Origin of the sequence: Streptomyces sp. NPDC021020, from assembly GCF_044333285.1 — a bacterium.
Taxonomy (GTDB): domain Bacteria; phylum Actinomycetota; class Actinomycetes; order Streptomycetales; family Streptomycetaceae; genus Actinacidiphila.
The window spans coordinates 230,687-461,372 of the sequence record NZ_JBIRQQ010000003.1 but is presented as its reverse complement, the minus strand read 5'-3'; the positions used below and the strand labels follow the sequence as shown (position 1 = coordinate 461,372).

The 230,686-nt window shown below is 72.7% G+C and carries 199 protein-coding genes, 4 tRNA genes and 1 pseudogene (1 of these 204 only partly in view); 101 read left to right on the top strand and 103 right to left on the bottom strand.

Going from position 1 to position 230,686, the window contains the following annotated elements:
• Window positions 1–4,380: the 3' portion of an FG-GAP-like repeat-containing protein gene (locus tag ACH4SL_RS10475; RefSeq protein ID WP_398443421.1), read on the top strand. Its footprint begins 144 nt before the window's first position; 4,380 of the gene's 4,524 nt are visible here — the last part of the coding sequence; the start codon falls outside the window, past its left edge; it ends in the stop codon at window positions 4,378–4,380.
• 85 nt (window positions 4,381–4,465) lie between these two features.
• Complete coding sequence (locus ACH4SL_RS10470; RefSeq protein ID WP_398443419.1) at window positions 4,466–4,984, top strand: YcxB family protein; 519 nt, start codon at window positions 4,466–4,468, stop codon at window positions 4,982–4,984.
• A gap of 64 nt (window positions 4,985–5,048) precedes the next feature.
• Here ACH4SL_RS10470 and ACH4SL_RS10465 read toward each other — a convergent pair whose 3' ends face one another.
• The 3 genes from ACH4SL_RS10465 to ACH4SL_RS10455 form a co-directional block, all read right to left on the bottom strand.
• Window positions 5,049–7,445 carry an ATP-binding cassette domain-containing protein gene (locus tag ACH4SL_RS10465; RefSeq protein ID WP_398443417.1) on the bottom strand — a complete coding sequence of 799 codons (2,397 nt, stop codon included), beginning with the start codon at window positions 7,443–7,445 and terminating at the stop codon, window positions 5,049–5,051.
• 167 nt (window positions 7,446–7,612) lie between these two features.
• A complete protein-coding gene (locus tag ACH4SL_RS10460; RefSeq protein WP_398443414.1) occupies window positions 7,613–8,431 on the bottom strand; it encodes a transglycosylase SLT domain-containing protein in 819 nt (272 codons plus the stop codon).
• Between the two features lie 325 nt (window positions 8,432–8,756).
• Window positions 8,757–10,193 (bottom strand): MFS transporter, encoded by a 1,437-nt coding sequence (locus tag ACH4SL_RS10455; RefSeq protein WP_398443412.1) that lies wholly within the window; start codon window positions 10,191–10,193, stop codon window positions 8,757–8,759.
• A gap of 198 nt (window positions 10,194–10,391) precedes the next feature.
• On the opposite strand from ACH4SL_RS10455, the gene ACH4SL_RS10450 reads away from it, so the two are divergent.
• Window positions 10,392–11,396, top strand: coding sequence for an Lrp/AsnC family transcriptional regulator (locus tag ACH4SL_RS10450; protein ID WP_398443410.1), 1,005 nt, complete (start codon window positions 10,392–10,394; stop codon window positions 11,394–11,396).
• 6 nt (window positions 11,397–11,402) lie between these two features.
• Here ACH4SL_RS10450 and era read toward each other — a convergent pair whose 3' ends face one another.
• A complete protein-coding gene (gene era, locus ACH4SL_RS10445) occupies window positions 11,403–12,353 on the bottom strand; it encodes a GTPase Era (protein WP_398443408.1) in 951 nt (316 codons plus the stop codon).
• A 212-nt stretch (window positions 12,354–12,565) separates the two neighbouring features.
• Here era and ACH4SL_RS10440 point away from each other — a divergent pair, with 212 nt between their 5' ends.
• On the top strand, window positions 12,566–13,909 hold the full coding sequence (locus ACH4SL_RS10440) for an ammonium transporter (RefSeq protein WP_398444085.1): 1,344 nt from the start codon (window positions 12,566–12,568) through the stop codon (window positions 13,907–13,909).
• Window positions 13,906–14,244 carry a P-II family nitrogen regulator gene (locus ACH4SL_RS10435; protein ID WP_398443406.1) on the top strand — a complete coding sequence of 113 codons (339 nt, stop codon included), beginning with the start codon at window positions 13,906–13,908 and terminating at the stop codon, window positions 14,242–14,244. The genes ACH4SL_RS10440 and ACH4SL_RS10435 overlap by 4 nt, the downstream gene beginning before the upstream one ends.
• Before the next feature lie 25 nt (window positions 14,245–14,269).
• Here ACH4SL_RS10435 and ACH4SL_RS10430 read toward each other — a convergent pair whose 3' ends face one another.
• The 6 genes from ACH4SL_RS10430 to ACH4SL_RS10405 all read right to left on the bottom strand — a co-directional run bounded on the left by ACH4SL_RS10430 (window position 14,270) and on the right by ACH4SL_RS10405 (window position 21,242).
• Window positions 14,270–14,647 carry a cytidine deaminase gene (locus tag ACH4SL_RS10430; RefSeq protein ID WP_398443404.1) on the bottom strand — a complete coding sequence of 126 codons (378 nt, stop codon included), beginning with the start codon at window positions 14,645–14,647 and terminating at the stop codon, window positions 14,270–14,272.
• A 34-nt stretch (window positions 14,648–14,681) separates the two neighbouring features.
• Entirely contained in the window at window positions 14,682–15,995 is a 1,314-nt protein-coding gene (locus ACH4SL_RS10425) for a hemolysin family protein (protein WP_398443402.1), read from the bottom strand.
• A gap of 33 nt (window positions 15,996–16,028) precedes the next feature.
• A complete protein-coding gene (ybeY, locus tag ACH4SL_RS10420; protein ID WP_398443399.1) occupies window positions 16,029–16,523 on the bottom strand; it encodes an rRNA maturation RNase YbeY in 495 nt (164 codons plus the stop codon).
• 15 nt (window positions 16,524–16,538) lie between these two features.
• Complete coding sequence (locus ACH4SL_RS10415; RefSeq protein ID WP_398443397.1) at window positions 16,539–18,692, bottom strand: PhoH family protein; 2,154 nt, start codon at window positions 18,690–18,692, stop codon at window positions 16,539–16,541.
• 126 nt (window positions 18,693–18,818) lie between these two features.
• Window positions 18,819–19,940 (bottom strand): carbohydrate kinase family protein, encoded by a 1,122-nt coding sequence (locus ACH4SL_RS10410; RefSeq protein WP_398443395.1) that lies wholly within the window; start codon window positions 19,938–19,940, stop codon window positions 18,819–18,821.
• Window positions 19,941–20,018: 78 nt separating this feature from the next.
• Window positions 20,019–21,242 (bottom strand): RNA-guided endonuclease InsQ/TnpB family protein, encoded by a 1,224-nt coding sequence (locus ACH4SL_RS10405; protein ID WP_398443392.1) that lies wholly within the window; start codon window positions 21,240–21,242, stop codon window positions 20,019–20,021.
• A 50-nt stretch (window positions 21,243–21,292) separates the two neighbouring features.
• Between ACH4SL_RS10405 and ACH4SL_RS10400 the strand changes: the two genes are divergently transcribed.
• The 3 genes from ACH4SL_RS10400 (at window position 21,293) to ACH4SL_RS10390 (ending at window position 23,849) form a co-directional block, all read left to right on the top strand.
• Window positions 21,293–21,451, top strand: coding sequence for an Arc family DNA-binding protein (locus ACH4SL_RS10400; protein WP_398443389.1), 159 nt, complete (start codon window positions 21,293–21,295; stop codon window positions 21,449–21,451).
• Window positions 21,452–21,566: 115 nt separating this feature from the next.
• Window positions 21,567–22,868, top strand: coding sequence for a 6-phospho-beta-glucosidase (locus tag ACH4SL_RS10395; RefSeq protein WP_398443387.1), 1,302 nt, complete (start codon window positions 21,567–21,569; stop codon window positions 22,866–22,868).
• A 162-nt stretch (window positions 22,869–23,030) separates the two neighbouring features.
• Window positions 23,031–23,849, top strand: coding sequence for an HAD family acid phosphatase (locus tag ACH4SL_RS10390; RefSeq protein ID WP_398443385.1), 819 nt, complete (start codon window positions 23,031–23,033; stop codon window positions 23,847–23,849).
• A gap of 26 nt (window positions 23,850–23,875) precedes the next feature.
• On the opposite strand, the gene ACH4SL_RS10385 is transcribed toward ACH4SL_RS10390, so the two are convergent.
• From ACH4SL_RS10385 to hrcA, 8 genes are all read right to left on the bottom strand, one after another.
• Window positions 23,876–24,781: a ribonuclease Z gene (locus ACH4SL_RS10385; protein ID WP_398443383.1), complete on the bottom strand. Its 906-nt coding sequence runs from the start codon at window positions 24,779–24,781 to the stop codon at window positions 23,876–23,878.
• Window positions 24,782–24,791: 10 nt separating this feature from the next.
• Entirely contained in the window at window positions 24,792–25,148 is a 357-nt protein-coding gene (locus ACH4SL_RS10380; RefSeq protein WP_398443381.1) for a histidine triad nucleotide-binding protein, read from the bottom strand.
• A gap of 118 nt (window positions 25,149–25,266) precedes the next feature.
• Window positions 25,267–28,554, bottom strand: coding sequence for a S41 family peptidase (locus ACH4SL_RS10375; protein ID WP_398443379.1), 3,288 nt, complete (start codon window positions 28,552–28,554; stop codon window positions 25,267–25,269).
• 19 nt (window positions 28,555–28,573) lie between these two features.
• Window positions 28,574–28,957: a hypothetical protein gene (locus tag ACH4SL_RS10370; RefSeq protein WP_398443376.1), complete on the bottom strand. Its 384-nt coding sequence runs from the start codon at window positions 28,955–28,957 to the stop codon at window positions 28,574–28,576.
• 426 nt (window positions 28,958–29,383) lie between these two features.
• A complete protein-coding gene (locus ACH4SL_RS10365) occupies window positions 29,384–30,127 on the bottom strand; it encodes a 16S rRNA (uracil(1498)-N(3))-methyltransferase (RefSeq protein ID WP_398443374.1) in 744 nt (247 codons plus the stop codon).
• On the bottom strand, window positions 30,124–31,188 hold the full coding sequence (locus tag ACH4SL_RS10360; protein WP_398443371.1) for a nitronate monooxygenase: 1,065 nt from the start codon (window positions 31,186–31,188) through the stop codon (window positions 30,124–30,126). The genes ACH4SL_RS10365 and ACH4SL_RS10360 overlap by 4 nt, the downstream gene beginning before the upstream one ends.
• Window positions 31,189–31,644: 456 nt before the next feature.
• Window positions 31,645–32,778, bottom strand: coding sequence for a molecular chaperone DnaJ (dnaJ, locus tag ACH4SL_RS10355; RefSeq protein WP_398443369.1), 1,134 nt, complete (start codon window positions 32,776–32,778; stop codon window positions 31,645–31,647).
• Complete coding sequence (hrcA, locus tag ACH4SL_RS10350; protein WP_398443367.1) at window positions 32,779–33,795, bottom strand: heat-inducible transcriptional repressor HrcA; 1,017 nt, start codon at window positions 33,793–33,795, stop codon at window positions 32,779–32,781.
• Window positions 33,796–34,007: 212 nt separating this feature from the next.
• Here hrcA and ACH4SL_RS10345 point away from each other — a divergent pair, with 212 nt between their 5' ends.
• Together ACH4SL_RS10345 and ACH4SL_RS10340 are read left to right on the top strand one after the other, a co-directional pair.
• A complete protein-coding gene (locus ACH4SL_RS10345; protein WP_398444083.1) occupies window positions 34,008–34,781 on the top strand; it encodes an MBL fold metallo-hydrolase in 774 nt (257 codons plus the stop codon).
• A 24-nt stretch (window positions 34,782–34,805) separates the two neighbouring features.
• The gene (locus ACH4SL_RS10340; protein WP_398443365.1) at window positions 34,806–35,630 is read left to right on the top strand and encodes a DUF3097 domain-containing protein; all 825 of its coding nucleotides are present in this window, start codon (window positions 34,806–34,808) and stop codon (window positions 35,628–35,630) included.
• A 12-nt stretch (window positions 35,631–35,642) separates the two neighbouring features.
• Here the strand turns inward: ACH4SL_RS10340 and hemW are convergent, their stop codons facing one another.
• From hemW to lepA, 3 genes are all read right to left on the bottom strand, one after another.
• Complete coding sequence (gene hemW / locus ACH4SL_RS10335; protein WP_398443363.1) at window positions 35,643–36,875, bottom strand: radical SAM family heme chaperone HemW; 1,233 nt, start codon at window positions 36,873–36,875, stop codon at window positions 35,643–35,645.
• Window positions 36,876–37,181: 306 nt separating this feature from the next.
• Window positions 37,182–39,068: an AMP-dependent synthetase/ligase gene (locus ACH4SL_RS10330; RefSeq protein WP_398443361.1), complete on the bottom strand. Its 1,887-nt coding sequence runs from the start codon at window positions 39,066–39,068 to the stop codon at window positions 37,182–37,184.
• Window positions 39,069–39,212: 144 nt separating this feature from the next.
• Complete coding sequence (gene lepA, locus ACH4SL_RS10325) at window positions 39,213–41,093, bottom strand: translation elongation factor 4 (protein ID WP_398443359.1); 1,881 nt, start codon at window positions 41,091–41,093, stop codon at window positions 39,213–39,215.
• A gap of 251 nt (window positions 41,094–41,344) precedes the next feature.
• Here lepA and rpsT point away from each other — a divergent pair, with 251 nt between their 5' ends.
• Window positions 41,345–41,611 (top strand): 30S ribosomal protein S20, encoded by a 267-nt coding sequence (gene rpsT / locus ACH4SL_RS10320; RefSeq protein WP_398443357.1) that lies wholly within the window; start codon window positions 41,345–41,347, stop codon window positions 41,609–41,611.
• Window positions 41,612–41,821: 210 nt separating this feature from the next.
• Window positions 41,822–42,733 carry a hypothetical protein gene (locus ACH4SL_RS10315; RefSeq protein ID WP_398443355.1) on the top strand — a complete coding sequence of 304 codons (912 nt, stop codon included), beginning with the start codon at window positions 41,822–41,824 and terminating at the stop codon, window positions 42,731–42,733.
• A gap of 30 nt (window positions 42,734–42,763) precedes the next feature.
• Here the strand turns inward: ACH4SL_RS10315 and holA are convergent, their stop codons facing one another.
• The 7 genes from holA to ACH4SL_RS10280 form a co-directional block, all read right to left on the bottom strand.
• Window positions 42,764–43,750 carry a DNA polymerase III subunit delta gene (holA, locus tag ACH4SL_RS10310; protein ID WP_398443353.1) on the bottom strand — a complete coding sequence of 329 codons (987 nt, stop codon included), beginning with the start codon at window positions 43,748–43,750 and terminating at the stop codon, window positions 42,764–42,766.
• A gap of 181 nt (window positions 43,751–43,931) precedes the next feature.
• Window positions 43,932–44,984, bottom strand: a complete 1,053-nt coding sequence (locus ACH4SL_RS10305; RefSeq protein ID WP_398443350.1) for a polysaccharide deacetylase family protein — start codon at window positions 44,982–44,984, stop codon at window positions 43,932–43,934.
• A 74-nt stretch (window positions 44,985–45,058) separates the two neighbouring features.
• Window positions 45,059–46,108 (bottom strand): glycoside hydrolase family 11 protein, encoded by a 1,050-nt coding sequence (locus ACH4SL_RS10300; RefSeq protein WP_398443348.1) that lies wholly within the window; start codon window positions 46,106–46,108, stop codon window positions 45,059–45,061.
• Between the two features lie 401 nt (window positions 46,109–46,509).
• Complete coding sequence (locus ACH4SL_RS10295) at window positions 46,510–47,001, bottom strand: GNAT family N-acetyltransferase (RefSeq protein ID WP_398443346.1); 492 nt, start codon at window positions 46,999–47,001, stop codon at window positions 46,510–46,512.
• Window positions 47,002–47,050: 49 nt separating this feature from the next.
• The gene (locus tag ACH4SL_RS10290) at window positions 47,051–48,346 is read right to left on the bottom strand and encodes an MFS transporter (RefSeq protein ID WP_398443344.1); all 1,296 of its coding nucleotides are present in this window, start codon (window positions 48,344–48,346) and stop codon (window positions 47,051–47,053) included.
• The gene (locus tag ACH4SL_RS10285) at window positions 48,343–48,996 is read right to left on the bottom strand and encodes a winged helix-turn-helix domain-containing protein (protein WP_398443342.1); all 654 of its coding nucleotides are present in this window, start codon (window positions 48,994–48,996) and stop codon (window positions 48,343–48,345) included. The genes ACH4SL_RS10290 and ACH4SL_RS10285 overlap by 4 nt, the downstream gene beginning before the upstream one ends.
• Window positions 48,997–49,085: 89 nt before the next feature.
• Window positions 49,086–49,976 (bottom strand): LysR family transcriptional regulator, encoded by an 891-nt coding sequence (locus ACH4SL_RS10280; RefSeq protein WP_398443340.1) that lies wholly within the window; start codon window positions 49,974–49,976, stop codon window positions 49,086–49,088.
• 127 nt (window positions 49,977–50,103) lie between these two features.
• Here ACH4SL_RS10280 and ACH4SL_RS10275 point away from each other — a divergent pair, with 127 nt between their 5' ends.
• Together ACH4SL_RS10275 and ACH4SL_RS10270 are read left to right on the top strand one after the other, a co-directional pair.
• Window positions 50,104–50,613 carry a nuclear transport factor 2 family protein gene (locus ACH4SL_RS10275; RefSeq protein WP_398443338.1) on the top strand — a complete coding sequence of 170 codons (510 nt, stop codon included), beginning with the start codon at window positions 50,104–50,106 and terminating at the stop codon, window positions 50,611–50,613.
• Between the two features lie 305 nt (window positions 50,614–50,918).
• On the top strand, window positions 50,919–52,418 hold the full coding sequence (locus tag ACH4SL_RS10270; RefSeq protein WP_398443336.1) for a recombinase family protein: 1,500 nt from the start codon (window positions 50,919–50,921) through the stop codon (window positions 52,416–52,418).
• Between the two features lie 492 nt (window positions 52,419–52,910).
• On the opposite strand, the gene ACH4SL_RS10265 is transcribed toward ACH4SL_RS10270, so the two are convergent.
• The 5 genes from ACH4SL_RS10265 to ACH4SL_RS10245 all read right to left on the bottom strand — a co-directional run bounded on the left by ACH4SL_RS10265 (window position 52,911) and on the right by ACH4SL_RS10245 (window position 55,967).
• Window positions 52,911–53,213, bottom strand: coding sequence for a hypothetical protein (locus ACH4SL_RS10265; RefSeq protein ID WP_398443334.1), 303 nt, complete (start codon window positions 53,211–53,213; stop codon window positions 52,911–52,913).
• A gap of 163 nt (window positions 53,214–53,376) precedes the next feature.
• Entirely contained in the window at window positions 53,377–53,556 is a 180-nt protein-coding gene (locus ACH4SL_RS10260; protein WP_398443332.1) for a hypothetical protein, read from the bottom strand.
• A 1-nt stretch (window position 53,557) separates the two neighbouring features.
• Window positions 53,558–53,797 carry a hypothetical protein gene (locus ACH4SL_RS10255; RefSeq protein ID WP_398443330.1) on the bottom strand — a complete coding sequence of 80 codons (240 nt, stop codon included), beginning with the start codon at window positions 53,795–53,797 and terminating at the stop codon, window positions 53,558–53,560.
• Between the two features lie 153 nt (window positions 53,798–53,950).
• The gene (locus tag ACH4SL_RS10250; RefSeq protein WP_398443328.1) at window positions 53,951–54,622 is read right to left on the bottom strand and encodes a type II toxin-antitoxin system Phd/YefM family antitoxin; all 672 of its coding nucleotides are present in this window, start codon (window positions 54,620–54,622) and stop codon (window positions 53,951–53,953) included.
• 58 nt (window positions 54,623–54,680) lie between these two features.
• Complete coding sequence (locus tag ACH4SL_RS10245; protein ID WP_398443326.1) at window positions 54,681–55,967, bottom strand: hypothetical protein; 1,287 nt, start codon at window positions 55,965–55,967, stop codon at window positions 54,681–54,683.
• 417 nt (window positions 55,968–56,384) lie between these two features.
• Here ACH4SL_RS10245 and ACH4SL_RS10240 point away from each other — a divergent pair, with 417 nt between their 5' ends.
• The 41 genes from ACH4SL_RS10240 (at window position 56,385) to ACH4SL_RS10040 (ending at window position 86,404) form a co-directional block, all read left to right on the top strand.
• Window positions 56,385–57,035 (top strand): hypothetical protein, encoded by a 651-nt coding sequence (locus ACH4SL_RS10240; RefSeq protein WP_398443324.1) that lies wholly within the window; start codon window positions 56,385–56,387, stop codon window positions 57,033–57,035.
• Window positions 57,032–57,259 (top strand): winged helix-turn-helix transcriptional regulator, encoded by a 228-nt coding sequence (locus ACH4SL_RS10235; protein WP_398443322.1) that lies wholly within the window; start codon window positions 57,032–57,034, stop codon window positions 57,257–57,259. Before ACH4SL_RS10240 ends, ACH4SL_RS10235 begins: the two co-directional genes overlap by 4 nt.
• Window positions 57,256–57,456 (top strand): hypothetical protein, encoded by a 201-nt coding sequence (locus tag ACH4SL_RS10230; RefSeq protein ID WP_398443320.1) that lies wholly within the window; start codon window positions 57,256–57,258, stop codon window positions 57,454–57,456. Before ACH4SL_RS10235 ends, ACH4SL_RS10230 begins: the two co-directional genes overlap by 4 nt.
• Window positions 57,457–57,535: 79 nt before the next feature.
• Entirely contained in the window at window positions 57,536–59,029 is a 1,494-nt protein-coding gene (locus ACH4SL_RS10225) for a DNA cytosine methyltransferase (protein ID WP_398443318.1), read from the top strand.
• Window positions 59,026–59,700, top strand: a complete 675-nt coding sequence (locus tag ACH4SL_RS10220) for a hypothetical protein (protein ID WP_398443316.1) — start codon at window positions 59,026–59,028, stop codon at window positions 59,698–59,700. The genes ACH4SL_RS10225 and ACH4SL_RS10220 overlap by 4 nt, the downstream gene beginning before the upstream one ends.
• Window positions 59,701–59,791: 91 nt before the next feature.
• Window positions 59,792–60,622: a hypothetical protein gene (locus ACH4SL_RS10215; protein WP_398443315.1), complete on the top strand. Its 831-nt coding sequence runs from the start codon at window positions 59,792–59,794 to the stop codon at window positions 60,620–60,622.
• Between the two features lie 81 nt (window positions 60,623–60,703).
• Window positions 60,704–61,057: a hypothetical protein gene (locus tag ACH4SL_RS10210; protein WP_398443313.1), complete on the top strand. Its 354-nt coding sequence runs from the start codon at window positions 60,704–60,706 to the stop codon at window positions 61,055–61,057.
• 5 nt (window positions 61,058–61,062) lie between these two features.
• On the top strand, window positions 61,063–61,590 hold the full coding sequence (locus ACH4SL_RS10205) for a hypothetical protein (RefSeq protein ID WP_398443310.1): 528 nt from the start codon (window positions 61,063–61,065) through the stop codon (window positions 61,588–61,590).
• Window positions 61,587–62,009 (top strand): hypothetical protein, encoded by a 423-nt coding sequence (locus ACH4SL_RS10200; RefSeq protein WP_398443308.1) that lies wholly within the window; start codon window positions 61,587–61,589, stop codon window positions 62,007–62,009. The genes ACH4SL_RS10205 and ACH4SL_RS10200 overlap by 4 nt, the downstream gene beginning before the upstream one ends.
• Window positions 62,010–62,087: 78 nt before the next feature.
• Window positions 62,088–62,237, top strand: coding sequence for a hypothetical protein (locus tag ACH4SL_RS10195; protein WP_398443306.1), 150 nt, complete (start codon window positions 62,088–62,090; stop codon window positions 62,235–62,237).
• Complete coding sequence (locus tag ACH4SL_RS10190) at window positions 62,234–62,455, top strand: hypothetical protein (protein ID WP_398443304.1); 222 nt, start codon at window positions 62,234–62,236, stop codon at window positions 62,453–62,455. Before ACH4SL_RS10195 ends, ACH4SL_RS10190 begins: the two co-directional genes overlap by 4 nt.
• 130 nt (window positions 62,456–62,585) lie before the next feature.
• Window positions 62,586–63,077 carry a hypothetical protein gene (locus tag ACH4SL_RS10185; protein WP_398443302.1) on the top strand — a complete coding sequence of 164 codons (492 nt, stop codon included), beginning with the start codon at window positions 62,586–62,588 and terminating at the stop codon, window positions 63,075–63,077.
• 133 nt (window positions 63,078–63,210) lie between these two features.
• Window positions 63,211–63,420, top strand: a complete 210-nt coding sequence (locus ACH4SL_RS10180) for a helix-turn-helix domain-containing protein (RefSeq protein WP_398443300.1) — start codon at window positions 63,211–63,213, stop codon at window positions 63,418–63,420.
• A gap of 796 nt (window positions 63,421–64,216) precedes the next feature.
• The gene (locus ACH4SL_RS10175) at window positions 64,217–64,735 is read left to right on the top strand and encodes a hypothetical protein (protein WP_398443298.1); all 519 of its coding nucleotides are present in this window, start codon (window positions 64,217–64,219) and stop codon (window positions 64,733–64,735) included.
• Window positions 64,713–65,987 (top strand): PBSX family phage terminase large subunit, encoded by a 1,275-nt coding sequence (locus ACH4SL_RS10170; protein WP_398443296.1) that lies wholly within the window; start codon window positions 64,713–64,715, stop codon window positions 65,985–65,987. The genes ACH4SL_RS10175 and ACH4SL_RS10170 overlap by 23 nt, the downstream gene beginning before the upstream one ends.
• Before the next feature lie 26 nt (window positions 65,988–66,013).
• The gene (locus tag ACH4SL_RS10165) at window positions 66,014–67,558 is read left to right on the top strand and encodes a phage portal protein (RefSeq protein ID WP_398443294.1); all 1,545 of its coding nucleotides are present in this window, start codon (window positions 66,014–66,016) and stop codon (window positions 67,556–67,558) included.
• Between the two features lie 62 nt (window positions 67,559–67,620).
• Entirely contained in the window at window positions 67,621–68,334 is a 714-nt protein-coding gene (locus ACH4SL_RS10160; RefSeq protein WP_398443292.1) for a hypothetical protein, read from the top strand.
• A 104-nt stretch (window positions 68,335–68,438) separates the two neighbouring features.
• Window positions 68,439–69,266 carry a P22 phage major capsid protein family protein gene (locus tag ACH4SL_RS10155; protein WP_398443290.1) on the top strand — a complete coding sequence of 276 codons (828 nt, stop codon included), beginning with the start codon at window positions 68,439–68,441 and terminating at the stop codon, window positions 69,264–69,266.
• 36 nt (window positions 69,267–69,302) lie between these two features.
• The gene (locus ACH4SL_RS10150) at window positions 69,303–69,680 is read left to right on the top strand and encodes a hypothetical protein (protein ID WP_398443288.1); all 378 of its coding nucleotides are present in this window, start codon (window positions 69,303–69,305) and stop codon (window positions 69,678–69,680) included.
• Window positions 69,681–69,683: 3 nt separating this feature from the next.
• A complete protein-coding gene (locus tag ACH4SL_RS10145; protein ID WP_398443286.1) occupies window positions 69,684–70,016 on the top strand; it encodes a hypothetical protein in 333 nt (110 codons plus the stop codon).
• On the top strand, window positions 70,016–70,351 hold the full coding sequence (locus ACH4SL_RS10140) for a hypothetical protein (RefSeq protein WP_398443284.1): 336 nt from the start codon (window positions 70,016–70,018) through the stop codon (window positions 70,349–70,351). Before ACH4SL_RS10145 ends, ACH4SL_RS10140 begins: the two co-directional genes overlap by 1 nt.
• Before the next feature lie 11 nt (window positions 70,352–70,362).
• Entirely contained in the window at window positions 70,363–70,752 is a 390-nt protein-coding gene (locus ACH4SL_RS10135) for a hypothetical protein (RefSeq protein WP_398443282.1), read from the top strand.
• A gap of 4 nt (window positions 70,753–70,756) precedes the next feature.
• Window positions 70,757–71,098, top strand: a complete 342-nt coding sequence (locus ACH4SL_RS10130) for a hypothetical protein (protein WP_398443280.1) — start codon at window positions 70,757–70,759, stop codon at window positions 71,096–71,098.
• Complete coding sequence (locus ACH4SL_RS10125; RefSeq protein WP_398443278.1) at window positions 71,098–71,388, top strand: HK97 gp10 family phage protein; 291 nt, start codon at window positions 71,098–71,100, stop codon at window positions 71,386–71,388. Before ACH4SL_RS10130 ends, ACH4SL_RS10125 begins: the two co-directional genes overlap by 1 nt.
• Before the next feature lie 2 nt (window positions 71,389–71,390).
• The gene (locus tag ACH4SL_RS10120) at window positions 71,391–71,639 is read left to right on the top strand and encodes a hypothetical protein (protein ID WP_398443276.1); all 249 of its coding nucleotides are present in this window, start codon (window positions 71,391–71,393) and stop codon (window positions 71,637–71,639) included.
• 9 nt (window positions 71,640–71,648) lie between these two features.
• Complete coding sequence (locus ACH4SL_RS10115; protein ID WP_398443274.1) at window positions 71,649–72,074, top strand: hypothetical protein; 426 nt, start codon at window positions 71,649–71,651, stop codon at window positions 72,072–72,074.
• A gap of 75 nt (window positions 72,075–72,149) precedes the next feature.
• Window positions 72,150–72,725 carry a phage tail protein gene (locus tag ACH4SL_RS10110; protein ID WP_398443272.1) on the top strand — a complete coding sequence of 192 codons (576 nt, stop codon included), beginning with the start codon at window positions 72,150–72,152 and terminating at the stop codon, window positions 72,723–72,725.
• Between the two features lie 92 nt (window positions 72,726–72,817).
• Window positions 72,818–73,153 (top strand): hypothetical protein, encoded by a 336-nt coding sequence (locus ACH4SL_RS10105; RefSeq protein ID WP_398443270.1) that lies wholly within the window; start codon window positions 72,818–72,820, stop codon window positions 73,151–73,153.
• A complete protein-coding gene (locus tag ACH4SL_RS10100) occupies window positions 73,150–73,632 on the top strand; it encodes a hypothetical protein (protein WP_398443268.1) in 483 nt (160 codons plus the stop codon). Before ACH4SL_RS10105 ends, ACH4SL_RS10100 begins: the two co-directional genes overlap by 4 nt.
• A gap of 37 nt (window positions 73,633–73,669) precedes the next feature.
• The gene (locus ACH4SL_RS10095; RefSeq protein ID WP_398443266.1) at window positions 73,670–78,028 is read left to right on the top strand and encodes a transglycosylase SLT domain-containing protein; all 4,359 of its coding nucleotides are present in this window, start codon (window positions 73,670–73,672) and stop codon (window positions 78,026–78,028) included.
• A 21-nt stretch (window positions 78,029–78,049) separates the two neighbouring features.
• On the top strand, window positions 78,050–78,982 hold the full coding sequence (locus ACH4SL_RS10090) for a phage distal tail protein (RefSeq protein ID WP_398443264.1): 933 nt from the start codon (window positions 78,050–78,052) through the stop codon (window positions 78,980–78,982).
• 8 nt (window positions 78,983–78,990) lie between these two features.
• On the top strand, window positions 78,991–80,178 hold the full coding sequence (locus tag ACH4SL_RS10085) for a siphovirus ReqiPepy6 Gp37-like family protein (RefSeq protein WP_398443262.1): 1,188 nt from the start codon (window positions 78,991–78,993) through the stop codon (window positions 80,176–80,178).
• A gap of 12 nt (window positions 80,179–80,190) precedes the next feature.
• A complete protein-coding gene (locus tag ACH4SL_RS10080; protein ID WP_398443260.1) occupies window positions 80,191–81,126 on the top strand; it encodes a hypothetical protein in 936 nt (311 codons plus the stop codon).
• A 69-nt stretch (window positions 81,127–81,195) separates the two neighbouring features.
• Window positions 81,196–82,959, top strand: coding sequence for a polysaccharide deacetylase family protein (locus tag ACH4SL_RS10075; RefSeq protein ID WP_398443258.1), 1,764 nt, complete (start codon window positions 81,196–81,198; stop codon window positions 82,957–82,959).
• A gap of 67 nt (window positions 82,960–83,026) precedes the next feature.
• On the top strand, window positions 83,027–83,995 hold the full coding sequence (locus ACH4SL_RS10070; protein WP_398443255.1) for a hypothetical protein: 969 nt from the start codon (window positions 83,027–83,029) through the stop codon (window positions 83,993–83,995).
• Window positions 83,996–84,036: 41 nt separating this feature from the next.
• A complete protein-coding gene (locus tag ACH4SL_RS10065; protein ID WP_398443253.1) occupies window positions 84,037–84,405 on the top strand; it encodes a hypothetical protein in 369 nt (122 codons plus the stop codon).
• Window positions 84,347–84,562, top strand: coding sequence for a hypothetical protein (locus ACH4SL_RS10060; RefSeq protein WP_398443251.1), 216 nt, complete (start codon window positions 84,347–84,349; stop codon window positions 84,560–84,562). The genes ACH4SL_RS10065 and ACH4SL_RS10060 overlap by 59 nt, the downstream gene beginning before the upstream one ends.
• The gene (locus tag ACH4SL_RS10055; protein WP_398443249.1) at window positions 84,559–84,897 is read left to right on the top strand and encodes a hypothetical protein; all 339 of its coding nucleotides are present in this window, start codon (window positions 84,559–84,561) and stop codon (window positions 84,895–84,897) included. Before ACH4SL_RS10060 ends, ACH4SL_RS10055 begins: the two co-directional genes overlap by 4 nt.
• A 17-nt stretch (window positions 84,898–84,914) precedes the next feature.
• Window positions 84,915–85,130: a hypothetical protein gene (locus ACH4SL_RS10050; RefSeq protein WP_398443247.1), complete on the top strand. Its 216-nt coding sequence runs from the start codon at window positions 84,915–84,917 to the stop codon at window positions 85,128–85,130.
• Window positions 85,123–86,013, top strand: a complete 891-nt coding sequence (locus ACH4SL_RS10045) for a peptidoglycan-binding protein (RefSeq protein WP_398443245.1) — start codon at window positions 85,123–85,125, stop codon at window positions 86,011–86,013. The genes ACH4SL_RS10050 and ACH4SL_RS10045 overlap by 8 nt, the downstream gene beginning before the upstream one ends.
• Window positions 86,014–86,158: 145 nt before the next feature.
• Window positions 86,159–86,404: a holin gene (locus tag ACH4SL_RS10040; RefSeq protein WP_398443243.1), complete on the top strand. Its 246-nt coding sequence runs from the start codon at window positions 86,159–86,161 to the stop codon at window positions 86,402–86,404.
• A 67-nt stretch (window positions 86,405–86,471) separates the two neighbouring features.
• On the opposite strand, the gene ACH4SL_RS10035 is transcribed toward ACH4SL_RS10040, so the two are convergent.
• Both ACH4SL_RS10035 and ACH4SL_RS10030 read right to left on the bottom strand, forming a co-directional pair.
• On the bottom strand, window positions 86,472–86,957 hold the full coding sequence (locus ACH4SL_RS10035) for an SAM-dependent methyltransferase (RefSeq protein ID WP_398443241.1): 486 nt from the start codon (window positions 86,955–86,957) through the stop codon (window positions 86,472–86,474).
• Between the two features lie 29 nt (window positions 86,958–86,986).
• Window positions 86,987–88,381 carry a Tat pathway signal protein gene (locus ACH4SL_RS10030; protein ID WP_398443239.1) on the bottom strand — a complete coding sequence of 465 codons (1,395 nt, stop codon included), beginning with the start codon at window positions 88,379–88,381 and terminating at the stop codon, window positions 86,987–86,989.
• Between the two features lie 215 nt (window positions 88,382–88,596).
• Here ACH4SL_RS10030 and ACH4SL_RS10025 point away from each other — a divergent pair, with 215 nt between their 5' ends.
• Genes ACH4SL_RS10025 through hemC form a run of 4 tightly spaced genes read left to right on the top strand, consistent with a single transcriptional unit; the run spans window position 88,597 to window position 90,654 of the window.
• Complete coding sequence (locus tag ACH4SL_RS10025) at window positions 88,597–89,022, top strand: ATP-binding protein (RefSeq protein ID WP_398443237.1); 426 nt, start codon at window positions 88,597–88,599, stop codon at window positions 89,020–89,022.
• Window positions 89,019–89,213, top strand: coding sequence for a hypothetical protein (locus ACH4SL_RS10020; protein WP_398443235.1), 195 nt, complete (start codon window positions 89,019–89,021; stop codon window positions 89,211–89,213). Before ACH4SL_RS10025 ends, ACH4SL_RS10020 begins: the two co-directional genes overlap by 4 nt.
• 23 nt (window positions 89,214–89,236) lie before the next feature.
• Window positions 89,237–89,686: an NUDIX domain-containing protein gene (locus ACH4SL_RS10015; RefSeq protein WP_398443233.1), complete on the top strand. Its 450-nt coding sequence runs from the start codon at window positions 89,237–89,239 to the stop codon at window positions 89,684–89,686.
• Entirely contained in the window at window positions 89,683–90,654 is a 972-nt protein-coding gene (hemC, locus tag ACH4SL_RS10010; RefSeq protein WP_398443231.1) for a hydroxymethylbilane synthase, read from the top strand. The genes ACH4SL_RS10015 and hemC overlap by 4 nt, the downstream gene beginning before the upstream one ends.
• A 70-nt stretch (window positions 90,655–90,724) precedes the next feature.
• Here hemC and ACH4SL_RS10005 read toward each other — a convergent pair whose 3' ends face one another.
• The 8 genes and pseudogenes from ACH4SL_RS10005 to ACH4SL_RS09970 form a co-directional block, all read right to left on the bottom strand.
• On the bottom strand, window positions 90,725–91,138 hold the full coding sequence (locus ACH4SL_RS10005; protein ID WP_398443229.1) for a PIN domain-containing protein: 414 nt from the start codon (window positions 91,136–91,138) through the stop codon (window positions 90,725–90,727).
• An 836-nt stretch (window positions 91,139–91,974) separates the two neighbouring features.
• Window positions 91,975–94,248: pseudogene (locus tag ACH4SL_RS10000) on the bottom strand (ComEC/Rec2 family competence protein); the annotation flags it as partial.
• 671 nt (window positions 94,249–94,919) lie between these two features.
• Window positions 94,920–95,681, bottom strand: a complete 762-nt coding sequence (locus tag ACH4SL_RS09995) for a helix-hairpin-helix domain-containing protein (protein ID WP_398443226.1) — start codon at window positions 95,679–95,681, stop codon at window positions 94,920–94,922.
• Between the two features lie 67 nt (window positions 95,682–95,748).
• Entirely contained in the window at window positions 95,749–96,594 is an 846-nt protein-coding gene (locus tag ACH4SL_RS09990; RefSeq protein WP_398443224.1) for a DegV family protein, read from the bottom strand.
• 103 nt (window positions 96,595–96,697) lie between these two features.
• Window positions 96,698–97,276 (bottom strand): hypothetical protein, encoded by a 579-nt coding sequence (locus ACH4SL_RS09985; RefSeq protein ID WP_398443222.1) that lies wholly within the window; start codon window positions 97,274–97,276, stop codon window positions 96,698–96,700.
• Window positions 97,277–97,393: 117 nt separating this feature from the next.
• Complete coding sequence (gene leuS / locus ACH4SL_RS09980) at window positions 97,394–100,267, bottom strand: leucine--tRNA ligase (RefSeq protein ID WP_398443220.1); 2,874 nt, start codon at window positions 100,265–100,267, stop codon at window positions 97,394–97,396.
• Window positions 100,268–100,589: 322 nt separating this feature from the next.
• Window positions 100,590–102,524 (bottom strand): protease pro-enzyme activation domain-containing protein, encoded by a 1,935-nt coding sequence (locus ACH4SL_RS09975; protein WP_398443217.1) that lies wholly within the window; start codon window positions 102,522–102,524, stop codon window positions 100,590–100,592.
• 412 nt (window positions 102,525–102,936) lie between these two features.
• A tRNA-Ala gene (locus ACH4SL_RS09970) sits at window positions 102,937–103,009 on the bottom strand.
• A gap of 179 nt (window positions 103,010–103,188) precedes the next feature.
• On the opposite strand from ACH4SL_RS09970, the gene ACH4SL_RS09965 reads away from it, so the two are divergent.
• Window positions 103,189–104,259 carry an alkene reductase gene (locus tag ACH4SL_RS09965; protein ID WP_398443215.1) on the top strand — a complete coding sequence of 357 codons (1,071 nt, stop codon included), beginning with the start codon at window positions 103,189–103,191 and terminating at the stop codon, window positions 104,257–104,259.
• A 67-nt stretch (window positions 104,260–104,326) separates the two neighbouring features.
• On the opposite strand, the gene ACH4SL_RS09960 is transcribed toward ACH4SL_RS09965, so the two are convergent.
• A complete protein-coding gene (locus ACH4SL_RS09960) occupies window positions 104,327–105,838 on the bottom strand; it encodes an MFS transporter (RefSeq protein ID WP_398443213.1) in 1,512 nt (503 codons plus the stop codon).
• Window positions 105,839–105,939: 101 nt separating this feature from the next.
• Here ACH4SL_RS09960 and ACH4SL_RS09955 point away from each other — a divergent pair, with 101 nt between their 5' ends.
• Window positions 105,940–106,932, top strand: coding sequence for a helix-turn-helix transcriptional regulator (locus tag ACH4SL_RS09955; RefSeq protein WP_398443210.1), 993 nt, complete (start codon window positions 105,940–105,942; stop codon window positions 106,930–106,932).
• 70 nt (window positions 106,933–107,002) lie between these two features.
• Here the strand turns inward: ACH4SL_RS09955 and ACH4SL_RS09950 are convergent.
• The 6 genes from ACH4SL_RS09950 to ACH4SL_RS09925 all read right to left on the bottom strand — a co-directional run bounded on the left by ACH4SL_RS09950 (window position 107,003) and on the right by ACH4SL_RS09925 (window position 111,239).
• Window positions 107,003–107,075: transfer RNA gene (locus ACH4SL_RS09950), tRNA-Ala, on the bottom strand.
• Window positions 107,076–107,339: 264 nt separating this feature from the next.
• Window positions 107,340–107,993 carry a histidine phosphatase family protein gene (locus tag ACH4SL_RS09945; RefSeq protein ID WP_398444081.1) on the bottom strand — a complete coding sequence of 218 codons (654 nt, stop codon included), beginning with the start codon at window positions 107,991–107,993 and terminating at the stop codon, window positions 107,340–107,342.
• Window positions 107,990–108,415, bottom strand: coding sequence for a ribosome silencing factor (rsfS, locus tag ACH4SL_RS09940; protein ID WP_398443208.1), 426 nt, complete (start codon window positions 108,413–108,415; stop codon window positions 107,990–107,992). The genes ACH4SL_RS09945 and rsfS overlap by 4 nt, the downstream gene beginning before the upstream one ends.
• An 83-nt stretch (window positions 108,416–108,498) precedes the next feature.
• On the bottom strand, window positions 108,499–110,442 hold the full coding sequence (locus ACH4SL_RS09935) for a LytR C-terminal domain-containing protein (protein ID WP_398443205.1): 1,944 nt from the start codon (window positions 110,440–110,442) through the stop codon (window positions 108,499–108,501).
• Between the two features lie 37 nt (window positions 110,443–110,479).
• Entirely contained in the window at window positions 110,480–111,082 is a 603-nt protein-coding gene (gene nadD, locus ACH4SL_RS09930) for a nicotinate-nucleotide adenylyltransferase (protein WP_398443203.1), read from the bottom strand.
• Between the two features lie 7 nt (window positions 111,083–111,089).
• The gene (locus ACH4SL_RS09925; protein WP_031514480.1) at window positions 111,090–111,239 is read right to left on the bottom strand and encodes a hypothetical protein; all 150 of its coding nucleotides are present in this window, start codon (window positions 111,237–111,239) and stop codon (window positions 111,090–111,092) included.
• 171 nt (window positions 111,240–111,410) lie between these two features.
• Between ACH4SL_RS09925 and ACH4SL_RS09920 the strand changes: the two genes are divergently transcribed.
• Window positions 111,411–112,526 carry a M48 family metallopeptidase gene (locus tag ACH4SL_RS09920; RefSeq protein ID WP_398443200.1) on the top strand — a complete coding sequence of 372 codons (1,116 nt, stop codon included), beginning with the start codon at window positions 111,411–111,413 and terminating at the stop codon, window positions 112,524–112,526.
• On the opposite strand, the gene ACH4SL_RS09915 is transcribed toward ACH4SL_RS09920, so the two are convergent.
• From ACH4SL_RS09915 to proB, 5 genes are all read right to left on the bottom strand, one after another.
• The gene (locus ACH4SL_RS09915; protein WP_398443198.1) at window positions 112,411–113,709 is read right to left on the bottom strand and encodes a hypothetical protein; all 1,299 of its coding nucleotides are present in this window, start codon (window positions 113,707–113,709) and stop codon (window positions 112,411–112,413) included. The genes ACH4SL_RS09920 and ACH4SL_RS09915 overlap by 116 nt on opposite strands.
• Window positions 113,710–113,773: 64 nt before the next feature.
• A complete protein-coding gene (locus tag ACH4SL_RS09910; RefSeq protein ID WP_398443196.1) occupies window positions 113,774–114,205 on the bottom strand; it encodes a hypothetical protein in 432 nt (143 codons plus the stop codon).
• A 112-nt stretch (window positions 114,206–114,317) separates the two neighbouring features.
• Window positions 114,318–115,604 carry a glutamate-5-semialdehyde dehydrogenase gene (locus tag ACH4SL_RS09905; protein WP_398443194.1) on the bottom strand — a complete coding sequence of 429 codons (1,287 nt, stop codon included), beginning with the start codon at window positions 115,602–115,604 and terminating at the stop codon, window positions 114,318–114,320.
• Window positions 115,605–115,973: 369 nt separating this feature from the next.
• On the bottom strand, window positions 115,974–116,435 hold the full coding sequence (locus tag ACH4SL_RS09900; protein WP_398443192.1) for a hypothetical protein: 462 nt from the start codon (window positions 116,433–116,435) through the stop codon (window positions 115,974–115,976).
• A gap of 154 nt (window positions 116,436–116,589) precedes the next feature.
• On the bottom strand, window positions 116,590–117,705 hold the full coding sequence (gene proB, locus ACH4SL_RS09895; protein ID WP_398444079.1) for a glutamate 5-kinase: 1,116 nt from the start codon (window positions 117,703–117,705) through the stop codon (window positions 116,590–116,592).
• Window positions 117,706–118,036: 331 nt separating this feature from the next.
• On the opposite strand from proB, the gene ACH4SL_RS09890 reads away from it, so the two are divergent.
• Window positions 118,037–118,945, top strand: coding sequence for a UTP--glucose-1-phosphate uridylyltransferase (locus tag ACH4SL_RS09890; protein WP_398443190.1), 909 nt, complete (start codon window positions 118,037–118,039; stop codon window positions 118,943–118,945).
• 120 nt (window positions 118,946–119,065) lie between these two features.
• Window positions 119,066–119,671 (top strand): dTDP-4-dehydrorhamnose 3,5-epimerase, encoded by a 606-nt coding sequence (gene rfbC / locus ACH4SL_RS09885; protein WP_398443188.1) that lies wholly within the window; start codon window positions 119,066–119,068, stop codon window positions 119,669–119,671.
• A 28-nt stretch (window positions 119,672–119,699) separates the two neighbouring features.
• On the opposite strand, the gene rfbA is transcribed toward rfbC, so the two are convergent.
• Window positions 119,700–120,566 carry a glucose-1-phosphate thymidylyltransferase RfbA gene (gene rfbA / locus ACH4SL_RS09880; protein WP_398443186.1) on the bottom strand — a complete coding sequence of 289 codons (867 nt, stop codon included), beginning with the start codon at window positions 120,564–120,566 and terminating at the stop codon, window positions 119,700–119,702.
• A gap of 71 nt (window positions 120,567–120,637) precedes the next feature.
• On the opposite strand from rfbA, the gene rfbB reads away from it, so the two are divergent.
• From rfbB to ACH4SL_RS09865, 3 genes are read left to right on the top strand one after another with little or no spacing between them, the layout of a single operon-like run.
• Window positions 120,638–121,627 (top strand): dTDP-glucose 4,6-dehydratase, encoded by a 990-nt coding sequence (gene rfbB / locus ACH4SL_RS09875; RefSeq protein WP_398443184.1) that lies wholly within the window; start codon window positions 120,638–120,640, stop codon window positions 121,625–121,627.
• Window positions 121,624–122,517 (top strand): dTDP-4-dehydrorhamnose reductase, encoded by an 894-nt coding sequence (gene rfbD, locus ACH4SL_RS09870; RefSeq protein WP_398443182.1) that lies wholly within the window; start codon window positions 121,624–121,626, stop codon window positions 122,515–122,517. The genes rfbB and rfbD overlap by 4 nt, the downstream gene beginning before the upstream one ends.
• Entirely contained in the window at window positions 122,514–123,824 is a 1,311-nt protein-coding gene (locus ACH4SL_RS09865) for a hypothetical protein (RefSeq protein ID WP_398443180.1), read from the top strand. The genes rfbD and ACH4SL_RS09865 overlap by 4 nt, the downstream gene beginning before the upstream one ends.
• Window positions 123,825–123,831: 7 nt before the next feature.
• On the opposite strand, the gene ACH4SL_RS09860 is transcribed toward ACH4SL_RS09865, so the two are convergent.
• Complete coding sequence (locus ACH4SL_RS09860) at window positions 123,832–125,409, bottom strand: glycosyltransferase family 2 protein (RefSeq protein ID WP_398443178.1); 1,578 nt, start codon at window positions 125,407–125,409, stop codon at window positions 123,832–123,834.
• 216 nt (window positions 125,410–125,625) lie between these two features.
• On the opposite strand from ACH4SL_RS09860, the gene ACH4SL_RS09855 reads away from it, so the two are divergent.
• Entirely contained in the window at window positions 125,626–126,666 is a 1,041-nt protein-coding gene (locus tag ACH4SL_RS09855; protein WP_398443176.1) for a glycosyltransferase family 2 protein, read from the top strand.
• Between the two features lie 8 nt (window positions 126,667–126,674).
• Window positions 126,675–127,115, top strand: a complete 441-nt coding sequence (locus tag ACH4SL_RS09850) for a GtrA family protein (protein WP_398443174.1) — start codon at window positions 126,675–126,677, stop codon at window positions 127,113–127,115.
• A gap of 52 nt (window positions 127,116–127,167) precedes the next feature.
• On the opposite strand, the gene obgE is transcribed toward ACH4SL_RS09850, so the two are convergent.
• The 7 genes from obgE to ACH4SL_RS09815 form a co-directional block, all read right to left on the bottom strand.
• On the bottom strand, window positions 127,168–128,607 hold the full coding sequence (gene obgE / locus ACH4SL_RS09845) for a GTPase ObgE (RefSeq protein ID WP_398443172.1): 1,440 nt from the start codon (window positions 128,605–128,607) through the stop codon (window positions 127,168–127,170).
• Between the two features lie 124 nt (window positions 128,608–128,731).
• Entirely contained in the window at window positions 128,732–128,986 is a 255-nt protein-coding gene (rpmA, locus tag ACH4SL_RS09840; protein ID WP_031514533.1) for a 50S ribosomal protein L27, read from the bottom strand.
• 14 nt (window positions 128,987–129,000) lie between these two features.
• Entirely contained in the window at window positions 129,001–129,324 is a 324-nt protein-coding gene (rplU, locus tag ACH4SL_RS09835; RefSeq protein WP_398443169.1) for a 50S ribosomal protein L21, read from the bottom strand.
• A gap of 365 nt (window positions 129,325–129,689) precedes the next feature.
• The gene (locus tag ACH4SL_RS09830) at window positions 129,690–133,811 is read right to left on the bottom strand and encodes an Rne/Rng family ribonuclease (RefSeq protein WP_398443167.1); all 4,122 of its coding nucleotides are present in this window, start codon (window positions 133,809–133,811) and stop codon (window positions 129,690–129,692) included.
• 219 nt (window positions 133,812–134,030) lie between these two features.
• The gene (locus tag ACH4SL_RS09825; RefSeq protein ID WP_398443165.1) at window positions 134,031–134,804 is read right to left on the bottom strand and encodes a TIGR03936 family radical SAM-associated protein; all 774 of its coding nucleotides are present in this window, start codon (window positions 134,802–134,804) and stop codon (window positions 134,031–134,033) included.
• A 141-nt stretch (window positions 134,805–134,945) separates the two neighbouring features.
• Window positions 134,946–135,986: a hypothetical protein gene (locus tag ACH4SL_RS09820; RefSeq protein WP_398443163.1), complete on the bottom strand. Its 1,041-nt coding sequence runs from the start codon at window positions 135,984–135,986 to the stop codon at window positions 134,946–134,948.
• A gap of 314 nt (window positions 135,987–136,300) precedes the next feature.
• Window positions 136,301–137,908, bottom strand: a complete 1,608-nt coding sequence (locus tag ACH4SL_RS09815) for a PLP-dependent aminotransferase family protein (RefSeq protein WP_398444076.1) — start codon at window positions 137,906–137,908, stop codon at window positions 136,301–136,303.
• A gap of 213 nt (window positions 137,909–138,121) precedes the next feature.
• Here ACH4SL_RS09815 and ACH4SL_RS09810 point away from each other — a divergent pair, with 213 nt between their 5' ends.
• The 3 genes from ACH4SL_RS09810 (at window position 138,122) to ACH4SL_RS09800 (ending at window position 141,700) form a co-directional block, all read left to right on the top strand.
• Entirely contained in the window at window positions 138,122–138,742 is a 621-nt protein-coding gene (locus ACH4SL_RS09810; protein ID WP_398443161.1) for a LysE family translocator, read from the top strand.
• A gap of 72 nt (window positions 138,743–138,814) precedes the next feature.
• Window positions 138,815–139,633 (top strand): hypothetical protein, encoded by an 819-nt coding sequence (locus tag ACH4SL_RS09805; RefSeq protein WP_398443159.1) that lies wholly within the window; start codon window positions 138,815–138,817, stop codon window positions 139,631–139,633.
• Window positions 139,634–139,735: 102 nt separating this feature from the next.
• Complete coding sequence (locus tag ACH4SL_RS09800; protein ID WP_398443157.1) at window positions 139,736–141,700, top strand: hypothetical protein; 1,965 nt, start codon at window positions 139,736–139,738, stop codon at window positions 141,698–141,700.
• A 46-nt stretch (window positions 141,701–141,746) separates the two neighbouring features.
• Here ACH4SL_RS09800 and ACH4SL_RS09795 read toward each other — a convergent pair whose 3' ends face one another.
• From ACH4SL_RS09795 to ACH4SL_RS09735, 13 genes are all read right to left on the bottom strand, one after another.
• Complete coding sequence (locus ACH4SL_RS09795) at window positions 141,747–142,190, bottom strand: hypothetical protein (protein ID WP_398443155.1); 444 nt, start codon at window positions 142,188–142,190, stop codon at window positions 141,747–141,749.
• 97 nt (window positions 142,191–142,287) lie between these two features.
• On the bottom strand, window positions 142,288–143,088 hold the full coding sequence (locus ACH4SL_RS09790; protein ID WP_398443153.1) for a hypothetical protein: 801 nt from the start codon (window positions 143,086–143,088) through the stop codon (window positions 142,288–142,290).
• Window positions 143,089–143,112: 24 nt separating this feature from the next.
• Window positions 143,113–145,053, bottom strand: coding sequence for a TIGR03960 family B12-binding radical SAM protein (locus tag ACH4SL_RS09785; protein ID WP_398443151.1), 1,941 nt, complete (start codon window positions 145,051–145,053; stop codon window positions 143,113–143,115).
• Between the two features lie 75 nt (window positions 145,054–145,128).
• A complete protein-coding gene (locus ACH4SL_RS09780; RefSeq protein ID WP_398443149.1) occupies window positions 145,129–146,013 on the bottom strand; it encodes a CHAD domain-containing protein in 885 nt (294 codons plus the stop codon).
• A gap of 35 nt (window positions 146,014–146,048) precedes the next feature.
• Window positions 146,049–147,248: a rod shape-determining protein RodA gene (rodA, locus tag ACH4SL_RS09775; protein WP_398443148.1), complete on the bottom strand. Its 1,200-nt coding sequence runs from the start codon at window positions 147,246–147,248 to the stop codon at window positions 146,049–146,051.
• Window positions 147,245–149,485, bottom strand: coding sequence for a penicillin-binding protein 2 (mrdA, locus tag ACH4SL_RS09770; RefSeq protein ID WP_398443147.1), 2,241 nt, complete (start codon window positions 149,483–149,485; stop codon window positions 147,245–147,247). Before mrdA ends, rodA begins: the two co-directional genes overlap by 4 nt.
• Entirely contained in the window at window positions 149,482–150,114 is a 633-nt protein-coding gene (gene mreD, locus ACH4SL_RS09765; protein ID WP_398443145.1) for a rod shape-determining protein MreD, read from the bottom strand. The genes mrdA and mreD overlap by 4 nt, the downstream gene beginning before the upstream one ends.
• A 2-nt stretch (window positions 150,115–150,116) precedes the next feature.
• Window positions 150,117–151,133 carry a rod shape-determining protein MreC gene (mreC, locus tag ACH4SL_RS09760; RefSeq protein ID WP_398443143.1) on the bottom strand — a complete coding sequence of 339 codons (1,017 nt, stop codon included), beginning with the start codon at window positions 151,131–151,133 and terminating at the stop codon, window positions 150,117–150,119.
• Window positions 151,134–151,263: 130 nt separating this feature from the next.
• The gene (locus ACH4SL_RS09755) at window positions 151,264–152,286 is read right to left on the bottom strand and encodes a rod shape-determining protein (protein WP_398444074.1); all 1,023 of its coding nucleotides are present in this window, start codon (window positions 152,284–152,286) and stop codon (window positions 151,264–151,266) included.
• Window positions 152,287–152,483: 197 nt separating this feature from the next.
• Entirely contained in the window at window positions 152,484–152,897 is a 414-nt protein-coding gene (gene ndk / locus ACH4SL_RS09750) for a nucleoside-diphosphate kinase (protein ID WP_398443141.1), read from the bottom strand.
• Window positions 152,898–152,955: 58 nt separating this feature from the next.
• Complete coding sequence (locus ACH4SL_RS09745; RefSeq protein WP_398443139.1) at window positions 152,956–153,291, bottom strand: DUF4233 domain-containing protein; 336 nt, start codon at window positions 153,289–153,291, stop codon at window positions 152,956–152,958.
• 14 nt (window positions 153,292–153,305) lie between these two features.
• A complete protein-coding gene (locus ACH4SL_RS09740) occupies window positions 153,306–154,847 on the bottom strand; it encodes a bifunctional folylpolyglutamate synthase/dihydrofolate synthase (protein WP_398443137.1) in 1,542 nt (513 codons plus the stop codon).
• Between the two features lie 70 nt (window positions 154,848–154,917).
• Window positions 154,918–157,548, bottom strand: a complete 2,631-nt coding sequence (locus ACH4SL_RS09735) for a valine--tRNA ligase (protein WP_398443134.1) — start codon at window positions 157,546–157,548, stop codon at window positions 154,918–154,920.
• Between the two features lie 114 nt (window positions 157,549–157,662).
• On the opposite strand from ACH4SL_RS09735, the gene ACH4SL_RS09730 reads away from it, so the two are divergent.
• Window positions 157,663–158,670, top strand: coding sequence for a hypothetical protein (locus ACH4SL_RS09730; protein WP_398443132.1), 1,008 nt, complete (start codon window positions 157,663–157,665; stop codon window positions 158,668–158,670).
• Window positions 158,671–158,752: 82 nt separating this feature from the next.
• Here the strand turns inward: ACH4SL_RS09730 and clpX are convergent, their stop codons facing one another.
• The 5 genes from clpX to ACH4SL_RS09705 form a co-directional block, all read right to left on the bottom strand.
• Entirely contained in the window at window positions 158,753–160,036 is a 1,284-nt protein-coding gene (gene clpX / locus ACH4SL_RS09725; RefSeq protein ID WP_398443130.1) for an ATP-dependent Clp protease ATP-binding subunit ClpX, read from the bottom strand.
• Between the two features lie 152 nt (window positions 160,037–160,188).
• Window positions 160,189–160,872: an ATP-dependent Clp protease proteolytic subunit gene (locus ACH4SL_RS09720; RefSeq protein ID WP_398443128.1), complete on the bottom strand. Its 684-nt coding sequence runs from the start codon at window positions 160,870–160,872 to the stop codon at window positions 160,189–160,191.
• A 58-nt stretch (window positions 160,873–160,930) separates the two neighbouring features.
• Window positions 160,931–161,539, bottom strand: coding sequence for an ATP-dependent Clp protease proteolytic subunit (locus ACH4SL_RS09715; protein ID WP_398444072.1), 609 nt, complete (start codon window positions 161,537–161,539; stop codon window positions 160,931–160,933).
• A gap of 374 nt (window positions 161,540–161,913) precedes the next feature.
• Window positions 161,914–163,299, bottom strand: coding sequence for a trigger factor (gene tig, locus ACH4SL_RS09710; protein WP_398443126.1), 1,386 nt, complete (start codon window positions 163,297–163,299; stop codon window positions 161,914–161,916).
• Window positions 163,300–163,493: 194 nt separating this feature from the next.
• A tRNA-Pro gene (locus tag ACH4SL_RS09705) sits at window positions 163,494–163,570 on the bottom strand.
• A gap of 109 nt (window positions 163,571–163,679) precedes the next feature.
• Here ACH4SL_RS09705 and ACH4SL_RS09700 point away from each other — a divergent pair.
• Window positions 163,680–163,750 (top strand) — tRNA-Gly (locus ACH4SL_RS09700).
• 103 nt (window positions 163,751–163,853) lie between these two features.
• Here the strand turns inward: ACH4SL_RS09700 and ACH4SL_RS09695 are convergent.
• Window positions 163,854–164,135: a hypothetical protein gene (locus ACH4SL_RS09695; RefSeq protein ID WP_398443124.1), complete on the bottom strand. Its 282-nt coding sequence runs from the start codon at window positions 164,133–164,135 to the stop codon at window positions 163,854–163,856.
• A 47-nt stretch (window positions 164,136–164,182) separates the two neighbouring features.
• Window positions 164,183–164,635, bottom strand: coding sequence for an Lrp/AsnC family transcriptional regulator (locus tag ACH4SL_RS09690; RefSeq protein ID WP_398443122.1), 453 nt, complete (start codon window positions 164,633–164,635; stop codon window positions 164,183–164,185).
• Window positions 164,636–164,814: 179 nt separating this feature from the next.
• Here ACH4SL_RS09690 and ACH4SL_RS09685 point away from each other — a divergent pair, with 179 nt between their 5' ends.
• Complete coding sequence (locus tag ACH4SL_RS09685) at window positions 164,815–165,867, top strand: asparaginase (RefSeq protein ID WP_398443120.1); 1,053 nt, start codon at window positions 164,815–164,817, stop codon at window positions 165,865–165,867.
• Here ACH4SL_RS09685 and ACH4SL_RS09680 read toward each other — a convergent pair.
• Window positions 165,832–166,026 (bottom strand): hypothetical protein, encoded by a 195-nt coding sequence (locus tag ACH4SL_RS09680; RefSeq protein WP_398181549.1) that lies wholly within the window; start codon window positions 166,024–166,026, stop codon window positions 165,832–165,834. The two genes, ACH4SL_RS09685 and ACH4SL_RS09680, sit on opposite strands and share 36 nt — an antisense overlap.
• A gap of 186 nt (window positions 166,027–166,212) precedes the next feature.
• Complete coding sequence (locus ACH4SL_RS09675; RefSeq protein ID WP_398443118.1) at window positions 166,213–167,367, bottom strand: PP2C family protein-serine/threonine phosphatase; 1,155 nt, start codon at window positions 167,365–167,367, stop codon at window positions 166,213–166,215.
• A 139-nt stretch (window positions 167,368–167,506) separates the two neighbouring features.
• Here ACH4SL_RS09675 and ACH4SL_RS09670 point away from each other — a divergent pair, with 139 nt between their 5' ends.
• The gene (locus ACH4SL_RS09670) at window positions 167,507–168,742 is read left to right on the top strand and encodes a GNAT family N-acetyltransferase (protein WP_398443116.1); all 1,236 of its coding nucleotides are present in this window, start codon (window positions 167,507–167,509) and stop codon (window positions 168,740–168,742) included.
• A gap of 4 nt (window positions 168,743–168,746) precedes the next feature.
• Here the strand turns inward: ACH4SL_RS09670 and ACH4SL_RS09665 are convergent, their stop codons facing one another.
• The 5 genes from ACH4SL_RS09665 to ACH4SL_RS09645 form a co-directional block, all read right to left on the bottom strand.
• Entirely contained in the window at window positions 168,747–169,556 is an 810-nt protein-coding gene (locus tag ACH4SL_RS09665; RefSeq protein ID WP_398443114.1) for an Fpg/Nei family DNA glycosylase, read from the bottom strand.
• Between the two features lie 9 nt (window positions 169,557–169,565).
• The gene (locus tag ACH4SL_RS09660) at window positions 169,566–170,054 is read right to left on the bottom strand and encodes a ribose-5-phosphate isomerase (RefSeq protein ID WP_398443112.1); all 489 of its coding nucleotides are present in this window, start codon (window positions 170,052–170,054) and stop codon (window positions 169,566–169,568) included.
• 297 nt (window positions 170,055–170,351) lie between these two features.
• The gene (locus ACH4SL_RS09655) at window positions 170,352–170,948 is read right to left on the bottom strand and encodes a biotin transporter BioY (RefSeq protein WP_398443110.1); all 597 of its coding nucleotides are present in this window, start codon (window positions 170,946–170,948) and stop codon (window positions 170,352–170,354) included.
• Window positions 170,949–171,233: 285 nt separating this feature from the next.
• On the bottom strand, window positions 171,234–171,620 hold the full coding sequence (locus tag ACH4SL_RS09650) for a VOC family protein (protein WP_398443108.1): 387 nt from the start codon (window positions 171,618–171,620) through the stop codon (window positions 171,234–171,236).
• 15 nt (window positions 171,621–171,635) lie between these two features.
• Window positions 171,636–172,283, bottom strand: coding sequence for a DsbA family protein (locus tag ACH4SL_RS09645; RefSeq protein ID WP_398443106.1), 648 nt, complete (start codon window positions 172,281–172,283; stop codon window positions 171,636–171,638).
• Between the two features lie 296 nt (window positions 172,284–172,579).
• On the opposite strand from ACH4SL_RS09645, the gene pepN (ACH4SL_RS09640) reads away from it, so the two are divergent.
• From pepN (ACH4SL_RS09640) to ACH4SL_RS09630, 3 genes are all read left to right on the top strand, one after another.
• Window positions 172,580–175,207, top strand: a complete 2,628-nt coding sequence (gene pepN / locus ACH4SL_RS09640; protein WP_398443103.1) for an aminopeptidase N — start codon at window positions 172,580–172,582, stop codon at window positions 175,205–175,207.
• Window positions 175,208–175,468: 261 nt separating this feature from the next.
• Window positions 175,469–176,818 (top strand): hypothetical protein, encoded by a 1,350-nt coding sequence (locus ACH4SL_RS09635; protein ID WP_398443101.1) that lies wholly within the window; start codon window positions 175,469–175,471, stop codon window positions 176,816–176,818.
• Window positions 176,819–177,023: 205 nt separating this feature from the next.
• The gene (locus ACH4SL_RS09630) at window positions 177,024–180,368 is read left to right on the top strand and encodes a S8 family serine peptidase (protein ID WP_398443099.1); all 3,345 of its coding nucleotides are present in this window, start codon (window positions 177,024–177,026) and stop codon (window positions 180,366–180,368) included.
• Window positions 180,369–180,848: 480 nt separating this feature from the next.
• Here ACH4SL_RS09630 and ACH4SL_RS09625 read toward each other — a convergent pair whose 3' ends face one another.
• A complete protein-coding gene (locus tag ACH4SL_RS09625) occupies window positions 180,849–183,347 on the bottom strand; it encodes an ABC transporter permease (RefSeq protein ID WP_398443097.1) in 2,499 nt (832 codons plus the stop codon).
• Window positions 183,348–183,828: 481 nt separating this feature from the next.
• Window positions 183,829–184,647 (bottom strand): ABC transporter ATP-binding protein, encoded by an 819-nt coding sequence (locus ACH4SL_RS09620; RefSeq protein ID WP_398443095.1) that lies wholly within the window; start codon window positions 184,645–184,647, stop codon window positions 183,829–183,831.
• Window positions 184,648–184,814: 167 nt separating this feature from the next.
• Between ACH4SL_RS09620 and malQ the strand changes: the two genes are divergently transcribed.
• On the top strand, window positions 184,815–186,938 hold the full coding sequence (gene malQ / locus ACH4SL_RS09615) for a 4-alpha-glucanotransferase (protein WP_398444070.1): 2,124 nt from the start codon (window positions 184,815–184,817) through the stop codon (window positions 186,936–186,938).
• Between the two features lie 47 nt (window positions 186,939–186,985).
• On the top strand, window positions 186,986–187,216 hold the full coding sequence (locus tag ACH4SL_RS09610; RefSeq protein WP_398443093.1) for a hypothetical protein: 231 nt from the start codon (window positions 186,986–186,988) through the stop codon (window positions 187,214–187,216).
• Between the two features lie 323 nt (window positions 187,217–187,539).
• On the opposite strand, the gene ACH4SL_RS09605 is transcribed toward ACH4SL_RS09610, so the two are convergent.
• Window positions 187,540–188,079 (bottom strand): MarR family winged helix-turn-helix transcriptional regulator, encoded by a 540-nt coding sequence (locus ACH4SL_RS09605; protein ID WP_398443091.1) that lies wholly within the window; start codon window positions 188,077–188,079, stop codon window positions 187,540–187,542.
• Between the two features lie 176 nt (window positions 188,080–188,255).
• Here ACH4SL_RS09605 and ACH4SL_RS09600 point away from each other — a divergent pair, with 176 nt between their 5' ends.
• Window positions 188,256–189,542, top strand: a complete 1,287-nt coding sequence (locus tag ACH4SL_RS09600; RefSeq protein WP_398443089.1) for an MFS transporter — start codon at window positions 188,256–188,258, stop codon at window positions 189,540–189,542.
• A 168-nt stretch (window positions 189,543–189,710) separates the two neighbouring features.
• Here the strand turns inward: ACH4SL_RS09600 and pepN (ACH4SL_RS09595) are convergent, their stop codons facing one another.
• Together pepN (ACH4SL_RS09595) and ACH4SL_RS09590 are read right to left on the bottom strand one after the other, a co-directional pair.
• Entirely contained in the window at window positions 189,711–192,287 is a 2,577-nt protein-coding gene (gene pepN / locus ACH4SL_RS09595; protein WP_398443086.1) for an aminopeptidase N, read from the bottom strand.
• A 234-nt stretch (window positions 192,288–192,521) separates the two neighbouring features.
• Window positions 192,522–193,058, bottom strand: a complete 537-nt coding sequence (locus ACH4SL_RS09590; protein WP_398443084.1) for an HNH endonuclease — start codon at window positions 193,056–193,058, stop codon at window positions 192,522–192,524.
• Between the two features lie 250 nt (window positions 193,059–193,308).
• On the opposite strand from ACH4SL_RS09590, the gene ACH4SL_RS09585 reads away from it, so the two are divergent.
• The 15 genes from ACH4SL_RS09585 to ACH4SL_RS09515 all read left to right on the top strand — a co-directional run bounded on the left by ACH4SL_RS09585 (window position 193,309) and on the right by ACH4SL_RS09515 (window position 212,850).
• On the top strand, window positions 193,309–194,388 hold the full coding sequence (locus tag ACH4SL_RS09585) for a mechanosensitive ion channel family protein (RefSeq protein WP_398443082.1): 1,080 nt from the start codon (window positions 193,309–193,311) through the stop codon (window positions 194,386–194,388).
• A 134-nt stretch (window positions 194,389–194,522) separates the two neighbouring features.
• Window positions 194,523–195,041 (top strand): hypothetical protein, encoded by a 519-nt coding sequence (locus ACH4SL_RS09580; protein ID WP_398443080.1) that lies wholly within the window; start codon window positions 194,523–194,525, stop codon window positions 195,039–195,041.
• Between the two features lie 210 nt (window positions 195,042–195,251).
• Window positions 195,252–196,478, top strand: coding sequence for an ROK family protein (locus ACH4SL_RS09575; protein ID WP_398443077.1), 1,227 nt, complete (start codon window positions 195,252–195,254; stop codon window positions 196,476–196,478).
• Window positions 196,479–196,605: 127 nt separating this feature from the next.
• Complete coding sequence (locus ACH4SL_RS09570) at window positions 196,606–197,937, top strand: ABC transporter substrate-binding protein (protein ID WP_398443075.1); 1,332 nt, start codon at window positions 196,606–196,608, stop codon at window positions 197,935–197,937.
• Window positions 197,937–198,887, top strand: a complete 951-nt coding sequence (locus ACH4SL_RS09565) for a carbohydrate ABC transporter permease (RefSeq protein ID WP_398443073.1) — start codon at window positions 197,937–197,939, stop codon at window positions 198,885–198,887. Before ACH4SL_RS09570 ends, ACH4SL_RS09565 begins: the two co-directional genes overlap by 1 nt.
• Complete coding sequence (locus ACH4SL_RS09560) at window positions 198,887–199,792, top strand: carbohydrate ABC transporter permease (RefSeq protein WP_398443071.1); 906 nt, start codon at window positions 198,887–198,889, stop codon at window positions 199,790–199,792. Before ACH4SL_RS09565 ends, ACH4SL_RS09560 begins: the two co-directional genes overlap by 1 nt.
• Window positions 199,789–201,057, top strand: coding sequence for a 6-phospho-beta-glucosidase (locus tag ACH4SL_RS09555; RefSeq protein WP_398443068.1), 1,269 nt, complete (start codon window positions 199,789–199,791; stop codon window positions 201,055–201,057). Before ACH4SL_RS09560 ends, ACH4SL_RS09555 begins: the two co-directional genes overlap by 4 nt.
• 2 nt (window positions 201,058–201,059) lie before the next feature.
• Window positions 201,060–202,070 carry an N-acetylglucosamine kinase gene (locus ACH4SL_RS09550; RefSeq protein ID WP_398444068.1) on the top strand — a complete coding sequence of 337 codons (1,011 nt, stop codon included), beginning with the start codon at window positions 201,060–201,062 and terminating at the stop codon, window positions 202,068–202,070.
• A gap of 348 nt (window positions 202,071–202,418) precedes the next feature.
• A complete protein-coding gene (locus ACH4SL_RS09545) occupies window positions 202,419–203,813 on the top strand; it encodes a hypothetical protein (RefSeq protein ID WP_398443066.1) in 1,395 nt (464 codons plus the stop codon).
• Between the two features lie 67 nt (window positions 203,814–203,880).
• Window positions 203,881–204,873, top strand: a complete 993-nt coding sequence (locus ACH4SL_RS09540; protein WP_398443064.1) for a glutamate ABC transporter substrate-binding protein — start codon at window positions 203,881–203,883, stop codon at window positions 204,871–204,873.
• Window positions 204,874–204,901: 28 nt separating this feature from the next.
• Window positions 204,902–206,191 carry a hypothetical protein gene (locus ACH4SL_RS09535; RefSeq protein ID WP_398443062.1) on the top strand — a complete coding sequence of 430 codons (1,290 nt, stop codon included), beginning with the start codon at window positions 204,902–204,904 and terminating at the stop codon, window positions 206,189–206,191.
• 264 nt (window positions 206,192–206,455) lie between these two features.
• Window positions 206,456–209,002, top strand: coding sequence for a tetratricopeptide repeat protein (locus tag ACH4SL_RS09530; protein ID WP_398444066.1), 2,547 nt, complete (start codon window positions 206,456–206,458; stop codon window positions 209,000–209,002).
• A gap of 4 nt (window positions 209,003–209,006) precedes the next feature.
• A complete protein-coding gene (locus ACH4SL_RS09525; protein WP_398443060.1) occupies window positions 209,007–210,362 on the top strand; it encodes a PP2C family serine/threonine-protein phosphatase in 1,356 nt (451 codons plus the stop codon).
• A 57-nt stretch (window positions 210,363–210,419) separates the two neighbouring features.
• Complete coding sequence (locus tag ACH4SL_RS09520) at window positions 210,420–211,766, top strand: VWA domain-containing protein (RefSeq protein WP_398443057.1); 1,347 nt, start codon at window positions 210,420–210,422, stop codon at window positions 211,764–211,766.
• Between the two features lie 91 nt (window positions 211,767–211,857).
• Window positions 211,858–212,850 carry an FHA domain-containing protein gene (locus ACH4SL_RS09515; RefSeq protein WP_398443055.1) on the top strand — a complete coding sequence of 331 codons (993 nt, stop codon included), beginning with the start codon at window positions 211,858–211,860 and terminating at the stop codon, window positions 212,848–212,850.
• Window positions 212,851–212,907: 57 nt separating this feature from the next.
• On the opposite strand, the gene ACH4SL_RS09510 is transcribed toward ACH4SL_RS09515, so the two are convergent.
• Window positions 212,908–213,825 (bottom strand): methyltransferase domain-containing protein, encoded by a 918-nt coding sequence (locus tag ACH4SL_RS09510; protein ID WP_398443053.1) that lies wholly within the window; start codon window positions 213,823–213,825, stop codon window positions 212,908–212,910.
• A gap of 73 nt (window positions 213,826–213,898) precedes the next feature.
• On the opposite strand from ACH4SL_RS09510, the gene ACH4SL_RS09505 reads away from it, so the two are divergent.
• The 4 genes from ACH4SL_RS09505 (at window position 213,899) to ACH4SL_RS09490 (ending at window position 223,091) form a co-directional block, all read left to right on the top strand.
• Window positions 213,899–214,303 (top strand): globin, encoded by a 405-nt coding sequence (locus ACH4SL_RS09505; protein ID WP_398443051.1) that lies wholly within the window; start codon window positions 213,899–213,901, stop codon window positions 214,301–214,303.
• A 1,045-nt stretch (window positions 214,304–215,348) separates the two neighbouring features.
• Window positions 215,349–218,639, top strand: a complete 3,291-nt coding sequence (locus tag ACH4SL_RS09500) for an FtsX-like permease family protein (protein ID WP_398443048.1) — start codon at window positions 215,349–215,351, stop codon at window positions 218,637–218,639.
• A 502-nt stretch (window positions 218,640–219,141) separates the two neighbouring features.
• Window positions 219,142–222,003 (top strand): FtsX-like permease family protein, encoded by a 2,862-nt coding sequence (locus tag ACH4SL_RS09495; protein WP_398443047.1) that lies wholly within the window; start codon window positions 219,142–219,144, stop codon window positions 222,001–222,003.
• Window positions 222,000–223,091, top strand: coding sequence for an ABC transporter ATP-binding protein (locus ACH4SL_RS09490; RefSeq protein ID WP_398443044.1), 1,092 nt, complete (start codon window positions 222,000–222,002; stop codon window positions 223,089–223,091). The genes ACH4SL_RS09495 and ACH4SL_RS09490 overlap by 4 nt, the downstream gene beginning before the upstream one ends.
• 139 nt (window positions 223,092–223,230) lie before the next feature.
• Here ACH4SL_RS09490 and ACH4SL_RS09485 read toward each other — a convergent pair whose 3' ends face one another.
• From ACH4SL_RS09485 to ACH4SL_RS09460, 6 genes are all read right to left on the bottom strand, one after another.
• Window positions 223,231–223,977 carry a hypothetical protein gene (locus ACH4SL_RS09485; protein ID WP_398443041.1) on the bottom strand — a complete coding sequence of 249 codons (747 nt, stop codon included), beginning with the start codon at window positions 223,975–223,977 and terminating at the stop codon, window positions 223,231–223,233.
• Window positions 223,974–224,423 carry an acyl-CoA thioesterase gene (locus ACH4SL_RS09480; RefSeq protein ID WP_398443038.1) on the bottom strand — a complete coding sequence of 150 codons (450 nt, stop codon included), beginning with the start codon at window positions 224,421–224,423 and terminating at the stop codon, window positions 223,974–223,976. Before ACH4SL_RS09480 ends, ACH4SL_RS09485 begins: the two co-directional genes overlap by 4 nt.
• Window positions 224,423–226,087, bottom strand: coding sequence for an energy-dependent translational throttle protein EttA (ettA, locus tag ACH4SL_RS09475; protein WP_398443036.1), 1,665 nt, complete (start codon window positions 226,085–226,087; stop codon window positions 224,423–224,425). Before ettA ends, ACH4SL_RS09480 begins: the two co-directional genes overlap by 1 nt.
• A 192-nt stretch (window positions 226,088–226,279) precedes the next feature.
• A complete protein-coding gene (locus tag ACH4SL_RS09470) occupies window positions 226,280–226,705 on the bottom strand; it encodes a single-stranded DNA-binding protein (RefSeq protein ID WP_398443033.1) in 426 nt (141 codons plus the stop codon).
• A 139-nt stretch (window positions 226,706–226,844) separates the two neighbouring features.
• A complete protein-coding gene (locus ACH4SL_RS09465; protein ID WP_398443031.1) occupies window positions 226,845–228,923 on the bottom strand; it encodes an ATP-binding protein in 2,079 nt (692 codons plus the stop codon).
• Entirely contained in the window at window positions 228,920–230,545 is a 1,626-nt protein-coding gene (locus tag ACH4SL_RS09460) for a dynamin family protein (RefSeq protein ID WP_398443029.1), read from the bottom strand. Before ACH4SL_RS09460 ends, ACH4SL_RS09465 begins: the two co-directional genes overlap by 4 nt.
• Window positions 230,546–230,686: the final 141 nt, after the last annotated feature.

The window sequence follows — 230,686 nt, the reverse complement described above, 5'->3', positions numbered from 1 at the left end:
GCCGCGCACCACGCACTGTCCTCCGACGAGGCGGCCGCCCAGGCGCAGCAGACCGGCCGCCCGGTCGTAGCCTCGGCCCTGACCACCGCGGTCTCCCAGACGACGGCCAACCCCGACGGCACGCTCACGCTGGCCCAGACCGCCGCCCCCACCCGCGTCCTGAAGAACGGCACCTGGACCGCGATCGACCCGGCCCTGACCGCCAACCCGGACGGCACCCTCTCCCCGAAGGCCACCCCGTCCAGCGTGATCCTCTCCGGCGGCGGCACCGGCCCCCTGCTGTCCCTGCACACCGGCGGCCAGGGCTTCACCCTCACCCTGCCCACCGCACTCCCCGCACCCACCGTGTCCGGCCCGAGCGCCGAATACGCCGGCGTCCTGCCCGGCGTCGACCTCACCGTCACAGTCGACCCCAGCGGCGGCGTCAGCGACGTCTTCACCCTCCGCACCCCGGCGGCCGCGAAGAACCCGCAGCTCACCACGCTGCTGGGCGCCGACATCGCCACCACCCCCGGCCTCACCGTCGGCTCCGACACCAGCGGCGACGTCCAGATCAAGGACACCGCGGGACACGCCATCTACACCGCCCCGACTCCGCTGGCCTGGGACTCCTCCGACACCGCAACGGCCGGCACCGCCACCGCGAACGCACTACGGCGCGACGCGGCCGGCCCCCGCCCCTCCTCGGCCCGCGGCCGCGGCCCCGCCGCCCGCAGCCGGCAGGTGGGCGTCACCGCCGGGCACGCCAAGCTCGCCCTCACCCCGCCCGCCGACCTGCTCGACGCGAGCGACACCCGCTACCCCGTCTTCGTCGACCCCACCTTCTCCCCCGCCTACGGCGCCACCGGCTGGGCGAGCCCCGGATCCGGCGTGCCCACTCAGAACTTCTGGAAGAAGTCCGTCTCCTACACCGGTGACGCGGAAGTCGGCCCCAGCGGCGACGTCCAGGACGAGGCGATCAGCCTCTTCACCTTCCCCGTGACGACATCGCTGAAGACGGCGAAGATCTACAGCGCCTACTTCGACATCACCGAGACCTACTCCTGGGCCTGCCCCACCTCGGGCCACAACCAGAAGGTCGACCTCTACGCGCCCACCAAGGTCCTGTCGTCCTCCAACGCGACCTGGAACAACTGGTCGGGGGTCCTCGGCACGCGGGTCGACCAGAAGGACTTCGCCCTGGGGTACAACAGCGGCTGCCCCGCGGGCGGCGCACCGCCCTTCGACGTCACGAGCACCATCTCGAAGGACCTCACGGCCGATACCACCGCGCAGACCCTGGTGATGCGGGCGGACAGCCACACCGACAACTACGCCCTCAAGCGCTTCAAGGCCAGCTCGGCGCAGCTCGTCATCACGTACGACAAGTACCCGAACACCCCCAAGGGGCTGTTCACCTCACCGCAGACCAACTGCTCCAACACCGTCCTCGGCGACACCGCGGTCAGCCTCTACGCGCCCGTCTCCACGCCCACCGGCGCCGCGCTGACGACGACGTTCAGCCTGTACGTGAAGGGCAACACCGCGAAGACCAACCTGCTGACGGCTGCCAACGGGATCGCCGCCAACACCTATCACGGCGCCTCGGGCCAGAACGCCGTGCTGAAGGTCCCGGAGGCGTTCTTCAAGAAGGTGTCGCCGGGCGGCCTCGGCTCGTTCAGCTGGACGGTGACCACCTCCGACGGCACGCTCAGCTCCAAGGACTCGGCCACGCCGTGCTCCTTCAGCTGGGACGCCAGCAGGCCGGGCGACCCCGAGGTGCACCCGGACACGTCGCCGCCGGCCGACAGCAACACCTGCCCCACGCTCGACGAGTCCGGCCTCGGGTCGGTCCAGCCCATCGGCGCCCGCTGCTCCTTCACCGTCGCCCCGCCGACCGGCGAGAACGTCTCGGGCTTCGAGTACCAGCTCAACCAGTCCGCGCCGGTGACCGTCGACGTGACCGGCCCGACCACGATCACCGTGCCGGTCGGCCGGCTCGTCAACACCCTGACCGTCATAGCGTTCTCGCCGGGCGGCAACCTCGGCGAGCCGAAGTTCGTCGAGTTCCTCGGCACCGGGATCAGCCCGGCGGCCGGTGACGGCGACGTCACCATGGACGGCACGCCCGACCTCGTCACCGTGGGCGGCCCGGGGACGGCCCTGCCGTCCGGGGCGTGGCTGTCGACCGGCCGCCCGGGCGGCGCCGTCAACGAGGCCGCGACCGACATCGGCGTCAACGGCCTCCAGACCGACGACGAGGTCGGCACGCCGAAGCCGTCCGACTGGGACGGCGCCCAGGCCGTCACCGGCAACTTCTGCGGCAACGGCGCCCAGGACGTCCTCGCCTACTTCAGCGGCGACGGCAGCGGCTCCGTCGTCTGCAACGACGGCAGCGCCAGCAGCATCGCGCCCGGCAACCCGACCACGATCGGCGAGTCCACCGCGCCCTACGAGATCCCCGACGGCACCTTCGTGGACGCGGACGGCACCCCTGCCACGCAGGTCGTCACCGCGGGCGACACCAGCCACGCGGGCACCGGCCTCCCCGACCTGCTCGCCACCATGGGCGACACGCTCTACCTGACCTACAGCTTCACCGCCAACGGCTACAGCTTCCCGCTGGACGCCGACTGGGGCACCTGCGCGACCTGCTACGCCTTCACCTCGCTCAACACCCCGGACGGCACGCGGGACTGGGACAGCTGGACCCTCGCCACCGCCCAGCTGCCGACCGGCACGGCCCTCTACCTGTGGAATCCGTCCACCGGTGAACTGGACCTCTGGACCGGGCTCGGCATCAGCGGCGACGGCACCACCCTCACCACCACCGACCGGATCCAGCTCGCGGCCATTGGCTGGAACCAGAACCCGGACCACCCCCTCACGCTGCAGGCCGCCGACCTCGACGGGACGGGCCGGCCCTCGCTGCGGGCGGTCGACCGCACCACCGGGCAGGTCACCCCGTACCTCTTCGACGGCGCCGCGCTCACCGCGCAGACCGCGCAGACCGTCTCCAACCCCGACCACGTCTGGCCGCTGAAGGACGGCGTGGCGAACACCGCGGCCACCGGCGCCGCCGACGCGAGCGGGAGCCTGGCGCTCACCGGCTCCGCATCCGGCGCCGAGTGGAGCACCGACGAGGTGCGCGGCACCGTCCTCACCCTGGACGGCACCGGAACGATGACGTCCACGGCGGCGCTGTCGATGTCCGCCCCGTTCTCGCTGTCGCTGTGGGCCAAACCCGCCGCGTTCGGCGGCGTCATCGCCTCGCAGGACGGCGTCAAGGACTCCGGCTTCCTGCTCTACTCGCAGAGCGACCACACCTGGTCCTTCTGCATGGCCACGTCCGACACCACCCGCACCTACGACTGCGCCGCCGGCGGCACCGCCGTCATCGGCCAGTGGGCCCATCTGACCGCCACCTACGACCCGGCGACCAAGGTCATGGACCTGTTCGTGGACGGCCGGCTCGTGGCCCACGGCCGGCACACCGCCGTGTCCGGCTTCACCGGCGGCTTCACCCTCGGCAACGACATCAACAACGGCGTGCGCGCCTCCTACTACAGCGGCTCCGTCTCCGACGTCCAGACGTGGAACGGCACCGTGCTGACCATCGACCAGGTCACGGCGACGGCCAACCTCCGCTCCGCCGACCCGCCGTACACCTTCGCCGACCTCGCCGACTACGACGGGGACGGCAACGCCGACGTGGTGGCCGCCGACGCCTACGGCAACCTGTGGCTCTACCAGGGCAGCGGCACGGGGACGCTGGTGTCCGGCCCGCTCTACATCGGCACCGGCTTCACCGGCTACACCCTCGTCGGCGTCGCCGACTTCGACAAGGACGGCCACGCCGACGTCATCGCCCGTGCCCCCGACAACACGCTGCGCCTCTTCCCGGGCGACGCCGGCCACAACCTGCTCACGCCGACGGTCACGATCGGCACCGGCTGGGGCAACTACCGCTTCGCCGGCGTCCGCGACTTCACCAAGGACGGCAAGCCGGACGTCGTGGCCGCCGACCTCGCGGGCAACCTGTGGCTCTACCCCGGCACCGGCGCGGGGGCGAGCTTCGGCGCCCGCGTCCAGCTGGGCAGCGGGTGGACCAACTTCGCCCTCGCCGGGCTCGCCGACTTCGACAAGGACGGCAACCTCGACGTCATCGCCCGCGACTCCACCGGACTGCTGTGGAATTACCACGGCAACGGCAGCAACGACGTCAGCAACCCGACCCAGGTGGGCACCGGCTGGAACAACTACACCTTCGCCGGGCTCAACGACTTCAACGGCGACGGCTACCCCGACGCCGTCGCCCGCGACAGCGCCGGGATCCTGTGGTTCTATCCCCGCACCGCCACCTCGTGGAGCGCCCGCACCGAGATCGGCCACAGCTGGTGAGCGGCCCGCCCGGCCCGTTCGACACCCCGTTCCGACAACCCGTTCCGACACCCGTTCCGACAAGCCGAGGAAAAGAGCGACGCAGGTGGACATCCAGGTCGAGAGCCGTATGACGGTGGAGGACATCACCGCGGCGTCCTTCCACATCCAGCGCTGGGAGGTGATGCGGATCCTGCCGGGGGCCGTGGTCTTCGCGGTGGTCGCCGTGCTCACCGCCTTCACGGTGCCCGTGGTCGCGATCGTGTGCGGGCTGGGCCTCGCCGTGGTCCTGGGGCTGCACCTGAAGTGGCGGCGGGACGCCCGGCGGATAGCGGAGAACGCGGTGCGGCTCGCCGACCCGTACTCGGTGCGGTTCACGGACTCGAAGGCCACCTTCGCGCAGAACGGCACGGAGGCGGCGTACCCGTGGGACAAGATCGCGTACGTGACGCGGTCCGACGCGGCGTGGATCGTCGTGCCGGGCGACCCGCGGGAGGTGTTCATGCTGCCGCACCGGGCGCTGTCGCCGTCGCAGACGGGTGAGTTCACCCGCCTGCTGTCGAGCTGGCCGCAGCGCAAGTACCGCAAGGCCAGGCTGCCCGAGCCGCGGATGCCGCGGTTCTGACGCCCCCCGGTCAGGCACGCGGGGCCTCCGCCGGCGATCCGGCGGGGGCCCCGCGTTCTGCCGCTCAGGCGCCGACGTAGGTGGCGAGGTGCTCGCCGGTCAGGGTGGTGCGGGCGGCGACGAGGTCGGCGGGGGTGCCCTCGAAGACGATGCGGCCGCCGTCGTGGCCCGCGCCGGGGCCCAGGTCGACGATCCAGTCGGCGTGGGCCATCACGGCCTGGTGGTGCTCGACGACGATGACGGACTTTCCCGCGTCGACCAGCCGGTCCAGGAGGGCCAGGAGCTGGGCGACGTCGGCGAGGTGGAGGCCGGTCGTGGGCTCGTCGAGGACGTAGACGCCGCCCTTGTCGCCCATGTGGGTGGCGAGCTTCAGGCGCTGGCGCTCGCCGCCGGACAAGGTGGTGAGGGGCTGGCCGATGGTGAGGTAGCCGAGGCCGACGTCCACCAGGCGGCCGAGGACCGTGTGGGCGGCGGGGGTGCGGGCGTCGCCGTCCGCGAAGAACTCCGCGGCCTCGGCGACGGACATCGCCAGCACCTCGCTGATGTCGCGCCCGCCGAAGGTGTACTCCAGCACCTCGGCCGAGAAGCGCTTGCCCTCGCAGTCCTCGCAGGGGCTCGCGACGCCCGCCATCATCGCGAGGTCGGTGTAGACGACCCCGGCGCCGTTGCAGGTCGGGCAGGCACCCTCGGAATTGGCGCTGAAGAGCGCGGGCTTGACGCCGTTCGCCTTCGCGAAGGCCTTGCGGATCGGGTCGAGCAGCCCGGTGTACGTCGCCGGGTTGCTGCGCCGCGAGCCGCGGATCGGGCTCTGGTCGATCGACACGACGCCCGCCTCCGCCGCCTCGGCGGACTTCAGCAGCGAGCCGTGCACGAGCGAGCTCTTCCCGGAGCCCGCCACGCCCGTCACGACGCACAGCACGCCGAGCGGGATGTCGACGTCCACGTCCTTCAGGTTGTTGGCGTCGGCGCCGCGCACCGCGAGGGTCCCGGAGGGCTTGCGTACCTCGTCCTTGAGCTTCGCGCGGTCGTCGAGGTGGCGGCCGGTGGTCGTCCCGCTGGCGCGCAGGCCCGCGACCGTGCCCTCGTACGTGACCGTGCCGCCCGCGGAGCCCGCGCCGGGGCCGAGGTCCACGACATGGTCGGCGATCGCGATCGTCTCCGGCTTGTGCTCGACGACCAGCACCGTGTTGCCCTTGTCGCGCAGCCGCAGCAGCAGGTCGTTCATCCGCTGGATGTCGTGCGGGTGCAGGCCCACCGTGGGCTCGTCGAAGACGTACGTGACGTCGGTGAGCGACGAGCCGAGCTGCCGGATCATCTTCACGCGCTGCGACTCGCCGCCCGACAGCGATCCCGCGGGCCGGTCGAGCGCGAGGTAGCCGAGGCCGATCTCGGTGAAGGAGTCCAGCGTCACCGACAGCGCCGCCAGCAGCGGGGCGACGGACGGCTCGTCCAGGCCGCGCACCCACTCCGCGAGGTCGCTGATCTGCATCGCGCACGCGTCCGCGATGCTCACCCCGCCGATCTTCGACGACCGCGCGCCCTCCGCCAGCCGGGTGCCGTCGCACTCCGGGCAGGTGGTGAAGGTGACCGCGCGCTCCACGAAGGCCCGGACGTGCGGCTGGAGCGCATCCTTGTCCTTCGACAGCATCGACTTCTGAATCTTGGGGACGAGCCCCTCGTAGGTGAGGTTGACGCCCTCGACCTTGACCTTCGTCGGCTCCCGGTAGAGGAAGTCCTGCATCTCCTGCTCCGTGAACTGCGCGATCGGCTTGTGCGGGTCCAGCAGCCCGGACTCGGCGTAGACCCGCACCGTCCAGAAGCTGTCGGACTTCCAGCCGGGGATCGTGAAGGCGCCCTCCGCGAGCGACTTCGATTCGTCGTAGAGCTGGCTCAGGTCGATGTCGGAGACGGTGCCGCGGCCCTCGCAGCGGGTGCACATGCCGCCGGTGCGGTTGAAGGTGGCCTTCACGGCCTTCTTCGCGCCGCGCTCGACGGTGATCGCGCCGGCCGCGTGGACCGACGGCACGTTGAAGGCGTACGCGCTGGGCGGGCCGATGTGCGGGGTGCCGAGGCGGCTGAAGAGGATGCGCAGCATGGCGTTGGCGTCGGTGGCCGTGCCGACGGTGGAGCGCGGGTCGGCGCCCATCCGCTGCTGGTCGACGCTGATCACGGTGGTCAGGCCCGCCAGCACGTCCACGTCGGGGCGGGAGAGCGTCGGCATGAAGCCCTGGACGAAGGCGCTGTAGGTCTCGTTGATCAGCCGCTGCGACTCGGCGGCCACCGTGTCGAAGACCAGCGAGCTCTTGCCGGAGCCGGACACGCCGGTGAAGGCGGTCAGCCGCCGCTTCGGGATGTCGACGTGGACGTCCCTGAGGTTGTTCACGCGGGCGCCGTGCACCCGGATCACGTCGTGGCTGTCCGCCCCGCCCCCTGCGTCCGTCCCAGCGTGCGTCCCCGTCATCGCGCTCTCCCTCGTCGGTGCGGCTGTGCTGCCCGCCACCGTAACGGGGCCGGGCCGCGGCTCGCTTCTCCGTTCGTGACCCCCCGGCGGGAGCGTCCGGGTACGCCGGAGGGCGGCGGGGCCGATGTGGCCCCGCCGCCCTCCGTGTCACTTCTTCCGGCGACGGATCAGTACGCGGAATTCACGTTGTCCATCGTGCCGTAGCGGTCGGCCGCGTAATTGCAGGCGGCGGTGATGTTCGCGACCGGGTCGTAGATGTCGTGCGACGTGCCGGCCACGTGGTAGCGGTCGAACGTCGGGTTGATCACCTGGAGCAGACCCTTCGAGGGAATGCCGTTGCGGGCGTTGATGTCCCACAGGTTGATCGCCTTGGGGTTACCGCTGGACTCGCGGATGATGTTGCGGTGGATTCCCTCGTACGTGCCGGGGATCCCCTTCTTGTGCATGATGTCGAGCGACTCGCGGATCCAGCCGTCCAGGTTGTTCGCGTAATGCTTGGCGGCCGGCTTGGACGCGGTCGTGCTCTTGGTCGTGCTCTTGGTCGTGCTCTTCTTCGGCGCGGTCGTGGTGGTGCTCTTCTTCGCGGCGTCGGCACGCTCGTGCGAGCGGTTCGCGGCGGCCTTCGCCTTCGCGCGCTCGGTCGCCTCGGCGGCGGCCTTCTTCTTGGCGGCCGCGTCCGCGGCCTCCTTCTTCGCCTGCTCGGCCTTGGCCGACTTCTGCTGCGCGGAGTCGTCCATGGCCTTCTGCGACGCCATACCGGACTGCGCACCCAGTTCCTTGGTGGGCGTACCGGTGGAGACGGAGAACCCGGTCGGGTCGCCCGCCGCGGTCGCCGAACCGGCTCCGGCGGTCGCTTCCAGTCCGGTGACGGTCAGCACGACCGCCGCGGCGGCGACAGCGCCGGCTGCGGTGATCTTGTGCTTCTTCGGCAGCTGGCGGAACTTCGCGAACGTCGGGAGCTTCTTCGGGATCGTGGGGAGCTGCATGGAGAAATTACCTCTTCCGTAGCGGGACCCCTGAATTGTTAGGGGGCGGCGATCCGCCGGTCAATGACCCGCGCTACGGGGCGCATTCGTAAGGACGATTACCGGGCGCCGATATGCCGTGGGATACGGCGGCCGGAGTTCACTAAGCGGCTTAGTATGTGACCCACGCCCTGTCGAGGGCATCACAAAGGGGCGCCCCCGCTCTCACCGGGAGTGAGAACGGGGGCGCTGGACGTGAGCGAATGGAGGCCTTTTGTGTGACCGCGGTCACCCGGTAATCAAGGCAGGCCGCAAAAGCCGCCGGGATGTACGGGCGGGCCCTTTTCTACCGCCCCGCGGGCTCGGGAGCGGGGGCGCCGGAGGGCACCGCCGCCGCCTTGTCGCCGGAGCGCGACGGCCTGACCAGCGCCAGCACCAGCAGGCCGCCGAGCAGGCCCGCGACCGCCGCCCACACCGAGATACGGTCCAGGGCCGCGGCGTACGCCGCGTGCGTGGAGCCGCCGTGCGCGGAGACGTGGCGCAGCCGGGCGGTGAAGACCGCGCCGAAGACGGCGACACCCAGCGTCATCCCGAGCTGGCGCGCGGTGTTCAGCGCCCCGCCCGCCATGCCCGCGCGGTGCGGCGGTACCGCGTCCACCGCGGCCGCGGCCAGCACCGGCGTGGTCAGGCCGACCCCCACCCCGGTCACCGCGAACCCGGCGGCCAGCGAGGCCGCGCCCGACGAGGTGTGCACGGTCAGCGCCAGCAGGCCGCAGCCCGCGCCGATGATCACCAGGCCCAGCCCGATCGGCAGCCGCGCCGGGAAGCGGTGCATCACTCGCCCGGCGATCGCCGCGACCACGAAGGCGGTCGCCGCCATCGGCATCATGGCCAGGCCGCCGCGGATCGGGCTGAGCCCCAGCACGTTCTGCAGCCACAGGGAGAAGTAGACGAAGCCGCTGAAGGCCGCCGCCTGGTAGAGCAGGCCGCCCGCGAGCAGGCCACTGAAGCCGGGGTTGCGCAGCAGCGCCAGGTCGATCATCGGATGGGCCGAGCGCGCCTCGATCGCCACGAAGGCCACGCCGGCGGCCGCGGCCACCACGAAGGCGGCGAGCGTCAGCCCGTCGGTCCAGCCCGCGTCGCCGCCGCGGATCAGGGCGTACGTGACCGCGGCCACGGCCAGCGTGAAGGCCGCGGCTCCCGGCAGGTCCAGGCGGCCGGTGCCGCGCCCGCCGCGCTCCGGCAGGACCCGCAGGGTGAGCAGCACGGCGACCGCCGCGATGGGCAGGTTGACCAGGAAGATCGCCTGCCAGCCGAAGCCCTGGGTGAGCAGCCCGCCCAGGATCGGCCCGGCCGCGGCGGCGGCGCCGTTGACCGCGCCCCACACACCGAACGCGACTCCGCGGTCACGCCCCTGGTAGGTCGAGGCCACCAGGGCGGCCGAGGTCGCGAACATCGCCGCCCCGCCGATGCCCTGCACCCCGCGCGCGGTGATCAGCGCGGCGGCGTTCGGCGACAGGGCCGCGCCCAGCGAGGCCGCGGCGAAGAGGACGAGCCCGGCCGCGTACAGCCGCCGGTGCCCGAAGAGGTCGCCCAGCGAGCCGGCCACCAGCAGCAGCGCGGCCAGCGCGAGGGCGTACACGTCCACCACCCACTGCAGGGAGGAGAAGGGTGCGTCGAGGTCGGACGCCATCCGCGGCAGCGCGACGTTCACGATCGTGACGTCGACCAGCAGGATGAAGGCGCCCAGGCAGATCGCCGTGAGGGGCAGCCACTTGCGCATGGGACGGGACTCCGTTTTCGGCTCGGGTCGGGTGCGGATCCGGTGCCGGGTGCTCCGGCGCCTCGGTACTGACACCGCCGGACGGCTGTTCCGGGCGGTCGCCCGGCTGTCCGACCGTTCCATCGTGCGGTCCTGCTGCGGAAATCCTCGGCCGATCCGCCCCGCACGGCGGAATCCGACACGCAGTAGGCTCCCTGCGTGGAATCCGACACGGCATGGGCACCTCTGCGGGTGTTCGACCCGCTCGACCAGCAGATCGTGCAGGCCCTGCAGCTCGACGGCCGCGCGCCCTACCGGCGGCTCGGCGAGGTGCTCGGCGTCTCCGACCAGACCGTGGCCCGCCGCCACGCGCGGCTGCGGGAGACCGCGGGCCTGCGGGTGCTCGGGCTGACCGAACCGCTGCGGATGGGCCTCACGCCGTGGTTCGTGCGGGTGCGCTGCACGCCGGACGCGGCCCGGCAGATCGGCGACGCGCTGGCCCGGCGCACCGACACCCGCTGGGTCAGCCTGCTCTCCGGCGGCACCGAGATCGGCTGCATGACCCATGTCTCCGACCCCACGCAGGATCCGCACGCGCTGCTGCTCCACAAGCTGCCGCGCACCCCGCGGGTGGTCCAGGTCAGCGCGCACGCCCTGCTGCACGTCTTCTTCGGCGGCGACCTCAGCCCCTACAGCAGGCTCGGGCCGCTCGCCCCCGAGCAGGTCGCGGCCCTGCGCCCGCCGCCGCCCGAGGACACCGCGGAACCGCCCCACCTCGACGAGGGCGACCTGCGGCTGCTGGAACTCCTCGCGCGCGACGGCCGCACCCCCGCCGCCGAGCTGGCGGCCGCCACCGGCTGGTCGCCCACCACGGTCCGCCGCCGTATGGCCGAGCTGCGCGCGTCCGGCGTGCTCTACTTCGACCTCGACTTCGCCGCGGGCCTGCACCCGAGCGAGCTGCGGACCTCCCTGTGGCTGGAGGTCGAGCCCGCGCACCTCGCCGCGGTGGGCGCGGCGCTCGCCGAGCACACACAGGTCGCCTTCGCGGCGGCGACGACGGGGACGGCGAACGTGTACGCGTCGCTGCTGTGCCGGGACGCGCCCTCGCTCTACCGCTACCTCACCGGCCCGGTGGCCGCCCTCCCCGGCGTCCGCCGCACCGAGACGGCCCCCATCCACCGCACCCTCAAGGGCCCGGGCCCGTTCTTCCTGCCGAACCGCTGAGCCGCCTCAGAAGCCCAGGCGGCGCAGCTGCTTGGGGTCGCGCTGCCAGTCCTTCGCGACCTTGACGTGGAGGTCGAGGAAGACCGGCGTGCCGAGAAGCGCCTCGATCTGCTTGCGGGACTTCATGCCGACCTCCTTCAGGCGGGCGCCCTTGGGGCCGATGATGATGCCCTTCTGGGAGGGCCGCTCGATGTAGACGTTGGCGTGGATGTCCACCAGTGGGCGGTCGGCGGGCCGGTCCTCGCGCGGCGCCATCTCCTCCACCACGACGGCGATGGAGTGCGGCAGCTCGTCGCGTACGCCTTCGAGCGCGGCCTCGCGGATGAGCTCGGCGATCATGATCTGCTCGGGCTCGTCGGTGAGGTCGCCCTCGGGGTAGAGGGCGGGGCCCTCGGGGAGCAGCGGGATCAGCAGGTCCGCGAGCAGGCCGACCTGCTCGCCCGCGACCGCCGAGACGGGCACGATCTCCGCCCACTCGAACCCCAGGTCGCGGCCCAGCTTGTCGACGGCCAGCAGCTGCCCGGCGAGGGCCTTGGAGTCGACCAGGTCGGTCTTGGTGACCACCGCGACCTTGGGCGTCTTGCGGATCTCGGCCAGCTCGCGCGCGATGAACGTGTCGCCGGGCCCGAGCTTCTGGTCGGCGGGCAGGCAGAAGCCGATGACGTCCACCTCGGCCCAGGTGCTGCGGACCACGTCGTTCAGGCGCTCGCCGAGCAGTGTGCGGGGCTTGTGCAGGCCGGGGGTGTCGACCAGCACGAGCTGGGCCTCGGGCCGGTGGACGATGCCGCGCACGGTGTGCCGGGTGGTCTGCGGCCGGTTGGAGGTGATCGCCACCTTCTGGCCGACCAGAGCGTTCGTGAGGGTGGACTTTCCGGCGTTGGGGCGGCCCACGAAGCAGGCGAAGCCGGACCGGTGGGCGGGGCCGGTGGCAGGGGTGCGAGCGCTCATGGCCCCCATTCTCCCCGATGGCGCGGGTGCGCGCGGACGGGCGCCCGCGCCAGGTCGCAGGCCCGGGCGGCCGGGCGCCCGCAGCGGTGGCAGGCCCGGCTGTCGTGAGGATGGCGTAATGCCCACGCAACACGAAACACGGCGGAAACACCCACGCCCACATCCGGAAACGCGCGCCCGTGACGCTTCCGTATACCCGCCTGCGGAAGGACCCGACCGTGCTGCTGCTGTCCTCCGGCCCCTCCGGCCAGACGGCCGTGAACGCCGCCGACACCGCGTGGCTGCTGGCCGCCACCGCACTGGTGCTGCTCATGACGCCCGGCCTCGCGCTCTTCTACGGCGGCATGGTCCGCAGCAAGAGCGTCCTCAACATGCTGATGATGAGCTTCGTCTCGATCGCCCTGGTCACGATGGTGTGGCTGCTCGCCGGATACACGCTGGCCTTCGGGCACGACGCGGGCGGGCTCGGCCTCATCGGCGACCCGAAGAACCTGGGCATGCACGGCATCGGGCCGACCGCGATGCACGGGCACGTGCCGACGCTGCTCTTCGCGACCTTCCAGATGACCTTCGCGGTGATCACGGCCGCGCTGATCAGCGGGGCGGTCGCCGACCGGGCGCGGTTCGGGGCCTGGATGGTCTTCGTGCCGGTGTGGACACTGGCCGTATACGTCCCCGTGGCGCACTGGGTCTTCGCCGACGGGGGGTGGGTCGCCGCGAAGCTGCACGCCCTGGACTACGCGGGCGGCACGGTCGTGGAGGTGTGCTCGGGGGCCTCCGGGCTGGCGCTGGCGATCGTGCTGGGGCCGCGGCTGGGCTTCCGCAAGGAGGCGATGCGGCCGCACAACCTGCCGCTGGTGCTGCTGGGCGCCGGGCTGCTGTGGTTCGGCTGGTTCGGCTTCAACGCCGGATCCGCGCTGGGCGCCAACGGCATGGCGGGCGCGGCCTTCCTCAACACCCAGACCGCGGGCTGCGCGGGCCTGCTGGGCTGGCTCGCGGTCGAGAAGCGGCGCGACGGGCACGCCACGACGCTGGGCGCCGCCTCCGGGTCGATCGCGGGCCTGGTCGCGATCACCCCGTCCTGCGGCAGCGTGGACGTCCCCGGCGCCGCGGTCGTCGGTCTCGCGGCGGGTGTGCTGTGCTCGTACGCGGTGAGCTGGAAGTTCCGCTGGGGCGTGGACGACTCGCTGGACGTCGTGGGCGTCCACCTCATGGGCGGCATCGTCGGCACCGCGCTCATCGGCCTGCTGGCCACCGAGACCATGACCGGCGGCCCCGAGGGTCTCTTCTACGGCGGCGGCCTGGCGCAGCTGGGCCGCCAGCTCACGGCGATCGGGGCGGTCGGGGCGTACGCCTTCGCCGTCACGTACGCGATCGGCAAGGGCATCGACCGGCTGCTGGGCTTCCGGGCGAGCGAGGAGCACGAGAGAAGGGGCCTGGACCTCACCGTGCACGCCGAGACCGCCTACGATCACGGCGTACTCACGCACGGTACGTCGCACGGCGCCGCCGCCGGGCACGCCGCCGCCGCGCAGGCCGCGCACGACAGGAGCCCCTTGGGATGAAGCTGGTCACCGCCGTCATCAAGCCGTACAAGCTCGACGACGTGAAGACCGCCCTGCAGGAGATGGGCGTGCAGGGCATGACCGTGACCGAGGCGAGCGGCTACGGCAGGCAGCGCGGCCACACCGAGGTCTACCGGGGGGCCGAATACCGCGTGGACCTCGTGCCGAAGGCGCGGATCGAGGTGCTGGTCGAGGACGCGGACGCGGACGCCGTCGTCGCGGCGGTCGTCGCGGCCGCCCGCACCGGCAAGATCGGGGACGGCAAGGTGTGGTCGGTGCCCGTCGACACCGCCGTCCGCGTCAGGACCGGCGAATTCGGCCCCGACGCCCTCTGACGCCCTCTGACGCGCCCGCCGCGCCTCAGCCCGCGGTGACCTGCGCGCGTACCGAGCCGTCCGGCGCCGCCGTGATCACCGGCACCGCGGCGCCGCCCAGGTCGCGGACGGCGGCGCGGTCGGCGTCGGACGCCGCCTCCGCCTCCGTCACGACCGCGGCGGCCTCCAGCGACTTCGCGCCGCTCGCGACGGCCATCGCGACCGCCGTCTGCAGCGCGCTCAGCCGCAGCGACTCCAGCGCGACCGTGCCCGCCACGTACGTACGCCCCGTCTCGTCCCGCACCGCGGCACCCTCGGCCACCCCGTTGCGCGCCCGGGCCGAGCGGGCGAGGGTGACGAGCTTGCGGTCTTCCGGGTCCGACAGCCCGGCTGCCTGCTGCTGATCGCTCATACGCGCGATCATAGGGCGTCGCCGCACCCCGTACGCGGGCCCCCGCTCACTCCTGGGCCCCGCCCTCCGGCGCCTCGTGCTCCGCGGTCAACGGCTCCACCAGGACCGTGCCGATGCGGTTGCGGCGGCCCGCCTGGGTCTCCGCGGTCAGGCGGAGGGCGACCGTGGGGCGCTCGGCGGAGCCGTCCTCGGGGAGGGGGACGACCGCGGTGGCGCCGGGGATGGGGACGCGGCCGAGGGACTTGGCCAGCAGGCCGCCGACCGTCTCGACGTCGTCGTCGTCCAGCAGCACGCCGTAGAGCTCGCCCAGGTCGCCGATGTCGAGCCGCGCGGTGACCCGGTAGCGGCCCTCGCCCAGCTCGTCGACCGGCGGGGTCTCCTGGTCGTACTCGTCGGTGATCTCGCCGACGATCTCCTCCAGGATGTCCTCGATCGTGACGATGCCCGCGGTGCCGCCGTACTCGTCGACGACGACCGCGACGTGGTTGCGGTCGCGCTGCATCTCGCGCAGCAGATCACCGGCGTTCTTGGTGTCGGGCACGAAGGCCGCCGGGCGCAGCACGCTCGTGACCGGCTCGCTCTCGGCCTCGCGGTTGATGTGGGTGCGCCGGGCGAGGTCCTTGAGGTAGACGAAGCCGACGACGTCGTCCTCGCTCTCGCCGGTCACCGGGATGCGGGAGAAGCCGCTGCGCAGCGCCAGCGTGGTGGCCTGGCGGATGGTCTTGAAGCGCTCGATCATCACCAGCTCGGGGCGCGGCACCATCACCTCGCGCACGATGGTGTCGCCCAGCTCGAAGACGGAGTGCACCATACGGCGCTCGTCGTCCTCGATGAGCGACTCGGACTCCGCGAGGTCGACGAGCGCGCGCAGCTCCGCCTCGCTCGCGAACGGGCCGCGTTTGAAGCCCCTGCCGGGCGTCAGCGCGTTGCCGAGCAGGATCAGCAGCCCGGGGACGGGGCCCATGACGCGGGCCAGCGGCAGCAGCACGTACGAGGCGGCCGTCGCGGTGTTCATGGGGTGCTGGCGGCCGATGGTGCGCGGCGAGACCCCCACCGCGACGTACGACACCAGCACCATGACGCCGATCGCGACGACCAGCACCTCCCAGGTGCTGGTGAAGGCGCGGTAGCAGACGACCGTGATGAGCACGGCCGCCGCGGTCTCGCACCCGACCCGCACCAGCAGCGCGACGTTGAGGTAGCGGGTCGGGTCGGAGGCCACCGCGAGCAGGTTGGCGGCGCCCCGGCGGCCGGAGCGGACCGCGTCCTCGGCGCGGAAGCGGGAGATCCTGGCGAGCGCGGTCTCGGCGCAGGCCGCGAGCCAGGCGACGATGACGAGCAGGACAGCGGAGACGATCATGAGGCGTCCACGTGCGGTAGCCGTGCCCCCGCGTCAGTGGGTGGTGGGCGCGGGCGAGGGGCCCGTCATGCCGTGCTCGGCCCGCCAGCCGTCCAGGATCGCCTTCTGCAGGCCGAACATCTCGGCCTTGTCCTCGGGCTCCTCGTGGTCGTACCCGAGCAGGTGCAGCACCCCGTGCACGGTGAGCAGCTGAAGCTCCTCGTCCATGCTGTGCCCGGTCGGCGCCTCCTCGCCCTGCTTCTTCGCGACCTCCGGACACAGCACGATGTCGCCGAGCAGCCCCTGCGCGGGCTCCTCGTCCTCCTTGCCGGGCCGCAGCTCGTCCATCGGGAAGGACATGACATCGGTGGGGCCCGGCAGATCCATCCACTGGACGTGCAGCTGCTCCATCGCGTCGGCGTCCACCAGGATCACCGACAGCTCCGACAGCGGGTGGATGCGCATCCGGCCGAGCGCGTAGCGGGCGGTGTCCAGCACCGCCTGCTCGTCGATCTCCCAGCCGGACTCGTTGTTGACGTCGATCGCCATGATGGTGTGGTCCGGCTACTTTCTCTTGGGCCGTGCGGTGCGGCCGCCGTTCGCGGTATCCCCCGCGTCGGCCGCGGCGAGCGCGTTGTCGTACCGCTCGTACGCGTCCACGATCCGCCCGACCAGCTTGTGCCGCACCACGTCGGTGCTGGTGAGCCGCGCGAAATGGACGTCGTCGACGTCGGCGAGGATGTCCTGCACCTGCCGCAGGCCGCTCTTGGTGCCGCTCGGCAGGTCGACCTGGGTGACGTCACCGGTGATGACGATCTTGGAGTCGAAGCCGAGCCGGGTCAGGAACATCTTCATCTGCTCGGCGCTGGTGTTCTGCGCCTCGTCCAGGATGATGAAGGCGTCGTTGAGCGTGTTGTGCGTCAGCAGGTGGTCCTCGGTGACATACAGCGAATCCTCCGCGGCCACCTGGATGCACACCGCCTCCTCACGGCCCGCGGGCTCGATGCTGTCGATGAAGCGCATCGGACGACCCCCGCCACCAGCTGCGTGGTACGCGTCGCGCTTGCGGGCCAGGCGGAAGGGCTCGATTCCTTCGGGAAGCCGGATGTCGAGAATGTGCGTGTCGCGCCGGTGGTGCACGTCGCGTCCGTACACTCGGCCAGGTGTACGGCCTTCCACCGCCCTGCGCCGGGTGTAGGCGACACCGCCCAGGGATTGGACGAGCGCCACGACGTCGTCGCGCAGCAGGATCGACGTGGTCGTGTACTGCACGCGGCACGTGCGGCCGGTCTGCTTGACCGGTCCGCCGTCGGCGTCGAGCAGGCCTTGGAGAACGGCCAGCCGTACGTCCGCGGAGTTGCGCAGGTAGGCGTCGGGGACGAATTTCGCGTGCGACCTGTTGCCGAGAAGGTCCAGCGCCCGCAGGGCGGCCGTGACCGGATTCTCCAGCGTGACGACGTCACCTGCCGAGCGGACGCGGCTAAGGGTGTAGTCGACGCGGCCCTTGAACCTCGCCTTCACTCCTGGAAGGGCTGTCTCCAGCGCGGTGGCCAGTTCGGGGTCCGCGGTCGCGAAGGACGGCGTGGTTGAGCCGGTGAGGCACCCGTCACCGAGTAGGAGGCCGAGCGCGTACGGATCCATCGGGACGTCCTGCGCCGGGAAGCACACCGGGGCGGTCAGCATCGGCAGCTCGTAACGCCGTGCGTGGGCGGCGCGGAGCTTGCCGATCATCTCTCGGGTCTCAAGGACCCGCCACGGCTTGTTCCGGCGCCTGTCCGAGGCGGTCCTCACCGTCCACAGGTGATCCCCGCAGCACAGCGTGGACGAGCCGTCCTGCGCGGTGAGCCGGTAGATGTCCTTCTCGCCCTGCGGGTAGACGCCCAGCACCGGTGTCGGCTCGCCGTTCGAGCCGATGACCAGATCACCGACCTGGAGTTCGCCGATGGCGCGGAAGCCGGAAGGCGTCAGCACCTTGGTGAAGACCGGCTGCGCGCGGCCGCGCATGTACGCCAGCGGGGCGACCTCGATCGTGCCGGCCGCCATCAGGCGGGGGATCGAGTCGGGGTCCAGCATGTCGTGCAGGGCGTCGTAGAGCGGGCGCAGGTAGGGGTCGATCTTCTCGTAGAGGGTGCCGGGCAGGAAGCCCAGGCGCTCGCCGGCCTCGACCGCGGGGCGGGTCAGGATGATGCGGTTGACCTGCTTGGACTGGAGGGCCTGGACGGCCTTGGCCATCGCCAGGTAGGTCTTGCCGGTGCCCGCCGGGCCGATGCCGAAGACGACGGTGTGCTTGTCGATCGCGTCCACGTAGCGCTTCTGGTTGAGCGTCTTGGGGCGGATCGTGCGGCCGCGGCTGGACAGGATGTTCTGCGTGAGCACCTGGGCCGGGGTCTCGGCGTCCTCGTCGGCGGCGGTGCCGTTGGCGCGGAGCATCGCGATGGAGCGCTCCACCGCGTCCTCGGTCATCGGCTGGCCGGTGCGCAGGACGAGCATCATCTCGTCGAACAGCCGCTGCACGAGGGCCACCTCGGCGGGGTCGCCGACGGCGTTGATCTCGTTGCCCCGCACATGGATGTCGACGGCCGGGAAGGCCTGCTCGATCACGCGCAGGAGGGCGTCGCCGGATCCCAGAACGGTCACCATGGGGTGCTTGGCCGGTACGACGAAGTGGGCGCGGGCCGGCTGCGGCTGCGGCTGCTGCTTGGTCGGTGTCTGAGTCATGGGCCGGCGCTAGGGCCTGCTCATCCCTCTTTCTGCTGATCGAGGAGCCCGGTTAAGGCCTGGTGCTCCCAAGCCTACGACGTGGGGCGTCGGCCGCCGAGGGGATTTGCGCTTCCGCCGTGCGCCTCACGCCCGGCGGAAGCCGATCGTCGGCACCGCCCGGGGCAGCGGCCAGCGGCGCGGGGCGGGCGGGATCAGCGCGTCCAGGAAGGCGTAGCGGCGCAATGCCCCGTCCGGGGTGGCCGGGTCGGCCTTGGCGCGCGTCCACCACGCGGCGACCTCCGTCCAGCCCGGCGCGGACAGCGAGCCGCCGAACTCCTGGACGGACAGCGCGGCGCACAGCGAGCCGAAGGCCAGCCGGTCGGGCAGCGGCCAGCCCGCCAGGCTGCCGGTGACGAAGGCGGCCACGAAGACGTCCCCGGCGCCGGTCGGATCCAGCGCGTCCACGATCAGCGCGGGCACCTCCGCGGTCTCGCCGGTGCCCGCGTCCACCGCGACCGCGCCCTCGGCACCGAGCGTGACGACGGCCAGCGGCACCAGCTCCGCGAGCCGGTACGCGGCCGCGCGGGGGCTCGCGGTGCGGGTGTAGCGCATGGCCTCCTCGGCGTTCGGCAGGAAGGCCGCGCAATGCCGCAGCTCGGCCAGATCCGCCGGATCCCAGCGGCCGGTGTCGTCCCACCCGACGTCGGCGAAGACCTGCGTGCCGTGCGCGGCCGCCCGGGCGACCCACTCGCGGTCCGGGTCGGGCGCGGGCTCCTCGTCGGAGGCCCGCTCGCGCTGCCCCAGCGAGGCCACCGCGGCCCGCGCGGGCGGCGGGCACGCGGGCACCGGCTCGTGCTCGGGCGGTGGCGCCCGGTGCCCGTGGCTGACCATGGTGCGCTCGCCCTCGTACGCCATCGAGACCGTGACCGGGGAATGCCAGCCGGGGATGCGGCGGGAGGGCCCGAGGTCGATGCCCTCGCCCTGGGAGAGGCTCTCCCAGCAGTAGTCGCCGTACATGTCGTCGCCGAAGGCGGCGGCGAGCGTCGTGCGCAGGCCGAGCCGGGCCAGGGCCGTGGCCATGTTCGCCACGCCGCCGGGGCTGGAGCCCATGCCGCGGGCCCACGACTCCGTGCCCCGCACGGGGGCGCTGTCCAGGCCGGTGAAGATGATGTCGAGGAAGACGGTGCCGGTGAGGTAGACATCGGTCGCCGGGTCCCCCGCGGCGCGCACCGCGCCGAGCGGATCGAGAACGGGCTGGTCGTGCATGGAACACACTGTGCCCGACTGTGCCCGATACCACTGACATTGACATCCTCCCCCGGCTGGAGCAGGGGGATTCCTGGCTCAGGCTGCCTGCGGGAGCAGTGCTCCCAGAGGGCTTCCGCCGTCAGCGCCAGCCGGGTTGAGACCAGCCCGGACGAGCATCACGCGGGCAGAGTTCTTGTCCCGGGAGGACACGGCTCCGCACGCGGTGCACGCATACGTTCGTTCGGAGAGGGGAAGTGCGTGCTTGGTTCTCGCACCGCACTGTGCGCAGTCCATCGTGGTGTGGGCCGGGTGCACCAGGTGCACGGTGCGGCCGTGCTTGCGGGCCATTTGCACCAGTGCCGTCCTTGTCGCACCGATCGCCGCGTCAGCGGCCTTGCGCGCCATCGTGGACTTCGCGAGGAACGTGGGCCTGAAGTCCTCGACGGCGAGGTGGTCGAAGTCGCGTACAACGGTCTTGGCCCATTTGCGGCCGGTGTCCTGGCGCTGCCTGGCGACTTTCTTGTGGACCTTGGCCGCCGCGCGGGACGCAGTCCGGTAGCCCCTCGACGCGGCCTTGCCGGGTCCGGGTTTCCGCCTTGCCATCTGCTTCTGGTACCGGGCCAGCTTCGCGGCGGCACTCTTCCCGTGCTGCGGGTGGGGGAGGTCGTGGCTGTCGCTGGTAGTGGTGGCGGTCTCCTTGACACCCCAGTCGAGACCGATCACCCGGCCGGTCTCCGGCAGCGGTTCGACGGCCGTGGCGACGACGAACGAGGCGTACCAATGTCCGAGGCTGTCCCGGTACACCCGCACCGACGTGGGATCACCGGGCAGGCCGCGGGACCACACCACGGTCAGCGCGATGCCGCCCGCGAGGTGCAGGCGTCCGTCCTTGAGGCGGAAGCCGCGCCGGGTGTAGTTCATCGAGGGCAGCGCGTCGCGCTTGCGCTTGACGCGGGGCATCCCGGCGCGTCGGCACACCGGCAGCCCGGCCTTGATGTCCTTCAGGGCTCTGGCGCGGGACTTGCCGAAGTCGCGGATGGTCTGCTGCTGCGGCACCGAAGCACCATCGCGCAGCCATCCCATGGCGGTGCGGGCCCCGGTCAGCATCTTGTCGAGCTGCGCCGGACCGCACGTCACCTTGTCGACGGCGTCCGTGTTCAAGCCGTGGACCTTGCGGGACATGGCCACGCATTCGTTCCAGATCCACCGGCAGCGCGCCCACTCGGCGTTGAGCCCGGCGAGCGCGGTCGACGACAGGCGAAGCCGGTAGGTGTACCGGGCGCGCCCGGACTCCTCACCCGCTTCCCGTCGTGTCGTCATGGTGTCATTCTACCAGTTGGTGGGCATTGGGAAACCACTACTCTGGTGTCATGGATGAAGACAAGCGCATCACGCTCCGCCTGCCCGCAGACCTGCACGAATGGCTGACCGCTCAGGCCAGGTCCGCTCGCCGGTCCCTCAACTCCGAGATCGTCTACCGGCTGGAGGTCGAGCGCAACGCCGCCGCAGCGGGCGCCGAGTCGCCCTAACGGCGATTCGACTGTCCCTGACCTGCGCTCCGCAGGAGTCCGGCTCCTCCCCGACCCGGCGGTCAGGGCATCCTCGAAGGAATCAGGTGACGAGCATCGCGGGAACGGAGTACGGGTGAAGCTGACGATTCTGGGCGGCGGGGGCTTCCGGGTGCCGCTCGTGCACCGCGCGCTCGCGGGCGACGGGCTGATCGACGAGGTCGTGCTGTACGACGAGGACCCGCTGCGGCTGCGGGTCGTCGCCGCCGTGATCGCCGGGGCGGGGGCGGGCGGGCCCGCCGTACGCCTCGCGGACGGGCTGGACGACGCGGTGCGCGGCGCGGACTTCGTCTTCTCCGCGATCCGGGTGGGCGGCACCGCGGGCCGGGTGCGCGACGAGCGGCTGCCGCTCGCGCAGGGCGTGCTCGGCCAGGAGACGGTGGGCGCGGGCGGTGTCCTCTACGGGCTGCGCACGCTGCCGGTCGCGGTACGGATCGCCGAGCGCGTACGGGCGCTGGCGCCGGACGCCCTGGTGATCAACTTCACCAACCCCGCGGGCATGGTGACCGAGGCGATGGCGCGGGTGCTGGGCGACCGGGTCGTGGGCATCTGCGACTCGCCCGTGGGCCTGGTGCGGCGCGCGGCGCGCGCGGCGGGCGCCGACCCGGACGCGCCGGGCTTCGGCTACGACTACGTCGGCCTCAACCACCTGGGCTGGCTGCGCCGGCTGACCTCCGGCGGCCGCGACCTGCTGCCCGGCCTGCTCGCCGACACCGCCGCGCTCGGCGGCTTCGAGGAGGGGCGGCTCTTCGGCCCCGACCTCCTCGCCGCGCTGGGCGCGCTGCCCAACGAATACCTGCACTACTACTACTTCCGCCGCGAGACGCTCGCCGCGGTGCGCGCGGCGGACGAGACCCGCGGCGAATTCCTGGACCGCCAGCAGGGCGCGTTCTTCGCCGCCGCCGACCGCGAGCCGGGCCGCGCGCACGCGCTGTGGGAGGCGACCCGGCGCGAGCGCGAGGAGACCTACGGGGCCGACTCCCGGGCGGCGAGCGGCGGTTGGCAGCGCGACCCGCACGACCTGGACGGCGGGGGCTACGACCGGGTGGCGCTCGCGCTCATGCGGGCCGTCGCGCGGGACGAGCGGGCGGTGCTGATCCTCAACGTCCGCTCGGGCGGCGCGCTGCCCTTCCTGGACGCCGAGGCCGTCGTGGAGGTGCCGTGCGCGGTGGACGCCGCCGGGGTGCGGCCGCTGCCCGTCGCGCCGCCGGACGAGCACCAGGCGGGGCTGATGCTGGCCGTCAAGGCGGTGGAGCGGGCGGTGATCGAGGCGGCGCTCAGCGGCTCGCGTACGGCCGCGCTGCGCGCCCTCGCCCTGCACCCGCTGGTGGACTCCCCCGCGGCTGCCGCCCGCATCCTGGACGCGGCGGGCTACTGAGCCGCGGACCGGTCCCGTACCGGCACCGAAGACCTCTGGCGAAACATCGGGGAAACACCATCTGACCTGCGCTGTGACGATACGCGCGTAGACCGTCCTTGACCTGCCGGGAACGGGGGGTCTAACTTGCCGCGCAATAACCAGCGTTGAAGGAGCACCGCCATGCCCCTCGTCCGTCCGTCCCGCCGTTCGCTGGCGCTCGCCGCCGCCGCGGCCACCCTGGGCGCCGCTTTCTACGGTGTCGGAGCCGCCACCGCCGACCCCTCGGTGCCGCGCAGCGACAAGCAGATCCCCAACCTCACCAACGTCGTCAACGACATCAAGGCCTACTACGGCGACACCACCGTGGGCAGCGAGCACTACGCCTCCGCGGACAGCAACTACGCCCGCCAGCTCGCGGGCATCGAGGCCAAGGCGAAGTCGGACCTCGCGCACGCCCTGAAGCACGGCAAGGACGCGAAGGGCGCCAAGGGCGACAAGCACGGCGGCCACGGCAAGAAGCCCGCGATCGTGCTGGACGTCGACGACACCAGCGTGCTCACGTACAACTACGAGCTGGAGGTCGGCTTCAACTACACCCCGGCGAGCAACCAGGCCTACCTGGACAGCAAGGACATGCCGCCGGTCTTCGGCATGGACACCCTCACCAACTGGGCCGCCGACCAGGGCGTGGAGGTCTTCTGGATCACCGGCCGCCCGGAGGCGCAGCGCGCCGACACCGTACGGAACCTGACCGCGGTCGGCTACACCGCGGCCCCCGACACCGCGCACCTGTACCTGAAGAACACCGCGACCCCGCCCGCGTACCTGGCGTGCGGCGCGACCTGCACGACGATCGAGTACAAGTCCGGGACGCGCGCGCACATCGAGTCGCTGGGCTACGACATCATCGGCAACTTCGGCGACCAGTACAGCGACCTGTCCGGCGGCCACGCCGACAAGTCCTACAAGCTGCCCAACCCGATGTACTACCTGCCGTAGCGGATCCGCGGTGCCGTGCCGCGTCCTCACGCGCGGCGCGGCACCGGCACCCGCATCAGGTCGGCGGCCACCGTCAGTTCGCCTTCGAAACCGGCGGCGCGGGCCTCGGCGGCGAAGCCGTCCGGCTCGGGGTAGCGCTGCGAGAAGTGGGTGAGCACCAGATGGCGCACCCCCGCCTCCCGTGCGGCGGCCGCGGCCTGGCCCGCCGTCAGGTGGCCGTGCTCGGCGGCCAGCCCGGCGTCGGCCTCCTGGAAGGTCGACTCGATCACCAGCAGGTCGCAGCCCGCGGCGAGTTCGGGCACCGCCGGGCACATCCGGGTGTCCATGACGAAGGCGAAGCGCTGGCCGCGGCGCGGCTCGCTGACCTCCTCCAGGCGCACCCCGCGCAGCTCGCCGTCGCGCTGGAGGCGGCCGATGTCCGGCCCGGCGATGCCGTGTTCGGCAAGCCGCTCCGGCACCATCCGGCGGCCGTCCGGCTCGGTGAGCCGGTAGCCGTAGGACTCGACGGGGTGCGACAGGCGGCGCGCTTCGAGGGTGAAGGCGGGGGTGGCGGCGAGGAGGCCGCCCTCGCCGCTCACCGGCTCCTCGCGGATGTCCCCGGCCTCGCGGTAGGCGGTGGCGTGCCGCAGCCGGTCGAAGTAGGCCTGGCCGCTCGCCGGGTAGTGCGCCGTGATCGGGTGCGGGACGCGGTCCAGGCTGATGCGCTGGAAGACGCCCGCGAGGCCGAGCGAGTGGTCGCCGTGGAAGTGCGTGACGCAGATCCGCGTCAGGTCGTGCGCGGCGACCCCGGCGTGCAGCATCTGCCGCTGGCTGCCCTCGCCGGGGTCGAAGAGGATGCCCTCGCCGTCCCAGCGCAGCACGTAGCCGTTATGGGCGCGCTGCCGCGTCGGCACCTGGCTCGCGGTGCCGAGGACGACGAGTTCACGGGGCATCGGGCGCGGCTCAGACCAGCTGCTGGAGGTCGCGGCCGCCCAGCACGTGGGCGTGCGCGTGGAAGACCGTCTGGCCCGCGCCGGATCCGGTGTTGAAGATGATCCGGTAGCCGGTGCCGTCGACCTTCTCCTGCGCCGCGACCTCGCCCGCCTCACGCAGCACGTCCGCGGTCGCGCCCGGGTCGCCCGCGGCGAGCGAGGCGGCGTCCGGGTAGTGCACCCGCGGGATGACCAGGACGTGCGTGGGCGCCTGCGGGTTGATGTCCCGGAAGGCGAGCGTGGTGGGCGTCTCGCGGACGATCGTGGCCGGGATCTCACCGGCCACGATCTTGCAGAACAGGCAGTCGGCCTGGGGCTCTCCCGCCATGGTGCGGGGCTCCCTTCTCGCAGGGCTACAGGGGCTTCGCATCGTACCGGCCGTACGCGCACCACCGGCGCGCGTACGGCCCCCGTACGGCTCGCACGGCCCGCACGGCCCGCACCGCTTACAGCGGCGGAAGCTCCGGCGCGGTCTTCGCGGGGTTCTCGTCCAGCGCGCGCAGGGCCAGCTCCACCGCGGTGTCCAGCTGCGGATCCTCGCCCGCGGCCCACTGCTGCGGCGCGCACACCACCTCGACGTCCGGATCGACCCCGTGGTTCTCCACGTCCCAGCCGTAACCCTCCAGCCAGAAGGCGTACTTGGGCTGCGTCACACCCGTGCCGTCGACCAGCTGGTAGCGGTTGTCGATGCCGATGACGCCGCCCCAGGTGCGGGTGCCGACGACCGGGCCGATGTCCAGCGCGCGGATCGCCGCGTTGACCACGTCGCCGTCGGAGCCGGAGAACTCGTTGGCCACCGCCACGACCGGGCCGCGCGGCGCGTCCAGCGGGTAGCTCATCGGGCGGCTGCCGCGCGGCACGTCCCAGCCGATGATCCGGCGGGCCAGCTTCTCCACGACCAGCTGCGAGGTGTGCCCGCCGCGGTTCTCCCGCACGTCGACGACCAGGCCCTCGCGGGCGACCTCCACCCGCAGGTCGCGGTGCAGCTGCGCCCAGCCGTTGCCGACCATGTCCGGCACGTGCAGGTAGCCCAGCCGCCCGCCGGACGCCGCGTGGACGTGCGCGCGCCGCCCGGCGACCCAGTCGTGGTAGCGCAGCGGCTCCTCGTCGTCCAGCGGCACCGCCACCACATGGCGTACGGGGCCGCCCTGCGCGCCCTGCACGGTCAGCTCCACCGGCTTGCCCGCGGTGCCCACCAGAAGCGGCCCGGGCCCGGCGACCGGGTCCACCGGGACACCGTCCACCGCGAGCAGCGCGTCGCCCGCGCGCACCGCCACGGCCGGCGCGGACAGCGGCGAGCGGGCCAGCGGGTCGGAGGACTCGCCGGGCAGCACCCGCTCCACCCGCCACCGGCCCTCGGAATCCCGCGCCAGGTCCGCGCCCAGCAGGCCCTGGCGGTGCAGCGGGTCGCGGTAGCCGCCGGGCGGCGAGACGTACGCGTGCGAGGTGCCCAGCTCGCCGTGCAGCTCCCACAGCAGGTCGACCAGGTCGTCGTGGGTGGCGACGCGGTCCACCAGCGGCCGGTAGCGCTCGGCGACGCCGTCCCAGTCCAGGCCGCCCATGTCGGCGCGCCAGTAGTTGTCCCGGGCCAGCCGGTGGGTCTCGGCGAACATCTGCCGCCACTCGTCCTGCGGCCGCACGGTGACCCGGACCCGGGACAGGTCCACGGTGACCGCGCTGCCGGAGTCGTCGTCGGAGTCGGCCTTGCTGTCGGCGGGCACCACGCGCAGCCGCCCGCTCGTCCGCAGCAGCACCTTGGTGCCGTCGCCGGTGACCGCGAAGCCGTCGGCGTCGTCGGCGATCTCCTCCAGCCGCAGCTGCGCCAGGTCGTAGCGCTCCAGGGCGGTGCCCGGCGGCTGCGCCTCCGGGGTGGCCAGGCCCGAGCCGAGCACGCCGGTCAGCGGGTGGCGCAGCCACAGCACGCCGCCCTTGGCCGCGCGCAGGCCCGAGTAGCGGGCCGCCTCGACCGGGAAGGGCACGATGCGGTCGGCGAGCCCCACGGTGTCCACGGTGGTGGACGGGACGCGCGGCCCGTCGCCCTTGCCCTCGCCCTCGGCCTTGTCGCGGGGCTTGTCGTCCTCGCCCGCGCCGCCCGGGGCGTCGTCGTCGCCGTCGTAGGGGCGGCCCTGGCGCTGCGGGCCGAAGGGCGAGGGCGTGGTGGCCGCGAGCGTGATCAGGTACGGGCGGCAGGCGTTGGTGAAGGCCAGGTCGAAGACATGGGCGTCGTAGACCGGGTCGAAGGAGCGCTCCGACAGGAAGGCCAGGTGGCGGCCGTCAGCGGTGAAGGCGGGCGCGAAGTCGGCGAAGCGCAGCGGGGTCGCGTCGACCACCGTCAGATCCGCGGTGGACGCCAGCTTGAGCTGCCGCAGCTCGCCGGGGCCCGGCGCGGACCACGCCAGCCACGCCGAGTCGGGCGAGAAGGCCAGGCCCGTCGCGTCCCCGGCGTCGCTGGTCGCGACCTCGCGGATCTCGCCGGTCTGCGTCTCCACCAGCAGCACCCGGCCGTCGTGCGAGGCGACGGCGATGCGGTGCCCGTCCGGCGAGACCTCCATCGCCAGCACCCGGCCCAGCCGCCCCGCCGCGAGGCGCCGCGGCGCCGTGCCGGGCGCCAGGCCCAGCGCGGGCGCCAGCTCCAGGGCGTCCTCGCCCTCCGCGTCCGTCACCCACACCACGTGCTGCTCGCCGTCCGCGCCGCCGGGCGCGAAGACCCGCGGCAGCCGGGTGCGCACCCCGGGCTCGGCGGCCAGCACACGGGCCGGGCCGCCCCGGTGGGTGATCCAGTGCGTGGTGCCGCGCACCTCGACCGCGCTGCCCCGCCCGGTGTGGTCGGGCCGGGCGCCGCCCAGGTAGTGGGCCGCGCGCACCGGATGCGGCTGGAGGTCGGCGCGCTGGCCGCCGAGCGCGATGTCCAGGGGGCGGGGTGTCGCGTCCTCGTCGTCGAGGTCGTCCAGGACGTGCAGGACGCCGCCGCTGGTCCAGGCGACGCGGGTGCCGTCCGTACCGGCGTGGCGGGCGTAGAAGCCTTCCAGGCTGCTGTGGCGGCGCAGGTCCGTACCGTCCGGGAGGCTGGAGTAGACCGCTCCGACGCCCTCGTGGTCGGACAGGAAGGCGATCCGGCCGCCCACCCACATCGGGCACTCGATGTTGCCGTCCAGACCCGCGTGCACCCGAACGAAGCCGCCGTCGCCGCGCGCGTCCAGCCACAGCTTGCCCGCGGTGCCGCCCCGGTAGCGCTTCCAGTACGCCGCCTCCCGGCCCATCGGCACGGACAGCAGCAGCACCGCGCCGCCCGGCCCGTACGCCACGTCGCCGACCGGCCCGTACGGCAGCAGCTCGCCCGGCCCGCCGTCCAGCGGCACCGTCCGCGCCCAGGTGCGGCGGCCCGACGCCTGGCCGTGGCTCGACGTCACCACCAGCGCGCCGTCCGGCGTCCAGCCGCGCACCGCGGTGCGCGCGTCGCCCCAGTACGTCAGCCGCCGCGACGGGCCGCCGTCCAGCGGCGCCGTGTGCACCTCGGGCGCGCCGTCCCGCGTCGACGTCCACGCGAGGCTCGCGCCGTCCGGCGCGATACGGGGGCGGCCCACCGGCACGTTGTCCGCGCTGACCCGCCAGGCGCGGCCGCCGTCCAGCGGCGCGACCCACACGTCGTCCTCCGCCGTGAAGGCGATCAGGTCCCCGTGCGGGTGCGGGTGCCTCAGGTACGAGGGCTGGTGATTCGGTGTCGGGTGCGTCACCAGACCACCCTAACTTCGATCAACTCCCCGCAGTATGCCGTCGGTCGCAGTTCCCGAGCCCCTCGACGGAGAACACCCGCCGCGCGCCGACTGTCGCCGTCAGCCTGCCGCGCACGCACAGGTCGTCGAGCTGCTCGGTGACGTCGCCCGTCACGGAGATCTTGCGGTCGTCGTCGGTACGGCCCACGCAGTCGACGCTGGCGTGGTGCGTTTTCGACTGGGCGCTGCACGAGAGCCACTGGACGTCGACGCCCTTCTGCTGCAGGGCGTGCGTCGCCAACTGGTCCGTCGTCACGGAGACGGCGCTGGTGCCGAGGCCGTCGGCGGGCTCGCACCCGGTGGCGGCTGCCGCCGCCGCTGTCAGGAGGGCGGCAACCGCCCACTTTCGTCTGGCCTTTCCCATGGCCTTTACGGTCCTGCGGCCGTGCCCGCGGGTCCATCCCCCGCACGGTCGATTCACCCCTTACGGGACAAGGTCCCCCCTCTGGGGGTGAGTTGGCGCATCCGCGGGGGGGGTTGGTTGTCGTGCCGGGGTGCCCCTTGCGGTGGCGTTCGCGATCTTCCCCCGGTGGGGGCTTGTCGCGCAGTTCCCCGCGCCCCTGAGGGGTTGCCACTTGCGGCGGGCGGGCGGCTTTCCCCGGTCGTGGGTTACGCGCGCAGTTCCCCGCGCCCCAAAAACGCTCACCCTCGCTCGCCAGGCCAGCGCCCGCCAGGGGCTCGCGCATGCCGCGCAGGGCGGCAAACCAGGGGCGCGGGGAACTGCGCGACCAGCCCACCGCCGGTGGAAGATCGCGACACCCACCGCAAGGGGCATCCCGGGGCGTACGGGTCAGGACCAGCGTTGCGTGCAGGTTTGGAGGAGGGAGACCGCGGCGACGCCCGCCGTGGAGGTGCGCAGGACGGTGGGGCCCAGGCGGTACGGGGCGGCTCCGGCCTCCGCGAAGGCGGCCAGCTCCTCGGGGGCGACGCCGCCCTCGGGGCCGACGACGAGGACGAGGGACCCGGCGGCGGGGAGCGCCGCGGTGGCCAGCGGCAGGGAGCCCTCCTCGTGGAGGACCCCGGCGAAGTCCGCCGTGCGCAGCAGCTCGCAGAGCTGACGCGTGCTCACGAGGTCGCCGACCTCGGGAAACCTCAGCCGCCGGGACTGCTTCGCGGCCTCCCGCGCCGCGGAACGCCACTTCGCGAGCGACTTCGCGCCCCGCTCCCCCCGCCACTGCGTCACACAGCGGCCCGCCGCCCACGGCACGACCGCGTCGACCCCGGCCTCGGTCATCGTCTCGACGGCGAGTTCGCCGCGGTCGCCCTTCGGCAGGGCCTGGACGACGGTGATCCGCGGCGCGGGCTCCTCCTCGGCGCGGACCTCGCGCACCTCGACGTCCAGCTCGTCCTTGCCGCGGGCCGCCGCGACGACGCCGTACGCGCCGCGCCCGGCCCCGTCCGTCAGGACGACCTCCTCGCCCGGCTGGAGCCGCCGTACGGACACCGCGTGCCGCCCCTCGGGCCCGTCCAGGGTGACGAGGCCGGGGCCGCCGTCGAGCGCGGCGGGCCCGACCAGGAAGACCGGCGCGGTCATGCCGCCACCTCCCGCGCGGCCCGCATCTCCTCGACGAGCAGCTCCACGAGCCGCCCCGCGGACTCCTCGCGGGCCAGCCGGTGGCCCTGCCCGGCCCACAGCGCCATGCCCTGCGCGTCCCCGGCGGCCGCGGCCGCCTTGCGCAGCGGGGCGGTCAGATGGTGGATCTGCGGATAGCCGGGCGGCGCGTACGGCCCGTGCTCGCGCACGAAGCGGTTGACCAGGCCCCGGGCCGGGCGCCCGGAGAAGGCCCGGGTCATCTCGGTGCGGGTGAAGACCGGGTCGGTCAGCGCCTGCTTGTGCAGCGGGCTCGCCCCGGACTCCGGGCACACCAGGAACGCCGTGCCGAGCTGCGCCGCGTCCGCGCCCGCCGCGAGCACCGCGGCGACCTGGCCGCCGCGCATCAGCCCGCCCGCGGCGGTCAGCGGCAGCGCCACCGCCTCGCGTACCTGCGGCAGCAGCGCGAGCAGGCCGTCGCCGGTGCCGTCGAGCAGCGGCTCGTCGCGGTGCGTGCCGCGGTGGCCACCGGCCTCCATGCCCTGGACGCACACCGCGTCGGCGCCCGCGGCCTCCGCGGCCTGCGCCTCCGCCACGGTGGTGGCCGTCACGACGGTGTACGTGCCCGCCTTCCGGAAGGCGTCCAGCACCGCGCGGGCGGGGCAGCCGAAGGTGAAACTCACCAGCGGGACGGGGTCCTCCAGCAGGATCGCGACCTTGGCCTCGTACGCGTCGTCGAGACCTGCCTCCGGGTCGCCGAGCGGCACGCCGTACCAGGCCTCCTCACCGGCCAGCTGCTCGGCGTACACCGCCACCGCGGAGGGGTCCGTCGCCGCGGGCTGCGGCAGGAAGACGTTCACCCCGAAGGGCTGCGTGCTCTGGTCGCGGAGCTGGCGGATCTCCTCGTACATCGCCTCGGGCGTCTTGTAGCCCGCCGCCAGGAACCCGAACCCGCCGGACGCGGCCACCGCCGCGGCCAGACGCGGATTCGCCGCGCCGCCCGCCATCGGGGCCTGCACGATCGGATGCGCCGAGAATTTCGGCAGGTTTGCCGCAGCAGCCATGAGCTCACCCTATGTCCTCGCCGGACGCGCACATTCTGCTCCGCAGGGCGAGCTTTCGGGGGCGCGTGGAGGCCGCGCTTGCCGCGCCGGGCAACCACCAGGGGCGCGGGGAACTGCGCGCTCAGCCCTCCACCGGCCGGTGGTCCGGTACGAACCGAACTGCCCCTTCGGGCCGGTGACTACGCGCGCCACCGTCGTGGCTGGTCGCGCAGTTCCCCGCGCCCCTAAAAAACGCTCGCCCGGCGCCGTATGCGCACCCTCCCCGCGCCCAAAAAACGCTCGCCCCGCGCGGCACGCGCAACCTCCCCGCGCCCTGAAAACGCTCGCCCCGCGCGGGCAGGCACAGCGCCCCACCGCGCAAAGGCGACGCTCGCCCCGCGCGGCACGCGCAGCGCCCCGACGCGCCCGGCGGAAAGGCGCCGCCCGCGCCGGGGCGAAGGTCACAGCGGCACGCGCTCAGCGGCCGTTGAAGGCGTCCTTGAGGCGGGAGAAGAGCCCCTGCTGGCCGGGGGCGAACTGGCCGGTGGGGCGCTCCTCGCCGCGCGCCTTCGCCAGGCGGCGGATCAGCTCCTCCTGCTCGGCGTCGAGCTTGTTCGGGGTCACGACCTCGACGTGGACGACGAGGTCTCCGCGGCCCCCGCCGCGCAGGTGGGTGATGCCGCGCTGGTGGAGCGGGATCGACTGGCCGGACTGCGTGCCGGGCCGGATGTCGATCTCCTCCAGGCCGTCCAGCGTCTCCAGCGGGCACTTCGTGCCGAGCGCCGCCGCGGTCATCGGGATGGTGACCGTGCAGTGCAGGTCGTCGCCGCGGCGCTGGAAGACGGCGTGCGGGGTCTCGCGGATCTCGACGTAGAGGTCACCGGCGGGGCCGCCGCCGGGGCCGACCTCGCCCTCGCCCGCGAGCTGGATGCGGGTGCCGTTGTCGACACCCGCGGGGATCTTGACGGTGAGGGTGCGGCGCGAGCGGACCCGGCCGTCGCCCGCGCACTCGGGGCAGGGGGTGGGCACGACCGTGCCGAAGCCCTGGCACTGCGGGCAGGGCCGCGAGGTCATGACCTGGCCGAGGAAGGAGCGGGTGACCTGGGAGACCTCGCCGCGGCCGCGGCACATGTCGCAGGTCTGCGCGGCGGTGCCGGGCGCGGCGCCCTCGCCGTTGCAGGTGCCGCAGGTGACCGCGGTGTCGACCTGGATGTCCTTGGTCGTGCCGAAGGCGGCCTCTTCGAGGTCGATCTCCAGCCGGATCATGGCGTCCTGCCCGCGCCGGACGCGCGAGCGCGGACCGCGCTGCGACGACTGGCCGAAGAACGCGTCCATGATGTCGCTGAAGTTCCCGAAACCGCCGCCGAAGCCGCCGCCCGCCGCGCCGCCGGTGGCGGACAGCGGGTCGCCCCCGAGGTCGTAGACCTGCTTCTTCTGCGGGTCGGAGAGCACCTCGTAAGCGGCGTTGATCTCCTTGAACCGCTCCTGCGTCTTCGGGTCGGGGTTGACGTCAGGGTGCAATTCCCTCGCAAGACGGCGGAAGGCCTTCTTGATCTCATCGGGACCTGCGTCGCGGCGTACGCCCAGGACGGCGTAGTAGTCCGTGGCCACTTACGACTCCGCCAGGATCTGTCCGACGTAACGTGCCACTGCGCGTACCGCTCCCATCGTTCCGGGGTAGTCCATGCGGGTCGGTCCGACCACGCCGAGTTTGGCGACTGCCTCGTCGCCGGAACCGTAGCCGACGGCCACGACCGAGGTGGAGTTGAGGCCCTCGTGAAAATTCTCATGTCCGATCCGCACGGTCATCGCGGAGTCGGTGGCCTCGCCGAGCAGTTTCAGCAGCACCATCTGCTCTTCCAGTGCTTCGAGCACGGGTCTGATCGTGAGCGGGAAGTCGTGGTTGAACCGGGTGAGGTTCGCCGCGCCTCCCAGCATGATGCGCTCCTCGGGGCGCTCGACGAGTGTTTCCAGCAGGGTGGACAGGACACCGGCGACGGCGGGCCGGTCGTCGGCCTCGAAGCTCTCCGGCAGATCCGCCACCAGCGGGGGCACGTCGGCGAAACGGCGGCCGACGACCCGGCTGTTGAGCCGCGCCCGCAGGTCGGCGAGCACGATCTCGGTGACCGGGGCCGCGCAGTCGACGAGGCGCTGCTCGACCCGGCCGGTGTCGGTGATGAGCACCAGCATCAGCCGGGCGGGCGCGAGGGCGAGCAGTTCGACGTGCCGGACCGCGGAGCGGGTCAGCGACGGGTACTGCACGACGGCGACCTGCCGGGTGAGCTGCGCCAGCAGCCGTACGGTGCGGGCCACGACGTCGTCGAGGTCGACCGCGCCCTCCAGGAAGTTCTGGATCGCGCGGCGCTCGGCGGACGAGAGCGGCTTGACACCGGCCATCTTGTCGACGAAGAGCCGGTAGCCCTTGTCGGTGGGGATGCGTCCGGCGCTGGTGTGCGGCTGGGCGATGTAGCCCTCGTCCTCCAGCACCGCCATGTCGTTGCGCACGGTCGCGGGCGAGACGCCGAGGTTGTGGCGCTCCGTGAGCGCCTTGGAGCCGACCGGCTCCTCGGTGCCGACGTAGTCCTGAACGATGGCGCGCAGGACTTCGAGTCTGCGTTCGCTCAGCATCGCGCACCTCCAGCCGGTCGTTTTCGTGCCAGTCCGTACCCTGGCACTCCGCGGTTTCGAGTGCCAGCTTCCCCGGAGCCAGTGTACGGCGAGGCAGCAAGGGCTCGGCAAGGGTGCGGCGCACCGGGTCCGGTGCCGGGTCTGTCCGCCGGGTCCGGGGAGGCGGCGGCGGACGGCGCCGCGGCGGCGATACCGTCACCCCCGTGGAATCTGTGGACGGTACGGAGGATCCGGGTACGGGTGGTTCGGGCGGTACGGGTGGTACGTCGTGGGAGCAGCTCGCTCCCGGGGTGGCCCGGCGCCGGCTGCCGCATCTCGACGTGACGATCGGCCTGGTCGTCGGTGCCGACGCGGTGCTGCTGGTGGACACCGGCTCGACCCTGCGCGAGGGCGCCGAGCTGCGCGCGCAGGTCACCGCGCTCACCGGGCGTGACGTGACGCACATCGCCCTCACGCACGCCCACTTCGACCATGTCCTCGGCACCGCCGCCTTCCCCGGCGCCGAGATCTACGCGCACCGCGGCCTCGGCGGCCACCTGCGGACGGCGGGGGACGCGCTGCGCGCCGACGCCGTCGGGTACGGCACCGACCCGGAGGAGGCCGCCGAGGCGGCGGAGGCGCTGGCCGCCCTCACCCTGCCGACCCGGCCGGTCGCCGGGGAGACCGTCATCGACCTGGGCGAGCGCTTCGTGCGGCTGGTCCACCCCGGCGCCGGGCACACCGCCCACGACCTGGTCGTGGTGGTGCCCGGCGGCACCGCGAGCGACCCCACGGTGGTCTTCTGCGGCGACCTCGTCGAGGAGTCCGGCGAGCCCCAGGCGGGCGACGACGCCGTCCCCGACCGCTGGCCGGGCACCCTGGACGCCCTCCTCGCCCTCGGCGGCGAGACCGGCCGCTACGTGCCCGGCCACGGCGCGGTGGTCGACGCGCGCTTCGTCCGCGCCCAGCGGGACGCGCTGGCCCAGCGGTTCGCCGCCGGGAGCTGACCCGGGCTCGTTACGATCGCCCGCATGCGCAGCAGGACGTACGACGGCGATCTCACCCCACCGTGGAAGAAGTCGGCCCCCGCCCCCGAGGTCCCGGCCGACGCCGATCTCGTGGTCGAGGAGGCCGCGACCGGCTTCTGCGGGGCGGTGGTGCGCTGCGAGAAGACCGCGGAGGGGCTGACCGTCACGCTGGAGGACCGCTTCGGCAAGCACCGGGTCTTCCCGATGGTGCCGGGCGGCTTCCTCATCGACGGCCGCGCCGTCACGCTGGTACGCCCGCAGGGCGCGCCGAAGCCGCGCGGGCCGCTGCTGTCCGCGTCCGGCTCGATCGCCGTCCCGGACGCGAAGGCGCGCGTCGCGCGCGCCGGGCGCATCTACGTCGAGGGCAAGCACGACGCGGAGCTGGTGGAGCGGGTGTGGGGCCACGACCTGCGGGTCGAGGGCGTCGCGGTGGAGTTCCTGGAGGGCGTGGACGACCTCCCGGCGGTGGTCGCCGCCTTCGGCCCGGCGCCGGACGCGCGGCTCGGCGTCCTCGTCGACCACCTCGTGCCCGGCTCGAAGGAGTCCCGGATCGCCGCGCAGGTGTCCGGGGCGGACGTCCTCGTGGTGGGCCACCCCTTCGTCGACGTCTGGGAGGCCGTCAAGCCCGCGTCGGCCGGCATCCCCGAGTGGCCGCGCGTGCCGCGGGGCCAGGACTGGAAGACGGGTGTCTGCGACGCGCTCGGCTGGAACATGAGCACGGGCGAGGCGTGGGCCCGCATCCTGGCGGGCGTGCGGTCGTACAAGGACCTGCGGCCCGAGCTGCTGGGGGCGGTGGAGCGGCTGATCGACTTCGTGACCGTCCCCTGAGGCCCCTGGGGCTCAGTCCGTCAGGTCGCGGACCACCGCGTCGGCCAGGAGGCGGCCGCGGAGGGTGAGGGCGGCGCGTCCGGCGGCGTACGGCGCGGGGTCCAGCAGGCCGTCGTGGAGGGCGCGGGCGGCGGCCGCGCGGCCCGCGTCCGTGAGGATGTCCAGCGGGCAGCCCGCCGCGAGGCGCAGCTCCAGGAGGACGCGCTCGACGCGGCGGTCCTCGGCGCTCAGGATCTCCCGGCCCGCGCCGGGCGTGCGGGCTTCGGCGAGGGCCTGGGCGTACGCGCCGGGGTGCTTCACGTTCCACCAGCGCACGCCGCCGACGTGGCTGTGCGCGCCGGGGCCCGCGCCCCACCAGTCCGCGCCGGTCCAGTACAGCTCGTTGTGGCGGCACCGGGCGGCGTCGGTGGTCGCCCAGTTGGAGACCTCGTACCAGGAGTAGCCGGCCGCGGAGAGCCGCTCGTCGGCGATGAGGTAGCGGTCGGCGTGCTCGTCGTCGTCCGTCATCGGCACCTCGCCGCGGCGGATGCGCGAGGCCAGCCGCGTACCGTCCTCGACGATCAGGGCGTACGCCGAGACGTGGTCGGGGGCCGCGCCGACCGCCGCGTCCAGGGACGCGCGCCAGTCGTCGTCGGACTCGCCCGGCGTGCCGTAGATCAGGTCGAGGTTGACGTGGTCGAAGCCCGCCGCGCGCGCCTCGGCCACGCAGGCCTCCGGGCGGCCCGGCGTGTGGGTGCGGTCCAGCACCTTCAGCACGTGCGGGCGCGCGGACTGCATGCCGAAGGACATCCGGGTGAAGCCGCCCTCGCGCAGCTCCGCGAGATACGCCGGGTCGACGGACTCCGGATTCGCCTCCGTCGTGACCTCCGCGCCCGGCGCGAGCCCGAACTCCTCGCGGATCGCGCGCAGCATGCGGACGAGGTCCGCGGCGGGCAGCAGGGTGGGCGTGCCGCCGCCCACGAAGACGGTCTCGACCTCGCGGGGGTCGTCGCCCAGCACCTTGCGGGCGAGCCGGATCTCGTCGATCAGGACGTCGGCGTAGTTCTCCCGCGAGGCGAGCGCGCCGCCGGAGCCGCGCAGCTCGGTCGCGGTGTAGGTGTTGAAGTCGCAGTACCCGCAGCGGGTGGCGCAGTACGGGACGTGCAGGTAGAACCCGAGCGGACGCGCCGCCGCGCGGACCAGGGCCTGCGCGGGCAGGGCCCCGTCCCGGGGCACGGGTTCGCCGTCGGGCAGTACGGAGGGCATCCCCCCAGTATCCGCCACCCGGCGGGTGCCCCTCCCCGGGCGCCCCGGGGTGCCTCTTGCGGCAGTGCCGCGACCTTACTGTCCGTGGGTGGCCGGTCGCGCAGTTCTCCCCCAGGCTCCGCCTGGGAGGTGCCCCCACACGCCCCTCAAAACGCTCGCCCTGCGCAGTAAGAGGCTGCTCCTGCCGCGCAGGGCAACACACCAGGGGCGCGGGGAACTGCGCGCGCAACCACACACCGGCGGAAGATCGCGCAGCCACCGCAAGTGGCACCCCGGGGCGTACCCCCCTCCCGGGGCGGCGAGCCCCTACGCCTCGCGGGAGCCCGCGTACATCTCGTCGACCAGGGGGGCGAATTCCCGCTCCACGACGGGGCGCTTGAGCTTCAGGCTCGGGGTGAGGTCGCCGTGCTCGACGTCGAGGTCGCGGGGCAGGACGCGGAACTGCCGGATCTCCTCCCAGCGCTGGAGGCCGCTGTTGACCGCCTGGACGTAGCCGTCCATGAGAACGCGGACCTCGTCGCTGCGGACGAGGTCGGCGTACTCCCGGCCGCCGAGGCCGTTGTCCTCGGCCCAGCCGAGGAGGGCCGGCTCGTCGAGGGCGATGAGCGCGGTGCAGAAGCTGCGGCCGCCGCCGAGGACGAGGACGTTGCTGACGTACGGGCACTCCGCCTTGAAGCGGCCCTCGACCTCCGCGGGGGCGATGTACTTGCCGTTGGAGGACTTGATGAGGTCCTTCTTGCGGTCGGTGATCTTCAGGAAGCCGTCCGGGGACAGCTCGCCGATGTCGCCGGTGTGGAACCAGCCGTCCGCCTCCAGGACCTCCGCGGTCTTCTCGGGGAGGCCGTGGTAGCCCTGCATGATGCCGGGGCCGCGCAGCAGGACCTCGCCGTCCTCCTCGGCGATGCGGACCTCCAGGCCCGGGAGGGCCTTGCCGACCGTGCCGGTGCGGTAGTTCTCGCCGGGGTTGACGAAGCTCGCGGCGCTGGACTCGGTGAGGCCGTAGCCCTCCAGGATGTGGATGCCCGCGCCGGCGAAGAAGTAGCCGATCTCGGGGGCGAGCGCGGCGGAACCGGACACGCAGGCGCGCAGCCGGCCGCCGAAGGCCTCGCGGAGCTTGCCGTAGACGAGCTTGTCGGCGAGCGCGTGCTGCGCGCGCAGTGCGACGGGGGCGGTCGGGACGCCGGTGAGCCGCATGCTGTTCTGCGTGGCCTTGGCGTACTCGCGGGCGACACCCGCGGCCCACTGGAAGATCTTGTACTTGGCGGGGCCGCCCGCACGGGCCTTCGCGGCGACGCCGTTGTAGACCTTCTCGAAGATGCGCGGCACCGCGGCCATGTAGGTGGGCTGCACGACCGGCAGGTTCTCGATGATCTTGTCGACCCGGCCGTCGACCGCGGTGATGTGCCCGACGGCGATCTGCCCGGCGGTGAGCACCTTGCCGAAGACGTGCGCGAGCGGCAGCCACAGGTACTGCACGTCCTCGGGTTCGAGGAGGTCGATGGCCTGGATGGCGCGCGCCATGTAGGACCAGCAGTCGTGCGGCAGCCGTACGCCCTTGGGGCGGCCGGTGGTGCCGGAGGTGTAGATGAGGGTCGCGAGCTGGTCCTTGGTGAGGGCGGCGACCGCGTCGGTCACGGCCGCGGGGTGCTGCGCCAGGTACGCGTCGCCGCGCTTCTCCAGCTCGGCGAGCGAGAGGACCCAGCCGTCGCCGGACTCGTCGAGCGCGCCCTCCGGGTCGATCACCACGACGTGCGCCAGGTCGGGCAGCTCGGAGCGCCGCTCGCGCGCCTTGGCCAGCTGCGCGGCGTTCTCGGCGACCAGGACGCGGCTGCCGGAGTCGGCCAGGATGAACGCGGTCTCCTCGGCGTTGGTGCTGGGGTAGACCGTCGTGGTGGCCGCGCCCGCGCACAGCACGCCGAGGTCGGCGAAGATCCAGTCGACCGAGGTGTTGGCCGCGATCGCGACCCGCTCCTCGGGGCGCACCCCGAGGTCCATCAGCCCGGCCGCGATCGCGTGCACCCGCCGGGCGGCGTCCGCCCAGGTCAGCGACTCCCAGTCATCGGGCCCCTCGCCGCTCTCCGGCGGCACCGGGTAGCGGTACGCCTCGGCGTCCGGGGTGTCCGCGACCCGCTCCAGGAAGAGCGCCGCCACCGAGGGCGGCCGGTTCTCTAGCAACGTCTGTGTGTCGGTCACCGTCATCCTCCGGGCACGAGCGCGTTCTTCTTAACTCACCAGTAACCTATCCGTCGGATCAGAGTAGAGGCCCGGCGCCCGGTGCGTAAGAGGGAAACTCCAGCGCATCGGGGCCGGGCCTCGGGACGGGGCTACTTCCTCGGTCTACTTCTTGGACTTGGACTCGCCGCCGTCGGAGTCCGTGGAGAGCACCGCGATGAAGGCCTCCTGCGGCACCTCGACGCTGCCGACCATCTTCATCCGCTTCTTGCCCTCCTTCTGCTTCTCCAGCAGCTTGCGCTTGCGCGAGATGTCACCGCCGTAGCACTTGGCGAGCACGTCCTTGCGGATCGCGCGCACCGTCTCGCGGGCGATGACCCGGGCGCCGATCGCGGCCTGGATCGGCACCTCGAAGTTCTGCCGCGGGATCAGCTCGCGCAGCTTGGCGACCAGCCGCACACCGTACGCGTACGCCTTCTCCTTGTGGGTGATCGCCGAGAAGGCGTCCACCTTGTCGCCGTGCAGCAGGATGTCGACCTTGACCAGGTCGGCGCTCTGCTCGCCGGTGGGCTCGTAGTCCAGCGAGGCGTAGCCGCGGGTCTTGGACTTCAGGTTGTCGAAGAAGTCGAAGACGATCTCGGCGAGCGGCAGGGTGTAGCGGATCTCGACCCGGTCCTCGGAGAGGTAGTCCATGCCGAGCAGGCTGCCGCGCCGGTTCTGGCACAGCTCCATGATCGCGCCGATGAACTCGGTCGGGGCGAGGACCGTGGCCCGTACGACCGGCTCGAAGACCTCGTCGATCTTGCCCTCGGGGAATTCGCTCGGATTGGTGACGACGTGCTCCTGGCCGTCCTCCATCAGCACCCGGTAGACGACGTTCGGCGCGGTCGCGATCAGGTCGAGGCCGAACTCGCGCTCCAGCCGCTCGCGGACCACGTCCAGGTGCAGCAGGCCGAGGAAGCCGACGCGGAAGCCGAAGCCGAGGGCCGCGGACGTCTCCGGCTCGTAGACCAGGGCGGCGTCGTTGAGCTGCAGCTTGTCGAGGGCCTCGCGCAGCTCGGGGTAGTCCGAGCCGTCCAGCGGGTAGAGGCCGGAGAAGACCATCGGCTTGGGGTCCTTGTAGCCGCCGAGCGCCTCGGTGGCGCCGGCGCTCTGGGTGGTGATGGTGTCACCGACCTTGGACTGCCGGACGTCCTTCACCCCGGTGATGAGGTAGCCGACCTCGCCGACGCCGAGCCCGCCGGCGGGCAGCATCTCGGGCGAGTTGGTGCCGATCTCCAGCAGCTCGTGGGTCGCGCCGGTGGACATCATCCGGATCCGCTCGCGCTTGGTGAGCTGCCCGTCGATGACCCGGACGTAGGTGACCACGCCGCGGTAGGAGTCGTACACCGAGTCGAAGATCATCGCGCGGGCGGGCGCGTCGGCCACGCCGACCGGCGCGGGCACGTCCCGCACCACCCGGTCCAGCAGCGCGTCCACCCCGACGCCGGTCTTCGCCGAGACCCGCAGCACGTCGGCGGGGTCGCAGCCGACCAGGTTGGCCAGCTCCTCGGCGAACTTCTCCGGCTGCGCGGCGGGCAGGTCGATCTTGTTCAGCACCGGGATGATGGCCAGGTCGTTCTCCATCGCCAGGTACAGGTTCGCCAGCGTCTGCGCCTCGATGCCCTGGGCCGCGTCGACCAGCAGGATCGTGCCCTCGCACGCGGCCAGCGAGCGCGACACCTCGTAGGTGAAGTCGACGTGGCCGGGGGTGTCGATCATGTTCAGGATGTGGGTGCCCGGGGTGCCGTCGGTGGGCTGCCAGGGCAGCCGGACGGCCTGCGACTTGATCGTGATGCCGCGCTCGCGCTCGATGTCCATCCGGTCGAGGTACTGCGCGCGCATCTGCCGCGCGTCGACGACCCCGGTGAGCTGGAGCATACGGTCGGCGAGCGTCGACTTGCCGTGGTCGATGTGCGCGATGATGCAGAAGTTGCGGATCAGCGCCGGGTCGGTACGGCTCGGCTCCGGCACGTTCGCCGGCACGGATGAAGGGGTCGCGGGCACGCAGGGTCCATTTTCTCGCGAGGCGCGGCACCCGGCGTGGGTCGGGGCGGCCTGGCTGGCTGGTCGGATCGATACGCAGCCTCCATACTCCCACGGCTGGCGGCCCCCGGGCGGTTTGGGAGCCGCCAGGTGCTGCTGGTAATCTGGACCGCTGTGTCTCGTGCTCGCGTGCTGTCCGCGCGCGGACAGACGTTGAAGGACGTTGAAGGACGCAGCAGACCGAAGAATCCCGAACCTGAGAAGGCTCTTTCGTGGCGAACATCAAGTCCCAGATCAAGCGCAACAAGACCAACGAGAAGGCGCGCCAGCGCAACAAGGCGGTCAAGTCCGAGCTGAAGACGGCCATCCGCCGTACGCGTGAGGCCGTCGCCGCCGGTGACAGCGCGAAGGCCGAGGAGGCCGCGCGCGCCGCCGCCAAGAAGCTGGACAAGGCTGTCAGCAAGGGCGTCATCCACAAGAACCAGGCCGCCAACAAGAAGTCGGCCATCGCGCAGTCGGTCTCCGCGCTCCAGGGCTGATCACCCGCGGTCGACGGCACCGCGGGCAACCGGAAGAAGCGGCCCCTCTACCGCCCGGACCCGCAGCACCTCGACCCCGCGCCGCACGCGGACGTTCGCCACGTGCCCGCGGCGCACGCGCACACTGCTCTGCTTCTGCTGCCCGTCCGGGTCCTCCCGGGCGGGCAGCAGGCATGTACGGGCATCGGTGGGTGTCGATACCCTCACCGTATGTCGACGCCGCCGCAGCCTGGGCAGCCGGGCCCCCAGCCGTACCAGAACCCGCAGATACCGGGCCAGCCCCCGGCGCAGCCGCCGACCGGCGGCGGTTACGGCGCGCCCGTGCCCGCCCAGCACAACCCGTACGCCCAGACCTCCCCCGGCTTCGGCCCGCCGCAGCCCGGTCCCTACGGGGCGCCGCAGCAGCCGGGTGCCCCCGGGATGCCGCCGGTGCCGGGCGGCGGGCAGGGCGCCGGTCAGGGCAAGGCGGGCAAGGCCGTGCTGTGGGCGGTCGTCGGCGCGGCGGTGGCCTCCGCGCTGTGGGCCGGCGGGGTCTTCGTCCTCGGCAAGGACTCCTCGTCGGCGCCGAGCCTGCACGGCTACAAGTCGGTCAAGGACCTGTGCACCACCGCGGACCTGAGCGCCTTCAAGGAGAAATACCCGGAGGACGACGACAACCCGACGACGTACACCAGCGACCGGCCCGCCCTGGTGCAGATGTACTGCAGCAAGGGGCTGGACCAGGAGGACTCGTCGGCGTCCACCGGCTACGTGTCGGTCGAGGCGGACCTGCACCGCAAGGCCGACCCGGCTCCGGAGTTCGAGGACCACTGGCGGAGCTTCGGCGACCACGGGCCGGATCCGGACTCCAACTACAAGGTCACGTCGGTGGACGGCATCGGCGACGAGGCGTATCTCGTCACCCAGGACACCGTGCCGAAGAGCTCGGACTCCGACAGCTCCGACACCTCCGACACCGGTGACCGCACGGTGGTGCTCGCGGTGCGCGACGGCGGGCTCACCCTGACGCTGTCCTGGGACATCTACTCGGTGGAGGCGAGCGACGACGAGCCCTCGCTCGACCAGGGCACCGAGTGGGTCAAGGCCTCGGCGAAGGCGACGATGGCCAACCTCAAGAAGTGACCGCCCGCCCGGGTGCGGCAGCGCCCGCGGTCAGCCGCGGGCGCGGGCGGCGCGAGCGATCGTGACGACGGCCTTCTCCAGCGCGTACGCCGGGTCGGCGCCGCCGCCCTTGACCGCGGCGTCCGCCTCGGCGACCGCGCGCAGCGCCACCGAGACGGCGTCCGCGGTCCAGCCACGCATCTGCTGCCGGACCCGGTCGATCTTCCACGGCGGCATGCCCAGGTCGCGGGCGAGCTGCCCCGGATTCGCACCGCGCGGCGCGGAGGCGAGCTTGCCGATCGACCGCACCCCGGAGGCCAGCGCGAAGGTGATGCCAGGCGCGGGCTGCCCCACCGCGAGCGCCCAGCGCAGCCGCTCCAGCGCCTCGGCCGCCCGCCCGGTCACGGCGAGGTCGGCCACCTCGAAGCCGGTGGCCTCGGCGCGGCCGGTGTAGTAGCGGCGCACCACCGGCTCGTCGATCGTGCCGTCGGTGTCGGCGACGAGCTGGGCGCACGCGCTCGCCAGCTCCCGCAGGTCACTGCCCAGCGCGTCGACCAGCGCCTGCGTCGCCTCGGGCGTGGCCGACCGGCCCAGGGTGCGGAATTCGGTACGGACGAAGGCCAGCCGGTCGGCGGGCTTGGTCATCTTCGGGCACGCCACCTCGCGCGCGCCCGCCTTGCGTGCCGCGTCCAGCAGCGCCTTGCCCTTGGCGCCGCCGGCGTGCAGCAGCACCAGGGTGATCTCCTCGGCCGGCGCGGCCAGATACGCCTTGAGCTCCTTGACCGTGTCGGCGGACAGGTCCTGCGCGTTCCGGACCGCGATGACCTTGCGCTCGGCGAAGAGCGACGGGCTGGTCAGCTCCGCCAGGGTGCCGGGCTGCAGCGCCTCGGGCGCGAGATCCCGCACGTCGGTGTCGGAGTCGGCCTCGCGCGCCGCCGCCACGACCTCGCGCAGGGCGCGGTCGAGCAGCAGCTCCTCCTGGCCCACGGCGAGCGTGAGCGGGGCGAGCAGGTCGTCGGGAGCGGTCTTCTTGGCCATCGCGGACCAGCATCGCACGCCGCACCGACAGCCCGGTCCGCCGGAGGTACGTCCGCCGGCGGCCGCGCCCCGGCCGCCGGCATGGGGGTCCGGCGGCCGGGGCGGGCAGGTGCGGGACCCGGCGCCGCGTCCAGGCGCCGGGCCCCGCGGTCCGGGGTGGTACGGGGTGGTGCGGGGGGGGTCAGCTCGCGGAGCAGGAGACCGTGGGCCAGGTGGTGGAGCCGTTCTTCTGGACGGTCACGCCCCAGTTGTTGCCGCTGCCGTTGGGCTTGGCGACGAGCGTCTGGGCGTTGGGGTAGCTCGCGGTGATGTTCCAGGTCGACATGATCTTCTCGGGCGCCGGGACGTTCATCGTGACCGTCCAGTTGCTGGAGCCGGAGACCGCGACGTTGAGGTTGTAGCGGTCGCTCCACGAGGTGCCCGCGGAGAGCGTCGCGGTGCAGCCGCCGCCGCTGCCGCCGGTGCTGCCGCCGGTCGTGGTGCCGCCCGTCGTCGTCCCGCCCGTGGTGGTGCCGCCCGTGGTGGTGGAGCCGCCGCCGTCGGGGGCGACCGCGCGGCCGGTCTGCGGGGAGATCATGCCATAGCACAGGCCCCGGCTGGCCAGGCCCTGCGCGATGCGCGGGATCGCGGCCAGGGTGTTGGCGGGCCATTCGTGCATCAGGATGACCTGGCCGTTGGTGAGCCGGGCGTTGGCGGCCACGATGGCGTCGGTGCTGGCACCGTTCCAGTCCTGCGAGTCGACGTCCCAGATGACCTCGGTCAGGCCGTACTTGGCCTCGACCGACTTCAGGGTGGAGTTGGTCTCGCCGTACGGCGGCCGGAAGAGCTTCGGCGTACCGCCGCCCGCGGCCGCGATCTTCTGCTGGGTCTGGCCGACCTCGGAGTCGATCTGGGCCTGGCTCTCCTGGATCAGGTGCGGGTGGGTGTAGCTGTGGTTGCCGACCCACATGCCCGCCGCGACCTCGGCCGCGACCTGCGAGGGGTACGAGGCGGCGTACTGGCCCTCGTTGAACATCGTCGCGCGCAGGCCGTTCTGCTTGAGCGCGTTGAGGATCGCCGGGGTGTGGTCGTTGGAGGGGCCGTCGTCGAAGGTCAGGCCGACGTAGCCGTTGCAGGTGGCCGCCTGCGAGGGGGTGGAGTTGACGGTCGCGGCGACGACGCCGGTCGCGGCGAGCGCGGCCACCGCGAGGCCCGCGATCAGGGTGCGGGAGGTGGTGCGGGGCGTGTCAGTCATGGGGGGATCTCCGCTGCGGACGGGCGGGCGGCCCGTGTCGGGCCGCCCGCCGCCGGACGAGGGGTGGTGGAGCGTCAGCCGACCTTGCAGGAGAAGGTGGGCCAGGTGGTGGAGCCGTTCTTCTGCACCGTCAGGCCCCAGTTGTTGCCGCTGCCGTTGGGCTTGGCGGTCAGGGTCTGGGCGTTGGGGTAGCTGGCGGTGATGTTCCAGGTCGCCATGACCTTCTCGGGGCTCGGGACGTTCGCGGTGACGGTCCAGTTGCTGGAGCCGCTCACCGAGACGTTGAGGTTGTAGCGGTCCGACCAGGAGTCGCCGGCCGTGACGTTGGCGGTGCAGCTGCCGCCCGTGCCGCCGCTGCCGCCGCCGGTCGTGCCGCCCGTGGTCCCGCCGGTCGTGCCGCCGGTGGTGCCGCCCGTGCTGCCCCCGCCGCCGCTGGAGCCGACGGTGATGTTGGAGCTGCCGGAGGAGCCGTAGCCCTCGGTGGCCAGGATCTCGTAGTTCGGGGTGCCGAGGTTCAGGCCCGCCTGCGACCACGCGTTGAAGATGGTGGAGACGGTGATGGTGCCGCCGGTGCGCTTGGCCTGGCGGACGGCCCAGTACTGGTAGAACGTCGCGGTGCCCTGGATCGAGGGCTGGTTGACGCGCTGCGTGCGGTACAGGTCGTACGTGCTGCCGTCACTGCTGACCGAGCCCAGCCGGGTGGCGCCGCTGCTGGGGTTGTAGCTGCCGTAGTTCTCGACGATGTAGTACTCGATGAGCGGGTTCGTGGTCCAGCCGTACAGCGACAGGTAGCAGTTGCCGTTGCAGTTCCAGGAGCCGGAGTAGGTCACGGGCGAGGTGTTGCCCGGGTTCCAGCCCTTGCCGGCCACGAAGTTGGTGACGTTGTTCCACGTGGTGCTGTACTGGCCGCCGGAGCCCATCGTCATCGAGGCCTGGCCGCTGTTCTGGCTCCAGAACGAGTAGAAGTACCCGTTGTTGGTGCCGGTGCTGTTGGAGTTGACGGTCGTGTCGGCACTTGCGGTGCCCGGCATGACGAGGGCGGCGACGCCGACGAGCGCGGTCGTCAGGAACGCGCTGAGGAGCAGGCGTATCCGGCCCTTGGCAGCGGTGGGGGGACGGTTCACAGGTGTCCTCCTGGAGGGATGCCCGGTGGGTGCGGGCAGCGCGACATGGCCCCGTGGCAGGGGCGGTCACTTGTGGGGGATGGCTCGGACACCCCGCTCGGCGGCTCGTGCGGGAGGGCCCGGAAAGCCCGGGCCGCGGTGCGGTCCGGGTGACGGGTGGTGCGGTCTCAACGGCGAACAGTGTTGATCCGCCCCCGTCAACTGTCAACAGTTTCGGCGAAGTTAGCGAAACCTTCGGCTGGCGCGGGAGAGCGTGGCACAGTGTTGTGCCAGGCCACGGCACACCGGAAGGGGATGAGCGACGAGAGCGTCAACGGATAGCGGGGTTGTTGCCCCGAAGATCACGGGTGTCGGCTCCGAAATTTTCGTAAACATTCCGGATGTTTGCGCGGTGGAACGGGTCAGGCCGCCGGGGTCGTGGCCGGGGGGCGGGTCATGAAGACGTCCACCGGGTCCTCGGACTCGACGGTGAAGCCGTGCCGTGCGTAGAGCCGGCGGGCGGGGCTGCCCTGGAGCACGTTCAGGCGCACGGTCTGCCCGCGTGCGTCGGCCTGCGCCAGCACCGCCCGCAGCACGTCGGAGCCGAGGCCGCGGCCCTGGTGGCGCGGGGCGAGGTAGAAGTGCTCCAGCACCTGCCCTCCGCCCTCGGCGGGGCGCAGCGTGACGGAGCCCGCGACGTCGTCGCCGACGACGATGATCGCGGTGTGCGCGGTGGAGAAGGAGTCGCGCAGCCGCTGCCGTACCCGGTGCTCGTCGTAGCGGCCCAGGCGCTCCAGGTCCGGGCGCATGACCACCGCGCGCAGGTCCGCGAGCGGCTCCAGATCCGCGTCGGTGGACGGCCGCAGGTGCCAGGACGGCGGCTGCGCGGGGGCGGGGGGCGGGGCGGCGCTCATCCCGGAAGTATCCCATCGCACCCCCGCTGACCTGCGGCGGGGCCTGAGGTCAGGCAAGCTGTGCGGCTTCTTCGGGCTGCCCGGGTTTCGGGAGGTGGCGCAGCCGCGGTATCGGGGACGGGAGCAGCCACAGCGCGCCGAGCGTGGCCGCGACGGTCACGGCCCACAGCGCGGGGCGCAGCCCGATCGCGGAGCCGAGGAGGCCGCCGCCGAGCGCGCCGAGCGGGCGCACCCCGTAGTTGACCATGCGGAAGGCGCCGGACACGCGCGAGCGCAGGGCGTGCGGGATGACGGCGGCCTTGAGCGTGTCCGCGGCGATGTCGAGCAGCATGACACCGAGGCCGGCTGCGAACTCCGCGACGAAGAAGGCGGCGAGCACGAGCGGGGTGGGGCCGCCCGCCATGGGCACGAGCACCAGCGGGGCGGGGAAGGCGACCGCGCCCAGCGTGAGGGCCGGGCCGATGCCGATCGCCCGCACGATCCGCCCGCTGACCACCGAGCCGAGCAGGCTGCCGACCGCCCCGGCGCCGATGACCAGGCCCAGCGTCCCGGCGCCCAGGCCCAGGCCGTCGACCGCGTAGAGGACGACGAGGGTGCTGAAGGCGAAGTTGAAGAGGTTGATCGTGGCGACGCAGGAGAGCATCGGGCGCAGCAGCGCGGAGCGCCCGACGAAGCGCAGCCCCTCGGTGAGCTGGCCGCTGGCGCGCGGCACGGCAGGCGGCTCCGCGGGCGCTATCCGGGCGAGCTGCCAGGCCGAGACGACGTAGGAGGCCGCGTCCACGAGCAGCGCCAGCGGGGCGGCGAGCACTTGCACCAGCAGGCCGCCGGCGCTGGGCCCGGCCATGAAGGAGAAGGCCCGGCTGCCGCTGACCAGCGAGCTGCCGGTGACGTAGCTCCCCCGGTCGACGAGGGACACGAAGAGCGTGGCGTTGCAGACGTCGAAGGCGACCGCGAGGGTGCCGACGGCGAAGACGACGGCGCAGAGCTGGGCGAAGGTGAGCACGCCGAGGGCGTAGGCGAGCGGGACGGACGCCATGAGCGCGGCGCGGCCGAGGTCGGCGGCGATCATCGCCTGGCGGCGGCGCCCGCGGCGGTCCGCCCAGACCCCGCCGTGCAGCGAGAAGAGCAGGGCGGGCAGCAGCCCGGCGAAGCGCAGCCAGCCCATGCCGGTGGGCCCGGTGTGCAGCACCAGGACGGCGGCGAGCGGCACGGCGAGGTAGGTCACCTCGTCGCCGAAGAGGGAGACCGTCTGGCCGGTCCAGTAGCGCCGGAACTGCCGCTCCCGCAGCAGCGCGGGCGCCCGGGCCGCGAGCGCGCGGACGGCGGTGGCGGTGGCGGTGCTCACGGCTCTTCCCGGGGATCCGGGGCGGGGGCGGGGTCCGGGCCCGGGGCAGGGGCCTCGGGTGCTTTCGGCTGCTCGGGGGCGACGTAGCCGGTGTGCAGGTAGGCCACGCGGCGGGCGGCCGCGTTGCGGTGCGCCGGGTCCTGGCCGCGCTCCGCGTACTCCGCGATCACCGCGTTGATCCGCTCCCCCAGCGCGGACAGCTCCTCGGGGGTGAGGTAGAGGATCGCGTCGGAGTACGTCTCGGCCTGCTGCCATGCGGGGGGCAGCGTGTGCCGCAGCTCGCGGGCCCGCATCAGGCGGTGGAACTGCGACTCCGCCACGGCGACGCTCAGCGCCTCGGCGGCGTCGGCGACCGCCGGGTCCGTGGAGTAGGTCGGCCAGTCGGTGTACGACGCCGTGGCCCGCCACGGCTTCTCCCGCCCCGCCGCGCCCGGCTCCGCCTCCTCGACGAGGCCGTACTTCGCCAGTATCCGCAGGTGGTAGGAGCAGCTGGCGACGGACTCCCCCGTCAGCTCGGCCGCCCGCGTCGCCGTGAACGGCCCCTCCATGCGCAGCAGCCCGACCAGCGCCATCCGCGTCGGGTGGGCGTACGCGCGCAGGGCGCGGGGGTCGCTGAGGTGGATCTGGTGGTCGAGCGGCTTCTCGGGCATGTATCTCACGATAGCTTTCTAAAGATTCCTTTAGCAAGAGACCTTTAGCGTCAAGGCAAGGGGATACGTACGGGGGCGGCGGCCCCGGGTCAGCGGTCGAGCAGCGTGTGGACGGCGTCGGCGAAGGCCCGGACGCGGGCGGTGGCGGCGTCGGCGCGCCAGTGCAGGGCCCACTCCACGGGCGGGGCGTCCCGGAAGGGGACGTAGGCGACGTCGGGGCGCGCGTAGTAGCGGCGGGTCTGGGCGCCGACGACGAGGGCGCCCCGGCCCGCGCCGACGAGGGTGAGCAGCTCGTGGAAGGTCGCCGCCGCCGGGCCGTGCGCGACCGGCCGCCCGGCCGGGGTGGCGTGGGGCGCGCGGTCCTCCTGGAGGGAACGCGGCGCGTGGTCGGGCAGCCGCAGCAGCGTCACCCGCGCCAGATCCTCCAGGGACAGCGACGCACGGCGGGCGAAGGGGTGCCCCGCGGGCACGGCGAGCATGCGCGCCTCACCGATCAGCACCGGCCCGGAGGCGATGCCGGGCCCGTCCACCGGGAGGCTCGCCAGGACGAGGTCGGCCTCGCCGTCGCGCAGCCACGCCACGACGTCCGCGGGCAGCACCTCGCGGATCCGGACCTCGCAGCCGGGCGCCTGCTCCCGGAAGAGCTCGGCGGCCCCCGCCAGGAGCTGGCCGCCCGCGGCGCCCGCGAACGCGACGCCCAGCGTGCCCGTGAGCCCTCGGCCGGCCTCGACCGCGGCCCCGTACGCCGCCGCGATCCGCGCCCACGCCGGCCGCACCTCCTCCACGAGCCGCCGGCCGACCGGCGTCAGCTCCACCCGGCGGCTGGTGCGCGCGAACAGCGGGGCGCCGACCCGGCGTTCGAGCTTCGCGATCGTCTGGCTGACCCGGGCGGTGGTCAGGTGCAGCCGCTCCGCGGTCCGGCCGAAGTGCAGCTCCTCGGCCAGCGTGAGGAACGCCTCCAGCTCGTGCCGCTCCAGCATCGCGCCGCCCCCGCATCGTCAAGCCCGCCTTGACGATCGTTGCACAGCCCGGCGTTGATCCGGCCGCCGCGCCCGGCGAGGGTCGAACCAGCACCGCCCCCCGACCGACCCGCACCAGGAGCACGCGATGTACGTCACCGGACCCCACGCCCTCACCGCCCCCGCCGCCGACACCGCGGCGGCCCTGCGGGAGCTGCGCGACCGCACGGAGATCCTCGACGCGCTCCTGCGCTTCGGCCTGGGCCAGGACCTCCGGGACGCCGCACTCTTCGCCTCCGCCTTCGCGCCCGACGCCGAGGTGGACTTCGCCCCGGCCTCCGCGAAGTGGGGCGGCACGGCCCCGCTGCTGGCCGGGCGGGACACCATCGTCACCACGATCCTCGGCCTCTTCGCCGGGCGCGTGGACACCACCCACCAGGTCACCAACCCGCGCATCGCGATCGACGGCGACACCGCGCGGCTCACCGCCCTCGTCGAGGCCCAGCACCTGCTGACCGCCGACCACGGCACCTTCGCCCTGCTCAAGAACCCCTACGCGGTGGACCTGGTGCGCGACGGCGACCGCTGGGTGATCCGCCGCATGCGCATCGACAACACCTGGTACACCGGCGACCCCACCGCGATCTTCGGCGCCTGACCGCGCGCCGCCCCTCCCCCGCCGCGAGCAGCCCACCGCCCCCGCGGCGGGGCATCGCGGCACGCAGGCCGCCCGGGCCGGCGGTGACGGCGACGGGGCCGTCCCGGTCCGTGCGGAAGACGGTGGCGCCCAGCGCCCGCAGCGCGGCCACCGTCCCCGGCGCCGGGTGGTGGTACGTGTTGTGCGCCCCCACCGAGACGAGCGCCAGCCGCGGGTGCAGCCGGGCGAAGAACTCGTCGTCCCGGTACGCGCTGCCGTGGTGCCACAACTTCCTTAGAGACCATCTACTCGCCTAGCCTGACGCCATGAAGGCCTCAACCGCCAGGGTCCGCCGCGTCGGCATCTACGTCCGCATCTCCGATGACCGCGAGGGGGGCGGCCTGGGTGTGAAACGCCAGGAGGACGACTGCCGCCTCGCGGCTGCTGCGCTCGGCTGGAAGGTCGTGGAGGTGTACGTCGATAACGACGTCACCGCCGCTGACCGCCGGAAGAAGCGCAAGGACTACCTGCGGATGCTGGAGGACGTGAAGTCCGGCCACATCGACGCCGTCATCTCCTGGCACCCCGACCGCTTGTACCGCCAGCCCGCAGAGCTGGAAGACCTGATCATCATCGTGGAGGACCACAAGACCGAGATCGCCACCGTCAAGGCGGGCGACCTCGACCTGAGCACCCCCACCGGCCGGCTCGTGGCCCGCATGCTCGGCGCCATCGCCAAGTACGAGGTCGAGCACAAGCAGGAGCGCATCCTCCGCAAGGTCGAGGAGCTGGTGTCCGCAGGCGCGATCCACAACGGCGGCCACCGCCCGTTCGGGTACACGCGGCTGTACGACGGCGAGGGGCCGCGCCGGAAGGTGCTGGGAGAGGTCCTCAATGAAGAGGAGGTCCCCTACATCCGGGAGTGGGCTGCTCGCGCCCTGGGGGGCGAGAAGATGCACAGCCTGGTCATGGACGCCATCAGCAAGGGCGTGAAGACCACGACCGGGCGCGACTGGACCCACCAGGCGATGCGGTACATGCTCATGTCCGCCCGGATCTCCGGGCGCAAGGAGCACCGGGGCGTGATTAAGGGAAGGGCCGTCTGGCCCGCGATCATCTCGATCGAGGACAGCGACATGCTGCGAGCCCTTCTGTCCGAGCGGTCCGAGGAGTGGAGAGCCGAGCACGGCGACCGGGATTCGACTGCCCTCAAGTACCCGCTTTCGGGATTGGTTCGGTGCACTTGCCGGGTGCCCCATGTGGTCGGTGAACCGTGCGAGTGCACGGAGCGGGGCAGGCCGCACAAGAAGATGCGGACTGGTCAGCGCGGCGACAAGGACATGCCCATCTACACCTGCAAGCGCGACGGGGGCGGCTGCGGTGGCCGGACCATCCAGATCCCTGATCTGGAGCCGCTGATCGAGAAGCTCCTGTTCGCGCATATGGAGGAGATTGAGGTCGTGGCCGAGGAAGACCCGGACGACCCTCGCCCCAAACTGGAGGCCAAACTCGCCCGGTGGGAGAAGCGGAAGGGCGAGCTGGAGGATGAGCTGCTCGACGGAGACCGGCCCGCCCGGGAGATCCAGGACGCGATCGACAAGCTCAACGGACGGATGGCGGACGCCCGCAAGCAGGCCGCGGAGTACGGCGTCAAGGCCAACCTGCTGGACATCAGTGCCGCTGAGCTACAGAAGGCGTGGAAGGACTACTCCGTGCCCCGGAAGCAGAGCACCTACCGGGGCCTGATCCGGGAGATCCTCATCCACCCGGCGACCCGGCCCTTCAACGTGTGGAACCCGGACCGGATCGAGATCTTCTGGCGGTAGGTCCGCGAAGCGCCTGACATTTGGGTACAACGTCCCCAGGAAACCTTGGGGGTGGCGTGATGAGGCGCTCAATACCGCTCTGGAAGCTGACCACGGTTGCGTTGGTCCTGGCCTTCGCCTGGTCAGCCGTGGGGCTCGCAGTGTGGGGACTATGGGAGGCGCGCCACGACCGATGGTTCAACCTCACGCTGACCGGAGACTTCTACCTTCTGTTGCTTGCGGCCTCACTGATCTTCCTCGGCTTCCGAGGACGTGGTGATCGTCTGGTTGGGCCCCAGTCGGTCTCTCGTGCCTACACGAAACTGGGGCCCGCGCTCGTGGCAAGCGGAGCGGGCCTAGCCAGCGCCGCACTCGCCCTTCCGGCCCCCATCGCCTGGCTGCTTATGTCCTTGCTGTGCGTGATGGTTGGCGTATACGTCACAGCCGCGCTGTTCAGCTTTCTGGCCAGGGACTCTGAGCGGCGTGAAGCGGCCCTCAAGACTCTTCGCGTCCTCAGTGGTGCCGTGGAACCGGCTCAGGCCGATTCGTCAACGCAGACTTCGTCAGATCCCGCTTCAGACGGCGGAGCAACTGCATCTGAACCATCGTGAGGGCGGGGGCATTGGCCATCTGGCGCTCGACCCACGCCGCCTCCCTGCGCTCACGCTCGGCCCAGCGGATCTGTTCGCGGACCAGGTTGTCGATCAGCCGCTTCATGGCGACCGAGCGGAGAGTCTTGCCGTTGGCCACCACACCACCCGGGACTGGCCTACAGCCGCCGGGCGCCTCGGGGTCGAGGATGACGAGGCCCTTCATATGAACACCACCCCACAGGGCTCATAGCCGTTGTTGCCGACCACGGCGCACAGCGGCTCGCCGTCCTCGTGCGACCACTGGGGCTTCGGGCCCCAGCAGGGGTTCCACGTCGTGGGCTCGACCTCCACGGCCAGCTCACTGCATTCCTCGCAGCGCGCCTCCATCAGTCCTGCACGTCCGCTATCAACCAGCGGTCCGGGTGCTGTTCTTCCTCCCGGGCCACCAAGGCGTCCTTCTGGGCCTCGGTCAGGTCGGTGACGATGTACACGGCACCCCCTGTGGGCGCGTGCTCAGGTGCGTTCGAGAACGCCTTCACCGTGTAGAGCCGCTCGCCGTTCGCCACCTCACACGCTCCCGCTCTGCCAGGCCATGCGGGAGTCGTACATGAGCTGTTTGCCCTCGCGGGACGAGACGAACGCGTCGATCGCCGCGGGCATCGCCTCGCCGTAGGAGATGAGCCGGAGACTCTCGTGGGGATATCCGTACGCCCAGCAGACCGCCCATTCGCCGCCCAGCCGGAGCAGGCTGACCCGGTCGCCGTCGGCGGTCTGATAGTGCCCCGCCTGGTCCCATTCCACGGTCACGCGGCCTCCCCGGGATTTAAAATCCAGTCCCCATGAAAACGATCAAACCCCGCTCCCGTGGGGTTCGGAGCGGGGCTTGCAGGGGGCACCATAGCGGCTCCGGAGAGGCCGCACATAACTACCTATTAGACAGCACTGGAATCCTTGGAGTACCTACAGCGGGAGCCAGTTGGATTCGCCGGACTCGTATTTCCTCACAACCTCGGTGAATGCCTCGATCTGAACGTTGAGAACGTACTGCTGACGTCGGGCGTCGTTCGCGTCCAAGGCCACAACCTCAGCGGCCTCCGACCGCCCCTTCTTCGCCTGGGCGTGGAGCTTCGAGGTCCCCTTCTCCAGACCCCGGCCGTTGATCTCGAAGCCGCCACCCTCGATCGCGACCAATCCGTACCAGTCCAGGACTGTCGCCAGTTCCTTCGGCGTCAGCTTCCGGGGCTGCTGCTTCGCATCCTCCACGCGCTGCGGGACGACCACCCGGTGGGGCCCAGGGGCCCTCTCAGGTTCCGTCCGAACCTCCGGCCCCTCCGGAATGGGAACGGTCACCACGGGCGCCCTGGCGGCCTCCAGGGGCTGGACCTGCTTGCCCTGCTGGACCAGCTCCCGCAGGAGTGCGGTCTGCTCCCGAAGCAGGTCGACCACCTCGGATCCACCGGACGGCACCTCCTCGCGCGCCACCTGCGGCACACCCTGATGTGCTACCGGCACGATGTGCGCCAACACCGTGCCGTTGTGCGTGAGGGCGACCGTCTCGCCCGCCTTCAGGGCGTCGACCACCTCGGCGCTCTTACGCCGCAGGTCGGTGATGGAGTAGCGGTCCACATTCATGCGTGCCATATTAGCACGATGCACGTGCTAGGCACGTGCCAGGTGCGTGCTTCGTGCGTCAGCTCGTGCCCAGCACCCGCGCCCGCATGCAGGCGAACCTGTCCCGCCCCTCCGCGTGCAGCTCCGGAACCGCGCTCAACCCGATCCCCTCGGCCGGCTCGACCTCTACGGGGTCGCCCAGGGCCTCCGGGGTACTCGGCACGGACCCCGCGTCCTGCGCCTGCTCGACAAGGTAGGTGTGGCAGGCCCGCTCGTCCCCGGCCTCAACCAGCTCCCGCCACCTCGGGTCCGCATCCTGGGGCAGCTCGTCCAGGAACGCCTGGCGCGTACGGGGTCCGCACGCCTTCCAGGCGATGGCGCCCTCGGGAGTCCCCCGGCGGGCCGCCGTGGCCCGCTCCTTGGCGTCCCTGGCCTGCGCGGCGTACAGCTTGTCCTTGCGGGTCCAGTGACCGCAGTTGAGCATGCCACTGGGGTCGAGTAGCTGGAAGAACGCGAGCACGTAGACCTTCGCCCTGCCGACCTTCAGCTCGAAGATCCAGGACTGAGGGCTCGCCTTCCAGCGTTCCAAGAGGCGCCGGACCGGGCGCTCGGCCAAGCCCGTCAGGGCCATCAGATCCCTCTGGGTGATGATGATGTCCTGGACCCCGAACAGCACGGCCAGGCGCCAGGCGTGCTTGCCCAGCCCCTCCACGCTCGCGTCCTCAGCCCAGGTGTCGGCAGCGGGGTCGAGGGCGGTCATCAGGTTGCGCGACCACGATCCGCTGGTCCCCCACTCCTTCACCCTCTCGAACTCCTCCTCGGCCAGGATGAGGGCCTCCGCGAGGTCCTCCCCGACACCGGTCGTTTCCCGCCCATTACCTCTCTGAGCTTTACCTTCTTCCATGATCTTCCTGACCAGGGGAGAGGAGGGTATTGAGATTTTAGAGAGAGACTGGGCGGCAAACGACCGGTATCTGTCAGGCGACCAGGACCAGGACCTCCCGGCCAAGGAGTTGAAGCGGAGGTTCATGTCCTCGCGCTCCTCCTCGATCACGGAGGAGCGGCCCCTCGTGGCCGTGTAGAGGAACTTGTGCCGGGAGAGGCCGCCGTCCGGTCCGGCCAGCTCCTGGACCGTCTCCTTGTGCTGGTGCGTCCAGCGGGCGATGCCGCGCGCCCCGGTCAGGAACGGGTGGATCTCCGTGGCCCAGGCGACCCGGGCCTCATTGAGGGCCGCGGGCTCCAGGAGGAGGCGCTGGCGGATCTCGTTCAGGTGGGCGCCGTTGATCGCGTCCGCTGCGGGGCGCTCCGGCTTCCCCTGGAGATCGATGTGACCGGTGTCGGCACGGCCGGTATTGTGGAGGAACAACTTCGCTCCCTGGGTTCAAGGCGTACGGGGAGTACCGGTCCTCGGAGGTTGAAGCCCTCCTGGACCGCCGGGATTTTGAAATCCCTTCGACTGAGCCCCCGGTTCCCGCCGGGGGCTTCGTCATGTCTGGGCTCAACGATAGCCCCGCTCTGGCCCCCTCGGCGAGCGCCTCCATAGCCCTCCGGAACCGCCGCAGGCGTCGCGCAGGAATCCTGCTACAAGGATTCCTGGAGTACTCCACTACGGGTCTGGATTTTAAAATCGGAGAGCCGCCGTCAATGACGTCTGAATTTGTTTTCTGACGCCATCCACGGTAAATTGAATACGTCGCCACCAGTGCGGCATGACTCCTCTGGAGGGCCTAAGGCCAACGTCCAGGGGACGGACCTCTGGGCAGCACGACTCCCGGAGATTCCGATGAAGGTCCTCGACCTCACCCGATACACCCCCTCCCGCGCCCGCGTGGACGGCCAGCTCATGGACGTCCTGATCCCGCCGCGCCGCTGGTACGACGCGCTCCTGGCCTCTCAGGGCGACGAGTTGCTCGACCGCTGGAACCCGCGGGTGCACCAGGACTTGGGCTCCCCGACGGCCAGCCACGACTGCTGGGTATGGACCGGTGGCGTGTCGTCCGGCGGCTACGGCGTGTTTCGCCTCGGCGGCCAGCAGACATACGCCCACAAGATCGCGTGGGCGATTGAGCACGGCAGCCCTCCGGCCTTCGCCTTCGGCCCGCACGGCTGGGAGGGCGTGCATCTGGGTCACATGTGCCACGATGCCGACTCCTCGTGCCCCGGCGGGACGTCCGACCCGCATCGCCGCTGCTGCAACCCGGGCCACCTCGGGCTCCAGCTCCACTCGACGAACGTCCGCGCCGGACGCAGCGGTGAGCACCAGCGGCGCAAGATCACGTGCCCCTCCGGCCACGACTACGCGACCAACGGATACCTGTACACCGACCCGGCCAGGGTCACCCGCCGGTACTGCCGGGCCTGCAAGTCCGGTGGCCGCGCCGTGGAGTTCGTCGGCATCCGCAAGGCCACCCAGGAACTGGCGGTGGCCGCGTGAAGAGCATCGAGGATCTGATCATCTTCGACCAGGAGCTGAAAGTCGGAGCCCGACTCGTCGGCATGTTCCTGGAAGTGATGGACGACCCCCAGAGCACCCGGCAGGTCGCCGCCGACCTCGGCATCTCCGAGAGCAGCGCCCTGCGCTATCTGAAGGCGCTGGAGGAGAAGGGCCGGGCCCGGCGTGTCCACCCCCTGTGGACGAGCGTGGAGGACCCGGCGTGAGCACCGACAACACCCCGCTCGTCTTCACCGGCCCCGAGCAGATCGTCAGCATCGAGCTGCACGGCGAGGGCGTCATCGAGACCCTCGTCGTGCGCTCCGTCACCGTCTTCGACCGGCAGCCGGACGGCTCCTTGCTGGAGCTGCACGGCGAGGAGAAGCGCCAGGCCCTGATCGAGTTCTGGGAGGGGCCGTGCTGATCCTTCTCCTCCACGCCCTCGCCGCCCTGATCGTGCTCCTCCTGATGGCCATGGTCGTCAGGGACATGCGGAGGGCCCGTTGACCCTCACCGCTGCCGACTTCTTCGCGGGCGCGGGCGGCAGCTCCCAGGGCATCCACGCGGTGCCCGGGGTCCAGGTCGTCCTGGCCGCGAACCACTGGGCACTTGCCGTCCAGACCCACGCGCTCAACTTCCCGGGCGTCGAGCACGACTGTGCCGACATCGCCCAGGTGGACTTCCGCCGGTACCCCCGCGTGGACCTCCTCTGGGCGAGCCCGGAGTGCACCAGTCACAGCGTGGCGCAGGGGCGGAAGCGGACCCAGCACGACCAGGTGCCCGATGTCGAGGGCAACGTCCTGCCGCTCGACGCGGGAGAGCGCAGCCGGGCCACCGCCTGGGACATCCCCCGGTACCTGGAGCGGATGATCCTGCGGGGCCGTCCGGTCCTCGGCGGGGTCGTCGAGAACGTCGTGGACTTCCGGCGCTGGGTGCTCTTCGACGCCTGGTACAAGGCCATGGAGACGCTCGGCTACCGGCTCCAGATCGTGTACCTCAACAGCGCCCACGCACACTCCAGGACGTCCCTGTGGGCCCCGCAGAGCCGCGACCGGATGTACGTCACCTTCATCCACGCGAGCGTCCGCAGGACGCTGAATCTGGAGAAGTGGATCCGCCCGTTCGCCACCTGCCCCGAGCACGGCACCGTCCGGGCCCGGCAGCACTTCAAGAAGAAGGACGACCCCTGGGGTCGCTACCGGGCGCAGTACCGGTACCTCTGCCCGCAGGCCGGCTGCGCCGTCGTCGTCGAGCCCAAGGCCCTCCCGGCCTCCGTGGCCATCGACTGGTCGCTGAAGAGCCAGCGCATCGGAGACCGCGTCCGGCCGCTGGCCGCCAAGACCATGGCGCGGATCGAGGACGGCATCAAGCGCTTCGCCCGTCCCCTGCTGGTGCCCGTGGAAGGCCGGGACGGCAAGGAGGCCCGCCCGGTCGACGCGCCCGGCAGGACCCAGACCACCCGGCGTGAGACCGGGGTCCTGTTCACGCCGTTCGTTGCCGAGCTGCGTGGCGGGAACTCCAAGCACCGCTCCACCGAGCACCCGTTGGCGACCGTGACCGCCGGAGGGTTCCACCACGGCCTCGTGGCCCCGCCCATGCTCGTCCCCGCCGGAGGAACCTGGAACGACACCGCCAAGCTGCTGGACGAGCCCATGCGGGCCAGGACCACCCGGGAGAACGAAGGGCTGCTGGTGCCGTACTACGGCGCCTCCAAGGCCCACACGACCGCCGAGCCCATCGGCACCCTCACGACCGTCGACCGGTACGCCCTCGTGGAGTCCCAGATCGCCGTCGAGGACTGCCTGTTCAGGATGCTCCAGCCCGCCGAGATCGGCAGGGCCATGAGCTTCGGGGCCGACCACAAGGTCCTCGGCAACAAGCGCGAGCAGACCCGGCAGTACGGGAACGCGGTCACGCCCCCGGCGGCCGAGGTCCTCGTGAGCGCCCTGACCGAGGCCATCACGGGCGAGGACATCGAACTGGCGGTGGCGGCATGACCCAGACCTTCGAGTGCGCGGTCTGCGGTGAGCACAGCGGGCATCAGACGTGCGCCCGCTGCTTCAGCCGACTGAAGGGCATGCTCGAATCGCTCCCCGAGCAGTACGTCTTGCTCTGCATGAGTCACCAGCCGCTGAAGACCGGCAGCGACGGACGGAGCCCCAGGGCCCTGCACGCTCCGCTGCCGGGCCGTCTCGACGTCCTGAACCTCCTGGGCCCGGCTGCCCGTCAGGGCGTCATGAACGAGGACCAGAGTGGCCCCGTGCCGTTCCTGGAGGTTCTCGCGGGCTGGGCAGAGGCGGTGAGCGAGGAGCGCCGCCTGACGCCCGTCAGGAGGAACGTGACGGCCCTCGTCGACCGGCTGACGCGGCACCTCATCTGGATCACCGAGCAGACCTTCGCCGGGGACTTCTTCACCGAGATCGAGGAGCTGCTGAGGGTCACCCGTCGGATCACGCTGACGGAGCACCGGGTGGAGTTGCTGCGGGGCGTCGCCTGCCCGTCATGCGGGATGTTCGCCATGGTCCGGCACCTCCCCGGGGACTGGGCGGCCGAGTGCCGGTTCTGCCCGTCAGTGCGCCTCGATCAGCGGGACTATGCAGACCTCGTGCAGGTCCAGGCCCGTGACGCGGATGACACAGTCAAGGCCGGGCAGCCTGACGGCCGTTGACGGTATCGTCAGAACAACAACTGAGCGGAGGCCGGGCTAGCCGCCAAGCATGGGCCCGGCCTCCTAACCAACAGCGAGGGACTAGCTCGCCGTGGCTAACACGCATCGTATTGCCCTGCCGTCTGACGGGGGACAGCCCCCTCAGAGCCGACTCCCGTTACTCGTCCGCCTGGCCATCGCCGGTGGACGTCCCGCCGTCCTGGCCGCCGCCCTCGCGCTCTCCGCGCCGGGTGAGTACCGACTCGCCGTGCTGGCGGGCTGGGACTGGCGCTTCGCCCTGATCATGCCGGGCGTCCTCTCCCTGTACGCCGCCGTGGCCGCCGCCATCGCGGGCTCCCTGCCGAAGGGCAGTGCGGAGCGGAAGCAGGCGAACGCGGGCGCCCTGATCGCCCTGACGCTGGCCATGACGGCCCAGGTGTTCTCGCACCTGATCGAGGCCGGGTACGCCACCAAGTCGCCGGGCGTCGTCATCGCGGTCAGCGCCGTGCCCCCGATGGTCGCGGCCCACACGCTGCACCTGACGGCCGCCGCAACCCGGCTGACGCCCAAGGTCGCGCTGCCCCCGATGCCCGTCACGGCTCCGCAGCCGGCCACCCAGGAATCCTTGGAGTCGTCGCCCGTCGAGGAGCCCCAGGAGACCGTTCAGGCCCACGAGGTCGAGCCCGTCGTGACGCCCGTCAAGGAGCCCGTCACTGAGCCGGAGCAGCCCCAGGAACCGCCGACGCAGCGGGAGCTGATCGACGCGACCATCCGGGGCCTGTACGACTCGCTGGGCAACCGCCGTCCCGCGACCCGTCACATGGTGGCCGCTCTCCGTGACGCGGGCCTCCCCTGCTCTGACGGGACCGCCCGGGAGTCGCGGAAGCGCGTCGAGACCGCCGAACCCCGTCTCCGGGACCTCCCGGACGCCCTCGCCGCCTGACGGCGAGCACCCACCCTTTTTCGGTGCGCTGTGCTCGCCTGACGGCTGACGCACGCGCGCCTCCATGCCCTGGAGGGCGCCATGTCCGAGACCCCCGAACCCCCCGACATCCACGTCTACTTCATCACCGACAAGCCCGAGGAGCCCTCCTGGGACTTCTCCTGGATGCAGCTGAAAACCAACGCCTGGACGGCCGCGCTGGCCTTCATCCCGGCCAACATCTGGGCGAAGGTCCTGCACGACGTCCACGTCCAGCAGGACCTGTCCGGCGCCTTCTTCATGGCCGGAGCGGGCGTCGTCGTCACCGTCACCAGGTTCGTGCAGAAGCGGACCTGGACCCGGCGGACCCTGGTGTGGATCGCGGTCCTCGGTGCGGTCTTCGCGCTGCCCGTCTTCAACGCGATGGTCAACGTCCTGACGGGCGGTGGCCGGTGAACACCGTGACCACGACGACCGTCTCCCTCGGCTCCGTCGTCGTCGGCCTGAGCATTTGGGCCTGGCACCTGACGAAGTGGTGGAAGACCGGAGGCGGCAAGGGCGGACCCGGCCCCGGCGGAGGAGCCCGCGACCCGAAGGCGCTGCTGCCGCTCGTCACCAGCTCGGCGCTGGGGATGCTCGCCATCACCGCCGCCGGGGGCCTGATCGGCACGGCCGCCGTGATGCTGCTGCACACCACCAACGCCCTCGGCAACTGGTCGCTGACGGCCGTCACGGGCACCGCGACGCCCTCCGTCACCCGCTCCGGCCACAAGGCCCTGAGTCCCGGCGGGAGCGCCGCCCTGGTGGTGTACATCGTCGTCCTGGTCGCCCTGTGGAAGTCTGGCGCGAAGATCTACAAGAACAAGATCGCGTCGGGTGTCGTCAGCGGCGTCATGCTCGGCTTGAGCGCCGGGTTCTCCGGCATCGCCGCCGCCGGAGTCGTCTCGCTGTTCAACGCGGCGGGCGACCGTGTCGTGGGGTTGCTGTGAAGCGCCTCGGCACCTTCGCCGACCGGCTCGCGAAGGGCAGCTCGATCCTCTCCGTACGCCTCGCCCGCGGCACGGTGGCGTGGTTGAAGGCCGGGAAGAGCGTCGGCGACTTCCTGATCCGGCTCGGCTTCCTCGCGCTGCCCCTCTGGATCCTCTGGACCCTGGTCGCTGCCACCCGGGCCCTGCTGTGGATCCTGGCTGCCGTCTGGTGCATCGCGGCTTGGAGAGCTGCCCAGCCGGCCAAAGCCCGAACCCCTCCCCCACCGCGCCCCTTCACCTCTTCTGGGGGCGAAGAGGCTGGTCAGGAGACACACACCGAGATTGGGGGAGGGGTTCGCGTCGTCTCGACGCCCGACCCGGCCCACCCCACCCGGATCCACGTCCGCGTCGAGCAGGCCAACGCCGACGCGCCGCGGTAGACCCCGGGACGGCCGTCATCCCGCCAAGAAGTCCGGCCGTCCCGGTCCCCATCCCGATCACGAGACAGGAGCGCCAGGATGGCACTCAACGGCAACTTCCCCATAGCCCCCGGCACCCGGCCGGACCCCAGGTTCGAGACCGTCTACGACCCCGCCAGGGGCGGCCACTACCCCCCGCCGGAGAAGCCCGCCGAGGAGACCCCGGAGGACGGGGAGAAGGCGGCGTGAAGCGCGACGACGACCGGTACGGCGCCGACTACGCCGTGATCGAGGGGGAGCTGACCGGAGCCCAGTCGATGGAGTTCGCGGAGTATGCGGGCTTCCTGGCCAACTACGGCATCCGGCTCCGGGAGCTGGCCGCCAAGCACCCCTTCCCCGACGGTGCGTTCATCCACCTCCGCACGTACGCCGACGAGTTCCTGGAGGAGCTGCACCGGGACACGTAACGACTTGACCGCATCCACCCCGCTGCCCTGTCGCGTCCCCGAGGATCACCCCATGGACGCGGAAGTAGCAGCGGGGTGGATTGGCGCGGGGGCCGCAATCCTTGGTGCAGCAGCAGGAGCAGGGGCCTCAATGTGGGCCACGATCCGAACGCAGCGGTACGAGACGGCTAAGTTCATCGAGGCGAAACAGGAAGCTGCGGCGAAGCTGATCGACGAGCGCGGCCAGACCGCAGGACGCGAAGCCCTCGCCGAGCTTTACGTCTTGCGGCGGCACATCGTCCACTTTGAGTTCCCTCCCGATGTGGAGGCGCGTAGGGCCTGGTTCCATGCCGGTGAGGAGATGGCCGACAAGGCCGAGCTGACCGCCGGACTGATCCCGCAAGCCCCTGAGATCAGGCCCCGCCTTGAAGAGGCTCTGAATGCCACCCTGCGCTGCATGGCGGGCAACAGGAGAAGTTCGATCCGCTCAACCTTCCGCAGCACGAACGCCGTGGATCACGCTATCGAGATACTTCAGGCGTTCCTCCGTGGCGATCCTCTGCCCGAACCGTCAGCGGGCGTGGAGGACGTCCGGCAACACCGCGCCCGGTACGACATAGAGAACCCACCGGACCTCGACTGACACCCGCCAGAACTGGGACTAGCGCTCACCCGCTAGCGCATGCGAGAATCCGTGCCAGTACCACCCTTGTCTTCACGTACAGGCCCCGACTCCTCTGGAGATCCGGGGCCTTTCGTGCGTTCAGGAGGCCGTCATGGACGACGAGATCTGGATGACGGCCCCTGAGGCCGCCGACCACTTCGGCGTCAGCAACAAGACGATCTACCGCTGGACCGCCGAGGGGCGCCTCCAGGTCGGTGGGCTCGACGAGCGGGGCCAGAAGCTCTTCCGCTTCCTGGACGTCGCTCAGGTCGAGCTGGTCACCCGCGCCAGGGCGAAGCGCGTGCTGGGAATCGCCGCGTGACTGAAGTTGCCACCGAACTCTCAGTGAGCAACTTCAGTCAGCTATGCGACAGATCTGATCAACCACGCGCGGGTTGCAAAAAAGCCACCACGGCGCGACCACCCATGTGGTGCCATGTTGCCGCGCGCGATAATCAGACTGACACCCGGAAATTCACCCATGCAGGCGTAAGTCACGAAACTTGCGCGGACTAATGTCGTTGCCTTTGGTGACACGGCATTTGCGCCGGTAGTACAACTGGAGAGATCTAGCGAAAGATGGAGAGGATGAGGGAACGCATGAGCACCGTCCCCCAAGCCCTCGCCACCCTGACGATCAATCCCGGGTCCAGGGCCAGCCTCAGGGCCAACGCCACGCCCAGGGCATGGACTTCACTGACACCGTGGGCGAGGTCCAGCCCGAACGCCACCGCTCCGACGAGCACGAGGACAGTCTCCGTGACCGGATGCAGACGCCTTCCGGCCGGAAGAGGCTGTGACTGAGATTCCACAACTGGCGGCATGACGCCTCCTTGTCCGGGGCCCTCGCGACTTGATCGCCCTGAGAAGTTGATTTGAGTCGCGAGGGACCCCCCTTTTCGGTACTGCTGATGCAGTCCCAATGCGCACAACGGCGCACTTGGCGACGGGTTACGCGCCCCTGCGTCATATTCGTCCGTGCGAGTGAGTTTCGGCTCGCTTGTAATATGGACGACAGGCGCACGCGGGGGCGTCTTTCGCATGCACTCCCCCACTCATTGCGCTCGAACGCCTGACCGGTCACCGTCACCACGCACACGCGAGGGGGTGAGCCGGCCATGGCCCGCGCCTTCTCCCGCGAGGACGAGGAGCGGCTGCGTCAGCTTCATGCTGACGGCGTCAGCCGCAACGACATCGCCCGTCAGATGGAGTGGTCGGTCGGCACGATCACCAACCACGCCACGCGCCTCGGGCTGTCCTTCGACCGCTCGGCCACCAGGGCCGCCACTGACGCCCGTCAGGTGGACCTGCGTGACCGCCGTCAGCGGATCGAGATCCAGCTCTACGACCTCGCGGAGCGGAACATCCGCCGGGCGCAGGAGCGGTATCTGCTGACGGGCTTCGACCAGCTCGGCGCGCTGGTGGCCGAGACCATCCCTCAGCCCCCGGCGAGGGAGACCAAGGACTTCACGCTGGCCGCCTCCAGCGCTCTCACGACCGCTGTGAAGCTCGCGCAGGTCGACGGCGGGGATGCGGGCCGGGAGCAGGCCGCGGGCTTCCTCCAGGGCCTCAGCGACGCCATGGCGACCGCTGCCCGGGAGCTTGGGGGCGACGATGCCGACGAGTACGGCTCGTAGCACCCAGCTACTCCTGGAGCGCTTCACCCCGGTGCAGATCCGCAGCATCGCCGCGGCGAACCGGAGGATCAATCTCTGGGAGGGCGCGGTCTCCTCCGGTAAGACCATCGCTTCGGCGTGGGCCTGGATGATGTTCGTTCCGCAGGCGTCCACCACGGGCGAGCTGGTCATGATCGGCAAGACCCGGGACGCGCTGTACCGCAACGTCCTCCAGCCGATGATGAACCCGGAGATCTTCGGGGAACTGGCCGCCCAGGTCGAGTACACGCCGGGCGCGGTCACCTGCCGGATCTTCGGCCGCCTCGTCCACGTCATCGGCGCCAACGACATCAAGTCCGAGAACAAGATCCGCGGCATGACATGCGCCGGGGCGTACGTGGATGAGGCCACGCTGCTCCCGGAGCCGTTCTGGGACATGCTCCTGACCCGCATGCGCGCGGTCGGCGCCAGGATCTACGCCTCCACGAACCCCGATGCGCCCACGCACTGGCTGAAGGCCAAGTTCATCGACGACCCGCTCCAGCGGCAGACGATGAAGGTCTTCAGCTTCGAGCTGGACGACAACACGCACCTGGACGCGCCGTACGTCGCGCACATCAAGGCCAGCCACTCCGGCCTGTTCTACAAGCGCTTCGTGCTCGGCCAGTGGGTCGCCGCCCAGGGCGCGATCTACGACATGTTCGATCACGCCACGCAGGTCGTCGACATCCTGCCGCAGATGCACCGCTGGATATCGGTGGGCATCGACTACGGCGCGACGAACCCGACGCACGCGGTGCTCGTCGGGCTCGGCAACGACCGGCGCCTGTACGTCGTCTCGGAGTACCGGTACGCCAGGGGCACGAGCAACATCACGCTGACCCAGGCGGACACCTCCCGGCGCATCGTCCGGTGGTTGGACGACGTGCCCCATCACGGGCGCGTGCGACCTCCGTACGTCGTCGTCGACCCCAGCGCGGCAAGCTTCAAGACGCAGCTCCTCCAGGACGGGCTGAACCCCACCGCGGCCGACAACAGCGTCCTCGACGGCATCCGGCTGGTGTCCAACCTGCTGGCCAACCGCCAGCTCGTGATCCACAGCTCGTGCCGGGAGCTGCTCAAGGAGATCGCGTCCTACACGTGGGACCCCAAGGCCGCGCTCGACGGCCTGGACGCGCCGCTGAAGCTCAACGACCACGGCATGGACGCGCTCCGCTACGCCCTCTTCACCACCCGCCTGCTGTGGCAGCACCAGCTCCGGCTGGCCGCCTGACGACGACACCACAGCGGAGGTGAACGATGCCTCTGCCCGCTGGTGGAGAGATGCCGTGGCCGCCGCCCGAGCTGCACCCGGTGGCCAAAAAGCTCATGGAGTGGTCCGCCTGGTACAGCGGTGACACGGACGCGCTGACGTCCGTCTACTCCCTCGCCGGTACCGCGAACTCCCCCGCCGCGCAGCGGTTCTTCCAGAGCGACAAGCCGTACGGCGCGAGCGGGCCGACCACCGCGCCCAGGACGTTCTGGGGCGCTCCCCTGACGCCCGGCACCCAGCGCACCAAGCTCCATACCCCGGTGGCCTCCGATCTCGCCGAGCTGAGCGCGAACCTGCTCTTCGGGGAGCTGCCGAAGTTCACCAGCACCGACAGCCGCACCCAGAAGGAACTGGACGCCTTCCAGACCGACGGGATGCACGCGGCGCTCCGGGAGGCCGCCGAGACGTGCGCGGCCCTCGGAGGCGTGTACCTGAAGGTCGTATGGGACCAGACCCTCGTGGACCGCCCGTGGCTGTGCCCGGTGTCCCCGGAGATGGCGGTACCGACCTGGTCCTGGGACCGCCTGCTCGGTGTGACGTTCTGGACGGTGCTCGCCGAGGACGACGACCACACGTACCGGCTGCTGGAGCTGCACGAGATCGGCTCCATCTCCTACGGGCTCTACCGGGGCACGCCGACCGAACTCGGGGAGCGGCTCCCGCTGTCCGCGTACGAGGCGACCTCCGACCTGGCGGAGACGTACGGCGACGACGGCGTGATGCTGACGAATCTGCCGTGGCTGACCGCGGCCTACGTCCCCAACGTCCGGCCGAACCGGGTGTGGCCCGGTGTCCGGTGCGCCGCGAACCTCGGCCGTTCCGACTTCGCCGGTGTCGAGCTGTTCATGGACGCGCTCGACGAGGCGTGGACGAGCTGGATGCGGGACCTGCGCCTCGCCAAGAGCCGCATCATCGTGCCCGACGCGATGCTGGAGACCGAAGGACCTGGTCAGGGCGCACGCGTCAACCTGGACCGCGAGGTCTTCGTGGGCGTCCTCAGTCTCGACGGGGGCATCACGCTCAACCAGTTCGCCATCCGGGTCGCCGAGCACCAGGCGACCGTGGAGGCGCTCTTCCAGCAGGTGGTCTCCAGCGCCGGGTATTCCGTGCAGAGCTTCGGCGGCAAGGGCGACGTGGCGGCCGTGACGGCCACCGAGGTGGAAGCCCGCAAGGAGCAGTCGCTCGCCACCCGCGCGCAGAAGATCCTCTACTGGCGTCCGGCCCTCCAGCACCTGTTCCAGGCGCTCCTGGGCATCAGCCGCGAGGTGTTCGGCAACCGGTCCAGCCCGGAGGCCGGGATCGATGTGGCGTTCCCCGCAGCCGTGCAGCCGTCCATGCAGGACATGGCCGAGACGCTGTCGCTGCTCGCGGCTGGCGAGTCGATGTCCATCTACCTGCGGGTCCAGACCCTCCACCCGACGTGGACGAAGGCCCAGATCCAGCAGGAGACGGACCGCATCCTCGCCGAACGACCGGACAAGGCGCCGGTCGTGCCGAGGCCCGAGCCTCAGCCCGCTCCGCTCCCCCAGTAGTTCACCCCCGGACGCCAAGGCGCGGTCCGGCCTTCGACGAGCGTCACAAGGAGGACGACGTCATGAGCACTCCCACCGAACCGCAGAACCCGCAACAGGGCGCTGGAGACCCGGGCAAGGCCCCGGAGAGCCAGAACCCGCAGGCTCCCGCGAGCGGCCCCCAGGGCGGCACGCAGGGCCAGGGCGACGGCGGCAAGGCCCCGAAGTTCGAGGGCGAGTACGACCCCGCCAAGGCCGCGCGCCTGGTGGAGAACCTGCGTGCCGAGGTGGACGCGGAGAAGACCAAGCGGACCGAGATGGAGACCAAGTTCTCCGGGTTCATGGACAACTTCGCCAAGCTCTTCGGCGGTGGTGAGCAGAAGCAGCTCACTCCCGAGCAGATCGCGCAGAAGGCGCAGGAGTCCGACCAGAAGGCCCGCGAGGCCACCGTGAAGCTCGCGGTGTTCCAGACGGCGGGCAAGCACGGTGCGGACCCTGACGCGCTGCTCGACTCCGCATCGTTCGTGAGGGCCATCGGCAAGCTCGACCCGACGGCGGACACCTTCGCGGCCAACGTGGACAGCGCCATCAAGACCGCCGTGGACGGCAACGTCCGGCTCAAGGCGCAGCCCACCGCACCGCAGGTCCCCGCCAAGGGCGGAGTGGACATGGCGGGCAGCACGAGCGGCAAGCGCCAGCTCACCGCCGCCGAGGTCGAGCACCTGGCCAAGACCAACCCCGCCGGGCTGGTCAAGGCCCGCGAGGACGGCCTCCTGAAGGACTACCTCGCCTCCTGACGAGACGCGCACAGGGCCTCTGCGGGCCTGGCCTCGTCACCCCCGGCTGACGCACGAGGTGCACAGGCCACGTCCCATTCCCACTGAGACCACATGGAGAACTCATGGTCTTTAAGCCGGAAGTTTGGGCCGCCGAGGCCCTGACCGCGCTCCGCAAGAAGCTGGTGTACGCCAGCCCCCAGATCGTGAACCACGACTACGAGGGCGAGATCAAGAAGGTGGGCGACACCGTCCACATCAAGATGCTCGGCGACGTGACCGTGCGCACCTACAGCAGCGGCGACACGATCTCGTACGAGGACCTCGCCGACGCCGAGATGACCATCAAGGTCGATCAGTCGAAGATGTTCGCCTTCAAGGTGGACGACGTGGACAAGGCGCAGGCGGGCGACGAGATGCCCAAGCGCATGGCCAACGCCGGTTACAGCATGGCGCTCGACGCGGACAGCCACGTGGCGCAGCTCTACACCCAGGCGCAGGACGCCAACGTCATCGACACCACCGCGATCACCAGCGGCGACGCCGCGTACAACGCGCTGGTCGACCTCAAGGTCATCCTCGACGAGGCCAACGTGGAGGACAACGGCCGGTACGTCGTCGTGCCGAGCTGGTACCACGGCCTGCTGCTGAAGAACGCGAACTTCATCAACGCCGAGAAGTCCGGGTCCACCGCCCCCCTGCTCACCGGCCAGGTCGGCCAGGCCGCCGGATTCGCCGTGCTCCAGAGCAACGCGGTCCCGATCATCACCGGGGACGACTACGCGGTGACGGCTGGCGTCAACGGCGCCATCTCCTTCGTGGACCAGCTCGCCGAGGTCGAGTCCTTCCGCCTCCAGAGCACGTTCGCCAACGCCGTCCGTGGCCTGCACCTGTACGGCGCGAAGGTCATCCGGCCGGACGCCATGGCGGTCCTGACCGCGTCCCGGACCTGACGGTCGCCCGCTCCCCAACCCTGAGAGGTAACCACCATGGCCCGTACTGACGTGCCGCTTTCCGTCCTCGTGGGTAACGGCTCGCTGGCCGACCCCGCCGGGACCACGATCGACGCCACCAACGACCACTCCATCGGCGTGGCGGTGACCCACCCGGAAGAGCTGCTCATCCGTGTCACCAACACCGCCGGTTCCGACCACGTCGTTACCGTCAAGGCGGGCGGTCCGTACCCTCCGGCCTGGCGCGGCGGGCAGGGCGACCTGACCGTCACCGTCCCGGCCACCACCGGCGTGGCCTGGATCGGCCCCCTGTCCAGCTCGCGCTTCCTCCAGGCGGGCAACGTCCTGAACGTGGACATCGAGTCGGGTCACACCGGCAAGATCACCGCGTTCAAGGTGCCCCGGGGGACCTGACCGATGACCGAGACCGCGCACTTCAAGGGCGAGGGCGGCCACGTCTGGGAGATGGACCTGCCCCTCGGCGAGCACCACGCCCGCGAGGAGCGGGAGGGCCGTCTCGTCCGGGTCAACCCCGACGGGTCCGCGCTCGCTCAGCCGGCCACCGAGCCGGAGACCCCCGAGCCCGTCACCACGGAGCCGCCGAAGAAGCCGAACAAGGCGTCCTCGAAGGCCGACTGGGTGGCCTGGGCTGTCCACCAGGGCGCCACTCAGGAAGAGGCCGAGGGCCAGACCCTGGCCGCCCTCATCGAGCGCTATCACGGCGCTGAGAGCACCGAGGAGACCGCCTGATGGCCAGGACCGCACTCACTCCGCAGCGCTTCGCCACGCTGGGCCTCGCGCCCAGCTACGTGGCGCCGGACGCGGCGGGCGTCTCCTTCCGCTCCAGCGGCAAGCAGGTGCTCCACATCAAGAACGCCTCGGGCGCCTCGATCACCGTGACCCTGAAGATCGGCGTCACCGTCGAGGGCCAGGCCGTCACCAACCCCACCGCCACGGTGGGCGCGGGGGCGGACAAGTTCTTCGGCCCGTTCAACGACCACTACGACCAGCCCGACGGCACGGGCACCGTGTTCGTGGACCTGAGTTCCGTGTCGAGCGTGACGGTCGCCTGCCTGACTCTGTGACGGGAGGCGTCATGCCGTACGCCACTGTCGAGGACTTCACCGACTTCCTCGACCCCGACCCGGTCCCGCCCAACGCGGCCCGGCTGCTGGCCAACGCCTCCCGGAAGCTCGACCAGCTCCTGATCGGAGCGATCTACACCACCGATTCCGACGGTCTGCCGACCGATCCGGAGCTGGTGGAGGTCTTCCGGGAGGCGGTGTGCCTCCAGGCCCAGTACATCGCGGGCCTCGGCGACGAGACGGGGGCCAACGCCAACGTCTCCCAGCTCCAGGTCGGCAACCAGCGCATGATCCGCGCGCTGTCCCTGGTAGGCAGCGGAACGAGCCGGGTGTCCCCGGAGATGCTCACGCTGCTCCAGACCGAGGGCCTCGTCCCGGTCTACCCGCTCGTGTGGGGGTGAGCGCGTGCTCCTGATGAGCAACGTCACCGCCACGGTGGTCACGAGGCCCGCGGCTACCCGCGACCGGCAGAACAGCCTGGTGCGGGATTGGACGACCGCCACCCGGAAGCCGTACGCCGCCATGCTCCAGCCGCTCGGCTCCTCGGAGACCGTGCAGCAGAGCGACCAGGTCACCACCGACCGGATCTGCTTCCTCCCGCCCGACGCGGCGGTGACGGAGTACGACCGGGTGGAGGTCGACGGCATCACGTACGAGGTCAACGGCCGCCCCGGCAAGGAGCAGGGCTCGGGGCCGCTGGCTGTCCTCAGCCACCTCACCGTCGTGCTGAGGGAGGTGACGGGCTGATGGGCGTCTTCCAGCCCGACCACGCCGCCATCGCCGCTCTGGTCCATGAGCAGTTCGTCCAGGACGACCTGCGCCGCAGGGCGGAGCGGGTGGTGACCGCAGCCCAGCAGCGGGCCCCGGTGCTCACCGGCCGGTACCGCGACTCCATCCACGCGCAGGACGCGGCCGACGGCTCCGTCCTGATTCTCTCCGACGTCGAGTACGCGGCCGTGATCGAGCTGGGGACCCGAGACGGCTCCCGTCCGGCTCACCACGTCATCGGCAGCGCCCTCGACGCAGCAAGGGACTGACCATGGCCAAGCTCAAGCTCGCCTTCGCGTACCGGGGAAAGCAGCCCGGGGACGTCATCGACGTGCCGGAGGCGGACGTCCGGGGCCTGGTGAAGGCCGGGCTCGGCCACCTGGACGGCGCTGTGCCGCGTCTGCGGCTCGGGCACCTCCCCGAGGTCGCCCAGCCCGTCCAGGACTCGGCTCCGGCCCGCAGGAAGCCGTCGAAGGACACTCCCGCCCCGGACGCCGCGCAACCCGCTCCGACCGAGTAGGAGGCCGCGGTGACCGCTCCTCTGAGCGCGCTGGTCTTCCCCGACGTCGAGGCGATGGTCGTCCACCAGCTCCTGGACGTCGCCGGGTACCAGGCCGCCACGGTGAGGCCGGATGGAGACGAGTTCAAGGCCGCGCTCCCGTTCGTCTGGGTCAACCGCATCGGCGGCGCACGGACAGAGGAGACCTTCGGCGGCCTCCGGCTGTTCGACGACGCCCGCGTCTCCCTGGACATCTACGCCGCTTCCCGCGTGGAGGCCGCTGACGCCGTCGCCCGGGTCAGGGCGGCCGTCGAGCAGATGCAGGGCACCACCCGGGAAGGCGGCTGCGTGCTGCGGACCTGGGAGGAGATCGGGCCTGCCATCCGGCCCGAGGAGCCCAACACCAACGTCACGCGCATCGGCTACATCGCCGGTCTGCGCGTCCAACCCGCCTGACCCGCGACCCACTAAAGCCCGTACGGAGGGGCCGTGCCCATCTTCGTCCGAGCCCTACCGCCAGCAGGAGAATTCATGGCTGACAGCAACGAGGTGAGGGTCGGCACCAAGGGCGCGTTCGTCGTGGCCCCCGTCGGCACCACCGCTCCGACCACCCCTTACGACGCCTGGGGTACCGGATGGGTGGACCTCGGTTACGGCACGCAGGACGGCCTGACCGAGTCCCTCAACGAGAACCGGCAGACGTTCGACGCCTGGGGCGAGACCCAGCCGATCCTGACGATCGTCACCAGCCGCCAGACCCAGTTCAAGATCAACCTGGAGCAGACCAACGCCTGGACGCTGGCGCTGTACCACGGGATCGACATCGCGGACATGACGTCCTCGGGCTCCGCCGACACGCAGTTCCTGTCGTTCAACGAGCCGCACACCCCCGAGCCGCAGTACTACGCCATCGGCGCCGACGTCTTCGACCAGCAGGGCCGCCCGATCCGCATCGTCGTCGCGCGCGCCGAGGTCACCGACAAGGGCGACCGCTCGTACAAGGCGGACACCGTCGCGGGCTTCGAGCTGACCTTCAGCTCCCTGTCGGCCCCGGGCGGCGCCAGCTCCATCACCCGCATGTTCGGCCAGGTCGCCCTCCCGGCCTGATCCACTCGACCACTGGCCGGAGCGTCCTTTCGCGGGTCTGCGCTCCGGCCAGTGCACGACCCGCGCTGACCTGCGAGAACGTGAGGAACCCGATGTCTCAGCCCAACCGCAAGCGCATCAAGCTGGAGACCCTGCGCGCTCAGCGCGCGGAAGCCGCTGGCACCAAGGACCTGGAGGTCGAACTCGCCGACGAAGTGTTCGTCTTCCCGCTCGCGCCCTGGTGGCCGATGAAGGTCGTCAAGAAGATCCGCGCGCTGAAGGACGGGGACGCCGACGTCACCAAGGTGCTCGCGCTGATCTCCACGCAGAAGCAGGTGGACCGCCTCCTGGAGCTGGGCCTGACCCTCGGCGACTTCCAGGACATCATGGAGGCCATCAACGAGGACGCCGGAGTGAGCCCGGGGGAATCGACCAGCTCCTCCGAGTGATTGAGGAGCACCCCTCCGAGCTGCGGGCGGACATCGCCCGGTACTTCCCCGGCCGTTCCCTCAACGAGTTCCACCGCAATGAGATCGGCAACGGCTCGATGTCCTGGCTGGAGCTGTGGGAGTTCTTCCTCGCCTTGCCCGCCGACTCCATGACGGTGTCGGCGATGTCCGGTGACCATGCCCGGCGCCGGTGGACAGAGGCCGACTACATGCTGGCCAACGCCCTGAATCTCCAGCAGTACACGATCCAGGTGCTGTGGGCTGCACACCTCAAGGGCAAGCCGCCCGAGATCACGCCCTGGAAGCTTCCCGACCTCCGAACGTGGGAGCAGATCGAGGCGGATGAGGACGCCGAGCGTCAGCGCGCCGCGTTCTTCGCCGCGACCAGGCCGGGCGCCCCGGACCCGGAGTACGCCCGGAAGCTCACTGCGGCCCGGGACGAACACCTCCGGCTGATAGCCGAGCACCACCCCGACTGAGCCGGCCACACGGCGCGAGACGTTTCGGGGGGGTGCGATGCCCACCAACGTCGGCTCGGTCGTCGCCTCCGTTGTCCCGGACGTCTCGGGCTTCGCCACCCAGGCGAACTCCTCGCTCACCCCATCGGTCGAGCGGCTCGGCCGAGACCTTGGGCAGAAGCTCTCCCGGTCCCTGACCGGAGCGCTCGACTTCTCGGGCATCGACGCCGCGCTCCGCCACTCGCTGGACGTGGCGGAGGGCACCGCCACGCTCAAGGGCCGGACCATTGGCCAGCGCTACGGCCGTGCCCTCCGGGCTGCTGTCGACAGCGAGCTGGACGGCGTCCAGAACGCGCTGGACGTCCGTATCACCCCGGTCATCAACCGGGATGCGTTCAGGGCCGTTCAGGCCGACCTTGACGTCCTCACACGGCCCCGCACGGTCGCCATCAACGCCGACGCGGACACCCGTGTCGCGGCCGACGAGCTGGCCAACCTCGTCCGGGCCCGCACGGCGACGATCAACGCGGACGCCGACACGGCGGCGGCGTCGGTCCGGCTGGCAGAGCTGGCCCGGGACCGTACGGCGACGGTCCATGCGAGCGTCAATGCCTCGCAGGTCGCCCAGGCGACCTCGCTGGTTTCCCGCCTCACTTCGACGGCGTCGTCTGCCGGAGGCGCTGTCGCGGGCCTGGCCTCGAAGTTCGCGCTGCTGGGAGCCGGTGCCCCTGCGGTCGGCTCGCTCGTCAACGTCCTGGCGGCCATCGCACCCGCCGCCGCCATCGCGGTCCCGGCCGTCGCCGCTCTCGGCACGGCATTCGGCGCGATCAAGGTCGGCACCTCCGGTGTCGGCGACGCCCTGAAGGCCGCTCTTAACCCGGCTGGTACGGCCAGAGCGGTCGGCTCGATCAACCAGGTCGCCACCGCGCGGGAGAACGCTGCTGCCGCCAACCAGGCCGCCTCGCGTGCCGTCGCCTCCGCCGAGCGGGATCTCACGACCGCGCAGGTCTCGGCACGGCAGGCGCAGCAGAACCTCAACGACGCCCGTGTCCAGGCGAAGCAGGACCTCCTCGACCTCCAGAACCAGCTCAAGCACAGCGCTCTCGACGAGCGCGCAGCGGTCCTGGGCGTCGAAGAGGCGAAGGCGTCGCTGGACAAGGTCCTCGCCAACCCGAACGCGACCAAGCTCCAGCGGGAAGAGGCCCAGCTCGCGTACGACCAGGCCCGGCAGAACCTCGATGACCAGAAGCAGAAGAACGCCGACCTCCAGAAGCAGGAGGCCGCCGCCCGCAAGGCCGGGGTCGAGGGGTCGAAGGTCGTCGTCGCCGCCAAGCAGGCCCAGGCCCAGGCGACGCAGGACGTCCGGGACAAGGAGCAGTCGCTCTCCGACGCCCGCGCTGCCCAGGCCAAGGCCGCCCGGGACGGGGCCCGTTCGGTCGCTCAGGCCCAGGCGTCCGCCGCCGCGCAGACGTCGGCGCTCGACCAGACGCTGAACAAGCTCAGCCCGAACGCCCGCGGCTTCGTCGCCTCGGTCAAGGGGATGAAGCCCGCCTGGGACTCCTTGAAACTCGGGGTGCAGGACCGCCTCTTCGCCGGGATCGGCGGTCGCCTCACCACGGTGGGCGGACGGGTCCTCCCGATCCTCCGCAGCGGTCTCACCGGCACCGCCGGGGTCCTCAACACCGTCGGCAAGAACGCGCTGACGGCGGTGGGCAACCTCGCCCGGACGGGGACGCTGAAGAAGGTCTTCGACGGCGCGACGTCGTCCCTGAAGCCGCTCGCGCGGATCCCAGGCCAGATCGTCACGGGCTTCGCCCAGGTCGCTGTCGCCGCACAGCCCGCCTTCCAGCGTGTCACCACGGCGGCGGGCGGGGTCGTCGACAAGCTCGCGGACAAGCTCGCGAAGGCGTTCACCTCGGGCGGGCTGGAGAAGTCCGTCGACACCGCCCTCGACCTGATCGACGAGCTGGGGGACGTCGGCAAGAACGTCTTCTCCGTCGTCAGCTCGATCTTCCAGGCGGGAGCGGGCACTGGCGGCGGGACCCTCGGGGTCCTCCAGACGGTCACAGGCGAGATCGCCGACGTCGTCTCCAGCCCTGAGGTGCAGGGCGGTCTCAAGGCGCTCTTCGACGTCACGGGCCAGCTCGCGACGACCGTGGCGCCGCTGCTCGGCTCGGCGCTCAAGGGCGTCGGTGTCGTCGTCGCCGAGATCGGACCTCCCGTCCAGGAGCTGATCGGCGACCTCGGTGAGGCCCTTCCCGGAGCCTTCTCGCAGCTCCAGCCGCTCATGAAGCCGGTGGCGGATGCGGGTCGCCAGATCTGGCGCTCCTTGAAGCCGCTCGGGCCGCTCGTCCTCGACATCGGCTCGTACGTCCTGAACGACCTGGTGGGCGGGCTGAGCGCGGTGGTCCCGGTGGCCGCCGACGTCGTCAGGCTGGCTCTGGTGCCGATCACCGGCTTCCTCGGCTTCGTCGACCGGCACAAGGTGCTCTTCGGCTCCGTCGCCACGGGCGTCCTCACGATCGTCGCGGCGATGAAGCTGTGGGCGCTGTGGCAGAAGGCTGTTGCCCTGGCGACGGCCGCGTGGACGGCGGCGCAGGCGGCGCTCAGCGCCGTGATGAGCGCGAACCCGATCGTCCTGGTCATCCTCGCGGTCGCGGCCCTGGCCGCCGGGGTGATCTACGCGTACAAGCACAGCGAGACGTTCCGCGACATCGTGCAGGGCGCCTTCAAGGCCGTGAAGGACACGGCCCTTGCGGTCGTCGGCTGGTTCACGGACAGCTTCGTGCCGTTCTTCACGAAGACGATCCCGGCGGCGTTCTGGGCCGTGATCGACTGGGCCAAGGCGCACTGGCCGCTGATCCTCGGCATCATCACCGGCCCGGTCGGCCTGGCCGCCGGACTCGTGATCCAGCACTGGCGGGAGATCCGGGACGGCATCGCCAGCGCCTGGAACGCCACGTACAGCCACACGCTCGGGCCGATGAAGACGTTCTTCACGAGCACGGCGCCCGGCTGGGTCAAGAGCTTCAAGGACAGCGTCGTCGGCTTCTTCAAGGAAGCCGTCGATGGCGTCGGTACGGCCTGGGGCAAGCTTGAGGGCGTCGCGAAAAGCCCGGTGAAGTTCCTGATCCAGACCGTCTTCAACGACGGTCTGCGGAAGGTCTGGAACAACACGGCGGCGAAGCTCCCGGGCATCGGCTCCATCGACGCGATGACGCTCCCGAAAGGTTTCGCGACCGGCGGCGTCCTGCCGGGCTACACCCCGGGTCGGGACGTCCACCGGTTCTACTCTCCGACCGGCGGTCTCCTCGACCTGTCCGGCGGCGAGGCCATCATGCGGCCGGAGGTCACCCGGGCTGTCGGCGTCGGGGGCATCAACGCGCTCAACGCCGCAGCCCGCCAGGGTGGCGTCGCGGGCGTCCAGGCCCTTCTGGGCACCGGCCTGCCGCGGCGGGCGTTCTGGGGTGGCGGCATCTGGGACGACGTCACCAACAATCCGGTCTCGAACGCGGTCAAGGGCGGGGTCAGCACCGTCGCCCAGGGCGGCGTCGATCTCCTGAAGAAGGGTGCCGACTGGGCCCGCGGCGGTGTTGCGGACCTCGCCGAGAAGACCCTCAAGACGCTGCTCGGCGTCTCCTCGCTGGCGATCAGCCCGAAGGACGCGACCTGGTCGAAGATCGTCGGGGATGTCCCGGTGGTCCTCGCGTCCAAGATCGTGAACTTCATCCGGGGCAAGGAGGACAGCGGCGCCGGATCCTCGGCGGCGCTGAAGGGGTACACGCCATCGGCGGGCGTCAAGCAGTGGATCCCCACGGTGCTCCAGGCGTTGGCCCTGGTTAACCAGCCGTCCTCGCTGCTCAACTCCACGCTGCGCCGCATGCAGCAGGAGTCGGGCGGCAACCCCACGATCGTCAACAAGTGGGACAGCAACTGGCAGGCGGGCCATCCGTCCGTCGGCCTCATGCAGGTGATCAAGGGGACGTTCGACGCCTACGCCGGGGCGTACAAGAGCCGGGGACCGTTCTCCTACGGCGTCTCGGTCGATCCGCTGGCGAACATCTACTCGTCCATGCGGTACGCGCTGTCCCGGTACGGCTCGCTGTCGAAGGCGTACGACCGCCCCGGCGGCTACGCGAACGGCGGCTACCCGCGGGCCGGTGAGGTCGCGTGGGTGGGCGAGGAGGGGCCGGAACTGGTCCGCTTCAAGCGGCCGGCCCAGGTCTACCCGCATCAGGAGTCGATGCGGCTGGCACGGCAGATGAGCGCTCAGGCCGTTCCTGCTGCCCGGCAGCAGCAGGCACCGTCGCAGATCGTCTTCAACGCCACCACGACGGACAAGCCGACCCGGCAGACGGTCATGAACGCGCTGAGCGACTTCAACGCACTGCGCGGGCCGCTGGTCATCCCCACCTGATCGAGACCCGGAGGGGCACGCATGCCAATCCTCACCCGCCCCTCCGGGCCGCCGACCGGGGGCCTCAACCCGCCGCCGCTGTTCCCCTCGGAGTCTCCGGACATCGCCTGGACCGACGCGCGCGGGCGCACCACGCTCCTGTCGGACTGGGAGAACGGCTGGCTCCTCCAGCCGGGCACGCGGGGCCTGGACATGCCCGCGTGGACCCCGTACACGGACGAGTCCCCCGCGATCGACGGCAACGCCCTTCGGGGAGTCCGGGCGACCGCTCGGGAGGTCTTCGTTCCGGTCGTCTTCTTCGACACGGACCGGTCCACGTTCCTGGAGCGCAAGCGGGCCTTCATGGGCACACTGAACCCGTATCTCGGGCTCGGCACCCTGACCGTCACCGAAGCGGACGGCAGCGCCCGCACCATCGGGGCCTACTACCTCTCCGGCGCCGAGGGCGACACCGGCCAGGACACCTCGGGCATGCGATGGCAGACGGTCGGTCTGACCTTCTCCTGCCCCAGCCCGTACTGGCTCGGGGACCCGCAGCACCTGCAGTTCAACGGCGCGGCGACCGGGACCTTCTTCCCGGTGCTGCCGCTGGTGGTACAGGACTCCCAGGTCTTCGGCGACACCACGATCACCAACCTCGGCGACGCTGCGGCGTATCCGGTGTGGACGATCCACGGACCCGCCACCTCAGTGGAGATCAGCAACGCCACGACGGGCCTGAGCTTCTCCCTGACGGCCGCTATCGGCGCCGGTGACGTCCTGGTCGTCGACACGCGCGAACGGGAACAGACGGCCGTCCTGAACGGCACGGACAACTGGTGGCCGAACCTCTCCGACAGCTCCGCGCTGTGGAACCTGGCCCCCGGCGTCAACGACATCTCCCTGGCGATGGTCGGGACGACGAGCGACTCCTCCGTGCACGTCGACTACCAGCTCCGCTACCTGACGGCGTAGGAGGCGGAGTGGACTTCAGCGTGCCGCCGGTCACCGTACAGGTCCGCGACAACGCCACACTCAGCACCCTGGGCGTGATCGACGACTTCGTCTCGCTGACGATCACGCCGCGGTTCAACTCCGTCGGCGCCTACGTGCTGACGATCTCGGCCGCCTCGCCGAAGGCTGTCCTCCTCGTGCCCGGCAACGGGCTGGTGATCAAGCGCGGGGCCGCCGTGCTGATGTCCGGACCGATCCGGGAGCCGAACTGGTCGCTGTCGCAGCAGGACGGCGGCACTGGCGTCCTGACCGTGAACGGCGTGGACGACATGGCCGTGCTCGCGGGGGCGACGTGCTGGCCGAAGCCGACGGCGGACGAGGCGCACCAGACCGACCCGGTGTACAAGATCTCGGCCGTCGTGGCCGAGACGGCCATGCGCACCCTGGTCAACCTCAACATCGGGCCGGGCGCACTGACCGCGCGGAAGGTCGCGAACCTCACGCTCGCCACCGACGGCGGGCGCGGCGCCAGCGTCACCAAGCAGGTCAACCAGTTCGACAACCTGCTCACCACGCTCCAGGACATCGCCAAGACCGCCGGGCTCGGCTTCCGCGTCACGCAGGTCGGCAGCAGCCTCCAGTTCCAGGTCTACGAGCCCGCCGACCGCTCCGGCGCCGCACGGTTCTCCTTCGCGCTCGGCAACCTCTCCGGCTCGTCGTACACGGTGACCGCCCCGACGTGCACCAAGGCCATCGTCGTGGCGGGCGGCACGGACAGCGCCCGCGTGGTGAAGGTCTACACGCGACCGGACACGGCGTATCCCGGGCCGCTGATCGAGCAGTTCGTGGACCAGACGTCCGTGGACAGCACGTCGGCCGACCGGGACGCGCAGATGGACCAGGCCGCCGACGAGGCGCTGACCTCCGGAGCCGCTCAGGGCAACCTGACGATGACACCGATCGACACGCCACGACTCCAGTTCGGCGTGGACTACACGGTCGGCGACATCGTCTCGTGCCAGGTCCGCGACGACTTCTATGCCGATGTCGTCCGCGAGGTCGGCATCACCTTCGACAGCCAGAACGGCTACGTCGCCCAGGCCGTCATCGGCTCCCCGGACTCCATGGACAACCACGACGTCCTGGCCCGGCAGTTCCAGTACATCGCCCGCATCTTCACCCGGCTCCGCCGCCTGGAGACGCGGAAGGCCGCCTGACCGGAGGTCCCTGTGGCACAGACGTCATTCCCGTTCGGCTCATCGAGCATCACCACCGAGGACCAGTGGTCCAGCTACTTCCGCATGGCCCAGATCGACGGGGTGTACGCCAGCGACCCGACGGGCACCAACCTGCGCGTCACCGGCTCGAACGCCTCCACGGTCGCCGTGGCCGCCGGAGAGGCGTGGGTCCAGGGCACGTACTACTCGAACAGCGCCAGCCTGAACGTCAGCGTGCCGACGAACTCCGCTGGCGGAGCAGCCCGCAAGGACCTGGTCGTCCTGCGCCGCGACCCCTCGGCGGACGCCACCACCATCGTGTACAAGACCGGCGGTACGAGCTTCCCCGCCTTGACCCAGACCCTCAACGGCACCTGGGAGATACCGCTCGCGCAGGTCACGGTGGCCGCTGGAGCGTCCGTCGTGGCCCCGGCGGGTGTCACGGACCAACGCTGGTTCGTCGGCCGTCCGGTGGCCCTCAGCAACTCGGGGTCCCGGCCTCCCGCCACCAAGGGCCAGCTCATCGTCGAGGGCAAGGACGTCTTCCTCGGGAACGGCGTCGGCTTTGACCTGCTGGGCACGGCTGGCGGGGACACGGGCTGGAAGAACCTGCCGCTGGCCTCGGGGTACACGACCAACGTTGGTACGCCCGGCTACCGCGTCAAGGACGGCATGGTGTACCTCCGCGGCACTTTCAAGAAGACCTCCGGGGACCTGGCGAAGGGCGTGCTCACCCAGTTCGCCACGCTTCCCGCCGAGGCCCGTCCACCCTTCAGCCGATACCTCACCGTCGGCACACTCGGCACCTCGTACAACATCGGCTCCGGCCAGGTGACCACGTTCTCGGCCCGCATCGAGGCCCGCCCGAACGGGGCTCTCCTGTACTACCTCGGCCTCGGTAACGCGGGCGACTGGTGCGCGCTGGACGGCGGCCCCTACTCGCTCTGAAGCACTTCACGCCCCGGCAGCGCCCGGGGCTTCGTCATGCGCGGCACTGCCGCAGAACGGGAGACCCGCGTGCGGCACTTCTTCGGATACGGCACCAGCGATTTCGCCATGAACCCCGTCGGTACCGCGCTGGAGCTGGTGCCCGGCGCGACCGGAACCGTCTGGGACTCAGCAGTCGGCGGCACCCAGATCACCGACCTCACCGACGTGAACGACGGCGCCATCACGACCCTGACGGCCGACGACAACGCCCAGGTGGCCTTCTACGGCCCCGACGGCGTCAGCTCGCTGTACGTGGACTTCGGCTTCGGGATCCGCTTCCTGATGACCGCCACGGACCTCGGAGCGGTGATCGACAACAAGGCCAGTCTCGACGGCGCCGACTTCGTCGGCCCGGTGCTGCTGGCCGCCGACCCCACGGACGACCTGGAAGCGGCCACCAAGGCGTACGTGGACACGACCACGGCGGCGTCCTCCCTGGCCTCCGGCGGGACCGTCACGGGCGACCTCACGGTCACTGGCCGGCTCACTGGGCCGATCGCTCCGTACGGCGGGATCGCCCCGAGCAGGAACACCCCGGCGTGGCGCCCGGCCCTCACGTCGTTCCAGTTCCAGTCCGGGCACGGCTGGTCCACCAACGGCACGGCCTCGAACAACCTGAACAACACGACGGGTGACGGGGTCCGGGGCACGCAGTACGCGAGCATCACCACGGACACCGCGCAGGGCCAGGCGAACCTGAAGAAGTTCGCCATGCCCGCGTTCGACCTGACGCACAAGGCGATCCGCCTCATCTGCCGGGTCTCGGACGTCACCAAGCTCGGGAGCCTGAACTTCTACGTGGGCACGTCGAGCGTCGCCAACAACTTCAAGTGGCGGCTGTGGGAGGTCAGCGCGACCAGCCAGCTCGGGTCCAGCAACGAGTGGATCACGCTGACCTTCGGGTGGTCCTCGCTCAACGCGGCCTCCGGCAGCTACACGATGAGTTCCACCGGCGTCCCGAGCACCACCACGGGCTTCACCGACATGCAGGTGCAGGCGGTCGGCACCACCGGCAACGCCGTGACACTGGACGTCCAGGCCATCGAGATCATCGACGGCACCACCACGACCTTCCCGAACGGCGTGGTGAGCATCGTCTTCGACGACGGGTCCCAGTCGATCTACGACTACGCCCGGCCCGCGATGGACACCTACGGCTTCCAGGGCACCAACTACGTGATCGTGGGGAACCTCGGCACCTCGGGCGTCATGACGTCGGCCGAGAACAAGGCCCTCCAGGACTTCAGCGGCTGGGAGATCGGCCTCCACGCCTACAGCGGCGTCGTCCACGACAACCGGTACAGCTCGTACACGGCTGCGCAGGTGGACGACGACATCCGGCACGGCAAGGAGTGGCTGGTCCGCAACGGCTTCCGGGGCGAGGCCATCGCCTACCCGGGCGGTGACTACCAGCGGACGACAGACGGCGTGGGCATCGACTCGATCGCGAGCCGGTACTTCTCCACGGGCCGGACGATCCTGTTCCAGGGCGGCTTCCCCACCGAGACGTTCCCGGCCGGGATGCCGATGCGGATGCGGGCGGTCTCCTCGATCAGCTCGACGCAGACCGGGGCCAACAACCCGGCGAACATGGTGGCGAGCGGTGGTCTGCTCGACAAGTGCCAGCTCAACGGCGGTTGGCTGGTCCTGGTCTTCCACAAGATCGTGACGGGCACCGCGAGCGTGGCCACCGAGTGTTCGCAGTCCGACTTCCAGACGATCATGGCGGGGATCTCGACACGGGGCATCCCCGTCGTCCCGGTCTCCGACATCATGCGCCTCCACGCCTGAGCCGGCCGCCAAGGATCTTTGGAGTAACCGGGTGCGGCGGTAGTACAGCGGGCGCTAGCGTCCATCCATGGACGACTCCCTCTCGTACGAGGCTCTCTTTGAAGGTGCAAAGAAATTTGCCCTCAGCGCCTGGTCTGCTCACAATCAAGACACCAGCCACTTCGAGATTTTCCTCTTGCATGCTGGCGTCAGCATCGAACGGCTGGCGAAAGCAGCGTTGGCCAGGCAGAGCCCAGTCCTTCTCATGGAAACCAACGCGAAAGAAGACCTTCTCCTATTTTTCGCAGGCGCGATCTCTTCCGTCGAGAAAGGGCGCATTCGCACAGTCAGCGCATCCGGGGCCATCGCACGCCTGCGAAAACTCGCAGTACTGCAACAAAAAGACACAGCTTTGGACGACCTGATCGAACTTCGAAATGGAGTCGCCCACCTATCCGCCAGTGTCGCCGAAGACTTCGATCCGGCTGCCACGTTCGCGCGAACGACGGTCGAGCTACTGGGTTACCTGCAAGAAGATCCTTTGGAATATTGGGGGAGGATGGCCCCCCTTGCAGATGTCGTCCTCAGCAAGTCCCGCTCGGAGATCGAGCGCAGGGTATCCCTACAGATTGCCTCAGCACGCCACAGGTTCGAGGAGCGCTTCGACGGACTCCAGGCAGACGCCATGGATACGTACCGGGCATCTGCTACGACAGTCGGACCTGCACTCCACCAAGCAGGGGATGAAGCATACCTATCTCAGTCACACAGATGCCCGGCATGCGCCTCTCCAGCGTCTGTGGATGCGAAATTGGTGCTGAATCATGAGCCGAGTGAGGAGATCTTGTTCGAGGTGGTCGCGCTAGGGTGCGAACACTGCCACCTGATCCTGGAGGGGCGCGAGGAACTTGAAGCAGCGGATGTTGAGTTCAGGTTCGACCTACCGAGCGGCAGCATGCTGCGACGACACCTTTACTGGGACCTGGTACAAAACGGAAAGCACGACGCATGGCGCCTCCACTTGACATCCCGAATATTCGGAAGATCTCCTGATTAACGGGAATCGGGGTCAGTGCTTTCGACCTATAGGGGGGCTCGTTGATCAACGCCTTCACGGCCATCCTCGCGGCGACCAGCGATGAGCCCTCGAACGACATCGTGAACAAGCTGCTCACCTGGGGGCCGGGCGGGATCGTCGTGTTGCTCTTCCTGCTCGGCCTGATCGTCCCGAAGACGACGGTGGACATGTGGCGCGAGCAGCTCGCCAAGGAGCAGGAAGCGCACAACAAGACCCGCGAGGCCCTCGACCGGGCCGTCCAGCAGGGTGATGCGGCCCGGGAGCAGGCGAACACCCTCCTGACGCTGCTGCACGAACTCGGACACGGAGGAAACCGACCAGGAGTGACCTATGCGCCTTCCCAAGATCCTGCGCCGCTCGGCTCTGGAGGAGGCCCGCAGGGACACTGACGCCTCCCTCCGCCGGGCAGACCGCGATCTCGCGAAGGCGGATGCCGATCTCCGAGAGGCTGAGCAGCTCCGGGTCCTGATCAAGGAGCACAACACGGCCAACCACTTCGACTCGTGGCTGGAGTCGCTCATCTACCAGCGGCGGGAGGCCAGATGACCTCCGTCGTCCTCTACATCCTGTACTTCCTGGGCCTCGGATTCTCCGGGGCCTTTCTGCTGCTCCACCGCCCCCGGCAGTGGATGCGCCCGCAGTCCGTGTTCGTCTCCGGCTGCGCGGTCCTGCCCGTTCTGTACCTGGGCCGGGCCCTCATCCTCACGGTTATCCGCGGCGGCCCGCACCCCTCCCACGGGCTGCTCGACACCGTGGTCTCCCTCGGCCTCCTCGCGGCTGTCGTCGCCTGGCAGGCCCTGCTCCTCGTCGTCTTCCTGCGGTTCCGCCGCCGGGTGCTTGCCGCACCCCACGAAGCCGACCCTCCCCCGCCAGAGCGCTGAACCACCTGAAGGTACCCATGGCCGAACAGCACCCCAGCACCACCGCGATCCTCCGACACTTCACCTACGACCATCTCCGCGAGGACCTCCAGGAGGTCAGTCGGCCGATCTGCGACCTGGCCCACGAGATGGCCGCCAAGCTCTCGGGCCCCGAGCTGACCGCCGGGCTCCGGAAGCTCCTGGAGGCCAAGGACGCCATCGTCCGAGCCGCCGTGGAGGTGCCCCATGCCTGACCTGTGGATGCCCGGCGCCGAGAAGCACGACATAGGAAGCCACGCCGCCACCGACGCCGGGCCCGCCAAGGCCATCGCCCACATCACCTGGGACAAGAACGCCACGGCGGCCAAGCCCGTGGACCTGGTCCCGTTCGCCAACCTCAAGGCGTACTTCACCGGCGGCGGCAAGGGGGTGGCCCCGCACGTCCTGTGGGATCCCTTCCACGGGACGTTCGCGCAATTCCTGCCCGCCAACTCCCGGTCGTTCTCCGTCGAGGACCACACCGGCGGCACCCGCACCAACCGGGCGGGCTCCGTCGTCCTCCAGGTCGAAGCGCTGTTCTTCCCGTACTGCCGGGTCGACGGCAAGGTGTACGCGCACCTGACCGACACCCCGCTCAAGGGCTGGGACTCCCTGCACGCCTGGATCAAGTCCTGGGGCGTCCCGGACACCTGGCCCATGGGCGTCCCGAACGGCTTCACCAGCCACCGGGACGAGCACACCTGGGAAACCCGCGCGGGCTGGTACGGCCACGGTCAGGTGCCCGAGAACACCCACACAGACCCCGGCACCTGGCCCGCCTTCCCGGCGCCACCGAAGGCCGCCGCGGGCTCCAGCGGGTCCGCTCCCGCCCTCCAGCCGTTCCCGGGCGCCGCCTTCTTCATGAGCGGCTCCAAGCCCGCCATCGGCAAGTCCAGCGCCATCTTCACCGCGATGGGCAAGCGCCTGGTCGTCGAGGGGTGCGGCCACTACAAGGTCGGCCCCGGCCCGAAGCTCGGGCAGGCCGACGTGGACTCGTACCAGGCGTTCCAGCGCAAGTGCGGCTTCACCGGGTCGGCCGCCAAGTGGCCGCCCGGCAAGACGACGTGGGACCGGCTCCAGGTCCCGAAGGTGGTGTGACGTACGAAGGGGCCCAGTCCCGTAGGAGTGGGCCCCGTGAGGGCTCTTGCGTCCCTCCCAAGCCTCGCCGTGCCGCGCCCAGCCACACCTTGCCGCGCCTCGTCACGCCTTGCACTCGAAACGTACCACTCCTGAGGAGAGGCCCATGTCCACCAACCGACGTCTGATCACCCGGGCTTCTGTCGAGCTGAAGGTCATCGCCTCCACGGCGGCAACCCTCGTCGCCTCGCTGCTGCTGGCGATCCTCAACGCCGTGCAGGACGACCACGCCCTGCTCGGCTCGCTCCCCACGGCCGTCCAGACGGTCATCCTGATCGTGGCCCCGACCGTCGCCACGTTCCTGGCCGGCTACGCCGCGAAGCACACGCCGCGCCCCTCTGACGCGCCATAGCCGATCACCACCCGAAGCGCCCCGCCTCTCCCTTGCGGAGAGGCGGGGCGCTTTTGTCGTTTCCGGGTCAGTCCTCGGGGGTCGCGTAGTACTCGGCGAGCATCTCCGAGGGCCACGCCGGTTCGCGGACCTCGCCCCGGACGCCCATCGCGGAGAACCAGGGCTTGATGTCGAGCACCGGGGTGCCGTCGACCGCGTCCAGCTCCTCGACGTGGAGGTCCAGGCCGTCGACCTTGAGCAGGCGGCAGCGGGAGACGCCCAGCCAGTTCTGGCGGCGCATGTTGCGGTGAGCGAAGATGCCGCCGAGGGGCCAGTCGGGGTTGTTCCTCGGGCGGCGCGGCTCCGGGTGGAGGTCCGTACGGTCGGTGAGGTGGAAGGAGAAGACCACCTCGATGTGCGAGAAGGCGTCGAGCCCGACGACGGCGCCCTCTCCGAACTGCTCCGGGTCGATGCGGATGATGGAGCGGTTGCCGCCCCAGAAGTCGTCGCCCACCTCGACACGTCCGCCGACGACGTGGGCGACGGGGACGACCGTGAACGATTCGCTTGCCATGGGCTGAGTCCTCCAGGGTGCGGTGCGGGTCAGACTGATTCGGCCAGGTACTGGGATGCTCGGCGGTCGAGGTCGGCTACCGCTCCGATGCCGCGTCCGCGCACTGTCGCAAGGACGCGCCGCATGTCGGTGACCGTGCGTCGTGTACGTGCGGAGTGGATGCCGTCCATCGCGTCGAGGGCGTCGGACCAGGTTCCGCATGCCTCCTCTATGGCGCCCTGACGGGCTTGGACGGCGCCGAGGTATCCCAGCGTCACCGCGTGCGTGCGGGTGAAGGACTCGGCCTTGCGGGTACGTACGCTCCGGCGGAACTGGCGCTGAGCGGCGCTGAGATCGCCGCTGTCCCGCAGCGTGCACGCGGTCTCGTGGGCGAGGCTGGCCTCGCTGAAGAAGAACACGCGGCTGGGCTCGATGTCTCCCGGCTGGGCGGACGCCAGGTCGTCCTCGGCCCGCAGCAGGGCTGCGGCTGCTGCCGACTTCTGGTTGCTGGCCGCCAGTGCGCGCGCGTAAACGACGCCGAGCAGGGCCCGCTCCCTCTTGGAGGCGAGGGCGTAACGCGCACCCTCCATGGAGGCCGAGGCCACGCTTAGCGCCCGGCGGGGATGCCCGAGGTCGACGGCCTGGTGGGCCATGGCCCTGAGGATGTGCCCGGCCAGCGGGGCGTCGTCTGCTTCTGCCGCGAGACTCACGGCCGTCGTGAAGTACTTCTGGGCCACCGGATGCTCGGCGTTGTCGAAGGCCATCCAGCCCGACAGGTAGGCCAGTTCGCCCGCCGCCGAGAACATCTCGCGACGGACCCCGTCGTCGGTGAAGCGGCCGTGCATATATGCGCTGACGTCTGTGGTCAGGTACTGGACGACGGCGCCGCGAGCGTGACCGCCGCCGTGCCGCTGGTCGATACGGGAGAACATCGCGACCATGTCGCGGACGGCTTCGAGGTCGCGTCTGCCGACACTTCGCCTGCTGGTCGCGGGACGGGAGGCTGACTGCTCCGCCATCCGGGCCCACCAGGGGCTCGCCGGAACGGACAGGGCGGTGATGGAGTAGGCGGCAGCCGTGAGGGCACGCCTGCGTCTCAAGTCCAAGTCGACTCCCCCAAGTTCGTGCAGCGCGGCAAGGGTATCCACACGCCACTCGTGCGCTCCGTCGGGCGAGGTGTCCTCCAGACCGATCTCCTGGGGGCCCACTGGGCGGCCCAGCAGCCGCGAAAGGGCCTCAAGCAGGTAGCCGGCCGTTGCTTCGTTGGGTTGCGCACCACGAACCCAATGGGCGACGGCGGATCGATTCGTTCGGATCGCGTCGCCCGCCTCCGCAGCCACGGTCCGGATGGTCGCGGCTAACGTCTCATAGGTCGCACCGGACGCCGTGATCGTGTCCTTGAGCAGGGCGTTCGGTGACCGCTGGCCGTCGAGTGGGTCGCCCATCGCTACCCCCAACTTCGCGCTGTTCGCTCCAACTTATCTGAGTGGGTGAGCGGGCGCGTAAACACGTTAAACGCGTCCGCGGCCGAACTCCCCTTGGGTGCGGAGGCTACCCCTCGTTGACTGGACGTGGTCGCCACGTCACTGACGGCGGGCGGTCAGACGTCGGATCCGTCCGCCCGAGAGGACGGGTCTCTGCTCACCTTGACGAGGGCCTGATGACCGTGAACGACAACACTGTCGCCCGTCCCAGGGGGCATCCGGACTATGCCAAGACGCTGCCGTGCGCAGCGGAGAGCGCTGAGCCCGCTCGTCAGCTCGTCCGGACCGCGTTACGCGCCTGGGGGCTGGAGCGGCTGGAGGACGACGGCGCGCTCGTCGTCACCGAGCTGGTGGCGAACGCGGCCCGGCACACCAACGGGATCATGATCCGCGTCTGCGTCAGCCGCCCGACGGACGACCAGGTCCGTATCGGCGTCGTCGACCGCTCGAAAATCCGGCCCGAGCGGCGCCAGGTGGGCGACTTGTCCGAGTCCGGGCGCGGCCTGACCATGGTCGAGTCTGTGACGGACCACTGGGGGACTGACCTCCTGCCGTTCGGCAAACGGGTCTGGGGCGTACTGAAAGGAGATCCGGTCGAATGACCCGGAACGGCAAGCCCTGGGTCGGCGACCAGGTCACGGACAAGTCCACCGGACGCGAAGGCGTCATCACGGATATCCGGGAGGGCGTCTACGTACTGCGGCCCGTACGCGGGCCGGTCTCCGAGTGGACCGCCCACTCCGATGAGCACCTCGCCGTCACCACGCCGCGCGAGCATGGAGCCCACCGGTGAACGCCCATACCCCAGGCCACCCGGTGACGGCCTCAGTCCTGTTCACCAACGCCCAGGATCGCGTCCTGATCGTCCACCCCGTACACCCCGGCGCCCCCTGGGCGCTGCCGGGCGGCCGGGCGGAGGAGGGCGAATCTCCGCTGGACGCGGCGCGACGCGAGGTGCGGGAGGAGCTGGGTATCGAGGTCGACCTCCAACCGCAGGACCTACTGATGGTCGAGTGGTTGGAGGCGACGCGCCCGGGACGGCGCGCCCGGCTCGCGTTCGTCTTCGAAGGTCCGCGGCTGTCCCGGGCGGACACCCGGCACATCACCCTTCAGGTCAGCGAACTCGACGCCTGGACCTGGGCAACCCGCGAAGCAGCCCTCCAGGCACTCCACCCCCGCATAGCCCAGCGCGTCCAGGTGTCGCTCCAGACGACCGGATCGACCCTTTACCGTGAGACCAGAAACGAGAGGACTCCCACCAGATGAACGCCTTCCCGGCCGACCGGACTTTACGGATCGGCACGCGCAGCTCACCCATGGCTCTGGCCCAGGCCAACACGGTCGCCGACCTGCTGCGCAAGGAGCAGCCCGGTCTCCAGGTCGAGCTGCACCCGGTGACGACCGAGGCCGACCTCTGGCAGGGCGACCTCGCCCAGCTCGGCGGCAAGGGGCTGTACGTCAAGCAGATCGACTCCATGCTCCAGCGCGGCGACGTCGACATGGCCGTCCACTGCATGAAGGACGTCCCCGGCGACACCGCCATGCCCCAGGGCCTGGTCTTCGCCGCGTACCTTCCGCGTGACGACGTGCGCGACGTGCTGCTGTTCCCCGAGGGGTCGGACCTCAGGACGCTCGACGACCTCCCGCCCGGCGCCGCCGTCGCCACCTCCGCCGTACGCCGCAAGGCCCAGATCAACCGGGTCCGCCCGGACCTCAACGTCGTACGGGTACGCGGCGCCGTCGGGACGCGCATCGAGAAGCTCGACGGCAAGAAGAAGATCGACACCCGGCTCGACGCCATGATCCTGGCCACCTCCGGCCTGGCCCGGCTGGAGCTGACCCACCGGGGCCGCCAGGTCTTCACCGTGCACGAGATGCTCCCGGCGGTGGGATCCGGCGTCCTCGGCCTGGAGTGCCGCCAGGACGACGGGCCCGTGGGCGGGCTGCTGAGCCGACTCAACCACGAGCGGACCATGGCCGAGGTGACGGCCGAACGGGTGATGCTGCACGGCCTGCGGGGTCACTGCAACAGCCCCATCGCCGGGCACTGCGTCACCGAGGCGGACGGCCAGCTCTCCCTGCGCGGCATGGTCTTCTCGCGCGACGGCTCGAAGTTCGTCCACGCCCACCTGTGGGGCGAGAGCAGCAACGACCCCGCCACCCTCGGCGCCCGCGTCTCCGCCGAACTGCTCCGCCAGGGCGCCCGCGAGATCATCGCGGGCATCCCCCACTGATTCGCACCCCGCAGAGCCCCGGCCGCCCGCGTCCCTCGTCGCGGGCGGCCGGGGCCTTCACCGTCACGCTCTAGGGCAGATCCGTATCCATGCGGTACTGGCGCAGAGGCCAGTGCCGCGCAATGGCCTGAAAGTCCTTGTCGACATGGATGACGGCAAGGTCCATAACACACGCAGTCGCGGCGAGCATCAGGTCGACTGGACCCGCTGACCGATGACAACCGCCCGCCGTAAGGGCTTCCTGGATATCCCGGGCCATGTCGAATACATCCGGATCGGGAAGCACCATTTCAAAGATGGACTCTAAACGTCGCAACAACGCTGGCCTAGCCGATGCCCGCTCCGCCGAGTGCATTACCTCGAACTCGTTAAGCTTAGCGAGCCCGACTTGCCCATCTTCGATCAATCGGCGCCACTCAGGGAACTTGTCAGGCGCCTGGAAGAATCGGGCAACCGCCGAGGTGTCGATAAGATATGAGATCAATCTTCAGCCGACCCTTTCGACTCGCTCCCGCCAACGCTGGCCCCTCCGCCCTCAGGAACGTCCGGATCGTCGAGCGAAGTTTCCGCATGCCATCGCGGCAAGAAGAGCATCCCTTCGACCAAGGGCGGCAGGTCTACCCCCTCGGATACCCGTGTCTGCGTGCGGCGCTCGTCGAGCACAGCAATGGCCAGGGCTAGTGCGTTGTGCATTTCATGAGCGGACAGTGCAGCAGAATACCTCCCAGGCCTCTTCTCTCTCTTAAACCCACGCGGAAGCCTGTAGGTCGAGAATCGCGATTCGAGAGAACCTGCAATCCTCTCGGAAAGGTCCACGAACTGCCCGCTCTTAACATCAGCTACGCGATGCCAGACAGGGTCGCGATGTTCCGTGTAAGAAAGATCGAATGCAGGACTGTCGACGGCGACATCTCCAAGCGGATGGTCGGCACTCTCTGGAAGGTCCGACTCCAGGGCGCCCATATCCAGCTCGCCGGACTGCACCATCTGCGCGATCTCGTCGATCGCGCGCGCTCGATCCTTGCGCCGCACCACCTCCGTGAGGGCGGCCTGGATGGTCTCCTTGATCGTCGATGTGCCTAGGATCTCCTTCGCCGACTCAAGCAGCGAGTGGTCAAGGTCTACGGTGGTTTTAGGCATCCGTCCCCTTTGAGTTTCGACAGTGCACGAGCGGGTCCAACCGGATCGCACCTCGTACCAGCCGACCCGCTCCCTCAGGTCCCATCCGCTCGGGCGCTTTGCCCATTCTGCCCGGGCTGACCTGGTCAGTATGTCTTCGACGGTACTCCGAGACATACTCCGGCGCCAGGGTCCCGAGCACGGGTGAGACGAAGGCATACCTCCAGGACTGTGGCACTCCCGACGACCTGCGGCTTCTCGGGACCAACCCTCAAGTTGGTAGGTTTCTAAGAATTTGTGGTGCGGGACCTTCAGCACATCCACCCGCGGCAGATCCGGCACCGCCGCCAGCACCTCGCGCTGCGCCTCGGGGCCCAGATCCCCGGCGAGCAGCAGCGTCAGGCCGCCCGTGCGCACCAGCAGCGCCACGCTCGCGTCGTTCGGATCGTCGTCCGGCAGCTCCGCCGCGTCCGGTGGCGGCCACAGCACCCGCCACGCCAGCGGGCCCACCGCGCGCCGCTCCCCCGCCGCCGCCCGCACCACCGGCACACCCGCGGCCGCGGCCTCCCGCCGCACCCGCGCGGCCTCCGGCGCCGGTTCGTCCAGCACCGTCGTCTCGATCGCCCCGACCGCCCGGCCGTGCAGCACACCGGTCAGGCCGTCCGCGTGGTCGGCGTGGAAGTGCGTCAGGATCAGCAGCGGCACGGAGCTGACCCGCAGGTCGCGCAGGCAGCGGTCGGCGAGCGCCGGATCCGGACCGGTGTCCACGACCACCGCGCTGCCCGGCCCCGCGGACAGCGCCAGCGCGTCGCCCTGCCCCACGTCGCACATCGCGAAGCGCCACCCCTCGGGCGGCCACCGCGTCGCCTGCCCCGGCAGCGGAACGGGCAGCGGCAGCGGGCGGGTCAGCGCCAGCAGCACCAGCAGGGCGGCTGCCGCCGCCGTCCACGGGCGGCCCGCGAGCCCCCGCAGCAGGCGGCCGCCGCGCACCGCCACGACGGCCGTCAGCCCCGCCAGCAGCGCCGCGCCCGCCCAGCCGCCCGGCCAGCCCATCTGCGCGCCCGGCAGCGCCGCGCCGTGCCGGGCCACCGCCGCGATCCACCGCACCGGCCAGCCCGCCGCCCACGCGGTGGCCGCCGCCGCGGCCGGGGAGAACGGCGCCACCACCAGCGCGCAGAAGCCCAGCACCGTCGCGGGCGCGACCGCGGGCTCCGCCAGCAGATTGCACGGCACACCCACCAGGCTCAGCCGCGCCGACAGCACCATCAGCAGCGGACCGCACGCCGCCTGCGCCGCGCCCGCCGCCGCCAGCGCCTCCGCGAGCCGCGGCGGCACCCCGCGCCGACGCAGGCCCGCGCTCCACCGCGGCGCCAGCGTCAGCAGCGAGCCCGTCGCCAGCACGGAGAGGGCGAAGCCGTACGACCGGGCGACCGGCGGATCGCACAGCACCAGCAGCAGCACCGCGCCGCACAGCGCGGGCAGCAGGGACCTGCGGCGGCCCGTACCGATCGCCAGCAGCGTGATCAGCCCGCACACCGCCGCCCGCAGCACGCTCGGGCCCGGGCGGCACACCAGCACGAACGCGGCGGTAAGGGCTGCGCCCAGCACCGCGGTCAGCCGCAGCGGCACGCCCAGCGCCGCTGCCAGGCCGCGGCGTTCCGCCAGCACGGCTTCGGCCGGGGGGCCGATCAGGAGCAGCAGGACGATCGTGAGGTTCGCCCCGGACACGGAGGTGAGATGAGCCAGGTCCGTCGCCTCGAAGTCGTCCCTCAGGGCCGGGGGAAGACCGCTCGTGTCGCCCGTCACCAGGCCCGGGAGCAGTCCGCGGGCCTCCGCGGGCAGGCCGGCGCTCGCCGTGCGCAGCCCGCCGCGCAACCGGGCGGCGACGCGCTGGGCCGTGCTCGGCGGGCTCAGCACGCGAGGCGGGCCCGTCGGGCGCAGCATCGCCGCGGACTCGCCGGGGCGTGTGGAGGGGGCGATGCGGGCTGCCGCCCGCACGGTGGTGGACGGGACGAGCCGCAGCCACGCCTGCGTGCCTTTCTCCGCCAGCACCACGACGGGCGTGCGGGTCTTCGTGGCGCCCACGCGGATCGCTTCCGCGGGGACGACGACGGTCGGGCCCCTCGCCCCGCCCTGCCCTGCGGGGGCGCGGGGGCGGGCGGTGAACGGGTCGCCCGTGACCCGGAGCACCACCTCCGCGTGTGCCCTGCGGGCGGCCAGCTCCGGGAGGGGGCCGCGGTGGAGGTCCGCCGCCGCGAGCGCCGCGGTGGTGGCTGCCGCCACGAGGCACAGCAGCGTTGCCGCTGCCGCGGCGGTGAGGGTGCTTTGTCGGGGGCGCGCGGTCCCGAGCCGCCTTGCGGCCGCCGCCGCGACCGTGAACGCCGCTGCCGCCGCGGTGGCCGTGAGCAGCACGGGCCTCCACCCTGCGGTGGGCGTCAGCGCTGCCGCTGCCCACGCCGCGAGGGCCGGTGGCACGAGCCGCAGATCCGGCGGGCCCTCCTGGCGCGGGTTCGCCGCGCCGAGCGGTGATTTCGCTGCGGCGTGCACGGGCGCCTGCGGCGGGCGTTGCCCGTTCTGACCTCCGCCCGCGCCGGGCCGCGCTGCCTCGCGGGGTGGGTGGGTCGCTTCCCCACCGCCGTGGCTGGTCGCGCAGTTCCCCGCGCCCCTGAGGTCTTGCCCCCTGAGCAGGGTTGGCTGACTACCGGTCTCGTCGTGGCTGAGCGCGCAGTTCCCCGCGCCCCTGAGGTCCTGCCCCCTGAGCAGAGTTGGCTGACTGCCGGTCTCGTCGTGGCTGAGCGCGCAGTTCCCCGCGCCCCTGAGGTCCTGCCCCCCGAGCAGGGTTGGCTGACTACCGGTCTCGTCGTGGCTGAGCGCGCAGTTCCCCGCGCCCCTGAGGTCCTGCCCCCCGAGCAGAGTTGGCTGACTACCGGTCTCGTCGTGGCTGGGCGCGCAGTTCCCCGCGCCCCTGAGGTCCTGCCCCCCGAGCAGAGTTGGCTGACTACCGGTCTCGTCGTGGCTGGGCGCGCAGTTCTCCCCCAGCGCTTCGCCTGGGAGGTACCCCCACGCGCCCCTGAGGGGCGCTACCTCCTGCCGGGAGGCGGCGGCTTCGCGCTCGTCGGGCTGGGGCTCTGGGGTGGTTGGCGGGGTCATGGGTGGACCAGAGGTTGGAGGGTGGTGAATTTGCGGGCGCCGATGCCGGGGACTTGGCGGAGTTGTTGGAGGGTGGTGAAGGGGCCGTGCTGGGTGCGGTAGTCGAGGATGTGCTGGGCCAGGACGGGGCCGACGCCGGGGAGGGCGTCGAGTTGGGGGGCCGTTGCGGAGTTGAGGCTCAGGGGGGTTGCGGGGGTGCCGGGTTGGGGTGGGGAGGAGGGGGGTGGGGGTTGGCCGACGACGAGTTGTTCGCCGTCGGTCAGGGGGCGGGCGAGGTTGAGGGAGGTCGTGTCGGTGCCGGGGAGGGGGCCGCCGGCCGCCGTGAGGGCGTCGGCGACGCGGGAGCCCGGCGGGAGGTGGCGCAGGCCCGGGTTCGTGACCTTGCCGGCGATGTCGACCGTCAGGGCGGGGCGGGCCGGTGAGGGACCGGAGGCAGGGGTGGGCGGCGGGAGGGCGGCCGGGACCCGTACCGTGTGCGGACGGCCCGTCACGTAGTGGCGCACCGCCAGCCCCGTCGCCGCCAGCAGCACCACCGCCAGCGCGGCGACCGTGCGCAGTTCGAGCCCGCAGCGCAGCAGCAGCCATGTCCGTGGCCCGGTGAACCGCCCGCCCGGTGGGCTCTCCCCCTCAGTGGCGGAAGGCGGCGGCCCCGCCGCCGGGAAGATCGCGGATGTCCGCTCTCTCGTGCGTGCCTCCGCCTCGGACTCTTCCCGGGGCACCCTCGTCTTCGTCGCGCGCGTCGCGCTCATCACGTTCATACCGATCATCGTGGACCGGCCGGCGCACCCCGCGATGATCTTGGTCCGCCGCCTGTGGATAACCCGCTCAGTGCGGTGAGACCACCACGCCCAGCAGCCCCGGCCCCGCGTGGGCGCCGATCACCGCGCCCACCTCGCTCACCACGAGCTCCCCGAGGCCGGGGACGCGCTCGCGGAGGCGGTCCGCGAGCGTGGCCGCGCGGTCGGCGGCGGCGAGGTGGTGGACCGCGAGGGCGACCGTGCGGGTGCCGGCCTGCTCGACGACGATCTCCTCCAGCCGGGAGATCGCCTTCGAGGCGGTGCGGACCTTCTCCAGCAGCTCGATCCGGCCGTCCGCCAGCCGCAGCAGCGGCTTCACCGCGAGCGCGGACCCGAAGAGGGCCTGGGCGGCGCCGATCCGGCCGCCCCTGCGCAGGTAGTCGAGGGTGTCGACGTAGAAGTACGCGGACGTGTCCGCCGCCCGCTTCTCCGCCGCCGCCACCACGTCGTCCGCCGTACCGCCCGCCTCCGCCGCCTCCGCGGCGGCGAGCACGGTGAAGCCGAGGGCCATCGCGACCATGCCCGTGTCCACGACCCGCACGGGCACGGGCGCGTCCTTCGCGGCGACGAGCGCGGCGTCGTACGTGCCGGAGAAGTCCGCGGAGAGGTGGAGCGAGACGATCGCCGACGCGCCGGACGCGGCGGCGGCCTCGTACGCGGCGGTGAACTCCAGCGGCGCGGGGCGGGACGTGGTCACCGGGCGGCGCCGCTGGAGGGCCCGCGCGACCGCGGGCGCGGAGATCTCGGTGCCCTCCTCCAGGGCCTCGTCGCCGATCACCACGGTGAGGGGAACGATGGTGATGTGGTGGCGGATCAGGGCGTCACGGCCGAGGTAGGCCGTGGAGTCCGTGACGATGGCGACGTGCGGGGGCATGTCCGGGAGATTACCCGGGGCACAGGTCGTGGCGACAGCTTGGCCCGCACCGCCCGCCGGGCACACGCCCCGCGGAACCGCCCCCGCCTCCCGGCGGAACCGCTCACTCCCCCGGTGACGGCAGCTTCGGGGGCTCGGTGGGGGTCCAGTGGCGGAGGGCGGCGGATTCTATGGCGATCTGGTCGGCCAGGGAGGCCAGGTCGTCGGTGGCGGCGTGCTCGGCGCGGTCCTGGGCGGCCCAGCGGAGGGAGTCCGCGGAGTGGGTGACCTGGCGGACGCGGGTGGTCAGCTCGGGGAGGCGGGCCGCGATACGCGACCTGTCCGGCTCGCGTTCGAGCAGCTTGAGCTCGCCGTCGAGGGAGCGGGCGTGGTCGTTGAGCCGGGACAGCAGGGCCGCGGCCTCGGCGAGGGCGGCGTCGTCGGCGCGGCGCGCGTCGAGGGCGGCGAAGGTGCTGTCGATCGCGGCCCGCAGGTCGATCCGCAGCTGGGCCACCTCGCCGCCGGGGCCGGGCGTGGTGAAGCGGCGGGCCTTGAGCTGGGTGTCCTCGACGACCCTGCGGGCCTGCGCGGTCCCGCGGGCCACCCCGCGCTTGACGGCGCGCACGGTGCGTACCGCCACGACGCCCACGAGCACCATGAAGGCCAGCACGAGCAGGAGAACGATGATCCCGGCGGTTTCCACAGGCCGCTCCTCCTGGGGCAGGGGCAAGGACGCGTACCTCCACCGTAACGGCAAGGGGCAGGCCCGGGGATCGGGTGGATCCCGCAGACCTGCCCCTAGGGGAACAACAGCCGTGGCTCAGACCACGATGTTGACCAGCTTCGGCGCCCGCACGATCACCTTGCGCACCGCCGCGCCGTCCAGCGCCGCGGTGACGGCCGGGTCGGCCAGGGCCAGGGCCTCCAGGTCGGCGTCCGAGATGGTCGGCGGGACCTCCAGGCGGGCCTTGACCTTGCCCTTGATCTGGACGACGCAGGTCACCGCGGGGTCCTGGGCCAGGGCCGGGTCGGCGACGGGGAAGTCGGCGTGGGCCAGCGAGCCGGTGTGGCCCAGCCGGGACCACAGCTCCTCGGCGATGTGCGGGGCCAGCGGCGCGATCAGCAGGACCAGCTGCTCGGCGACCGGGCGCGGCACGGGGCCGCCCGCCTTCGTCAGGTGGTTGTTCAGCTCGGTGATCTTGGCGATGGCGGTGTTGAAGCGCAGACCCGCCAGGTCGCCGCCGACACCGTCGATCGCCTTGTGCAGGACGCGCAGCGTCTCCTCGCCGGGCTCGGCGTCGGTGACGGTGACCTCGCCGGTGGTCTCGTCGACGACGTTGCGCCACAGCCGCTGCAGCAGCCGGTACTGCCCGACGACGGCCCGGGTGTCCCACGGCCGGGACACGTCCAGCGGGCCCATCGCCATCTCGTACAGCCGCAGCGTGTCGGCGCCGAACTCGGCGCAGATCTCGTCGGGCGTGACGGCGTTCTTCAGCGACTTGCCCATCTTGCCCAGCAGCCGGCTGACCTTCTCGCCCTGGTAGTAGTACGCGCCGTCCTCTTCGGTGACCTCGGCCGCGGGGACGGCGATGCCGCGCGCGTCACGGTAGACGTAGGCCTGGATCATGCCCTGGTTGAACAGCTTGTGGAAGGGCTCGAAGGACGAGACGTGGCCCAGGTCGAACAGCACCTTGTGCCAGAAGCGCGCGTACAGCAGGTGCAGCACCGCGTGCTCGGCGCCGCCGACGTACAGGTCGACGCCGCCGGCCGGCTGCCCCTCCCGCGGGCCCATCCAGTACGCCTCGACGGCCGGGTCGACGATCCGCTCGGTGTTGAACGGGTCCAGGTAGCGCAGCTCGTACCAGCAGGAACCCGCCCAGTTGGGCATGGTGTTGGTCTCGCGGCGGTAGGTGCGCGGGCCGTCGCCCAGGTCCAGCTCGACGGTCACCCAGTCGGCGTTGCGGGCCAGCGGGGGCTCGGGCGAGGTGTCGGCGTCGTCCGGGTCGAAGGTGCGCGGGCTGTAGTCGTCGACCTCGGGCAGCTCGACGGGCAGCATCGAGTCGGGCAGCGCGTGCGCGACGCCGTCCTCGTCGTAGACGATCGGGAAGGGCTCGCCCCAGTACCGCTGGCGGCTGAACAGCCAGTCGCGCAGCCGGTAGTTGACGGTGCCCTCGCCGATGCCGCGCTCGGCCAGCCAGCCGGTGACCACGGCCTTGGCCTCGGTGACGCCCAGGCCGTCCAGCGAGACGGTCTCGTTGGCGGAGTTGACGATGGCCGCGTCGTACGAGGCGAAGGCGTCGTCCCACTCGGCCGGGTCCTCGCCGCGGCCGTCGGTGGGCCGCACGACGCAGCGCATGGGCAGGTCGAAGGCGCGGGCGAAGGCGAAGTCGCGGCTGTCGTGGGCGGGGACGGCCATGATCGCGCCGGTGCCGTAGCCCATCAGGACGTAGTCGGCGACGAAGACCGGGACGGGCTCGCCGCTGACCGGGTTGACGGCGTAGGCGCCGGTGAAGACGCCGGTCTTCTCCTTGGCGTCGGCCTGCCGCTCGACGTCGGACTTCGACGCGGCCTGCTTGCGGTAGGCGGCGACCGCGTCGCCGGGCGTGGCGTGGCCGCCGGTCCAGGCCTCGCGGGTGCCCTCGGGCCAGGCGGCGGGGACGATCGCGTCGACCAGGTCGTGCTCGGGCGCCAGCACCATGTACGTGGCGCCGAACAGGGTGTCCTGGCGGGTGGTGAAGACGGTCACGGCGTGCTCGCCGTCGGAGCCGTGCACGGGGAAGTCGACGCGGGCGCCCTCGCTGCGGCCGATCCAGTTGCGCTGCTGCAGCTTGATCGCCTCGGGCCAGTCCAGCGCGTCCAGGTCGGTCAGCAGCCGGTCGGAGTAGGCGGTGATGCGCATCATCCACTGGCGCAGCTTGGCCTTGAAGACGGGGTAGTTGCCGCGCTCGGAGCGGCCGTCGGCCGTGACCTCCTCGTTCGCCAGCACCGTGCCCAGGCCCGGGCACCAGTTGACGGGCGACTCGGCGGAGTAGGCCAGCCGGTGGCCGCCCAGCACCTCGGAGCGCTCGGCGGGGGTCAGCTCGGCCCAGGGGCGGCCGTCGGGGGTGGCGCGGGTGCCGTCCTCGAACTGCGCGACCAGGTCGGCGATGGGGCGGGCGCGGTCGGCGGCCGCGTCGTACCAGGAGTTGTAGATCTGCAGGAAGATCCACTGCGTCCAGCGGTAGTAGTCGGGGTCGATCGTCGCGAAGGAGCGGCGGCGGTCGTGGCCCAGGCCCAGCCGGCGCAGCTGGGCGCGCATGGTGACGATGTTGGCCTCGGTGGAGACCCGCGGGTGGGTGCCGGTCTGCACGGCGTATTGCTCGGCGGGCAGGCCGAACGCGTCGAAGCCCAGGGTGTGCAGGACGTTGTGCCCGGTCATGCGCTGGTAGCGGGCGGAAACGTCGGTGGCGATGTAGCCCAGCGGGTGGCCGACGTGCAGTCCCGCGCCCGAGGGGTACGGGAACATGTCCATGATGAAGCGCTTGGGCTTCGCGGCCCCGGCCGGATCGGCGTCCAGGGTGCCGGTGGGGTTGGGGGCGGCGAAGGTGCCGTGCTCGTCCCAGTACTCCTGCCAGCGGCTCTCGATCTCGGCGGCCAGCTGTGCGGTGTAGCGGTGCGGCGCAGCCGTCTCGGCGGCCGGGGTGGTGTCGCTCATCGTCCTCGGTACTCCATCGATGTCATGACGGCTGCTACGGCCATCGCTGCCTGGTGGTCCTGCCTGCGGCGCGGTCCCGTCACGCATGGGGCGAACCCGCGGGACAAACAAAAAAGCCCCTCGCGCAGGAGGGGTGCCGCACTGACGTGGTTCGTGGTCAGCGCGGCTCGCTAAGCAGGAGGCTCGTGGCTCGTCGCATGGCCCCAGATTACCGCAGCGGCCCGCCCGGACGCACAGTGGTACACGGGGCTGCGGACGGCGCCGGACAGGGCTGCGGCCCCGCACCGTGGCCGGTGCGGGGCCGTAGCCGTGGCGGATGCCGTTACTTCTTGTGCTTGGGCGGCAGCGAGGAGGTGATGTACCCCTTCGCGGGCGTGCCCACGCCGGTGACGTCGTCGTAGCCGACCGTGGCGTGCAGCGACGCGTCGGCGCCGAGCGTACGCAGCGAGACGATCGTGCCGTCGGAGTCGTCGACGGAGTTCGCGTAGTCCACGCGGACCACGCCGAGGCCCTTGCCCTTGCCCAGCGGGCTGTCGGTCACGTCGTGGTAGGACGACGTGCCGTACTGGGAGTAGATCAGCGGGTTGGCGAAGCCGATGGCGATGCCGTGCCGGGCCTGCTCGGCGAGCGCCTGGACGCCGGCGATGACCGGCGCGGCCAGCGAGGTGCCGCCGATGCGGTAGGTGCTGTACTGCAGCGAGCCGTCCGGGTAGGACTGGGTCTGGCCCACCAGGAAGCCGGTGTTCGGGTCGGCGACCGCGGCGATGTCGGGCTCGACACGCTGCTTGACGCCCGTCCCGTTGGCCAGCGCCAGCTTGTTCGGGACCACACCGCGCTGGTAGTACGGCTGGTCGTAGAGCTTGCTGGTGCCGCCGCCGGCGCCCGAGGTGTACGGGCCGGGGAAGCCGTCCCAGTTCTTGCCGTCCGCGGACAGCGGGGCGCGCAGGGTGCCCCAGCCGGTCTCGAACAGGTACTTGTCGTTCTTGCCGACCGCGAGCGAGGTGCCGCCCACGGACGTGGCCCACGGCGAGTTGCCGGGAGTGTCGGCCTGCTTCACGCCGGTCGAGGCGACGTTGTCGCCCGCGTCGCCGGAGGAGAAGTAGAAGCCGATGCCCTCGACCGCGCCGGTCTGGAAGACCTGGTCGTAGGCCGCGGCGATGTCCGGCGTCTCGTTGGCCTCGACGTCGCCCCAGGAGTTGGAGACGATGTCGGCGAGGTGGCCGTCGACGACCTTGTTGAGGGCGTCGAGCAGGTCGTCGTCGAAGCAGGAGGCGCCGCCGACGTAGACGATGTTCGCGTCCGGGGCCACCGCGTGCACGGCCTCGACGTCGAGCGTCTCCTCGCCGTACCAGCCGCCCGCGTCGCAGTCCTCGGTGTCGGTGTACTTCTTCGGCAGGACCTGGCTGAGCTGGCCCTTCTTGTACTTCTGGCCGCCGGTGTCCTTGGCGTAGCGGGCCGCGTCCTGCGCGATGTACGGCGAGGCGTACGCGTCGGTGATCGCGACGGTCACGCCCTTGCCGGTGTACTTGCCCGCGCCGTAGGCCGCCCGCAGCGCGTCGCCGGTGTAGCCCTGGATCGCGTAGGGCGCCTTGTCGCCGTACGCGGTCGGGTACTGCTTGGCGGTCTTCGAGCCGTAGTACGTGGAGAAGGGCCCGGCGTTCTTGAAGACCGGTCCGGGCGGCGGCAGCGCGTCGTCGTGGGTGGACTTCTTGGGCGCCGTGTCCAGGCCCGTGACGGTGAGGACCGCGCCGTTCAGCGAGGCGGGCGCGGTGGCGGTGCCGGTCGGGGCGCGGTAGACGTGGCCCGACTTGCTGTAGTTGTGCAGCTGGGTGCCGAAGGCCTTCTCCGCGGCGGCCACGTCACCGGTGACGGTGAGGTAGTGCTGGTTGGAGCCGGTGACCTTCATGCCCGCCGACTTCAGCCAGGCGGTGACCTCGGAGACCTGCGCCTCGGTCGGGGCGTAGGCGGCCTTCGTCTGGGCCGCCGTCAGGTAGTGGCCGTAGTCGGCGGAGTTCGGGTCCGACACGGACTTCGCGTAGGCGGCGAGGCCCTTGGCGTCCTTGCCCGCGAGGTAGACCCGGACGGTCACCGCGGCGGAGTCGGCGGTGGCGCCCCGGTCCGCCTGGGCGGTGGCCCACTGCGGCTTGGTGCCGGTCAGGAGCTGGCGTCCGGAAGGCTGGTCGGCCGACGCGGACTGGGTCGAAAGCGCGAGCGCGCCGGCGACCAGCGGCAGCGCGGTGGCCGCCACGAGCGCCATACGCGTTCTCTTGCGCTCAAATCTCATGAAACCCCCATGCGAAGCGAGTTGTCGCGTTGTCGGGCTGTCCCTGGTGGGAGCGGACCGTGCGGTGTCGCCGCTATGCGTACACACCGCACCGCAAAGCGACACTCTTTCGCTGATCAGTTCATGTCAGGACCACGATTTCCCCAAGAGCAGGTCAAGGAAACGTCCCTGCGGGAACCTCCCGGAGCCGGAAAACCTCTAAAGCGCCGCTCGCTGACGGTGCCTCAGTCGGACACCCCACACCTACTACCCGGCCCCCGCCCGCGCACGCATCCGGGCCCGGCCGGTCCCACGCCCGGCGGTATGACAATCACTGGAAACGACGAAGGCGGGGCCCGGATGCGTTACGCACCCGGGCCCCGCCTTCGAACGAGCATCTGACGAGTGGAGCTACGGGGAATTGAACCCCGGACCTCTTGCATGCCATGCAAGCGCTCTACCAACTGAGCTACAGCCCCGCGACACCGCCGGGATCCCCCGGCGACCTGCGCTTACTTTACACGCTCCCCGGGTGGCCGGAGCAAATCCGCGGCCGCCGGGAAGTTCATGGAGCGGCAACAATCGGGCGGCCGACCCCGGGTTACGGTGGCGGCGGCCGAGGTGAGGGCCGGGCCCGCCGAGAGGGGAGACGACCGCCGTGACCACCGCGTTCGACCCGATAGACCTGGGCGGCCAGCGGCTGCCCAACCGGATCGTGATGGCGCCCATGACCCGCAGCCGGGCGTACGGCCCGGGGCTGAGCCCGACCGCGAGCACCGCCGCCTACTACGCCCAGCGGGCCTCCGCCGGGCTCATCGTCACCGAGGGCACCCAGCCCTCCCCGGGCGGGCAGGGCTACCCGGACACCCCGGGACTGCACAGCGCCGAGCAGGTGGCCGGATGGCGGCGGGTGACGGACGCCGTGCACGAGGCGGGCGGCCGGATCTTCGTGCAGCTCATGCACACCGGCCGGATCGGCCACCGCTCGCTGCTGCCGGACGGGCTGCGGCCGGTGGCCCCCTCGCCGGTACGGGCCAAGGGCAGCGTCTACACCGCGGCGGGCCCGCAGGAATTCGAGGAGCCCGCCGAGCTGGACGAGAGCGGCATCGCCCGCACGGTCGCCGAGCACGCCGCCGCCGCGCGCAACGCGGTCGCGGCCGGCTTCGACGGGGTCGAGGTGCACGCCGCCAACGGCTATCTGGCCCACCAGTTCCTCGCCCCCAACACCAACCGCCGCACCGACGGCTGGGGCGGCACCCCGGAGGGCCGGGCCCGCTTCGCCGCCGAGGTCGTCCGGGCGGTCGCCGACGCGATCGGGGCCGAGCGCACGGGCCTGCGGATCTCGCCGGGCAACACGCTGGGCGACATCGACGAGCCCGACCCGGAGCCGACGTACCTCGCGCTGCTGCGCGCCCTGGAGCCGGTCGGCCCCGGCTACCTGCACATCGTGGAGACCGGCGACCGGGCGCTGACGCTGGAGCTGCGCAAGCGCTTCCCCGGCGTCCTCGTCCTCAACACCAGGGCCGGCGTCCGGCACAACGGCCCGGAGCAGCTGGACCTCGTCGAGGACGGCACCGCGGACATGGTCTCGTACGGCACGCTCTTCGTCGCCAACCCCGACCTGCCCGCGCGGCTGCGCGGCGGCGGCCCGTACAACACCGCGGACCGGGCGACGTACTACGGCGGCGACGACCGCGGCTACACCGACTACCCGGCCCTCGGCGGCTGAGCGGCCCGCAGGACCCGCGACGGCCGGGGCGCCCCCCGCGAGGGGCGCCCCGGCCGCGAAAGGGACCTCAGGCCGCCTTGCGGGCCCGGCCGCGCGCCAGGCCCGCCACGGCGCCCGCGACGCACACCGCGGTCAGCGCGACGGTCAGGACGGCGTAGGCGTGCGCCGAGGCGTGGGCGCCCGGACCGGCGACCCGGCCGAGGAAGAGCGTGCCCAGCGTCGCGACGCCCAGCAGCTGGGCGATCTGGGTCACCGTGGCGAGGAAGCCCGAGGCGTCCGCCGCGTCCTGCGGGGCGATCGTGCTCAGCGCCATCGTGAGGGTGGGGCTGAAGCCGAGGCCGAGCCCGGCGCCCAGCACCAGCAGCCACCCGTAGAGGGCGGCGCCGCCGTCCCCGCCGCCGCGCAGCGCCAGGCCCAGGCCCGCGAAGGACACCGCGGCGAGCAGCAGGCCCGCCCCCGCCAGCCAGGGCCGCCAGGACACCGGCAGCCGCCGCCAGTTCAGCCCGACGGCGCCGAAGGTGACCGCGGCGAACGCGAAGGTCAGCCCGGTGCGCAGGGCACTGAAGCCGAGCCCGCTCTGCAGGTGCAGGGCGATGGCGAACAGGAAGCCCGCGTTGGAGCCCATCGTCGCCAGGATCACCAGGCTCGCCCGCAGCATGCCGGGCGTCCGCAGCACCCGCGGCGCGATCAGCGGGGCGCCGCCGCGCCGCGCCAGCCGCAGCTCCAGCAGCGCGAAGACGACCAGGAGCACCGCGCTCAGCGCCAGGCACGCCCAGCCCCACGCCGGCCAGCCCTCCTCCTGCCCCAGCACCAGCGGCACGGTGAAGAGCGTCACGGCCGCGGCGAGCACGACCAGCCCGGGCAGGTCCAGGCCGCGGGCGCGGGCCTGGTCGCGCGGCCCGTCGGCGGGCAGCACCCGCGGCGCGATCAGCAGCATGGCCACGCCGATGGGCACGTTGACCAGGAAGACCGGCCGCCAGCCCGTCCCGAAGAGGTCCGCGCTCACCAGCACGCCGCCCAGCATTTGGCCGAGCGCGGCGCCCGAGGACAGCACCGCCGAGTAGACGCTCATCGCGCGCGTCCTGGCCTCGCCGCTGAAGTTGAGCTGGAGCAGGCTCAGCACCTGCGGGATCATCAGGGCCGAGCCCGCGCCCTGCGCGAAGCGGAAGCCGATCAGCTCGCCGGTGCTCTGCGCCAGGCCGCACGCGAGCGAGGCGGCGGTGAAGACCGCGAGCCCGGCCGTGAAGAGCCGCCGGTGGCCCAGCAGGCCGCCGAGCCGGGCGCCGGTGATCAGCAGCACGGAGTAGCTGATCGAGTAGCCGGCGATGACCAGCTGGAGCTGCGCGCCCGAGGCGTGCAGGTCGTCGCGCATGGTCGGCGCGGCCACGTTGACGATGAAGACGTCGAGCAGGGCCATGAACTGGCCCATGAGGATGGTCGCGAGCAGCAGCCCGGGCCGCGGACCCGCCCGGCCCGCGGGGCCTGCCCCGGTATCGGGTACGGAGCCGGCCGCCGCGCTCGCGGGGGTACGGGGGGTGGCGCCGGTCACGGTCGCGCCGTTCGAGGGGGAAGGTGTCATGGGCCGAGCGTGCGGCCGCGGCGGTACGGGTAACGAGTGCCCCGTGATCCTGGTACTGCCAGCACCTGGCAGCCGCCGGGCGCGTTCGGGACGATGACCGTATGCCCCAGTCACCGGCAGCGCCCCGTGCCCGGACCGAGCCCCGGGATCCCGCCGGGTCACGCCGCGCCGGCGGGGCCCGCCGCACCGAGCTGGCGGCCTTCCTGCGCAGCCGCCGGGCCCGGATCACCCCGCAGGACGTCGGCATGCCGCCCGGCCTGCGGCGGCGCACCCCGGGGCTGCGCCGCGAGGAGGTCGCGCAGCTCGCCGGGGTCGGCGTCACCTGGTACACCTGGCTCGAACAGGGCCGCCCGATCAACGCCAGCGTCCAGGTGCTGGACGCCGTCGCCCGGGTGCTGATGCTCGACGCCACCGAGTGCGAGCACCTCTACCGGCTGGCCGGCATCCCCTTCGTCCGCGAGCCGGCCGCCGACACCGACACGGTCGGCGCGGAGTTCCAGGGCGTCCTGGACGCCCTCAACCCGCTGCCCGCCGCGATCTACAACAGCCGCTACGACGTCCGCGCCACCAACGCGACCTACCGCACGCTGTGGCCGATGACCTCGCTCGTGGAGCGCTGGGAGCGCAACGTGCTCTACAAGCTCTTCACCGTGCCCGACTGCTGCCAGACCTTCGTCAACAGCGCGGACGAACTGCCGTGGATGGTCGCGCAGGTGCGGCGCAGCTACGGGCGGCACGTCGGGGAGCCCGCGTGGGAGTCCTTCGTCGCCCTCATGATCAAGTCGAGCGCGGACTTCGCGCAGATGTGGGCCAGCGGGGACGTCGCCGCGCCCGGCACACGCGTCAAGGCCGTCCGGCACCCGGCCGTGGGCATGATCACCCTGACCTCGATGTCGCTCAGCATCGACGGCATGGCCGAGCACCGCTACGTCGTGTACACACCGGCCACCGAGGACGACCGGCAGCGCATCGAGACGCTGCGGGCCGTCCCCGACCCCGTCGTGGGCTGCTCCGTCCACGGACGCCGGCTCTCGGTGATCCTCGCCGAGCGCGAGGCCGCGGGCCGCCCCGTGAAATGCCCCCACGAGCTGTGAGCCCCACGCACGAAGGGCGGTGATCCCCCGCTTCTCCGCGGGAGGGCACCGCCCTCGTCTCCTGCTGCTGTGGAGCTACGGGGAATTGAACCCCGGACCTCTTGCATGCCATGCAAGCGCTCTACCAACTGAGCTACAGCCCCTTGCGACGTCAGAATCATAGCCGCTCGCCGGACCGGAACGAAATCGGCTTTTCCGCTGCGCTGGGCGGTGCGCGTTTTCAGGGGCGCGGGGAACTGCGCGCCCAGCCACCCACGTGGCGCGCGTCGTCACCGGCCCGAAGGGGCAGTTCGGTTTCGTACCGGACCACCGGGCCGGTGGTGGGTTGCTCGCGCAGTTCCCCGCGCCCCTGAAAAACGCTCGCCCCGCGGCGCAGGCGCGAGGTGAACACGCCCGCCCGGCGAGGGCTACGTGTCGTCGCCGAGGACAGGCTCGGGCAGGGTGCCCGCGTTGTGTTCCGTCAGCCGCCAGCCGCGAGCGCCCTCGCCGAGGACGGACCAGCAGCAGTTGGAGAGGCCGCCGAGGGACTCCCAGGTCTCGGGCGCGAGCCCGAGGAGGCGGCCGATGGTCGTGCGGATCGTGCCGCCGTGGCTGACGACGACGAGGACTCCGCCGTCGGGCAGCTCGTCGGCCGCGGCCAGGACGACGGGGGCGGCGCGGTCGGCGACCTCGGTCTCCAGTTCGCCGCCGCCGCGGCGGACGGGCTCGCCGCGCTTCCACGCGGCGTACTGCTCGCCGTGGCGGCCGAGGATCTCCTCGTGGGTGAGGCCCTGCCAGTGGCCGGCGTAGGTCTCCTGGAGGGCCTTGTGGTGGGTGACGGGCAGGCCCGTGAGCGCGGACAGCTCGGCCGCGGTGGCGGCCGCCCGGCGCAGGTCGGAGGCGATGACCGCGTCCGGCCGCAGGGCGGCGAGCAGCCGGGCGGCGCGGCGGGCCTGGGCGACGCCGGTCGCGGTGAGCGCGATGTCGGTGGTGCCCTGGAAGCGCTGCTCCAGATTCCACTCCGTCTGGCCGTGCCGCCACAGCACGATCCGGCGGCCCCGGCCGCCGCGCCGGCCGTTCAGCTGTCGACCCTGTCGTCGGCCGCCCCGGCGTGCTCCTTGCCCTTGCCGCGGGTGGCCACCGCGTCCTCGGGCAGCGGGATCTCGGGGCAGTCCTTCCAGAGCCGCTCCAGCGCATAGAAGACGCGCTCCTCGGAGTGCTGGACGTGCACGACGATGTCGACGTAGTCGAGCAGCACCCAGCGGCCCTCGCGCTCGCCCTCGCGGCGGACCGGCTTGGCGTCCAGCTCGTCGCGCAGCTTGTCCTCGATGGCGTCGACGATGGCCCGCACCTGGCGGTCGTTCGGGGCGGAGGCGACCAGGAAGGTGTCGGTGATGGAGAGCACGTCGCTGACGTCGTAGGCGATGACGTCGTGCGCGAGCTTGTCGGCGGCCGCCTGCGCGGCGGCGCGGGTCAGCTCGATGGAGCGGTCAGTGGCGGTCACAGATACGGCTTTCCGGTCGGGGGCTCTACTGCTTCCAGGGTCTCACGACCCTCCGACAGCCCCCGACCGGATTTTCGACCGGTTCAGGAGGCGTCCGGTTTGTAGTCCTTACCGAGCGTGACGGCGATGTCGGCGTTGGACGGTACCTTGCCCTTGGCGACCGCGGTCGGCGGCAGGCCCAGGGTGGCGGCGACGTCCTTGGCCGCCTCCAGCCGCGCGGCGTCCGCGTAGAGGATCTGCGAGGTGCTCTTCGTGGCGCTCGCCTTGCCGCCGGCGACGTAGGTGTACGTGGCGCCGTTGACGATCGCGGCCTGCGCCATCGAGGCGGCGGACTTGTCGCCGGTCGCGTCGGTGATCAGCACCCGCGGCTGGGTCGTGCCCTCGGACTGCTTGACCGTGCCGCCCAGCAGCTCCTTGACGGAGTCGGTGGCGTCGGCGCTGAGGGTGCCGTCCTTCTGCACGGGGAGCATGGTGGTGTCGTACTGGCCGGTCTTCGCCAGGTCGGCGAGCTGGGCGAGGGACGCGCCGAGCTGCTTGTCGGTGAGCGACGGGTCGAGGATCTGACTGAGGGCCTGCACGGTCCTGGTGGCGCCTTCGGCGTCGCTCGGCATCTTCTTCAGGACCGCCTGGAAGACCTGCCCGAAGCGGGCGAGCTGCTTGCTCTGCGGCTCCCCGGAGGCCCGGTAGGTGGCGTACGCGACGGCCGCCTGCCCCGACAGCTCCTGCTGCTTGCCCTGTACGACGACCGTCTTGCCGCTGTCCTTGCCGGTGCCCTTCACCGCGGTGTCGGTGTCCACGTAGACGTCGCCGAGCGCGTCGACCAGCAGCTCCAGATAGGGGCTGTCCAGCCGCCAGCTGCCCTTGATGTCGGCGCCGAGCAGGGTGTTCAGGGAATCCCGCGTCGGGCCTATGCCGTCGTCGACGGACTTGTCCAGGGTGGTGGCGCCGCCGTCGTCGGACGTGACCGACAAGGTGTTCGGCAGCAGCACGGTGGTGCCGCGCTTCTTGGTGGCGTTGTCGACGAGCAGCGCGGTGTCGCTGGGGCCGCCGTCGACCGGGATGAAGTGCACGACGATGACGTCCCGCTTCTGCGGGCCGCCGGCCGCCGTCGCCGCGGCCTTGTCCTTGCCCAGCCCCGGCAGCTTGCCGGCCTGCCACAGGTAGCCCGCACCGCCGATGAGGGCGAGCACCAGCACCAGCACCAGGCCCGTCTTGCGGTTGCGGCTGCGCCGCCGGGCCTCCTCGCGCCGCTCGGTGCGCGACTCGGAGAACTTGAGCCAGTCGATGACCTCCTCCGACTGCTCGGACTCCTCGTCGACGAAGGCGAACATCTCGGTCTGGTAGCCGCCGCGCCCGTCGGGCCTGCCCTGCCCCGCCGGGGGCTCGGTCCGCGCCTCGTCCTGCGGCTCGCCCTGCACGGGCATCTGCCCGGTCTGGTACGCCTGCTGCTGCCCGGTGTCGAAGACGGGGTGCTGCCCGGTCTCGTACACGGGCTGCTGGCCCGTCTCGTACGCCGGCATCTGGCCCGTCTGGTAGGCCTGCTGCTGGCCGGTGTCGAAGACGGGGTGCTGGCCGGTCTCGTACACGGGCTGCTGGCCCGTCTCGTACGCCGGCATCTGGCCGGTCTGGTAGGCCTGCTGCTGCCCGGTGTCGTACGCGGGCATCTGGCCGGTCTGGTACGCGGTGTGCCGGCCGGTGTCGTAGGACTGCGGCTGCGGGGGCTGCTCGTAGTACGGCTGCTGGGGCTGCTGCGGGATGTAGGTGCCGCCGCCGTAGGACTGGTACGGGTCCTGGTAGCCGGGCTGCGGGGGCGGGGCCTGCTGGTGCGGGGGGACGGGGCGGGCCTGCTGGACGTGCTGGCGGGGCTGCTGCGGGCGGGGGCGGCCGTACTCGTCGTATCCGCCCTGGTCGCCGTACCCCTCGTAACCGTAGGACTGCTGCCCGTAGTAGGGCTCCTGCCGGTTCGGGTCCCTCTCGTCGTCTGGTCCACCCTCGGCTTGCTGCCAACGGGGGTTTGCGTCGTTCACGAGGAACCCCTTCACCTGCTGTGGTTCGCGGTGCGTGTTATCCGGAGGCGTCCCGGTAGAGCGCACGCTTGTCGATGTACCGCACGACGCCGTCCGGAACCAAGTACCAGACAGGGTCGCCCTTGGCCACCCGCTGCCGGCAGTCCGTCGAGGAGATCGCCAGGGCCGGGACCTCCACGAGGGAGACCCCGCCCTCGGGGAACCCCGGGTCCGACAGCGTATGCCCCGGACGGGTCACCCCGATGAAATGTGCGAGCGCGAAGAGTTCCTCGGCATGGCGCCAGGACAGGATCTGCGACAGGGCGTCGGCCCCGGTGATGAAGAAGAGGTCCGCGTCGGGGTGCTCGGCACGCAGGTCGCGCAGGGTGTCGATGGTGTATGTCGCACCCCCGCGGTCGATGTCGCTGCGGCTGACCGAGAACGTCGGATTGGACGCGGTGGCGATCACCGTCATCAGATACCGGTCCTCGGCAGGTGACACCGCGCGCTCGCTCTTCTGCCAGGGCTGCCCGGTGGGGACGAAAACGACCTCGTCGAGGTGGAAAAGGCTCGCCACCTCGCTCGCGGCCACCAGGTGCCCGTGGTGGATGGGGTCGAACGTGCCGCCCATCACACCGATGCGGCGTTTGGCGTCGGACATCGTGAGACTAGTCGCGGTTGAAGCGGGTGACCAGCCACAGCAGGACGAGCAGGGCACCCAGCGCGCCGAAGCCGGTCAGGTACGGGCTGAGGCTGGGGTGGTTGCCCCCGTTCTCCTCGGCGAGCGTGGTCAGTGCGGAGACTGCGGCGGGCGACATGTCAGCGGAACCCTTTGCGAAGTCGGGGACAGGCGGCAAGACTCTCGGCACATGGTACGGGCGTGCCCGTGGGAACTTCGCGCAGGCTCCGCGCGTCCAGCTTTATGTACCGGTGGGCTACCAGGGGGTTGGGCCAGTATGTCCGAGTCGCACGCATCAGGGGACGACCGGGTGAGCACGGAGAAGCAGCCGGGCCGCACCCGCAGAAGGTTCCCTGACATCTCGTCACGGGCCTACGAGCACCCCGCCGACCTCTCCGCCCTGGTGGCGCTGCGCAAGCTCACCGGCTTCGACACGGTCTTCAAGTCGCTCAGCGGCCTGCTCCCCGAGCGCAGCCTGCGGCTGCTCTTCCTGTCGGACTCCGTCCGGGTGAGCGACGAGCAGTTCGCCCACCTCAACGCGATGCTGCGGGACGCCTGCTACATCCTGGACCTGGAGAAGGTCCCGTCGATGTACGTGACGATGGATCCGCAGCCCAACGCGATGTGCATCGGCATGGACGCCCCGGTCATCGTCCTGACCACCGGTCTGGTCGAGCTGCTCGACGAGGAGGAGATGCGCGCGGTCATCGGCCACGAGGTCGGCCACGCGCTGTCCGGCCACTCGGTCTACCGCACGATACTGCTCTTCCTGACCAACCTCGCGCTGCGCATCGCGTGGATCCCGCTGGGCAATCTGGCGGTGCTGGCGATCATCACCGCGCTGCGCGAGTGGTTCCGCAAGTCGGAGCTGTCCGCGGACCGCGCCGGGCTGCTCGTCGGCCAGGACCTCCAGGCGTCGATGCGCGGCCTGATGAAGATCGCCGGCGGCAACCACCTGCACGAGATGAACGTGGACGCGTTCCTGAAGCAGGCCGACGAGTACGAGGCGGGCGGCGATCTGCGCGACTCCGTCCTGAAGATCCTCAACGTGCTGCCGCGCAGCCACCCCTTCACCACCATCCGGGCCTCCGAGCTGCGCCGCTGGGCCGCCACCCGCGAATACCAGCGGCTGATGGACGGGCACTACCCCAAGCGCACGGCGGACAAGGACGCCTCGGTCTCGGACGCCTTCCGGGAGTCCGCGAGCCACTACTCCGACTCGATGAAGCGCAGCAAGGACCCGCTGATGGGCCTGATACGCGACATCACCAACGGGGCGACCGACGTCGGCGGGCGGCTGCGCGACCGCTTCACAGGCTCCGGCGCGCAGGCGACCGCGGAACGCCCGGAGGAGTCAGCAGCGGACTCGCCGTCGCAGCCGGATCCCGGCCCTGAGGGCGAGCAGCCGGAGAGCCCGCTGCCGTAGCGGCCGCGCTGTCCGTGGCGGTCGGGGTCTCCGTGGCGGTCGGCGCCGTCGGCGTGTCCGTGGGGGCCGGGGCGGTCGGCGTGCCCGGGTTCGCGGCGGCTCCGGTGCCCGCCGTCGGGTCCACACCGGTGAGCGGGGCACAGCGGGCGCCCGGCGGACGGGCCGTCTCGTACGGGTTGACGCCGCTGACGGTGTCGGGTGAGGAGTGGCCGGCCAGTATCGGGCGGAAGTAGCTCTGCACCTCCGCCGAGCAGGCGAGCGGGCCCGCCGTGACGTCGGAGCGCACGACCTCCAGGCGGTGCTCGCGGAGCTGGTCGTGCGTGAAGTGGAAGGCCATCCGGCGCCGGACGGTGAAGAGCGACACCGGCCCGTCGGGGTCGGCGGCGTCCCGGATGGCGTAGACGTAGGTGTGGTCGGCGACGACCTCCAGCCGGCCGTCCGCCGTCTGGAGGGCGGAGTACGTGCCGCGCACCCGGATGTCGTCCGTCGCCAGCTCCACGCGCTCCCCCGGGTCCGGGTCGAAGCGCACCAGCCAGCCGGTGGCCTCGTGCACGCCGTCCGCCTCGGGGGCGCTGAGGCTGCCGTTGTAGAGGTCGAGCTGCCGGGGCTCCAGCAGGTGCTGCACGAGCAGGGTGTCGCCGCCGGTCACCGTCGCCTCCTGGAGCCCGGAGTCGTCGAGGAAGCGCCGGACGGTCTCGTAGCCGGCCGTCACGTCGTCCGCGTCGAAGCCGCCGACCGGCTCCACGTCCTCGGGCAGCGCCAGGCCCTTCTCACGGCTGTGGAAGTCGGGGCGGGCGGCGGGGGTGCCCGCGAAGGGGGCGTCGGGCGACACCGCGCGCACCGGGCCCGCGGGCACCAGCGGCGTCACGGTGACCCGCAGCTGGGTGCCGGAGGCGGCGTCGTGCGAGCGGTAGGGGTGGCGCACCCCCATGTAGACCGCGAAGGCGAAGGCCAGCACGATGAGCAGCACCAGGGCCGCTGCCTGGCGGGCGAGCCCGCCGGGCAGCGCGTGGCGTACCCGGACCGCGCGGCCGGCCTCGTCCTGCCGTTCGCGCGCGGAATACTCCTGGATCCGGGCAGCCCTCACGAACGATTCGTCGAAGACGACGGATCGGAATTCGTCCTCACCGCCTCCTGAGGCGCCCTCGGGCGTGCCCTCAGGAGGGTCTCCAGGCCCGCTCATACCACAAGGTTATGTCCGCCGGGGCGGGAATAAACTCCCCCGTACCGACCTAGTTGACATCGGATCAGGGCGCCGGGGCGCCGACGACGGGCGGCATGCTCTGCCGCCCCACCTGACTGCCGCTGGACGGCGGCGGATCGGCCGGCCGGCGGGCGCCCGCACCCGCGCCGCGGTAGACCGCGGCGAAGGTCAGGGCGACCACTCCGATGCCCATGACCACGGCGAGAGCCCAGGCCACCGGACGGTGCCAGCGCGTGCTGCTGCCGCGGTAGGGGTGCCCCGCGGCATAGAGGGGATCGGGGGCGAGGTCCGCCGTGTCGTCCAGCTCGGGGACGTCATGGCGGCCGGCCCCGCGCCGCCCGGACCACCCGGGCGCTGCGGCGGGACCTTCGGCGACGGCCAACATCCGTTCCTGGGCCGAGGGCTCGTGGAACAGGGCAGACCGTACGAATTCTTCGTCGAGGACTACGGAGGCGAACTCGTCATCGTCCGGCATCTGTCCAGAGTAATGCGGAAGTTGGCCTTTTGGGCAGGGGAATCCGGGCCGCCCGGGGGTCGGCTGTGCACCCGGACGGCCCAGTGCGCGGGCCTGCGGGCGGCGGTCCAGGTCAGCGGACGTGGCCGTCGCCGGTCACGACGTACTTGGTGGACGTCAGCTCCGGCAGGCCCATGGGCCCGCGCGCGTGCAGCTTCTGGGTGGAGATGCCGATCTCCGCGCCGAAGCCGAACTGGCCGCCGTCGGTGAAGCGGGTGGAGGCGTTCACCATCACCGCGGCCGCGTCCACCAGCCGGGTGAAGCGGCGCGCCGCGGGCTGCGAGGCCGTCACGATCGCCTCGGTGTGGCCCGAGGACCACTGCCGGATGTGCGCGACGGCGGCGTCCAGCGACTCCACGACCGCGGCGGCGATGTCGTACGACAGGTACTCCGTCTCCCAGTCCTCCGCGGTCGCCGCGACCACGGTGGCCTTGGTGCCGGACTCCTTCGCGACGGCCAGCACCCGCGGGTCGCCGTGCACGGTCACGTCGGCGTCGGCGAGCGCGTCCAGCGCGCGGGGCAGGAAGCGGTCGGCGATGTCGCGGTGCACCAGCAGCGTCTCGGCGGCGTTGCAGACGCTCGGGCGCTGGGCCTTGGAGTTGACCAGGATGTCCACGGCCATGTCGAGGTCGGCGTCCGCGTCGACGTACACATGGCAGTTGCCCGTGCCCGTCTCGATCACCGGGACGGTCGAACCCTCGACGACGGTACGGATCAGCGAGGCGCCGCCGCGCGGGATCAGGACGTCCACCAGGCCGCGGGCGCGCATCAGCTCCGTGACGCAGTCGCGCGACTCGCCCGGGACGAGCTGGACGGCGTCCGCGGGCAGGCCCGCGCCCTCGACGGCCTCCCGCAGCACCGCGACCAGGGCGGCGTTCGAGGAGTACGCGGAGGACGAGCCGCGCAGCAGCACCGCGTTGCCCGACTTCAGGCACAGGGCGGCGGCGTCCACGGTGACGTTCGGCCGGGCCTCGTAGATGATGCCGACCACGCCGAGGGGGACGCGGACCTGACGCAGCTCCAGGCCGTTCGGCAGCGTGGAGCCGCGCAGGACCTCGCCGACCGGGTCGGGCAGGCCCGCGACGTGCTCGACGTCCGCCGCGATCGCCTCGACGCGCTCCGCCGTGAGGGTCAGCCGGTCGATGATCGCCGGGCTCGTCCCGGCGTCCGCCGCGCGGGCGACGTCGTCGGCGTTGGCGGTGACGATGTCCGACGTCCTCGCCCGCAGGGCGGCGCTGATCGCCAGCAGGGCGGCGTCCTTCGCCGCGCGCGGCAGCGGGGCCAGCTCCGCTGCGGCGGTCTTCGCGCGGGTCGCCGCGCGGGTGACGGGGGACTCTTCGCCTGACGTCAGCGCATCCATGCGTGCAGGGTACTGAATCGGCGGGGGCCGCGCCCCCGCGCCCAGCGGCTGGGACGGCCCCTCTGCGCCGGGGGGTGAGCGTTTTTAGGGGCGCGGGGAACTGCGCGAGCAACCCACCACCGGCCGGTGGTCCGGTACGGACCGAACTGCCCCTTCGGGCCGGTGACGACGTGACGGCACATCGTGGCTGGTCGCTCCGTTCTCCCCCAGGCTCCGCCTGGGAGGTGCCCCCACGCGCCCCTGGTGGTGCCCGGCGCCGCAGCGCAGAACGCCCGCCCCGCGGCGCACGCCGCAAGCGCGCTCGCCCCGCGCCCCTGGCGTACCGCCCCGCGCGTCAGCGCAGCCCGCGCAGCGGAACGGTCAGAAGGGTCAGAAGGGGTGGACGCCCGCCGGGACAGGGGAAGGCACCGCGCCGGCGGCAAGGCGCTGGTGGTAGGTCGCGCGGTCGATGACCTCGAGGCCCACCGTCTCCCACGGGGGCAGCTTCGCAGAAGACCGGTGCTCGCCCCACAGCCGGAGGGCGAGGGCGGCCGCGTCGTGGACGTCGCGGGCCTCCTCCCAGTAGCGGATCTCCGCGTGGTCCGGGGCGTAGCGGCTGGTCAGCAGGAAGGGGTGGTCGTTCGCGAGCTGTTCGAGGCCCCGCCGCAGCTCGGGCAGGGGCGTGCGGGGTCCCGCGACGCTGAGCGTGACGTGCCACAGCCGGGCCGCGGGCCGCTCCTGCGGGCGGGCCTGGTGCGGCACCACGGTGCCGTCCGGTGCCGCGCGGTCGACGCTGACCAGCGCTCGCTCCGTCGACGTCCTGGTCAGTTGCCCTGGGCGCCCTCGTTTCACCGGCGGCCTCCCTGTGGGTTGCGCCCGCCGCGGCCGGTCCCGTCGGTGCGACGGGAGCGGCAGCAGGGACGTACCTGCGCATCGCATCCTCATCAAAGTTGACCAGGATCGAGCAGGGCGCGGGGGCGTTTTCCGCAAGAAGCCCCGGACGAGATCAGCTCGTGCGCCCCTGGCGCCGCAGCAGTACCAGGTCATCGCGGTGCACGACCTCCCGCTCGTAGGCGGGTCCGAGTTCCGCCGCCAGCTCGCGGGTGCTGCGGCCGAGCAGCCGGGGCAGCTCGCGGGCGTCGTAGTTGACCAGCCCGCGGGCGACGGCGGCGCCGGACTCGTCCACCAGGTCGACCGGGTCGCCCGCGGCGAAGTCGCCCTCGACGCCGGTGAGCCCGGCGGGCAGCAGCGAGCTGTGCCGCTGGGTGACCGCCCGGACGGCGCCGGCGTCCAGCCGCAGCGAGCCGCGCGGCGCGGAGGCGTGCGCGAGCCACAGCAGCCGGTCGGCGGAGCGCTTGCCGGTGCGGTGGAAGTGGGTGCCGGTGGGGCGGCCCGCGAGGGCGTCGGCGGCGTGCGGGGCGGAGGTGAGGACGACGGGGACGCCCGCGCCGGTGGCGATCGCGGCGGCCTCGACCTTGGTGACCATGCCGCCGGTGCCGACGCCGGAGCGGCCGGCGCTGCCGATGGAGATGCCCTCCAGGTCGGCCGGGCCCCTGACCTCGCCGACGCGGGAGGTGCCGGGGGTGCGCGGGTCGCCGTCGTAGAGGCCGTCGACGTCGGAGAGCAGTACGAGCAGGTCGGCGCGGACGAGGTGGGCGACGAGGGCGGCGAGCCGGTCGTTGTCGCCGAAGCGGATCTCGTCGGTGGCGACGGTGTCGTTCTCGTTGACGATCGGCAGCGCGCCCATCGCGAGCAGCTGGTCGAGCGTGCGGTAGGCGTTGCGGTAGTGGGTGCGGCGGCTGACGTCGTCCGAGGTCAGCAGCACCTGGCCGACCCGGATGCCGTACCGCGCGAAGGAGGCGGTGTAGCGGGCGACGAGCAGGCCCTGGCCGACGCTCGCGGCGGCCTGCTGCCGGGCCAGGTCGCGCGGCCTGCGGGGCAGGCCGAGGGGGGCGAGCCCGGCGGCGATGGCGCCGGAGGAGACGAGGACGATCTCGCGTTCCTCGCGTGCCTTGGCCAGGACGTCCACGAGCGCGTCGACCCGGTCGGCGTCCAGCCCGCCGGCCGCCGTGGTCAGCGAGGACGAGCCGACCTTCACCACGACTCTGCGGGCCTGCACCACGTCCTGCCGTGCCGCCGTCGTCACGTCCGCACCCGTTCCCTCGTGTCGCCTTCCGTCGACGGCGTCCGGCCGCCCCGGGGGTCTCTTAGTGTGACCCGAAACCCTGCGGGGCATGGTCGCCATCTCGGCTGCCGAGACGCGCTCGCCGCCGCCGTGGTCCGGTGCCGGGTCGAGCGCACGGGGGATCAACGCCTGGTGAACCCGAGGATGCGGGAAAGCGACGGGACGATTCGCGTGCCCGCGACGCGCCGCGATAGCGTCCGATGCGTCCCCATGTCCCCGGCGGGCCCCACCCCGCCTTCGCCGTCGATCCACTCTGCGAGGTCCGTCCATGTCACCCCGTCCCCGTCCGGTCACCAAGGCAGTCGTCCCGGCGGCGGGCCTGGGGACCCGCTTCCTCCCGGCGACCAAGGCCACGCCCAAGGAGATGCTGCCGGTGGTCGACAAGCCGGCCATCCAGTACGTGGTGGAGGAAGCGGTCACCGCGGGACTGTCGGACGTCCTGATGATCACCGGGCGCAACAAGCGCCCGCTGGAGGACCACTTCGACCGCAACTACGAGCTGGAGGAGGCGCTGTCCCGCAAGGGCGACGCGGACCGGCTCGCGCGGGTGCGGGAGTCCAGCGACCTGGCCACCGTCCACTACGTGCGGCAGGGCGCGCCGCAGGGCCTCGGCCACGCGGTGCTGTGCGCGGAACCGCACGTGGGCGACGCGCCCTTCGCGGTCCTGCTGGGCGACGACCTGATAGACCCGCGCGACCCCCTGCTGGCCCGGATGATCGAGGTGCAGCAGCAGCGCGGCGGCAGCGTGGTCGCGCTCATGGAGGTCGACCCCGCGCTGATGCACCTGTACGGGGCCGCGGCCGTGACGGCGCTGGACGAGCCGGACGTGGTCCGCGTGACCGGGCTGGTGGAGAAGCCGGAGCCGGGGCACGCCCCGTCGGCGTACGCCGTGATCGGCCGCTACGTCCTGGACCCGGCGGTCTTCGGGGTGCTGCGCGACACCCAGCCGGGACGTGGCGGCGAGATCCAGCTCACGGACGCGCTGCGGGTGCTCGCCGAACGGGACGAGGAGGGCGGGCCGGTGCACGGTGTGGTGTTCACCGGGCGCCGCTACGACACCGGTGACCGCGGCGACTACCTGCGCGCCATCGTCCGGCTGGCCTGCGAGCGCGAGGACCTGGGCCCGGACTTCCGGCAGTGGCTGCGCGACTTCGCCGCCAAGGAGCTCCAGGACTGACCCCGCGACGCGTCCCCTTGCGTCCGCGTTCCGCCGCGCCACGCCGCCCCGGTAACGGGGCGGCGGCGGCCCGCGGCCGTAGGATCGTCGGCGCACGACATCGCAAGGGACGTGATCCGCATGAGGCAGCTGGGCGTCTCCGGGGCCTGGGTCGACGAGCCGAAGGTCTGCACCGACAGCCGCGGCAGCTTCCACGAGTGGTTCCGCGGGGCCGACTTCGCCGCCGCCACCGGCCGCGGCCTCGGCCTGGCGCAGGCCAACTGCTCGGTCTCCGCCCGCGGCACCCTGCGCGGCATCCACTTCGCCGACCTCCCCCCGAGCCAGGCCAAGTACGTCAAGTGCGTACGCGGCGCGGTGCTCGACGTGGTGGTGGACATCCGGGTCGGCTCGCCCACCTTCGGGCAGTGGGAGGGCGTGCGGCTGGACGACGAGGAGCACGCCGCGCTCTTCGTGTCCGAGGGGCTGGGCCACGCCTTCATGGCGCTGACCGACGACGCCACCGTGGTCTACCTGTGCTCGGCCGGCTACGCGCCGGCCCGCGAGCACGGCATCAACCCGCTGGACCCGGAGCTGGGCATCACCTGGCCCGCGGGCCTGGAGCCGCTGCTGTCGGACAAGGACCGCGCCGCCCCGACCCTGCGGGAGGCGGCGGACTCCGGGCTGCTGCCGGCGTACGAGGAGTGCGAGCGCTTCCTACGCGGGCTGCGGACCCCGGCGGGGCGCTGACCCCGCGCCCCCGGCGTCCGGGCCGGTGTCAGGGGTGTTCGAGGATGCCCAGCAGGTAGTCGCCGTAACCGCTCTTGCACAGCGGCTCGGCGAGCGCCCGCAGCCGCGCGTCGTCCAGCAGCCCGGCGCGCCAGGCGGCCTCCTCGACACAGCCGATCTTGAAGCCCTGCCGCTCCTCGACCACCCGGACGTACTCCGAGGCCTGCACCAGCGAGTGGAAGGTGCCGGTGTCCAGCCAGACGGTGCCCCGGTCCAGGACCGACACCTTGAGCCTGCCGCGTTCCAGGTACTCCTGGTTGACGTGCGAGATCTCCAGCTCGCCGCGCGCGCTCGGGACCAGCCGGCGCGCCATCTCCACCACCTCGCGGTCGTAGAAGTACAGCCCCGGCACGGCGTAGCGGGAGCGGGGCCTGGCCGGTTTCTCCTCGATGGAGCGCGCGACGCCGTCCGCGTCGAACTCGACGACCCCGTAGTCGGAGGGGTTGGCGACGGCGTGCGCGAAGACGACACCGCCCTCGGGGTCGCGGTAGCTGCGCAGCTGGGTGCCCAGGCCCGTGCCGTGGAAGATGTTGTCGCCGAGGATCAGCGCGACGGGGCCGTCGCCGATGAAGTCGGCGCCGATGAGGAAGGCCTCCGCGATGCCGTTGGGCTTCTCCTGGGTGGCGAAAGTGATGGTCAATCCGAACTGCGATCCGTCGCCGAGCAGCCGTTCGAATTGATTGCGGTCACTCGATGTGGTGATAACCAGGATCTCCCTGACACCCGCCATAATCAGAGTGGACAGCGGGTAATACACCATCGGTTTGTCGAAAACCGGCATGAGCTGCTTGGAGACAGCCCTGGTGATCGGCCACAGACGCGACCCGGTGCCGCCGGCAAGCAGAATTCCACGCACGGAACTCATGATAGTCATGAGCCCCAGACCCCCGCGGCCACGGCCGTCACATGTCACAAGAAAAAGCGCCCATGAGAATTCTCGTCACCGGCGGCGCCGGGTTCATCGGCTCCCAGTTCGTCCGGGCCGCGCTCCTCGGCGGGCTGCCCTCCGGGCCCGGCGCCCGGGTCACCGTGCTGGACAACCTCACCTACTCCGGCAACGAGGCCAACCTCGCGCCGGTCCGCGGCCACGAGGGCCTCACGTTCGTGCACGGCGACATCCGCGACCGCTCGGTCGTGGACGAGGTGACGGCGGGCCAGGACGCGGTGGTGCACTTCGCCGCCGAGTCGCACGTGGACCGCTCGATCGCGGACGCCTCCCCCTTCGTGACGACCAACGTCCTGGGCACCCAGGTGCTGCTGGACGCGGCGCGGCGGCACCGGGTCGGCCGCTTCGCGCACGTCTCCACCGACGAGGTCTACGGCTCGATCGACGAGGGCAGCTGGACCGAGGACGCGCCGCTCGCCCCCAACTCGCCCTACGCCGCGTCCAAGGCGGCGTCCGACCTGATGGTGCTGGCCTACCACCGCACCCACGGCATGGACGTGACGGTCACCCGCTGCTCCAACAACTACGGGCGCTACCACTTCCCCGAAAAGATGATCCCGCTGTTCGTCACCCACCTGCTGGACGGCCGCACGGTGCCGCTGTACGGCGACGGCGGCAACGTCCGGGACTGGCTGCACGTCTCCGACCACTGCCGCGGCATCGACCTGGTGCTGCACCACGGCCGTCCCGGCGAGGTCTACCACATCGGCGGCGGCACCGAACTGACCAACCGCGAGCTCACCGGGCGGCTGCTCACCGCCTGCGGCGCGGGCTGGGAGATGGTCGAGCACGTCGAGGACCGCAAGGGCCACGACCGGCGCTACTCGCTCGACATCGGCAAGATCCGCGCCGAGCTGGGGTACGAGCCGCGCACCGGCTTCGACGCGGGCCTGGCCGACACCGTCGCCTGGTACCGCGACAACCGCTCGTGGTGGGAGCCCCTGAAGGACAAGGCGGGCATCCCCGGATGACCCGCTGGCTCGTCACCGGCGCGGGCGGCATGCTCGGCCGGGACCTGACCGCCGTGCTCGGCGGCGCCCCGGGCGCCGAACCGACCGCGGCCACCCGCGCGGACCTCGACGTGACGGACGCGGCGGCGGCCGACGCCGCGGTCGCCGCCCACGACGTCGTCGTCAACACCGCGGCCTGGACGGACGTGGACGGCGCCGAGACCGACGAGGCGGCCGCCACCCGGGTGAACGGCACCGGCCCGCGCCGGCTCGCCGAGGCCTGCGCCCGGCACGGGGTCCCGCTGCTGCACGTGTCCACCGACTACGTCTTCCCCGGCGACGCCACCGAGCCGTACGCCGAGGACGCCCCGACCGCCCCGGTCAACGCCTACGGCCGCGGCAAGCTGGCCGGTGAGCGGGCGGTGCTGGAACTGCTGCCCGGCCGCGGCTACGTGGTGCGTACCGGGTGGCTCTACGGGGCCCACGGCCGCAACTTCGTCACCACCGTGCTGGGCCTGGCCGCCCGGCGCGAGACCGTCGACGTCGTGGACGACCAGCGCGGCCAGCCCACCTGGACGCGCGCGCTGGCCGTCCGGCTGCGGGAACTGGGCGAGGCCTCCCTCGCCGGACGGGCGCCTGCGGGCGTTTACCACGGCACCGCGTCCGGCGAGACGACCTGGTTCGGCCTGGCCCGCGCCGCCTTCGCGCTGCACGGCCTGGACCCGGAGCGCGTCCGCCCGGCCACGTCCGAGCAGTTCGTCCGGCCGGCCCGCCGCCCGTCGTACAGCGTGCTCGGCCACGACCGGTGGGCGGCGGCGGGCCTGGGCCCGATGCCCGGCTGGCACGACGGGCTGACCGCGGCCGTACCGGCCCTCACCGCGGCCCTGGCGGCGGCACGGGCAGACCGGTGACGACCACGCTCAGGCCCCGCATCTCGCGGCGGGTCGCGACCGCGCTCCCCCGGGGCACCGCGCTGGTCGGCGGCGGTACCGCGGTGCTGGGCCTGGCCAGCTACGTCCACCTGTCGGCGGCCAACCACGCGCTGTCCGGCGACCCGGACTCCACCGCCGCCTTCTCGGTGCTGTGGACGCTGGTCTTCTCGATCGGCCTCGGGCTGTTCTTCCCCGTCGAGCAGGAGATCACCCGGGTCGTCGCGGCCCGCAAGGTGACCGGCGACGGGGCGCGGCCCGCGCTGCGGCGCGGCGCGATGCTGTCCGGCGCGCTGCTGTGCTGCGCCCTGCTGCCGCTCGCGGTGCTGGCCCGGCCGATCGCCGATCTGCTCTTCGGCGGCGGCCTCTCCCTCGTGCTCAGCCTGGCCGGGGCGTTCACGGCGCTGGCGTGCGCGCACGTGGTGCGCGGGGTGCTGGCGGGCCTCGGGCTCTTCCGCGCCTACGGTGTCCAGCTCGGTCTGGACGGTGTGCTGCGGATCGTCCTCTCGCTCGCGCTGGCCGCCGCCGGGGTGCGCTCGGTGTTCGCCTTCGCGGCGGTCCTGACCGTGGCGCCGCTGGTGTCGGTGGCCGCGACCGTACGTCCGGCGCTGGCCGGGGCGGAGCCGGGCAGCCCGGTGCCGTGGCAGGAGATGAGCCGGCGGCTCGGCATGCTGGTGGGCTCCACACTGCTCGCCCAGCTCCTGGTCAACATCGCGGTGATCAGCACCGAGGTGATCTCCACCGGCGACAGCGAGCTGGTGACCGCGCTGCTGGCGGCCCTGGTGCTGGCGCGGGTGCCGCTGTTCGTCTTCGGGGCCTTCCAGGTCTCGCTGCTGCGCGGGCTGTCCACCGCCGCGGCCGAGGGCGACCGGCGCGGCTACGCGCGGCTGCTGCTGCGGGCGGTGACGGTCACCGGCGCGCTGGGGGCCGCGGGCGGGGTGTGCGCGGTGGTCCTCGGACCGGCGCTGCTGCCCGCGCTGCTCAGCGCCCCGGACATCCTGACGGCCGCGGACTTCGGCTGGCTGGCCTTCGGCACCACCGCGTACATGATCGCCATGGTGCTCGGCCAGGCGCTGATCACCAGCGGGGGCGCGCGCGAGCAGCTGGCCGCCTGGACGGCGGGCACCGCCGTGCTGGTCGTCCTCACGCTGAGCCCGCTGCCGCTGCGCGACCGGGTGGAGATCGCCTACGCCGCCGGCGCCCTGGTGGTGGGGCTGTGCATGGCCGGCGCGCTGCGGGTCCGCGCCCGGCGGCTCGGCGGGCGCTGGACCTCCCCGGCGGCGCCGTGAGGCTCCTTCAGCGGGGCAGCCGCAGCCGCCGCAGCCGGGCGCCGAGGACCTGGCGGGCGCCGGCCACGCCGTCGGCGACCCGCAGGACGAGCGCCCGGCGGCCGGTGATGTGCGTCTGGACCAGCAGCACCCGGCCGGTGCGGCGCACCACCACGCCCCGCCCGGCGGGCTGGCCGTCGGCGGCCCGCACCTCGGTGGGGGTGCGCTGCGCGGTGCCCGCGTAGCGGATCTCCGCGCGGATGTGCCAGATCGCGAGCCGCCCGGTCCGGCCCAGCAGCGTGGTGGGCACCTGGACGGTCGCCGTCCAGCCGTCGCCGTCGCCCACCAGGGGCGTCTGCACCGTCACGGGGTGCTCCGGGTCGTCCCGGTCGGTCAGCCGCACCTGGAGCGCCACCGGGTGCAGCGCGGCGAGCCGCCCGTAGAGGTCGTGCACGCGCAGCGCGATCCGGGCGCTGCTGCCGACCTGCACCCGGGCGTCCACCACGGCCGGCAGTTCGCGCGGCTCCAGCTCGGCCAGCTCCGGCGGCGGGGTCTGCCCGTACGGCGGTATCAGCCGCGGCGGGAGGGCGGCCAGCTCCACCAGCCGCCCGACGCCCGCGACGCCCGGCTCGGGGCGCTGCGCGCCGGGCGCGGTGAGGGCGCGGACCATCCAGCGGGACGGCACGGCGGCCAGCTCCAGGGCCGCGCGGTCGAAGCCGGTGACGTACTCCCTGGTGGCCTGCCACCAGTCGGTGACGTACTGCGGGGAGCGCTGCGGCAGCTGGCGGGCGTGCGCCGGGAGGTCGTGGTCGAGGAACTTCGCCTGCGCCGCGAGTGCCAGGCCGGTCGCCGAGGCCTCCCGGAAGATCCGCACGGTGTCGCGGTGCGCGGCCATCAGGTCCCGCCAGTCGCCGATGTCGTCGCCGCGCGGCGCGACCGGCGCGGTGGCCGCCCGCCGCACGTTCCGGACGTGGACCGGGGCGTCGACGTAGGCGATCCGCGGACCCGCGGCGTAGACACGGGCGGTGAAGACGGAGTCCCCGTACAGGGGGGCACCCTCGGGGTAGCGCAGCGAACGGTCGCGCAGGAAGGCGGCGCGGTAGAGCTTGTTGACCGACAGGGTGTCCTTGAGGACCGCCGGGTGGTCGGTGACGCCGCGTATCAGGGTGCCGGGGAAGGTGGCGCCGGGCCCGTAGATCTCCGGCGCCCAGACCGTCTCGCGGCCCTCCGGCAGCTCACGGCGGACGGACCGGCCCGCGGTGACGTCGCTGACGTGCCAGTCGGCGGCGGCGAGCAGCGCCCCGGCGGCGCCCGGCGCCAGCTCGTCGCCGCTGTCGAGGAAGAACAGGTACGGGAAGGCCGCCGCCGCGATGCCGTCGTTGCGCGGGGTGCCGCAGCCGCCGCTCCTGGTGGCCCGGCGCACGACACGCACCCGGGGCTCGTCGCCGAAGGCCGCCGCGAGGGTCTGCGGGGTGCCGTCGGTCGAGGCGTCGTCGACGACCACGACCTCACCTATCTCGGCGCCCTGGGCGAGCGCCGAGCGCACCGCTGTGACCACGTGTTCCGCGTCATTGAAAGAGGTCACAATGACGCTGACGCGTGGCATCGGGCGGTTCCTCGCTTCTGCACCATATGGCGTTTGAGTAAGCTGTCACGTGGGTGAACGCCCACTGTACCGAGCAGGTCTCCGCACTGAACACTCCCGTCCGACGCCCGCAAAACCTCGAAGCCCGGGAAAACGCCCCCTAGGCTGGCCGGAAAGCGTGCGGCGGAGGGTGCCGCCACTCCCCCACACCCACACGCGGCGCCGAAAGTGATCCCCATGCGACTGTCGATCGTTGTTCCCTGCTACAACGAAGAGGCCGTGATCGACCTCTTCGACCAGCGGATCCGTGAGACGCTGGACACCTTGGACGTCGGCTACGAGCTCTGCTACGTCGACGACGGCAGCAAGGACGCGACGCTCGACCGGCTGCGCGCCCTGGCCAAGAACAACCCGGACAGCACGCGCTACGTGTCCTTCAGCCGCAACTTCGGCAAGGAGGCCGGCATGCTCGCCGGCCTGCGCGAGGCCACCGGTGACGCGGTCGTCGTGATGGACGCCGACCTCCAGCACCCGCCGGAGCTGATCGGCCGCATGCTGGAGCTCTACCACCTGGGCCACGACCAGGTCATCGCGCGCCGCACCCGCGAGGGCGACAAGAAGCTGCGCACCGCGGTCAGCCGGCTCTACTACCGCATGATCAACTCATGGGTGGACGTCGAGCTGACCGACGGCGTCGGCGACTTCCGGCTGCTGTCCCGCCCCGCGGTGGACGCGCTGCTGTCGATGCCGGAGTACAACCGCTTCTCCAAGGGGCTGTTCTCCTGGATCGGCTTCGACACGGTCACCTTCGACTACCGCAACGCCGCCCGGGAGGCCGGCGAGACGAAGTGGCGCTTCGGCTCGCTGATCAACTACGGCATGGACGGGCTGATCTCGTTCAACAACCGCCCGCTGCGGATAGCCATCTACACCGGCCTGGGCCTCGCCGCCCTCGCGGCCGTCTACGCCGCGGTCATCACCGTGCAGGCCATCGTCCAGGGCCCGACCGCGCCGGGCTACGTCACCCTGCTCGTGGCGATCACCGGCCTGGGCGGGCTCCAGATGATGATGCTGGGGCTGATAGGCGAATACATCGGCCGTATCTACTACGAGACCAAGCGCCGCCCGCACTTCCTGGTCAAGGAGACCAACGCGCCGCGCGCCTTCCGGGTCGGCGACCAGGCGGGGGCGCCGTACGGCGAGCTGCGCCGCGAGCGGTCCACGGCGGCGGAACCGCCCGAGCCCGCGGAGCGCTCCGGCCCGCTGGGGATCGGTTAGGTTCGAGCGTGCCCAAGCTGTCGCCGCAACTCCTCCAGATAGTCCGGTTCGCCCTCGTCGGCGGTGTGAACACCGCCACGTTCTACGGCTTCTACCTGGCGCTGCATCCGCTGATGCCGTATTTCGCGGCGTATTCGGCGGCCTTCGTGCTGAGCATGATCGGCTCGTTCTTCCTCAACACGTACTTCACCTACCGCACCCGGCCGACGTGGCGGAAGTTCCTGCTCTTCCCGCTGACCAACGTCACCAACTACGTGGTGACCAGCATCGGCGTCTACGCCTTCGTCGAATGGGCCGGGATGAACGACAAGATCGCCCCGCTGGTCGCCGCGGCCGCCGCGATCCCGTTCACGTACCTGCTCTCCCGGCGGATCCTCACCCGGGAGCTTCCCGGCGAGGCCGCCGGGGAATCCGCCGAGGAGAAGCCGGCGGCGACGACCGCCGCCTGAGTCCCGGCCCCGCGGGGCCGGGACCCGTACGGACAGCGAGCGGGCCCGGGCCTCACGCGAACGGGTCGAAGTCCTTGTACTCGTCGTCGGCCTCGTCGTGCGCGGCCTGCTTGTCCCGGCGGCGCTGGGCGGCCGCGCGGGGCGCGTCGAAGCGGTGGTCCTCGCCGCGGCGGCCGAGCATCTCGGCGCCGGCGGCCATCGTGGGCTCCCAGTCGAAGACGACCGCGTCCTCGTCCGGGCCGATCGCCACGCCGTCGCCCGCCTTGGCGCCCGCCTTGCGCAGCTCGTCCTCGACGCCCAGCCGGCTGAGCCGGTCGGCCAGGTAGCCGACGGCCTCGTCGTTGTTGAAGTCGGTCTGCCGCACCCAGCGCTCCGGCTTCTCGCCGCGCACCCGGAAGAGGCCGTCCTCCTCCGTCACGGTGAAGCCGCTGTCGTCGACGGCCTGCGGGCGGATGACGACCCGGGTCGACTCCTGCACCGGACGCGCCGCGCGCGTCTCGGCCACGATCTGCGCGAGCGCGAAGGACAGCTCCCGCAGCCCCTCGTGCGCCACCGCGGAGACCTCGAAGACCCGGTAGCCGCGCGCCTCCAGGTCCGGCCGCACCATCCCGGCCAGCTCGCGCCCGTCCGGCACGTCGATCTTGTTGAGGACGACGACCCGCGGCCGGTCCTCCAGACCGCCGCCGTACGCCCGCAGCTCCGCCTCGATCACGTCGAGGTCCGAGACCGGGTCGCGCTCGGACTCCAGCGTCGCGGTGTCCAGCACGTGCACCAGCACCGAGCAGCGCTCGACGTGCCGCAGGAACTCCAGACCCAGCCCGCGCCCCTCGCTCGCACCGGGGATCAGCCCGGGGACGTCGGCGATGGTGTAGACGGTCGTACCCGCGGTGACGACGCCCAGGTTCGGCACCAGGGTGGTGAAGGGGTAGTCGGCGATCTTCGGCTTGGCCGCGGACAGCACCGAGATCAGCGACGACTTGCCCGCGCTCGGGTAGCCCACGAGCGCGACGTCCGCGACGGTCTTCAGCTCCAGCACCACGTCCCGCGCGATGCCCGGCTCGCCCAGCAGCGCGAAGCCCGGCGCCTTGCGGCGGGCCGAGGCCAGCGCGGCGTTGCCGAGGCCGCCGCGGCCGCCCTGCCCGGCGACGAAGGTCGTGCCCTGCCCGACCAGGTCGGCCAGCACGTTGCCCTTGCCGTCCAGCACGACCGTGCCGTCCGGCACCGGCAGCACCAGGTCCTGGCCGTCCTTGCCGGAGCGGTTGCCGCCCTCGCCGGGCTTGCCGTTGGTGGCCTTGCGGTGCGGGCTGTGGTGGTAGTCCAGCAGCGTCGTGACGTCCTGGTCGACCACCAGGACCACGTCACCGCCGCGCCCGCCGTTGCCGCCGTCCGGTCCGCCCAGCGGCTTGAACTTCTCCCGGTGCACGGAGGCGCAGCCATGGCCCCCGTTACCCGCGGCGACATGCAGCTCGACGCGGTCCACGAAGGTGGTCATGGCGTTTCCTCCAGATACGTACGGGTGTGCGCGCCTCTCGGCGCTGTCATAACACGCCGAGGGCGGCCCCGCTTCCCGTCTGCCGGGAAGCGGGTCCGCCCTCGGAAAGTCCTCAGCGCGCCGTTCAGGCAGCCGGAACGATGTTCACGACGCGGCGGCCCCGCTTCGTGCCGAACTCGACCGCACCGGCCGACAGCGCGAACAGCGTGTCGTCCTTGCCGATGCCCACACCCGAGCCGGGGTGGAAGTGCGTGCCGCGCTGGCGGACGATGATCTCACCGGCGTTGACGACCTGGCCGCCGAAGCGCTTGACGCCGAGCCGCTGAGCGTTGGAGTCGCGACCGTTCCGGGTGGACGATGCGCCCTTCTTGTGTGCCATCTCTCCTCAGTCCCTTACTTCGCAGCCGCGGCGGGGATGCCAGTGATCTTCAGCGCCGTGTACTGCTGGCGGTGACCCTGGCGGCGCCGGTAACCGGTCTTGTTCTTGTAGCGCAGAATGTCGATCTTCTGGCCCTTGTGGTGGTCGACGATCTCGGCCTGGACCTTGATGCCGGCGAGCACCCACGGGTCGCTGGTGACGGCCTCGCCGTCCACCACGAGCAGCGTCGAAAGCTCGACGGCGTCGCCGACCTTGCCGGTGGGAATCTTGTCGACCTCGACGATGTCGCCGACGGCCACCTTGTGCTGGCGGCCACCGCTACGCACGATCGCGTACACGCGGAACTCACTCTCTGCTCGATGCGGAACCCCTGATGCCAGCCGTCCCACGGTGCTCGACGGGAGGCCTCGACCGGCCGGGCCGGAAGGAATGTGCTCAGGAGAAGGGCGTGAAACGCCGAGGGTCAACTTTACGTAGCGGCTCCGCCGGTGGTCAAATCGCCCGCTGCCGCGCCGGGTACTCCAGGGGCGCGGGGAACTGCGCGAGCAACCCACCACCGGCCGGTGGTCCGGCACGGACCGAACTGCCCCTTCGGGCCGGTGACTACCCGCGCCCCGGTGGGGGCTGAGCGCGCAGTTCCCCGCGCCCCTGGTGGGCACCGCCCTGCGCAGAGGGCAGGCCCGCCCGGGGCGCGGGGAGCAAGCTACTCCGCGGGGGTCGCCGCCTTCTTGGCGGCAGCCTTCTTCGTCGTCGTCTTCTTGGCCGCGGCCTTCTTCGTCGCCGTCTTCTTGGCGGCAGCCTTCTTCGCCGGGGCCTTGCGCGTCCGCTTCTTCGGCTCCGCCTCGGCGGCGGGGGCCTCGGGGGCTTCGGGCTCGGTCGCGGGAGCGGCGGGAGCGGCCGCCGCGGGGACGACGACCACGGCCGCCTCCTCCGCCGCGGCGGGGGAGCCCGCCGGAGCGGTCACCTTGCGGGTGGCCCGGCGCCGCGTACGGGCCGGGGGCTCCGTCGAGACCTCGGGCTCGGGCAGCGCGGCCGCCGGGGCGGGGGCCTCGGCGACGACCACGACGGCCGCCTCCTCCGCCGCCGGAGCGCCGGCCGGGGCCGTGGCCTTGCGGGTCGCCCGGCGCCGCGTACGGGCCGGGGGCTCCGTCGAGACCTCGGGCTCGGGCAGCGCGGCCGCCGGCTCGACGTCCGGCTCGCTCACGGGCACGACGACGACCGCGGGCTCGTCCGGCGTACCGGACACCGCGGCGGGCGCACCGGCGGGCGCGGTGGCCTTGCGGGCGCCGCGCCGCCGGCTGCGGCCGCGGGACTGCGTCGCCGCGGCCTCGGCCTCGGCGGCCGTCCCGAACCACTCCTCCTCCGGGTCGCCGACGGCCGGCACGAGATCGGACTCGCCGACCTCGATCGGCTCCAGCTCCGGCACCTCGTCGGCCTCGACCGCCTCGGCGGCCTCCGTCTCGTGGACGTGCTCGTGCTCGTGGGGCTGCGCGTCCGTGCCGGACTTGCCGCCGCGGCGCTTGCGCTTGCCACCGCCGCCGCCCACCGTCGTGGCCTGGTCCATGTGCACGATGACGCCGCGCCCGTTGCAGTGGACGCAGGTCTCGGAGAAGGACTCCAGCAGGCCCTGCCCGACCCGCTTGCGGGTCATCTGCACCAGGCCCAGCGAGGTGACCTCGGCCACCTGGTGCTTGGTGCGGTCCCGCCCGAGGCATTCGAGCAGCCGCCGCATCACCAGGTCGCGGTTGGACTCCAGGACCATGTCGATGAAGTCGATGACGACGATGCCGCCGAGGTCCCGCAGCCGCAGCTGCCGGACGATCTCCTCGGCCGCCTCCAGGTTGTTGCGGGTGACGGTCTCCTCCAGGTTGCCGCCCTGCCCGGTGAACTTGCCGGTGTTGACGTCGACGACGACCATCGCCTCGGTCTTGTCGATGACCAGCGAGCCGCCGGACGGCAGCCACACCTTGCGGTCCAGCGCCTTGAGCAGCTGCTCGTCGATGCGGTAGGTCGCGAAGACGTCCGTCTCGGAGGTCCAGCGCGACAGCCGGTCGACGAGGTCGGGAGCGACGTGCGCGACGTAGTCGTGGATGGTCTCCCACCCGTCGTCGCCGCTCACGATGACCTTCGAGAAGTCCTCGTTGAAGATGTCGCGGACGACCCGCACGGTCATGTCGGGCTCGCCGTACAGCAGCGTCGGCGCGTTGGAGCCGCCGCCCTGCTTGGCCTTGCGCTGGATGTCGTCCCACTGCGCCTGGAGGCGCTCGACGTCGCGGCGCAGCTCGTCCTCGCTCGCGCCCTCGGCGGCGGTGCGCACGATGACGCCCGCGTCCTCGGGGACGATCTTCTTGAGGATGGTCTTCAGCCGGGCCCGCTCGGTGTCGGGAAGCTTGCGGCTGATGCCGGTCATCGAGCCCTCGGGCACGTAGACCAGGTAGCGGCCGGGCAGGCTGACCTGGCTGGTGAGCCGGGCGCCCTTGTGGCCGATCGGGTCCTTGGTGACCTGCACCAGCACCGGCTGGCCGGACTTCAGCGCGGACTCGATACGGCGCGGGCCGCCGGACAGGCCGAGCGCCTCGAAGTTGACCTCGCCCGCGTAGAGCACGGCGTTGCGGCCCTTGCCGATGTCGACGAAGGCGGCCTCCATCGACGGCAGGACGTTCTGCACCTTGCCCAGGTAGACGTTGCCGACGTAGGAGGTGGCCTGCTCCTTGTTCACGTAGTGCTCGACGAGGACGTTGTCCTCCAGCACGCCGATCTGGGTGCGCTCGCCGTTCTGCCGCACCACCATGACGCGCTCGACGGCCTCGCGGCGCGCCAGGAACTCCGCCTCGGTGATGATCGGCACCCGGCGGCGGCCCTGCTCGCGGCCCTCCCGGCGGCGCTGCTTCTTGGCCTCCAGGCGGGTCGAGCCCTTGATGGACTGCACCTGGTCGGCGCCGGTGCCGGCCGCCTCCTGGTGCTGGCGCGGCTCGCGGACCTTGACGACGGTGCGCTCCGGATCGTCGGAGTCGTCCGCGTGCGTGTCCTCCGGGCCCGCGTCACCGCCGCGACGGCGGCGGCGCCGGCGACGGCGGCTGCTGCTGCTCCCGCCGCCCTGCGCGTGGCCGTCCTCGTGCTCGTCGGCCTCCTCGGCCTCCTCGCCGTCGTGCTCGTGCTCGTCGTCGTCCTCGTCGGAGCCGTCCTCGGCGTGGTCGGCGGCCTCACCGCGGCGACGGCGGCGGCCACCGCGGCGGCGGCGCCGGGAGGTGTGACGGCCCTCGCCGTCGCCCTCGGCGTCCTCCGCGTCGGCCTCGCCGTCCTCCTCCGCCTCTGCTTCCGCTTCGGCCGGTCCGGTGACCTCGGCCGCCGCGGGGGCGGTCTCCTCCGCCGCGGCAGCGCCACGGCGGCGCCGGCGGCGGCGCGACCCGCCGCCCTCGTACTCGTCGGCGGCCGGCTCCTCCGCCTCCTCGGCCCGCTCCGCCGTCTCGGCGGCGGGCGCGGGGGCGGCGGGCGCCGGGGTGGGCGCGACGAAGACCGGCGGCTGGAAGAGCGAGGTGGCGGGCGCCGCGGCACGGCGGCGGCCGCGCGCGGCGGGCGCCTCGGTGCGCACGTCGAGCACGACGCGCTCGGCCGGGATGCCGAAGGCGTCGGCGATCGCAGTGACCGCCATCGCGGCGGCCTCCTCGGGCGTGTCGCCGTAGCCGCGGATCTCGTAGGCGTCGTCGACCTCGACGGCCCAGCCGTCGCCGTCGCGCAGCGCCCGGCCGGTGTACTCGTCGGTGGCGGGGGCGGCGTTCGGCGCCGCCGCGGGCTCCTCCTCGCGGGGGGCCAGCGCGCCGGGCTTCAGGCGCCGGGAGGAATCCCCGGCCGAGAAGGTGGCGGCGGGGGCGGCCTTCTTGCGTGTCCGCCGCGGCCGCTCCGCAGGCTGCTCGGCCGGGGCTTCGGCGGCGGGGGCCGTCTCGGCGGCGGGCGCGGACGCCGAGCGGGTGGCGCGGCGCCGGGTACGGGCGGGGGCGGCCTCCTCCTCGGCTGCGGGGGCCTCGGGAGCCTCCACCGCGGGGGCGGGGGCCGGGCTCGCGGCCGTACGGGTGGCGCGGCGGCGCTTGGGGGCCGCGGGCTCCTCGGCGGGGGCTTCGGGGGCCTCGGCGGCGGGGGCTTCCTCCACGACCGCGGGGCTCTCGGCCGTACGGGTCGCACGGCGCCGGGTACGGGCCGGGGCGGGCTCCTCTTCGGCAGCGGGGGCCTCGGGCGCCTCCGCCGCGGGAGCCGGACTCTCGGCCTTGCGGGTCGCACGGCGCCGGGTGCGGGCCGGGGCGGGCTCCTCCTCGGCAGCGGGGGCCTCAGGTGCCTCCGCCGCGGGAGCCGGGCTCTCGGCCTTGCGGGTCGCACGGCGCCGGGTACGGGCCGGGGCGGGCTCCTCCTCGGCAGCGGGGGCCTCAGGTGCCTCCGCCGCGGGAGCCGGACTCTCGGCCTTGCGGGTCGCACGGCGCCGGGTACGCGCCGGGGCGGGCTCCTCCTCGGCAGCGGGGGCCTCGGCGGCGGGGGCTTCCTCCGCGGCCGGGGCGGTGGCCTTGCGGGTGGCGCGGCGGCGCTTGGGGGCCGCGGGCTCCTCGGCCGGGGCCTCGGCCGAGGCGTCGGGGGTCTCGGGCGCGGCGGCCGCGGCCTTGCGCGTACGGCGCCGGGCCGGGGCCTCGGCCTCGGGCGCGGTGTCCGCAGTGGTGTCGGCGCCGGCCGGCGGTCCCGCGGGGCGGGAGGCGGCACGGCGGCGGCGCGGCGGCGCCGCTTCCGCGGGCGTGTCGCCGCCGGTGGCGGATGTCTCGTTCGTCTCGTTCTGGTCGGGCATTCGGGCAGTGCTCCCGTCGCGCTCCCGGGCGCCGCGTCCAGATCGGAAGGGGCATGCCGCTTGGATCGCGGTTGCCGCCCTCCGGGGCGCGGGCGCCGCACGGGAGCTTGCTGTGTCGCCGTCGGCCGCCCGTGCGGGGGCCGACGAAAGTCTCATGTGGTCAGCGGCGCCGGACCCGGGTGGCTCCCTGGTGCGTCGGCGACGCGCGTGACGACGCGGCTACGCGGTACCGGCCGGCACCGCCACGGCGTCGCGATCGAGCGCGAGCGGGTCGGTGACCGTACCGGTGTCCTCGGCGAGCGGCCCCTGCGCCAGCCTGGTCACCGCAGCGGGGACCGGCGGCGCGAGGTCGGCCGTCGCCTGAAGGCCGGACAGTACGTCGTCGGGCCGTACGGCAGGTGTCAGATGCCGCACAACCAGCCGCAGTATCGCACAGGCGCGGTCCTGCGGCGTATCGGTACCCGGATGCGGCGCGCCCGGGTCGGCGGCGGTTCCGTCGTCCTCCACGACCTCGAACCGCGTGACCGCGGCCCGGCAGTCGAAGGTACGGATGCCGTTCTTGGTGCTGCGCTGTACTTCCACGGTGTCCGCGGCGAGGAAGGCCGCGACCGCCCGGCGGGCGTCGGCGGGCTCCACACCGTCCAGCCGGAGCTGCCACACCGAGGCCTCCAGGCGCTCGGCGAGACCCGGTGTGCGGGCCTCGACGGCCTCGATCACGTCGAGGCCGGGCGGCAGCGACTCGTCCAGCAGGGCCCGCAGCTTCTCCGGGTCACGGGAAGCGGCCAGGCCGATCTCCAGATACTCCGCCTCGCTGCCGACGCCGGTGGGTGCGGCGTTGGCGTACGACACCTTGGGGTGCGGGGTGAAGCCCGCGGAGTACGCCATCGGCACCTCGGCCCTGCGCAGGGCCCGCTCGAAGGCGCGCTGGAAGTCACGGTGGCTGGTGAACCGGAGGCGGCCCCGCTTGGTGTAACGCAACCTGATGCGCTGCACCGTCGGCGCGGGCGGCGGGCCTTCGGGCTGTCGCTTGCCCAGTGTCGTTCAGTCCCTACAAGGAATCGGCGGACGTCGTCTGCTCCAAGGTTACGCCGCGCGGCCCCGCCCCGTCGCCGCACGTCCCGCACGTGCGGCCGGTCAGCGCCGCTCGTCCTCCCACGGCAGCCGCTTCGGCTCCGCGCCGCGCCGCACCGGCTCGCGCACCTGGGCGCCGAACAGCACGTGCCGTACGGTCCTGCGGGCCTCCGCCACCGCGGCCGCCACCGGCCGCCACACCGCCCGCCGGTACCAGCGCCCCGCCGCGCGCAGCCCGCGCAGCGCCGGTGCGCCCGTCCAGCTCCACACCCACGCCACGGGCGCCGCGACCAGCACCCGCGCGGCCCACAGCAGTGCCCGGCCCAGCGCGCGCGACACGAACGCGGTGCCGCGCCACGCGAAGCACAGCGCCGCCCACAGTTCGCGCGCCAGCGGCGCCACGACCCGGCGCCACAGCGCACCGCCCGGCCGCCGCACCCCCCAGGTGAACAGCCACCCCACGGCCTTCCCGACCGCCCGCGCCACGAGCACCACACCCCGCCACGCCAGGCCGAGCACCCAGCCGACCCCCCGCGCCACGAGCACCACGCCCCGCCACAGCAGGCCCAGCACCCAGCCGACCGCCCGCGCGACCGGCAGGACCGCCCACCGCCACACGAACGTGCCCGGCCGCACCAGCAGATACGTCCCGAGGAAGCGCAGCACCGCGCGCAGCGCGCGCCCGGTCGGCAGCGTCACCCTGCGCCACAGGAACCGCACGGCCGCGGCGATGCCGCGCCCCGCCGGGCACGCCACCCGCCGCCACAGGAACCCCGCGACGGCGTCGACCGCCATCGCCACCGGCACGATCCCCCACCGCCACGCAGCGACCGCGGCCGGCCGCACGACGTACCGGAAGAGCGCGACGAGCGGTACGACGAAGAGGTAGCGCCCCGCGAGGTAGAGCGCGGGCAGCACGATGCGGCGCCCGGTCCACCGCAGTGCCTGCGCGCAGGCGCGGGCGATCGCCGCGAGGGCGTCCCACACGAGGCGCACGGGCAGCACGACGGCGAACGTCACGACGCGTACGGGTACGCGTACCGCGACCACGAGACACCCTTCGGCCGCGGGCGGCGCCCCTTCCCACTCCCCCTGTTCCCCCACCCCCTGAACGTAACAGCCCCGCCCCGCCGGGGGGTACGCCCCGAACAGCCCCTTGCGGCCGGCTCCGCGACCTTCCCCCGCTGGGGGGCTGGTCGCGCAGTTCCCCGCGCCCCTGAAAACGCTCACCCTGCGCAGCGAGGGCACCCACCAGGGGCGCGGGGAACTGCGCGCTCAGCCCCCACCGGGCAGAAAGGCGCTATGCCACCGCAAGTGGCAACCACCTGGGGGCGCGGGGAACTGCGCGCGCAACCACCCGCCGGCGGACGTCGCGCGTCCCAGCGCAAGTGGCACCCCGCGGCGCCACCGCGGAAGCCTCACGCAGTGAGGAGGCGGGCGAGGGCCGCCACGCCCGCGGTGATCTCGGGCGGGGTGCGGGCCGCGTACCCGAGGACGAGGCCCGGTGGGCCGGGCAACTGCCGGTGCCAGGAGAGCGGATGCACCTTCACCCCGTGCCCCAACGCAGCGGCGGCGACCTCCGCGTCGGACACCTCCCCGTACGCCTCCAGCGTGACGGTGATGTGCAGCCCCGCGGCGGCCCCGCGGACGACCGCCCCGGGCAGCATCTCCCCGATCGCCGCGACCATCGCGTCCCTGCGCCTGCGGTGCCTGCGCCGCAGCAGGCGCAACTGCCGCTCCAGCGCCCCGGTCCGCATGAACCGGGCGAGGACGAGTTGCGGGAGCGTCGCCGTGCCGAGGTCGGCGAAGCGCTTGGCCTCCACGAGCGCGTCGTGGTGCCGCGCGGGCACGAGCATCCAGCCGATCCGCAGCGCGGGCGCGAGGAGTTTGGAGATGCTGCCGGTGTAGCAGACGTGGTCGGCGAGCAGCGCGCGCAACGCGGCGACCGGCGGCCGGTCGTAGCGGTGCTCGGCGTCGTAGTCGTCCTCGACGACGAACCCGCCGTCGCGCGCCGCCCACTCCACGAGGGCGCGGCGGCGCCGCCCGCCGAGCACGACACCGGTGGGGAACTGGTGCGCGGGCGTGACCAGTACGGCGGGGGCGCCGCTCGCGCGGAGCGCGTCGACGCGCAGGCCGTCCGCGTCGACCGGGACGGGCGGGGTGCGCAGCCCGGCGCGGACGAGGTGCTGGCGCACGCCGAGCGAGCCGGGGTCCTCGAAGGCGAGGGTGTCGATGCCGTCCGCGGCGAGGAGCTGGGCGAGGAGGCCGAGCGCCTGGGCGGTGCCGCCGACGATGACGACCTCGTCCGGGTCGGCGGGGATCCCGCGGTTCCTGGCCAGCCAGGCGGCAACCTCGCGGCGCAGGGCGGGGGTGCCGCGCGGGTCGCCGTACCCGAGGTCGGCGGCGGGGAGGTCGGCGAGCACGGCCCGCTCGGCGCGCAGCCACTCCGCGCGGGGGAAGGCGGCGAGGTCGGGCGCCCCCGGCGAGAGGTCGACCCGCGCGGGCGCCGCCCGGAGCCGGTCGAAGGCGTCGGACCCGGGCACCCCGTCGAAGAGCCCGCCCCCGGGACCCGACACGTCCGCACCCCCGCGGCCCGCCCCGACTGCCGTACCGCCACCGACCACCCCGCCCCCGCGCGCGGTACGGCCGACGCTCACGCCAACCCCCGCACCCCCCGCGGCCGTCCGCCCGCCGCCACCGCCAACCACCCCCGCCGCTCGGGCCGTTCGCTCGGCACCACCGCCAACCACCCCGCTCCCCGCGGCCGTCCGCCCGCCGCCACCGCCAACCGCCCCCGCCGCTCCGGCCGCACCTCCGGCGCCGCCCCCACCCGTCCCCGCCGTCAGCGGTGTTGCCACCACCCGAGTGCCCGCGCGGCCGTCCGCGGTGGTGTGGCCGTCCTCCGCGAGGCGGCGGTACGCCTCGGTCACGACGCCGCGTGAGACGCCGAGATCGGCGGCGAGGGTGCGGGTGGCGGGCAGGCGGGTGCCGAGGGGGAGGCGGGCGTCGGAGATCGCGCGGCGCAGCTCGGCGGCGAGCCAGTCGGCCCGGCCGCCGGGTGGGGCGGCGGTGATGTCGAGCTGGAGGAAGTCCGCCCCCGGCGGGGTCGCCGCGGGCGTTACGGACCTGCCAGGAGGCCGTTCTTTGGACCTGTCCACGGGGCCATTGTGGCAGCAGAGTGGGCCGTGGGCCGCACCCCGAGCGGCCCGGCCACCCGTACCCACTCCCCCGGAGCCACCATGAGCACCGCCTTCCTCCTCACCGCTCTCGTCGTGTGCCTGACGCCCGGGACCGGCGTCGTCTACACGCTGTCCGCCGCGCTCGCCCGCGGGCCGCGGGGCGGGGTGGTCGCGGCGGTCGGCTGCACGCTCGGGATCGTGCCGCACGTACTGGCGACCGTGACCGGCGTCGCCGCGCTGCTGCACACCAGCGCGCTCGCCTTCCACGCGCTGACGTACGCCGGGGCCGGGTGGCTGCTGGTCATGGCCTGGTCGACGCTGCGGGACAAGGACGCGCTGGTCGTGCCGGAGGAGCAGGACGGCGGGGACACCCGGTCCGCCCGGCGCGTGATCGGGTCGGCCATGCTCCTGAACCTCCTCAACCCCAAGCTGACCCTCTTCTTCTTCGCCTTCCTGCCGCAGTTCGTACGGGACGACGACCCGCACCCGGCCCGGCAGATGCTCGTGCTGAGCGGGGTGTTCATGCTGATGACGTTCGCGGTGTTCGCCGGGTACGGGCTGCTGGCCGCGTCGGTACGGCGGCAGGTCGCGGCGCGGCCGCGGGTGCTGGCGTGGGCCCGCCGGGTCTTCGCGGGCTCCTTCGTGGCGCTGGGCGCGCGGCTCGCGCTGGCCGTCCGCTGACGCGGACCCCTCGCCGATCCCCGCCCGCGGCGCCTAAGGTGAGCGCGGCGGCGATCGGCGAGGGGGGACCGGGTGATCGGCGAGCCGGAGATGGAAGGCGACGAGGGCGCCCCGGCGGCCCCCGGCGCAGACCCCCACGCGGACCTCCGCGCCGACGTGCTCAGCGGCTCCGGCCGCCCGCCCCGCCCCGCCCGGCTGAGGCCGCTGCTCCTGCGGCTCAGGGACCGCCCGTGGGTGTGGGCGGCCTGCGCGGTCGTGGTGACCTCCGCGGTGTGGGCGGGAGCCCTCACGGGCACCGGGTACGGCCGCACCTCCGCGCCCGACCTGCACGGCTACCACGTGGACTCCGGCAACCCCTGCACGTACCCGAACCTGCGGCCGCTCACCGACCACCTCGACCCCCGGGCCTTGGCCCAGACGCCGCCGACGATCGCGCACAGCACGGCGCTGGACCACGTCGAGTGCGAGCTGACCGTCGACTCGGGGAACGACGGCAGCGGCTGGACGTCGAGGTACACCCTCGCCGTGACCGTGGACCTGCACAAGAAGACCGACCCCAGCACGGAGTTCGACGCCTCCGGCGAGGTCGTCGGGCAGCATCCGCACATCCCCGGGGCGGCGTTCGTCCTCGTGGACGTCCCGGAGCGGACGACCCACCCGCGCGGCCTGGGCGACCGGGCGAACCTGGTCAGCTCGCAGTTCCGCCAGTCGCTCGGGGTACGGCACGGCGGGGCGGTCTTCACGCTCACGCTGACCGGGACGAACGAGTGGGATCCGGCCCACGGCGCGGAACCCGAGTCCGATGCGCGTCCCCCCGTCATCGACACCACCGGGCAGGCCGCGAACCTCGTCCCGGCGATGCGCACCCTGATGGCCGCGCTCTCCTCGTAGGGCGGTCCCGCGGCACCGGCCGCTACGTCGGACGGCGGCAGCCGGGGCGCCCGGCACGGCGCGTCCGGCGACCGGCGGCCCCCGGCTACGTACGGTCGCTCCATGACGACGAACCGTTACTTCTCCGTACGCGGATGGAGACCCGCGCTCGGGACGGCCCTCGCGTGCGCCGGGCTGCTCGCCGCCGCGCCCACCGCCCTCGCGGCGCCGGGCGCGCGGGACATCGGAGTGCCGCGCACCGCCCCGCACCCTCCCGCCCACGCGGCCGCCGCCCACGCGTCCCGGCTCCCGGCCCCCCGCACGTCCGCCGCGCCCGCGGGCGGCACCCGGTCCACCCGGCAGGGCGGCTCGCTGCTGCTCGACGAGACCTTCACCGGCACCTCGGTCGCCGACCCCGGCTTCCAGCCGCTCGACACCACGTGCCTGACCGGCGCGACCACCGCGCCGCCCGCGGGCGGGTCCACCACCGGGCCGTGCACCGGGGACGACCAGACGACCCCGCCGGTGCCCACGCCGGGCGTCACCCCCGGCTACCTCCAGCTCACCGACAACGGCAACTACCGCGTCGGCGGCATCGTCTACAACCGCCCGCTACCCGGCAACGGCGGCCTGGAGGTGCAGTTCGACCAGTACCAGTACGGCGGCAACGGCGCCGACGGCATCGGCTTCTTCCTCGTCGACGGCGCGCACGACCTGACGTCCGCGGGCGCGACCGGCGGCTCCCTCGGCTACGCCCAGCGCAACCTGGAGCCCGGCGTCGACGGCGGCTACCTCGGCGTCGGCCTCGACGCGTACGGCAACTTCGTCAACGACGGCGAGCAGCGCGGCCTGGGCTGCCAGGCCCCCGAGGTCTCCCCGGTCCCGCCGGAGGACCAGGTCCCGGACACCGTGACGCTGCGCGGCCCCGGCCAGGACCTGGACGGCTACTGCTTCCTGACGTCCACGATCACCTCGGACGCCACCCAGCCGTCCGGCTACATCACCACGCTGCCCGGCAGCCTGCGCGGCCCCGGCAGCACCCCGGACGACGCGCAGCGCACCGTGCGGATCAGCGTCAGCCCCGACGCGAAGCCGCTGGTCACCGTCGAGATCGACTTCCACGACGGCAACGGCTTCCGGACCGTGCTGACCCACCAGATGACGGAGACCGCGCCGCCCACGTACAAGCTGGGCTTCTCCGGCTCGACCGGCGGCCTCGACGACACGCATCTGATCCGCAACTTCACGGCGTCCTCCGAGGTGCCCGTCGACCAGCTCAACCTGGTCAAGACGACGGCCTACCCGCCCGGCACCGACCCGGGCACGCTGCACGCCGGCGACACCGTGCCGTACCAGTTCCTGGTCACCAACACCGGGCCGACCACGCTCACCGGCGTGACCGTGACCGACCCCGATGTCACGGACATCTCCTGCCCCTCGGACACGCTCGGCCCGATGGGCACCCCGACGTCGTCGATGGTCTGCACCGGCAGCCACACGCTGACGGACGAGGACGTCGCGGGGAAGACGGAATTCACCAACACCGCGACCGCGCACGCCACCGGCTCCGCGGGCGAGGACGTCGACTCCAACCCGTCGTCGGCGACCGTGCCCGTCGAGGGCCCGGCCCAGCCCGGCCTGGACCTCGCCAAGACCGCCGACGCGACCTCGGCCGAGCCCGGCCAGAAGGTGACCTACACCCTCACCGTCACCAACACGGGGACCACCCCGCTCACCGCCGCCCAGGTCACCGACGACCTCGGCGACGTGCTGGACGACGCCACCTACAACGGCGACGCCGCCGCGACCACCGGCACCGCCACCGTCACCGGCTCCACCCTCACCTGGACCGGCGACCTCGCCCCCGGCGCGAGCGCGACGATCACCTACTCGGTCACGGTCACCGGCGACGGCTACGACCACCCGGCGGGCAACGGCTCCCTCACCAACTCCGCCACCACCACGACCCCCGGCGCCACCTGCTCCAGCAACCCCTCCGGCGCCCTCCCCTGCACGGTCACCATCCCCGTGGCCTGCGAACCGGCCCCCACTCCCCCGCCCACCACCTACGGCACCCGCCGTTCCTGACCCCGCCCGTCGCGGGCCCCGTCACCCCTGACGGGGCCCGCGGCGTTCAGCGGTGGCAGTGGCAGCGGCGCCCGCAGCCGCAGCCGCAGGACGTGAAGTCGTCGGCGAGCAGCCCGAGGCCCACGCCGAACATCCAGGAGTCCTTCGCCAGCGCGATGCCGTTCTGGGTCGGCCAGACACTTCCGGGCTCGCGCATCCCGGGGGTGCGGCCGTAGAGGCCGAGCAGCGCGCCGGAAAAGCCCGTGAGGAAGGCCCCGGCCACGGCGGCGGGCACGAAGGGCGCCAGCAGCAGCGACCCGGTGGCGATCTCCCCGCACGACAGCACCCGCAGGAACTGCCGCGCGGTGAGCTTCCGGAACACCGGATACGCCCCGCACGCCATCCCGTGCAGCATCTCGGCGGTGGCCTCGTCGCCCTTCCACTTCTGCAGTCCCGAGTGCAGGACGAACGCCCCGGTGGCCACCCGGGGCGGCAGCTGGCGCAGCTTCATGACCGGATTCCTCCCGTCGCGGCATTCCCTCCTCCCCAGGGTCCCCAGCCCTGCCCCCACCCGCCACTCGGCGAGAAATCCCCGGGCGGCCCGGCGGTCAGGAGGTCCCGCAGCACCCCGTCCCGCACACCGGCTCGTGCCCCCGCTGCCAGAGCCCGAGATCCCGCTCGGTCGCCCACATGACCTGGGCCAGCCGCCGCTGCCGCAGCCGCGGTTCGGTGGCCGGCAGGGCGCGGAAGTCGTCGTCACGCATCCGCAGGTAGTCGCGCACCTGCTCGCCGTCGACCATCCGCACGAGCACCCGGCACCACCACAGCCCCTCAACGGCGGGCCGCCAACGGGCGGCCGGGTCGGGAACGAGGAAGTGCCGCGACGCCAGGTCCACGTGGGCCCGCAGCCAGACGCCGAGCTCGCTCCGCTCCTCCGTCCCCCCGAGCAGGGCGAGCAGCGCCTCGCCGTCCACGGCCTTCACGACCCGCGCCTCGCGCGGCGCCGCGACCGGCCACGAGGCCAGCCCGGCGCGCTCGCGCAGCGACAGGCCGGCGGGGCCCGGCTGCGGCCGGGGGATCGGGGGCGGAGGTGTCCAGCGGAAACCGGCCCGCTCGATCTCGTGGTGCATCCACTCCCGCTTCTCGGGACCCGAGACCTGCCAGACGTAGCTCATCGGGCGCTCGCGCACCGCCCGGTCGTACGCGGACGGACGGCGGGAGCTGCGGGGACGCCGCCGGGGCGGGCCGAGCGGCATGTTGTCGCACAGGTCCGCGAGGAAGCGGATGCGGGACAGCGCCTCGGCCGGATCCGCTTCCGCACGGCCCGCGCGGCCCGCGAGCGAGCGGATCTGCACGAGCGCGACGGCCGTCAGATACGCCGCGAGCTCCCGGTCGTCGATCTCCCGCACCGCCCCCGCCTCACGCCCCGCCGGTTACTGCCCCGCGCCGGAGTTGACCACGCTCAGCGGCAGGAGCTTCTTGCCGGTCGGGCCGATCTGGATGTGGGTGTCCATCTGGGGGCAGACACCGCAGTCGAAGCAGGGCGTCCAGCGGCAGTCCTCGACCTCGGTCTCGTCGAGGGCGTCCTGCCAGTCCTCCCACAGCCAGTCCTTGTCGAGGCCGGAGTCGAGGTGGTCCCAGGGGAGGACCTCCTCGGCGGTGCGCTCGCGGGTGGTGTACCAGGGGAGGTCGACGCCCGTGGCCGGGAGGACGGCGTCGGCGGCGCGCATCCAGCGGTCGTAGGAGAAGTGCTCGCGCCAGCCGTCGAAGCGGCCGCCGTCCTCGTAGACGGCGCGGATCACCGCGCCGACGCGCCGGTCACCGCGGGAGAGCAGGCCCTCGACGATGCCGGGCTTGCCGTCGTGGTAGCGGAAGCCGATGTTGCGGGCGTACTTGCGGTCGCTGCGGATCGCGTCACGCAGCTTCTCCAGCCGCGCGTCGGTCTCCTCGACGCCGAGTTGCGGCGCCCACTGGAAGGGGGTGTGCGGCTTGGGCACGAAACCGCCGATGGAGACCGTGCAGCGGATGTCGTTCTGCCCGGTGACCTCGCGGCCCTTCTGGATGACGCGCTTGGCCATGTCCGCGATCTGGAGCACGTCCTCGTCGGTCTCGGTGGGCAGGCCGCACATGAAGTAGAGCTTCACCTGCCGCCACCCGTTGCCGTACGCGGTCGCGACCGTGCGGATCAGGTCCTCCTCCGAGACCATCTTGTTGATGACCTTGCGGATGCGCTCCGAGCCGCCCTCGGGGGCGAAGGTCAGGCCGGAGCGGCGGCCGTTGCGGGTCAGCTCGTTCGCCAGGTCGATGTTGAAGGCGTCGACCCGGGTGGACGGCAGCGACAGGCCGATCTTGTCGTCCTCGTAGCGGTCGGCCAGGCCCTTGGCGACCTCGGCGATCTCGCTGTGGTCCGCGGACGACAGCGACAGCAGGCCGACCTCCTCGAAGCCGGTCGCCTTCAGGCCCGCCTCGACCATCTCGCCGATGCCGGTGATGGAGCGCTCGCGCACCGGGCGGGTGATCATGCCGGCCTGGCAGAAGCGGCAGCCGCGCGTGCAGCCGCGGAAGATCTCCACCGACATCCGCTCGTGCACGGTCTCCGCGAGCGGCACCAGCGGCTGCTTCGGGTACGGCCACTCGTCGAGGTCCATGACGGTGTGCTTGGACACCCGCCACGGCACCCCGCTGCGGTTCGGCACGACCCGGGCGATCCGGCCGTCGGCCAGGTACTCGACGTCGTAGAAGCGCGGGACGTACACCCCGCCGGTCCTCGCCAGCCGCAGCAGCAGCTCGTCGCGTCCGCCCGGACGCCCCTCGGCCTTCCAGGCGCGGACGACCTCGGTGATCTCCAGCACGGCCTGCTCGCCGTCGCCGATCACGGCCGCGTCGATGAAGTCGGCGATCGGCTCGGGGTTGAACGCGGCGTGCCCGCCGGCCAGCACGACCGGGTCGTCCAGCGTGCGGTCCGCGGCGTTCAGCGGGATGCCGGCCAGGTCGAGCGCGGCGAGCATGTTGGTGTAGCCCAGCTCGGTCGAGAAGCTCAGGCCGAAGACGTCGAAGGCCCGCACCGGGCGGTGCGCGTCCACCGTGAACTGCGGCACACCGTGCTCGCGCATCAGCGCTTCCAGGTCCGGCCACACGCTGTACGTGCGCTCCGCGAGGACGCCCTCGCGCTCGTTGAGCACCTCGTAGAGGATCATGACGCCCTGGTTGGGCAGCCCGACCTCGTACGCGTCCGGGTACATCAGCGCCCACCGCACGTCGGCGGTGTCCCACTCCTTGACGGTGGAGTTCAGCTCACCGCCCACGTACTGGATCGGCTTCTGGACGTGCGGGAGAAGTGCTTCCAAGCGCGGGAAGACCGACTCGACAGGCATCTCGGCGACTTTCATCAGCTGACGGTGGGCGAGGGTCCCGGGGCGGCGACGCACCCCGACGTGGACGGATGACCCTCAAGAGTACCCGCCCGCTTGAGCCGCCCGAGCCGCGTGCGCCCACGCCCCCGGCAGGGCCTCCCGCGCCAGTGCCGCCCGCGCCCGCTCCGCCCGGACCATCGCCCCGTACGGCGCCGGGCCCTCCCCCGCCGCCCGCGCGTCCGCCGCCGCTCCCTCCAGGGCCGTGCGGCACATCACGCTGTCCTGGTGCTCGCCCAGCACCTGCTGGAGCCGCTTCATCCGCGCGGTGTGCGCCTTCGCCGCGCCGCCGAGCACCCGGCCCACCGCCTCGCCGCTGTAGCGCGCCCGCTTGGCCGCCTTGCGGGCCTCGTGCAGCGCGGTGTCCTGCGCCGGACCCGGCGCCGACGCGAGCGCCGCCGCCATCCGCGCGCGCAGCCGCGCCATGTCGCGCCGTACGGTCGCCTCGGCGGCGGGCCCCGCGGGGAGCCGCGCGGCGGGGCGGTACGGGGGCGCGGACGTCAGCGCGTCCATCGCGTCGAGCAGCGCGGCGTACCGGGCGCCGTCCAGGGTGCGCAGCACCGCCGCGTGCGCCGCGAGCACGCCGCCCGCGCCCAGGGCGTTCACCCGCCTGCGTACGGCGGCGGGGAGCGGCTGGTCCAGCTCCGCGAGCCGGGCGGCGAGCCGCTCCGCGAGAACCTCACGATCGCGCTCGGCGCCCAGCTCGGCGGCGAGCCACTTCAGCTCCGCGGCAAGGGGGTCGGTGACGACCCGGGCCAGCTCCGGCCGAAAGCTCTTGAGCGCGCTGCGGGCCCTGCGGGTCGCGACCCGCATCCGGTGGACGGCGTCCGCCTCCCCGCGGCGCACCGCGGGGTCCATCGCCTCCAGCGCCCCACGCTGCGCTTCGAGGTACGAGGTGGCCGTGCGGCCCGCTTCGGCACCCATACGGTCGACGTTACCGCTGCCGCGCCGGGCGAGCGCTACGCCGACATGGGCCTCTGCATCTTCACGGACTGGAGCAGCCCTATGGCAATACAGTTCGCGAACATCGACGACCCTCCGTAGGAGACGAAGGGCAAGGGGATGCCGGTCACCGGCATGATGCCCAGCGTCATGCCGATGTTCTCGAAGGACTGGAAGGCGAACCAGGTCACCACGCCCGCGGCCACGATCGTGCCGTAGAGGTCGGTCGCGCCGCGGGCGATCGCGCAGGCGCGCCAGAGGATGACGCCGATCAGGGCGATGATGAAGGCCGCGCCGACGAAGCCCAGCTCCTCGCCGGCGACGGAGAAGACGAAGTCCGTCTGCTGCTCGGGGACGAACTGGCCGCTGGTCTGGCCGCCGTGGAAGAGGCCCTTGCCGAGGAGGCCGCCGGAGCCGATGGCGATACGCGCCTGGCTGGTGTTGTAGCCGACGCCGGAGGGGTCGAGCGCGGGGTTGGCGAAGGCCGCGAAGCGGTCGATCTGGTACTTGTCCAGGATGCCGAGCTGCCACACCAGGAGGGCGCCGACGATGCTGGAGCCGATGAGGCCGAAGACCCAGCGGTTGGGCGCGCCGGAGGCGAGCAGCACGCCCAGGACGATCGCGCCGAGCACCATGACGGAGCCGAGGTCCGGCATCAGCAGGATGATGAGGATCGGCAGCAGGGCCAGCCCGAGGGACTGCATGACCGTGCGGTGGTCCGGCTGCTCGCGGTCGCCCGCATCGACCCGGGCGGACAGCACGACCGCCATCCCGACGATGATCGCGACCTTGACGAATTCCGAGGGCTGGAGCGAGAAGCCGCCGCCGACGATGATCCAGGAGTGCGCGCCGTTGACGGTGGAGCCCAGCGGGCTGAGCACCGCGAGGATGCCGAGGATCGCGAGCCCGTAGTAGAAGGGCACGACGTCGCGCATCCGGCGGTGGCCGATGACGACCGTGCCGATGCCGAGGGCAGTGCCGATGCCGGCGTTCATCAGATGCCGGATCAGGAAGTAGTACTGGTCGCCGTGGGTGAGGTTGGTGCGGCCGCGGGTCGCGGAGTAGACGAGCAGCGTGCCGATGCCGGTGAGCAGGAGCGCCGCGAAGAGCAGCACCCAGTCCATCCGGCGGAAGACCGAGTCGCGCGCGAAGACCTTCCCGAGGGTGGACTTCTCGGGGGTGTAGCGCGGGACGCTGGCGTAGCCGGAGGCGGTCATGACCAGTACCGCCTGCCGAGCAGCAGCTTCTCCGGCCGGCCGGGGCCGAGCGCGGCGACCGCCGGGTCGGCGCCGTCCGCGGTGTGCGGGCCGCCTGGGGCGTCCAGCTGCGCGGTGGCGGGCACCGTGTACGAGGCCTGGGTCACGACGCCGTCGTCGGAGATCTTCGGCAGCGTGGTGAGCGGCTTGGGCATGATGCCCTTCTTCGGGTCGATCGTGGCGCTGTCCTTGGTGATGCCGTACATCGCCTCGTAGATACGGCGGACGGCCTCGCCGGAGGCGCCGGAGCCGGTGCCACCCTGGGAGATCGTCATGACGATCGTGTAGTCCTTGGTGTACGTGTCGAACCAGGACGTGGTCTGCTTGCCGTAGACCTCGGCCGTACCGGTCTTGGCGTGCAGCTGGATCTTGTCCTGCGGCCAGCCGCCGAACTTCCAGTCGGCGGTGCCCTCGGTGACCACGCCGGCCAGCGCGTTGTCGATGTACTTGATGGTGGCCTTGCTGTCGGGGAGCTTCCCGGTGACCTTGGGCTGGATCGGGGTGACGGTCTTGCCGTCGGCGCTGACGATCGCCTTGCCGATGGTCGGCTGGTAGAGGGTGCCGCCGTTGGCGAGGGCCGCGTAGACCCGGGCCATCTGCACCGGGGTGACGAGCGTGTCGCCCTGGCCGATGGAGTAGTTGACGGAGTCACCGGCGCGGATCACGTTGTGGTCGGCGCACTTCTCGATGGAGCTCTCGACCGCCTGGCTCTTCTGCTTGTCGTTCTTGTGCTGGGCGGCGGTGCGGCACCAGTAGTCGTGCATCAGGTCGTTGTAGTCCGAGGCCCACTGCCGGTCCGGGACCCGCCCGGTGACCTCGCCGGGCAGGTCGACACCGGTCTTGGCACCCAGGCCGAACTGGTGGGCGGTCTTGAAGAACCAGTCCTTGGGGTGCTTGGGGTTGGTGCCGCCGTCCTTCAGCCACTCCTGGTAGGCGACGCCGTAGAAGACGGTGTCGCAGGAGACCTCCAGCGCGCGGCCGAGCGAGATGTAGCCGAAGTTCTCGTTCTCGAAGTTCTGGAAGGTGTGGTCGCCGATCTTCATCGAGGACGAGCACATGTACTTGCCATCCGGCTCGTAGCCGGCGTTGATGGCGGCGCTGGTGGAGACGACCTTGAAGGTCGAGCCCGGCGCCGACTGCCCCTGGATGGCCCGGTTCAGCAGCGGGTAGTCGGACTTCTTGTCGATCAGCGCGTTGTACGCCTTGGTGGAGATGCCGCCGACCCACTCGTTGGGGTCGTAGGTGGGCAGGCTCGCCATGGCGATGATGCGGCCGGTGTGGTTGTCCATGACGACCGCGGCGCCGGAGTCGGCCTTGTAGTTCTTGTGCGTGACGGTGTCGTACGTCTTGCGCGCGGCCACCATCGCGTCGTTGAGCTCTTTCTCGGTGACCGCCTGGACGCGGGCGTCGATGCTGGTCACGAGGTTGCTGCCGGGCTGCGCGGGGGTGTCGCCGGCCTTGCCGATGACGCGTCCGAGGTTGTCGACCTCGTAGCGGGTGACGCCCGCGGTGCCGCGCAGCTGGTCGTCGTAGACGTTCTCCAGGCCCGAGCGGCCGATCTGGTCGGAGCGCAGCAGCGGGGTCTTGGTCTTCTCCGACGCGCTGACCTCGTCGTCGGTGACCGGGCCGAGGTAGCCGAGCACCTGCGCCGCGTTGGCCTTGAAGGGGGAGGCGTAGCGGCGTACGGCGGTGGGCTCGGCGGTGATGCCGGGGAAGTCCTCGCGCCGCTCCATGATCTGCAGCGCCTGCTGGGTGGTGGCCGAGTCGGTGATCGGGATGGGCTGGTAGGGCGAGCCGTTCCAGCACGGCTTGGGCGTCTTGGCGTCGCACAGCCGGACCTTGTCCAGCACCTCCTGCGGCGGCATGCCCAGCACCCCGGCGAGCCGGGTGAGCACCGCGGTGCCGTCGTCGGCCTGCTTGAGCAGGTCGGTGCGGCTGGCGGAGACGACGAGCTTGGTCTCGTTGTCGGCGAGCGGCACCCCGCGGTCGTCCAGGATGGAGCCGCGGACGGCGGAGGTGACGACCTGCTGGATGTGGTTGCTCGCGGCCTTCTCGTCGTACTGCTGGCCGTTGCGGATCTGCAGGAACCACAGCCGGCCGCCGAGCGTGAGCAGCAGCGACACCACCAGGATCTGCAGGATGACCAGCCGGATCGTCACCCGGGTGGTGCGCCCGGTCTCCGGGATGTTGCCGCTCATCGCCTGGCCCCCCTGACCATCGTGCCGCCCCTGCCGAACAGCCCGCCGCGCGGTGCGGCGATGCCGGTCCTGATCCGGCCGGCCCGGCCGCCGCCGTAGCCGCCGGAGGCGTCCTCGGACACCGGGTCGTGGTCGAAGTGCCGCGCCATCGCCATGACCAGCGGCACCACGAAGGGCGCGAGCAGCAGGTCGTAGATCGTCGCGGTGAGGACGAGTTTGGCCAGGCCCACATGGGCGCCGGCGGTGTCGCCGACGATGCTGCCGACGCCCGCGTACAGCAGCGTGGTGGCGACAGCCCCGCCGATGACGACGAGCATGGGCCCGGCGGCGGTGCGCAGCCGGCCGCTCTCCGGCTTGGCCAGGCCCGCCGCGTAGCCGACGACGCACAGCACGAGCGCGTAGCGGCCCACCGCGTGGTCGGCGGGCGGGGCGAGGTCGGCGAGCAGTCCGGCGAAGAAGCCGATGAGGCAGCCGGCGACATGGCCGTAGCTGATGGCCAGGCCCAGCACGGTCAGCAGCAGCAGGTCGGGCACCGCGCCCGGCAGGTGCAGCCGGGCCAGCACGCTGACCTGGACGACCATCGCGACGACGACCAGCACGGTGGGGAGCACGATCCGGTTCAGACGCATGGTCAGTCCCTGCCGCTGCTGGTGGGCGTGGTGGTGGTGGTCGCGGGCGGCAGCGCGCCGTCGGCCTGGTTGTCGTTGCCCGGGGACGCCGGGGCGGTCGGGTCGCCGGTCGCGGTCGGGGTGCCGGTCGCCTTGGGCTTGGGCGGCGGCGCCGTCGTCGGGCGGGGCGGCAGCACGCTGTCGCGCGGGTCGGTCCGCGGGCCGACGACGACGACACCGACGACGTCGAGCCGGGTGAAGCCGACGAAGGGCTCCACCTGGAGGGTCTTGGTGAGGTTGCCGCCGGACGGGTCGACGCCGACGACCTTGCCGACCGGCACACCGGGCACGAACGGCTTGTCCTTCTCCGAGCCGAAGGTCACCAGCCGGTCGCCCTTGTGCACCGCGGCCTTGCCGTTGAGCAGCTGCACCCGCATGGGCCGGTCGCCCTCGCCGCTGGCGAAGCCCAGCTCCATGGAGCTCTCCAGCCGGGTGCCGACGGTGAAGTCCGGGTCGTTGGCGAGCAGGACGGTCGAGGTGCTGTTGCCGACGGTGGTGACCCGGCCGACGAGCCCGTCGCCGTTGATGACCGTCATGTCGCGGGTGATGCCGTCGCGGCTGCCGGCGTCGATGGTGACCGTCCAGGAGAAGCCCTGCGCGGCTCCTATCGCGATGACCTGCGCGCCCTTGATGGCGTACTGCCCGGCACCCGCGGTCCTGAGCAGCTTGTCGAGTTCCTGCGCCCGGTTGCGGGTGATGTCGTTGCTGCCGAGCTTCTGCTTGAGCGCGGCGTTCTCGCGTTCCAGCCGGGTGATGGTGCTGCTGCGGTCGCCGGAGTCGCGCACCGCGTCCACCGCGTTGCCGACCGGGTCGACGACCCCGGAGACGGCGTCCTCCACCGGGCCGAAGACGGATTCCGCGGCCTGCCGCGGCCGGTCGAGCGGCGAGTTCTCACCGCCCCTGATGTCCATGGTGATCAGCGCGAACGCGATCACCACCAGCAGCACCAGCAGCAGCCGGCTCTCCTTTGTGTCCCTCACGGGCGCCAGTCCGTGCCTTCCTCATCGGACCCGCCGCCGATGGGGCAAGCGGCCGGTCGGAGCTACTGTGCTGGGGTGCGTGCGCCGCGGGCGGCCGGGCCTCGCGAGGCGGTGGACCGCGGGCCGCGGATCATCTGCGGGGGGCGGCGTCGAGAACGCGCTGCAGCGCCTCGAACTCCTCGACGCACTTGCCGGCGCCGAGCGCCACGCAGTCCAGCGGGGTCTCGGCGATGTGGATGGGCATGCCCGTCTCGTGCCGCAGCCGCTCGTCCAGGCCGCGCAGCAGCGCACCGCCGCCGGCGAGCACGATGCCGCGGTCCATGATGTCGCCGGACAGCTCCGGCGGGCACTTGTCGAGCGTGGTCTTGACGGCGTCGACGATCGCGTTGACGGGTTCCTCGATGGCCTTGCGCACTTCCGCGGCGGACACGACGACGGTCTTCGGCAGCCCGCTGACCAGGTCGCGGCCGCGGATCTCGGTGTGCTCGTCGTCGTCCTTGTTCGCGAACGCGGACCCGACGGTCAGCTTGATCTGCTCGGCGGTGCGCTCGCCCAGCAGCAGGCTGTACTCCTTCTTGATGTGCTGGATGATCGCGTTGTCCAGCTCGTCGCCCGCGACCCGGATGGACTGCGCGGTGACGATGCCGCCGAGGCTGATGACCGCGACCTCGGTGGTGCCGCCGCCGATGTCGACGACCATGTTGCCCGTCGCCTCGTGCACCGGCAGGCCCGCGCCGATCGCGGCGGCCATCGGCTCCTCGATGATGTGCACGGTCCGCGCGCCGGCCTGGTTGGCCGCGTCGATCACGGCGCGGCGCTCCACGCCGGTGATGCCGGACGGCACGCAGATGACCATGCGCGGGCGGGCGAGGTAGCGGCGGCGGTGCACCTTGAGGATGAAATACCGCAGCATCCGCTCGGTGATCTCGAAGTCGGCGATGACGCCGTCCTTCAGCGGCCGGACCGCCACGATGTTGCCCGGGGTGCGGCCGATCATCTTCTTGGCCTCGGAGCCGACCGCGAGGATGCCACCGGTGTTGGTGTTGACCGCCACCACCGACGGCTCGTTCAGCACGATCCCGCGGCCCCTGACGTACACCAGCGTGTTGGCCGTGCCGAGGTCGACAGCCATGTCACGGCCGATGAACGACATGTTGTTCGCCATGAGGATACGTCTGGCCTTCCCGAGCTTGAGCGGAGATTCCATCGTAGTCGCGACCTGTGAGGCGCGCGGGCCGGGGCTCCGACGTCATTGTCATCAGAACACACAGCAGACCCCAGTAATGGTGACGCCGTGTCGGAGTGTTTGGTTCCCGACAGGCCACGAGCCACGCCCGCGGAGTGCGGGAGTTAGGCCAGACCGGGGAAGAACAGCTTGATCTCGCGCTCGGCGGATTCGGGCGAGTCCGACGCGTGCACCAGGTTCTCCCGGACGATGGTGCCGAAGTCCCCCCGGATGGAGCCGGGCGCGGCGGCGATCGGGTCGGTCGGACCGGCCAGCGTGCGCATCCCCTCGACGACCCGCTCGCCCTCGACGACCAGCGCGACCGACGGGCCCGCGGCCATGAACTCCACCAGCGGCTCGTAGAACGGCCGGCCGACGTGCTCGGCGTAGTGCTGCTCCAGGGTGGCGCGGTCCAGGGTGCGCAGTTCCAGGGCGCTGATCGTCCAGCCCGCCTTGCGTTCGATACGGCCGATGATCTCGCCGACCAGGCCGCGGCGGACCGCGTCGGGCTTGAGAAGGACGAGGGTGCGCGTGGACACGGGCGGCTCCTGCGGGGATGGGGTGGCGGTTTTGTGCGACGAGCCTACAAGGCTGCGGTCAGGCGGACTGCGCCGCGTTCCTGGCCTTGGCCTCGTCGATCACGCGCCCGTAGTGGATCGACGCCCACCACAGAGCCGCGAAGACCGCGCCGAGGAAGAACATCGTACCGACCGCGAGGCCGCTGAGGATCAGCCCGATCTGCAGCGCCCAGCCCACGGTGATCGCCCCGCGCCGCCCGAGCATCCCGCACAGCAGCAGGCACAGCACCATCACGACCCCGCACACCGTCCACACGGTGCCGACCGACAGGTCCGCGTTCTTCATCGCGACCAGTCCCGCGAAGCCGACCACGAAGAACTCGCTGATCAGCGTGGTCGAACACAGCATGCGCATGAGATCAAAGCCCCTCAACTGCGGCCCAGCAGCAGCCGGGCCTCTCCCACGGTGATGACCGAACCGGTGACCAGCACGCCCGCCCCGGCGTACGCGCCCTCGTCCTCGGCCAGCGTGATCGCCGCCTCCAGCGCGTCGTCCAGCCGCGGTTCGACCTGCACCCGCTCGTCGCCGAACACCTCGACGGCGAGCGCCGCCAGCTCGTCCACGTCCATCGCCCGCGACGTGGAGTTGCGCGTCACGACGACCTCGGCGAGGACCGGCTCGAAGGCCTCCAGCAGCCCGCGCACGTCCTTGTCCCGGCTCGGGCTCACGACGCCCACCAGGTGCGTGAAGTCGAAGGCCTCGCGGATCGCGGCCGCGGTCGCCTGCGCGCCCGCCGGGTTGTGCGCCGCGTCCAGCACCACGCTGGGGCTGCGGCGGACGACCTCCAGCCGGCCCGGCGAGGTCACGGCGGCGAAGGCGGCGCGCACCGTGTCCAGGTCCAGGGTGCGCCGGTGGACCTGGCCGATACCGAAGAAGGCCTCGACCGCGGCGAGCGCGACCGCGGCGTTCTGCGCCTGGTGCTCGCCGTACAGCGGCAGGAAGACCTGGTCGTACTCGCCGCCGAGGCCGCGGAGCGTCAGCATCTGCCCGCCGACGGCGACCTCGCGGGACAGGACGCCGAACTCCTCGCCCTCGCGGGCGACCGTCGCGTCCTCCCGGACGGCCCGCTCCAGCAGCGTGTGCGCGGCGTCCGCGGGCTGCCGGGCGAAGACGGCGGTCGCGCCCTTCTTGACGATGCCGGACTTCTCGACCGCGATCTCGCCCGGGGTGGACCCGAGCCGGTCGGTGTGGTCCAGCGCGATCGGGGTGACGACGGCGACCTGCGCGTCGATCACGTTGGTCGCGTCCCAGCTGCCGCCCATGCCGACCTCGACGACCGCGACGTCGACCGGCGCGTCGGCGAAGGACGCGTAGGCCATCGCGGTGATGACCTCGAAGAACGACATCCGGTGTTCCTGGGCCGCGTCGACCATCTGCACGTACGGCTGGAGGTCGCGGTAGGTCTCGATGAAGCGCTCGGCGCCGATCGGGGTGCCGTCCAGGCTGATCCGCTCGGTGATGGCCTGGACGTGCGGGCTGGTGTAGCGGCCGACGCGCAGCTCGAAGGCCAGCAGCAGCCGCTCGACCATCCGCGCGGTGGTGGTCTTGCCGTTGGTGCCGGTGATGTGGATCGACGGGTAGCCGCGCTGCGGCTCGCCGAGCACGTCCATGACGGCCTGCATCCGCGCCAGCGACGGGTCGAGCTTGGTCTCCGGCCAGCGGGCCAGCAGCTCCGCCTCGACCTCGCGCAGCTCCCGGTCCACCGCCGGGTCCGCCGGGCGGCGCGGCACGTCGTCGGAGGCCGACGGCGGGGCGACGCCCGCGCGCAGCGTGCGGCTGCCGGCCTCGATGACGGCCATGTCCACCTCGCGGGGCGCGTCGCCCGCGGTGCGCTCGTCGTCGAGGTCGTGGGCAGCGTCGTCGGCGTCCGGGTCGAAGTCGTCGCGGTCGCCGCTGGGGAGGTCGGTCACGCCGTCCAGTCTACGGAAGGCGGCTCCGGCCTCATGGCCAGGGCCGCCCCCTTCCGTACGGTTCTGTCCGTCAGCCCTGCGGGAGGGCGGCCAGCTGGGCGGTGATCCGCTCGATGTCGGACTCCGCGGTCGCCAGCCGGGCCCGGATGCCGGTCACGACCTTCTCCGGGGCCTTGGCGAGGAAGCCCTCGTTGCCGAGCTTGCGCTCCGCGTCGGACTTCTCCTTCTCGGCCGCCGCCAGGTCCTTCGCGAGCCGCTTGCGCTCGGCGGCCACGTCGATCGTGCCGGACAGGTCCAGCTCGACGACGGCGCCGCCGACCGGCAGCGTGGCGGTGGCGTGGAAGCCCTCCTCGGCCGGCTGGAGCCGCAGCAGGCGCCGCACCGCGTCCTCGTGCGGGCCGAGCACCGTACCGCCCAGGGACAGCCGCGCGGGCACCTTCTGGGTGTCCTGGAGGCCCTGCTGGGTGCGGAAGCGGCGGACCTCGGTGACGAGCCGCTGGACCTCGGCGATCTCCGCCTCGGCGGCCGGGTCGCGGAAGCCGCTGTCCTTCGGCCAGTCGGCGACGACGAGCGACTCGCCGCCGGTGAGGGTCGTCCAGAGCGTCTCGGTGAGGAACGGCACGATCGGGTGCAGCAGCCGCAGCAGCGTGTCGAGGACCTCGCCGAGGACCCGGCCGGAGACCCGGGCGCCGTCGCCGCCGTTGAAGAACGCGGTCTTGGACAGCTCGACGTACCAGTCGAAGACCTCGTCCCACGCGAAGTGGTACAGCGTGTCGGACAGCTTGGCGAACTGGTAGTCGTCGTAGAAGGCGTCCGCGTCGGCGACGATCCGGCCGAGCCGGGAGAGGATCCAGCGGTCGGCCGCCGACATCTCCCCGGGCGCGGGCAGCGGCCCCTCGGTGGTGGCGCCGTTCATGAGCGCGAAGCGGGTGGCGTTCCAGATCTTGTTGGCGAAGTTGCGGGACGCCCGCACCCAGTCCTCGCCGATCGGCACGTCCGCGCCCGGGTTGGCGCCGGTGGCCAGCGTGAAGCGGACCGCGTCCGAGCCGTAGGCGTCCATCCAGTCCAGCGGGTCCACCGAGTTGGGGTTGGACTTGGACATCTTCTTGCCGTGCTCGTCGCGCACCAGGCCGGTGAGCGCGATGGTGTGGAAGGGCGCGACGCCGTCCATCGCGTACAGGCCGAACATCATCATCCGGGCGACCCAGAAGAAGATGATGTCGTGGCCGGTCAGCAGCACGTCAGTGGGGTAGAACTTCGCCAGTTCCGGGGTCTGTTCGGGCCAGCCGAGGGTCGAGAAGGGCCACAGCCCCGAGGAGAACCAGGTGTCCAGGACGTCGGGGTCCTGCGTCCAGCCCTCGCCGGTGGGGGGCTGCTCGTCCGGGCCGACGCACACCGTCTCGCCGTTCGGGCCGTACCAGACCGGGATGCGGTGGCCCCACCACAGCTGGCGCGAGATGCACCAGTCGTACATGTTGTCGACCCAGTCGAAGTAGCGCTTCTCCATCTCCCGCGGGTGGATGGCGACCCGGCCGTCGCGCACCGCGTCGCCCGCGGCCTGCGCCAGCGGGCCGACCTTGACCCACCACTGGAGCGACAGCCGCGGCTCGATCGTGGTCCGGCAGCGCGAGCAGTGGCCGACCGAGTGGACGTACGGGCGCTTCTCGGCGACGATCCGGCCCTGCTCGCGCAGCGCGCCGACGATCGCCGACCGGGCCTCGAAGCGGTCCAGTCCCTCGAACGGGCCGGGCACGGTGATGACCGCGCGCTCGTCCATGACCGTCAGCGACTCCAGGCCGTGCCGCTGGCCGATGGCGAAGTCGTTCGGGTCGTGCGCGGGCGTCACCTTGACCGCGCCCGTGCCGAACTCCGGGTCGACGTGCGTGTCGGCGACGACGGGGATCGAGCGGCCGGTGAGCGGGAGCTCGATCAGCCGGCCGACGAGGTGCCGGTAGCGCTCGTCGTCCGGGTGGACGGCCACGGCGGTGTCGCCGAGCATCGTCTCGACCCGGGTGGTCGCCACGACGACGCTGTCCTCGCCCTCGCCGTAGCGGATCGACACCAGCTCGCCGTCGTCGTCCTGGTATTCCACCTCGATGTCGGAGATGGCCGTCAGGCAGCGCGGGCACCAGTTGATGATGCGCTCGTAGCGGTAGATCAGCTCGTCGTCGTAGAGCCGCTTGAAGATCGTCTGGACGGCGCGCGAGAGGCCCTCGTCCATCGTGAAGCGTTCCTTGGACCAGTCGACGCCGTCGCCGAGCCGCCGCATCTGGCCGAGGATGCGCCCGCCGTACTCCTCCTTCCAGCGCCACACGCGCTCGACGAAGGCCTCGCGGCCGATGTCGTGCCGCGACCTGCCCTCCTCCGCGAGCTGCTGCTCCACCTTGTTCTGGGTGGCGATGCCGGCGTGGTCCATGCCGGGCAGCCACAGCGCTTCGTAGCCCTGCATGCGCTTGCGGCGGGTGAGGGCGTCCATCAGCGTGTGCTGGAAGGCGTGGCCCAGGTGCAGGCTGCCGGTGACGTTGGGCGGCGGGATGACGATGGTGTACGGCGGCTTGTCGCTCGTGGCGTCCGCCTCGAAGTAGCCGCGTTCTACCCAGCGCTCGTACAGCGGCCCCTCTACCTCGGCCGGCGCGTAGGTCGTCGGCAGATCGGGGGTGCTGTTCGGCCCGCTGGCGGGGCGCTGAGTGTTGTCGGTCACCCGCCGATCCTACGGTGGCGGGGACGGCTGTTACGAATCAGTTGCCCCCCTCCGGCGCCCGCGTGCGCAGCGTCCGCGAGGATGGGGGGATTCGTTTGACGGAGGGGACGATCCATGAGCAGCAACCAGCCGCCGCCCAACCCGTACGGGCAGCAGCCGCCGAACCCGTACGGCCAGCAGCAGCCGGGGTACGGCCAGCAGCCGCCCGCCCAGCCGGGTTACGGCTACCCGCAGCCCGCCCCGCAGCAGCCGGGCTACGGGCAGCAGCCCCCGCCGCCGCCACAGGGCTACGGGCAGCAGCCGCCCGCCCAGCCGGGGTACGAGCAGCAGCAGGGCTACGGCTACCCGCAGCAGGGCGGCCAGCCGCCGTACGGCCAGGTGCCCCAGCAGGGGTACGGCTACCCGCAGCAGCCCGGCGCCCCGCAGAGCGGCGGCAGCGGCAAGAAGACCGGCCTGATCATCGGTGCCGTCGTGGTCGTCGCGGCGGTCGTCGGAGGGATCGTCTTCGCGATGCACGGCTCCGACGGGGGCAGCAGCGGCCTGAAGAACGACGGCAAGAAGTACAAGCTGACCACGCCGGACGTCGTCGCCACGGACTACAAGAAGTCCGAGGACGCCCCGTCCGACGACGACGGCTTCGACGACGACGACATGACCACGCTCAAGTCGCTCGGCGTCAGCAACCCGACCCGGGTGACCGCGGGCTACATGAAGGGCTCGTCCGAACTCACCGGGAAGCTCATCGAGTTCAGCGGCGTCTACGGCGACGTGAAGAACCCGCAGGCGGTCGTCGACGGCATGTTCACCGAGCTGCGCAAGCAGGCCACGGACGACAAGGAGGACGACGGCACCAAGACCGAGCTGGAGGGCGACGCCCAGACCGTCCACCCGGCGGGCGCCGAGGACGCGGTCATGAAGTGCCAGAAGGCCAAGATCACGGAAAGCGACTCCGGCCAGACCCTCAACGTGACGATCTGCCTGTGGGCCGACTACAGCACGGTCGGCTACATCCTGCCCTTCGACCTGGCCTCGATGACCACCGGCGGCGGCACCTCGGACGTCAACGCCACCGCGGAGCTGACCGCCCAGGTCCGCAAGGACGTCCGGGTGCCGATCGGCTGACCGGCGCCGTACACGCGGCGAGGGGCGCCCGGTACGGAACCGGGCGCCCCTCGGCGCATGGTGCGGGCTCTCGCCCTTGCGGCTACGCGCTCTTCTGCTCGCCCTTGCCGATGATCCGCGGCTCGCGCGGCACCAGCGTCGGGTTGACGTTGGAGTGCACGACCTCGGCGCTGATCACCACGCGGGCGACGTCCTTGCGGGACGGCACCTCGTACATGACCGACATCAGCACCTCCTCCATGATCGCCCGCAGTCCGCGCGCGCCGGTCTGCCGCAGGATCGCCTGGTCGGCGATGGCCTCCAGCGCGCCGCGCTCGAACTCCAGCTCCACGCCGTCGAGTTCGAACAGCTTCTGGTACTGCTTCACCAGCGCGTTGCGCGGCTCGACGAGGATCTGCAGCAGCGCCTCGCGGTCCAGGTTGTGCACGCTGGTGATGACCGGCAGCCGGCCGATGAACTCCGGGATCATCCCGAACTTCACCAGGTCCTCCGGCATGATCTCCTGGAAGAGGTCGGCGGCCTGCAGCTCGCGCTTGGAGCGGATGGTCGCGCCGAAGCCGATGCCCTTGGCGCCGGCCCGCGACTCGATGATCTTCTCCAGCCCGGCGAAGGCACCGCCCACGATGAACAGCACGTTCGTCGTGTCGATCTGGATGAACTCCTGGTGCGGGTGCTTGCGGCCGCCCTGCGGCGGGACGCTCGCGGTCGTGCCCTCCAGGATCTTCAGCAGCGCCTGCTGCACACCCTCGCCCGACACGTCCCGGGTGATCGAGGGGTTCTCGCTCTTGCGGGCCACCTTGTCGATCTCGTCGATGTAGATGATCCCGGTCTCGGCCTTCTTGACGTCGTAGTCCGCCGCCTGGATCAGCTTGAGCAGGATGTTCTCGACGTCCTCACCGACGTAGCCGGCCTCGGTGAGCGCGGTCGCGTCGGCGATCGCGAAGGGCACGTTCAGCATCCGGGCCAGCGTCTGCGCCAGCAGCGTCTTGCCCGAGCCGGTGGGGCCGAGCAGCAGGATGTTGGACTTCGCCAGCTCGATCGCGTCCTCGTGGCCCGGGCGGCCGTTCTCCCCGGCCTGGACGCGCTTGTAGTGGTTGTAGACCGCGACGGAGAGCGCCTTCTTGGCGGGCGTCTGCCCGACCACGTAGCTCTCCAGGAACTCGTAGATCTCCCGCGGCTTGGGCAGATCCTCCCAGCGGACCTCGGAGGACTCCGCGAGCTCCTCCTCGATGATCTCGTTGCAGAGATCGATGCACTCGTCGCAGATGTACACACCGGGACCTGCGATGAGCTTCTTCACCTGCTTCTGGCTCTTTCCGCAGAACGAGCACTTCAGCAGGTCTCCGCCGTCACCGATGCGTGCCACGAGGTCTTTCCCCTTCGCCTGGGTTCCGCCGGCCTTCAACGGAGCCTGGGTGCTTCTCTCATCGACGGTACCTTGCCGCGCCCCCCGTGTGGGCCCCCCTTGGACGTACTCGCTCATCCGGGTCCGGAGGGGGGCGGGGGGCGCGGCCTGTCTCAGACGCTCACGGAGGTCTTGCGGGTCGAGACGATCTGGTCGACGAGGCCGTAGGACAGGGCCTCCTCGGCGGTCAGGATCTTGTCCCGCTCGATGTCGTCCCTGATCTGCTCGATCGGGGTGGTGGAGTGCTTGGCCAGCATCTCCTCCAGCTGCTGCCGCATCCGGATGATCTCGTTGGCCGCGATCTCCAGGTCCGAGACCTGGCCGCGGCCGGTCTCGGTGTACGGCTGGTGGATGAGCACCCGGGCGTTCGGCAGCGCCATGCGCTTGCCGGGGGTGCCGGCGGCCAGCAGCACCGCGGCGGCGGAGGCCGCCTGGCCCATGCAGACCGTCTGGATGTCCGGCTTCACGAACTGCATCGTGTCGTAGATCGCGGTGAGCGCCGTGAAGGAGCCGCCGGGGCTGTTGATGTAGACCGAGATGTCACGGTCGGGGTCCATCGACTCCAGGCACAGCAGCTGCGACATCACGTCGTTCGCCGAGGTGTCGTCGATCTGCACGCCCAGGAAGATCACCCGCTCCTCGAAGAGCTTCGAGTACGGGTCGTAGCGCTTGTAGCCCTGGGAGGTGCGCTCCTCGAACTGCGGAACGAGGTAGCGGGCCTCCGCGCCGAACACGCCGGGCCGCTCGGCCCGGGTGCGCTCGTACAGGCCGCTGCCGGGGAAATTCTGAGTGTTCACGTCCACCGTCCTGGTGATGTCGAGCTTCGAGTGATCGTCGGGGCTGCCGCGGCCGGGCTCAGGAGCCGGCGCCCGTGCCGCCGCCACCGGGCACGTGGGCGGCGGAGAGCATGACCCCGTCCAGCAGGCCGTACTCCTTGGCCTCCTCGGCGGAGAACCAGCGGTCGCGGTCGGAGTCCTTGGTGATCTGCTCGAAGCTCTGGCCGGAGTGCTGGGCGATCAGCTCGGCCATGCGGCGCTTGGTGTGCAGCAGCTGCTCGGCCTGGATCTTGATGTCGGTGGCGGAACCGCCGAGGCCGGCGGACGGCTGGTGCATCAGGATGCGGGTGTTCGGCAGCGCGAAACGCTTGCCCGGGGTGCCCGCGGTGAGCAGGAACTGGCCCATCGAGGCCGCCATGCCCATCGCGATCGTCACGACGTCGTTCTGGATGAACTGCATCGTGTCGTAGATCGCCATGCCGGCGGTCACCGAACCGCCGGGGCTGTTGATGTAGAGGAAGATGTCCTTGTCCGGCTCGGCGGCCAGGAGCAGCAGCTGTGCCGTGATCTTGTTGGCGATGTCGTCGTCGACCGCTTGGCCGAGGAAGATGATGCGCTCGCCGAGCAGTCGGTTGTAGACCTGGTCGCCGAGGCCACCGGGGTTCGGCTCGCCGGCGGCGGAAGGCATCTGAGTCGTCACGTATCCACCTGCTCGTTGTCGGACGGTAGACGGGCCGTCACGGGGTCTTCGTCTGAGTCGGCCGCCTTCCCCGCAAGGGGACTGCGCCCTTCTCCTTACGGACCCTAACGCGCGGGTGGTGGCCGTAAATCCTGTACGGCCACCTGTTCGCTCTGAGCGCATGGCGCTCCGCGCCGGGTGAGGGCTTCTCCACCGCGCCGGGTGAGCGTTTTGGGGGCGCGGGGAACTGCGCGCTCGGCCCCCACCGTGGTGCGGGTCGCTACCGGCCCAAGGGGGCTCTTCGGTTCGATCCGGACCACCGGCCGGTGGATGGTTGCGCGCGCAGTTCCCCGCGCCCCTGAAAAAACGCTCGCCCCGCAGGGTCAGGCTTCGTCGCCCTCGGCGGCGGCTTCGTCGGCCTCGGACGCGTCAGCGGCCTCCGCGGACTCGTCCTCCTCCTCGTCGGCGAGGTCGACGACCTCACCGTTGGAGTCGACGACCTTCGCCGACTCGACGACGACCGCGAGCGCCTTGCCGCGGGCGACCTCGCCCACCAGGAGCTGGACCTGGTTGCCCTCGACGACCGCCTGGGCGAACTGGTCGGGGCTCATGCCGGAGGACGCGGCGCGCCGCACGAGGTGCTCGGTGAGCTCCTCCTGGTTGACCGACAGCTTCTCCTTGCCGACGAGCTCGTCGAGGATGAACTGGGTCTTGATGCCCTTGACCGCCTGCTCCTCGATCTGGGCGTCGTACTCCTCGCGCGTCTTGCCCTCGCGCTCCAGGAAGGACTCCCAGGTCAGACCCATCTGCGGGAACTGGTGGTGCTCCAGGTTGTGGGTCCGGGTCTCGATCTCGTCCTTGAGCAGCTTCTCCGGGATCGCGACGTCGGTCAGCTCGATGAGCGCGTCCAGGACCTTCTCCTGGGCGGCCGTGGCCTGGTCGTACTGCTTCATCGACTCCAGGCGCTTGCGGCTGTCCGCACGCAGCTCCTCCAGCGTGTCGAACTCGCTCGCCAGCTGGGCGAACTCGTCGTCCAGCTCCGGCAGTTCGCGCTGCTGGACGTCGGACACCTCGACCTTGACCTCGGCGGCCTTGCCGGCCGCGGAGCCGCCCTTGAGCTCGGAGGCGAAGGTGGCCGAGCCGCCGGCGGACAGGCCGGTCACGGCGTCGTCGATACCGTCGAGGAGCTGGCCGGAGCCGATCGTGTAGCTGACGCCCTTGGCGATGCCGTCGCCGAGGACCTCGCCGTCCACGGACGCCTCCAGGTCGACGACCACGACGTCGCCCTCGGCGGCGGCGCGGTCCACGGTGGAGGTGGTGGCGAAGCGGTCCCGGAGCTGCTCCAGGGACTTCTCGACGTCCTCGTCGGTGACCTCGACGGCGTCGACGGTGACCTCGATGCCGGAGTAGTCCGGGATCTCGATGGTCGGGCGGATGTCCACCTCGGCGGTGAACTTCAGCTCGTTGCCGTCGTCGAACTCGGTGATGTCGACGTCGGGCTGGCCGAGCACGTTGATCTCGCCCTCGGTGACCGCCTGCGTGTAGAACTTCGGCAGCGCGTCGTTGATGGCCTCTTCGAGGACCGCGCCGCGACCGAAGCGCTGGTCGATGACGCGGGCAGGGATCTTGCCCTTGCGGAAGCCCGGCACCGTGACCTGGTTGTTGATCTTCTTGTACGCCGCGTCGAGGCTGGGCTTGAGCTCCTCGAAGGGCACCTCGACAGTGAGTCGAACCCGGGTCGGGTTCAGAGTCTCGACGGCGCTCTTCACGGTTGGGTCTCCTTGGGGCTTTACGTTGATGGGGGCGGACCTTCGGCCCTTCGGCGCGGCTCGCGCGTCCGGTACTCGGTACTCGGCCATGCCGCGTACCCGGTCGCCGGCGGCCCATCCTACCCGTACCACAAACCCGCCCGGGCGGGGTCGCCCGACGGTCCGCCGCCCGCTCCCGCGGGACGCGAAGGTGCTGGTCGGGGTGGCCGGATTCGAACCGACGGCCTTCCGCTCCCAAAGCGGACGCGCTACCAAGCTGCGCCACACCCCGCTGGTGCGACACGTAGAGTACATGCCCCTTAGACCGTGGGCAGCCGGTATTCACCCCCGCCCGATCCGGTTCGACCGCCAACCGCACGATGTGCCAGAATCAAGGCGCTGCGGGCGTAGCTCAATGGTAGAGCCCTAGTCTTCCAAACTAGCTACGCGGGTTCGATTCCCGTCGCCCGCTCTTCACGGCAGCGGCCCAGGTCAGCGGAGACATCCGCGACCTGGGCCGTCGCCTTGTCCGGTCCCGTTCCGGCCGGCTCCGCTCGAACCGTGCCCGAGCCTGATCATCGGCTTTCGGGTGCCGGCTTCCGCGCGAGACCAGCGGCCCTCTTCCGCACCAGGACAAGCCAGGCGAAGCCGAGGACAACCAGCAGCAGCCCCCAGAGCACATGCATCGCGGCAAGAGCGACACCGGTCATCGCAACGGTCGCCGCCGCGGACTCCCGCCGGAGTTGGTACGTGGACCGCTTGCTCGCCGAGGGCTTGACGAGCTGGCGACCGGTGAAGACCTGAACGAGATTTACGGCGGCCAGGAGTCCGGCGAAGCAGGCGAGAACCATGGGCATGGCGCAAAGACTAGGTCACTGGCCGAGAGGCCGTCGTCGTGCGCGGGTCAGTCGACGGGGATGCCCTGGGGGGATTTGATGCGGCGCATGATCATCTGGGAGTTGACGTCGCTGACGCCCGGCATGCCGATGAGCTTCTCGGTCCAGAAGCGCTCGTAGGCGTCGGAGTCGGCCACCGCGATGCGGAGCAGGCAGCCGGGGGCGCCGTAGAGGCGGTAGGCCTCGACGACGTCGGTGGTGGACTGGACCTCGGTCTCGAAGGCGGCGACCGAGGCGCGGTCGCGGTGGACCTCGACGGAGGCGAAGACCTCGAAGCCGCGGCCGACGGCCGCCGGGTCGACGACCGCGCGGTAGGTCTGGATCACCCCGTCGTCCTCCAGCTGGCGTACCCGGCGCAGGCACGGGGAAGGCGTGAGACCGACCCGCTGGGCCAGTTCCTGGTTGGTCAGCCGGCCGTCGGCCTGGAGTTCGCGCAAGATGTGTCTGTCGATGGCGTCCATCGCAGCATTATCAACCCGGATTTAACAAAGTACCGGCTGGTATTCGCAATCATATGCTGGGTCTACGCGCATATCATTGCAGTGGAGACCGTCTACGGTGCCGAGCCCTGCTCCCACGGGCGTCGGCGGCCCCCGCGGCAACGGTCCGGCGCAGCGGCAGCAATGGAGGCGGAGGCATCGTGCGACACGTCGTGGTGATCAGCACCGGGGGCACCATCGCCAGCCGGTGGCAGGGCGACGGATACGCGGCCGAGGCCGCCGGGCGGGAGGTCCTGGAGGCCGGCGCGGTGCCCGAGGGCGTCCAGGTGCGGGTGGTGGACCTCTTCACCGTCAACAGCTCGCGGCTGACCACCGACCACCAGCTGCGGCTGCTGTACGCGGTGCACGAGGCGCTCGCCGACCCCGAGGTGGACGGCGTGGTCGTCACCCACGGCACGGACACCCTGGAGGAGTCCGCCTTCTTCGTCGACCTCTTCCACCACGACCCGCGCCCGGTGGTCTTCACCGGCGCGCAGCAGCCGCTGGACTCCCCGGACGGCGACGCGGCGGGCAACCTCTACGACGCGCTGCTGACCGCCGCCTCCGGGCGGGACGTCGGCGCGGTGATCGTCTTCGCCGGCCAGGTCTTCGCCGCCCGCGGCACGGTCAAGCAGCACACGGTGGACGCGCACGCCTTCGGCGACCCGGACGGGCAGCCGCTGGGCCGGGTCGACTTCGGCCGGGTGCGCTGGTCGCGCCGGACGCCGCGGCACGAGCCGCTGCCGCTGCCCGCGCGCACGGGCAGCACCCCGCGGGTCGACATCGTGATGCACCACAGCGACGGCGACGCCGTCCTCTTCGACGCGGCCGTCGCGGCCGGCGCCCGCGGCGTCGTGCTGGTCGGTACGGGCGCGGGCAACGCCAATCCGGAGGTCGCCGACGCGGTGCGCCGCGCGGTCGGCGCCGGCGTGCACGTCGCCGTCAGCACCCGGGTCGCGGCGGGCGCGGTGGCCCCGCTCTACACCGGTGGCGGCGCCGTCGACCTGGCGGCGGCCGGCGCGCTGCTGACCGGTCCGCTCAAGCCGGGCCAGGCCCGTATCGCGGTGCTGGCCGCACTGCTGGCCGCCGGCGGCCCGGACCGCGGGCCGGACGACGCGGACGCGGGGACGCTGCTGCGCGCCCTCCTGGCCCCGGCGGCGGCGCCGCAGCGGGCGGCGTCAGATCTTTATCTGGTTGATGGTGTCGGCCACTGAGTTCAGGAACCGGTTGATCTCCGGCGCCATGTCCGTGGACGCCAGGAAGAAGCCGAAGAGGGCGGCGACGATCGCGGGTCCCACCTTGATCGACTTGGACCGGATCATGACGAAGAGCACGACGGCCAGCAGCACTGCCGCGGACAGTGAGATAACCACAGCGGATCACTTCCTCAATCGGTTCCAAGCCGGCCCGGGGAACCACGCTGCGCCCCCGCCTCGCCCGCACTCCATGGTGCCATCTCTGACCGACAATCAACGCCCTTCCGTGACACGGCAGATGGTTGCGATCAGGTGTGCTGGACGAGGCTTCGGCGTGTCGTGCGGGGGACGCGCGGGAAGAACTCAGGAAGCGCGGTGGGTGCGGCTGACGACGAGCAGCGCCCGGTCGTCGTTGACGTCCTTGGCCACCGCCTCGATGAGCCGCCAGGCCGCGCCGCGGAAGCCGGTCGCTATGAAGCGGTCCGCCTCGCCGATCAGCCGGTCCACGCCCTCGCTGATCTCGCGCTCGGCGGTCTCCACGAGCCCGTCGGTGAAGAGCATCAGGACGTCGCCGGAGCGCAGCGTGCCCTTCACGCCGTGGAATTCGGCCCCGTCGTAGACGCCGAGCAGCGGCCCCTCGGCGGTGATCTGCTCCCACACGCCGCTGCCGGAGTGCAGTTGGACGCCCGGCGGGTGGCCCGCGGACAGCAGTTCGTAGTCGCCGGTCTCCAGGTCGAGCACCAGGTGCACGGAGGTCGCGAAGCCCTCCTCCCAGTTCTGCCGCAGCAGATAGCCGTTGGCGGCGGGCAGGAAGGAGTGCGGCGGCAGTGAGCCGAGCAGGCCGCCGAACGCGCCGGACAGCAGCAGCGAGCGCGAGGCCGCGTCCATGCCCTTGCCCGAGACGTCGGTGAGCACCGCCTCCAGCACCCGCCCGCCGGAACTGCGGGTGGCCACGACGAAGTCGCCGGAGAAGGACTGCCCGCCGGCCGGCCGCAGCGACATCTCGGCGTGCCAGCCGCCGGGCAGCCGCGGCAGCCTGCTCTGCACCCGGATACGTTCCCGGAGGTCGAACAGCATGGTGTGCCCGCCCCGCCACGGCACCCCGACGCGGGACCGGAACTGCGCGATGACCAGGCCCGTCAGCGCGACCGCGGTGACCTCCAGTACCGTCCCCGGCGTGACCCGGGCCGGGCCCTCCCGGTAGGGGCCGAGCGTCGCGGACTCGGCGATCAGCGCCACGGCGGAGGCCGCGTAGAGCAGCAGCAGGCTCGCGGGGCGCAGCAGCAGCCCGCCGGCCAGGATCGGCAGCACCAGGGCGCTCGGCGGGCACCAGGCGGGCGTGACGACCGAGACGTACGCCAGCAGCGGGATCGCCGCGACGAGCACGGCCAGGCCCGCCCAGTCCGAGGCGCCGCCGCGGAAGTAGTCGACGGCGGCCTTGCGCACGCCGAGCCGGGCCCGGTGCAGCCGCCTGCGCCACCGGATCCCGACTCCCTCGCCCACCGCCTCTTTTGCCATGTCCCGGCGACCCTACCGAGCGGCGGCCCGGCTGTGCAGGGCAGATGGCCTGTGAGCCGTCCGGGTGAGCCGCCCGGCCGCTCCTTTCGCGCCGGAAAATCCGTTCGCCCCCCGCCCGGCGCCCTGGTAGGCACGGTTCATGACGATCGAGTTGCGGGCGCTCGCCGAGGGCGAGTGGGAAGCGTACGAGCGGTGTATCGCGCGGTCCTTCGGCGGCCCCGGCGAGGACCCCGCAGAGGCGCAGTTGTGGCGGGACCTGCTGCCGGTCGGGCGGACGGTGACCGCGTGGGACGGCAAGGAGGTCGTCGGCACCGCGGGCGCCTTCGACTTCCGGATGACCGTGCCGGGCGGCGCGGCGCCGGAGACCGCCGGTGTGACGGCGGTGAGCGTGCTGCCGACGCACCGCAGGCGCGGCGTGCTGACCGCGATGATGCGCCGCCAGCTCGACGCCTTCCGCGCGGACGGCACACCGGTCGCCGTCCTGACCGCCTCCGAGCCGCAGATCTACGGCCGGTTCGGCTACGGGGCGGGCGCGCGCCAGGTGCACGGCAGCTTCGACGTGCGGCAGCTGACGGTCGCGCTGCCGCCGGGCGCGGAGCGGCTGCGGATGCGGCTGGTCGACCCGGCGGAGGGCTCGGCGGCCTGCGAGGCGGTCTACGCGCAGGTGGTGCCGCGGCGCCCCGGCATGCTGGAGCGCCGCCCCGGCTGGGAGCGCCACCCGCTGCTGGACCCGGCGGGCGCACGCGGGGACTTCGGGCCGATGCTGTGCGTGCTGGCCGAGGACGACGAGGGCGAGGTACGCGGCTACGCCCGCTACTGGACGACGAACCGGGGCACACCCGAGGGCATCCCCGACGCGACCGTGAAGCTGCGGGACGCCGAGGCGCTCGACCCGGCCGCGTACGCGGCGCTGTGGCGCTACCTGACCGACATGGACCTGATCGCGCGGCTGGTCTTCCACAACCGGCCCGCCGACGACCCGGTGCACCAGCTCGTCTCCGACATCCGCCGCTGCCACCTGAGCTGGCGCGACGGGCTGTACGTGCGGCTGGTCGACCTTCCCGCCGCGCTCGCCGCGCGCGCCTACACCGCGCCGGTGGACGTGGTGCTGGACGTCGAGGACGCCTTCTGCCCGTGGAATTCGGGGCGTTGGCGGCTGTCCGCGGACGCCTCGGGCGCGGTGTGCGAGCGTACGGGCGACCCCGCCGACCTCGCCCTCGCCGCCCGCGAGCTGGCCACCGCCTACCTCGGCGGCCACACCCTGCGCGTCCTGGCCGCCGCCGGGCTGGTCACCGAGCTGCGCCCGGGGGCCCTGGGGCCCGCTTCCGCGGCTTTCCAGTCCGACGTGCAGCCGTGGGTGCCGCACGGCTTCTGAGCGGTCAGGCCGCCTGGCAGCGGGGGCACCAGAACAGGTTGCGGGCCGCCAGCGCCTGGGTGCGGACCTCGGTGCCGCACACCAGGCAGGGCAGGCCGGTGCGGCGGTAGACGTAGACCTCGCCGCCGTGGTCGTCGACGCGCGGCGGGCGGCCCATCGCCTCCGGCTCGTGCTCGGGGCGCACGGTGTCGATGCGGTTGTTGCGCACGCCCTCGCGCATCAGCGCGACCAGGTCGGCCCACATCGCGTCCCACACCGGCCGCGGCAGGTCCCGCCCGGCCAGGAAGGGGTCCACGCCGTGCCGGAAGAGCACCTCGGCGCGGTAGACGTTGCCGACGCCCGCGACGACCTTCTGGTCCAGCAGCAGCGCGGCGACGCTGATACGGGAGCGCGCGATCCGGGCGTACACCTTGCCGGGGTCGTCGCCGGGCCGCAGCGGGTCGGGACCGAGCCGGTCGTGTATCGCCTGCTTCTCCGGCCCGGTGATGAGCGCGCAGGCGGCGGGGCCGCGCAGATCGGCATATTGCCGAGCCGTGGCAATACGCAGGCGGACCGTGTCCGCGGGCAGGGGCGGTGCGCCCTCGCCGAAGCGGAAGGTGCCGATCAGGCCGAGGTGCACATGCACCCAGCCGACCCCGCCGAAGCCCAGGAAGAGGTGCTTGCCGTGCGCCTCGGCGGCCTCCATGACCCGGCCGTCCAGCAGCGCGGCGCCGTCCGAGAACTTGCCCTGCGGGCTGGCCGCCCGCACCGTCCGGCCGCCGAACCGCTCGGTGTGGTCGGCGGCCAGCCGGTGAATGGTGTGCCCTTCCGGCATGGCGGCCGGTCAGTCCTGCTGCGGGTGGTGCGCCGGGATCGGCGGCAGCTCGCCCGTGGCCTCGTACGCCGTGAGCATGTCGATACGGCGCTGGTGCCGCTCCTCGTGCGAGTAGGGCGTCGCGAGGAAGAGCTCGACGAATTTCACGGCCTCCTCCTGCGTGTGCATCCGGCCGCCGATGCTCAGCACGTTGGCGTCGTTGTGCTCGCGGGCCAGGGCCGCGGTCTGCTCGCTCCACGCGAGGGCGGAGCGCACACCGCGCACCTTGTTCGCGGCGATCTGCTCGCCGTTGCCCGACCCGCCGATGACGATGCCGAGGCTGCCGGCGTCGGCGGCCGTCCGCTCGGCGGCCCGCAGGCAGAAGGGGGGGTAGTCGTCGAGCGCGTCATAGACGTGCGGCCCGCAGTCCACGGGCTCGTGCCCGTTGGCGGTGAGCCATTCGACGAGGTGGTTCTTCAGTTCGAAGCCGGCATGATCGGAGCCGAGGTACACACGCATGGGGCCAGTCTTCCACCTCGCGCGGCGAGCACGCGTAGCGGCTGCGCCGCGCAGGAGCTGCGCCGCGCAGGGCCCGCACCGTCAGGGGCGCGGGGAACTGCGCGCTCAGCCCCCACCGGCCGGTGGTCCGGATCGGACCGGACTTCCCCTTGCGGGCGGTGACGGCCCGCGCCACGTGTGTGGCCGAGCGCGCAGTTCTCCCCCGGGCCTCGCCTGGGAGGTGCCCCCGCGCGCCCCCGAGAAACGGGTGCCCCGCGGCGCAGCCGCAGCCCGGGACGCTCGCCGTCCGCGCAGCGGTCAGTGGCGGACCAGGCGCCAGGTCAGGGGCAGGGCGGTCATCGCGAAGGCCGCCTTGATCGCGTCGCCCAGGAGGTAGGGGCGCAGGCCCATCGTGAGGGCCTGGTGGGCCGAGAGGTGGGCGGAGAGCGCCAGGTACGGGACGCCCACCGCGTAGATGACCGCCGAGCCGACGACCATGACGCCCGCGGTGCGCAGCACCGTGCGGTCGCCGCCGCGGCGGGCGAGGAAGCCGACCACGCCGGAGGCCAGCAGCATCCCGAGGATGTAGCCGAAGCTCGCCATGGACCAGCCGGAGGCGCCGCCGGCGAACCACGGCAGGCCCGCGACGCCCGCGGCGGCGTAGAGGCCGAGGGAGGCGAGGCCGCGCCGGGCGCCCAGCGTGGTGCCGACCAGGAGGGCGGCGAAGGTCTGGCCGGTGACGGGCACCGGCGAGCCGGGGACGGGCACGGAGAGCTGCGCGGCGAGCCCGGTGAGGGCGGCGCCGCCCGCGACGAGCGCGGCGTCGCGCAGCCGCGCCCGGGTCGCGGAGGAGGCGGGCAGCAGGTCGGCGAGGACGGTTCCCGTCCGGCCGGTGGCAAGGGTGGCGGCGCTCATGGAGTTCTCCCGCGGGGTGAGGCGGCTGGGGTCGCCGCGGAGGGCGACGCTCCGACGCTAGCCCAGCGGTCCGGCGCCGATCATCGTCCGCTTCCGACAAAGGCGTGATCTTCCGCTTGGAGAGTCCGGCCCCGGCAGGGCGGGAGGTTTACGCAGGTGGCGTGAGCTGCGTCACGCCGCCGACCGCGGCCGGGGCGGGCCCGTACGAGCCCGCCCCGGACCGTGCCGCTGTGAATTTCCACCAAGTTACGCGGGCACGTGACGCGCATACGTCACGCGGGTGGATCACGCGGGCTGGAGGAGATCCCACCGGTTGCCGTAGAGGTCGCGGAAGACCACGACCGCGCCGTACGGCTCGTAGCGCGGCTCCTCCTCGAAGACGACGCCCTCGGCGACCATGCGCTTGTAGGCGCCGTCGAAGTCGTCGGTGGTCAGGAAGAGCCCGACCCGCCCGCCGGTCTGGTCGCCGACCCGGGCGGACTGCTCCGGGGTGGACGCGCGGGCCAGCAGCAGGCAGGTCTCGCGGGCGCCGGGCGGGGCGACGACGACCCAGCGCGAGCCGTCCGCGCGCGGGGTGTCCTCGCGCAGCTCGAAGCCGAGCGCGCGGGTGTAGTAGGCGATGGCCTCGTCGTAGTCGTGGACGACGACGGCCACCAGGCCCAGGTACGCCATGGTGTGCCGACCGCCCTACTCGAAGCTCGGCCCGGCGGTGCGGGTGCGCTTGATCTCGTAGAAGCCGGGGATGGACGCGACCATGAGCGTGCCGTCCCACAGCTTGGCGGCCTCCTCGCCCTTGGGCGCGGGGGTGACGACGGGGCCGAAGAAGGCGATCTGCTCACCGTCGGAGCCGGGTACGGCGATGACGGGGGTGCCGACCTCCTGGCCGACCTTGTCGATGCCCTCCTTGTGCGAGGCGCGCAGCTCGGTGTCGTACGTGTCGCGGTCGGCGTAGTCGGCCAGTTCCGCGGGCAGGCCGACCTCCTCCAGGGCCTCGACGATCGTCTCGCGGGTCTTGGGCAGCGCGCGGTTGTGGAAGCGGGTGCCGAGCGCGGTGTAGAGCGGGCCGACGACGTCGTCGCCGTGCTGCTGCTGGGCCGCGACGACGACGCGGACCGGGCCCCAGGCGTCGCGCAGGAAGGTGGCGTAGCCCTCGGGCAGGGTGTCGAGCTTGTCCTCGTTGAGCACCGCCAGGCTCATCACGTGCCAGTGCACCTCGATGGGGCGGACTTTCTCGACCTCCAGCATCCAGCGCGACGTCATCCATGCCCACGGGCACAGCGGGTCGAACCAGAAGTCGGCGGGCGTCTTGGCCGGATCGGCGGCGGTCGCAGTCACTGCGTACTCCTCGTCGGGGGGCGTCCGGCACGGGCCGGGCGCGGCTGGGCAAACCCCTGCTACAGCCGACAACGCGGCGGGATCGGTGGCGCATTCCCCGCTCCTCCCCCGTTCCTTCCCCGCTCCCGGCGGTCCTCGGGGGTGTCCGCGCTCCCGTGCCCCGCGCGCCGCGCCCGTGGCCGTATGCGCTGGTCGGCGCCCGGGTGTCGGCCCTCCGTGGAAGGATGCGAAGGGTCAGCTGTCCGATGTGCTTGGGGTACCTGGGGTGCCTGGGCCTGAGACGAAGGAGTCCGCCCGTGCCCGGCGAGAACCTGAGCCGTGAGGAGGCCCGCGAGCGGGCCGCCGTGCTGTCGGTGGAGCGCTACGACGTGGCGCTCGACGTGCGGTCCGCGGTGGGCGCGGTGCCGGGCGGCGCCGTACGCACCTTCCGGTCCACCACGGTGATCGACTTCCGGTGCGCGCGGCCGGGCGTGCCGTCCTTCGCCGACCTCGTCGCGACCGAGGTCGCGTCGGTCCGGCTCAACGGCCGCGAGCTCGACCCGGCGAAGGTCTACGACGGCGCCCGCATCGCCCTCGACGGCCTGGCCGAGCGCAACACCCTGGTCGTGGACGCGCGCTGCGCCTTCAGCCGTACGGGCGAGGGCCTGCACCGCTTCGAGGACCCGGAGGACGGCGAGGTCTACCTCTACACGCAGTACGAGCCGGCCGACGCCCGCCGGGTCTTCGCGAACTTCGAGCAGCCCGACCTCAAGGCGCCCTTCACCTTCCAGGTGACCGCCCCCGAGGGCTGGACGGTGCTGTCCAACGCCGAGCCGCAGGACGCGCCCGCGGCGGCCGACGGCGGCGGTACGACGACGCGCTTCCGGCCGACGCTGCCGATCCCGACGTACATCACCGCGGTCGTCGCCGGCCCCTACCACGTCGAACGCGACCACTACTCCCGCGCCCTGGACGACAAATCGACGCTGGACATCCCGCTCGGCGCGCTGTGCCGCCGCTCGCTGGCCAAGCACTTCGACGCCGACGAGATCTTCACCGTCACCAAGCAGGGCCTGGACTTCTACCACGACACCTTCGGCTACCCGTATCCGTGGGGGAAGTACGACCAGGCCTTCGTGCCGGAGTACAACATCGGCGCGATGGAGAACCCGGGGTGCGTGACCTTCCGGGAGGAGTTCGTCTTCCGCGGCAAGGTGACGCGCGCGTCGTACGAGCACCGGGCCAGCGTGGTGCTGCACGAGATGGCGCACATGTGGTTCGGCGACCTGGTGACCATGCGCTGGTGGGACGACCTGTGGCTCAAGGAGTCCTTCGCGGACTTCATGGCGGCCTTCTCCCAGGTCGCGGCCACGCAGTACACCGAGGGCTGGATCACCTTCGCCAACCGCCGCAAGGGCTGGGCCTACCACGCCGACCAGCTGCCCTCCACGCATCCGGTCGTCGCCGACATCCGCGACCTGGAGGACGCCAAGCTCAACTTCGACGGCATCACGTACTCCAAGGGCGCGGCCGTCCTCAAGCAGCTCGTCGCCTACGTCGGGCAGGACGCCTTCTTCGAGGCGGCCCGGCGGTACTTCCGGCGGCACGCCTACGGCAACACCGAGCTGGCCGACCTGCTGTCCGTGCTCAGCGAGACCTCGGGGCGCGACATGCCCGCCTGGTCGCGCGCGTGGCTGGAGACCGCGGGCGTCAACTCGCTGACGCCCGACGTGAGCTACGGGTCGGACGGGCGCATCGTGGAGCTCGCGGTGCTCCAGGGCGCCGACGACCCGGCGCACCCGCAGCTGCGCCCGCACCGCGTCGCCGTGGGCCTCTACCGGCGTGTGCCGGGCGGCGCGCTGGAGCGCTTCGCGCGCGCCGAGACCGACGTGGCGGGCCCGCGCACGGTCGTCGCCGACCTCGCCGGGCAGCCGCGGCCCGACCTGGTGCTGGTCAACGACGACGACCTGACGTACTGCAAGGTGCGTTTCGACGCGGATTCGCTCGACACCCTGCGCGCGCACCTGGGCGACCTGTCGGACCCGCTGGCGCGCGCGCTGGCCTGGTCGGCGGTGTGGAGCATGACGCGGGACGGCCTGATGCCGGCCGGCGACTACCTCGGCCTGGTGCTGCGCTTCGCGGGCCGCGAGACCGACATCGGCGTGCTCCAGTCGCTGCACCTCCAGGCCCGCACCACCCTCACCCGCTACGTCACGCCCGAGCGGCGCGCCCAGGCGGCGACCGAGCTGGCGCAGGGCGCGGTGCACGAGCTGCGGCTCGCCGAGCCGGGCAGCGGCCACCAGCTGGCGTGGGCGCGCTTCTTCGCGTCCATGGCCGCCTCGCCCGCCGATGTGCAGCTGCTGCGGGGCCTGTTCGACGGCTCGGCCCGCATCGACGGCCTGGAGGTGGACCAGGAGCTGCGCTGGACGCTGCTGGGCGCGCTCACCGCACAGGACGCCACGGGGGCGGCCGACATCGCGGCCGAGCGGGCGAGGGACGACACGGCCTCCGGGCACCGGCACGAGGTGCGCTGCCTCGCCGCCCGGCCCGCCGCCGAGGTCAAGGAGCGGGTGTGGGCGGACGTGGTGGGGTCGGACGCGCTGTCCAACGCCCTCGTGGAGGCCAGCATCGCGGGCTTCGTGCAGGCCGGGCAGCGCGAGCTGCTGGCGGCCTTCACGGACCGGTATTTCGCGGCGCTGGAGGACATCTGGGCGTCCCGCTCGATCGAGATCGCGATGGCGGTCGTCAGCGGCCTCTTCCCGGGCCTCCAGGACCGCCAGGAGACGCTGGAGGCCACCGACGCGTGGCTCGCGGCCCACGAGGACGCCGCGCCCAACCTGCGCCGACTGGTGCTCGAAGGACGCGACGACCTGGCGCGGGCGCTGCGCGCGCAGGCGTGCGACGCGCGGGCGGCCGAGGCCGCCCGCTCCGGCGCCGCGCTGTGAGGTGACGGGGCGGCGGGCCGCGGGTCCGTCGGCCGGTGGCCTGACGCGCCGTGCGGGCATTCCGCCGGGCGGGGCGGCGCGGGCCGTACCGCCCGGTGGGGCGGGCCGCGGTCGCCGGGGCGGCGCGGGGCGCGTCACCCGGATGGGGAAACGAGTGATCGGCATCCGAACACGTGGACTTTAGCCCGGTGTTGTCCGGTTTTGTCGACGGGCGTGTAACAGGGGGTTAGGGGCCGTGCGGATGGCGGGAACGACGTCGCCATGAACGTGAACCCCCGCCTCCCCCACGGCCCCCGCCCCGCCGCCGCGCCCTCCTCCCCCGCCGGGCACGGCAAGGGCGCGGCCGGCCCCGCCACGTACGTCCCGGACCTGCGGCTGCCCGCGGACGAGCCGGTCATGACGCTGCGCCGGCTGCGCGCGCACGGCGTCCCGGCGTCCGTCGTGGCCGAGCGCTGCCGGCCGGGCGGGCCCTGGCGGCAGCTGCTGCCGCAGGTCTACCTGCTGCGGCCGGGCGCGCCCGGCACCCGGGAGCGGCTCCGGGCGGCGCTGCTGTACGCGGGCCGCGAGCCGGTCGGGCGCGGCAGTACGCCGGGCGGCGCGGGTACTTCCGGGCCTTCGCCGGCGTCGGGCTCCTCCGGCCCGTCCGGGCCCTCGCCGGCGTCGGGCTCCTCCGTCCCGTCCGGCCCGGCCCTCGGCGGCGGGCGCGAGGCCATGGTGACCGGCCTGGCCGCGCTCGCGCTGCGCGGCTTCGCGTGCGTGCCGCCGCTGCCCGCGCTGCTGCGGATCGACGTGCTGGTGCCCCGGCAGCGGCGGCTGCGGGACGCCGGCGAGGTGACCGTGCACCGGGCCCGCGTCCTCCCGCCGGCCCAGGAGGTGGCCGGGCTGCCCTGCGCGCCGGTGCCCCGCGCGCTGGCCGACACCGTGGGGAGCCTGGACGACGCCCGGTCGGTGCGGCGGCTGCTGGCCGAGGCGGTGCGCGGCGGCCACTGCGACGCCGCCGCGGTGATGCGCGAGCTGGGCGCGGCCGGGCTGCTGGACCACCCGCACGTGGCCGACGCCGTGGGGGCGCTGCACGGCGCCGACCGCCGCGTGGCCGAGCAGCGGCTCTACGCGATGGTGCGCACCCACGCGCTGCCCGACCCGGTCTGGAACGTCGAGCTGCGCCTGCCCGGTGGCCCGCCGCTGGGCGTGGTGGACGCGTACTGGCCCGACCACGCCGTGGCCCTCGCGATCGACCCGCGCCACGGCGGCCCCGACACGTACGACGGACCGGGCACGTACGGACCGGCAATGGACGACGGCGTGGCAATGGGCCACGACACGGCAATGGACGACGGCGCGGACGGTGACCTCTACGCCGACCCGTACGGCGGGAGCGGGTCCTGGGACACGGAGGTGTGGCAGCCGGAGACGGTCTTCCGGGACGACGAGGTGTGGTCGCGGACCGTCCGCCGACGCGACCGGCTCGAAGCGCTCGGCATCACGCTCGTGCACGTCACGCCCGCCGAGTTGCGGGACGCGGGCGCGCGGTACGCGGCCGTGGTGCGGACCGCGCTGGTCGCCGCGACCGACCATCTGCCCGCCGCCTACGTCGTGGTGACGCCGCGCTGACCCGCGGCCGCCCCGTGGCAAGGGTGCGGCCTTTGCGCCGGTATGCCGCGTCCGGCACTGGCGGATACACGTCAGCGGAGCACCAAGCGAAGGTCAACGCACCACAAAGAACGGCTTTCCCCGGCAGGGTGACGATCCGTACGGTCTTTTCCGCAAGTCCTTCCGATTCCCGTACACCGTCACGACGGCCCGAACAGGGATGCCCATGCCACTCGCTCACATATCCGGCACCAGACGCACGGCCCGGCTCGCGCTCGCCGCGGGCCTGGTGGCCGCCCTCACGGCCGCGAGCCCCGCGCTCGCGGCCGCCGACGCTCCCGCGCCGGTGCTGCCCGCCACGACGCCCGCGACCGCCACGCCCACCGCCCCCGACGGCACCGGCGCGCCCGGCAAGGACGCCGACGACAAGCTCGGTGCCGCCGACGCCGAGGCGCTGGCCAAGGCCAAGGCGCACGGCGACAAGACCGTCACCTTCATGGTCGCGGGCAAGCCCGGCACCACCGCCGAGATCAGCTCCCGCCTGCACGCCCAGGGCGCGAGCGTCGGCCGGACGTACGACCAGCTCGGCTACGTCCGCGCGACGGTGCCCACCGCGAAGGCGGACGCGGCGCTCGGCGCGGCGCAGAAGCTCCCGCAGGTGCTGGCGATCGACCTCAAGCAGGAGATCCAGCTCGACGACCCGACGCCGTCCGCGGACACCACCGCCGCCGCGCGCCACCAGGGCAAGCCCGCGAAGACCTACCCGGGCCCCGACAAGCGCACCCCGGCCGCGAACCCCTACCAGCCGGCCTTCGAGACCGGCGCGGTGGACTTCGTCAAGCACAACCCCGCCGCCGACGGCCGCGGCATCACCATCGGCATCCTGGACTCCGGCGTCGACGTCGGCCACCCGGCGCTGCAGAAGACCACCACCGGGCAGCGCAAGATCGTCGACTGGGTCACCTCGACGGACCCGATCCTGGACGGCGACGCCACCTGGCGCCCCATGGTGACCACCGTGTCCGGCCCGTCCTTCACCGCCTCCGGCCGCACCTGGACCGCCCCCGCGGGCAGCTACTCCTTCAGCACCTTCGCCGAGGCCGCCACCAAGGGCGGCGACGCCAACGGCGACCTCAACCGCGACGGCGACACCACCGACGTGTGGGGCGTGCTGTACGACCAGGCCGCCGGCACCGTGCGCGTCGACCTCGACAACGACGGCGACTTCACCGACGAGACCGCGATGAAGCCGTACAAGGACGGCTACCAGATCGGCCACTTCGGCACGGACGACCCGGCCACCGCCATCTCCGAGTCCGTCCCCTTCACCATCGAGATCCGCAAGGACGTCCCGATGGACCCCTACGGCGGCACGTGGGTGGGCAAGAAGGCCGACTTCGTCAACATCGGCGTCGTGGAGGCCGAGCACGGCACCCACGTCGCGGGCATCACGGCCGCCAACGGGCTGTTCGGCGGCGCGATGGACGGCGCCGCGCCCGGCGCGCAGATCGTCTCCTCGCGCGCCTGCACCTGGACCGGCAGTTGCACCACCATCGCGCTCACCGAGGGCATGGCCGACCTGGTGATCAACCACCACGTCGACGTCGTCAACATGTCCATCGGCGGCCTCGGCTCGCTCAACGACGGCGCCAGCGCGCGCGACCTGCTCTACAAGCAGCTCATCGACACCTACGGCGTCCAGCTGGTGATCTCCGCGGGCAACGACGGCCCCGGCGTCAACACCATCAGCGACCCGGGCCTGGCCGACCACGTGCTGAGCGTCGGCGCGTCCATCTCCCGTGAGACGTGGGCCGCCAACTACGGGTCGCAGACCACCGTGCCGTACGCGATGATGCCCTTCTCCGCGCGCGGCCCGCGCGAGGACGGCGGCCTCGCGCCCGTCATCACCGCGCCCGGCGCCTCGATCAGCTCCACCCCGACCTGGGAGGCGGGCGCGCCCGTCGCCGAGGCCGGCTACAGCCTGCCGCCCGGCTACGCGATGCTCCAGGGCACCTCGATGGCCTCCCCGCAGGCCGCCGGCGCCGCCGCGCTGCTGCTGTCCGCCGCCAAGGCCCGGCACCTGACCGTCACCCCGGCGCAGCTGCGCACCGCCCTCGTCAGCACCGCCAAGACGATCCCCGGCTTCCAGACCGCCGACCAGGGCGCCGGCCTCATCGCCGTCCAGCCCGCGTGGGATCTGCTCAGGCGCGGCGGCACGACCGACACGTACACCGTCAGCGCGCCCGTCGACACCACGCTGTCGAGCTACCTCCAGACGCCCGGCTACGGCACCGGCATCTACGACCGCGAGGGCGGCCTGACCACCGGCCAGAAGCGCACCTACACCGTGACCGTGACCCGCACCGGCGGCCCGTCCTACGCGCTGCTGCACACGCTGCGCTGGGCGTACGACGACGGCACCTTCTCGGTCGCGAGCCCGGTCGTGTCGCTGCCGCTGAACAAGCCGGTGACGGTCAAGGTCACCGCGAAGCCGCGCGCCGCGGGCGTGCACAGCGCGCTGCTGAACGTCGACGACCCGCTGACGCCGGGCACGGACACGCAGATCGCCGCGACCGTCATCGTCTCCACGCCGGTGACCGGCCCGTCCTTCACGCTCACCCGCTCCGGGACGATCCAGCGCGACAGCACCCGCTCGTACTTCGTGACCGTGCCGGCCGGGGCGACCTCGCTGGAGGTCTCCATGGGCGGCCTCAAGACCGGCAGCCAGACCCGCTTCATCACGATGCACCCGTACGGTGTGCCGCTGGACTCCACCCAGACCCCTGACTGCTACCCGAACTACGACAACCCGGCCAACACCTGCCGCCCCGACCTGCGGTCGTACGCGCAGCCGCTGCCGGGCGTGTGGGAGATCGAGGTCGAGGCCCGCAGGACCTCGCCGCAGCTCGACAACCCCTACACGCTGAAGGTCGCCGTCCTCGGTGCCGCCTTCGACCCGGCGGTGCAGACGCTGCCGAGCGCGAAGGTCGGCGAGCCGACGCCGGTGAGCTGGACCGTCACGAACAACTTCGCGCCGATCAGCGGCGGTACGGTCGCCGGCGGGCCCCTCGGCTCCGCCGCCACCGACACGCCCACGATCGCCGAGGGCGAGACCCGCACGACGAACCTGACCGTGCCGGCGGGCGTCTCGCGGCTCGACGTCTCGATCGGCTCGCCGTCCGACCAGCAGGCCGACCTCGACCTGTACGTCTACCGCGACGGCGTGCTCGTCGCGCAGAGCGCGGACGGGGACGCGGAGGAGTCCGTGAGCCTCGCGAATCCGGCGCCGGGCGAGTACACGTTCGAGGTGGACGCGTACGCGGTGCCGTCCGGCTCGACGACGTACGCGTACGAGGACGTCTACTACTCCGCTGCGCTCGGGCAGGTGACGGTGGGCTCCACCGCGCCGCTGTCCCTGCCGCACGGTGCGAAGGCGGTGGTCACCGCCGACGTGGTGGCTTCGGCCGTCGCGCCCGCCGGGCGCCAGCTGTTCGGGCAGGTCAGCGTTCTCACGCCGGGCGGCACGCAGGCGGGGACGGGGTCCGTTCTGATCGCGTCGACGCTGCCGTAGCTCTTGCTCCCGGGGGGCGTCTCGCGTGGGCGGGGCGCCCCCCCGTTTTTTGCGCTGGGGGGTGCGGCTTGCGGTTCGCCGCGCGACCTTCCCTTGGTGGGGGCTGGCCGCGCCCACGCGGCGCCAGCCGCACATCAGATGCAGCCTCGCGCCCCCGGTGTACCCGGCGGGGCATCGCGCACTGCGTGCGGGGGTGGGGTCGGGTGCCGGCACGGGGCACCTCCTCGGAATGCGCGTGTGACCTCATGCCGTAGGTGGCGGGTCCTGCGTGCGCATTCCTGCGGGGGCACCCCGCACCGTCCCCCTCCCGGCCGGAATGGCGGCTGCCTGCCGGTGGGGGTGAATGTCGCAGGGACTACGGCTCGCCGCCGACGGCGAATGCGCCCCACAGGAAGACCGGCACTTTCTGCTCCTACCTGCACGGGTGGTGCGGGTGGGCAAACCCCGCGCCGCCAGGCGCGGGCACCCCCCCGCGGCGGGTCAGCCGCCGGCCGAGGGGCGGGCTCGCAGCAGCGCGCGGGCGGGGAGGGACGTGGAGGCGAGGGTCAGGGCGAGGGCGGCGGCCGCGAGGGCGAGGGGCTGGGTGGGCGGGACGTACGGTGACGCGCCGGTGAGGCCGCGGGCGATGGGGACGAGGGTGATCCAGGCGATCGCCCCGCCGATGCCGAGCCCGGCGAGGGCCACGACGAGAGCCTCGGCCCGCAGCATCCGCAGGACCTGGGTCCGCGTCGTGCCGGCGAGCCGGAGGAGCGCCACCTCGCGGCGGCGGTCGAGGACCGTCATGACGAGGGTGTTGGCCGCGGCGACCGCGGCGAAGCCGCCGAGGACCCCCGCCATCACCCGGTTGGCCCAGCCGTTGAGTTCGAGGTCGCGGTCGGCCTGCACCCGGTAGCCCGCGCGGTCGGTGACCGTGAGGCCGGGCACGCCGAGCCGGCCGAGGGCGCGCCGTACGGCGCCGGGGTCCGCCCCCGGGGCGTCGTGCACGAGCACCTCCGTGTCGAGCGCGGCGGCGGCGTGCGGGGCGACCACGGAGTGCGGCAGCAGCAGTGAGCCGAGGCCGAGCCCGCGGCTGTAGACGGCGACGACGGTGGGCCGCAGCTCCGTACCGTCGCCGAGCCACAGCGAGATCCGGTGGCCGACGTGCGCGTTGGCAGTACCGGCGAGCAGCGTGTCGAGCGCGACGGTGCGTCCGTCGCCGGTGAGGGCGGCGAGGGAGCCCTCGCGGACGCCGAGGTCGAGGACGCGGGGCAGCGCGGCGGGGTCGCCGTCGACGCCCAGCACGCTGGTGGAGTTGAGCGAGCCGCCCGAGCGGTAGAGCGCCCCGCTGCGGAGCACGCCGACCGCCGTGTCCACGCCGGGCGTACGCGCGGCGCGCGCGGAGGTGCCGCCGGGCAGGCCCGGGCCGCCGGAGCCGAGCACCTGGTCGGCGACGACACCCGCCCTGATCTGCCGGGACGACTCGTGCGCGACCGAGCTCTGCATCCACACGAGTGTCCCCGTGAAGGCGGTGACGAGCACCAGCGGCGTGATCGCGGAGGCGAGCCGGCGCGCGTTGGCGCGGGTGTTGGCGGCCGCCAGCTCGCCGGGCGCACCACCGGCGCGCAGGGGGAGCCCGAGGAGCGCGGACGCCAGCCAGGCCACGACCGGGCCGAGCAGCGCGACGCCGACCATGAAGCTGAAGACGACGCCGAGAGCGACGTTCGCCGCGTCGTCGCCGGTGGTGTGCGCGGCGACGACCGCGAGCACGACCCCGCCCACGACCGCCGCGACGCCCAGCACCGTACGGATCACGCCGGGCCGCCGGCGTTCCACGGCCGCCTCGCCGAGCGCGGCGCTGGGCCGCGCCTTCGCCGGGCGGCGGGCCGCGAGCCGGCCCGCCACGAGCGCGGCGAGCAGCCCCGCGCCGACCGCCGAGACCATCGGGATCCAGCCGACCGAGAGGGTCACCCCGTACGGCACCGCGTCCTTGTGCACGAGCTGGTCGAGCCACCAGCGGGCCAGCGCGATGCCCGGCAGGATGCCCGCTGCACCGGCGACCGGCGCGACCAGCAGCGCCTCGGTGGCCACGGTGCGGCGGATCTGCCGCGGGGTGGCGCCGATCGCGCGCAGCAGCGCGATCTCCCGGCCGCGCTGGCCGATCGCGAGCGAGACGGTGCCCATCACGACGAAGACGGCGGTGGCGGTGGCGATACCGCCGAAGGACCCGCCGATCGCCGTGAGCATCTCCCGCGCCCCGGCGAGCTGCGGCTGCTCCGCGGCGCCGCGCCCGTCCCCGGTGCGTACCTCGGCGGCGTCCCCGACCGCGTGCCGGGCCCGGTCGGCGAGCTGCCCGGTGCTCACACCCGGCTTCGCGAACACGGCGACCGCGTCGGCGAGCCCGGGGTGACCGGACAGCCAGTCCGCGGTGGCGTCCGCGAACCAGGCGGTGGGCGCCCCGCCGGTCCCGGTGAGCCCGGCGACCCGGAAGGCCGCGGTGCCCCCGGGCGTCCCGAGGGTGACGGTACGTCCGGGGCCGGTGTGCGCGGCGCGCGCGGTCGCCGGATCGAGGACCACCTCACCCGCGCCGGGCGCGCGCCCCTGCACGACCTCGGCGCCGTCGACAACCCTGGCCGCCCAGTTGCGCCCCGTCACCTGCCCCGCGCCCTGCACGGGAAAAGCCGTGTCCACGACGGCCGCGGCCACACCGGGCTCGGCCGCGACCCGCGCGGCCAGCCCGGCGTCCAGCCGCGGCGTGTCCGTGAGCGGCTCCTTCTCCGTCTCGGCGTCCTCACCGTGCCCCACGTGGATCCGCGCCTCCGGATGCGGCGCGACGACGACCGGCACATGCGCGTACCGCTCGGGCGCGACATGCGCGGTGATCCCCGTCTGCAGCAATGTCCCGCACGCGGTGACAACGACCGCGGCGAAGAACAGCGCGACGAACGTCCCCGCGAACGACGCGGGCCTGAACCGCACGGACGCCCGCGCGAGCCCGTTCATTTCCGCCCCCGTCCGCGTACGGGGGTGCCCGTGCCCCGCCGGGCCGCCATGCCCTCACCCTCACCGGCCGGCAGCCGCCCACGCTCCCCGGAAGGGGGACGATCCGGGGGTGCCCCCGCAGGAATGCGCAGCGACTCCGTCGCGGATACGTATGAGGTCAGACGCGCATTCCGAGGAGGTACCCCCGGAGTGGCCCCCGACCCCACCCCCGCGCCAAGCGCGCGATGCCACGCCGGGCACACCGGGGGCGCGGGGAACTGCGCGACCAGGCACAACGCACCCAGCGCGTCGCCACCGACCCGAAGGGGCAACCCGGTCCGCTCCGGACCACCGGCCGGTGGTGGGCTGAGCGCGCAGTTCCCCGCGCCCCTAAAAACGCTCGCCCCGCGCGGCACGCGCAGCCCGAAAACGCTCGTCCCGCGCGGCACGCGCACCCTCAAAACGCCCGCCCGGCGCGCAGCCGGGAGACGGCGGCGGGGAATCACGCCACCCTCCCAGCCGCGGACGCGGCAGACGCGGCAGCCGTGAGCGCGACCATCCGGTCGGCAACCTCCGCCGGGGACGGCGCACGCAGCTCGCCCGCGAGACGCCCGTCCGCGAGGAAGAGCACCCGGTCGGCGTGCGACGCGGCGACCGGGTCATGCGTGACCATGACCACCGTCGCGCCGAGCGCGTCCACCGCGCGGCGCAGCAGGGCGAGGACCTCACGGGCCGTGCCCGTGTCGAGCGCGCCGGTGGGCTCGTCGGCGAAGATCACCTCGGGGTCGGTGACGAGCGCCCGCGCGATGGCGACGCGCTGCTGCTGGCCGCCGGACAGCTGCCCGGGGCGGCGCCGCCCGTACCCGTCGAGGCCGACCTCCGCGAGGAGGGTGTGCGCGCGGCGGCGGTCGGGGCGGACCCCGGCCAGCCGCAGCGGCAGCAGCACGTTCTGCTGCACCGTCAGCGACGGCAGCAGGTTGAAGGCCTGGAAGACGAAGCCGATGCGGCGGCGGCGCAGCTTGGTGAGCTGGTTCTCGCCGAGCCCGGTGATCGGCTCGCCGCCGAGCAGCACCTCTCCCCCGTTCGGCCGGTCGAGGCCCGCCGCGCACTGGAGGAAGGTGCTCTTGCCGGAGCCGGACGGCCCCATCACGGCGGTGAAGCTGCCGCGCGGCAGCGCGAGGTCGACGCCGCGCAGCGCGTGCACGGCGGCGTCCCCGCGCCCGTAGGTGCGGGTGACCGAGCGGAGTTCGACGGCGAGTGCGCCGGGGGAGCCTCCGTGCGGGGAGACGTCGGGTGCGGAGACGATGCCGTGTGCAGCCATGTCCTCGACGCTACGGAGCGCCGACCGGGTGAACCATGGCGTACGCCGGTCTCCTCGGGGTGGGGACAACCCCACCGTGACCCACCGCGACGGGTGTGACACATCCCGGAAGGGGTAGGGCTGAGGTGATCGGCCGGAAAGATCCGAAAGTGGACCACGGAGGCGCGATGGACCGGGCACGGCTTGCCGCGCTGCACGGCGTGGACGTGACGTACAGCCCGGCGCCCGGCCGGCAGGTCGCGGTCGCCGAGGACACGGTGGTGGCGGTGCTCGCCGCCCTCGGTGTGGACGCGTCCACGCCCGACGCCGTACGCGCCGCTCTCGCCGGGTACGAGGCGCGGGCCGCGCGGCGCCTGCTGCCGCCGTGCACGGTGCTGCGCGCGGGCGAACCGCTGACCGGGCTGCCGGAGGGCACCGAGGTCACCGTGGAGACCGCGGCGGGCGAGGCGCTGAGCAGGCTGCCGGGCCGCCCCGGGCGCTACGGGCTGCGCGCGGTCGCGCCGGACGGCCGGTCCGCGCGCGGCGACCTGGTCGTGGCGCCCGCCCGGCTCGCGGGCCCCCGCGGGCGGAGCTTCGGCTTCATGGCGCAGCTGTACTCCGTGCTGTCCCGCCGTTCGTGGGGCATGGGCGACCTGGGCGACCTCGCGGAGCTGGCCGCGTGGTCCGGGCGGGCGCTCGGCGCCGGGTTCGTGCAGATCAACCCGCTGCACGCGGCCGTACCGGGGCGTCCCACCGACCCGTCGCCGTACCGCCCGTCCTCCCGGCGCTTCCCCGACCCCGTCTACCTGCGGATCGAGGAGATCCCGGAGTACGCCTACCTGCCGCACGACGCGCGCGCCGTCGCCACACGGCTGCTGGCCAAGGCCGCGACGCTGCGCGACACCGTGCTGCTCAAGGACAGCCTCATCGACCGGGACGCGGTGTGGGAGCTGAAGTCGCAGGCCCTGGAGCTGCTGCGGGAGGTGCCGCTCAGCCCCGGGCGGCGCGCCGCGTACGCCGACTTCCTCGCCGCGCAGGGCCAGGCCCTCGACGACCACGCCACCTGGTCGATGCTCGCCGAGCTGCACGGACCCGACTGGCGGACCTGGCCCGCGGGCCTGCGCGACCCGCGCTCGCCGCAGGTGGCGCGCGCCCGCAGCGAGCACCAGGAGCGGGTCGACTTCCACTGCTGGCTCGGCTGGCTGACCGACAGCCAGCTCGCGGCGGCCCAGCGGGCGGCCCGGGACGCCGGGATGGCCGTCGGCGTCGTCCACGACCTCGCGGTGGGCGTCAACCCCGCCGGGTCCGACGCCTGGTCGATGCAGGACGTGCTGGCCGCGGGCATGTCGACGGGCGCCCCGCCGGACGCGTTCAACGCCCGCGGCCAGGACTGGGGCCTGCCGCCCTGGCGCCCCGACGCCCTCGCCGCGACCGGCTTCGCCCCCTACCGCGACCTCGTCGCCCGCATGCTGCGCCACGCGGGTGGGCTGCGTATCGACCACGTCATGGGCCTCTTCCGCCTCTGGTGGGTCCCCGAAGGCCGCCCCCCGACCGAGGGCACGTACGTCCGCTACGACGCGGGCGCGCTGCTCGGCCTGCTGGCGCTGGAGGCGTACGAGGCGGGCGCCGTCGTCATCGGCGAGGACCTGGGCACAGTCGAGCCCGGCGTCCGCGAGGAGCTGGCCGACCGCGGCATCCTCGGCACGTCGGTGCTGTGGTTCGAGCGCGACTACGGCGGCGGGGCCGCGCCGGATACGGATACGGCGGGCGCGGCGGATTCCGCGGGCGACGCGGGGCCGGACGGCGGCTCGGAGGCCGAACGGCGGCCGCTGCCGCTCCCGCCGGGTGACTGGCGGGAGGCGTGCCTGGCCACCGCCACGACCCATGACCTGCCGAGCACCGCCGCCCGGCTCACCGGCGAGCACGTCGGGCTACGGCACCGGCTGGGCCTGCTCACCCGGCCCCTGGAGGAGGAAGAGGCGGACGACGCGGCGGAGGTCGCCGAGTGGATCGCCCTGCTCGGGCGGCTCGGCATGCTCCCCGAGGGCGGGGCGGACGAGGAGGCCGTGGTGAAGGCCGTGCACCGCTTCCTGGTGGCCACCCCCGCGCGGATGGCCGGCGTGTGGCTGGGCGACGGCGTCGGCGACCGCCGCCCGCAGAATCTGCCGGGCACGTGGAACCAGTACCCCAACTGGCGGCTTCCCGTCGCCGATCCGGAGGGCAACCCGCTGGCCCTCGAACAGCTCGCCGCCTCCCGCCGCCTGCACGCCCTCACCGACGAGATCCGCCGCGCCCTCGCGCGCCCCTCTTAGGCACCCCCGGGCGCGCGGGCCGCGGAGGTGGTCACTACATTGGCCATGTGGACAAGAAGCTCAACAAGAAGGTCATGCGCGCCGGCGTCGTCACGGCGACCGCCACGGTGCTGATGCTGCTGTCGTCCCCGGCGTTCGCCCTGGCGCACGACGACGGCGACGACCCGGGCTCCGGTCTGAGCGTGGCCCAGACCCTCGGCCTCTACGTCGCCATCCCCCTCGTGGCTTTCGCGGTCATCGCGGGCCTCGTCATCGTCACGGACAAGTCCCGCAAGTAGCTCCGCCGGACGCGAGGGTCGCCCAAGAGGCTGCCCCTTGCGGTGTCCCGCGCGCCCGTCCGCCGGTGGGGGCTGAGCGCGCAGTTCCCCGCGCCCCTTTCCCGCCGGGCTGCCGCTTTCCGCCGTCGCGGGAACGTCCCTTTCCCTGTGATTGGCCGCGCAGTTCCTCGCGCCCCTGGTTTGTTGCCCTGCGCGGCACGTGCAAGCCCCTCCGGGGGCTGCTGCTGCCGCGCGGGGCAAGCGTTTTTAGGGGCGCGGGGAACTGCGCGCGCAACCCCCCGCCGGGGGGGGGCAGCCGCCAGGCCGCAGCAAGGGGCAGCCCCTTACGCGCCTGCGGCGGAAGCCAAGAGCAGTCGCCGCAGCAGCGCGGCAAGCTGAGCCCCTTCCTCCGGAGCCAGCGCGGCAAGCGCATCGCGTTGGACGGCGAGCCCGGCGACGAGTGCCCGGTCGACCACCTCGACGCCCCGGTCGGTGAGCGTCACACGGAGCCCGCGGCGATCGTGCGGGTCCGGCGAGCGGACCAGCAGCCCCGCCCGTTCGAGCTTGTCGAGCCGCCCCGTCATCCCCCCGGTCGTGAGCATGAGCGTCGCGGACAGCTCACGAGGCGACAGCGTGTAGGGGGCGCCCGCCCGGCGGAGCGTCCCGAGGACGTCGAACTCCCCCCGCCCGATGCCGTGCCGCTGGTACTCCGCCTCCATCCGGTCGCCCATCACCCGCGCGATGCGGTAGACGCGCCCGTAGACGGCCATGGCGAGCGTGTCCAGCTCGGGCCGCTCGACGGCCCACTGCGCCGTGATCGCGTCAACGGCATCACCGGCTCCTCCCGCGTCAGCGGGCTCAGCACCCTCAGCAACGTGTCCCATCCCCTCAGTATCGGGCGCACGACCACTCGACGGCAAGAAAGTAGCTTGACGCTAACTAGCTTAGAGCTAAGCTAGTTAGCGTCAACCTACTCGGGAGCCCTGCCATGCCCCTCCCCCTGCGATGCCGTCGCCCCGCCCAGGACCGCCTGCCCGGCGAACGGGCCATGCTCGCCGCGATGGCCGTCGACGCAGTCGGCTCCGGCATGTACGTGCCCTTCAGCCTGGTCTTCTTCCACCACCTCACGGGCCTGTCCTTCGCCACCGTGGGCGCGGTGCTGAGCGCGGTGGGGCTGGTCGGCATGGCGGGGCTGCCGCTGGCCGGCGCGGCGGTGGACCGGTTCGGCGCCCGGCGGGTGCAGCTCGTGCTGTACGGGGTGCGGGGCACCGGCTTCGCGCTCTACCCCTTCGCGGGCGCGCTGCCCGCCTTCGCCGCCGTCGCGCTCGGCACCGCGCTCGGGGACCGGGCCTTCCCCGCGGTGCAGCAGTCTTGGATCGGCGAGGTGGCGGCGGGCGCGGACCGGGACAGGCTGCAGGCCGCGTCCCGCGCGCTGCGCAACGGCGGGCTGGGCGCGGGCGCGCTGCTCGCCTCGCTGGTGGTCTCGCTCGCCGGGGACCGCGGCTTCACGCTCGCGGCGTGGCTGAACGCGGCGAGCTTCGGCGTCGCCTTCCTGCTGATGCGTCGCGTCCACGCACCCGCGGCGCGGCGGCCGGCGGAAGCGGGCTCGCCCCCGGCGGAAACGGAGGCGAAATCGGAGGCGCGGGCGGAGGTGAAAGCCAAGGCGGGCTACCGGGTGGTCGCCGCCGACCGCCCCTTCCTCGCCCTCACCGGCGTCAACTTCCTCACCGCGCTGGGCTATTCGGCCCTCGGCGTGCTCTTCCCGCTCTTCATCGCGGGTCCGCTGCACGGGCCCGAGGCGCTGACCGGCGCGGCCTTCACCCTCAACACCGTGCTGTGCGCCGCGGGCGGCGTGCACATCGCCCGGCTCACCCGGCGGGGCGGGGCCCGCCGTACCCGGGCGGCGGCGCTGGGCGCGGTGCTCTTCGCGGCGTCCTTCGCGGGGCTGGGGCTGCTGGCCACGGTGCGGCCCGCGGCCGGGTGGGCGGCGGCGGGGCTGCTGCTGGCGCTGGTCACGCTCTACACCGCGGGCGAGACCGTGCACAGCCCGGCGGCGAGTTCGCTGGCCGTCGCCGCGGCGCCCGAGGCGCTGCGCGGGCGGTATCTGGCGGCCTACCAGCTGTCCTGGTCGCTCGCGATGATCCTGGCGCCGTCCCTCTTCACCGCGCTGGCCGCCGCGGACCCGCGGCTGCCGTGGCTGCTGCTGACCGGCACCGCCCTGACGGCCGCGGCCGTGCTGCTCCGCCTCGAACGCAGCCTCCCGCACACGGCCGTGCACCTCCCGCCGGCCTCCCGCACCTGGCCCGCCCCGGCGCCGCAGCCCGCGCGCCCCGCGGTCACCCGCTGACAGCGCCCCACGGCGCACCACCGCCCCACCTGCGGGCCCACGCGGGGCCGACCGGCCACCGGGTGCGACGTCACCGCCTGCTCCCGCCTCGCCCGCGGGCCCGCCGGAGCCGGCCCCGGAGCGCCAATCCCCGGCCCCGGGGTACGGCAGCCCCGGGGCCGGTGGGCGTCAGCTCGTGGCGGACGCGGCGTCCACCTCCTGGGCCCTCAGGGCGCGTTCGACGCCCGCGCGGCTCTCGACGACCAGGCGGCGCAGGGCGGGGGCCGGGTCGGCGGTGGCGAGCCAGGCGTCGGTCGTGTCCAGCGTCGCCTGCGAGACCTGGTGCGCCGGGTAGAGGCCGACGACGATCTGCTGGCCCATCTCGTTGCTGCGCTCGGCCCACACCTTCTTGATCGCGGCGAAGTACCTCTCCGCGTATGGCGCCGTCAGCTCCCGCTGGTCGGCCTGCGCGAAGCCGGCGATGACGGCCTCCTGCATGGCGTTGGGCAGCGTGTCGGACTCGACGACCTTCGCCCACACCGCGGCCTTGGCCTCGGCCGTCGGGAAGGCGGCGCGGGCGGCGCCCGCGTGCTGCTCCCCCGCCGACGTCGGGTCGAGGGCCAGCTCGGCGGCGACGGCCTGCTCGTCGGCGCGGCCGGTCGCGGCGAGCCGCAGCAGCAGCGCCCAGCGCAGGTCGGTGTCGACGGCGAGGCCCTCGTAGCCCACCGAGCCGTCGAGCAGTCCGGCGAGCACGTCGAGCTGCTCCTCGGTGCGGGCGGTCGCGGCGAACGCGCGGGCCCAGGCGAGCTGGTGGTCGCTGCCGGGCGCGGCGGCGGCGAGGTGCTGCTGGGCGGCGGCCGTCCAGGCGGTCAGCCCCGTCTCGCGCCAGGCCGGGTCGGCGTACAGGTCGAGGGCGAGCTTGACCTGGCGGTGCAGCGACTGCACCACGCCGATGTCGGTCTCCTTGCCGATGCCGTGCAGCACCAGCACCAGGTAGTCGCGGGTGGCCACCTCGCCGTCGCGCGTCATGTCCCAGGCCGAGGCCCAGATCAGCGCGCGCGGCAGCGACTCGGTGAAGTCGCCGACGTGGTCGCGGACGACGGCGAGGGACTGCTCGTCGAGCCGGATCTTGGCGTAGGACAGGTCGTCGTCGTTGAGCAGCACCACGTCGGGGCGGCGGGCGCCGACGAGGGCGGGCACCTCGGTCAGCTCGCCGTCCACGTCCAGCTCGATCCGCCGGGTGCGGACGAGCACGCCGTCCTGGAGGTCGTACGCGCCGACGGCGATGCGGTGCGGGCGCAGCACCGGCTCGCCCTTGGCACCGGCGGGCAGCGCGGGCGCTTCCTGGCGGACGGCGAAGGAAGTGACGACGCCCTCGGCGTCGACCGCGATCTCCGGGCGCAGCACGTTGATGCCCGCCGTCTCCAGCCAGGCCTTCGACCAGGCCTTCAGGTCGCGGCCCGAGGTCTCCTCCAGCGCGCCGAGCAGGTCGGCCAGCCGGGTGTTGCCCCAGGCGTGCCGTTTGAAGTAGGCCTGGACGCCGGTGAAGAACTCGTCCATCCCGACGTACGCCACGAGCTGCTTGAGCACCGAGGCGCCCTTGGCGTACGTGATGCCGTCGAAGTTGACCTGCACGTCCTGCAGGTCGTTGATCTCCGCCATGATCGGGTGCGTCGAGGGCAGCTGGTCCTGCCGGTAGGCCCAGGTCTTCATGGTGTTGGCGAAGGTCGTCCAGGCGTGCGGCCACGCGGAGCCCTCGGCGTGCGCGAGGCAGGCGATGGAGGTGTAGGTGGCGAACGACTCGTTCAGCCACAGGTCGTTCCACCACTCCATGGTGACCAGGTCGCCGAACCACATGTGCGCCAGCTCGTGCAGGATGGTCTCGGCGCGGACCTCGTACGCGGCGTCGGTGACCTTGGAGCGGAAGACGTACTGGTCGCGGATCGTCACCGCCCCGGCGTTCTCCATCGCGCCCGCGTTGAACTCCGGTACGAACAGCTGGTCGTACTTGGCGAACGGGTACGCGTAGTCGAACTTCTCCTGGAACCAGTCGAAGCCGATCCGGGTGACCTCGAAGATGGCCTCGGCGTCGAGGTGTTCGGCGAGCGAGGGGCGGCAGTAGACGGCCAGCGGGACGCTGCGGCCGCCGCCCTCCCAGCTGCTGTGCACCGAGGTGTAGGGGCCGACGATCAGCGCGGTGATGTACGACGAGATCCGCGGGGTCGGCTCGAACGACCACACCCCGTCCGCGGACGGCTCGGGCGTCGGCGAGTTCGACACCACCGTCCAGCCCTGCGGGGCCCTGACCGTGAAGGTGAAGGCGGCCTTCAGGTCGGGCTGCTCGAAGACGGCGAAGACCCGGCGCGAGTCGGGTACCTCGAACTGGGTGTAGAGATACGCCTGCTTGTCCACCGGGTCGACGAAGCGGTGCAGGCCCTCACCGGTGTTGGTGTACGCGCAGTCGGCGACGACCACCAGTTCGTTGCGCCCGCCGGGCAGCCACTCCAGGGCGATCCGCGAGTCCTTGAACACCTCCGCCGGATCCAGCGCTGCCCCGTTGAGCACCACCTCGTGCACCTCGGGCGCGACGAGGTCGATGAAGCTGGTGCCGCCGTCCCCCGCGACGTCGAAGACCACCTTGCTCCGGGAACGGAACGTCCCCCCCTCCTGGGCCGCCGTCAGGTCCAGCTCGATCTCGTAGCCGTCCACAGTCAGCAGGCCCGCCCGCTGCTGCGCCTCCTCGCGCGTGAGGTTCGTACCAGGCACGGTGGCCCAACTCCTTCTCGTCAGGTGAGACAGCCATCCTCGCACGCAACCCGTTCACCCCGCGGAATGCCTGTGGACAACTCCGGCGCCGCCGTCAGCGGACACGCGGTCGCGCGGAGCAGTACGTCCGGCACGACAGGAGAGTCACTCACCGTGACCAAAAAAGGCGTACGGCGTCACGGGGCCGCCCACCCGGTGGCGGTGGGCGCCCCGTGACGCACGAAGGCCCGGATCTCAGGCTGATATGCCGTCGATCCGGGCCAGGGCGTCGTCCGCGCCGAAAGGTTGCAGATATGGCAGCCACCGCGGGTCCCGGTGGCCGGTGCCGATGATGCGCCAGGCCAGTCCGGTGGGCGGCGCGGGTTGATGGCGCAGCCGCCAGCCGAGCTCGGCGACGTGGCGGTCGGCCTTGACGTGGTTGCAGCGCCGGCAGGCCGCCACCACGTTCTCCCAGGCGTGCTGGCCGCCGCGGCTGCGCGGGATCACATGGTCGACGCTGGTGGCGGCGCCGCCGCAGTAGGCGCAGCGGCCGCCGTCGCGGGCGAAGAGGGCCCGGCGGGTGAGCGGGACGGTGCCGCGGAAGGGAACGCGGACGAATTTGGTGAGCTTGACGACACTGGGCGCCGGCAGCGCCTCTGTCTCGCTGTGCAGGTAGGCGCCGGATTCCTCAAGGCACACGGCCTTGTTGTTGAGCACGAGGACAAGCGCACGGCGGAGCGGTACGACGCCGAGCGGCTCGTACGACGCGTTCAGGACCAGGACATGCGGCACGTATGCCTCCTTTAACGCCGGCGGCGCGTGGCTCGCGCCGGGACGATCTGTCTCAGTCTCTCCGGAAGGCGGGGCGGGGCGCCACCATGCCCGGGTAACGGAGCGGAAGTGTTTTGGACCACACCGATCCGGCCCGGCAGGCGCCGCTCCCCTGGTTATCCCCCCTTCTTCCCCCTTTTTCTCCCCCGCCGGGAGGCTTTCCGCCCCTCGGACGGGGCAACGGAACGGCATCGGTCCTTCGTTACTGTGGATGTTTCGTACACCCCGGAGGTCCCCGCCCGTGTCCACCGCGACGCCCCCACCCGCCGCACCCCTCGACTCCGTCTCCCAGACCGCCACCCAGGCCGGCAGCTGGGTCGACGACAACTGGGCCGGATGGCTGAGCGCGGGGCTGCGGATCGTCCTGATCCTGGTCATCGCGATAGCGCTGCGCACCATCGTCCGGCGCACGATCAGCAAGCTCATCGAGCGGATGAACCGCGGCGCGGAGGCCGCGGCGGGCACCGCGCTGGGCGGGCTGCTGGTCAACGCGGAGCGGCGGCGGCAGCGCAGCGAGGCCATCGGCTCGGTGCTGCGCAGCGTGGCGTCCTTCCTGATCCTGGGCACCGCGGCGCTGACCGTGCTGTCGGTGCTGCGGATCGACCTCGCCCCGCTGCTGGCCAGCGCCGGTGTCGCCGGTGTCGCGATCGGTTTCGGCGCGCGCAACCTGGTGACGGACTTCCTGTCCGGCGTGTTCATGATCCTGGAGGACCAGTACGGCGTCGGCGACGTCATCGACGCGGGCGTGGCCAGCGGCACGGTCGTCGAGGTGGGCCTGCGGGTGACCAAGCTGCGCGGCGACAACGGCGAGATCTGGTACGTCCGCAACGGCGAGGTCAAGCGGATCGGCAACCTCAGCCAGGGCTGGGCGACAGCCGCGGTGGACGTCCAGGTGGGCGCCGGGGCCGACCTCACGCGGGCACGCACGGTGATCACCGAGACCGCGGACGTCATGGGCAAGGAAGACCCCTGGGACGAATACCTGTGGGAGCCGGTGAAGGTGCTGGGCCTGGAGTCGGTCGGCCCGGAATTCTCGGTGATCCAGCTGCAGGCCAAGACCATGCCGGGCAAGGCCGCGCCGGTCGCGCGCGAGCTGCGCTGGCGGATCAAGCAGGCCTTCGACCGCGAGGGCATCCCGCTGTCCGGCGGGGCCCCCGCCGCGACCGTGACCGATCCCGCGGCCGACGCCGCCGAGGGCGCGCCGATGGCGCCCGGCGCCGACGAGAGCGCCCCGCCGCCCGCGGGGCAGCGCCCCACGACCGTGCCGTCACCGGCCGCGGGCGAGGAGTGAGCCCGGCCGTTCCGCTACCCTGCTCCGGTTTGCACATGTCACCCGCGTGCGCGTGAGCACGCGGGCCGGAATCGGGGGTTCCTATTTCCACTCGCATTTCTCGTCGGATTTCCACTCGGAAAGTCCTGGCCGCCATGGCCGTCGCGTCCGCGGCGTTCTCTCTCGCCGCCTGCGGACCCGACGACCCGGCGGCCGACAGCACCGGCAGCGCCGCACCCAAGGCGCCCAAGGCGACCGCGGCGGGCGAGGACCACAACTCCTGCCCGACCCTGGCGCCCGGCCACTCCTACATCTGGGTCAGCAACGTCGAGGGCGCGATGAACAACGTCGTCGCGCGCGAGGCGAAGGCCGCATGCGATCCGACCATGAACGAGGGCGCGGCCTACCACCCGGTGGGCACCGTCAAGACGTACACGCTCTCGCTCAGCGCGAAGATCACGATCATCGGGGAGAAGGGACCCGAGACCCGCGGGGCCACCCAGGGCCCCGAGACGGGTATCGCGCACGTGAAGTCGTGCGCCGACCCCGACGGTGACACCTGGGACGGCGGCCAGGCCGCGAAGTCCAAGGAATTCTGCTACGGCCAGAACTACTACGACGTCGTTCTGGACGGCAGCACGATCACCGAGATGACCGAGGTCTACGGATCCTGATCCCGGCCGGAGAGCCCGTTCTCCGGCCGCGCACGCACCGCACGTACACCCGACGGCCGGGGGGCCCGTACCCCGGCCGTTTCTGCTGCCCGCGGCGGCGCCGGTAACGACTTGGCCGACTCCTCCGCGCATCCCTTGACGCTCCGCCGACAGCGGGCCTACCTTGACGTCCACCGATAGGAAGGTTTCCTAACAGTGAACTGAGGGAGGATGGCGCGCATGGCTGGCACCCCTGGCACCCCGCGCGTGTTGCGCGCCATGAACGACCGCGCCGCACTCGACCTCCTGCTGGAGCACGGCACCCTCTCGCGTACCCGGATCGGCAAGCTCACCGGCCTGTCCAAGCCGACCGCCTCGCAGCTGCTGGCCCGCCTCGAAGCGGCCGGCCTGGTGCTCGCCACCGGCACCACCGCGGGCCACCCCGGCCCGAACGCCCAGCTCTACTCGGTCAACCCGGCCGCCGCGTACGTCGCGGGCCTGGACGTGACGACCGAGCGCATCAGGGCCGCGGTCGCCGACATCACCGGCCGCACCGTCGGCTCCTTCCGGCTGCCCACCCCGCGCCGCCGCTCCGGCGGCGCCGTGGAGCACGTCGTCGCGGCGCTGGACGGCGCCGTGAAGGCCGCCGGGCTCAGCCGCCCCGACGTGCACCGCGCGGTCATCGGCACCCCGGGCGCCTTCGACCCCAGCACCGGACGGCTGCGCTACGCCAGCCACCTGCCCGGCTGGCACTCCCCCGCGCTGCTGGAGGAGCTGGCCGCGGCCCTGCCGATGCCGCTCGACTACGACAACGACGTGAACCTCGCCGCGGTCGCCGAGCAGCGGGTCGGCGCCGCCCGCGGGCATGACGACTTCGTCCTGCTGTGGAACGAGGAGGGCATCGGCGCCGCCCTCATGATCAACGGCCGGCTGCACCGCGGCTGGACCGGCGGCGCCGGCGAGGTCGGCTTCCTGCCCGTGCCCGGCACCCCGCTGGTCCGCAACGTCACCCGGGCCAACAACGGCGGCTTCCAGGAGCTGGCCGGCTGCAACGCGGTGCTGCGCAACGCCCGCGAGCTGGGCCTGGAGATCCCCGACGCCCCGCTCCCGGACGCCGCCGCGACGGTACTCGGCAAGGCCGCGGCCGTGCACGAGGAGTGCGAGCAGGCCGCCGACGGCCCGTACGCCGAGCTGCTGGCGCGCTGCGCCACCGGGATGGCCGTCGGCCTCGCCTCGCTGGTGGCCGTCGTCGACCCGGAGCTGATCGTGCTGGCCGGCAACGTCGCCGTCGCGGGCGGCGAGCCGCTGCGCGCCCTCATCCAGTCCGAGCTGGCCGAACTCGCGGTGCCCCGGCCCCGGCTGGTGCTGGGCACCGTGGAGATGCACCCCGTCCTGACCGGCGCGCTGGAAAGCGCCCTCGCCACGACCCGCGACGAGGTGTTCGACACCTCACGCTGAGCCCCCGCACGCCCCGACCCGACCACCCCGCGGCATCCGCAACGGAACGGCACCCTCGCCGTCCCGGCGGCACCGCACACCCTCGACCGGCCCCGACCGGCCGCGTAATCCCCGGAGGTAGAGAGCAGTGACCCGTATCCGCAACGCCGCGGCCGCCGTGGCGGCGAGCGCCGCGATAGCCCTGCTCGCGAGCGCGTGCACCGGCCAGAGCAGCACCTCGGCAGACGACGACGCCACCAAGGACGTCACGATCACCTTCTGGCACGGCTGGACGGCGCCCAACGAGCTCAAGGCGATCAACGACAACGTCGCCCGCTTCGAGAAAGCGCACCCGAACATCCACGTCAAGGTGCAGGGCAACATCACCGACGACAAGATCAACCAGGCGCTGCGGTCCGGCGGCGACAAGGCCCCGGACGTCGTCTCGTCCTTCACGACCGACAACGTCGGGCAGTTCTGCTCCTCGGGCACCTTCGCCGACCTCGCGCCCTTCCTGAAGAAGTCGGGAATCGACCCCGAGACGACCTTCCCCAAGCCGATGCTGGAATACACGCAGTTCCAGGGCAAGCGCTGCACCCTGCCGCTGCTCGGCGACGCGTACGGCCTGTACTACAACAAGAAGGAATTCGCCGCGGCCGGCATCTCCGCGCCGCCGAAGACCCTCAGCGAATTCAAGGCCGACGCCGTCAAGCTCACCAAGTCCTCCGGCGACAGCTACTCGCAGCTCGGTTTCATGCCGGACTTCCACGGCTACGAGTCCACCCCCGGCCACTTCGCCGCGCAGTGGGGCGTGAAGTACTTCGACGCGAACGGCAAGTCGCAGGTCGCCGAGGACCCCGGATTCGCCGCGATGTTCACCTGGCAGCAGGAAATGGTCAAGGCGCTCGGCGGCTTCAGCAAGCTGGAGAAGTACCGCTCGGGCTTCGGTGACGAATTCGGCGCCAAGAACCCGCTGCACACCGGCCAGGTCGCGATGGGCATCGACGGCGAGTGGCGGCTCGGCATGGCCAGGGACGCCGGTATGAACGACCTCGCCGTCGCGCCCTTCCCGGTGCCCGACGACCAGGCCGACACGTACGGCAAGGGCTATCTGAGCGGCACCGTCATCGGCGTCGCCAACACCAGCGCGAAGAAGAACGCGGCCTGGGAGCTGGTGAAGTTCATGACCACCGACACCGACGCGGTCGTCTCCTTCGCCAACGCCATCCACAACGTGCCCTCCACGCTCGCCGCCCTGAAGTCCCCGAAGCTGGACCAGGACCCGGACTTCAAGACCTTCCTCGACATCGCGCAGAACCCGGACAGCACCACCACCCCGCCGAGCGTCAACGGCGGCGCCTACCAGGTGACGCTGCAGGACTTCGGCTACTCCTACGAGTCGGGCAAGTCCAAGGACCTCGTCGCGGGTCTGAAGGGTGTCGACACGCAGGTCGACAAGGACATCGCGCAGGCCCAGTGATGAGCGCAGCCGTCCACCCCCTGCTGAAGGCCCGGCGCCGCAAGGCGGCGCTGCGCAACCTGGCCTTCCTGTCCCCCTGGATCATCGGATTCAGCGTCTTCTTCGCCTATCCGCTGATCTCCACCGTCTACTTCTCCTTCATGCACTACAACGGCGTCAACCCGCCGACGTGGACGGGCGCGAAGAACTGGAAATACGTCTTCCAGGACTACCCGCTCTTCTGGCCGGCGCTGCGCAACACGCTGTGGCTGGTCGTGGTCATGGTGACGCTGCGGGTCGTCTTCGGCCTCGGCGTCGGCCTGCTGATCACCAAGATCAAGACCGGCGCGGGCTTCTTCCGCACCGCGTTCTACCTGCCCTACTTGGCCCCGCCGGTCGCCGCGACCATGGCGTTCGTCTTCCTCCTCAACCCCGGCACGGGCCCGGTCAACCACATCCTCGGCGACATCGGCATCGCGACCCCGGGGTGGTTCACCGACCCGCACTGGTCCAAGCCGGCGCTGACGATCCTCGCGGTGTGGGGCATCGGCGACCTGATGGTCATCTTCATGGCCGCGCTGCTCGACGTGCCCAAGGACCAGTACGAGGCCGCCGAACTGGACGGCGCGGGCGTGTGGTCGCGCTTCCGCTACGTGACGCTGCCGAACATCTCGCCGATCGTGATGTTCGCGGTGGTCACCGGGGTCATCCAGACCATGCAGTACTACACGCAGCCGCTGGTGGCGGGGAAGGTCGCGTCCGGCATCATCGGCAACTCGGGTCAGCAGTTCGAGCCCGGCTACCCCGACAAGTCGACACTGACCCTGCCGCAACTGGTCTACGAGCGCGGCTTCCAGCGTTTCGACTACGGCTCCGCGTGCGTCATCGCGCTCGTCCTCTTCGTGCTCTCGATGGCCTTCACCGCGCTGCTCATGCGGCGGCGCAACGGATTCCTGACGGCGGAGGACTGATGACCCACGCAACGCTCACCGCCCCCGCCGCCCAGGCCCCCGGGCACCCGGCGGACGCCCGGGCCCGGCGCACCGCGCGCCGCAAGGCGCGGCTGAACTGGATCGCGGTGCACGCCCTCGGCATCGCCGCCGCCGCGTTCTTCGTGCTGCCCTTCGTCTTCGTCTTCCTCACCGCGGTGATGACGGACAACCAGGCCCTCACCCGGGACCTGTGGCCGCACACCTGGCAGTGGTCCAACTTCAGCACCGTGTGGCACACCCCGGGCTTCCTGACCTGGTGGCGCAACACCCTGGTCTACGCCGTCGTCGGCACGACCCTGACCGTGGTGTCGTCGCTGCCGGTGGCGTACGCGCTCGCCAAATTCCGCTTCCGCGGGCGCAACCTGGTGATGGTGCTGGTCATCTCCACCATGATGCTGCCGCCGCAGGTGATCGTCATCCCGATGTACCTGTTCTGGACCAAGCAGCTCGGCCTGGACGGCACGCTGTGGCCGCTCATCATCCCGATGGCCTTCGGCGACGCCTTCACCATCTTCCTGCTGCGGCAGTTCCTGCTGACGATCCCGAAGGAGTACACCGAGGCCGCCAGGGTCGACGGCTGCGGTGAACTGCGCACCCTGCTCCGGGTGATCATCCCGATGATCAAGCCGGCCATCGCGGCCGTCGCGCTCTTCCAGTTCTTCTACTGCTGGAACGACTACTTCGGGCCGCAGATCTACGCCAGCTCCAATCCGGCTGCCTGGACGCTCAGTTACGGGCTGGAGTCCTTCAAGGGGGCGCACCACACCAACTGGAACCTGACCATGGCCGCGACCGTTCTGGTGATGGCGCCGGTCATCGTGGTCTTCTTCTTCGCGCAAAAGGCCTTCATCGAAGGCGTGACCCTGACGGGAGTCAAGGGATGAAACTGGCAGTCGTGGGCGGCGGGTCCACCTACACCCCCGAGCTGATCGACGGGTTCGCGCGGCTGCGCGACACCCTGCCCGTCGAGGAGCTGGCACTGATCGACCCGGACGCGCACCGCCTGGAACTGGTCGGCGGGCTCGCCCGGCGGATCTTCGCCAAGCAGGGGCACCCGGGCCGGATCGTCACCACCTCCGACCTCGCGGCGGGCGTCGAGGGCGCCGACGCGGTGCTGCTCCAGCTGCGGGTCGGCGGGCAGGCAGCGCGCAACCAGGACGAGACATGGCCGCTGGAGTGCGGCTGCGTCGGCCAGGAGACGACCGGCGCGGGCGGCCTCGCCAAGGCGATGCGCACCGTTCCGGTGGTGCTGGACATCGCCGAGCAGGTACGGCGGCTCGCCCCCGACGCGTGGATCATCGACTTCACCAACCCGGTCGGCATCGTCACCCGGGCGCTGCTGCAGGCCGGCCACCGCGCGGTCGGGCTGTGCAACGTGGCCATCGGCTTCCAGCGCCGCTTCGCCGCCCGCCTCGGCGTGGCGCCCGAGCAGGTGCACCTGGACCACGTCGGCCTCAACCACCTGACGTGGGAGCGCGCGGTGCGCATCGGCGGCCCCGGCGGCGAGGACGTGCTGCCGAAGCTGCTGTCCGAGCACGGCGACGACATCGCCGCCGACCTGCACCTGCCGCGCCCGGTCCTGGACCGGCTCGGCGTCGTCCCGTCGTACTACCTGCGCTACTACTACGCGCACGACGAGGTGGTGCGCGAGCTGCGGACCTCGCCGTCGCGGGCGTCGCAGGTCGCCGCGATGGAGAAGGAGCTGCTGGAGATGTACGGCGACCCGGCGCTGGACGAGAAGCCGGAGCTGCTCGCCAAGCGCGGCGGCGCCTTCTACTCCGAGGCCGCGGTGGCGCTCGCCGCCTCCCTGCTGCGGCCCACCGCGGAGGGGGACGTGCAGGTGGTCAACACCTACAACAACGGCACCCTGCCCTTCCTCGCGGACGACGCCGTCATCGAGGTCCCGGCCACGGTGGGCCCGCAGGGCGCGCAGCCGCTGCCGGTGCCGCCGCTGGAGCCGCTCTTCGCCGGGCTGGTGGCGAACGTGACGGCGTACGAGGACCTGGCCCTGGACGCCGCCCTGCGCGGCGGCCGGGACCGCGTCTTCACCGCGCTGCTCGCCCACCCGCTGGTCGGCCAGTACGACTTGGCCGAGCAGCTGACCGACCGTCTCGTCGCGCACAACCGGGAGCACTTCGCGTGGGCCTGACCATGGGGCCGCCGCTCGTCCCCGGCGGGGTCCTCGCCGTCGACGCGGGCAACAGCAAGACCGACGTGGCGCTCGTCGCCGCCGACGGGCGGGTGCTCGGCGCCGCCCGCGGCGGGGGCTTCCAGCCCCCCGTGGTCGGCGTCGAGCCCGCGGTGGGCGAGCTGGCCGCGATCGTGCGACGGGCGGCGGCCGACGCCGGCTTCACCCTCGGACCGGACGGAGCCGACGGCGGGCGGCCGCTCGCCGCGTACACCTCGGCCTGCCTGGCCAACGCCGACCTGCCGGTCGAGGAGCAGCAGCTGGAGGCGGCCGTGCACGCGCGCGGCTGGGCGCTGACCACCCGGGTGGCCAACGACACCTTCGCGATACTGCGGGCCGGTGTCGACGAGCCGCGCGGGGTGGCCGTGGTGTGCGGCGCGGGCATCAACTGCGTCGGCATGCTGCCGGACGGGCGCACCGCCCGCTTCCCCGCCATCGGCAAGATCTCCGGTGACTGGGGCGGTGGTTCGGGCCTCGCCGACGAGGCGCTGTGGTACGCCGCGCGCGCCGAGGACGGCCGCGGCGAGCCCACCGAGCTGGCCCGCACCCTGCCCGCGCACTTCGGGCTCGGCTCGATGTACGCGCTGATCGAGGCGCTGCACCTGGGCACGCTGGAGCCGGAGCGCAAGTACGAGCTGACGCCCGTGCTCTTCGCGACCTCCGACGCGGGCGACCCGGTGGCCCGGTCCATCCTGGCCCGGCAGGCCGACGAGATCACCGCGCTCGCGGTGGTGGCCCTCGGCCGGCTGGAGCTGCTCGACGAGGAGGCCGACGTGGTGCTGGGCGGCGGCGTGATGAGCGCGCGCAACCCGTACCTGATGGACGCCCTCGCCGAACGGCTCACCGCGCGCGCCCCCAAGGCGCGCACGCGGGTGGTGACCGCGCCGCCCGTCCTGGGCGCGGCCCTGCTCGGCCTGGACCAGCTGGCCGCGCCGCCCGAGGCGCACGCCGCGCTGCGCGCCCACTACGCCTGACCCGCGGACGCCCGACCCGCGCCCCGCTTCCCGTACGGCCGCCCCCGTGCCGTACGGGAAGCGGGGCGCGTCTGCGTACGGTGGGGGCGAACGGGCCCGCGGCGCACGGCGGTTGCGGGCCGTGGCGCGGGGGCGGGAACCGAACCCGGACGGGGCGCGTGTGATCGGTCGGGGGCGGGTAGTGAGCGGACAAGATCACAGGGCCGCTGGAGCTATCCGGGCGGGTGCGGCCATACTGGGCGCCTACAGCGGAGACGTGCCGGCTCGTGGCACGCCGGAATCGGGGGAGGGTACGTGACGCACACGCCGACGGGCAGTCAGATTCCCGGCGCACGCGGGGGCGTTCACGTGCCCGCGCCGCGCGGCGGCAACGCGCCCGAGGCGTCGGCCGCCGCCCCCGCGGGGCGGCGCGGCTGGACGGAGTTCAGCGCCCGGACCAGGGCCGCCGCGACGACCGAGCCGGGCCGGCTGCGCATCATCGGCGCCGCGCTCGCGGTGCTGGTGATCGCCTTCGGCGTGGCCACGGCCTGGCAGGTCAACGACCGTGCGCAGGCCGCCGACAACGTCGTCTCGCACAGCGCGCCGCTGAGCGCCACCGCCGCCGAGATCTACCGCTCGCTCGCCGACGCCGACGCGACCGTGACCGCCGGGTTCCTGGTCAGCGGCCCGCAGCCGGACGAGGTGGCGGAGCAGTACCAGAACGACATCGACACCGCCTCCAAGCTCATCACCGACGCCGCCGCCAACAGCCGGCAGTCCCCCGAGGCCCAGGCGCACATAGCCAGCCTCAACAAGCAACTGCCCAACTACACCGCACTGGTGGCGACCGCGCTCGCCGACAACCGGCTGGGCCTGCCGATCGGCGGCGCCTATCTGCGGTACGCCAACCAGCAGATGCGCCAGGACGGCGGCCTGCTCGACGCGGCCAACAGCCTCTACACGGTCGAGAACGGCCGCCTCGCGCACGACTACACGCAGGCCAAGGCGCTGCCCTACGTCTCCTGGGCGCTCGGCGTGCTGGCGCTCGGCGCGCTGGCCTGGGCGCAGCGCCGCCACTACCGGCGCACCAACCGGGTGTTCAACCAGGGCATGCTGGCCGCGACCGCGGCCACCGCGGTGCTGCTGCTGTGGCTCGCGGCCGGGCACACGGTCGCGCGCACCCAACTGGAGAACTCCTCCGCGCACGGCGCCCGTTCCGTCCAGGTGCTCAACAACGCCCGGATCCTGGTCCTCCAGGCCCGCGGCGACGAGAACCTGACCCTGGTGGCGCGCGGCTCGGGCGACGCGTACGAGGACAGCTACACCAAGGACATGGCCGACCTCATGACCGGCGACCCCGCCAAGCACGAGCCCGGCGACCTGCCCGAGGCGCTGCGGCTCGCCAACGACGCGGAAGGGCGCAAGGCGGTCGACGCCGCGATCGACAGCGTGCAGCAGTGGCGCACCCTGCACGGCACGGAACGCACGAAGGACGACAGCGGCGACTACGCCTCGGCCGTCGCCGACGTCCTCGGCAAGGACGACAAGGGCAAAACGGTGTCGCCGTCGACCGCCGACCACTTCGCCCACGCCGACAAGGCCCTGGGAACGGCCGTCGCCCACGAGCAGGACGAATTCCACAAGGCGGCCACCAGCGGGCGCGACGCGCTGACGCTGCTGCCGGCCGGTGCCGGGGTCCTCGCGGTCCTGGGCGCGGCGGGCGCGCTGCTCGGCATCGGCCGACGGCTGTCGGAGTACCGGTGAGGGGGCCGGGAGAGCGATGGCCGGGCGGCGGACGCGAAGGACGGGAGGGACAGCGGTGAGGTTGACGGTGCGAGCACATCGGCACGGCTGGGGCGGTGTCGCGGGCATGGCACTGGCGTGCACGCTCGCCGTCGCGGGCACCCTGGTCCCGCTGCGTGACGACGCGGCGCCCGCGCAGGCCCGCAGCTCCGGCCCGGTGGTCCGGGCGGACTACGCGGCCGCCGCGGACTGCGCCAACTCCCAGGTCCCCAGCCTGAGCCCGGCGAGCGGCAGCCTCGACGGCCCCACCGTGGAGGCGATCAAGAAGCGCGGCAGGCTGCGGGTCGGCGTCGACCAGAACAGCTACCTGTGGGGCTTCCGCGACCCCGCCACCGGCCAGTTCGCCGGTTTCGACATCGACCTCGTCAAGGCCATCGCGAAGGACATCCTCGGCGACGAGAACGCGGTCCAGTACCTGACCGTGCCCACCAACAAGCGCATCGACAAGATCCAGCACGGCAACGTCGACATGGTCGTCCGCACCATGACGATCAGCTGCAAGCGGGCGGAGGACGTCGCCTTCTCCGCCCCCTACTTCTCCGCCGGACAGCAGATACTCAGCGCCGAGCCGGACATCACCGGCTACAACGACTCGCTCAAGGGCAAGACGGTCTGCACCGCGTCCGGCTCCACCGGCGAGGACGTGCTCAACGGGGACATGCCGACCTCTCCCGCCCCGCTGGCCGGGACGGAACCGAAGCACGGGGCCCACGTGGTCACGGTCGCCAACCAGCTGGACTGCCTCGTGCTGCTCCAGCTGCACAAGGCCGACGCGGTCTTCACCGACAACGCGCTCGCCGCCGGCCAGGCCGCCCAGGACCCGACCGTGCACCTCAAGGGCGGGCCCGTCACCGTCGAGCCGTACGGTGTGGCCATGAAGCTGGGCGACGACGACCTGGTGCGGAGGGTCAACAAGGTGCTCGCCGCCTACATCGCGGACGGCCGCTGGGCCGCCGCGTACCACAAGTGGCTGGTGTCCGAACTGCCGAACATGGCACCGCCGTCGCCGCTGTACAAGTAGACCCGGGCAGCCGGAGAGGAAGGGCCAGATGGCGGTCGCGGGACGTTCCGGACCGGTGATGGGACGGGAGGACGTCGACCGCGCGCTCGCGCGGCTGGCCGCCGAGCACGAGGCCGTCGAGTCCTCGCTGCTGTCGCTCCAGGACCACTCGGGCCGCCGGCTGCTGGAGGGCGCCGAGCTGACCGGCGTCACCAAGGAGCGCTGGGCGGCGACGGACACGGCGATCACCGCGCTCTGGGCGCACTTCGACGCCTACACCGGTGCCCTCAGAGCCGCCCGCGAGTTGCGCGCCCGGCGCCGCTGGCCGACGCAGACCGAGCTGCGCGAGCTGACCGACCTGCTGCGCGGCGACGGGGTGACCGTGACCGGCGCCGACCTGCCCGACCACGCGCGCTCCCTCACCGGCCCGGCGCGGCTCACCGAGCGGCTCACGCTGGAGGAGATCGTCGGCCGGATGAACGCCTGGTACGACCAGGCGATGGAGACCGTGGCCGCCGCCGACTCGGTGTGGTCCGCGCTGCCCGCCAGGATCGATTTACTGGCCGCCGAGACCCAGCGGGTGCGCTCGCTGGCCCATTCGGTGGGCGTGCGCCCCGGCGCGCACCCCGCCGGGGACGACCTGGAGGCGCTGGTCGCCGAACTCACCGCGCTGCGCGCGCAGGCGGTGTCCGACCCGCTGGCCTTCTGGTCCGCGGCGCCCCCGCCCGGCCGCCCGGACACCGCGCGCTACGAGGAGGCCGGGCGGCGGCTCGACGGCATCCGCCGCGAGGTCGAGGCGGTGCTGCACGTCCGCGACGACGCCGAGCACCGGCTCGCCCGGCTGCGCGACGTCCTCTCGCGCGCCGACCGCACGCTCACCGAGGCGCGCAGCGCGCGCGTCGAGGTGCTGTCGAAGATCCTCGCCTCCGACGTCCCGGCGGTGAGCGGCCCGGCGTCCGCGCTGCACGAACAGCTCGCGGCGGCCGGGGATTTCGCCAGGACGGCGCAGTGGCACCGGCTCTCGCCACTGCTGGACAGCCTGGAGCAGCACGCCGACGACGAGCTGCTGCGGGCCCGCGAGTCGCTGACCGCGGTGACCGCGCCGCTGGCCGTACGCGCCGAGCTGCGCGGCCGGCTGGACGCCTACCGGGCCAAGGTCGCCCGGCTGGGCCTGGCCGAGGACCCGCTGCTGATCGAGCGGTACGACCAGGCGCGGCGGCTGCTGTGGAGCGCGCCCTGCGACCTGGGCGCCGCCGAGCGGACGGTACGGCGCTACCAGGACGCCGTCGCCGAGGTGGGCGCCCAGCGTCCGCAGGGTCCGCCGCAGGACCGCCGGTGAGAACCCCGGGGCGGGCGGCCGGGCGCCGCGGAGCCGGGACGTCGGCGGGAGTTCCCGCGCGGTTCGCAACCGGGGCGTACCGTACGGCCGTCGTAGCCGTTGCGGGCAGGGCGGCCGGCGGCGGCGCGGGAGCACCGGATCCGGCTCGGGCTCCGGCACCAGCTCCGGCTCTTGCTCCGGCGATGCCGGCACACCAGGGGAAAGGCTGAGGGGGAAACAGTGACCACGTGCCAACGGCCGGGCTGCGGCGGGACCTTGGAGGACATGGGCGGCGGCGAGCTGTACTGCGACACGTGCGGCCTCGCGCCCGTCGCCGCGCCCGCCGCGCCCCCCGCCGCCTCCGGCGGTGCCGCGCTCCCTCCGCCCCCGGCGCACGCCCCGGGCGCGGACTCCGGGCGCACCTCGACGTCCACCTCCTCGCGCTCCTCGAAATCCTCCTCGCGCGCCTCCCGCCGCTCGGTGTCCGGCCGGCTGTCGCAGACGCTGGCCGGCGCGGCGACGGGCCGCTCGGTGTCGGTGCGCAGCAGCCGCTCCGGCCCCTCGGGCCCGACCCGCGGCAAGCTCGGCGCGGGCCTGGTCGCGGTGCCGCCCGTCCCGCGGCCGGACCCCGCGGCGGCGGTGCTGGACAACCCCGAGGTGCCCGAGCGCAAGCGCTTCTGCAGCAAGGGCGACTGCGGCGCGCCGGTGGGCCGCAGCCGCGGCGACCGGCCCGGCCGCACCGAGGGCTACTGCACCAAGTGCGGCCACCCGTACTCCTTCACGCCCAAGCTGCGCCCCGGCGACATCGTGCACGGGCAGTACCACGTGGTGGGCTGCCTGGCGCACGGCGGCCTGGGCTGGATCTACCTCGCGGTGGACCGCGCGGTGTCGGACCGCTGGGTCGTCCTCAAGGGCCTGCTGGACACCGGTGACGAGGACGCGCTGGCCGCCGCGGTGTCCGAGCGGCGCTTCCTGGCCGAGATCGAGCACCCGAACATCGTCCGCATCTACAACTTCGTCGAGCACCTCGACCAGCGCACCGGCACCCTCGACGGCTACATCGTGATGGCCTACGTGGGCGGCAAGTCGCTCAAGGAGATCGCCAACGAGCGCCGCACGCCCGACGGGCGGCGCGAGCCGCTGCCGGTCACGCAGGCCGTCGCGTTCGCGATCGAGGCGCTGGAGGCGCTCGGCCACCTGCACAGCCGCAACCTGCTCTACTGCGACTTCAAGGTCGACAACGCCATCCAGACCGAGGACCGCCTCGAACTCATCGACATGGGCGCGGTCCGCCGGATGGACGACACCGAGTCGGCCATCTACGGCACGGTCGGCTACCAGGCGCCCGAGGTCGGTGAGGTCGGCCCGTCGGTCGCCTCGGACCTCTACACGGTCGCCCGCACCCTCGCGGTGCTGACCTTCGACTTCCAGGGCTACACCAACGTCTTCGTCGACAGCCTGCCCGACCCGGCCAACATCGACGTCTTCTCCCGCTACGAGTCCTTCTACCGGCTGCTGGTGCGGGCCACCGACCCCGACCCGGACAAGCGCTTCGCGACCGCCGAGGAGATGTCCGAGCAACTGCTGGGCGTGCTGCGGGAGATCGTCGCGCTGGAGAGCGGGGTGCAGCGGCCCGCGCTCTCCACGCTCTTCGGGCCGGAGCTGCGCGTCGTCGACACCGACCTGGTGCGGGCGGTGACCGGCGACACCTCGGCGCTGGGCGCCGACCGGGCGCTGGAGAAGGCCTCCAGACGCAGGGACAAGGCGGCGCGGGCCGGGGGCGGCGCCGCGGCCCTGCCCGCGCAGCCGGGCCACCCGGCGGTGGCGGCCGCCGCGCAGGCCCCGGCGTGGACGGCGGCGCCGCTGCCGGTCGTGGCCCGGCTGGACACCACCGCGGCGGTGCTGGCCCTGCCCGTGCCGCTGGTCGACCCGTCGGACCCCAACGCGGGCTTCCTCGCGGGCCTTTCGGCCGCAGCGCCCGCCGAACTGGTCGCCGCGCTCCAGTCGGCGCCGGTCGACTCCGTCGAGCGGCGGCTGCGCGAGGTGCGGGCCCGGCTGGAGCTCGGCGACGCGCGGGGCGCCCGGCAGGTGCTGGGCACCCTGGCCGACCCGGACGACAACGCGGACTGGCGGGTGGTGTGGCACCGCGGCCTGACCGCGCTGTGCACCAGCGACCAGGAGACGGCCGCCCTGAGCTTCGACGCGGTCTACGACGCCTTCCCCGGCGAGTCCGCACCCAAGCTCGCGCTCGGCGTGTGCGCGGAGGTGCTGCGCCAGCTGGACAACGCCGCCGAGTACTACCGCCTGGTGTGGACGACCGACCACGCCTACGTCAGCGCCGCCTTCGGCCTGGCGCGGGTGCTGCTCGCCTCCGGCGACCGGGCGGGCGCGGTGGCCGCGCTCGAATCCGTGCCCGAGGCGTCCATCCACTACACGGCGGCACGCGTCGCGGCGGTACGGGCACGCTTGCGCGACCGTTCCCCCAGCGAACCGCTGCTGCCGGACCTGCACGCGGCAGGATCGCAGGTCGACGCCCTGCAACGGCAGGGCCTGGACTCCGACCGGCGCGAGCAGCTGGCCACCGAGGTGCTCGGCAGCGCGCTGGACTGGGTGCTGGCCGGCCGTGTCGGCGACCACCCGGGGGCGCCCGCGGGCGTACCGTCGTCGATGTCCGGCTCCGCCGGGCTGCTGGGCGCCGAACTGACCGAGCGGGGGCTGCGGTTCGGCCTTGAGCGCTCGTACCGGGTCCTTGCCAGGCTCGCCCGGCAGGGCAGTACGAGGATCGAACTGGTGGAGCGGGCCAACCGTTTCCGCCCCAGGACGTGGGTGTAACCAGATGCCGCCACTCCCCGAATCGGCGCGGGCCCAGACCCCCGCACCGGAGGTCTGCCCCAACTGCGCGGACCTGCTGGACTCCGACGACCGCTTCTGCGGGCGCTGCGGTCTCGACCTGAGCGCGCCGCCCCCGCCCCCGGCGCCCGTGCCGCCCCCCGCGGCGCCCGCCCCGCCCGCGCCCGCTCCCGCGGGCCTCCCGGTGGCCGCGTCCCCGGCGGCCGCGCCGGTGGCGTCGGCTGCCCCGGCGTCCGCGTCCTCCGCCCCCTCCGCGGTGGCCTCCGACCCCGCGACCGACTCCTTCGTGCTGGCCCCGCCGAAGCCCGCGGGCGCCGCCCCCGCGGCGGCGACGGCGGAAGACGCCGACGACACCCTTGCGCTCGGCGTCCCGCTGCCCTCGGCCCGGATGTCCGACCCGCGCGAGGAACCGCCCGCCCCCGACGGCCCGGTGTGCGTGGCCTGCGGGCTCGGCGGGGTCGACGACGACGGCTACTGCGAGCACTGCGGCCACGCCCAGCCGCGCCAGCGCGACCACCAGGAACAGGAGTTGGACGGCGTCGCGGCGGTCAGCGACCGCGGACTGCGGCACCACCGCAACGAGGACGCCTTCGCCCTGGCGGTCACCTCGCTGCCGGACGGCTCCCCCGCCGTGGCCGCCGTGGTGTGCGACGGCGTCTCCACCGCGCACCGTCCCGACGACGCCTCGGCCGCCGCCTCCGCCGCCGGGCGCGACGCGCTGCTCGGCGCGCTGGAGCAGGGCAGCCCCGCCGAGGACGCGATGCGCTCCGCGCTGATGACGGCCTTCGAGGCGGTCACCGCGCTCGCCGACGAGGAGGAGCCGCCGGGCGCCCCGCCCCGCCACAACGCGCCCGCCTGCACCTGCGTCAGCGCCGTGGTGACCGGGCCGGTGTTCACCGTCGGCTGGATCGGCGACAGCCGCGCGTACTGGATCCCGGACGACCGCACGCTGCCGGCCGCCCGGCTCACCGAGGACGACTCGTGGGCGGCCCGGATGGTCTCGGCGGGCCTGATGTCGGAGGCCGAGGCCTACGCCGACCACCGCGCGCACGCGATCACCGGCTGGCTCGGCGCGGACGCCGTCGAGGTCGACCCGCACGTGGCGGCCTTCCAGCCGGAGGGCCCCGGGGTGGTCGTCGTCTGCACCGACGGGCTGTGGAACTACGCGGAGTCGGCTGAGGAGATGGCCCAGGCCGTCCCGCCCGACGCGCGCAGCCGCCCGCTGCACAGCGCCCGCACCCTGGTGGGCGTGGCGCTGGACGGGGGCGGCCACGACAACGTAACGGTCGCGGTGCTGCCGTTCCCGGCCGCCGCGGCGAGGGCAGGATTCCCATCCGCGTAGTCACCCGCCACGGGATGGGCGGGGCTGTGAACGGGCTTTGAGGAGTTACGAGGAACGATGGCCATTCTTTCGAAACCGAACGTGCCGCAATTCACCGTCGACGTCTACCAGAACGAGTACCTGCCGGACGGCGGCCGCGAGGTCAACGCCGTGGTGACGGTCACCTCGACCGGCGGCGGCACGACCGGCGGCCACCCGATGCCCGGTGCGCCCGCGGCGGGCGGCCAGGCCGCGGGACACGCCGGTGTGGTGATCATGGTCGACTGCTCGGGCTCGATGGAATACCCGCCGACGAAGATGCGCAACGCGCGCGACGCGACCGCCGTCGCGATCGACACCCTGCGCGACGGCACCGCCTTCGCCGTGGTCGCCGGCACCCATGTGGCGCGCGAGGTCTACCCGGCCAACGGCGGCCTGGCGGTGGCCGGTCCGGCCACCCGCGAGCAGGCCAAGCAGGCGCTGCGGCGGCTCAGCGCGGGCGGCGGCACGGCCATCGGCACCTGGCTGCGGCTCGCCGACCGGCTGCTGTCCACCGGCGACTCGGCGATACGGCACGGGATCCTGCTGACCGACGGCCGCAACGAGCACGAGAAGCCCGAGGAGCTGCAGTCCGCGCTGGACGCCTGCGCCGGCCGCTTCACGTGCGACGCGCGCGGGGTCGGCACGGACTGGGAGGTCAAGGAGCTGACCGGCATCGCCTCCGCGCTGCTCGGCTCCGTCGACATCGTCGCCGACCCGGCGGGCCTGGCCGCCGACTTCCAGGCGATGATGGAGAACGCGATGGGCAAGGAGATCGCGGACGTCGCGCTGCGGCTGTGGACTCCGCTGGGCTCCGAGATCGCCTTCGTCAAGCAGGTCGCCCCCACCGTGGAGGATCTGACGGCGCGCCGCACCGAGGCGGGTCCGCGCGCGGGCGACTACCCGACCGGTTCGTGGGGCGACGAATCCCGCGACTACCACGTGTGCGTGCGGGTGCCCGGCGCCCAGCTCGGCCAGGAGATGCTGGCCGCGCGGGTGTCCCTGGTGCTGCCGCAGCCCGACGGCGGCACGCAGGTGCTGGCGCAGGGCCTGGTGCGGGCGGTGTGGACGGACGACATGGCGATGTCCACCCGGATCAACCCGCAGGTCGCCCACTACACCGGCCAGGCCGAGCTGGCGCAGGTCATCCAGCAGGGCCTGGAGGCGCGCAAGGCGGGCGACATGGACGGCGCGACGGCCAAGCTGGGCCGGGCGGTGCAGCTGGCCAGCGCGTCCGGCAACGAGGACACGGCGAAGCTGCTGGCGAAGGTGGTCGACGTCGTGGACGCCGCGAGCGGTACTGTGCGGCTGAAGGCCCGAGTCGCGGAGGCCGACGAGATGACCCTGGACACACGGTCGACGAAGACCGTTCGGGTGAAGAAATAGCGCACGGGGGCGCCGGTCCCCGGCGCCCCGAGGGCACCTGACGCGCACAACCTGTGGATCCGCCGCGGAAGGCGGAGGGGGAGTCGGCACCATGCTTTGTCCCAACGGCCACGAGTCCGCCGACAGCGACTGGTGCGATTCCTGCGGCATGCGGATGGCACCGCCGCCGCCGGCGCCGTACGGCTCGCGTCCCCCGTCGTCGTCGGCGTCGTCCTCGTCGACGCCGCCGGTCTCGCCGCAGCCCGCCTTCGGCGGCGGCACCGACGGGGCCGGGGCGGGCGGGTCCGGGCAGCTCTGCCCGGCGTGCGGGACGCCGCGCGAGGGGCCGGCGCCGTTCTGCGAGGAGTGCCGCTACAACTTCCTGACGCACTCCGCGACGACCTTCGTGCCGCCGGGCGCGGCCGCCGGGCCGGTCCTCGCCCCGCCGCCGCCGGTGAACCCGGCGCCGCCCGCGCCCGAGCGGCCGCCGTACCAGCGCTTCGAGTCGCCGATGTCGCAGCCCTCCCGGGTCAACCGGCCCGCCGAGCCGCTGCCTTCGGAGTCCGTCACGGTGACGTCCGGCTCCGGCGACTTCCTGCTGGATCCGCCGAGCGCCCCGACCGCGGCGCCCGCCGGGCCCGTGACGTCCGCCTCGGCCGCCGCCGCGCAGACGGCGGTGCCCGCGCAGGGCGGTACGGGGAACGCGTGGGTGGCGGTCGTCGCGGCGGACCGGGAGTACTTCACGTCGATGATGGCCCGCAGCGGCCCGGACGCCGGCGGCCTGTACTTCCCCGCGTACTCCCCCGAGGTGCAGCTGCCGCTGACGGGCCACCAGGTCACGATCGGGCGGCAGCGGCACAGCACGGGCGAGGCGCCGGACATCGACCTGTCGCGCTCCCCCGAGGACCCGGGCGTCTCGCACAAGCACGCGGTGCTGGTCCAGCAGCCGGACGGCTCGTGGTCGGTGGTCGACCAGGACTCGACGAACGGCACGACCGTCAACCTCGCGGAGGACCCCATCCCCGCGTACACCCCGATCCCGCTGGCCGAGGGCGACCGGGTGCACGTCGGCGCGTGGACGACGATCACCGTCCGGCGGATCTGACCCCGTCCCCCGTACGGGTCGCGTCCCCGTAAACGTCCCGTCCCCGTACGGGTCGCGTTACGGGGACGCCGCCGGCACGGGCCAGGTGTCGGGGCCTTCCGGGTCGTCCCGCCAGATCCACTGGCGGCTCCCCTCGACGCTCAGCCCGAAGCGGGTACGGGACGGGCTCCGGCCCGGCAGCGACGGCTCGCCGCCCACCGCGTCCGGCGCGACGCCCGCGCCCGCGCCGCGCAGCGGCACGAAGTAGGCCGGCGTCGGCAGGAAGCGCCCCTCGGCCCGCTCCCGACCCCGCACGGTGAGCAGCACGAGCCCGGACGCGAGCGGCGCGAGGATGCGCGCCCCCGTGCGGCACTGCGCGATCCAGGCGGGCGGTACGGACGGCAGCTCGCACGTCGCCATGACCCGGTCGTACGGCGCGCCCGGCGGGTGCCCGAAGGTTCCGTCGCCGGTGACCACCGTGACGGCGAGCGCCTCGGGGGTGCCGTACGCGGCGAGGTGCGCGCGGGCCGCGGCGGTGATCGCCTCCTCCAGGTCCACGGTCGTGACCGCGCCCGTGCCGCCGAGGCGGTGCGCGATCAGCGCCGCGTTGTAGCCGGTGCCCGCGCCGATCTCCAGCACCCGGTGGCCCTCGCGGACGTCCAGCGCCTCGCACATCAGCGCCATCAGCGACGGCTGGCTGCTGGAGGAGACCAGCTCGCCGCCGCGGGCGACACGGGTGGCGATCGGCTGGTCGGCGTAGGCGCCGCTCAGCCAGCGCAGCCGGCGCCGCGGGTCGGGGTCGTCGGCGGCGTACCGCGCGTCCTCACCGGCGCCGCGGTGGTATTCGGGCACGAACAGATGGCGCGGCACCTCGTCGAAGGCGGCCCGCCACGCGGGGTCGGCGAGCCCGCCGCCGGCGACGATGCGGCGCACCATGCGGTGCCGCAGCGCGGCCGCCGCGGCCCGCGTCCGCTGGTCCTGCCCCGACCCGGCCATGCCTCCATCGTGCTCCCCCGGCGGAGGTCCTACGACCCGGGTCCTGGTCCGGGCGGTCTGAGAAAATGGTGGTGTGACCGACATCCCGCAGGGCAGCGCAGCGCAGCAGACGTTCTACGAGCAGATCGGCGGCGAGGACACCTTCCGCCGCCTGGTCCACCGCTTCTACCAGGGCGTCGCGGACGACCCCGAGCTGCGGGCGATGTACCCGGAGGAGGACCTGGGCCCGGCCGAGGAGCGGCTGCGGCTGTTCCTGATGCAGTACTGGGGCGGCCCGCGCACGTACAGCGACGAACGCGGCCACCCGCGGCTGCGCATGCGCCACGCCCCCTTCCAGGTCGACCGCGCCGCGCACGACGCGTGGCTGCGGCACATGCGCGCGGCGGTCGACGACCTCGCGCTGCCACCCGAGCACGAGAAGCAACTGTGGGACTACCTGGTGTACGCAGCGGCCTCCATGGTGAACACCCCAGGCTGACCCCCGCCCGGGGCACGCCTGACCGGCAGCTGACTCGTCGCTGACTGGCTGGCCCCCGGCTGGCCCGTCGCACGGGGTGTCCGGCTCAGGCGCTCCGGCGCCCGGGCCGCCGGTGACCGGCCGCCGGTTCCGGCCCGGCACGACGGGTGGTCCGGTTCCGGCCCGGCACGGCAGGCCGTCCGGCACGGGCGCCACGGCGACCGCCCGACCCGTCGCCGACTGGCTGACCCCCGGCTGACCCGCGGCCGACTCGGCGCACAGGCCCTCCCGCTCGGGCACTCCGGCGCCCGGGCCGCCGGTGACCGGCCGCCGGTTCCGGCCCGACGCGGCGGGCCGTCCGGTTCCAGCCCGGCCCGGCAGGCCGTCCGGCACGGGCGCCACGGCGACCGCCCGACCCGTCACCGACCGGCTGACCCCCGACTGACCCGCAGCCGACTCGGCGCACAGACCGTCCCACTCAGACGCTCCGGCGACCGGTCCGCCGGTGACCAGCCGCCCGGTCCCGGCCCGACGCGACGGGCCGTCCGGTTCCGGCCCGGCCCGGCAGGCCGTCCGGCACGGGCGCCACGGCGACCGCCCGACCCGTCACCGACCGGCTGACCCCCGGCTGACCCGCAGCCGACTCGGCGCACAGGCCGTCCCGCTCAGACGCTCCGGCGCCCGGGCCGCCGGTGACCGGCCGCCCGGTCCCGGCCCGGGCTGGCGGGTGGTCCGGAGCGACCGGGCGCTCCGGCGCTCCGGCGACCGGTCCGTCCGGCTCCGGTCCGGCGCACCGCGCCGCTCGGATCCGGTTCGACGCTCCGGGCCGTCCCGGGCGGGGGCGGTTTCCGGCCGTCCGGGGCGGCGCGGCGGCGGCCGGTCGCGGCGCGCCGAAGGTTCCGGTTGGGTACGGCCGGGCTCCGGACGGGTCGGGCAAGGCCCGCGCCAGCGGCTTCGCGCCCGTTCAGCGGACGGTCACGATCGCATTCCGACAATCCGCGACATGTTTCGCCGGACCCTCATCAATTGAGAGCATCCCGTCAGCAACAGGACGGGGGGCTCTCGCGTGACCGGTTTCGTGCTGCTGCGCGTCCGCGCGCACCGGTTGCTGCTGTCCGCCGCCCTGCTGACCGTGCTGCTGACCACGTGCGTGCTGGCCGCGCTCGCGGCGTACACCGGTGCGATAGGCGACGCCGCGGTCCGCCGCACCCTCCAGCACCAGGCCGCCGACCGCTCCACGTACAACGCCAAGGCCTCGCTGACCGGCAAGGACGCGGCCGCCCTCGACCACGCCGTGCGCGAGCGGCTGCGCGGCGCCTTCGACGGGCTGCCCACGACCGTCGCCACCAGCACCCGCTCCGGCCCGTACGCGCTGCCCACGGCGCTGCGGCCCGTCGGCACCCCCAAGAGCGCAGACCCGGACCTGACGCTGCTGGCGACCTTCGACCACGCGAAGCTCGCGCTGACCGGCGGGAAGTGGCCGGGCCCTGCCGCCAAGGGCTCCCCCGGTGTCGAGGTCGCGGTGCCGGAGGCGGTCGCGCGGACCCTGCACCTCGCCGCGGGGCGGCAGCTCACCCTCGCCAACCGGCTCGGCGGGCCGCCGCTGCAGGTCACCGTCACCGGTGTCTACCGCCCCGCCGACCCCGGCTCGCCCTACTGGCAGCTCGACCCGCTCGGCGGGCGCGGTATCCACACCCTGGCCTTCACCACCTACGGGCCGCTGCTCGCCGACCCCGGCACCTTCGCCTCCGGGCGGGTCGCCGCCGACGAGATGTCCTGGCAGGCCACCGCGGACTTCGGCGGCGCCGGGGCGGGCCGTATCGACGCGCTGGAAGCCTCCGTCAAGGACACCACCGCCGCGCTGGGCGCCGACAAGGCCACCGGCGGCGCGCAGACCACCAGCGCGCTGCCCGGCCTGCTCGACGGGCTGCGCCGCAGCCTGCTCGTCACCCGCTCGACGCTGCTCATCGGCGCCCTCCAGCTCGTCATCCTCGCCGCCTTCGCGCTGCTGCTGGTCGCCCAGCTGCTCGCCGAGGAGCGGTCCGGCGAAACCGCGCTGCTGCGCGCCCGCGGCGGCTCGCGCGGCCGGGTCGCCCGGCTCGCCGCCGGGGAGGCGCTGCTGCTCGCGGTGCCCGCCGCCGTCGCCGCCCCGCTGCTCGCCGGCCCCCTCACCCGGCTGCTGGCCGGGACGGGCGCGATGGCCCGCACCGGGGTGACCCTCGGCGGCACGGGCTCCGGCGCCTGGCTGGTCGCCGGTGCCGCCGCGCTGGCCTGCGCCTTCGCCGTGGTGCTGCCCGCGCTCCGTACCGCCCCGGGGGGCCGCGGCGGGCGCCGCGGGGGCCTGCCGGGGATGCTCCAGGCGGGCGCGGACGTGGCGCTGCTCGCCGTCGCGGGCGTCGCCTACTGGCAGCTTCAGCGCCGCGCCTCCGGCGGCGGGGCGCTGAGCGCCGACCGCTCCGGCGGCCTCGGCATCGACCCCGTCCTGGTCGCCGCCCCCGCGCTGTGCCTGCTGGCCGGCACCGTGCTGGTGCTGCGGCTGCTGCCGCTGCTCGCCCGGCTCGGCGAACGGCGTGCCGCGCGCGGCCGCAGCCTGTCGCTCGCACTGGCCGGATGGCAGCTCGCGCGGCGGCCGCAGCGCGGTGCCGGGGTCGCACTGCTGCTGGTGCTGGCCGTGGCGATGGGCATGTTCGCGATCGGCCAGGGCGCGAGCTGGGACCGCTCGCAGCGCGACCAGGCCGACTACGCCGTGGGCGCCGACCTGCGGGTGACGGGCATGACCACGCCGCCCTTCGGCCAGGCGGGCATCTTCTCGTCGGTGCCCGGCCTGACCGCCGCCGCGCCCGCCGCCCGCGAGACCCTGATCCTGCCGGACGGCGGGACCACCAGCGCGCTGCTGATGGACACCGGCAAGGCCGCGCACGTCCTGCGGCTGCGCTCCGACCTGGCGGGCGGCCGCCCGCTGCCGGAGCTGCTCGCGCCGCTGCGCTCCACCCCGGAGGCCCAGGGTCTGGCCCTTCCCGCCACCGTCCGGCAGGTGGACTTCGAGGCCACCCTCACCGCCACCGACGGCGCCGGGAAACCCGCGGGCAGCGCCGACCGGCCGGACAGCGTCAGCGCGGTGCTGGTGGACACCGACGGCGTCCCGTACGACTTCGCGCTCGGCGACCTGCCGCCGGACGGCCGCCCGCACACCCTCACGCTCGACCTGGCCCTCGCCGCCGGTAAGGGCGCCCCCGCGGGCCCGCTGCGGCTGGAGCGCCTGGACGCGTCCTTCTCCGTCCCGGACTCCGCCGAGAACCACGTCCTGACCCTCGTCTCGGCCCGCACGCTCCTCGCCGACGGCACGCGGACGCCGCTGCGCACCCTGGCGGGCACGCCGTGGAAGGCCGGAGCCGCCTACGACGACGACTCGCTCGCGGCCAGCCCGGACGTCGAGTCACCCGCCGTGGGGGCCCTGCACACGGGCGGCCCCGACCTGATGACCCTGGCCTACGGCACCGGGTCCTTCCCCGGGAGCGCCTACCAGCAGACCCCCGCGACCGTCCGCGTCCGGGCCCCCGCACCCGTGCCGCCGCCGCTGTCGGGGGTGGCCACCGACGCGTACCTCACCGCGGTCGGCGCGAAGGCCGGCGACACGATCCAGGTGCAGATCGGCAACGTGACCACGCCCGTCAAGATCACCGCGGCCGTGCGCGCGCTGCCCGGCACCGACCTGACCGGCGCCACCAGCGGGCTGCTGCTCGACCTGCGGGGCGTCAACAAGGTGCTGTCCGCCCAGGACGCGCAGCCCGTCCAGCCCACCGAGTGGTGGCTGGCCACCCGCCCCGGCGCCGCCGCCGGCGTCGCGGCCGCGCTGCGGGCCCGCGACGACGTCGACACCGTCCTGGACCGCACCGAATCCGCGGCCGGGCTGCGGGCCGACCCGCTCGGCGCCGGTCCGCAGTCCGCGCTTCCCGCCGCGGTGGTCGCCGCCGCGGTGCTGGCCGCGGTGGGCTTCGCGGTCGGCGCGGCGGGGGCGGCCCGGGAGCGGCGCGGCGAATTCGCGGTGCTGCGGGCGCTGGGCGCGCCGCGCCGCCAACTGGCCCGCATGCTGGCGGCCGAGCAGGCGCTGCTGGTGCTGGTGTCGCTGGTCGTGGGCGTGGCGCTGGGCGCGTTCCTGACCCGGCTGATCACGCCGCTGATCGTACTGACGGGCCAGGCCGCGCGGCCGGTGCCGCCGCTGGTCGTGGAAATCCCGGTGGCCCGCCTCGCCGAGCTGCTCGCCGTACTGCTGGCCGCCCCGATCGCCGTCCTGGCCGTCACGGCGGTACGCCGCGGCGACCCGGCGACGGCACTGCGACACCAGGTGGAGGACTGACATGCCGACGCCCCCTCCCCCGGAACCCCAGAACCAGCCTGGTCCGCAGGGCCGTTCCGAGCCGCAGGGCCCGTCCGACGCGGCGAACCCGCCGCACCCGCAGGATGCTCCCGGGACGCGGGGCCCGGCCGCGACCGGCAACGCCCCTGCGGAGCACGGCCCACCCGGGACGCGGGACCTGTCGGCGACCGACGGCACGCCCGCACCGGAAGGCCCGGCCGCGACCGACAGCACGCCCCCGGACCCGCACGACCCACCCTGCCCGCAGGACCCATCGGCGACCGACGGCACGCCCGCACCGGAAGGCCCAGCCGCGACCGACAGCACGCCCCCGGACCCGCACGACCCACCCTGCCCGCAGGACCCATCGGCGACCGACGGCACGCCCGCACCGGAAGACCCGGCCGCGACCGACAGCACGCCCCCGGACCCGCCCTGCCCACAGGACGCGCCCGGACCGCAGGGCCCTTCGGCGACAGACGCCCCGCCCGCGCCGCAGGGCGTGCCCGCTGATCCGGGCCCGTCCGGCGCCCCGGACTCCGCCACCCACGCCGGCCACGCCGACCCCGCCGGCTTCGCCGGATTCGCCGGGTCCTGGCTGGTGCTGCGGCTGCGGGCCGCGCCCGGCGGGGCGCTGGCGCTGGCCGCGCTCGTGCTGGTCACCTCCTTCCTGGCCGCCGCGCTGCCGCGGGCCGTCGACCGCTACGAGGACACCGCGCTGCGGAACGCCGTCGCGGACGCCGCGCCGCGCGACCACGGCGTCTCGCTCGCCGAGGACTACGGCACGTCCGGCACCCAGCCCGGCGACCCGCTCGCCCCGGCGTCCCTGGACGCCGTGGAGAAGTCCTTCCGCGCGCTGCTGCACCCGCCGCTGCGGCTGCTGCCCGGCGGTGTGGTGCAGGGCGTGCGCTCCGGCGCGGAGGCGGAGGTCCCCGACCCCGAGCTGCCGCGCACCTCCGAGCACGCGCCGGGCGCCGACCTGGTCGCCCAGGCCGGCCTGGCCCAGCACTCCAGGGTCGTGGCCGGCCGGCTGCCCGCGCCGACACCCGGCAAGCCCGCGCTCTCGCTGGAGGGCGCGGTCACCGAGAAGACCGCGCAGGTGCTGCACCTGAAGGTCGGCCAGACCATCCATCTGATGAAGTTCGGCGCGACACCGCTGTCCGTACGCATCAGCGGCATCCTCGCCCCGCGCGACCCGCGGTCCGGCTTCTGGACGATGGACGACGACCTGCTCGCGCCGCTCGTCAGCTTCCCGCCGCACGCGATGATCGACCCGCCCAAGACGTACTGGCACTTCACCGTGCTCATCGACGGCACCGCCGCGCAGTCCATCCCGCTGCTCGGCACCGGCGCCTCCCTCTACTGGCACCACCCGCTGGACACCGCGCGGCTCACCGCGCACGACGTGCCCGCGCTCCGCGACGAACTGGCCTCCCTCGGCAACGGACCGCTCTCCACCCGGCTCGCGGCCGACACCGGCTCCTCGGCGCTGCACGCGGTCGCCGGGGTCGGCGGGGTGCTCACCGCCTTCGACGCCGGCCGGACCGCCGCGCACCCGCTGGTGCTCATCGCGGCCGTCGGCGTGGGCACCACCGCGCTGGCCGTGCTGCTGATGGCCGCCGGGCTCGCCGCGGACCGCAGGCGGCGCGAGACCGCCCTGCTGCGCTCGCGGGGCGGCTCGCTGCGCGGCATCTTCGGCCGCCTCGTGGGCGAGACGTGCGCCGCCGCGCTGCCCGCCGGGGCCCTCGGCACCGCGCTGGCCCTGCTGCTCCTGCCGACCGGACGGTACGGGGCCGCGCTGGCGCTGGGCGCGCTCGTGACCGCCGCCGGCGTGCTCGCGCTGCCGCTGCGGGCGACCCTGGCCGTACGCCGGCCGCGCCCGGCCGAGCGCGAGGACCTCGTGGCGCACCGCCCCTCGCGCCGGCGGCTCGTGCTGGAGCTGACGGTGGCGCTGCTGGTGGCCGGAGCGGTGGCGACCCTGCGGCGGCGCGGCTCCGCGGACGGCTCCGACCCGTACCTGGCGGCCGCCCCGGTACTGGTGGCGGTGGCCGCGGCGCTGGTGCTGCTGCGCGTCTACCCGCTGCCGCTGCGCCGGCTCGCCCGGCCCGCCGCCCGGCTGCGCGGGGCGGTCACGCATCTGGGGCTCGCGCGGGCCGGGCGGGCGCCCAGCGGGGGGCAGCTGCCGCTGGTGGCCATGCTGGTCGCGCTGACGGTGGCGTCCTTCGGCGGCTCGGTGCTCGCCGGGATCGCCCACGGGCGGGACCGCGCGGCGGCGGCCGCCGTCGGGGCCGACGCCCGGGTGGACTCGCTCTTCCCGCTGGACGCCGCGCTGCCCGCCAAGGTCCGCAAGGTGCCCGGCATCGGCGACGTGGCCGCCGTACGGGTCGAGCCGCACGCCGCCAACCAGGACATCCCGCTGAACTACGAGCTGCTCGTGGTCGACGACCCGGCCGCGTACGCCCGCATCTCCCGCTCCGCGGGCCTGCCGGACCTCCCGCCGGACACCTTCGGCGCGGGCTCCGCGGCAGGGGCGCACGGGCCGCTGCCCGCCGCCGTCTCGCCGCGGATCGCCGAGCTGCTGGGCGACCGCACCACGCCCGTCCCCACCGACGCCGGCGACTGCGACATCCGCCCGGTGGCGACCCTCTCCTCGACCCCGGCCGCCACCTCCGGCGAGTTCGTCGTCATCTCCGCGACGCAACTGCACGCCCAGCACCCGCAGCTCGGCGCGCTCCCGCAGTACGGCGGGCCGACGATGCTGCTCGCCGCCCAGGCGCCCGGGCAGCACATCGACACCGCCGCGCTGCGCGACGCCGCCGCGCACACCGGGCCCAACGCCGCCACGGTGCTGCTGCGCTCCGAGCAGCGCGCCGCGCTGTCCGACACCGCGCTGCAGCACGGCGCCCGCACCCTCTACCTGTCCGCCGTCGCGGCGGGGGCCGGCTACAGCGCGCTGGCGCTGCTGCTGTCCCTGATGTCCGCGGCGCCGGGACGTACCGCGCTGCTGGCCCGGCTGCGCACGATGGGGCTGACGCGGCGGCAGTCCCGGCGTCTGGTGCTGCTGGAGATGCTGCCGCAGGTGGTGCTCGCCGCCGCGGGCGGTGCGCTGGTGGGCCTCGCCGCGATACCGCTGCTCCGGCCCGGTATCGACCTGGGCACCCTGGCCTTCGGCAGCGGGACGGGCAACACGGCGGTGGTGCCGCCGCCCGCCCTCGCGGTGACCCTGCGCGCGGACCCCTGGTCGCTGGCCGTACCCTCCGCGGGGCTGCTCCTGCTGGCCTGCGCGGTCCTGCTGGTCCAGGCGTGGGCCGGCACACGACGACACGAGAGCACCGAGCTGAGAGCGGGTGACCGGACGATATGAGCGCCGACGACGTGACGGCCGACGCGGCGGGCACCTCCCGCCCGGACGGCCGGGCCCCCGCGGCCTCCACCGGACCGGACGCCGGTGCCGCACCGGCCTCCGCGGGCCCGTCCGGCGGAGCGCCGCCCGCCCCCGCGAGCCTCGCCGAGCTCGAACGGCTGGCCGCCGAGCGCCGGGACCGGCCCGCGTACGGCCGGGACGCGCTGATCAGCTGCGACCGGCTGGTGCGGATCTTCACCGCGGACGGCGTGGAGGTGCAGGCCCTCCAGGGCCTGGACCTGCTGGTCGCCAAGGGCGAGCTGATGGCCCTGGTCGGGGCGTCGGGCAGCGGCAAGTCCACGCTGCTCAACATCCTCGCCGGGCTCGACGTCCCCACGGCGGGCGCGGCCTCGGTCGGCGGCTACGACCTGCTCGCCATGGACGCGAAATCCCGGCTGCGCTACCGGCGGGAGGTCGTCGGCTTCATCTGGCAGCAGACCTCGCGCAACCTGCTGCCCTACCTGACCGCCGCGCAGAACGTCATGCTGCCCATGCAGCTCTCCGGCGGCTCCGGCCCGCGCGGGCGGCGCCGCCGCTCCACCCGGGCCGCCGACCTGCTCGGCCTGCTCGGTGTCGCGCACTGCCAGGACCGGCGCCCCGCACAGATGTCCGGCGGCGAGCAGCAGCGCGCGGCGATCGCCGTCGCCCTCGCCAACGACCCGGAGGTCGTGCTGGCCGACGAGCCCACCGGCGAGCTGGACTCCACCACCGCCGAGCAGGTCTTCGCGTCCTTCCGCACCGCCAACGAGCAGCTGGGCACCACCGTCGTGGTCGTCACCCACGACCAGTCCGTCGCCGACGCCGTCCACCGCACGGTCGCCATCCGCGACGGCCGCACCGCCTCCGAGGTCGTACGCCGCACGGAGATCGACGAGCACGGCCGTGAGTCGGTCGTCGCCCGCGAGTACGCCACCGTCGACCGCGCGGGCCGCCTCCAGCTCCCCCACGACTACGCCGAGGCCCTGGCCATCCGCCGCCGCGTCCTGCTGGAACTCCAGCCCGACCACATCACCGTCCGCCCCGACGACCACCCCTCCGCCCAGGAGTAGCCGCACCCGCACAGAAGGGGCCCCTCTTCCGCCGGAAGCAGCGGCACCCGGACGCCGCCGGCCGCGAGCCGGCCGTGGTCCCGGGCCGCCCCTCGCCCGGGGAAGCAGCCGCGGCCCGTGGCGGGCGGTCCCGGAAGCCTTACGCCGGGGTGAAGCTCAACCCCGCGCCCGCGGTCTCGCGGCGAACCGCCACCGAGCCGTACTCGGTACGCAGCCGCGTCCAGGGGCCGGCCGCAAGCAGCGCCACGGTGGCCCCACCGGCTCCGCCCTCCCCGTCGCCGTCGCCGTCGCCGCGCAGGAAGCCCAGCGCATGGGCGGCGTGCACGACCCGCAGCGTGGTGCCCTGCCAGGGGCGGGCCCACAGCTCCTCGGCGAGCGCGTCCAGCGCCGCCCGCGTCCGCTCCTCCCGGGGCAGCCGCTCGCTGCGGTCCCGGAATTCCGCGACCGCTCCGGCGGCGGCCCCGCGCACCTGCCCCGGGTCCAGCTCGGCCACCCGCTGCCACCCGGCGCGCGGCGGCAGCAGTCCCGCCCAGGCGGGCCCGGTGACGGACGGCGGCAGGCCGAACCCCGCCTCCGCCGCCGTCACCTCCTCCAGCAACTGCCCGGCGGACACCGTGGCGTCGACCGCCGCTCCCACCGGTCCGGTCCCGCGCAGCGCGGCACTGCGCACGGCCAGCACGCCCCCGAACGGCGGGTGCCCGAAGACGCCCAGCGCCGGCTCGCCCGCGGCGGACCGCAGTCGGACCACCGCCGCCTTGTCCCAGCGGACCAGGCGCCCGAGGAAGGCGGCCAGGTCCGCCGCCTCCCGCTCGCCGTCCCCGCCCGCTCCGGGGGCGGCCCCGGCGGAGCCGCCCTCATGACCGAGCACCAGCCGGACCGCCGTCATACGGCGACGGCCCCGTCGTCGTCACGGCTGTCGTCACGGTCGTCGTCGCGGTACTTCTCCAGGAAGGCCCGCTCCTCCGGCGTGATCCGCCGCGGACGCCCCGCGGCCAGGTTGTACGGCACCACGACCGTCGTCGCCCGCGCGTAGACCGTCTCCTCGTCCTTGACCTCGTACGCCACGGTCATGGACGCCGCCGTGATGTCCGTCACCCACGTCTCGACGACGACCGGCTCGTGCCGGTGCACCAGCGGCCGCAGGTAGTCGATCTCGTGCCGCGCCACCACGGAGCCTCCCGTGAAGGACGCGCTTCCCTCCCCCGGCGCCAGACGGAACATGAAGTCGATCCGCGCCTCTTCCAGATACCGCAGGAAGACCACGTTGTTGACGTGCCCGTAGGCGTCCATGTCCCCCCAGCGCAGGGGGCAGCGGAAGACGTGGCGTGCCATCAGCCGCGGGTCAGCTTCTTGTAGGTGGCGCGGTGCGGCCGTGCGGCGTCCGGCCCCAGCCGCTCCACCTTGTTCTTCTCGTACGACTCGAAGTTGCCCTCGAACCAGAACCACTTCGAGTTGCCCTCGTAGGCCAGGATGTGCGTCGCCACCCGGTCCAGGAACCACCGGTCGTGGGAGACGACCACGGCCGCACCGGGGAATTCCAGCAGCGCGTTCTCCAGCGACGACAGCGTCTCGACGTCGAGGTCGTTGGTCGGCTCGTCCAGCAGCAGCAGGTTGCCGCCCTGCTTGAGCGTCAGCGCCAGGTTCAGCCGGTTGCGCTCACCGCCGGACAGCACCCCGGACGGCTTCTGCTGGTCCGGCCCCTTGAAGCCGAACGCCGACACGTAGGCCCGCGACGGCATCTCGACCTGGCCGACGTTGATGTAGTCCAGGCCGTCAGACACGACCTCCCACAGCGTCTTCTTCGGGTCGATGTTGGACCGCCCCTGGTCGACGTAGGAGATCCGCACCGTGTCGCCGACCTTGATGCTGCCGGAGTCGGCCTCCTCCAGCCCCTGGATCATCTTGAACAGCGTGGTCTTGCCCGCGCCGTTGGGGCCGATGACGCCCACGATGCCGTTGCGCGGCAGCGTGAACGACAGGTCGTCGATCAGCACCTTGTCCCCGAAGGCCTTCGACAGGTGCTCGACCTCGACCACGACGCCGCCCAGCCGCGGGCCCGGCGGGATCTGGATCTCCTCGAAGTCCAGCTTGCGCACCTTGTCCGCCTCGGCCGCCATCTCCTCGTAACGCGCCAGGCGCGCCTTGGACTTGGCCTGCCGCCCCTTGGCGTTGGAGCGCACCCACTCCAGCTCTTCCTTGAGGCGCTTCTGCCGCTTGGCGTCCTTCTGGCCCTCGACCTTGAGCCGGGACGCCTTGTTCTCCAGGTAGGTGGAGTAGTTGCCCTCGTAGGGGATGGCCCGGCCGCGGTCCAGCTCCAGGATCCACTGGGCCACGTTGTCCAGGAAGTACCGGTCGTGGGTGACGGCCACGACCGTGCCGGCGTACTTGGCCAGGTGCTGCTCCAGCCACTGCACGGACTCGGCGTCCAGGTGGTTGGTGGGCTCGTCCAGCAGCAGCAGGTCGGGGGCCTCCAGCAGCAGCTTGCACAGTGCCACCCGGCGCTTCTCACCACCGGACAGGTTGGTCACCTGCCAGTCCCCGGGCGGGCAGCCGAGCGCGTCCATGGCCTGCTCGAGCTGCGCGTCCAGATCCCAGGCGTCGGCGTGGTCGAGCTTCTCCTGGAGCTTGCCCATCTCGTCGAGCAGCGCGTCGGAGTAGTCCGTCGCCATCAGCTCCGCGATCTCGTTGAAGCGGTCCAGCTGGGCCTTGACCTCGGCCACACCGTCCTGCACGTTCTCCAGCACGGTCTTGGACTCGTCCAGCGGCGGCTCCTGGAGCAGCATGCCGACGCTGTACCCGGGCGACAGGAACGCGTCGCCGTTCGACGGCTGCTCCAGCCCCGCCATGATCTTGAGAACGGTGGACTTTCCGGCGCCGTTCGGGCCGACCACACCGATCTTCGCGCCCGGCAGGAAGCTCAGCGTCACGTCATCGAGGATGACCTTGTCGCCGTGCGCCTTGCGCGCCTTGCGCATCGTGTAGATGTACTCAGCCAAGAGAAACCGTCCGGCAGATCGAGAAGGGCCAATGTGCGGCTCCGCCGCGTGAGGGCAGATACACCCCATCTTGCCGTACGTCCACCCCAAGGGGCGAACGGGTACCGGCGCCGGGTGCGGGCACGCCGGGGCCTCCGGCGGCGCGGAGGGCGCGGACCCCGCGCGGCCTGCGGCCCTTCCGTGCGCCGTAGCTCAGGTCACCGGCACCGGCACCGCGGCCGGCGGGGGTGCGACGGGCTCGGGCCGGACCGCGGGCGGCAGCAGCGTCCGGCTGAACCGCGCGACGCCGCGTGCCAGGTCGTGGCCCACGGCCACCGCCTCGATCTCGGCGTCGATGAAGCGGCGGCCGTCCCGCTCGTCGTCACGGATCTTCAACCGGCCCTGGACGACGAGCGGTTCGCCGAGCCCGACCGACTCCTTGACGTGCCCGGCGAGCGTCCGCCACGCGCACACCGTGTAGAAGCTCGTCGGCCCGTCCGCCCACGCCCCGCGCGTGGCGTCCCAGCGCCGGGCGGTGGTGGCCAGCCGGAAGCGCGTCACGCCCACGCCCGTCGCCGTCGTGTGCATCTCGGGCTCCGTCGCCACGTTTCCGACAACGGTCACCAGGGTCTCGTTCATCGCACATCCCTCTCTCTTCCCGGCGTCCCCGGTGGGACGCGCTGAGAACATCGTGCCCTGAATCCAGGACAGTCGGGGAGAGGTCGTCGCAAGCCTGTGGATAATTCGCTTCCATGGACAAATCCTGTGGACGACCAGGTCATCCGGCCGAGCGGATGTGGGACACTCCGGCGCGGGAATCGCGCGCGTGCGGCGCCCGCGGAGCAGGTGAGGCGGCGGCCACGACGGCGAACTGCTCGCGCACCTCGCGGTAGCGCATCAGCTCGGCGGCGACCGGTTCCAGCACCCGGGCCCGTCCGCAGTCGGCGGCCGCGTCCCGCAGCCGCCGCTCCGCGGCCTGCCCGTGCCGCCGGGCGGGGCCGCGCGCCGCGACCCGGCAGGCCGCGGAGACCAGCGGCCCGCCGGCCCCGCCGGTCGCGATCATCACCACGGGCGGCCACCACACCAGTGCCAGCGAGCCGACGGCCAGGGTGATCAGGCACACGGCCCCGGCGACCGCGAGCGTCATCAGCAGCCACTGCACGGCACGCGCCGCCGACCACCAGCCCGGGTGCTCCGGCGGCCCGGGCTCGGCGCGACCCGCCGCGGTGTCCAGCGCCGCGGGCAGCCCCTCACCGCCGCGCCGGGCCGCGTCGCGCACCGCCTGCCCCCAGGGCGCGGGAAGCCCGCGTGCGGCGTCGGCGGCCAGTCCCCGCACCGCCTCCCCGACCAGCGGGCGGGAGGCCACGAGCGGCACCGCGCCGGCCGCGCCGCCCGATCCGTTCGGCCGGCCGGGTGACGTCGGCGCCACCCGGGATCCCGGGTCCGCCGCCGTCCGTTCTCCTCTCAGCCGCCCCCACGGCGTGCCGCACGCCGCGCGGGCGGCGGCCGCCCAGTCCCGTTCCGCGGCCTGACCGGCCGCGGCGGCCCCCACCGCGTCGGCCAGCCGGTCGACGAATTCCTCCCGCGCCGGGTCGGTGAGCCCCGCGCCGCCTTCGGCCACGTAGAGCGGGTGCAGCCGGTCCGCCGTCCGGTCCAGGTCGGCCGCCAGCCGGCGGCCTGCGGCGGCGCGCTCGGCGACGATCTGCGCGAGCACGCCCCGCAGGTCGGCCACGCCCTGCCCGGTGAGCGCGGACGCGGCCAGCACCACGGCCCCGGCCTCGCCGTGCTCGCCCACCGCGAGGCCGTCCTCGTCGAGCAGCCTGCGCAGGTCGTCGAGCACCAGCTCGGCCGAGTCACCGGGCAACCGGTCGACCTGGTTGAGCACCAGCACCGTCACGTCGGCATGGCCAGAAAGCGGGCGCAGGTAGCGTTCGTGCAGCGCCGCGTCGGCGTATTTCTCCGGGTCCAGCACCCACACCACGACGTCCACCAGCCCCAGCAGCCGGTCCACCTGCGCGCGGTGGCCGGGCGCCGCGGAGTCGTGGTCGGGCAGGTCGATCAGCACCAGACCGTCCAGATCCGTGCCGCCCTCGACCGTCTCCGCGCACCGGCCCGCCGCCCGGCCGTCATCGGCGCGGGCCGCCGCGTCCCCGAAACCGGCCGGGAAGCCGCCGTCGCCGACCGGGATACCGTCGGCCCCGCCGTATCCGCGGCTTCCACCCGCCCCGCCGCCGGCCTCGACCGTGCCGGCAGCCGGCCCCGTACCCTCGGCGCCCGCCCCGCCCTCGGCGCGCGCGTCTGCCGCGGGCTCGGCGCCGCCCGCTCCCACTCCGGCACCATCGCCGGCACGGTCGGGGGCGCCGGCCGGGGCGGGGATGCGGGGGCGGCGGGCATAGCGGTCCTGCGGTGCGATGCCCAGCCGGTCCAGCAGCCCCGCGGCCCGCTCGGGGTGCCAGGCGCAGGAGACGGGCCGCGCGGTGGTCGGCCTGCGCAGTCCGGTCGCGGACAGCGGCAGCCCGGCCAGGGCGTTGAAGAGCGAGGACTTCCCGCTTCCGGTCGCCCCGGCGAGTGCCACCACGGTGTGGTCGTGCGAGAGCCTGCGCCGCTCCCCGATACGTTCCAGCAGCTCGCCGGTCTCGGCGAGCGCCTCGGGGCTGATCCGCGCGCGGGACAGCCCGAGCAGCTCCCCGAGGGCGTCCACCCGCTCGCCGAGCGGATCGGCCGCCCCGCCGCCTGCCTCGGAAGCCGCGCAGACGCCGGGACCGGCCGGACCCGCGGCGCCGGGGAGCGCACGTCCCGCCTCCGGCTCCGGCAGCGCGGACGACTGGTCGGTGGTGGTCGGGCGCACCAGGGTCACCTTTCCTTCTGCAGTAGGGACAGCGCGGAGATCAGCGAGGCCTGCTGCCCTGCCGTGACGTCGTAGCCGTCGACCGGCGCGAGCCGGCGGTCGCGCTCGGCGTCCAGCAGGCCGGCGACGGCGTCGGCGAGCCGGTCCCGCGCCGCGTCGCGCATCCGCAGCGCCGCCTGGGCCCCGACGGTTTCCGCGAGCCGTTCGCCGGCCGCCCGCCCGCGCCGGCCGCCGAGCAGCGCGGTGCACAGCAGCGCGGCGAGATCCTCGGGATCGGCGGCCTGCCGCTCGCCGTCGCGTCCGGACCGCACATGGGCGTAGGCGAGGTCGATGACTGCCCGGCGCCAGCGCCGTACGCCCTTGTCGATCCGGGCGGCGACGGCCACCTGGTCGCGGTCGGGGCGCGTGGCGGGGTCGTCGAGGAGCGCGGCGCCTGCCAGGTCGCCGCGCCAGGCGTCCGCGATGCGCTCGTCGGCGGCGTCGGTCTCGGCGCGCAGCAGCGCGGCCACTTCCTCGGCGAGGGCGCCCTGCAGGGCGTCGGGCCCGCAGGCCGGATACCCGCGCCAGTGGGCGAGCGCCTCCCCGGAGAGCGGGACACCGGCGCGCACGGCGGCGTCGACGTGCCGGGCGGCCAGCGCGTACGCCTCCTCGGCGGTGCGGGCCAGCCGCAGCGCCGCCGCGTGCTGCGCCGCGGAGGCGGCGGCCAGCGCGGGCAGCCTGCTGCGCAGCGAGTCGAGCACGCCCTCGGCGGTGCGGCGGGCGGCGTGCTGCCGGGCGGCGGGGTCCTGGGCGCAGTGCGTGAGCCATTCGCGCAGCCCGGCGACGGCGGTCAGCGGCAGCAGCCCGCCGCCACCCGCGGATTCGGGCAGCTCGGGCACGGTGAAGCGCGGTACGTCGCCGAGCCCGGCCTTGGCCAGCAGCGCCGCGTAGTGCCTGCTCACGTCGTCGGCGATCTGGTGCGGTACCCGGTCCAGGACGGTGGCCAGCGTGACGTCGTACTCCCTGGCGGTGCGCAGCAGGTGCCAGGGCAGCGCGTCGGCGTAGCGGGAGGCGGTGGTGACCAGGATCCAGATGTCGGCGGCGCAGATGAGCTCGGCGGCCAGTTCGCGGTTGCGGGCGACGAGGGAGTCGATGTCGGGCGCGTCGAGCAGGGCGAGTCCGCGCGGCAGGGAGTCGTCGCATTCCAGCCGCAGCTCGGGCCGTGCCGGATCGCTGCGGTCGGGGGCGTCGTCGTCCCCGCGGACCCGCTGGCGTACGGCCCAGACCCGGGACAGCCGCGGCAGCACCCGGGGATCGGCGAACCATGCGCGGTCCTCGGGGTGGCAGACCAGTACGGGAGTACGGGTGGTGGGGCGAAGAACGCCGGATTCGCTCACACGACGGCTGATAAGTGAGTTGACAAGAGTGGATTTGCCCGCACCTGTCGAGCCGCCGACCACGGCGAGCAGCGGCGCCTCGGGCGCGGTGAGCCGGGGCATGAGGTAGTCGTCCAACTGCGCCAGCAGTTCCTGGCGGGTGCGGCGGGCACGGTCGGCCCCGGGGAGCGGGAAGGGGAAGCAGGCAGTGCCGACGCGATCACGCAGCGCGGACAACGCGTCGAGCAGTTCGGGCCGTACATCCAAGATCGCCACATCGGCAGAATGCCCGATATTGGACCGTTTACGAAGCGTATTTCGGGCAATTGGCCCCATTCAGCCGGGATAACGCCCAACCGGCGGCGGCAGGCCCCGCCGGGCGGGCACCGATCGGCGCGCGGGGCGGCAGGCGCCGGA

Excerpts from the sequence above, each read along its gene's own strand:
- mreD (WP_398443145.1), bottom strand. The coding sequence starts at position 150,114 with ATGCGTCTGAACCGGATCGTGCTCCCCACCGTGCTGGTCGTCGTCGCG.
- ACH4SL_RS09695 (WP_398443124.1), bottom strand. The coding sequence starts at position 164,135 with ATGCCCATGGTTCTCGCCTGCTTCGCCGGACTCCTGGCCGCCGTAAAT.
- ACH4SL_RS09665 (WP_398443114.1), bottom strand. The coding sequence starts at position 169,556 with ATGCCGGAAGGGCACACCATTCACCGGCTGGCCGCCGACCACACCGAG.
- ACH4SL_RS09755 (WP_398444074.1), bottom strand. The coding sequence starts at position 152,286 with ATGTCGTTCATCGGCCGTGACATGGCTGTCGACCTCGGCACGGCCAAC.
- ybeY (WP_398443399.1), bottom strand. The coding sequence starts at position 16,523 with ATGGCGATCGACGTCAACAACGAGTCCGGCTGGGAGATCGACGAGCAG.
- ACH4SL_RS09600 (WP_398443089.1), top strand. The coding sequence starts at position 188,256 with ATGGCCGTCGACGCAGTCGGCTCCGGCATGTACGTGCCCTTCAGCCTG.
- ACH4SL_RS10405 (WP_398443392.1), bottom strand. The coding sequence starts at position 21,242 with ATGACGACACGACGGGAAGCGGGTGAGGAGTCCGGGCGCGCCCGGTAC.
- ACH4SL_RS10430 (WP_398443404.1), bottom strand. The coding sequence starts at position 14,647 with ATGATCGCGCGTATGAGCGATCAGCAGCAGGCAGCCGGGCTGTCGGAC.
- ACH4SL_RS10120 (WP_398443276.1), top strand. The coding sequence starts at position 71,391 with ATGGCCAAGCTCAAGCTCGCCTTCGCGTACCGGGGAAAGCAGCCCGGG.
- ACH4SL_RS10050 (WP_398443247.1), top strand. The coding sequence starts at position 84,915 with ATGGCCGAACAGCACCCCAGCACCACCGCGATCCTCCGACACTTCACC.
- ACH4SL_RS10160 (WP_398443292.1), top strand. The coding sequence starts at position 67,621 with ATGAGCACTCCCACCGAACCGCAGAACCCGCAACAGGGCGCTGGAGAC.
- ACH4SL_RS10070 (WP_398443255.1), top strand. The coding sequence starts at position 83,027 with ATGGACGACTCCCTCTCGTACGAGGCTCTCTTTGAAGGTGCAAAGAAA.
- rpmA (WP_031514533.1), bottom strand. The coding sequence starts at position 128,986 with ATGGCACACAAGAAGGGCGCATCGTCCACCCGGAACGGTCGCGACTCC.
- ACH4SL_RS09795 (WP_398443155.1), bottom strand. The coding sequence starts at position 142,190 with ATGAAGCTGCGCCAGCTGCCGCCCCGGGTGGCCACCGGGGCGTTCGTC.
- ACH4SL_RS10055 (WP_398443249.1), top strand. The coding sequence starts at position 84,559 with ATGACCTCCGTCGTCCTCTACATCCTGTACTTCCTGGGCCTCGGATTC.
- ACH4SL_RS10220 (WP_398443316.1), top strand. The coding sequence starts at position 59,026 with ATGACCCAGACCTTCGAGTGCGCGGTCTGCGGTGAGCACAGCGGGCAT.
- ACH4SL_RS09995 (WP_398443226.1), bottom strand. The coding sequence starts at position 95,681 with ATGAACGTGATGAGCGCGACGCGCGCGACGAAGACGAGGGTGCCCCGG.
- ACH4SL_RS10150 (WP_398443288.1), top strand. The coding sequence starts at position 69,303 with ATGGCCCGTACTGACGTGCCGCTTTCCGTCCTCGTGGGTAACGGCTCG.
- ACH4SL_RS10195 (WP_398443306.1), top strand. The coding sequence starts at position 62,088 with ATGGCACTCAACGGCAACTTCCCCATAGCCCCCGGCACCCGGCCGGAC.
- ACH4SL_RS10135 (WP_398443282.1), top strand. The coding sequence starts at position 70,363 with ATGCCGTACGCCACTGTCGAGGACTTCACCGACTTCCTCGACCCCGAC.
- ACH4SL_RS09745 (WP_398443139.1), bottom strand. The coding sequence starts at position 153,291 with ATGCGCATGCTGTGTTCGACCACGCTGATCAGCGAGTTCTTCGTGGTC.
- ACH4SL_RS09660 (WP_398443112.1), bottom strand. The coding sequence starts at position 170,054 with ATGCGTGTGTACCTCGGCTCCGATCATGCCGGCTTCGAACTGAAGAAC.
- ACH4SL_RS10460 (WP_398443414.1), bottom strand. The coding sequence starts at position 8,431 with ATGCAGCTCCCCACGATCCCGAAGAAGCTCCCGACGTTCGCGAAGTTC.
- ACH4SL_RS10140 (WP_398443284.1), top strand. The coding sequence starts at position 70,016 with ATGGCCAGGACCGCACTCACTCCGCAGCGCTTCGCCACGCTGGGCCTC.
- rfbC (WP_398443188.1), top strand. The coding sequence starts at position 119,066 with ATGAGGCAGCTGGGCGTCTCCGGGGCCTGGGTCGACGAGCCGAAGGTC.
- ACH4SL_RS10385 (WP_398443383.1), bottom strand. The coding sequence starts at position 24,781 with ATGCCCCGTGAACTCGTCGTCCTCGGCACCGCGAGCCAGGTGCCGACG.
- ACH4SL_RS09925 (WP_031514480.1), bottom strand. The coding sequence starts at position 111,239 with ATGTCGCCCGCCGCAGTCTCCGCACTGACCACGCTCGCCGAGGAGAAC.
- ACH4SL_RS10060 (WP_398443251.1), top strand. The coding sequence starts at position 84,347 with ATGCGCCTTCCCAAGATCCTGCGCCGCTCGGCTCTGGAGGAGGCCCGC.
- ACH4SL_RS10155 (WP_398443290.1), top strand. The coding sequence starts at position 68,439 with ATGGTCTTTAAGCCGGAAGTTTGGGCCGCCGAGGCCCTGACCGCGCTC.
- ACH4SL_RS09585 (WP_398443082.1), top strand. The coding sequence starts at position 193,309 with ATGTTTCGTACACCCCGGAGGTCCCCGCCCGTGTCCACCGCGACGCCC.
- leuS (WP_398443220.1), bottom strand. The coding sequence starts at position 100,267 with ATGAGCGACACCACCCCGGCCGCCGAGACGGCTGCGCCGCACCGCTAC.
- ACH4SL_RS09855 (WP_398443176.1), top strand. The coding sequence starts at position 125,626 with ATGCGACTGTCGATCGTTGTTCCCTGCTACAACGAAGAGGCCGTGATC.
- ACH4SL_RS10145 (WP_398443286.1), top strand. The coding sequence starts at position 69,684 with ATGACCGAGACCGCGCACTTCAAGGGCGAGGGCGGCCACGTCTGGGAG.
- ACH4SL_RS09975 (WP_398443217.1), bottom strand. The coding sequence starts at position 102,524 with ATGGCGCTCGTGGCGGCCACCGCGCTGCCGCTGGTCGCCGGCGCGCTC.
- ACH4SL_RS10275 (WP_398443338.1), top strand. The coding sequence starts at position 50,104 with ATGTACGTCACCGGACCCCACGCCCTCACCGCCCCCGCCGCCGACACC.
- mrdA (WP_398443147.1), bottom strand. The coding sequence starts at position 149,485 with ATGAGCGGCAACATCCCGGAGACCGGGCGCACCACCCGGGTGACGATC.
- ACH4SL_RS09915 (WP_398443198.1), bottom strand. The coding sequence starts at position 113,709 with ATGAGCGGGCCTGGAGACCCTCCTGAGGGCACGCCCGAGGGCGCCTCA.
- ACH4SL_RS09515 (WP_398443055.1), top strand. The coding sequence starts at position 211,858 with ATGCTTTGTCCCAACGGCCACGAGTCCGCCGACAGCGACTGGTGCGAT.
- ACH4SL_RS10365 (WP_398443374.1), bottom strand. The coding sequence starts at position 30,127 with ATGACCGCGCCGGTCTTCCTGGTCGGGCCCGCCGCGCTCGACGGCGGC.
- ACH4SL_RS09575 (WP_398443077.1), top strand. The coding sequence starts at position 195,252 with ATGGCGCGCATGGCTGGCACCCCTGGCACCCCGCGCGTGTTGCGCGCC.
- ACH4SL_RS09490 (WP_398443044.1), top strand. The coding sequence starts at position 222,000 with ATGAGCGCCGACGACGTGACGGCCGACGCGGCGGGCACCTCCCGCCCG.
- ACH4SL_RS10390 (WP_398443385.1), top strand. The coding sequence starts at position 23,031 with ATGCCCCTCGTCCGTCCGTCCCGCCGTTCGCTGGCGCTCGCCGCCGCC.
- ACH4SL_RS10090 (WP_398443264.1), top strand. The coding sequence starts at position 78,050 with ATGCCAATCCTCACCCGCCCCTCCGGGCCGCCGACCGGGGGCCTCAAC.
- ACH4SL_RS09690 (WP_398443122.1), bottom strand. The coding sequence starts at position 164,635 with ATGGACGCCATCGACAGACACATCTTGCGCGAACTCCAGGCCGACGGC.
- ACH4SL_RS09555 (WP_398443068.1), top strand. The coding sequence starts at position 199,789 with ATGAAACTGGCAGTCGTGGGCGGCGGGTCCACCTACACCCCCGAGCTG.
- ACH4SL_RS10400 (WP_398443389.1), top strand. The coding sequence starts at position 21,293 with ATGGATGAAGACAAGCGCATCACGCTCCGCCTGCCCGCAGACCTGCAC.
- ACH4SL_RS10285 (WP_398443342.1), bottom strand. The coding sequence starts at position 48,996 with ATGCCCGAGAAGCCGCTCGACCACCAGATCCACCTCAGCGACCCCCGC.
- ACH4SL_RS09860 (WP_398443178.1), bottom strand. The coding sequence starts at position 125,409 with ATGCCACGCGTCAGCGTCATTGTGACCTCTTTCAATGACGCGGAACAC.
- rfbD (WP_398443182.1), top strand. The coding sequence starts at position 121,624 with ATGACCCGCTGGCTCGTCACCGGCGCGGGCGGCATGCTCGGCCGGGAC.
- ACH4SL_RS09625 (WP_398443097.1), bottom strand. The coding sequence starts at position 183,347 with ATGAACGGGCTCGCGCGGGCGTCCGTGCGGTTCAGGCCCGCGTCGTTC.
- ACH4SL_RS09955 (WP_398443210.1), top strand. The coding sequence starts at position 105,940 with ATGCCCCAGTCACCGGCAGCGCCCCGTGCCCGGACCGAGCCCCGGGAT.
- ACH4SL_RS10380 (WP_398443381.1), bottom strand. The coding sequence starts at position 25,148 with ATGGCGGGAGAGCCCCAGGCCGACTGCCTGTTCTGCAAGATCGTGGCC.
- ACH4SL_RS10280 (WP_398443340.1), bottom strand. The coding sequence starts at position 49,976 with ATGCTGGAGCGGCACGAGCTGGAGGCGTTCCTCACGCTGGCCGAGGAG.
- ACH4SL_RS09905 (WP_398443194.1), bottom strand. The coding sequence starts at position 115,604 with ATGGATGCGCTGACGTCAGGCGAAGAGTCCCCCGTCACCCGCGCGGCG.
- ACH4SL_RS10360 (WP_398443371.1), bottom strand. The coding sequence starts at position 31,188 with ATGGCTGCTGCGGCAAACCTGCCGAAATTCTCGGCGCATCCGATCGTG.
- ACH4SL_RS10105 (WP_398443270.1), top strand. The coding sequence starts at position 72,818 with ATGTCTCAGCCCAACCGCAAGCGCATCAAGCTGGAGACCCTGCGCGCT.
- ACH4SL_RS10110 (WP_398443272.1), top strand. The coding sequence starts at position 72,150 with ATGGCTGACAGCAACGAGGTGAGGGTCGGCACCAAGGGCGCGTTCGTC.
- ACH4SL_RS10315 (WP_398443355.1), top strand. The coding sequence starts at position 41,822 with ATGTCGACGCCGCCGCAGCCTGGGCAGCCGGGCCCCCAGCCGTACCAG.
- ACH4SL_RS09530 (WP_398444066.1), top strand. The coding sequence starts at position 206,456 with ATGGGCGGCGGCGAGCTGTACTGCGACACGTGCGGCCTCGCGCCCGTC.
- rfbB (WP_398443184.1), top strand. The coding sequence starts at position 120,638 with ATGAGAATTCTCGTCACCGGCGGCGCCGGGTTCATCGGCTCCCAGTTC.
- ACH4SL_RS09560 (WP_398443071.1), top strand. The coding sequence starts at position 198,887 with ATGACCCACGCAACGCTCACCGCCCCCGCCGCCCAGGCCCCCGGGCAC.
- era (WP_398443408.1), bottom strand. The coding sequence starts at position 12,353 with ATGGGGGCCATGAGCGCTCGCACCCCTGCCACCGGCCCCGCCCACCGG.
- ACH4SL_RS10185 (WP_398443302.1), top strand. The coding sequence starts at position 62,586 with ATGTGGGCCACGATCCGAACGCAGCGGTACGAGACGGCTAAGTTCATC.
- ACH4SL_RS10040 (WP_398443243.1), top strand. The coding sequence starts at position 86,159 with ATGTCCACCAACCGACGTCTGATCACCCGGGCTTCTGTCGAGCTGAAG.
- ACH4SL_RS10025 (WP_398443237.1), top strand. The coding sequence starts at position 88,597 with ATGACCGTGAACGACAACACTGTCGCCCGTCCCAGGGGGCATCCGGAC.
- ACH4SL_RS09800 (WP_398443157.1), top strand. The coding sequence starts at position 139,736 with ATGACGACGAACCGTTACTTCTCCGTACGCGGATGGAGACCCGCGCTC.
- ACH4SL_RS10045 (WP_398443245.1), top strand. The coding sequence starts at position 85,123 with ATGCCTGACCTGTGGATGCCCGGCGCCGAGAAGCACGACATAGGAAGC.
- ACH4SL_RS10425 (WP_398443402.1), bottom strand. The coding sequence starts at position 15,995 with ATGATCGTCTCCGCTGTCCTGCTCGTCATCGTCGCCTGGCTCGCGGCC.
- ACH4SL_RS10305 (WP_398443350.1), bottom strand. The coding sequence starts at position 44,984 with ATGACTGACACGCCCCGCACCACCTCCCGCACCCTGATCGCGGGCCTC.
- ACH4SL_RS09650 (WP_398443108.1), bottom strand. The coding sequence starts at position 171,620 with ATGGCGTACCTGGGCCTGGTGGCCGTCGTCGTCCACGACTACGACGAG.
- ACH4SL_RS10210 (WP_398443313.1), top strand. The coding sequence starts at position 60,704 with ATGTCCGAGACCCCCGAACCCCCCGACATCCACGTCTACTTCATCACC.
- ACH4SL_RS09780 (WP_398443149.1), bottom strand. The coding sequence starts at position 146,013 with ATGGGTGCCGAAGCGGGCCGCACGGCCACCTCGTACCTCGAAGCGCAG.
- ACH4SL_RS09520 (WP_398443057.1), top strand. The coding sequence starts at position 210,420 with ATGGCCATTCTTTCGAAACCGAACGTGCCGCAATTCACCGTCGACGTC.
- ACH4SL_RS09480 (WP_398443038.1), bottom strand. The coding sequence starts at position 224,423 with ATGGCACGCCACGTCTTCCGCTGCCCCCTGCGCTGGGGGGACATGGAC.
- ACH4SL_RS09525 (WP_398443060.1), top strand. The coding sequence starts at position 209,007 with ATGCCGCCACTCCCCGAATCGGCGCGGGCCCAGACCCCCGCACCGGAG.
- ACH4SL_RS10250 (WP_398443328.1), bottom strand. The coding sequence starts at position 54,622 with ATGAATGTGGACCGCTACTCCATCACCGACCTGCGGCGTAAGAGCGCC.
- ACH4SL_RS10125 (WP_398443278.1), top strand. The coding sequence starts at position 71,098 with ATGGGCGTCTTCCAGCCCGACCACGCCGCCATCGCCGCTCTGGTCCAT.
- ACH4SL_RS09535 (WP_398443062.1), top strand. The coding sequence starts at position 204,902 with ATGGCGGTCGCGGGACGTTCCGGACCGGTGATGGGACGGGAGGACGTC.
- ACH4SL_RS09630 (WP_398443099.1), top strand. The coding sequence starts at position 177,024 with ATGCCACTCGCTCACATATCCGGCACCAGACGCACGGCCCGGCTCGCG.
- ACH4SL_RS09670 (WP_398443116.1), top strand. The coding sequence starts at position 167,507 with ATGACGATCGAGTTGCGGGCGCTCGCCGAGGGCGAGTGGGAAGCGTAC.
- ACH4SL_RS09810 (WP_398443161.1), top strand. The coding sequence starts at position 138,122 with ATGAGCACCGCCTTCCTCCTCACCGCTCTCGTCGTGTGCCTGACGCCC.
- ACH4SL_RS09635 (WP_398443101.1), top strand. The coding sequence starts at position 175,469 with ATGAACGTGAACCCCCGCCTCCCCCACGGCCCCCGCCCCGCCGCCGCG.
- ACH4SL_RS09960 (WP_398443213.1), bottom strand. The coding sequence starts at position 105,838 with ATGACACCTTCCCCCTCGAACGGCGCGACCGTGACCGGCGCCACCCCC.
- ACH4SL_RS10270 (WP_398443336.1), top strand. The coding sequence starts at position 50,919 with ATGAAGGCCTCAACCGCCAGGGTCCGCCGCGTCGGCATCTACGTCCGC.
- ACH4SL_RS10415 (WP_398443397.1), bottom strand. The coding sequence starts at position 18,692 with ATGACTCAGACACCGACCAAGCAGCAGCCGCAGCCGCAGCCGGCCCGC.
- ACH4SL_RS10340 (WP_398443365.1), top strand. The coding sequence starts at position 34,806 with ATGCGCAGCAGGACGTACGACGGCGATCTCACCCCACCGTGGAAGAAG.
- ACH4SL_RS09565 (WP_398443073.1), top strand. The coding sequence starts at position 197,937 with ATGAGCGCAGCCGTCCACCCCCTGCTGAAGGCCCGGCGCCGCAAGGCG.
- holA (WP_398443353.1), bottom strand. The coding sequence starts at position 43,750 with ATGGCCAAGAAGACCGCTCCCGACGACCTGCTCGCCCCGCTCACGCTC.
- ACH4SL_RS10435 (WP_398443406.1), top strand. The coding sequence starts at position 13,906 with ATGAAGCTGGTCACCGCCGTCATCAAGCCGTACAAGCTCGACGACGTG.
- ACH4SL_RS09510 (WP_398443053.1), bottom strand. The coding sequence starts at position 213,825 with ATGGCCGGGTCGGGGCAGGACCAGCGGACGCGGGCCGCGGCGGCCGCG.
- rodA (WP_398443148.1), bottom strand. The coding sequence starts at position 147,248 with ATGACCGCCTCCGGCTACGCCAGCGTCCCGCGCTACACCCCCGAGAAG.
- ACH4SL_RS10035 (WP_398443241.1), bottom strand. The coding sequence starts at position 86,957 with ATGGCAAGCGAATCGTTCACGGTCGTCCCCGTCGCCCACGTCGTCGGC.
- ACH4SL_RS09830 (WP_398443167.1), bottom strand. The coding sequence starts at position 133,811 with ATGCCCGACCAGAACGAGACGAACGAGACATCCGCCACCGGCGGCGAC.
- ACH4SL_RS10465 (WP_398443417.1), bottom strand. The coding sequence starts at position 7,445 with ATGACGGGGACGCACGCTGGGACGGACGCAGGGGGCGGGGCGGACAGC.
- ACH4SL_RS09485 (WP_398443041.1), bottom strand. The coding sequence starts at position 223,977 with ATGACGGCGGTCCGGCTGGTGCTCGGTCATGAGGGCGGCTCCGCCGGG.
- ACH4SL_RS10265 (WP_398443334.1), bottom strand. The coding sequence starts at position 53,213 with ATGAAGGGCCTCGTCATCCTCGACCCCGAGGCGCCCGGCGGCTGTAGG.
- ACH4SL_RS09785 (WP_398443151.1), bottom strand. The coding sequence starts at position 145,053 with ATGCCTGTCGAGTCGGTCTTCCCGCGCTTGGAAGCACTTCTCCCGCAC.
- ACH4SL_RS09605 (WP_398443091.1), bottom strand. The coding sequence starts at position 188,079 with ATGGGACACGTTGCTGAGGGTGCTGAGCCCGCTGACGCGGGAGGAGCC.
- ACH4SL_RS10455 (WP_398443412.1), bottom strand. The coding sequence starts at position 10,193 with ATGCGCAAGTGGCTGCCCCTCACGGCGATCTGCCTGGGCGCCTTCATC.
- ACH4SL_RS09470 (WP_398443033.1), bottom strand. The coding sequence starts at position 226,705 with ATGAACGAGACCCTGGTGACCGTTGTCGGAAACGTGGCGACGGAGCCC.
- ACH4SL_RS09730 (WP_398443132.1), top strand. The coding sequence starts at position 157,663 with ATGAGCAGCAACCAGCCGCCGCCCAACCCGTACGGGCAGCAGCCGCCG.
- ACH4SL_RS09620 (WP_398443095.1), bottom strand. The coding sequence starts at position 184,647 with ATGGCTGCACACGGCATCGTCTCCGCACCCGACGTCTCCCCGCACGGA.
- ACH4SL_RS09715 (WP_398444072.1), bottom strand. The coding sequence starts at position 161,539 with ATGCCTTCCGCCGCCGGCGAGCCGAACCCCGGTGGCCTCGGCGACCAG.
- obgE (WP_398443172.1), bottom strand. The coding sequence starts at position 128,607 with ATGACCACCTTCGTGGACCGCGTCGAGCTGCATGTCGCCGCGGGTAAC.
- nadD (WP_398443203.1), bottom strand. The coding sequence starts at position 111,082 with ATGTCCGACGCCAAACGCCGCATCGGTGTGATGGGCGGCACGTTCGAC.
- ACH4SL_RS10165 (WP_398443294.1), top strand. The coding sequence starts at position 66,014 with ATGCCTCTGCCCGCTGGTGGAGAGATGCCGTGGCCGCCGCCCGAGCTG.
- hrcA (WP_398443367.1), bottom strand. The coding sequence starts at position 33,795 with ATGCTGAGCGAACGCAGACTCGAAGTCCTGCGCGCCATCGTTCAGGAC.
- ACH4SL_RS10240 (WP_398443324.1), top strand. The coding sequence starts at position 56,385 with ATGAAGGTCCTCGACCTCACCCGATACACCCCCTCCCGCGCCCGCGTG.
- hemC (WP_398443231.1), top strand. The coding sequence starts at position 89,683 with ATGAACGCCTTCCCGGCCGACCGGACTTTACGGATCGGCACGCGCAGC.
- ACH4SL_RS09655 (WP_398443110.1), bottom strand. The coding sequence starts at position 170,948 with ATGAGCGCCGCCACCCTTGCCACCGGCCGGACGGGAACCGTCCTCGCC.
- ACH4SL_RS10030 (WP_398443239.1), bottom strand. The coding sequence starts at position 88,381 with ATGGGCGACCCACTCGACGGCCAGCGGTCACCGAACGCCCTGCTCAAG.
- ACH4SL_RS10095 (WP_398443266.1), top strand. The coding sequence starts at position 73,670 with ATGCCCACCAACGTCGGCTCGGTCGTCGCCTCCGTTGTCCCGGACGTC.
- malQ (WP_398444070.1), top strand. The coding sequence starts at position 184,815 with ATGGACCGGGCACGGCTTGCCGCGCTGCACGGCGTGGACGTGACGTAC.
- hemW (WP_398443363.1), bottom strand. The coding sequence starts at position 36,875 with ATGCCCTCCGTACTGCCCGACGGCGAACCCGTGCCCCGGGACGGGGCC.
- ACH4SL_RS09550 (WP_398444068.1), top strand. The coding sequence starts at position 201,060 with ATGGGGCCGCCGCTCGTCCCCGGCGGGGTCCTCGCCGTCGACGCGGGC.
- ACH4SL_RS10370 (WP_398443376.1), bottom strand. The coding sequence starts at position 28,957 with ATGGGAAAGGCCAGACGAAAGTGGGCGGTTGCCGCCCTCCTGACAGCG.
- ACH4SL_RS10020 (WP_398443235.1), top strand. The coding sequence starts at position 89,019 with ATGACCCGGAACGGCAAGCCCTGGGTCGGCGACCAGGTCACGGACAAG.
- ACH4SL_RS10295 (WP_398443346.1), bottom strand. The coding sequence starts at position 47,001 with ATGAGCGCCGCCCCGCCCCCCGCCCCCGCGCAGCCGCCGTCCTGGCAC.
- ACH4SL_RS09990 (WP_398443224.1), bottom strand. The coding sequence starts at position 96,594 with ATGCCCCCGCACGTCGCCATCGTCACGGACTCCACGGCCTACCTCGGC.
- ACH4SL_RS10175 (WP_398443298.1), top strand. The coding sequence starts at position 64,217 with ATGGCCCGCGCCTTCTCCCGCGAGGACGAGGAGCGGCTGCGTCAGCTT.
- ACH4SL_RS10180 (WP_398443300.1), top strand. The coding sequence starts at position 63,211 with ATGGACGACGAGATCTGGATGACGGCCCCTGAGGCCGCCGACCACTTC.
- ACH4SL_RS10410 (WP_398443395.1), bottom strand. The coding sequence starts at position 19,940 with ATGCACGACCAGCCCGTTCTCGATCCGCTCGGCGCGGTGCGCGCCGCG.
- ACH4SL_RS09580 (WP_398443080.1), top strand. The coding sequence starts at position 194,523 with ATGGCCGTCGCGTCCGCGGCGTTCTCTCTCGCCGCCTGCGGACCCGAC.
- ACH4SL_RS09910 (WP_398443196.1), bottom strand. The coding sequence starts at position 114,205 with ATGCCGGACGATGACGAGTTCGCCTCCGTAGTCCTCGACGAAGAATTC.
- ACH4SL_RS09675 (WP_398443118.1), bottom strand. The coding sequence starts at position 167,367 with ATGGCAAAAGAGGCGGTGGGCGAGGGAGTCGGGATCCGGTGGCGCAGG.
- ACH4SL_RS09890 (WP_398443190.1), top strand. The coding sequence starts at position 118,037 with ATGTCACCCCGTCCCCGTCCGGTCACCAAGGCAGTCGTCCCGGCGGCG.
- ACH4SL_RS10170 (WP_398443296.1), top strand. The coding sequence starts at position 64,713 with ATGCCGACGAGTACGGCTCGTAGCACCCAGCTACTCCTGGAGCGCTTC.